Annotated in this window: 219 protein-coding genes, 2 tRNA genes and 3 pseudogenes (1 of these 224 running past the window's edge); 99 read left to right on the top strand and 125 right to left on the bottom strand. The window is 63.6% G+C overall.

Translation table 11 applies throughout. The features are described 5' to 3' along the window. Positions 1–273: 273 nt before the first annotated feature. The gene (locus tag ACFX5Q_RS00005; protein WP_404274417.1) at positions 274–708 is read right to left on the bottom strand and encodes a GFA family protein; all 435 of its coding nucleotides are present in this window, start codon (positions 706–708) and stop codon (positions 274–276) included. A 126-nt stretch (positions 709–834) separates the two neighbouring features. On the opposite strand from ACFX5Q_RS00005, the gene ACFX5Q_RS00010 reads away from it, so the two are divergent. Continuing rightward, positions 835–2,592 carry an adenylate/guanylate cyclase domain-containing protein gene (locus ACFX5Q_RS00010; protein ID WP_404274419.1) on the top strand — a complete coding sequence of 586 codons (1,758 nt, stop codon included), beginning with the start codon at positions 835–837 and terminating at the stop codon, positions 2,590–2,592. Positions 2,593–2,825: 233 nt separating this feature from the next. Here ACFX5Q_RS00010 and ACFX5Q_RS00015 read toward each other — a convergent pair whose 3' ends face one another. Continuing rightward, positions 2,826–3,683: an SMP-30/gluconolactonase/LRE family protein gene (locus ACFX5Q_RS00015; protein ID WP_404274420.1), complete on the bottom strand. Its 858-nt coding sequence runs from the start codon at positions 3,681–3,683 to the stop codon at positions 2,826–2,828. 113 nt (positions 3,684–3,796) lie between these two features. Between ACFX5Q_RS00015 and ACFX5Q_RS00020 the strand changes: the two genes are divergently transcribed. Next, positions 3,797–4,594, top strand: coding sequence for a helix-turn-helix domain-containing protein (locus tag ACFX5Q_RS00020; protein ID WP_404274422.1), 798 nt, complete (start codon positions 3,797–3,799; stop codon positions 4,592–4,594). Here the strand turns inward: ACFX5Q_RS00020 and ACFX5Q_RS00025 are convergent, their stop codons facing one another. From ACFX5Q_RS00025 to ACFX5Q_RS00035, 3 genes are read right to left on the bottom strand one after another with little or no spacing between them, the layout of a single operon-like run. Then, entirely contained in the window at positions 4,595–5,401 is an 807-nt protein-coding gene (locus ACFX5Q_RS00025; protein WP_404274423.1) for a lipo-like protein, read from the bottom strand. Between the two features lie 41 nt (positions 5,402–5,442). Beyond that, positions 5,443–6,387, bottom strand: a complete 945-nt coding sequence (locus ACFX5Q_RS00030; RefSeq protein ID WP_404274425.1) for a CHAD domain-containing protein — start codon at positions 6,385–6,387, stop codon at positions 5,443–5,445. Continuing rightward, on the bottom strand, positions 6,384–6,857 hold the full coding sequence (locus ACFX5Q_RS00035) for a CYTH domain-containing protein (RefSeq protein WP_404274427.1): 474 nt from the start codon (positions 6,855–6,857) through the stop codon (positions 6,384–6,386). Before ACFX5Q_RS00035 ends, ACFX5Q_RS00030 begins: the two co-directional genes overlap by 4 nt. Before the next feature lie 91 nt (positions 6,858–6,948). Between ACFX5Q_RS00035 and ACFX5Q_RS00040 the strand changes: the two genes are divergently transcribed. From ACFX5Q_RS00040 to ACFX5Q_RS00055, 4 genes are read left to right on the top strand one after another with little or no spacing between them, the layout of a single operon-like run. Next, positions 6,949–7,653, top strand: coding sequence for a CerR family C-terminal domain-containing protein (locus ACFX5Q_RS00040; protein WP_404274428.1), 705 nt, complete (start codon positions 6,949–6,951; stop codon positions 7,651–7,653). Next, positions 7,650–8,603 carry an HlyD family secretion protein gene (locus ACFX5Q_RS00045; RefSeq protein WP_404274430.1) on the top strand — a complete coding sequence of 318 codons (954 nt, stop codon included), beginning with the start codon at positions 7,650–7,652 and terminating at the stop codon, positions 8,601–8,603. The genes ACFX5Q_RS00040 and ACFX5Q_RS00045 overlap by 4 nt, the downstream gene beginning before the upstream one ends. Beyond that, positions 8,600–9,520 (top strand): ATP-binding cassette domain-containing protein, encoded by a 921-nt coding sequence (locus tag ACFX5Q_RS00050; RefSeq protein ID WP_404274431.1) that lies wholly within the window; start codon positions 8,600–8,602, stop codon positions 9,518–9,520. The genes ACFX5Q_RS00045 and ACFX5Q_RS00050 overlap by 4 nt, the downstream gene beginning before the upstream one ends. After that, positions 9,517–10,653 carry an ABC transporter permease gene (locus ACFX5Q_RS00055; protein WP_404274432.1) on the top strand — a complete coding sequence of 379 codons (1,137 nt, stop codon included), beginning with the start codon at positions 9,517–9,519 and terminating at the stop codon, positions 10,651–10,653. Before ACFX5Q_RS00050 ends, ACFX5Q_RS00055 begins: the two co-directional genes overlap by 4 nt. On the opposite strand, the gene ACFX5Q_RS00060 is transcribed toward ACFX5Q_RS00055, so the two are convergent. After that, the gene (locus ACFX5Q_RS00060) at positions 10,654–11,637 is read right to left on the bottom strand and encodes a threonine/serine dehydratase (protein ID WP_404274433.1); all 984 of its coding nucleotides are present in this window, start codon (positions 11,635–11,637) and stop codon (positions 10,654–10,656) included. A gap of 214 nt (positions 11,638–11,851) precedes the next feature. Next, on the bottom strand, positions 11,852–12,175 hold the full coding sequence (locus ACFX5Q_RS00065; RefSeq protein WP_404274435.1) for a hypothetical protein: 324 nt from the start codon (positions 12,173–12,175) through the stop codon (positions 11,852–11,854). Between the two features lie 173 nt (positions 12,176–12,348). Here ACFX5Q_RS00065 and mbfA point away from each other — a divergent pair, with 173 nt between their 5' ends. Next, complete coding sequence (gene mbfA / locus ACFX5Q_RS00070; RefSeq protein WP_404274436.1) at positions 12,349–13,332, top strand: iron exporter MbfA; 984 nt, start codon at positions 12,349–12,351, stop codon at positions 13,330–13,332. An 8-nt stretch (positions 13,333–13,340) separates the two neighbouring features. Here mbfA and ACFX5Q_RS00075 read toward each other — a convergent pair whose 3' ends face one another. Both ACFX5Q_RS00075 and ACFX5Q_RS00080 read right to left on the bottom strand, forming a co-directional pair. Continuing rightward, positions 13,341–13,685 carry an antibiotic biosynthesis monooxygenase family protein gene (locus tag ACFX5Q_RS00075; RefSeq protein ID WP_404274437.1) on the bottom strand — a complete coding sequence of 115 codons (345 nt, stop codon included), beginning with the start codon at positions 13,683–13,685 and terminating at the stop codon, positions 13,341–13,343. Next, on the bottom strand, positions 13,682–14,014 hold the full coding sequence (locus tag ACFX5Q_RS00080) for an NIPSNAP family protein (RefSeq protein ID WP_404274439.1): 333 nt from the start codon (positions 14,012–14,014) through the stop codon (positions 13,682–13,684). The genes ACFX5Q_RS00075 and ACFX5Q_RS00080 overlap by 4 nt, the downstream gene beginning before the upstream one ends. Positions 14,015–14,194: 180 nt before the next feature. Here ACFX5Q_RS00080 and ACFX5Q_RS00085 point away from each other — a divergent pair, with 180 nt between their 5' ends. After that, positions 14,195–14,869 carry an ArsR/SmtB family transcription factor gene (locus ACFX5Q_RS00085; RefSeq protein WP_404274441.1) on the top strand — a complete coding sequence of 225 codons (675 nt, stop codon included), beginning with the start codon at positions 14,195–14,197 and terminating at the stop codon, positions 14,867–14,869. 4 nt (positions 14,870–14,873) lie between these two features. On the opposite strand, the gene ligD is transcribed toward ACFX5Q_RS00085, so the two are convergent. Together ligD and ACFX5Q_RS00095 are read right to left on the bottom strand one after the other, a co-directional pair. Next, positions 14,874–17,396: a DNA ligase D gene (gene ligD / locus ACFX5Q_RS00090; protein ID WP_404274442.1), complete on the bottom strand. Its 2,523-nt coding sequence runs from the start codon at positions 17,394–17,396 to the stop codon at positions 14,874–14,876. Positions 17,397–17,407: 11 nt separating this feature from the next. Further along, complete coding sequence (locus ACFX5Q_RS00095; RefSeq protein WP_404274444.1) at positions 17,408–18,274, bottom strand: Ku protein; 867 nt, start codon at positions 18,272–18,274, stop codon at positions 17,408–17,410. Positions 18,275–18,627: 353 nt separating this feature from the next. Here ACFX5Q_RS00095 and ACFX5Q_RS00100 point away from each other — a divergent pair, with 353 nt between their 5' ends. Together ACFX5Q_RS00100 and ACFX5Q_RS00105 are read left to right on the top strand one after the other, a co-directional pair. After that, a complete protein-coding gene (locus tag ACFX5Q_RS00100; RefSeq protein WP_006200592.1) occupies positions 18,628–18,774 on the top strand; it encodes a hypothetical protein in 147 nt (48 codons plus the stop codon). Positions 18,775–18,953: 179 nt separating this feature from the next. Further along, positions 18,954–19,415: a thiol-disulfide oxidoreductase DCC family protein gene (locus tag ACFX5Q_RS00105; RefSeq protein ID WP_404274446.1), complete on the top strand. Its 462-nt coding sequence runs from the start codon at positions 18,954–18,956 to the stop codon at positions 19,413–19,415. Between the two features lie 162 nt (positions 19,416–19,577). On the opposite strand, the gene ACFX5Q_RS00110 is transcribed toward ACFX5Q_RS00105, so the two are convergent. From ACFX5Q_RS00110 to ACFX5Q_RS00160, 11 genes are all read right to left on the bottom strand, one after another. After that, on the bottom strand, positions 19,578–19,865 hold the full coding sequence (locus ACFX5Q_RS00110; protein WP_120017644.1) for a DUF1330 domain-containing protein: 288 nt from the start codon (positions 19,863–19,865) through the stop codon (positions 19,578–19,580). A 26-nt stretch (positions 19,866–19,891) separates the two neighbouring features. Further along, positions 19,892–20,590, bottom strand: coding sequence for an orotidine-5'-phosphate decarboxylase (gene pyrF / locus ACFX5Q_RS00115; RefSeq protein ID WP_404275335.1), 699 nt, complete (start codon positions 20,588–20,590; stop codon positions 19,892–19,894). Positions 20,591–20,607: 17 nt separating this feature from the next. After that, a complete protein-coding gene (locus ACFX5Q_RS00120) occupies positions 20,608–21,204 on the bottom strand; it encodes an NADPH-dependent FMN reductase (protein ID WP_404274448.1) in 597 nt (198 codons plus the stop codon). A 61-nt stretch (positions 21,205–21,265) separates the two neighbouring features. After that, positions 21,266–21,871 carry a phospholipid N-methyltransferase PmtA gene (gene pmtA, locus ACFX5Q_RS00125; RefSeq protein WP_404274450.1) on the bottom strand — a complete coding sequence of 202 codons (606 nt, stop codon included), beginning with the start codon at positions 21,869–21,871 and terminating at the stop codon, positions 21,266–21,268. A 165-nt stretch (positions 21,872–22,036) separates the two neighbouring features. Beyond that, entirely contained in the window at positions 22,037–23,167 is a 1,131-nt protein-coding gene (gene dnaJ, locus ACFX5Q_RS00130; protein ID WP_120017641.1) for a molecular chaperone DnaJ, read from the bottom strand. A 224-nt stretch (positions 23,168–23,391) separates the two neighbouring features. Further along, positions 23,392–25,308 (bottom strand): molecular chaperone DnaK, encoded by a 1,917-nt coding sequence (gene dnaK, locus ACFX5Q_RS00135; RefSeq protein WP_404274452.1) that lies wholly within the window; start codon positions 25,306–25,308, stop codon positions 23,392–23,394. A gap of 330 nt (positions 25,309–25,638) precedes the next feature. Beyond that, complete coding sequence (locus ACFX5Q_RS00140; protein WP_404274454.1) at positions 25,639–26,367, bottom strand: inositol monophosphatase family protein; 729 nt, start codon at positions 26,365–26,367, stop codon at positions 25,639–25,641. Between the two features lie 72 nt (positions 26,368–26,439). Continuing rightward, the gene (locus tag ACFX5Q_RS00145) at positions 26,440–27,441 is read right to left on the bottom strand and encodes an LLM class flavin-dependent oxidoreductase (protein ID WP_404274455.1); all 1,002 of its coding nucleotides are present in this window, start codon (positions 27,439–27,441) and stop codon (positions 26,440–26,442) included. After that, positions 27,438–28,268, bottom strand: coding sequence for an arylamine N-acetyltransferase (locus tag ACFX5Q_RS00150; RefSeq protein WP_404274457.1), 831 nt, complete (start codon positions 28,266–28,268; stop codon positions 27,438–27,440). The genes ACFX5Q_RS00145 and ACFX5Q_RS00150 overlap by 4 nt, the downstream gene beginning before the upstream one ends. 81 nt (positions 28,269–28,349) lie before the next feature. After that, the gene (locus tag ACFX5Q_RS00155) at positions 28,350–29,519 is read right to left on the bottom strand and encodes an AI-2E family transporter (RefSeq protein ID WP_404274459.1); all 1,170 of its coding nucleotides are present in this window, start codon (positions 29,517–29,519) and stop codon (positions 28,350–28,352) included. Between the two features lie 290 nt (positions 29,520–29,809). After that, the gene (locus tag ACFX5Q_RS00160) at positions 29,810–30,871 is read right to left on the bottom strand and encodes an LLM class flavin-dependent oxidoreductase (RefSeq protein ID WP_404274460.1); all 1,062 of its coding nucleotides are present in this window, start codon (positions 30,869–30,871) and stop codon (positions 29,810–29,812) included. A gap of 220 nt (positions 30,872–31,091) precedes the next feature. Here ACFX5Q_RS00160 and ACFX5Q_RS00165 point away from each other — a divergent pair, with 220 nt between their 5' ends. Then, positions 31,092–31,520, top strand: coding sequence for a DUF6481 family protein (locus ACFX5Q_RS00165; protein WP_192178173.1), 429 nt, complete (start codon positions 31,092–31,094; stop codon positions 31,518–31,520). A gap of 108 nt (positions 31,521–31,628) precedes the next feature. Here ACFX5Q_RS00165 and sugE read toward each other — a convergent pair whose 3' ends face one another. Together sugE and ACFX5Q_RS00175 are read right to left on the bottom strand one after the other, a co-directional pair. Further along, complete coding sequence (gene sugE / locus ACFX5Q_RS00170; protein WP_404274462.1) at positions 31,629–31,943, bottom strand: quaternary ammonium compound efflux SMR transporter SugE; 315 nt, start codon at positions 31,941–31,943, stop codon at positions 31,629–31,631. A gap of 247 nt (positions 31,944–32,190) precedes the next feature. Beyond that, entirely contained in the window at positions 32,191–32,316 is a 126-nt protein-coding gene (locus tag ACFX5Q_RS00175) for a hypothetical protein (protein WP_006200611.1), read from the bottom strand. Between the two features lie 212 nt (positions 32,317–32,528). Here ACFX5Q_RS00175 and ACFX5Q_RS00180 point away from each other — a divergent pair, with 212 nt between their 5' ends. The 3 genes from ACFX5Q_RS00180 to ACFX5Q_RS00190 all read left to right on the top strand — a co-directional run bounded on the left by ACFX5Q_RS00180 (position 32,529) and on the right by ACFX5Q_RS00190 (position 34,893). Continuing rightward, positions 32,529–33,338 carry a transglutaminase family protein gene (locus ACFX5Q_RS00180; RefSeq protein WP_404274465.1) on the top strand — a complete coding sequence of 270 codons (810 nt, stop codon included), beginning with the start codon at positions 32,529–32,531 and terminating at the stop codon, positions 33,336–33,338. Between the two features lie 119 nt (positions 33,339–33,457). Beyond that, entirely contained in the window at positions 33,458–34,423 is a 966-nt protein-coding gene (locus tag ACFX5Q_RS00185; RefSeq protein ID WP_404274467.1) for a cation diffusion facilitator family transporter, read from the top strand. A gap of 65 nt (positions 34,424–34,488) precedes the next feature. Further along, positions 34,489–34,893: a GFA family protein gene (locus tag ACFX5Q_RS00190; protein ID WP_404274469.1), complete on the top strand. Its 405-nt coding sequence runs from the start codon at positions 34,489–34,491 to the stop codon at positions 34,891–34,893. Positions 34,894–34,909: 16 nt separating this feature from the next. Here ACFX5Q_RS00190 and ACFX5Q_RS00195 read toward each other — a convergent pair whose 3' ends face one another. Beyond that, the gene (locus ACFX5Q_RS00195; protein ID WP_404275336.1) at positions 34,910–36,163 is read right to left on the bottom strand and encodes a DNA recombination protein RmuC; all 1,254 of its coding nucleotides are present in this window, start codon (positions 36,161–36,163) and stop codon (positions 34,910–34,912) included. 104 nt (positions 36,164–36,267) lie between these two features. On the opposite strand from ACFX5Q_RS00195, the gene def reads away from it, so the two are divergent. Genes def through truA form a run of 4 tightly spaced genes read left to right on the top strand, consistent with a single transcriptional unit; the run spans position 36,268 to position 39,029 of the window. Then, positions 36,268–36,798, top strand: coding sequence for a peptide deformylase (gene def, locus ACFX5Q_RS00200; protein ID WP_404274470.1), 531 nt, complete (start codon positions 36,268–36,270; stop codon positions 36,796–36,798). Between the two features lie 4 nt (positions 36,799–36,802). After that, positions 36,803–37,738, top strand: a complete 936-nt coding sequence (fmt, locus tag ACFX5Q_RS00205) for a methionyl-tRNA formyltransferase (protein ID WP_404274472.1) — start codon at positions 36,803–36,805, stop codon at positions 37,736–37,738. Beyond that, the gene (locus tag ACFX5Q_RS00210) at positions 37,735–38,241 is read left to right on the top strand and encodes a GNAT family N-acetyltransferase (protein ID WP_006200618.1); all 507 of its coding nucleotides are present in this window, start codon (positions 37,735–37,737) and stop codon (positions 38,239–38,241) included. Before fmt ends, ACFX5Q_RS00210 begins: the two co-directional genes overlap by 4 nt. A 20-nt stretch (positions 38,242–38,261) precedes the next feature. Beyond that, positions 38,262–39,029 carry a tRNA pseudouridine(38-40) synthase TruA gene (truA, locus tag ACFX5Q_RS00215; RefSeq protein WP_404274474.1) on the top strand — a complete coding sequence of 256 codons (768 nt, stop codon included), beginning with the start codon at positions 38,262–38,264 and terminating at the stop codon, positions 39,027–39,029. A 28-nt stretch (positions 39,030–39,057) separates the two neighbouring features. On the opposite strand, the gene ACFX5Q_RS00220 is transcribed toward truA, so the two are convergent. Then, the gene (locus ACFX5Q_RS00220) at positions 39,058–39,663 is read right to left on the bottom strand and encodes a transporter (protein WP_404274476.1); all 606 of its coding nucleotides are present in this window, start codon (positions 39,661–39,663) and stop codon (positions 39,058–39,060) included. Between the two features lie 19 nt (positions 39,664–39,682). Next, entirely contained in the window at positions 39,683–40,882 is a 1,200-nt protein-coding gene (gene dapE / locus ACFX5Q_RS00225) for a succinyl-diaminopimelate desuccinylase (protein WP_404274479.1), read from the bottom strand. A 116-nt stretch (positions 40,883–40,998) separates the two neighbouring features. On the opposite strand from dapE, the gene ACFX5Q_RS00230 reads away from it, so the two are divergent. Then, positions 40,999–42,015, top strand: coding sequence for a 2-dehydropantoate 2-reductase (locus ACFX5Q_RS00230; protein ID WP_404274481.1), 1,017 nt, complete (start codon positions 40,999–41,001; stop codon positions 42,013–42,015). Positions 42,016–42,019: 4 nt separating this feature from the next. Here the strand turns inward: ACFX5Q_RS00230 and ACFX5Q_RS00235 are convergent, their stop codons facing one another. The 4 genes from ACFX5Q_RS00235 to dapD all read right to left on the bottom strand — a co-directional run bounded on the left by ACFX5Q_RS00235 (position 42,020) and on the right by dapD (position 44,415). Next, the gene (locus tag ACFX5Q_RS00235) at positions 42,020–42,754 is read right to left on the bottom strand and encodes a hypothetical protein (RefSeq protein WP_404274483.1); all 735 of its coding nucleotides are present in this window, start codon (positions 42,752–42,754) and stop codon (positions 42,020–42,022) included. Between the two features lie 13 nt (positions 42,755–42,767). Next, positions 42,768–43,142, bottom strand: coding sequence for a DUF805 domain-containing protein (locus tag ACFX5Q_RS00240; RefSeq protein WP_167480895.1), 375 nt, complete (start codon positions 43,140–43,142; stop codon positions 42,768–42,770). Continuing rightward, a complete protein-coding gene (locus ACFX5Q_RS00245; protein WP_404274484.1) occupies positions 43,135–43,488 on the bottom strand; it encodes a DUF805 domain-containing protein in 354 nt (117 codons plus the stop codon). Before ACFX5Q_RS00245 ends, ACFX5Q_RS00240 begins: the two co-directional genes overlap by 8 nt. 72 nt (positions 43,489–43,560) lie before the next feature. Then, entirely contained in the window at positions 43,561–44,415 is an 855-nt protein-coding gene (gene dapD / locus ACFX5Q_RS00250; protein ID WP_404274485.1) for a 2,3,4,5-tetrahydropyridine-2,6-dicarboxylate N-succinyltransferase, read from the bottom strand. Positions 44,416–44,560: 145 nt separating this feature from the next. On the opposite strand from dapD, the gene ACFX5Q_RS00255 reads away from it, so the two are divergent. Beyond that, a complete protein-coding gene (locus tag ACFX5Q_RS00255) occupies positions 44,561–45,400 on the top strand; it encodes an LOG family protein (protein ID WP_404274486.1) in 840 nt (279 codons plus the stop codon). Positions 45,401–45,408: 8 nt separating this feature from the next. On the opposite strand, the gene ACFX5Q_RS00260 is transcribed toward ACFX5Q_RS00255, so the two are convergent. Further along, a complete protein-coding gene (locus ACFX5Q_RS00260; RefSeq protein ID WP_006200628.1) occupies positions 45,409–46,116 on the bottom strand; it encodes a pyrimidine 5'-nucleotidase in 708 nt (235 codons plus the stop codon). 150 nt (positions 46,117–46,266) lie between these two features. On the opposite strand from ACFX5Q_RS00260, the gene ACFX5Q_RS00265 reads away from it, so the two are divergent. The 3 genes from ACFX5Q_RS00265 (at position 46,267) to ACFX5Q_RS00275 (ending at position 48,826) form a co-directional block, all read left to right on the top strand. Further along, on the top strand, positions 46,267–47,028 hold the full coding sequence (locus ACFX5Q_RS00265; protein ID WP_006200629.1) for a GGDEF domain-containing protein: 762 nt from the start codon (positions 46,267–46,269) through the stop codon (positions 47,026–47,028). 188 nt (positions 47,029–47,216) lie between these two features. Further along, positions 47,217–47,390 carry a hypothetical protein gene (locus ACFX5Q_RS00270; RefSeq protein ID WP_404274487.1) on the top strand — a complete coding sequence of 58 codons (174 nt, stop codon included), beginning with the start codon at positions 47,217–47,219 and terminating at the stop codon, positions 47,388–47,390. Next, positions 47,387–48,826, top strand: coding sequence for a GMC oxidoreductase (locus ACFX5Q_RS00275; RefSeq protein WP_404274488.1), 1,440 nt, complete (start codon positions 47,387–47,389; stop codon positions 48,824–48,826). Before ACFX5Q_RS00270 ends, ACFX5Q_RS00275 begins: the two co-directional genes overlap by 4 nt. 138 nt (positions 48,827–48,964) lie before the next feature. On the opposite strand, the gene ACFX5Q_RS00280 is transcribed toward ACFX5Q_RS00275, so the two are convergent. Then, complete coding sequence (locus ACFX5Q_RS00280) at positions 48,965–49,132, bottom strand: hypothetical protein (protein WP_192178191.1); 168 nt, start codon at positions 49,130–49,132, stop codon at positions 48,965–48,967. A gap of 95 nt (positions 49,133–49,227) precedes the next feature. Here ACFX5Q_RS00280 and ACFX5Q_RS00285 point away from each other — a divergent pair, with 95 nt between their 5' ends. Continuing rightward, entirely contained in the window at positions 49,228–49,710 is a 483-nt protein-coding gene (locus ACFX5Q_RS00285; protein WP_404274489.1) for a MarR family winged helix-turn-helix transcriptional regulator, read from the top strand. Between the two features lie 4 nt (positions 49,711–49,714). Here the strand turns inward: ACFX5Q_RS00285 and phhA are convergent, their stop codons facing one another. After that, positions 49,715–50,548: a phenylalanine 4-monooxygenase gene (phhA, locus tag ACFX5Q_RS00290; protein WP_404274490.1), complete on the bottom strand. Its 834-nt coding sequence runs from the start codon at positions 50,546–50,548 to the stop codon at positions 49,715–49,717. Positions 50,549–50,685: 137 nt separating this feature from the next. Between phhA and ACFX5Q_RS00295 the strand changes: the two genes are divergently transcribed. Both ACFX5Q_RS00295 and bchE read left to right on the top strand, forming a co-directional pair. Further along, complete coding sequence (locus ACFX5Q_RS00295; protein ID WP_404274491.1) at positions 50,686–51,162, top strand: Lrp/AsnC family transcriptional regulator; 477 nt, start codon at positions 50,686–50,688, stop codon at positions 51,160–51,162. 113 nt (positions 51,163–51,275) lie between these two features. Continuing rightward, positions 51,276–52,844: a magnesium-protoporphyrin IX monomethyl ester anaerobic oxidative cyclase gene (gene bchE / locus ACFX5Q_RS00300; protein ID WP_404274492.1), complete on the top strand. Its 1,569-nt coding sequence runs from the start codon at positions 51,276–51,278 to the stop codon at positions 52,842–52,844. Between the two features lie 7 nt (positions 52,845–52,851). Here bchE and argB read toward each other — a convergent pair whose 3' ends face one another. From argB to ACFX5Q_RS00315, 3 genes are all read right to left on the bottom strand, one after another. Then, positions 52,852–53,745: an acetylglutamate kinase gene (gene argB, locus ACFX5Q_RS00305; protein WP_192178196.1), complete on the bottom strand. Its 894-nt coding sequence runs from the start codon at positions 53,743–53,745 to the stop codon at positions 52,852–52,854. Between the two features lie 106 nt (positions 53,746–53,851). Further along, on the bottom strand, positions 53,852–54,736 hold the full coding sequence (locus tag ACFX5Q_RS00310; protein ID WP_404275338.1) for an amidase family protein: 885 nt from the start codon (positions 54,734–54,736) through the stop codon (positions 53,852–53,854). After that, a complete protein-coding gene (locus tag ACFX5Q_RS00315) occupies positions 54,667–55,347 on the bottom strand; it encodes an amidase family protein (RefSeq protein WP_404274493.1) in 681 nt (226 codons plus the stop codon). Before ACFX5Q_RS00315 ends, ACFX5Q_RS00310 begins: the two co-directional genes overlap by 70 nt. A gap of 149 nt (positions 55,348–55,496) precedes the next feature. On the opposite strand from ACFX5Q_RS00315, the gene ACFX5Q_RS00320 reads away from it, so the two are divergent. The 5 genes and pseudogenes from ACFX5Q_RS00320 to ACFX5Q_RS00340 all read left to right on the top strand — a co-directional run. After that, positions 55,497–56,036 (top strand): sigma-70 family RNA polymerase sigma factor, encoded by a 540-nt coding sequence (locus ACFX5Q_RS00320; RefSeq protein WP_006200641.1) that lies wholly within the window; start codon positions 55,497–55,499, stop codon positions 56,034–56,036. Then, complete coding sequence (locus ACFX5Q_RS00325) at positions 56,033–56,752, top strand: anti-sigma factor domain-containing protein (RefSeq protein ID WP_404274494.1); 720 nt, start codon at positions 56,033–56,035, stop codon at positions 56,750–56,752. Before ACFX5Q_RS00320 ends, ACFX5Q_RS00325 begins: the two co-directional genes overlap by 4 nt. Positions 56,753–56,973: 221 nt before the next feature. Continuing rightward, positions 56,974–57,531 carry a fasciclin domain-containing protein gene (locus tag ACFX5Q_RS00330; protein WP_404274495.1) on the top strand — a complete coding sequence of 186 codons (558 nt, stop codon included), beginning with the start codon at positions 56,974–56,976 and terminating at the stop codon, positions 57,529–57,531. Positions 57,532–57,731: 200 nt separating this feature from the next. Next, the gene (gene msrB / locus ACFX5Q_RS00335; RefSeq protein WP_404274496.1) at positions 57,732–58,235 is read left to right on the top strand and encodes a peptide-methionine (R)-S-oxide reductase MsrB; all 504 of its coding nucleotides are present in this window, start codon (positions 57,732–57,734) and stop codon (positions 58,233–58,235) included. A 36-nt stretch (positions 58,236–58,271) separates the two neighbouring features. Beyond that, positions 58,272–58,397: pseudogene (locus ACFX5Q_RS00340) on the top strand (hypothetical protein); the annotation flags it as partial. A gap of 118 nt (positions 58,398–58,515) precedes the next feature. Here the strand turns inward: ACFX5Q_RS00340 and ACFX5Q_RS00345 are convergent. Both ACFX5Q_RS00345 and ACFX5Q_RS00350 read right to left on the bottom strand, forming a co-directional pair. Continuing rightward, a complete protein-coding gene (locus ACFX5Q_RS00345; RefSeq protein WP_404274498.1) occupies positions 58,516–60,111 on the bottom strand; it encodes a DHA2 family efflux MFS transporter permease subunit in 1,596 nt (531 codons plus the stop codon). Between the two features lie 21 nt (positions 60,112–60,132). Continuing rightward, positions 60,133–61,314, bottom strand: coding sequence for an HlyD family secretion protein (locus ACFX5Q_RS00350; RefSeq protein WP_404274499.1), 1,182 nt, complete (start codon positions 61,312–61,314; stop codon positions 60,133–60,135). A gap of 145 nt (positions 61,315–61,459) precedes the next feature. Here ACFX5Q_RS00350 and ACFX5Q_RS00355 point away from each other — a divergent pair, with 145 nt between their 5' ends. Next, positions 61,460–62,191, top strand: a complete 732-nt coding sequence (locus ACFX5Q_RS00355) for a TetR/AcrR family transcriptional regulator (RefSeq protein WP_404274501.1) — start codon at positions 61,460–61,462, stop codon at positions 62,189–62,191. Between the two features lie 54 nt (positions 62,192–62,245). Here the strand turns inward: ACFX5Q_RS00355 and yihA are convergent, their stop codons facing one another. The 5 genes from yihA to rpmH form a co-directional block, all read right to left on the bottom strand. Further along, positions 62,246–62,905: a ribosome biogenesis GTP-binding protein YihA/YsxC gene (gene yihA / locus ACFX5Q_RS00360; protein ID WP_192178205.1), complete on the bottom strand. Its 660-nt coding sequence runs from the start codon at positions 62,903–62,905 to the stop codon at positions 62,246–62,248. Continuing rightward, positions 62,902–63,540, bottom strand: a complete 639-nt coding sequence (locus tag ACFX5Q_RS00365; protein ID WP_404274503.1) for a CatB-related O-acetyltransferase — start codon at positions 63,538–63,540, stop codon at positions 62,902–62,904. Before ACFX5Q_RS00365 ends, yihA begins: the two co-directional genes overlap by 4 nt. A gap of 350 nt (positions 63,541–63,890) precedes the next feature. Further along, positions 63,891–65,705: a membrane protein insertase YidC gene (gene yidC, locus ACFX5Q_RS00370; protein ID WP_404274504.1), complete on the bottom strand. Its 1,815-nt coding sequence runs from the start codon at positions 65,703–65,705 to the stop codon at positions 63,891–63,893. Between the two features lie 14 nt (positions 65,706–65,719). Further along, positions 65,720–66,073 carry a ribonuclease P protein component gene (gene rnpA, locus ACFX5Q_RS00375; RefSeq protein WP_192178208.1) on the bottom strand — a complete coding sequence of 118 codons (354 nt, stop codon included), beginning with the start codon at positions 66,071–66,073 and terminating at the stop codon, positions 65,720–65,722. Positions 66,074–66,089: 16 nt separating this feature from the next. Then, positions 66,090–66,224 (bottom strand): 50S ribosomal protein L34, encoded by a 135-nt coding sequence (rpmH, locus tag ACFX5Q_RS00380; protein WP_008833937.1) that lies wholly within the window; start codon positions 66,222–66,224, stop codon positions 66,090–66,092. A 275-nt stretch (positions 66,225–66,499) separates the two neighbouring features. Between rpmH and ACFX5Q_RS00385 the strand changes: the two genes are divergently transcribed. Together ACFX5Q_RS00385 and ACFX5Q_RS00390 are read left to right on the top strand one after the other, a co-directional pair. Then, the gene (locus ACFX5Q_RS00385; protein WP_404274516.1) at positions 66,500–67,987 is read left to right on the top strand and encodes an ATP-binding protein; all 1,488 of its coding nucleotides are present in this window, start codon (positions 66,500–66,502) and stop codon (positions 67,985–67,987) included. Between the two features lie 282 nt (positions 67,988–68,269). Further along, positions 68,270–68,346, top strand: a tRNA-Arg gene (locus ACFX5Q_RS00390). A gap of 364 nt (positions 68,347–68,710) precedes the next feature. On the opposite strand, the gene ACFX5Q_RS00395 is transcribed toward ACFX5Q_RS00390, so the two are convergent. Beyond that, a complete protein-coding gene (locus ACFX5Q_RS00395; RefSeq protein WP_404274518.1) occupies positions 68,711–69,910 on the bottom strand; it encodes a pyridoxal phosphate-dependent aminotransferase in 1,200 nt (399 codons plus the stop codon). 27 nt (positions 69,911–69,937) lie between these two features. After that, positions 69,938–71,480 (bottom strand): annotated as a pseudogene (locus ACFX5Q_RS00400) (acetolactate synthase large subunit). Positions 71,481–71,537: 57 nt separating this feature from the next. Between ACFX5Q_RS00400 and ACFX5Q_RS00405 the strand changes: the two are divergent. Further along, positions 71,538–72,509: a LysR family transcriptional regulator gene (locus ACFX5Q_RS00405; protein ID WP_404274519.1), complete on the top strand. Its 972-nt coding sequence runs from the start codon at positions 71,538–71,540 to the stop codon at positions 72,507–72,509. Between the two features lie 200 nt (positions 72,510–72,709). Beyond that, a complete protein-coding gene (locus tag ACFX5Q_RS00410) occupies positions 72,710–73,099 on the top strand; it encodes a hypothetical protein (RefSeq protein WP_192178210.1) in 390 nt (129 codons plus the stop codon). Between the two features lie 207 nt (positions 73,100–73,306). Here ACFX5Q_RS00410 and ACFX5Q_RS00415 read toward each other — a convergent pair whose 3' ends face one another. After that, complete coding sequence (locus tag ACFX5Q_RS00415) at positions 73,307–74,962, bottom strand: ATP-dependent Clp protease adaptor ClpS (RefSeq protein ID WP_404274521.1); 1,656 nt, start codon at positions 74,960–74,962, stop codon at positions 73,307–73,309. Positions 74,963–75,114: 152 nt separating this feature from the next. Between ACFX5Q_RS00415 and ACFX5Q_RS00420 the strand changes: the two genes are divergently transcribed. Genes ACFX5Q_RS00420 through ACFX5Q_RS00430 form a run of 3 tightly spaced genes read left to right on the top strand, consistent with a single transcriptional unit; the run spans position 75,115 to position 77,749 of the window. Continuing rightward, positions 75,115–75,837: an NUDIX hydrolase gene (locus ACFX5Q_RS00420; protein WP_404274522.1), complete on the top strand. Its 723-nt coding sequence runs from the start codon at positions 75,115–75,117 to the stop codon at positions 75,835–75,837. 21 nt (positions 75,838–75,858) lie between these two features. Next, entirely contained in the window at positions 75,859–76,842 is a 984-nt protein-coding gene (locus ACFX5Q_RS00425; RefSeq protein WP_404274524.1) for an SPFH domain-containing protein, read from the top strand. Positions 76,843–76,852: 10 nt separating this feature from the next. After that, entirely contained in the window at positions 76,853–77,749 is an 897-nt protein-coding gene (locus ACFX5Q_RS00430; protein ID WP_404274525.1) for a hypothetical protein, read from the top strand. Positions 77,750–77,772: 23 nt separating this feature from the next. Here the strand turns inward: ACFX5Q_RS00430 and ACFX5Q_RS00435 are convergent, their stop codons facing one another. After that, positions 77,773–78,657, bottom strand: coding sequence for a sigma-70 family RNA polymerase sigma factor (locus ACFX5Q_RS00435; protein ID WP_404274527.1), 885 nt, complete (start codon positions 78,655–78,657; stop codon positions 77,773–77,775). A gap of 50 nt (positions 78,658–78,707) precedes the next feature. Continuing rightward, entirely contained in the window at positions 78,708–79,028 is a 321-nt protein-coding gene (locus ACFX5Q_RS00440; RefSeq protein ID WP_210328547.1) for a hypothetical protein, read from the bottom strand. Positions 79,029–79,175: 147 nt separating this feature from the next. On the opposite strand from ACFX5Q_RS00440, the gene ACFX5Q_RS00445 reads away from it, so the two are divergent. Further along, entirely contained in the window at positions 79,176–79,754 is a 579-nt protein-coding gene (locus tag ACFX5Q_RS00445; protein ID WP_404274529.1) for a VOC family protein, read from the top strand. Here the strand turns inward: ACFX5Q_RS00445 and ACFX5Q_RS00450 are convergent. The 6 genes from ACFX5Q_RS00450 to ACFX5Q_RS00475 form a co-directional block, all read right to left on the bottom strand. Then, on the bottom strand, positions 79,642–80,838 hold the full coding sequence (locus ACFX5Q_RS00450; protein WP_404274531.1) for a caspase domain-containing protein: 1,197 nt from the start codon (positions 80,836–80,838) through the stop codon (positions 79,642–79,644). The two genes, ACFX5Q_RS00445 and ACFX5Q_RS00450, sit on opposite strands and share 113 nt — an antisense overlap. Positions 80,839–81,078: 240 nt before the next feature. Next, complete coding sequence (locus ACFX5Q_RS00455; RefSeq protein ID WP_404274532.1) at positions 81,079–82,737, bottom strand: FAD-binding dehydrogenase; 1,659 nt, start codon at positions 82,735–82,737, stop codon at positions 81,079–81,081. A 30-nt stretch (positions 82,738–82,767) separates the two neighbouring features. Then, positions 82,768–83,754 carry a Gfo/Idh/MocA family protein gene (locus tag ACFX5Q_RS00460; protein WP_404274534.1) on the bottom strand — a complete coding sequence of 329 codons (987 nt, stop codon included), beginning with the start codon at positions 83,752–83,754 and terminating at the stop codon, positions 82,768–82,770. A gap of 192 nt (positions 83,755–83,946) precedes the next feature. Then, positions 83,947–84,522, bottom strand: a complete 576-nt coding sequence (locus ACFX5Q_RS00465) for a YceI family protein (protein ID WP_404274536.1) — start codon at positions 84,520–84,522, stop codon at positions 83,947–83,949. A gap of 67 nt (positions 84,523–84,589) precedes the next feature. Continuing rightward, a complete protein-coding gene (locus ACFX5Q_RS00470; RefSeq protein WP_404274538.1) occupies positions 84,590–85,168 on the bottom strand; it encodes a cytochrome b in 579 nt (192 codons plus the stop codon). Positions 85,169–85,204: 36 nt separating this feature from the next. Continuing rightward, positions 85,205–86,095 (bottom strand): LysR substrate-binding domain-containing protein, encoded by an 891-nt coding sequence (locus ACFX5Q_RS00475; RefSeq protein WP_404274539.1) that lies wholly within the window; start codon positions 86,093–86,095, stop codon positions 85,205–85,207. Positions 86,096–86,200: 105 nt separating this feature from the next. On the opposite strand from ACFX5Q_RS00475, the gene ACFX5Q_RS00480 reads away from it, so the two are divergent. After that, positions 86,201–87,196 (top strand): aldo/keto reductase, encoded by a 996-nt coding sequence (locus ACFX5Q_RS00480; RefSeq protein WP_404274541.1) that lies wholly within the window; start codon positions 86,201–86,203, stop codon positions 87,194–87,196. Between the two features lie 141 nt (positions 87,197–87,337). Here the strand turns inward: ACFX5Q_RS00480 and ACFX5Q_RS00485 are convergent. The 8 genes and pseudogenes from ACFX5Q_RS00485 to infC all read right to left on the bottom strand — a co-directional run bounded on the left by ACFX5Q_RS00485 (position 87,338) and on the right by infC (position 94,151). Continuing rightward, positions 87,338–87,941: pseudogene (locus tag ACFX5Q_RS00485) on the bottom strand (nucleotidyltransferase family protein). A gap of 39 nt (positions 87,942–87,980) precedes the next feature. Beyond that, positions 87,981–90,389 carry a phenylalanine--tRNA ligase subunit beta gene (pheT, locus tag ACFX5Q_RS00490; RefSeq protein ID WP_404274542.1) on the bottom strand — a complete coding sequence of 803 codons (2,409 nt, stop codon included), beginning with the start codon at positions 90,387–90,389 and terminating at the stop codon, positions 87,981–87,983. Continuing rightward, positions 90,386–90,823 (bottom strand): GFA family protein, encoded by a 438-nt coding sequence (locus ACFX5Q_RS00495; protein ID WP_404274544.1) that lies wholly within the window; start codon positions 90,821–90,823, stop codon positions 90,386–90,388. Before ACFX5Q_RS00495 ends, pheT begins: the two co-directional genes overlap by 4 nt. Continuing rightward, on the bottom strand, positions 90,820–91,905 hold the full coding sequence (pheS, locus tag ACFX5Q_RS00500) for a phenylalanine--tRNA ligase subunit alpha (RefSeq protein ID WP_404274546.1): 1,086 nt from the start codon (positions 91,903–91,905) through the stop codon (positions 90,820–90,822). The genes ACFX5Q_RS00495 and pheS overlap by 4 nt, the downstream gene beginning before the upstream one ends. Before the next feature lie 95 nt (positions 91,906–92,000). Then, a complete protein-coding gene (rplT, locus tag ACFX5Q_RS00505; RefSeq protein ID WP_006201247.1) occupies positions 92,001–92,402 on the bottom strand; it encodes a 50S ribosomal protein L20 in 402 nt (133 codons plus the stop codon). Positions 92,403–92,438: 36 nt separating this feature from the next. Further along, positions 92,439–92,642, bottom strand: coding sequence for a 50S ribosomal protein L35 (rpmI, locus tag ACFX5Q_RS00510; protein ID WP_006201248.1), 204 nt, complete (start codon positions 92,640–92,642; stop codon positions 92,439–92,441). Between the two features lie 193 nt (positions 92,643–92,835). Beyond that, positions 92,836–93,480 carry a methyltransferase family protein gene (locus tag ACFX5Q_RS00515; RefSeq protein WP_404274556.1) on the bottom strand — a complete coding sequence of 215 codons (645 nt, stop codon included), beginning with the start codon at positions 93,478–93,480 and terminating at the stop codon, positions 92,836–92,838. Between the two features lie 134 nt (positions 93,481–93,614). After that, on the bottom strand, positions 93,615–94,151 hold the full coding sequence (gene infC, locus ACFX5Q_RS00520) for a translation initiation factor IF-3 (RefSeq protein ID WP_081482097.1): 537 nt from the start codon (positions 94,149–94,151) through the stop codon (positions 93,615–93,617). A gap of 208 nt (positions 94,152–94,359) precedes the next feature. Here infC and ACFX5Q_RS00525 point away from each other — a divergent pair, with 208 nt between their 5' ends. The 4 genes from ACFX5Q_RS00525 to ACFX5Q_RS00540 all read left to right on the top strand — a co-directional run bounded on the left by ACFX5Q_RS00525 (position 94,360) and on the right by ACFX5Q_RS00540 (position 97,750). Further along, a complete protein-coding gene (locus ACFX5Q_RS00525; RefSeq protein ID WP_404274557.1) occupies positions 94,360–95,130 on the top strand; it encodes an alpha/beta hydrolase in 771 nt (256 codons plus the stop codon). Between the two features lie 3 nt (positions 95,131–95,133). Beyond that, complete coding sequence (locus tag ACFX5Q_RS00530) at positions 95,134–96,276, top strand: benzoate/H(+) symporter BenE family transporter (protein WP_404274559.1); 1,143 nt, start codon at positions 95,134–95,136, stop codon at positions 96,274–96,276. Between the two features lie 116 nt (positions 96,277–96,392). Further along, complete coding sequence (locus ACFX5Q_RS00535; protein WP_404274561.1) at positions 96,393–96,872, top strand: DUF2852 domain-containing protein; 480 nt, start codon at positions 96,393–96,395, stop codon at positions 96,870–96,872. A 119-nt stretch (positions 96,873–96,991) separates the two neighbouring features. Next, on the top strand, positions 96,992–97,750 hold the full coding sequence (locus ACFX5Q_RS00540; protein WP_404274563.1) for a M48 family metallopeptidase: 759 nt from the start codon (positions 96,992–96,994) through the stop codon (positions 97,748–97,750). A gap of 72 nt (positions 97,751–97,822) precedes the next feature. On the opposite strand, the gene ACFX5Q_RS00545 is transcribed toward ACFX5Q_RS00540, so the two are convergent. Next, positions 97,823–98,110 carry a hypothetical protein gene (locus ACFX5Q_RS00545; RefSeq protein ID WP_246800695.1) on the bottom strand — a complete coding sequence of 96 codons (288 nt, stop codon included), beginning with the start codon at positions 98,108–98,110 and terminating at the stop codon, positions 97,823–97,825. 44 nt (positions 98,111–98,154) lie between these two features. On the opposite strand from ACFX5Q_RS00545, the gene ACFX5Q_RS00550 reads away from it, so the two are divergent. The 6 genes from ACFX5Q_RS00550 (at position 98,155) to ACFX5Q_RS00575 (ending at position 103,767) form a co-directional block, all read left to right on the top strand. Beyond that, the gene (locus tag ACFX5Q_RS00550; RefSeq protein WP_404274564.1) at positions 98,155–98,814 is read left to right on the top strand and encodes a phosphoribosylanthranilate isomerase; all 660 of its coding nucleotides are present in this window, start codon (positions 98,155–98,157) and stop codon (positions 98,812–98,814) included. Between the two features lie 88 nt (positions 98,815–98,902). After that, the gene (gene trpB / locus ACFX5Q_RS00555) at positions 98,903–100,123 is read left to right on the top strand and encodes a tryptophan synthase subunit beta (protein WP_404274566.1); all 1,221 of its coding nucleotides are present in this window, start codon (positions 98,903–98,905) and stop codon (positions 100,121–100,123) included. A 2-nt stretch (positions 100,124–100,125) separates the two neighbouring features. Further along, positions 100,126–100,965: a tryptophan synthase subunit alpha gene (trpA, locus tag ACFX5Q_RS00560; protein ID WP_404274567.1), complete on the top strand. Its 840-nt coding sequence runs from the start codon at positions 100,126–100,128 to the stop codon at positions 100,963–100,965. A gap of 36 nt (positions 100,966–101,001) precedes the next feature. Then, positions 101,002–101,928, top strand: coding sequence for an acetyl-CoA carboxylase, carboxyltransferase subunit beta (gene accD / locus ACFX5Q_RS00565; protein ID WP_404274569.1), 927 nt, complete (start codon positions 101,002–101,004; stop codon positions 101,926–101,928). Positions 101,929–101,990: 62 nt separating this feature from the next. Beyond that, complete coding sequence (locus ACFX5Q_RS00570) at positions 101,991–103,316, top strand: bifunctional folylpolyglutamate synthase/dihydrofolate synthase (RefSeq protein WP_404274570.1); 1,326 nt, start codon at positions 101,991–101,993, stop codon at positions 103,314–103,316. Between the two features lie 31 nt (positions 103,317–103,347). Next, positions 103,348–103,767 carry a VOC family protein gene (locus ACFX5Q_RS00575; RefSeq protein ID WP_404274571.1) on the top strand — a complete coding sequence of 140 codons (420 nt, stop codon included), beginning with the start codon at positions 103,348–103,350 and terminating at the stop codon, positions 103,765–103,767. A 19-nt stretch (positions 103,768–103,786) separates the two neighbouring features. Here the strand turns inward: ACFX5Q_RS00575 and ACFX5Q_RS00580 are convergent, their stop codons facing one another. From ACFX5Q_RS00580 to ACFX5Q_RS00640, 13 genes are all read right to left on the bottom strand, one after another. Continuing rightward, the gene (locus ACFX5Q_RS00580; protein ID WP_140606681.1) at positions 103,787–104,068 is read right to left on the bottom strand and encodes a cupin domain-containing protein; all 282 of its coding nucleotides are present in this window, start codon (positions 104,066–104,068) and stop codon (positions 103,787–103,789) included. A 131-nt stretch (positions 104,069–104,199) separates the two neighbouring features. Beyond that, a complete protein-coding gene (trxA, locus tag ACFX5Q_RS00585; RefSeq protein WP_006201263.1) occupies positions 104,200–104,523 on the bottom strand; it encodes a thioredoxin in 324 nt (107 codons plus the stop codon). A 73-nt stretch (positions 104,524–104,596) separates the two neighbouring features. Further along, a complete protein-coding gene (gene addA, locus ACFX5Q_RS00590; RefSeq protein WP_404274573.1) occupies positions 104,597–108,115 on the bottom strand; it encodes a double-strand break repair helicase AddA in 3,519 nt (1,172 codons plus the stop codon). Continuing rightward, positions 108,112–111,231 carry a double-strand break repair protein AddB gene (addB, locus tag ACFX5Q_RS00595; RefSeq protein ID WP_404274574.1) on the bottom strand — a complete coding sequence of 1,040 codons (3,120 nt, stop codon included), beginning with the start codon at positions 111,229–111,231 and terminating at the stop codon, positions 108,112–108,114. Before addB ends, addA begins: the two co-directional genes overlap by 4 nt. Next, a complete protein-coding gene (locus ACFX5Q_RS00600; RefSeq protein WP_404274575.1) occupies positions 111,228–111,956 on the bottom strand; it encodes a nucleotidyltransferase family protein in 729 nt (242 codons plus the stop codon). The genes addB and ACFX5Q_RS00600 overlap by 4 nt, the downstream gene beginning before the upstream one ends. Then, positions 111,953–113,458: a tRNA (adenosine(37)-N6)-threonylcarbamoyltransferase complex ATPase subunit type 1 TsaE gene (gene tsaE / locus ACFX5Q_RS00605; protein ID WP_404274576.1), complete on the bottom strand. Its 1,506-nt coding sequence runs from the start codon at positions 113,456–113,458 to the stop codon at positions 111,953–111,955. The genes ACFX5Q_RS00600 and tsaE overlap by 4 nt, the downstream gene beginning before the upstream one ends. A gap of 8 nt (positions 113,459–113,466) precedes the next feature. Continuing rightward, positions 113,467–116,025, bottom strand: a complete 2,559-nt coding sequence (locus tag ACFX5Q_RS00610) for an ATP-binding protein (protein WP_404274577.1) — start codon at positions 116,023–116,025, stop codon at positions 113,467–113,469. Positions 116,026–116,211: 186 nt separating this feature from the next. Next, on the bottom strand, positions 116,212–117,612 hold the full coding sequence (ahcY, locus tag ACFX5Q_RS00615) for an adenosylhomocysteinase (RefSeq protein WP_192178340.1): 1,401 nt from the start codon (positions 117,610–117,612) through the stop codon (positions 116,212–116,214). Between the two features lie 176 nt (positions 117,613–117,788). After that, entirely contained in the window at positions 117,789–118,085 is a 297-nt protein-coding gene (locus ACFX5Q_RS00620; protein ID WP_404274579.1) for an HPr family phosphocarrier protein, read from the bottom strand. After that, the gene (locus ACFX5Q_RS00625) at positions 118,082–118,483 is read right to left on the bottom strand and encodes a PTS sugar transporter subunit IIA (RefSeq protein ID WP_010912939.1); all 402 of its coding nucleotides are present in this window, start codon (positions 118,481–118,483) and stop codon (positions 118,082–118,084) included. Before ACFX5Q_RS00625 ends, ACFX5Q_RS00620 begins: the two co-directional genes overlap by 4 nt. Positions 118,484–118,647: 164 nt before the next feature. Further along, the gene (locus tag ACFX5Q_RS00630; RefSeq protein ID WP_404274583.1) at positions 118,648–119,109 is read right to left on the bottom strand and encodes an HPr kinase/phosphorylase; all 462 of its coding nucleotides are present in this window, start codon (positions 119,107–119,109) and stop codon (positions 118,648–118,650) included. Between the two features lie 17 nt (positions 119,110–119,126). Then, positions 119,127–120,911 carry a sensor histidine kinase gene (locus ACFX5Q_RS00635; protein WP_006201273.1) on the bottom strand — a complete coding sequence of 595 codons (1,785 nt, stop codon included), beginning with the start codon at positions 120,909–120,911 and terminating at the stop codon, positions 119,127–119,129. 22 nt (positions 120,912–120,933) lie between these two features. Next, positions 120,934–121,635, bottom strand: a complete 702-nt coding sequence (locus ACFX5Q_RS00640; protein WP_006201274.1) for a response regulator transcription factor — start codon at positions 121,633–121,635, stop codon at positions 120,934–120,936. 343 nt (positions 121,636–121,978) lie between these two features. Between ACFX5Q_RS00640 and ACFX5Q_RS00645 the strand changes: the two genes are divergently transcribed. The 3 genes from ACFX5Q_RS00645 (at position 121,979) to ACFX5Q_RS00655 (ending at position 124,811) form a co-directional block, all read left to right on the top strand. Then, positions 121,979–123,580, top strand: coding sequence for a phosphoenolpyruvate carboxykinase (locus ACFX5Q_RS00645; protein WP_404274587.1), 1,602 nt, complete (start codon positions 121,979–121,981; stop codon positions 123,578–123,580). An 82-nt stretch (positions 123,581–123,662) separates the two neighbouring features. Beyond that, entirely contained in the window at positions 123,663–124,100 is a 438-nt protein-coding gene (gene arfB / locus ACFX5Q_RS00650) for an alternative ribosome rescue aminoacyl-tRNA hydrolase ArfB (protein WP_040582465.1), read from the top strand. A gap of 93 nt (positions 124,101–124,193) precedes the next feature. After that, the gene (locus ACFX5Q_RS00655; RefSeq protein WP_404274589.1) at positions 124,194–124,811 is read left to right on the top strand and encodes an alpha-ketoglutarate-dependent dioxygenase AlkB family protein; all 618 of its coding nucleotides are present in this window, start codon (positions 124,194–124,196) and stop codon (positions 124,809–124,811) included. Positions 124,812–124,851: 40 nt separating this feature from the next. Here ACFX5Q_RS00655 and ACFX5Q_RS00660 read toward each other — a convergent pair whose 3' ends face one another. The 15 genes from ACFX5Q_RS00660 to hisB form a co-directional block, all read right to left on the bottom strand. After that, positions 124,852–126,450 (bottom strand): hypothetical protein, encoded by a 1,599-nt coding sequence (locus tag ACFX5Q_RS00660; RefSeq protein WP_404274590.1) that lies wholly within the window; start codon positions 126,448–126,450, stop codon positions 124,852–124,854. Continuing rightward, positions 126,437–126,583, bottom strand: coding sequence for a hypothetical protein (locus tag ACFX5Q_RS00665; protein ID WP_404274592.1), 147 nt, complete (start codon positions 126,581–126,583; stop codon positions 126,437–126,439). Before ACFX5Q_RS00665 ends, ACFX5Q_RS00660 begins: the two co-directional genes overlap by 14 nt. Further along, positions 126,580–128,178: a hypothetical protein gene (locus ACFX5Q_RS00670; RefSeq protein ID WP_404274593.1), complete on the bottom strand. Its 1,599-nt coding sequence runs from the start codon at positions 128,176–128,178 to the stop codon at positions 126,580–126,582. Before ACFX5Q_RS00670 ends, ACFX5Q_RS00665 begins: the two co-directional genes overlap by 4 nt. Then, a complete protein-coding gene (locus tag ACFX5Q_RS00675; protein WP_404274594.1) occupies positions 128,171–128,572 on the bottom strand; it encodes a GtrA family protein in 402 nt (133 codons plus the stop codon). Before ACFX5Q_RS00675 ends, ACFX5Q_RS00670 begins: the two co-directional genes overlap by 8 nt. An 8-nt stretch (positions 128,573–128,580) precedes the next feature. Next, complete coding sequence (locus ACFX5Q_RS00680; protein ID WP_404274595.1) at positions 128,581–129,351, bottom strand: class I SAM-dependent methyltransferase; 771 nt, start codon at positions 129,349–129,351, stop codon at positions 128,581–128,583. Next, positions 129,351–130,358: a glycosyltransferase family 2 protein gene (locus tag ACFX5Q_RS00685; protein ID WP_404274597.1), complete on the bottom strand. Its 1,008-nt coding sequence runs from the start codon at positions 130,356–130,358 to the stop codon at positions 129,351–129,353. Before ACFX5Q_RS00685 ends, ACFX5Q_RS00680 begins: the two co-directional genes overlap by 1 nt. Positions 130,359–130,436: 78 nt before the next feature. Next, entirely contained in the window at positions 130,437–131,396 is a 960-nt protein-coding gene (gene coaA, locus ACFX5Q_RS00690; protein WP_404274598.1) for a type I pantothenate kinase, read from the bottom strand. Between the two features lie 23 nt (positions 131,397–131,419). Continuing rightward, positions 131,420–131,743: a phosphoribosyl-ATP diphosphatase gene (locus ACFX5Q_RS00695; RefSeq protein ID WP_404274600.1), complete on the bottom strand. Its 324-nt coding sequence runs from the start codon at positions 131,741–131,743 to the stop codon at positions 131,420–131,422. Positions 131,744–131,752: 9 nt separating this feature from the next. Next, entirely contained in the window at positions 131,753–132,547 is a 795-nt protein-coding gene (gene hisF / locus ACFX5Q_RS00700; protein WP_404275340.1) for an imidazole glycerol phosphate synthase subunit HisF, read from the bottom strand. Then, entirely contained in the window at positions 132,544–133,380 is an 837-nt protein-coding gene (locus ACFX5Q_RS00705; protein ID WP_404274601.1) for an arginase family protein, read from the bottom strand. The genes hisF and ACFX5Q_RS00705 overlap by 4 nt, the downstream gene beginning before the upstream one ends. Further along, positions 133,377–134,123 (bottom strand): 1-(5-phosphoribosyl)-5-[(5-phosphoribosylamino)methylideneamino]imidazole-4-carboxamide isomerase, encoded by a 747-nt coding sequence (gene hisA / locus ACFX5Q_RS00710; RefSeq protein ID WP_404274602.1) that lies wholly within the window; start codon positions 134,121–134,123, stop codon positions 133,377–133,379. Before hisA ends, ACFX5Q_RS00705 begins: the two co-directional genes overlap by 4 nt. Further along, on the bottom strand, positions 134,124–134,414 hold the full coding sequence (locus tag ACFX5Q_RS00715) for a DUF1330 domain-containing protein (protein WP_192178328.1): 291 nt from the start codon (positions 134,412–134,414) through the stop codon (positions 134,124–134,126). It abuts the gene before it with no gap. Positions 134,415–134,417: 3 nt separating this feature from the next. Continuing rightward, entirely contained in the window at positions 134,418–135,068 is a 651-nt protein-coding gene (gene hisH / locus ACFX5Q_RS00720; RefSeq protein WP_404274604.1) for an imidazole glycerol phosphate synthase subunit HisH, read from the bottom strand. A gap of 1 nt (position 135,069) precedes the next feature. Next, positions 135,070–135,543, bottom strand: a complete 474-nt coding sequence (locus ACFX5Q_RS00725) for a DUF2628 domain-containing protein (RefSeq protein WP_404274606.1) — start codon at positions 135,541–135,543, stop codon at positions 135,070–135,072. 3 nt (positions 135,544–135,546) lie between these two features. Next, positions 135,547–136,146, bottom strand: a complete 600-nt coding sequence (gene hisB, locus ACFX5Q_RS00730; protein ID WP_404274608.1) for an imidazoleglycerol-phosphate dehydratase HisB — start codon at positions 136,144–136,146, stop codon at positions 135,547–135,549. Between the two features lie 226 nt (positions 136,147–136,372). Here hisB and hslV point away from each other — a divergent pair, with 226 nt between their 5' ends. The 5 genes from hslV (at position 136,373) to ACFX5Q_RS00755 (ending at position 140,480) form a co-directional block, all read left to right on the top strand. After that, on the top strand, positions 136,373–136,924 hold the full coding sequence (gene hslV / locus ACFX5Q_RS00735) for an ATP-dependent protease subunit HslV (RefSeq protein WP_404274609.1): 552 nt from the start codon (positions 136,373–136,375) through the stop codon (positions 136,922–136,924). Next, positions 136,914–137,450 (top strand): GNAT family N-acetyltransferase, encoded by a 537-nt coding sequence (locus tag ACFX5Q_RS00740; RefSeq protein WP_404274611.1) that lies wholly within the window; start codon positions 136,914–136,916, stop codon positions 137,448–137,450. Before hslV ends, ACFX5Q_RS00740 begins: the two co-directional genes overlap by 11 nt. A 4-nt stretch (positions 137,451–137,454) precedes the next feature. After that, complete coding sequence (locus tag ACFX5Q_RS00745) at positions 137,455–138,054, top strand: DUF2585 domain-containing protein (RefSeq protein ID WP_404274612.1); 600 nt, start codon at positions 137,455–137,457, stop codon at positions 138,052–138,054. A gap of 5 nt (positions 138,055–138,059) precedes the next feature. Continuing rightward, on the top strand, positions 138,060–139,373 hold the full coding sequence (gene hslU, locus ACFX5Q_RS00750) for an ATP-dependent protease ATPase subunit HslU (RefSeq protein ID WP_404274613.1): 1,314 nt from the start codon (positions 138,060–138,062) through the stop codon (positions 139,371–139,373). A 147-nt stretch (positions 139,374–139,520) separates the two neighbouring features. Next, on the top strand, positions 139,521–140,480 hold the full coding sequence (locus tag ACFX5Q_RS00755) for a DUF1402 family protein (RefSeq protein WP_404274615.1): 960 nt from the start codon (positions 139,521–139,523) through the stop codon (positions 140,478–140,480). Positions 140,481–140,496: 16 nt separating this feature from the next. Here ACFX5Q_RS00755 and ACFX5Q_RS00760 read toward each other — a convergent pair whose 3' ends face one another. From ACFX5Q_RS00760 to ACFX5Q_RS00775, 4 genes are read right to left on the bottom strand one after another with little or no spacing between them, the layout of a single operon-like run. Further along, positions 140,497–141,303, bottom strand: a complete 807-nt coding sequence (locus ACFX5Q_RS00760; protein ID WP_404274617.1) for a 3-methyl-2-oxobutanoate hydroxymethyltransferase — start codon at positions 141,301–141,303, stop codon at positions 140,497–140,499. Positions 141,304–141,342: 39 nt separating this feature from the next. Beyond that, entirely contained in the window at positions 141,343–142,581 is a 1,239-nt protein-coding gene (locus ACFX5Q_RS00765) for an NAD(P)/FAD-dependent oxidoreductase (protein WP_404274618.1), read from the bottom strand. Next, a complete protein-coding gene (locus tag ACFX5Q_RS00770) occupies positions 142,578–142,892 on the bottom strand; it encodes a MocE family 2Fe-2S type ferredoxin (RefSeq protein ID WP_006201301.1) in 315 nt (104 codons plus the stop codon). Before ACFX5Q_RS00770 ends, ACFX5Q_RS00765 begins: the two co-directional genes overlap by 4 nt. A 45-nt stretch (positions 142,893–142,937) precedes the next feature. Next, positions 142,938–144,041: a fatty acid desaturase family protein gene (locus ACFX5Q_RS00775; RefSeq protein WP_404274620.1), complete on the bottom strand. Its 1,104-nt coding sequence runs from the start codon at positions 144,039–144,041 to the stop codon at positions 142,938–142,940. A gap of 173 nt (positions 144,042–144,214) precedes the next feature. Between ACFX5Q_RS00775 and ACFX5Q_RS00780 the strand changes: the two genes are divergently transcribed. The 7 genes from ACFX5Q_RS00780 to ACFX5Q_RS00810 all read left to right on the top strand — a co-directional run bounded on the left by ACFX5Q_RS00780 (position 144,215) and on the right by ACFX5Q_RS00810 (position 151,880). After that, the gene (locus tag ACFX5Q_RS00780; RefSeq protein WP_404274621.1) at positions 144,215–145,246 is read left to right on the top strand and encodes a LacI family DNA-binding transcriptional regulator; all 1,032 of its coding nucleotides are present in this window, start codon (positions 144,215–144,217) and stop codon (positions 145,244–145,246) included. A gap of 312 nt (positions 145,247–145,558) precedes the next feature. Next, positions 145,559–146,500: a sugar ABC transporter substrate-binding protein gene (locus ACFX5Q_RS00785; protein ID WP_192178316.1), complete on the top strand. Its 942-nt coding sequence runs from the start codon at positions 145,559–145,561 to the stop codon at positions 146,498–146,500. A 169-nt stretch (positions 146,501–146,669) separates the two neighbouring features. Beyond that, complete coding sequence (locus tag ACFX5Q_RS00790; protein ID WP_404274623.1) at positions 146,670–147,740, top strand: ABC transporter permease; 1,071 nt, start codon at positions 146,670–146,672, stop codon at positions 147,738–147,740. Positions 147,741–147,742: 2 nt separating this feature from the next. Further along, entirely contained in the window at positions 147,743–148,513 is a 771-nt protein-coding gene (locus ACFX5Q_RS00795) for an ATP-binding cassette domain-containing protein (protein WP_192178314.1), read from the top strand. 111 nt (positions 148,514–148,624) lie between these two features. Next, entirely contained in the window at positions 148,625–149,617 is a 993-nt protein-coding gene (gene iolG / locus ACFX5Q_RS00800; protein WP_404274624.1) for an inositol 2-dehydrogenase, read from the top strand. 176 nt (positions 149,618–149,793) lie between these two features. Beyond that, a complete protein-coding gene (locus tag ACFX5Q_RS00805) occupies positions 149,794–150,588 on the top strand; it encodes an SDR family oxidoreductase (RefSeq protein WP_404274625.1) in 795 nt (264 codons plus the stop codon). Between the two features lie 200 nt (positions 150,589–150,788). Then, positions 150,789–151,880 (top strand): 3-deoxy-7-phosphoheptulonate synthase, encoded by a 1,092-nt coding sequence (locus tag ACFX5Q_RS00810; RefSeq protein WP_404274626.1) that lies wholly within the window; start codon positions 150,789–150,791, stop codon positions 151,878–151,880. A gap of 40 nt (positions 151,881–151,920) precedes the next feature. On the opposite strand, the gene ACFX5Q_RS00815 is transcribed toward ACFX5Q_RS00810, so the two are convergent. Next, complete coding sequence (locus ACFX5Q_RS00815) at positions 151,921–153,030, bottom strand: Gfo/Idh/MocA family protein (protein WP_404274627.1); 1,110 nt, start codon at positions 153,028–153,030, stop codon at positions 151,921–151,923. Positions 153,031–153,186: 156 nt separating this feature from the next. Here ACFX5Q_RS00815 and ACFX5Q_RS00820 point away from each other — a divergent pair, with 156 nt between their 5' ends. Continuing rightward, positions 153,187–154,032: a MurR/RpiR family transcriptional regulator gene (locus tag ACFX5Q_RS00820; RefSeq protein ID WP_192178309.1), complete on the top strand. Its 846-nt coding sequence runs from the start codon at positions 153,187–153,189 to the stop codon at positions 154,030–154,032. Between the two features lie 59 nt (positions 154,033–154,091). Here the strand turns inward: ACFX5Q_RS00820 and ACFX5Q_RS00825 are convergent, their stop codons facing one another. Then, a complete protein-coding gene (locus tag ACFX5Q_RS00825) occupies positions 154,092–155,000 on the bottom strand; it encodes an AraC family transcriptional regulator N-terminal domain-containing protein (RefSeq protein WP_404274629.1) in 909 nt (302 codons plus the stop codon). 122 nt (positions 155,001–155,122) lie between these two features. On the opposite strand from ACFX5Q_RS00825, the gene ACFX5Q_RS00830 reads away from it, so the two are divergent. The 9 genes from ACFX5Q_RS00830 to phnN all read left to right on the top strand — a co-directional run bounded on the left by ACFX5Q_RS00830 (position 155,123) and on the right by phnN (position 164,538). Beyond that, complete coding sequence (locus ACFX5Q_RS00830) at positions 155,123–155,851, top strand: SDR family oxidoreductase (RefSeq protein ID WP_404274630.1); 729 nt, start codon at positions 155,123–155,125, stop codon at positions 155,849–155,851. A 174-nt stretch (positions 155,852–156,025) separates the two neighbouring features. Next, positions 156,026–157,960 (top strand): 5-dehydro-2-deoxygluconokinase, encoded by a 1,935-nt coding sequence (gene iolC / locus ACFX5Q_RS00835; protein ID WP_404274632.1) that lies wholly within the window; start codon positions 156,026–156,028, stop codon positions 157,958–157,960. A 26-nt stretch (positions 157,961–157,986) separates the two neighbouring features. Further along, positions 157,987–159,831 (top strand): 3D-(3,5/4)-trihydroxycyclohexane-1,2-dione acylhydrolase (decyclizing), encoded by a 1,845-nt coding sequence (gene iolD / locus ACFX5Q_RS00840; RefSeq protein ID WP_404274634.1) that lies wholly within the window; start codon positions 157,987–157,989, stop codon positions 159,829–159,831. Positions 159,832–159,890: 59 nt separating this feature from the next. Beyond that, a complete protein-coding gene (gene iolE, locus ACFX5Q_RS00845) occupies positions 159,891–160,808 on the top strand; it encodes a myo-inosose-2 dehydratase (protein WP_404274635.1) in 918 nt (305 codons plus the stop codon). 64 nt (positions 160,809–160,872) lie between these two features. Further along, positions 160,873–161,091 carry a DUF3329 domain-containing protein gene (locus ACFX5Q_RS00850; protein WP_192178304.1) on the top strand — a complete coding sequence of 73 codons (219 nt, stop codon included), beginning with the start codon at positions 160,873–160,875 and terminating at the stop codon, positions 161,089–161,091. A gap of 5 nt (positions 161,092–161,096) precedes the next feature. After that, the gene (gene iolB, locus ACFX5Q_RS00855) at positions 161,097–161,909 is read left to right on the top strand and encodes a 5-deoxy-glucuronate isomerase (RefSeq protein ID WP_404274637.1); all 813 of its coding nucleotides are present in this window, start codon (positions 161,097–161,099) and stop codon (positions 161,907–161,909) included. A gap of 137 nt (positions 161,910–162,046) precedes the next feature. After that, on the top strand, positions 162,047–162,754 hold the full coding sequence (locus ACFX5Q_RS00860) for a DUF1045 domain-containing protein (RefSeq protein WP_404274639.1): 708 nt from the start codon (positions 162,047–162,049) through the stop codon (positions 162,752–162,754). 18 nt (positions 162,755–162,772) lie between these two features. Next, a complete protein-coding gene (locus ACFX5Q_RS00865; RefSeq protein WP_404274641.1) occupies positions 162,773–163,912 on the top strand; it encodes an alpha-D-ribose 1-methylphosphonate 5-triphosphate diphosphatase in 1,140 nt (379 codons plus the stop codon). After that, on the top strand, positions 163,909–164,538 hold the full coding sequence (gene phnN, locus ACFX5Q_RS00870; RefSeq protein ID WP_404274642.1) for a phosphonate metabolism protein/1,5-bisphosphokinase (PRPP-forming) PhnN: 630 nt from the start codon (positions 163,909–163,911) through the stop codon (positions 164,536–164,538). Before ACFX5Q_RS00865 ends, phnN begins: the two co-directional genes overlap by 4 nt. 211 nt (positions 164,539–164,749) lie before the next feature. Here the strand turns inward: phnN and ACFX5Q_RS00875 are convergent, their stop codons facing one another. The 3 genes from ACFX5Q_RS00875 to ACFX5Q_RS00885 all read right to left on the bottom strand — a co-directional run bounded on the left by ACFX5Q_RS00875 (position 164,750) and on the right by ACFX5Q_RS00885 (position 168,475). Next, a complete protein-coding gene (locus ACFX5Q_RS00875) occupies positions 164,750–165,745 on the bottom strand; it encodes an ABC transporter permease (protein WP_404274644.1) in 996 nt (331 codons plus the stop codon). 83 nt (positions 165,746–165,828) lie between these two features. Beyond that, positions 165,829–167,373: a sugar ABC transporter ATP-binding protein gene (locus ACFX5Q_RS00880; RefSeq protein WP_404275342.1), complete on the bottom strand. Its 1,545-nt coding sequence runs from the start codon at positions 167,371–167,373 to the stop codon at positions 165,829–165,831. Between the two features lie 139 nt (positions 167,374–167,512). Further along, complete coding sequence (locus tag ACFX5Q_RS00885) at positions 167,513–168,475, bottom strand: sugar-binding protein (RefSeq protein WP_404274646.1); 963 nt, start codon at positions 168,473–168,475, stop codon at positions 167,513–167,515. A gap of 597 nt (positions 168,476–169,072) precedes the next feature. Here ACFX5Q_RS00885 and ACFX5Q_RS00890 point away from each other — a divergent pair. Next, positions 169,073–170,185 carry a LacI family DNA-binding transcriptional regulator gene (locus tag ACFX5Q_RS00890; RefSeq protein ID WP_404274648.1) on the top strand — a complete coding sequence of 371 codons (1,113 nt, stop codon included), beginning with the start codon at positions 169,073–169,075 and terminating at the stop codon, positions 170,183–170,185. A gap of 76 nt (positions 170,186–170,261) precedes the next feature. Then, positions 170,262–171,338, top strand: a complete 1,077-nt coding sequence (locus tag ACFX5Q_RS00895) for an NAD(P)H-dependent flavin oxidoreductase (RefSeq protein ID WP_404274649.1) — start codon at positions 170,262–170,264, stop codon at positions 171,336–171,338. A 47-nt stretch (positions 171,339–171,385) separates the two neighbouring features. Here the strand turns inward: ACFX5Q_RS00895 and ACFX5Q_RS00900 are convergent, their stop codons facing one another. The 4 genes from ACFX5Q_RS00900 to ACFX5Q_RS00915 form a co-directional block, all read right to left on the bottom strand. Beyond that, the gene (locus ACFX5Q_RS00900) at positions 171,386–172,141 is read right to left on the bottom strand and encodes an ATP-binding cassette domain-containing protein (protein WP_404274651.1); all 756 of its coding nucleotides are present in this window, start codon (positions 172,139–172,141) and stop codon (positions 171,386–171,388) included. Beyond that, positions 172,134–173,189, bottom strand: a complete 1,056-nt coding sequence (locus ACFX5Q_RS00905; protein WP_404274653.1) for a ribose ABC transporter — start codon at positions 173,187–173,189, stop codon at positions 172,134–172,136. Before ACFX5Q_RS00905 ends, ACFX5Q_RS00900 begins: the two co-directional genes overlap by 8 nt. 90 nt (positions 173,190–173,279) lie before the next feature. Next, positions 173,280–174,260: an ABC transporter substrate-binding protein gene (locus ACFX5Q_RS00910; RefSeq protein ID WP_404274654.1), complete on the bottom strand. Its 981-nt coding sequence runs from the start codon at positions 174,258–174,260 to the stop codon at positions 173,280–173,282. 403 nt (positions 174,261–174,663) lie between these two features. Beyond that, positions 174,664–175,569, bottom strand: a complete 906-nt coding sequence (locus ACFX5Q_RS00915) for a sugar-binding transcriptional regulator (protein WP_404274655.1) — start codon at positions 175,567–175,569, stop codon at positions 174,664–174,666. 173 nt (positions 175,570–175,742) lie between these two features. Between ACFX5Q_RS00915 and ACFX5Q_RS00920 the strand changes: the two genes are divergently transcribed. Together ACFX5Q_RS00920 and ACFX5Q_RS00925 are read left to right on the top strand one after the other, a co-directional pair. Beyond that, complete coding sequence (locus ACFX5Q_RS00920) at positions 175,743–176,648, top strand: tagatose-bisphosphate aldolase (protein ID WP_404274657.1); 906 nt, start codon at positions 175,743–175,745, stop codon at positions 176,646–176,648. A 215-nt stretch (positions 176,649–176,863) separates the two neighbouring features. Further along, positions 176,864–178,366 (top strand): ROK family protein, encoded by a 1,503-nt coding sequence (locus ACFX5Q_RS00925; RefSeq protein ID WP_404274658.1) that lies wholly within the window; start codon positions 176,864–176,866, stop codon positions 178,364–178,366. Positions 178,367–178,567: 201 nt separating this feature from the next. Here ACFX5Q_RS00925 and ACFX5Q_RS00930 read toward each other — a convergent pair whose 3' ends face one another. The 6 genes from ACFX5Q_RS00930 to ACFX5Q_RS00955 all read right to left on the bottom strand — a co-directional run bounded on the left by ACFX5Q_RS00930 (position 178,568) and on the right by ACFX5Q_RS00955 (position 185,066). Next, positions 178,568–178,918, bottom strand: coding sequence for a hypothetical protein (locus ACFX5Q_RS00930; protein ID WP_404274660.1), 351 nt, complete (start codon positions 178,916–178,918; stop codon positions 178,568–178,570). Between the two features lie 678 nt (positions 178,919–179,596). Continuing rightward, positions 179,597–180,532, bottom strand: coding sequence for a glycosyltransferase family 2 protein (locus ACFX5Q_RS00935; protein ID WP_404274661.1), 936 nt, complete (start codon positions 180,530–180,532; stop codon positions 179,597–179,599). Further along, a complete protein-coding gene (locus ACFX5Q_RS00940) occupies positions 180,442–181,743 on the bottom strand; it encodes a lipopolysaccharide biosynthesis protein (protein WP_404274663.1) in 1,302 nt (433 codons plus the stop codon). Before ACFX5Q_RS00940 ends, ACFX5Q_RS00935 begins: the two co-directional genes overlap by 91 nt. Before the next feature lie 2 nt (positions 181,744–181,745). Further along, on the bottom strand, positions 181,746–182,813 hold the full coding sequence (locus ACFX5Q_RS00945) for a GNAT family N-acetyltransferase (protein WP_404274664.1): 1,068 nt from the start codon (positions 182,811–182,813) through the stop codon (positions 181,746–181,748). Next, entirely contained in the window at positions 182,806–183,720 is a 915-nt protein-coding gene (locus ACFX5Q_RS00950) for a phytanoyl-CoA dioxygenase family protein (RefSeq protein ID WP_404274666.1), read from the bottom strand. The genes ACFX5Q_RS00945 and ACFX5Q_RS00950 overlap by 8 nt, the downstream gene beginning before the upstream one ends. 23 nt (positions 183,721–183,743) lie before the next feature. Further along, a complete protein-coding gene (locus ACFX5Q_RS00955) occupies positions 183,744–185,066 on the bottom strand; it encodes a DegT/DnrJ/EryC1/StrS family aminotransferase (protein WP_404274668.1) in 1,323 nt (440 codons plus the stop codon). A gap of 657 nt (positions 185,067–185,723) precedes the next feature. On the opposite strand from ACFX5Q_RS00955, the gene ACFX5Q_RS00960 reads away from it, so the two are divergent. Next, positions 185,724–187,901, top strand: coding sequence for an adenylate/guanylate cyclase domain-containing protein (locus tag ACFX5Q_RS00960; protein WP_404274669.1), 2,178 nt, complete (start codon positions 185,724–185,726; stop codon positions 187,899–187,901). 127 nt (positions 187,902–188,028) lie between these two features. Here the strand turns inward: ACFX5Q_RS00960 and ACFX5Q_RS00965 are convergent, their stop codons facing one another. From ACFX5Q_RS00965 to ACFX5Q_RS00975, 3 genes are all read right to left on the bottom strand, one after another. Then, positions 188,029–189,624, bottom strand: a complete 1,596-nt coding sequence (locus ACFX5Q_RS00965; RefSeq protein ID WP_404274671.1) for an ABC transporter substrate-binding protein — start codon at positions 189,622–189,624, stop codon at positions 188,029–188,031. A gap of 973 nt (positions 189,625–190,597) precedes the next feature. Next, positions 190,598–190,786, bottom strand: a complete 189-nt coding sequence (locus ACFX5Q_RS00970) for a DUF1059 domain-containing protein (protein ID WP_404274673.1) — start codon at positions 190,784–190,786, stop codon at positions 190,598–190,600. A gap of 227 nt (positions 190,787–191,013) precedes the next feature. Further along, the gene (locus tag ACFX5Q_RS00975; RefSeq protein WP_404274674.1) at positions 191,014–191,424 is read right to left on the bottom strand and encodes a hypothetical protein; all 411 of its coding nucleotides are present in this window, start codon (positions 191,422–191,424) and stop codon (positions 191,014–191,016) included. A gap of 209 nt (positions 191,425–191,633) precedes the next feature. Here ACFX5Q_RS00975 and ACFX5Q_RS00980 point away from each other — a divergent pair, with 209 nt between their 5' ends. From ACFX5Q_RS00980 to ACFX5Q_RS00990, 3 genes are all read left to right on the top strand, one after another. Beyond that, positions 191,634–191,780, top strand: coding sequence for a hypothetical protein (locus tag ACFX5Q_RS00980; protein WP_404274676.1), 147 nt, complete (start codon positions 191,634–191,636; stop codon positions 191,778–191,780). Positions 191,781–192,066: 286 nt separating this feature from the next. Beyond that, complete coding sequence (locus ACFX5Q_RS00985; protein WP_404274677.1) at positions 192,067–192,366, top strand: DUF982 domain-containing protein; 300 nt, start codon at positions 192,067–192,069, stop codon at positions 192,364–192,366. A gap of 462 nt (positions 192,367–192,828) precedes the next feature. Continuing rightward, positions 192,829–194,574, top strand: a complete 1,746-nt coding sequence (locus ACFX5Q_RS00990) for an adenylate/guanylate cyclase domain-containing protein (protein WP_404274678.1) — start codon at positions 192,829–192,831, stop codon at positions 194,572–194,574. A gap of 442 nt (positions 194,575–195,016) precedes the next feature. Here ACFX5Q_RS00990 and ACFX5Q_RS00995 read toward each other — a convergent pair whose 3' ends face one another. Further along, positions 195,017–195,226, bottom strand: coding sequence for a hypothetical protein (locus tag ACFX5Q_RS00995; protein ID WP_404274680.1), 210 nt, complete (start codon positions 195,224–195,226; stop codon positions 195,017–195,019). Positions 195,227–195,308: 82 nt separating this feature from the next. After that, positions 195,309–196,052 carry a hypothetical protein gene (locus ACFX5Q_RS01000; RefSeq protein WP_404274681.1) on the bottom strand — a complete coding sequence of 248 codons (744 nt, stop codon included), beginning with the start codon at positions 196,050–196,052 and terminating at the stop codon, positions 195,309–195,311. Between the two features lie 401 nt (positions 196,053–196,453). Here ACFX5Q_RS01000 and ACFX5Q_RS01005 point away from each other — a divergent pair, with 401 nt between their 5' ends. Then, positions 196,454–198,229: a hypothetical protein gene (locus tag ACFX5Q_RS01005; protein ID WP_404274682.1), complete on the top strand. Its 1,776-nt coding sequence runs from the start codon at positions 196,454–196,456 to the stop codon at positions 198,227–198,229. Between the two features lie 442 nt (positions 198,230–198,671). On the opposite strand, the gene ACFX5Q_RS01010 is transcribed toward ACFX5Q_RS01005, so the two are convergent. From ACFX5Q_RS01010 to ACFX5Q_RS01025, 4 genes are all read right to left on the bottom strand, one after another. Continuing rightward, on the bottom strand, positions 198,672–200,840 hold the full coding sequence (locus tag ACFX5Q_RS01010) for a tetratricopeptide repeat protein (protein WP_404274684.1): 2,169 nt from the start codon (positions 200,838–200,840) through the stop codon (positions 198,672–198,674). Positions 200,841–201,299: 459 nt separating this feature from the next. Next, positions 201,300–201,376 (bottom strand) — tRNA-Arg (locus ACFX5Q_RS01015). Between the two features lie 322 nt (positions 201,377–201,698). Next, positions 201,699–202,616: a DUF1003 domain-containing protein gene (locus tag ACFX5Q_RS01020; RefSeq protein WP_404274686.1), complete on the bottom strand. Its 918-nt coding sequence runs from the start codon at positions 202,614–202,616 to the stop codon at positions 201,699–201,701. A 281-nt stretch (positions 202,617–202,897) separates the two neighbouring features. Then, on the bottom strand, positions 202,898–203,785 hold the full coding sequence (locus tag ACFX5Q_RS01025; RefSeq protein ID WP_404274687.1) for a D-alanyl-D-alanine carboxypeptidase family protein: 888 nt from the start codon (positions 203,783–203,785) through the stop codon (positions 202,898–202,900). Positions 203,786–204,240: 455 nt separating this feature from the next. Between ACFX5Q_RS01025 and ACFX5Q_RS01030 the strand changes: the two genes are divergently transcribed. From ACFX5Q_RS01030 to ACFX5Q_RS01045, 4 genes are all read left to right on the top strand, one after another. Next, the gene (locus tag ACFX5Q_RS01030; protein WP_404274689.1) at positions 204,241–206,058 is read left to right on the top strand and encodes a methyl-accepting chemotaxis protein; all 1,818 of its coding nucleotides are present in this window, start codon (positions 204,241–204,243) and stop codon (positions 206,056–206,058) included. Between the two features lie 311 nt (positions 206,059–206,369). Further along, a complete protein-coding gene (locus tag ACFX5Q_RS01035) occupies positions 206,370–207,476 on the top strand; it encodes a hypothetical protein (RefSeq protein WP_404274691.1) in 1,107 nt (368 codons plus the stop codon). An 85-nt stretch (positions 207,477–207,561) separates the two neighbouring features. After that, positions 207,562–208,188: a nucleoside triphosphate hydrolase gene (locus tag ACFX5Q_RS01040; RefSeq protein ID WP_404274692.1), complete on the top strand. Its 627-nt coding sequence runs from the start codon at positions 207,562–207,564 to the stop codon at positions 208,186–208,188. A gap of 77 nt (positions 208,189–208,265) precedes the next feature. Then, complete coding sequence (locus tag ACFX5Q_RS01045) at positions 208,266–208,589, top strand: hypothetical protein (protein WP_404274694.1); 324 nt, start codon at positions 208,266–208,268, stop codon at positions 208,587–208,589. 32 nt (positions 208,590–208,621) lie between these two features. Here ACFX5Q_RS01045 and ACFX5Q_RS01050 read toward each other — a convergent pair whose 3' ends face one another. The 3 genes from ACFX5Q_RS01050 to ACFX5Q_RS01060 all read right to left on the bottom strand — a co-directional run bounded on the left by ACFX5Q_RS01050 (position 208,622) and on the right by ACFX5Q_RS01060 (position 210,908). Beyond that, positions 208,622–209,326, bottom strand: a complete 705-nt coding sequence (locus ACFX5Q_RS01050) for a glutathione S-transferase family protein (RefSeq protein WP_192178270.1) — start codon at positions 209,324–209,326, stop codon at positions 208,622–208,624. A gap of 114 nt (positions 209,327–209,440) precedes the next feature. Next, positions 209,441–210,649 carry a beta-ketoacyl-[acyl-carrier-protein] synthase family protein gene (locus tag ACFX5Q_RS01055; protein WP_404274695.1) on the bottom strand — a complete coding sequence of 403 codons (1,209 nt, stop codon included), beginning with the start codon at positions 210,647–210,649 and terminating at the stop codon, positions 209,441–209,443. A 4-nt stretch (positions 210,650–210,653) separates the two neighbouring features. Then, positions 210,654–210,908: an acyl carrier protein gene (locus ACFX5Q_RS01060; protein ID WP_404274697.1), complete on the bottom strand. Its 255-nt coding sequence runs from the start codon at positions 210,906–210,908 to the stop codon at positions 210,654–210,656. Between the two features lie 209 nt (positions 210,909–211,117). Between ACFX5Q_RS01060 and ACFX5Q_RS01065 the strand changes: the two genes are divergently transcribed. From ACFX5Q_RS01065 to ACFX5Q_RS01085, 5 genes are read left to right on the top strand one after another with little or no spacing between them, the layout of a single operon-like run. Continuing rightward, on the top strand, positions 211,118–211,954 hold the full coding sequence (locus tag ACFX5Q_RS01065; RefSeq protein ID WP_404274698.1) for an urease accessory protein UreD: 837 nt from the start codon (positions 211,118–211,120) through the stop codon (positions 211,952–211,954). A 35-nt stretch (positions 211,955–211,989) separates the two neighbouring features. Beyond that, complete coding sequence (locus tag ACFX5Q_RS01070) at positions 211,990–212,292, top strand: urease subunit gamma (RefSeq protein WP_006200750.1); 303 nt, start codon at positions 211,990–211,992, stop codon at positions 212,290–212,292. 10 nt (positions 212,293–212,302) lie between these two features. Then, positions 212,303–212,557, top strand: coding sequence for a DUF1272 domain-containing protein (locus ACFX5Q_RS01075; RefSeq protein WP_404274700.1), 255 nt, complete (start codon positions 212,303–212,305; stop codon positions 212,555–212,557). 35 nt (positions 212,558–212,592) lie between these two features. Then, a complete protein-coding gene (locus ACFX5Q_RS01080) occupies positions 212,593–213,186 on the top strand; it encodes a HupE/UreJ family protein (RefSeq protein WP_404274701.1) in 594 nt (197 codons plus the stop codon). Between the two features lie 8 nt (positions 213,187–213,194). Continuing rightward, entirely contained in the window at positions 213,195–213,500 is a 306-nt protein-coding gene (locus ACFX5Q_RS01085; RefSeq protein WP_192178264.1) for an urease subunit beta, read from the top strand. 83 nt (positions 213,501–213,583) lie between these two features. On the opposite strand, the gene ACFX5Q_RS01090 is transcribed toward ACFX5Q_RS01085, so the two are convergent. After that, positions 213,584–214,072, bottom strand: a complete 489-nt coding sequence (locus ACFX5Q_RS01090; RefSeq protein ID WP_404274702.1) for a hypothetical protein — start codon at positions 214,070–214,072, stop codon at positions 213,584–213,586. 129 nt (positions 214,073–214,201) lie between these two features. Next, entirely contained in the window at positions 214,202–214,582 is a 381-nt protein-coding gene (locus ACFX5Q_RS01095) for a hypothetical protein (RefSeq protein ID WP_404274703.1), read from the bottom strand. Positions 214,583–214,746: 164 nt separating this feature from the next. On the opposite strand from ACFX5Q_RS01095, the gene ureC reads away from it, so the two are divergent. The 5 genes from ureC to ACFX5Q_RS01120 form a co-directional block, all read left to right on the top strand. After that, the gene (gene ureC, locus ACFX5Q_RS01100; protein WP_404274705.1) at positions 214,747–216,459 is read left to right on the top strand and encodes an urease subunit alpha; all 1,713 of its coding nucleotides are present in this window, start codon (positions 214,747–214,749) and stop codon (positions 216,457–216,459) included. Between the two features lie 92 nt (positions 216,460–216,551). Continuing rightward, positions 216,552–217,145 carry a hypothetical protein gene (locus tag ACFX5Q_RS01105; RefSeq protein WP_404274707.1) on the top strand — a complete coding sequence of 198 codons (594 nt, stop codon included), beginning with the start codon at positions 216,552–216,554 and terminating at the stop codon, positions 217,143–217,145. 145 nt (positions 217,146–217,290) lie between these two features. After that, positions 217,291–217,896, top strand: a complete 606-nt coding sequence (locus ACFX5Q_RS01110; RefSeq protein ID WP_404274709.1) for a glutathione S-transferase family protein — start codon at positions 217,291–217,293, stop codon at positions 217,894–217,896. Beyond that, positions 217,893–218,504 (top strand): urease accessory protein UreE, encoded by a 612-nt coding sequence (locus ACFX5Q_RS01115; RefSeq protein WP_404274711.1) that lies wholly within the window; start codon positions 217,893–217,895, stop codon positions 218,502–218,504. The genes ACFX5Q_RS01110 and ACFX5Q_RS01115 overlap by 4 nt, the downstream gene beginning before the upstream one ends. Then, positions 218,497–218,765, top strand: partial view of an urease accessory protein UreF gene (locus tag ACFX5Q_RS01120; protein ID WP_404275344.1) — the start only. It continues 403 nt past the right edge of the window; the window shows 269 of its 672 coding nt (coding positions 1–269); it begins with the start codon at positions 218,497–218,499; the stop codon falls past the right edge of the window. The genes ACFX5Q_RS01115 and ACFX5Q_RS01120 overlap by 8 nt, the downstream gene beginning before the upstream one ends.

The following is a 218,765-nucleotide window of genomic DNA, read 5'->3' on the forward strand; positions in this document are numbered from 1 at the left end:
CAGGGATAACCCATGCGATGTCGGAGGCATCATAGCCTGCAAAGCAGATTGGGACCTTGTTCGCCGACCCCATCAGGGCCAGCAGCTTCGAACGGCTGCATGAACAGGCCGGACAGAAGACTGCACCGACCAATGCGCCAGAACAACGAATTACCTCTTGCAATACGGGAGCCATCCACAGAAGACATCGCCGGCGACCAAGGTGGTTGCGCCATGACCCGACATTTGTGCTGGATGCAGCGAAGGTCGCGATCCGATCCTCGCGGAGGACCTTCAATCCGAAAGCATATCGCCCGATCCGCCGAGTTCCTCAGGCAGGTCTTTCAGCTTGGGAAGGCTATCCTTCATTGGAAGAACCGTCTCCTGGTAATGGACGTGAACTGCCGGTTCGAACTTGAGCGACGGAATGAGCGGGGCGTACACGTCGACAAGGTTCCAGGCCGGCAGTTCGGAGAAAAGATGCCCTCCGCAGGCCGTGCACCAGCGGCGCAGACTTCTTCCGCTACGACTGTAGGTCGCGATGTTTTCGGCTCCCTTCAATATGGTCAAGGCGGACGGGGGCCAAAGAGTGAAGCCGTTGACCGGTGCCCCCGACCAATGGCGACAGGAATTGCAGTGACAATAGCCCATCGCGACCGGTTGCCCGGTGACGCTGAACTCGACTGAACCGCAAAAGCATTTTCCCGTATGCGTTTCAGCGCTGCTCATGACAGGCTCCCGCACGAATGAGGGGTGCTAAGTTCCCAGACGATGTTGCCAACGATCGACGGCGGAGGCAATAGATGTCGAGGAATTCGGCCCGCAACCATGGTCTTGCCGTAGCGGGAGGTAGCCGTGCCGCAACGCGTTATCAGACGGCTAGCAGCGATCGTCGCACTTGACGTCGTCGGCTACAGCCGACTTACCGGCCTCGACGAGGAAGGAACGTTGGCCCGCCTAAAGATATTGCGGGACGCCATTATCGAGCCGGCGATCGCAGATGCACATGGGCGCATCGTCAAGACAATGGGTGACGGGCTTCTGATCGAATTCCCGAGTTCTGTGGATGCCGTTCGTTGTGCCATCGTGATCCAAAGCGGGATGGCGACCCGCAGTTCTGATACCGAGGCGGACCGGCGCGTGGAGTTGCGCATCGGAGTTCACGTCGGCGACGTCGTGGTCGATGGCACCGACCTCCTTGGGGACGGCGTCAACATTGCCGCACGGCTCGAGGGTGTAGCTCCCGCAGGAGGGGTCTCGATCTCGGAGGACGTCTGGCGCCAGGTCGACGGCAAGGTGGCCACCACCTTCTCTGACATGGGCGAGGTCGTTCTGAAGAACATCTCGCGACCCGTCCGCGTCTATCGCGCCAACCTTGGCAAGGAAAGCACGGACCAGCCCCCGTCGCACGCGATGACTCGGGAAGACCTGCCGACGATCGCCGTGATGCCGTTCTCAAACCTGAGCGGCGATCCGGACCAGGAGTTCTTTGCAGATGGCCTCGCCGAGGACATCATCACCACCCTGTCCAAGCTCTCGGGCCTGCGGGTGATCGCCCGCAATTCCAGCTTCATCTACAGGGACCGGGTCGCTGACGTCCGGGACGTGGCCAAGCAACTGGGCGTGCGCCATGTCCTTGAGGGCAGCGTCCGGCGGAGCGGCTCTCGCATTCGCATCTCGGTGCAGCTTATCGACGGGCGGTCCGGCTCTCCCATCTGGGCTGAGCGCTACGACCGCACCATCGAGGACATCTTTGCCGTCCAGGACGAGATCACCCTCGTCCTTGCCACGGAGCTGCAGGTCAGTTTGACGGAGGGTGAACAGGCACGGCTTCAGTACACGACAACGAGCAATGTGGAGGCTTGGACCCAATGGGTTCACGGCCTTTCTTATTACCGACAGGCGGTGACGAAGGAGAACTGCGGTCGGGCGCTTCCCCATTGGGAGAAGGCGCTGGCCCTCGACCCTGGCTCGGCGGCGCTCAACGGAATGCTTGGCCTGCTCCATTATGTGGATGCCCGCTTTGGTTGGTGGGATACCCGCGAGACGGCTCAGCATAAGGCGCGATCCTACGCCGACAAGGCTCTCGAACTCGATTCTGAAAGTGCCGTTGCCTTCACGACGTCGAGCCTTGTGCTCCTGCTGGAGGGACGCTTTGATGAGGCCGCCGCCCATGCCAGAAAGGCCGTCGAACTGGCTCCGGGGTCTGCCGACGCGGCGAGCTTCGCGAGCTTCGTATTCGCCTCCGCAGGTCTCCCCGAGAAGGCCATCGAGTACAGTGAGAGGGCGACGAAGCTCAGTCCCAAGTATCCAGGATATTACCTCGGACATCTCGGCCACGCCTATCGCCTCGCAGGTCATTTTGAGATTGCGATCGCAGCGTTCAAGGCTTACGAGGCGCGCAATCCCGGCTTCGGCCTCGTCGACCTCGTGATTGCATATTGCCAGAGCGGACGTGCTGATTTAGCCGAGCAAACAGCCAAGCGTCTTCTATCCCGACATCCTGACTTCACCATTCGAAGATGGGCTTCGACCCAAATCCGACGCGATCCCACGCAACTTGAGGCCGAGAAGGCCGCCCTTCGTTCCAGTGGCCTGCCGCTCGGGGACTAGACAGCTCAAGAGGCGACTTCGGCCGAACGTGTGCGCATCGCGCAGCCCGACCCACGGCACGACGGGCCGCAGCGGTCGCAATCGACCTGAAGGTCCGCAATTAAAGATCTGAGGTTCGAAGCTGCCAGTCCGCTAACGGCCCACTGCGGTCACTCGAGAACTGGCAGCGGATGACCGCTTCTGGCGCAAAGTGGAAGTTTCGTAGACCGGCCCCGAGACCTCGGTTGTTGCTCTCAATCGAGCGTCAACGCCGCCACCGCGCCCTCATTCATCAGCGGCACGTAGATGGTCGACTTGCCGTCGGTGCCGATGTCGGCGCTGCCCGGCTTGAAGGTCGCGATCACCTCCGGCGCACCGCCCTCATGATAGCGGTAGAGCGTGCCGGTCATGTAGGCGGTGGCATAGATGCTGTCGCCGATGGCGATGACGCCGTCGAGATCGGCGAATTTTTGCGCGCCAGGCAGTGGCGAAACCGCCTTGCTGGCAAGATCGACCGCGAGCAGGCCGCCGGGCTCGGCGGTGCTGAAATCGGGGTTGATGCCCTTGCCCCAGGAGGCGACGATCAGCCTGTTGCCGTCGGCGAAGATGCCGTTGGGCGAGGCAAGTACCGCGTCCTTGACGAACAGCTCCGGTCTGTCGCCGTCGATGCGGTAGATCGTGTCGGCCAGCATGTCGGTGACATAGACCTTGCCCGAGGCGTCGGCGGTCACGTCGTTGAGGAAGACGGCTTGCGGTACGTCGATGCTTGAAACCAGCTTGCCGCTGGCGAGGTCGACGACGCGGACCTTGGTGATGTCGGCGACGTAAAGCTTGCCGCCGGAGATTGCCATGCCCTTGGGTGCGTCCATGCCGTCAGTCCAATGTTGGGTGACGATCTTGCCGTCCAGCGACAAAACCGACAGATAGCCGTTGCCATCTGCGTTGCCGGGATTGCCGACGATGTTGGAGACGATGATGCGCTGGTTGGCGACGTCGAAGAGGGCGGATTCCGGCTGCTCGAAGCCGGAGGCGCGCCAGATCTCGCCGGCCTGGGCAGGCACCGCCGCAATGCCGACGATGGCGAGAAAGGTCGAAATGATGAGGGTCTTCATGGCTGATCTCCTGTGGTGACGGCGAAGAGCTAGGTTTTTCGATACTTTTCCGGAAGGCCTTTTGGCGCTAGTATCGAAGATTGATACGAAATCGCGCGAAAGAGGTGCATTCCATGAACGGTCCGATCTTCGAGGCGCTGAAGCGGACGCTAAAGGCGAAAGGCCTCACCTATCGCATGCTGGCCGAGCGCATGGGCGTTTCCGAGCCGACGGTGAAGCGCATCTTCCATGAGCGCAACTGCAAGCTCGACCGCCTGGTGGAGATCTGCACTGCTGCCGAGGTCGAGCTGGAGAACGTGTTGGGCGCGATGAACCGGGGGCCGGGGCCGGCCAACCACGTGGCGCCGGAGATCGAGCGCAAGCTGGCGAGCCGGCCGGCGCTGCTGTTCGTCTTCATCATGCTGTCGGAGAAATTCACGCCCGAAGGCATCATGCGCTCGCAAAACCTGAGCGAAGCTTCGATGTTCCTCTATCTGCGCGACCTCGAGGAGCTCGGACTGGTCGCGCTCGGCCGCGGCCTTTCGGCGAGGCTGCTGGTCGAGACGCCGATCCAGTGGAATTTCGAAGGCCCGCTCAGGCCACTGTTCGAGGCGACCAACAAGAATTTCATCGGCTGGGCGATCAACCATCTGCAGCGTGAGGCGACATTCGTCAGCTTCTCCCGGCGGATGCGACCGGAGACGGCCGAGATGGTCAGACGCGAGGCGGAGGAACTGGCGGAGCGCGCAAAGCTGCTGGCTCATCACGACCAGCACACGACGCCCGAAGACGCGCTCATCGGCTACAAATGGACCTTTGCGTTCGGCGCGACGCCCTTTCCGGCGATCATGCCGGTTGGCCCGCACGCGCGAGATGCTGCTGCGAAAGCAAAAGATCCGGCCTCCGGGGCACGGCGACCGATGCCTGCGTAGCTATTCGGCGACCTTGATCTCCTGGTCGGAGGTTTTGTCGCCCCAGGTCACCGCCCGGTAGTCGAAGCCATATTCCAGTGTCGGCTTGACGATGCGGAAGAAGGGCGACAGGTCGAAGTCGCGCGGCGTGTAGAGTGAGTGGTGGCGGATGTGCAGGATTTCCCGACGCATATAGCTCGACTGCGCCGAAGCGCGGCCGGGCGCGCGTGTGACCTCGGGCAGGATCGGATAGCGTATCTGGCCATAAGCCTCGGCAATCAGCGTCGAGCAGATCGCCCGCGTCGGGTCGCCGGAGCCGAAGGCCAGCATGCGGCGGCGCCAGCGAACCGGCACCGGCGGCGTCGGCAGGAAAAAGCGCAGCATGTCGAAAATGTTCTTGAGATCGTATTTCAACCCGAGCTTGCCGATCATGAAAGCGACGACCTTGTCGCGGTCTTCCGGCGCCAGGCCGCTCGCCCGGCAGATGCGGGTGTTGTAGGTGCGGTAGCGCGACAGCGGCACGGCGACGCAACCCTCGCCGAGGGTGACCTCGATCAGGCGCCGCCGCTCCGACCCGTCCTCGGGTTCCGCCAGGGCGTCGCCGACATAGAAGGCCGCGTGCGACCAGGTCGACTGCGTCAAATACTTGATGACCGCCGAAATCTTTTGGTTGCCCTCGATGAGCAGGATGTCGCCGGGCTGGAGCGTGCGCCGCAGCGTTTCGGCGTCGGACGGCGTGTACGGCTCGTAGCCGGAGGATTCATCCTGCAGCCGGCCGGCAAGCCAGCGGCCAAGGCGATCGAGAAGCGTTTCGGCGGGCGCGGTCATCGTAGATGGCGATTAGCACAGACCGGCGGTGTGGACCATGATCAGCTGGCGACGGGCAAGCCAGCATCTTCCTGAGCCGCGCCGGCCAGGTCTTCGCGCACCTTGCGGGCGAGCTTTTTTGTCGACCGCTTGGGGCTGTCGCCGAACAATTCGGCCGCGTCGACGAGGCAGGTCTTTCTCAGGCTCTTTTCCGAGCGCTTCAGCAGCTTGGCGAGAAGCTTTGTGTCCTCCGGCGAACCGAGTGGCTCACCATCGGCATCGAGAAGCGCGCGCATGACGAACACGTCGTGCAGGTCGCCCAGCTGCTCGCCCAGTTCGTCGACCGCCTTGCGCCTGGCCTTGATCGGCGTCGGCCACAGCCGGCCGAGCAGCGACAGATGCATGCTGTGGGTCTTGGCCGCCTTGCGCAAATCGTGGAAATCATCGGCCGCGCCGCGGGAGCCTGCCCTGTCCAGCGCCTTGCGAGCCCGGCGCAAGGTGGCGCGGGCGCCGTCGGCGAGGATATCGGCGGCCTGTTCCGGCTGGTCGGGCAGGACCAGCCTTTCCACGCGTTCGAGGCCCTCTCGGCAAGCCGCCGCTGCAGCGCCGATTGCGGCGTCGAGGCCGGCACCGCCATGCAGCTCATGCTGGCGCAGCACCAACCTGTCACGGACGGGATCGAGGCCACCACCGGCGCTCTGCTCGGGAAAGCTCGTTGCAAGCCGATCGATGGTCTCGATCAGCGCCGTCGCCTCGCGCGGGCCGGCGAGCAGGCCCGACACCTGCTTGTAGCATTGGTTTTCGGTCTGGTAGAACGGTTCGTCCCCGGAACGAACCAAGCGAAGCAAGGCACGCACGCTCTTCAGCCGTTTGCGGCACTTGTGCAGCCCCTGTTCCGGCTTCTCGCGTGCCGTATCAAGATGGCCAAGCGCCTTGCCGATTTCCTCGGCCAGGATGCGCCTGACCTCGCCGGTCAGCGGCAGGCGCGGGTCTATGCGAAAGCTCATGCGGCGATCTCCGGAATCCCCCCAAGGGCGAGCGACGCGTTGTAGAACTTGTGCTCGCCGGTGACTTCCCGGCCGAGCCAATCTGGCAGCATTTCGTCCGGCACGTCTTCCGGCGTCTCGAGTTCAGCGACCACAAGCCCCGCCAGCATTCCGCCGAATACATCGACTTCATAGAGATAGCCGCGGTGCCTAACATGGTGGCGTGTCTTCTCGATGACACGTCCGATGGCGAATGCCCGCATCTCCTCGGCCTCGGCCAGCGGGATCGGATATTCGAACTCGTCGCGCTCGCGCGCCTTGCTGCCGAATTTGAGCGTCAGTTCGGCAGAGGTGCCGTCGCTGATGCGCACGCGCACCGTGCGGCCGGGCGCCGCGGCAAGGTAAAATTGTCGAATCCTGATATCCGCCTCGGCCAGATCACGCCAAGCGGTGCTGGAGACCAGGAACTTGCGTTCGACTTCCTTGCCCATGGCCGGGCACTAAAGCGCGGGTGCCCCGAGATGGCAAGTCGAAGCCGAGAATCAATTTGACTTTAATCAATCGATTGATTAAATACGATTGATGAGCAAGAAACCGAGCGCCAAACCTTTGCTTCGCGAAGCTTCGCCTGCCGACCAGACACGCGCTGCACTGGTGCATGCGGCACTCAAGCTGTTCGGGCGGCAAGGCTTCGACGGCACTTCGACACGCGAGATCGCGGCCGAGGCGAAAGCCAATATCGGCTCCATCGCCTACCACTTCGGCGGCAAGGAAGGGCTGCGCGCCGCCGCCGCCGATTATATCGTCGACACCATCCAGGTGATAGCCGGGCAGGCTACCGGCGCGGCCCAGGCGGCCTCACCGGCCACTCCCGAGGCGGCGCGGGCGCAGCTCTTCACCGCGCTGGAGCGGATGGTGGGCTTCATAGTGGCAAGCCCGCAGGCTGGCGAGATCGTACAATTCGTACTTAGGGAATTGTCACATCCGACAGCGGCGCTCGACCGCATCTATGCCGGCGTGTTCGAGCCGACGCATCGCCGGCTCTGCCAGGTGTGGGAGCAGGCGACCGGTGAGGCGGCCGAAAGCGAGGCTACCCGGCTCACCGTGTTCACGCTGATCGGCCAGGTCATCTATTTCCGCATCGGCCGCGAGGCGGTCATGCGCAGGATGGGCTGGAACGAGATCGGCGAGGCCGAGGCCGCCAAGGTGGTGGCAGTGACGGCGGACAATCTCGACGCGATCCTCGCCGCCCATAGTCCGGCCGCCCGCAAGGAGGGCAAATCATGAGTTTTCTCTGTTCGCTGCCGCTTGCCGCCCAGCTGTTTGGCGCCTGCGCGCCGGCCGCACCTTTAGCCGTCGGCTATGTCGAGGGCGACTATGTGCTGCTGGCGCCGATCGAGGTGGCGCAAGTCGCGACGGTCGCGGTCAAGCGCGGTGACCGTGTCGCGGAGGGTACGCCGGTGGTGACGCTGGAAAGCGCAGACGCAAAGATCGCCGTGGCGCAGGCGGAAGCGGCACTCGCCCAGGCGCAGGCGCAACTTGCGGACTTGCAGGTCGGCAAGCGTCCGGAAGAAATCGCGGTGCTCAAGGCGCAAGTCGACATGGCCAAGGCTCAGGCCACCGACGCCAGGCGCAGATACGACCGCGCCAGCGACCTGTTCAAGCGCGGCACCGGCACGCAGGCCGACTACGACACGGCTTCCGCGACGCTGGAGACCGCGAATGCGCAGGTCGGCCAGGCGGAGGCCAATCTCGCCGTCGGCGGCCTGCCGGCGCGCGCCGAGACGATCAAGGCCGCCGACAACCAGGTCAAGCAGGCGCAGTCGGCGCTGGAGCAAGCGCAATGGCGGCTGTCCAAGCGCGTGCTGGCAGCACCCTCGCCCGGCCGCGTCAACGACGTGATCCGCAATCCGGGCGACACCGCCGGGCCGACCGCGCCGGTGATTTCGATGCTGCCGGACGGCGCGGTAAAGCTCAGCGTCTACATTCCGGAAAGCGCGTTCTCATCGATCAAGGTCGGCACGCTGCTCGGCGTCCATTGCGACGGCTGCGGGCCGGATGTGAAAGCGCGCGTCAGCTATGTCTCGCCCGAGCCGGAGTTCACGCCGCCGGTTATCTATTCGCTCGAGAACCGGCAGAAGCTGGTCTATCTGGTCGAGGCGCGGCCGGAGGGCGATGCCGGCCCGCTGCAGCCTGGGCAGATCGTCGACGTCGATCTGGCGGATGGCGCAAAATGAACGTCATCGACGTCCATGGCCTGGTCAAGCGCTTCGGCGACAAGACCGTCGTCGACCATGTGACGATGACGGTGGCCGAGGGCGAGATCGTCGGCTTCCTCGGGCCGAACGGCTCAGGCAAGACGACGACCATCCGCATCATGTGCGGGCTGCTGACGCCGGACGAAGGCGAGGGCACCGTGCTCGGCTTCGACATCCGCACCGATAGCCTCAGCATCAAACGCGAAGTCGGCTACATGACGCAGAAATTCTCGTTCTACGAGGATCTGACGATCGGCGAGAACCTCGAATTCGTGGCCCGGCTCTACCGGCTGAAGCCGGTGGAGGACCATGTGGCGCGGACGCTGGAAGACCTCGGCCTGACCACGCGCCGCAACCAGTTGGCCGGCACGCTGTCGGGCGGCTGGAAGCAGCGGCTGGCGCTTGCGGCCTGCATCATGCACAAGCCGAAGCTGCTTTTGCTCGACGAGCCGACCGCGGGCGTAGACCCAAAGGCGCGGCGAGAATTCTGGGACGAGATCCACCGGCTGGCGAGCGGCGGGCTGACCGTACTGGTCTCAACCCATTACATGGACGAGGCCGAGCGCTGCCACCGCATCAGCTACATCTCCTACGGCAAGATGCTGGCCACCGGCACGGTGGACGAGGTGGTGAAGAACGCCGGGCTGACCACCTTCGTCCTGCAGGGGCCGCGTCTCGACCAGGTGGCCGAAGCGCTGCAGGGCCGGCCCGGCGTCGACCAGGTGGCGCCGTTCGGTCCCACGCTGCATGTCGTCGGCTCCGACAAAAAGGCGCTGCAGGCCGCGCTCGCCGATGTCGAGAAGCAACACAAGGGCGTGTCAGTGGCGCCGGGCGAGACCAGCCTCGAGGACGTCTTCATCCAGTTCATGTCCGGCTCGAAGGACAATATGGCATGAACAGCCTCTTTTCCTTCGCCCGGCTCGGCGCGCTGCTGATCAAGGAGTTCATCCAGATGCGGCGCGACCGCATCACCTTCGCCATGATGCTGGGCGTGCCGCTGATGCAGCTGGTGCTGTTCGGCTATGCCATCAACAACGATCCGAAGAGCCTGCCGGCCGCACTGGTGGCGACAAGCAGCGACCCCTATACGCGGGCCATGGTCTCGGCGCTGCAGACCACCGGCTACTACCGCTTCGACCATGTCGCGCAAAGTGCCGCGGAAGCCGAGTTCCTGATGTCGCGCGGCGACGTCGCCTTCGTCGTCACCATCCCCGCCGATTTCGCCCGCCGGGTGGAGCGCGGCGACAGTCCGCAGATCCTGATCGAGGCCGACGCCACCGACCCGGCGGTGGCCAGCGGCGCCATCTCGACGCTCGGCACCGTCGCCAACCAGGCGCTGCTTCGGGCGCGCGGCATGCAGGAGGCCGCCGCCGACAGCGCCAAGGACCAGCTCGAAGTGGTGGTGCACCGGCGCTACAACCCCGAAGGCATTTCGCAATACAACATCGTGCCCGGCCTGCTCGGCGTCATCCTGCAGATGACGATGGTGATGATGACCTCGATCGCGCTGACGCGCGAGACTGAGCGCGGCACGATGGAGAACCTTCTGGCGATGCCCTCCAGCCCGCTGGAGATCATGATGGGCAAGGTGTTGCCCTATCTGGTGGTCGGCGCGGTGCAGGTGGTGGTGGTGCTGGCGGCGGCAAAACTTCTGTTCGCCATCCCCTTCACCGGCTCGATGTCGCTGCTCTTGACCGCCGTGCTGATCTTCGTGCTGGCGCTGGTGCTGCTCGGCTACACCATTTCGACCATCGCGCGCACGCAGATGCAGGCGCTGCAGCTGACTTTCTTCTTCTTCCTGCCGTCGATCATGCTGTCCGGCTTCATGTTCCCCTATCGTGGCATGCCTAACTGGGCGCAGCTTTTCGGCGAGATCCTGCCGCTGACGCACTTTCTGCGCATCATCCGCGCGGTGATGCTGAAGGGCGCCGAACTGCCGGCCGTGGCGACCGAAATCGGCTGGCTGGTGGTGTTCGTGGCTTTGTTTGCCGGCGTGGCGCTGGTGCGGTTCAGGCGGACGTTGGACTGATCAAGCCGCCGCCATGATTTCCGCATAGGTGCCGAAATCGACATTGCCGCCGGAGAGCACCACGGCGACGCATTTGCCTGCCAGCTCAATCTCGCCAGATGACAGCGCCGCCAGCGCGACGCTGCCGCCGGGCTCGACGACCAGCTTGAGATGGGCCATGGCGTCGCGCATCGCCTGTCGCGTTGCCTGGTCGGAGACGGCAATGACGCCGGCGAGGTTTTTGCGGTTGATCTCGAAGGTGATCGCGCCCGGCTCGGCGACGAGAAGCGCATCGCAGATCGATTGATGACCGGGCTCATTCATCACCCTGGCGCCCTTGGCCAGTGACCGGCGGGTGTCGTCGAAATGCTCGGGCTCGACCCCCCAGACCGAGGTGACCGGCGAAGCGTCCTTGACCGCGATCGAAATGCCGCTGGAGAGGCCGCCGCCGCCGCAGGGGATAACGACCGCGTCGAGGCTCGCGCCAAGCGCCTTTGCCTGGCGTACAAGTTCGAGGCCTATCGTGCCCTGGCCGGCGATGATCCTGGGATCGTCGTAGGGCGGCACAAGAACCATGCCCTGTTCGACGTAAGGGCGAACGACGGTCATGCGGTCCTCGCGGACGCGATCGAAATGCACTACCTCGGCGCCCATCTTGCGGACATTGGCGATCTTCATCGCCGGCGCGTCGGCCGGCATGGCGATGATCGCCTTGACGCCGAACATCGCGGCGGAAGCGGCGACGCCTTGCGCATGGTTGCCTGAGGAGAAGGCGACGACGCCGCGGCTGCGTTCCTCCTCGGTGAGCGACGACAGCTTGTTGTAGGCGCCGCGGAACTTGAATGAGCCGGTGCGCTGCAGCGTCTCCAGCTTGAACAGGATGCGGCCGCCGAAACGCTTGTTGAGTTCTTGCGATTCGATCAATGGCGTTTCGACGATCAGGCCGGAGAGTTTTGCTGCGGCGCTGCGGATGTCGGCGATGCCGGGAAGGGTGGGTGTGTTCATGGCAAACCTTGCAGAAAAGTGATCTCACTATCGTGCACGGGAAGCCATGCCGGGCGCCAACGAAAAAATGTGACCGTTACAAAGTTTGGAGAGTCCTGACACGCGGGCAGCGCTGCCCCTCATCTGGCTGCCGCCATTTTCTCCCCGTAAACGAGGAGAAGGACGCTGTCGCCGGTGGTTTCGCCCATCACCAGCCTTGCTGCGAACCAACCGTTCATCCCAAAAGCGTCTTCCGCCGTTTGGCTCCGCCGACCTTGCGCCAGGCGTTGAAGCGGTGGGTGGCGGCGGCGAAGGAGATCTTCATCTGCTGGGCGACCGAGTAGCGCGACTTGCCGTCATCGAACATGCGGTAGCAGCATTCGACGCCTTCCTCTGTCAGCTTGCCGTCGGGGGTCTTGTTGTGCGGGTTGGCGGGGTCGAATTTTTCGACCTGCTGCTCGACCAGGCCTTTGAGGCGCTGCAGGTCGGCCTCGATGCTGGCGATGAGATCGAGGACGGGCTTTGGGTCAAATGGGTGCGCGTGCGGCTTTTCAGTCATCCGTGATTCCTTTGTTTCGCTTAGGCTCGGCTATATAGGTGAACATTCGCCAATAATGAAGGCCTCGTGGCAACTGCTCGGTTCAACATTTTTTGAACCCCAGGGTGATCGCGATTGACCAGCAACGGACGAGACCATAGTTTAGAACTATTCTAAACTATGGTGACTTCCTCATGCTTTCCCGTGTTTTCGGCTTCGGCCGCCGTTCCTTCGATTCGCTGTCCGATCAGGAGATCCTGGCGCTGGCTATTTCGTCCGAGGAGGATGACGGGCGCATCTACCGCGCCTATGCCGACGGGCTGGCGGAAAGCTTTCCGCAATCGGCCAAGGTGTTCGAGGCGATGGCGGAAGAGGAGGACGGCCACCGCGACTCGCTGATCGAGCTTTATAGAATACGCTTCGGCGAGCGCATCCCCTTGATCCGGCGCGATCATGTGAAGGGCTATTACGAGCGGAAGCCCGACTGGCTGGTCAGGCCGCTCGGCATCGACGCCGTGCGCCGGCAGGCCGAGGCGATGGAGCGGCAGGCCTATCTGTTCTATGTCGAGGCGGCCAAGCGCACCACCGACGCCTCGACCCGAAAGCTGCTCGACGATCTGGCGGCGGCCGAACAGGGCCATGAGAGCTCGGCACACCAGCTTGAACAGGAACATGTGCCGGGCAAGGTCAAGATCGAAGAGGCGAGCGCCGAACAGCGCCAGTTCATCCTGACCTATGTGCAGCCGGGACTGGCCGGGCTGATGGACGGGTCGGTGTCGACGCTGGCGCCGATCTTCGCCGCGGCGTTTGCCACGCACGACACGTTCCAGACTTTCCTGGTCGGGCTTGCCGCCTCGATCGGCGCCGGCATCTCGATGGGTTTTACCGAGGTCGCCTCCGACGACGGCAAACTGTCGGGCCGCGGCTCGCCGGTGAAGCGCGGGCTGACCGTCGGCATCATGACGACGCTGGGCGGCCTGGGCCATGCGCTGCCCTATCTCATCCCGCTCTTCTGGACGGCGACCGCGGTGGCGGCCGTGGTGGTGTTCTTCGAATTGTGGACGATCGCCTTCGTGCAGAACCGCTATATGCAAACGCCATTCTGGCGCGCCGCCTTCCAGGTGGTGTTGGGCGGCGCGCTGGTGTTCGCGGCGGGCGTGCTGATCGGGAATGCTTAGCGATCCCTTCAGCCATTCACCACCCTGCTATCCGCAGGCGCCTCGGCCCGTTCGGTCAGTCCATAATCGCGCACGACATGGGCGATGCGCAAACGGTAGCCGGCAAAGATTCCGCCACGTCCGGCCTTCTGCGCCTGCCTGTGCTCTTCGGTGTTGCGCCAGGCCTTTACCGCGTCCTCGTCGCGCCAGAACGACAGTGACAGGACGCGGTTCGGGTCGATCAGGCTCTGGAAGCGCTCGATCGAGATGAAGCCGTCGATGCCGTCGAGCAGCGGGCGCAGTTCGGCCGCGATGCCGAGATAGGCGTCGCGCCGGCCCGCCGCCGGCTCGACCTCGAAGATGACGGCGATCACGGCAGCACCAATTTGGCGTGCGGCCCGGAGGCGAGCTTCAGGAACATGCGATCCTCCTTCAGGATGAATTTTTCCCGCTTCGCGAGTTCGTAGTTTGCCTTACCGGCCGGATCGGCGGCAAGCCTGGCGCGATAGGCTTCGTAGGCCGCGAGGCTGTCGATGTTGTAGGCGGCATAGGCGGTGGTGGCCGAGCCTTCATGCGGCGCGAAATAGCCGATCAGGTCGGCGCCGCAGCGCGGGATGACCTGCCCCCAGTTGCGCGCATATTCCTCGAATGCCGCCTTGCCGAACGGGTCGATCTCGTAGCGGATGAAACAGGTGATGGTCATTTTTGTCTCCTCGTCAGCTTGGGTCTGTTACGGCGACGCTTCGAGCACGGTCGAAACATTGCGCGCTTGCCTGTGCTAGGCAATTCGATGTCAGGAGCTTTGTGGCGGTCATCGCCATCTCCTTGATCTGATCGCAGGATAGTGGTTTTCTCGCGAGTATGCTTCGATGGAGATGAAACTATGCGTGAAGGACCCGACATAGCCCGCATTGCCAGCCTGGTCGGCGATCCGGCGCGGGCAAACATGCTCTCTGCGCTGATGGGCGGAACGGCTCTGACCGCATCCGAGCTGGCGCTGGAGGCCGGCGTGTCGCTGCCGACTGCCTCGTCGCATCTGTCGAAACTGATGGAAGGCGGCTTGCTGACTTTGGCCAGCCAGGGACGGCACCGCTATTACGGCCTCGCCGGGCCGCAGGTGGCCGGCATGATCGAGGCGATCACCGGCGTCGCGGAAGCCGTCGGTCCCAAGCGGGTGCGGCCAGGCCCGCGCGACGCGGCCATGCGCGTGGCGCGCGTCTGCTACGACCATCTCGCCGGCGAACAGGCGGTGGCGATGCTCGACCGCCTCGTCGACAGAAATGTTCTGGTTCGCGACGACAAGGACATCCGGCTCGGGCCTTCGGCCGCCTCGCATTTCGCGGCGCTCGGCATCGATGTCGAAGCCAAGGCGCGCCGGCCGGTCTGCCGCGCCTGCCTCGACTGGAGCGTGCGGCGCTCGCACCTTGCCGGTACGCTGGGGGCAGCGATCCTCGACAAGATCCTCGCCGATAAATGGGCGCGGCGCGAAAGGGACAGCCGCGCGGTGGTGTTTTCGCCGACTGGCAAGCAGGCGTTCGAGAAGGTGTTTTTGGCTTGATGGGCTAGCTGCGCTTGAGTGGCTTACCCAGCTTGAAGAAATCCTTCCACGGATCGGCTTCCGCCAGCCGCTTCAGCGTCGCCTTGTCGCCAATCGCAAAAGCGTTCGGGGCCAGCCCTTTCTCGATCTCCTTCCAGGTCACCGGCATCGACACCGTCGCGCCCTTCTTGGCCCGCGACGAATAGGGCGCGACCGTCGTCGAGCCGCGGCCGTTGCGCAGATAGTCGACGAAGATTTTCCCCGTGCGCGCCTTCTTCGACAGCGTCGCGGTGTAGCGGTCGGGAGCGGCCTGTTCCAGCGCACGGGCGAAATCATGGGCGAAGGTCTTTGCCTCGTCCCAGTCGGCTGACGGCTTCAGCGGCACCAGCACATGATAGCCCTTGCCGCCCGAAGTCTTGACGAAGTTCGGTAAGGACAATTCGTCCAAGCGGGCGCGGATGTCGAGGGCGGCCTCGCGCACCACCTTGACGTCGACGCCTTCATCCGGATCGAGATCGAAGATGATCTGGTCCGGCTTTTCCAGCTCGTCAACCGTGCAGCCCCAGATATGGGTCTCGACCACGCCGTACTGGACCAGCGCGGCAAGGCCGTCGAAATCCCGGATGAACAATATCTCCTCGCCGTCCGTCGGATCCTTCATCCTCAAAATCTTGTCGTGCATTCCGGCCGAAGCGTGCTTCTGGAAGAAGCGCTGGCCACCAATGCCGTCCGGCGCCCGCACCAGGCTGAGCGGCCGGTTGACGACGAACTGTTCCATGCGCGGCCAGACCAGCGCGTAGTGATCGAGCAGACCCTGCTTGGAAATCTTCTCGTCGGGCCACAGAAGCTTGTCCGGGTGCGAAAGCTTCACCGAGGTCTTCGCGGTTCCGGCCGAAGCGCCCCTCGGTGTCGCCTTGGCGTCATCCGCCTTCGAGTTGCTCCCGGCCTTGCCGGTGGCTTGCTTCGGCTTTTCCTGCACGACTTCCTCCGCCGGCTTATCCTCGCGCAATCCCTGGAACGAGGCGTGGCGGATTATACGGTCGGATGTCCAACTGCGGAACTCCACTTCGCCGACGAGTTCGGGCTCGACCCAGACCAGTCCCTTGCCTTTCGGCACGGCGGCGGAGAAAGGCGAGGTTTTTGCCTTGAGGCTGTCGAGCCGCTTCTTCAGATCCGCGGCCACCTTGCCGGAGAAACCGGTGCCGACGCGGCCGGCATAATGCAGCTTGCCGCCTTCGTGATAACCAACCAGCAGCGAGCGCAGGCCACGTCCGGTCTTGTCGGATGGCAGATAGCCGCCGATGACGAATTCCTGGCGCAGCGTGCATTTCGATTTCACCCAGGTCAGACCGCGGCCGCTGCGGTAAGGCGCATCGGCGCGTTTCGAAACGACGCCTTCCAGGCCCATCCGGCAGACATGCTGCAGCATGACCTTGCCCGGTTCGGCGAAATGGTCACTGAAGCGCAGCGCCGACTGCTCGGACTGATCGCCGAGCAGTTCAGCCAGGGCCTGCTTGCGTTCGACCAGCGGCTCGCTGCGCAGATCCTGGCCGTTGAGCCGCATCAGGTCGAAGGCATAGTAGACGAAGCGATCCGCCCGGCGGGCCGACAGGTCCGCCTGGAGCAGGGCGAAAGACGAGACGCCGCTGTCGGCGAGCACGACGACCTCGCCATCGATGATGGCATCCCGGCACTTCAGGCTGGCAAGCGCGGCGGTGACTGGGCCGTCGAATTTCCCCGTCCAGTCGAGACCGGCGCGGGTCAGCAGCCTGACCTCGCTGCCGGCAAGCTGGGCCTGCATGCGATAGCCGTCGAACTTCACCTCATGCAGCCACTCTTCGCCGGAAGGCGCATCCTTCTGCAAGGTGGCGAGACTTGGTTCGATGAAGCCGAGGCGCTTGGCGTGACCGATTTTCGCCTTGCCGGCGGCCGGTCTGTTGGAATGCCAGACCTCGGCCTTCTTTCCTTTAGCCGTCTTGCCCGCGCCCACTTCCTCGATCGTCAGGCCCGACTTCACCGATTTCGGCTCGTCTTCCAGAATGTCCTCGCCGGGGCGCGCGGCAGAATCGTCGGACTTGATCAGCAGCCAGTTGTCGCGCTTTTCGCCGGAGCGGGGCTTGAGCCTGACGAGATGCCAGCGGCCATGCAATTTATGGCCCTTCAGCTCGAAGCCGATATGGCCCTTCTTCATCGCCTTGGCCGGATCCATCTCGGGCACCCATGTGCCTTCGTCCCAGACGATGACGGAGCCGCCGCCATACTCGCCCTTGGGAATGGTGCCTTCGAACGGCGCATAGTCGATCGGATGGTCCTCGACATGCACGGCCAGCCGTTTCTCGTGCGGATCGAGGCTCGGACCACGCGTCACCGCCCAGCTCCACAGCACGCCGTCATGTTCGAGGCGCAGGTCGTAATGCAGCCGGGTCGCCGCATGTTGGTGGATGACGAAGATGCCGCCGGCTTTTTTCCCGGCCCGCGAGACCTTGCCTGCCGGTTCGGTGGTTTTCCTGAAATCGCGCTTGGCTTGGTATTGTTCGAGGCCGGCCATGGGTCGGCCTCCTATGCCGATTTACGCCTGCCGTCGGCGGCCTTCGGCCTGGCAGTTTTCGCCGAACGCTTCGCCAGCTTTTTCCCCTTCCCCGCGCCGCCGTCCGCCGACAGGCTCTTCTTCAGCGCATCGAAAAGGTTGACGACATTGGAGGGCTTCGGCGCCGCCTTTGGCTTCGGCGCCTTCCTGCCGGCCTTCTTGGCGCGGATCAGTTCGAGCAACGCATCCTCGTATTTGTCGTCGAATTTCGACGGATCGAATTTCGCCTGCTTCTTGTCGATGATGAGCTCGGCCAGATCGGTCATCTCGTCGTCGGTCTTCACCGCCTTGATGTCGCTGAAGACGGTGTCCGGCTGCCGCACCGTGTTGTCGTAGCGCAAAGTGGTCAGCACCATGCCCTTGCCCAACGGCTCGATCACCACCGGTCGTTCCCGCTGGTAGAGCACGATGCGGGCGAGCCCAGCCATTTTCTTGCCCGACATGGCGTCGCGGATGACGGCAAAAGCTTCCTCCGAAACCTTGTCGGCCGGCGAAACATAATAGGGCGTGTCGAGATAGATCTGCTGGATCGAGGCTTTGTCGACGAAGCCGTCGAGGCTCATCGTGTGCGAGGTCTCGATCTGCACCGCCTCGATCTCATCTTCCTCGATATGGACGAACTCGTCGTCATCGACCTCATAGCCCTTGATCTCGTCGCCTTCTTCCAACGGCTTGCCGGTTTCGGCATCGACATAGATACGTTTCACCGTATTGCCTGTCTTGCGGTTGAGGATGCGGAACGAGACCTTTTCGGTATGGGTCACGACATTGGTCAGTTCGATGGCGCAGGTGACCAATGACAGCTTGAGATAGCCCTTCCAGGCGGGACGCGGCGCCATGACGAGTTTCCTGTTCAATGCGGTTCAACCGAGAACGGGCAGGGCGCGTTCAGGTTCCGGCAACAAGCCCGAACGCTTGTTGGCGCGCGCACGGAAATTTCGTCTGGGGCCCAAGCGTTGAAACAGAACCGCGCCCAAGCGACATCCATACGAAACATATGTGATGCAAAAGTCACACAAGCCGAAATGGCGACAGACTGCACGGAAACACCCCGAATCAGCCGCATTCCGGCCACGAACCAGGGCGTTTCGGACCAGAAATTAACATCACGTTCACCGACTATTCACGCCTCGACGCTATCATCCCAGGCAATTCGGAAGGGACATCCGAAATCGGGACAGGGACAGGGAAAATGAAGTTCTGGAATCACATCGCCGGCTACGCCGTCGCCCTCCGCGAGTTCGTCGCGCCGACCTATCGGCCGGAGCGCTATTACATGCGCGGCCCGGGCCCGGCCTGCGCCCGCCGCGGCAATTCGCTGGGCATCAGCGCGCACTGATCATGACCGTCGAAAGCCGTCATGACAGCCGGATCTGCAAACCGGCCGACAATCATCGCGCAACCACCTACCGCGCCGAGCGCCCCGCGCTGGCCGACAGACGGCGTGCGACAACGCCAGGGCTTTGATGCAGCCATCGGCTGGCTTAGTGTCCAAGGACATGAGCAGCCGAGGCAATCGTGACCGACGTCATCAAGCCAATCTCCCTTCCTGATCCAGCCCCTCTTCCTGAATCCTTCGACGCATCCCATCCGCTGATCGTCTTCGACGGCGTCTGCGTGTTCTGCTCGGGTTTTGTCCGGATGGTGATCCGGCTCGACCGCAAGCAGCGCTTCCGCTTTGCCACGGCGCAGTCGCCGTTTGGCGAGGGGCTGTTTCAAAAATATGGACTGCCGACCGACAGCTACGAGACCAATCTGGCCCGCATTGACGGCGCCGCCTTCACCCGACTCGACAGTTTCGTCGCCGTGATGGCCGAACTGGGCTGGCCGTGGCGGGCGGCCAAGCTCCTGCTGCTTTTGCCACGCCCGCTGCGCGACTGGCTCTACGATCGCATCGCCAAGAACCGCTATGCCCTGTTCGGCAGAAGGGACAGCTGCGAGATCCCGTCAGCGGAGATGCGGGAGCGGCTGATTGGCTAGAGCAATTGCAGGAAAAGTGCGTAGCGGTTCCCGTCTGGAATTGCGTAAAAACAAAGGGTTAGAGCGGCTCAACAATTCTATCAAACGTTGAACCGCTCAGGGTCCGGCCGCCATCATCTGCGGCTATTGTTCGCAATCGCGGCTGTCGCCTCTCGATGGGTCTCAGATGCCTTCGACCAGCACGATCTCGCCGTCGGCCACCTTCTGGCGGATCGCGACGGCGCGCTGATACTCCGGCGAGTGGTAGCAATCGTGTGCCGCGGCAAGTGACGGAAACTCGATGATCACGTTGCGTGCGCGACCCGGACCTTCGGCCTTTTCATGCTCGCCGCCGCGCGCCAGGAATGTCGCGCCGAACCGCTCGAAGGCCGGCTTGGCGGCGGCGACATAGTCCTTGTAGCCTTCGGCGTCACGCACATCGACGCGGGCGATCCAGTATCCTTTCGGCATTCGTCTTCTCCGCTTGGTCTTGTGTCTTACGCCGAGCGCATTTCGTCGAGGATCGCTTCTGCAACCGCTCGCCTGTCGGCGGCGCCGACGATCGGCCGCCCGACGACGAGGTGGCTGGAGCCGTTGCGGATCGCCTGCGCCGGCGTCACGACGCGCTTCTGGTCGCCATGGTCGCTGCCCTTCGGCCGTATGCCCGGCGTCACCACGGCCATACCGGGGCCGACGATCCGGCGCACCGCTTCCGCCTCCTCGGCGGAACACACGACACCGCCCATGCCGGCATGCAGCGCCTGTTCGGAGCGCCTGAGCACCAGCGTGTGCGGGTCGTATTCATAGCCGGCGTCGATCACATCCTGTTCGTCCATCGAGGTCAGCACGCTGACCGCGAGCAAGCAAAGCTCGCTGCCCCTGGCGGCTTCCACGGCCGCCCGCATCGCCTTGGGATAGGCATGGATGGTCAGCATCGTCATGCCCATCTTGACGATGTTCTCGACGCCCTTGGCCACTGTGTTGTCGATGTCGAGCAACTTCATGTCGAGGAAGATCTTGTTGCCCCCGGTGGCGAGCTCGCGGGCGAAATCGAGCCCGCCGGCGAAGGCGAGCTGGTAACCGATCTTGTAGAAGGAGACGACGCCGTCGAGCTCGCGCACCGCCTGCTCGGCCTCGCGCAGCGTCGGCAGGTCGAGTCCGACGATCAGCCTGTCTCGCATCGTCTCGGCGTGCATGGCGTCCTCGGCGTCGGTCACGCCTCGATCCGGGTGGACAGCATGCGCGAGGTTTCGATCAGTGTGCGGCATAGGCGCTCCATCGATTGGCGTAGTCTCTCATCCCTGAAATGTCCATCGTCGCCGAAGGCCCCGCTGGCGCCCGACACCGAGCATTCCGCTGTTATCACCTCCATCTGGCAGCGCACCAGCACGGCGCGCAGATGGTTGATGCAGCGTATGCCGGCGAACTTGCCGTCGGAGGAGGAACACAGGCCGGCCGGCTTGCCGGGGAAAGGCCGGAACGAGCTGCCACCATCCCCGCGTATCCGGCTCACCCAGTCGATGCTGTTCTTGAGCAGCGGCGGCAGCGAACCATTGTATTCCGGTGTGGCGATCAGCAGCCCGTCATGCGCGGCGATCAGCCGGCCGAGCTTCATGGCGTTTTCAGGGACGCCCTTTTCCTTCTCCAGGTCCTCATCCATGATCGGCAGCGGATAATCGCCGAGCGAGATGCGGGTCACCTCGGCGCCCTGCATGGCAAGCTCCTTCTGGGCCACGTCAGCGGTCCTGCCGCTGAAGGCGCCAGACCGGACCGAGCCGGCGAAGACGAGGATTTTCGGGACTATCGGCATTGGCCAACCCTGTCGCAGACAGCTATAGGCCGGGCGGCGCTCAAATCCAAAGTGCTTTCAATCAATGCGGCTCGCGCCGGTAGATCCACAGCTGCGTCGGCGGGATGTTGCGGATGATGAAGTCGAAATGCTTGACCGTATAGTTGCCGCGGCCAGGCGGGATCGGCGACAGCGGGCCGTAGGTCAGCTGCACGATCGGCCTGCCTGCCGGGATGCGGTCGAGCAGGCTTTCGATATAGGCGATGCGCTGCGCGACCGGGAAGTTGAGCAGCGGCACGCCGGAGATGACGGAATCGAACACCATGTCGCGCTTGTCGCCGAGCGTCGCGTTGAGATTGAAGGCGTCGCCCTCGATGACGTTGACGCCCGGATAGAGCTGGCGCAGATGGCGCACGAAATCGGTCGAATATTCGACCGCATAGAGATTTTCGGGTTTCACGCCGAGCGCCAGGATGGCGCGGGTGATAACGCCGGTGCCGGGGCCGACTTCGAGCACCGGCAGTCCGGATTTCGGGTTGACGATGGACGCCATCTTGCGGGCGGTGATGGAGCTGGTCGGCACGATGGAGCCGACCGCTTTCGGCTTGTCGATCCAGCCCTTGAAGAATTTCAGCTCGTCGTCGAACTTCTCCGCCAGCGACTTGCGCAATCCGGGTCCACGTGCCATGCGAGCTCTCCTCAACGGCTCCCCCGAAACGCTACTTAGCAGCTACGGGGTTCAAGACAAGGCTCGAGCCGGCATAAGGTGTTGATGACGCTTGGGAAGCGTCGCGGTGCATGTCGCCCAAAAGTGCGTAGCGGTTTTGGGATAGCGACAATGAAGCAAAGGGCATCAGCGATCGCCGAAGGACTCGAAGAAGTCCTTCATGCGGGCGAAAAAGCCGCTCGACTGGGGCGAATTGTCCTGTGAAGACAGCTGCTCGAATTCCTCCAGCAGCTCGCGCTGGCGGCGCGACAGGTTCTGCGGCGTCTCGACCGCGGTCTGAATGTAGAGATCGCCGACATTGGGCTGGCGCAACACCGGCATGCCCTTGCCCTTGAGCCGGAACTGGCGGCCGTTCTGGGTGCCTTCCGGCACCTTCACCTTGGTCTGGCTACCGTCCAGCGTCGTCACCTCGAACGAGCCGCCAAGCGCCGCCGTTGTCATCGAGATCGGCACCTTGCAGTAGAGATCGGCGCCGTCGCGCTGGAAGAATTCATGCGGCTTGACCGCCAGGAAGATATAGAGATCGCCCGACGGGCCGCCGCGCAGGCCGGCCTCGCCCTCATTGGCAAGCCGGATGCGGGTGCCGTCCTCGATGCCGGCCGGGATGTTGACCGACAGCGAGCGCTCCTCGGTGACGCGGCCCTGTCCGGCGCATTTCGGGCATGGGTCCTTGATCGTCTGGCCGCGGCCCTGGCATTGCGGGCAGGTGCGCTCGATCGAGAAGAAGCCTTGCGTGGCCCGTACCTTGCCGTGGCCGTTGCACATGGCGCAGGTGACAGGCTGGGTACCGGGCTTGGCGCCGCTGCCCGAGCATTCCGCGCAGGAAATGGAGGCCGGCACGCGGATCTGCGCGGTCTTGCCGGAAAAGGCCTCTTCCAGCGAGATTTCCATATTGTAGCGCAGATCGGCGCCGCGCTCGCGGCCGCCCGACGAGCGGCGTTGGCGGCCGCCCATCATGTCGCCGAAAATATCCTCGAAGATATCGGCGAAGCCGCCGGCGCCAAACCCTTGCGCGCCGCCATTCATGCCGCCCTGCTCGAAGGCGGCGTGGCCGAAACGGTCATAGGCCGCGCGCTTCTGCGGGTCCTTCAGCGTTTCGTAGGCTTCGTTGATTTCCTTGAACTTGTGCTCGCAGGCATGATCGCCTGGATTGCGATCGGGATGGAACTGCATGGCGAGCTTGCGGAAAGCGCTCTTGAGCTCCTTCTCGTCGGCGCCCTTTTGCACGCCCAGCGTTTCGTAGAAATCAGCTTTCATCTTTTCCCGCTGTCCGGATGCTCAACGTCTTGATGCATACTTTGCGTCGTTTGCCGGCATGTTGCTTCGATTTAGGAGCGATGCTGCCCGGATGCCAGTGGCGACTTGGGGGCAGCCCGTGTTTTTCCGTCACTTTTTCGGCGAAGCCCGCACTTTTTCAACTTGGGTTGCAAAAAAGCCCGGCCTTGCGCCGGGCTTTTTCGCTTTATCTGCCGTCGGACGGCTCAGGCCGACTTCTTCTTGTCGTCGTCCTCGTCGATTTCCTCGAAATCGGCGTCGACCACATCCGAGTCCTTGGCGGCGTCCGCCTTGGCGTCGGCCTCCGCGGCTTCCTTCTGCGAAGCCTCGTACATGGCCTGTCCGAGTTTCATCGAGACTTCGGCAAGCGCCTGCGACTTGGCCTCGATCTCGGCCGCGTCGTCGCCTTCGGCCGCCGTCTTCAGCGCCGCGATCGCATCGGCAATCGCCGTGCGGTCGGTCTCCGAGACCTTGTCGCCATATTCCTTCAGCGACTTCTCCGACGAATGCACCAGTGCTTCGGCCTGGTTGCGGGCCTCGACCAGCGCGCGCCGCTTCTTGTCGCTCTCGGCATTGGCCTCGGCGTCCTTCACCATCTTCTCGATGTCGGCGTCCGAAAGGCCGCCCGACGCCTGGATGCGGATCTGGTGCTCCTTGCCCGTGCCCTTGTCCTTGGCCGAGACGTTGACGATGCCGTTGGCGTCGATGTCGAAGGTGACCTCGATCTGCGGCACGCCGCGCGGTGCCGGCGGAATGCCGACGAGATCGAACTGGCCGAGCATCTTGTTGTCGGCCGCCATTTCGCGCTCACCCTGGAAGACGCGGATGGTCACCGCCGACTGCGAATCCTCGGCGGTAGAGAACACCTGGCTCTTCTTGGTCGGGATCGTCGTGTTGCGCTCGATCAGGCGGGTGAACACGCCGCCCAGCGTCTCGATGCCGAGCGACAGCGGCGTCACGTCGAGCAAGAGCACGTCCTTGACGTCGCCCTGCAGCACGCCGGCCTGGATGGCGGCGCCAAGGGCCACGACCTCATCCGGGTTGACGCCCTTGTGCGGCTCCTTGCCGAAGAACTGCTTCACGATCTCCTGGATCTTGGGCATGCGGGTCATGCCGCCGACCAGGACAACCTCGTCGATCTCACCGGCCTTCAGGCCGGCATCCTTGAGCGCCGCCTTGCAGGGGTCGATCGTGCGCTGGACGAGATCCTCGACCAGGCTTTCGAACTTCGCCCTGGTCAGCTTCAGCGTCAGGTGCTTCGGACCGGTCGCATCGGCGGTGATGAAGGGCAGGTTGATCTCGGTCTGGGTCGTGGACGACAGCTCGATCTTGGCCTTCTCGGCCGCCTCCTTGAGGCGCTGCAAGGCGAGCTTGTCGTTCTTAAGGTCGATGCCCTGTTCCTTCTTGAACTCGGTCGCCAGATACTCGACCAGACGCATGTCGAAGTCCTCGCCGCCGAGGAAGGTGTCGCCATTGGTCGACTTCACCTCGAACACGCCGTCGCCGATCTCGAGCACCGAAATGTCGAAGGTGCCGCCGCCAAGGTCATAGACGGCGATGGTCTTGCCGTCCTTCTTGTCGAGACCGTAGGCAAGGGCGGCCGCGGTCGGCTCGTTGATGATGCGCAGCACTTCGAGGCCGGCGATCTTGCCGGCGTCCTTGGTCGCCTGGCGCTGGGCATCGTTGAAATAGGCCGGAACGGTGATGACCGCCTTCTCGACCTTCTCGCCGAGATAGGCTTCCGCCGTTTCCTTCATCTTCTGCAGGATCATGGCCGAGATCTGCGAGGGCGACTGCTTCTTGCCGCCGGCCTCGACCCAGGCATCGCCATTGTCGCCCTTGACGATCTTGTAGGGGACAAGCTTCTTGTCCTTCTCCGTCACCGGATCGTCATAGCGGCGGCCGATCAGGCGCTTGACCGCGAAGATGGTGTTTTCAGGATTGGTGACCGCCTGGCGCTTGGCCGGCTGGCCGACGAGGCGCTCGCCGTCGCCGCTGATGGCGACGATGGAAGGGGTCGTGCGCGCGCCTTCCGCATTCTCGATGACCTTCGGCTCCTTGCCATCCATGATGGCGATACAGGAGTTGGTCGTTCCAAGATCGATACCGATTACTTTTGCCATTGTTCTGGTTCTCTCCGCTAAGCAGGCTCTCAGGACCCGTGAAGGCGTTCCGACGAAAGCCCCTGTTCACAAGAAATTCCGTTCCGGCTACCGGCGTTCCGGCGCCGAACGGCTTGGCGCGTATATAAGAACAGGCTGCACGGCGCGCAAGCATTCTGCGCAAGGCTTCCACCATCATACCGGTGGGCAGGCAGCGGACCAATTGTCGCCGCCTGCGATCCGCACCGGGCGCGACGCGCAAAAATCAAAAAACATTACAGCCGGATCAGGACTTGAACGCCTCGGAACAGAGAGATTGCAACTTGGGGTAGATTGCAGACCAGGATGCAATCACAGCGTCCCATCCCGCAGCACAGTCGTCGGGTCGGGCCTGAGAACCGTACCGCCGGCTTCCTCCACCAGCAGCATGCCGGCCAGGCAATCCCAGGCGTTCATATGCTCTTCGACATAGCCGAGCAGCCGGCCGGAGGCGGCATAGGCGAGCATCAGGGCGCCCGAGGCGTTGCGGAAGAAGACGCCGCCCTCCGCCATGATCAGCCGGATCAGCACGGTGACATGTTCCGTCGCCGCCCGGTTCGAAAGCCCGGTTCCAACCGAACCTTCGCCCAGGCTCGCGGCCTGGCTTGCCTTGATCGGCCGGCCGTTGACGAAGGCGCCGCCGCCGCGGTGGCCGTGGAATGTTTCGCCGGTCGAGGGTTCATGGATCACGCCGACGACGGTCTCGCCATCCCTGGCGCGGGCGATCACCACGGCCCAGGCTGGAATGCCGCGCACGAAATTCGCGGTGCCGTCGATCGGATCGATCACCCAGACATAGCCGGTCGACCCGGTGACCGCTTCATGTTCCTCGCCGACAATGCCGTCCTTTGGGTAGTCGGCGGCGATTGCGGCGCGAATGAACAACTCCACCTCGCGATCGCCATCCGAGACCAGGTCCTGATGGCCCTTGCTCTCGATGGTCAGGTTTTCGAGGTCGCGAAAGTATCTCAGGCCGAGTTCGCCGGCGCGTCGCGCCAGCTCGATGGCAAAGCGCATGCGCGCGTCAAGGTCGTTTGTCACGGGATGCTCAATCCAGCGGAAGGATGCTTGCCCTTAGCAGACGGGCGCTGTCAGCAAAAGCGTTGAGCTGCCTCAGGCCGCTTGCGACAGCGATTTGTGGACGTCGGCCAGCATCTCGAATGAGCGCACCCGCGCCGCATGGTCGTAAATCTGCGCCGTCACCATCAGTTCGTCGGCGCCGGTGCGGCGCACGAAGGCGTCGATGCCTTGCCTGACCGTTCCCGGCGAACCGACGACGGCGCAGGACAGCGCCTGGCCAAGCATGGTTTTCGCCATCGCGTCGAGGCTGGCTTCGTAGCCTTCGACCGGCGGTGGCAGCCGGCCCGGCCGTCCAGTGCGCAGATTGACGAAGGCCTGCTGCAGCGAGGTGAACAACAGCCGCGCCTCAGCGTCGGAGGGCGCGGCAAAGACATTGAGGCCGAGCATGACATAGGGCTTGTCGAGCTGGTCGGACGGCTGGAAGCGCGAGCGGTAGATCTCCAGCGCATGGTCGAGCTCGGCCGGCGCGAAATGCGAGGCGAACGCATAGGGCAGGCCGAGCATGGCGGCGAGCTGCGCGCCATAGAGGCTGGAGCCGAGGATCCAGACCGGCACCTGCTGGCCTTCGCCGGGCACGGCGCGCAGACGCTGACCCTCCTCGGCCGGCAGGAAATAGCCCATCAGCTCGACGACATCCTGCGGGAAATTGTCGGCGCCGGCCTCCAGATTGCGGCGCAAGGCCCGCGCCGTTCCCATGTCGGTTCCGGGCGCTCGGCCAAGGCCGAGGTCGATGCGGCCGGGATATAGTGCCGCCAGCGTGCCGAACTGCTCGGCGATGACCAGCGGCGAATGGTTGGGCAGCATGATGCCACCGGCGCCGACGCGGATCGTCCTGGTGCCGCCCGCGACATGGGCGATGACGACGGAAGTGGCCGCACTGGCGATGCCCGGCATGTTGTGGTGCTCGGCCAGCCAGTAGCGCTTGTAGCCGAGACGCTCGGCGTGGCGGGCGAGGTCGAGGGAATTGGCCAGCGACTGCGATGCATTGCTGCCTTCGACGATCGGCGACAGGTCGAGAACGGAAAGGGCGGTCATGCGGTCTCCACGATTTTCTTGTCCCGCAGCTTGGCCTCGAAGGCGGCCCGGTCGGGCATGATGATTTCGAGCTGGCTTTCCAGCACGTCGGCAAGCTCGGCGGCTGTTGCGATTTCTCTTTGCTCGGTGCGGCCGCCAAGATGATGCGTCGACAGCCGGTTGTTGCGCAGCGCATAGCGCCGGTCGGGCAAGGCACGCGCCGCGATCACCGTTGACAGGAAATGCGAGTCCGGATGGGTCGACAGGAAATGGCTGCTGACCGCGTAGTCGATCTCGTAGTTCTGCTGCATGTCGAAACGGTAGATGGTGCGCCAGTCGCCGCCGATATCGGCCTGCAGGCGAAAATGATCGCCGGCCTCGATGATGCGAAAGTTTTCATGCGGGGTCTGCTGCTCGAGCCCGGGCTCGAGCAAACACAATACCACCAGCACCAACCCGCCAAAACAAACAACAGCAGGGGGGGTTCGTCCATCGAGTTCGATGCGGAGCAGCATGTGGCTGCGCGCGGTAATAGTGTCGTCAGGTTGGCCCCACAGCACCCGCGCGGCAAGGCCGCTGACCTCGAAGCCAAGCGCCTTCAGCGCATGCAGGAAAATCAAATTGTGCTCGTAGCAATAACCGCCGCGGCCGCGCGCGAAGATCTTGTCCTGCAGCGAGGCGAGATCGAGCTTTACCGGAGTGCCCAGGAACGGGTCGAGATTTTCGAACGCGATCGCTTGCGGGTGCTGCCGATGCAATGCCGTCAGCGCCTCCAGCGACGCATCTGTCCGGCCACGGTAGCCGATGCGGGCGAAATAGGCGTCGATGTCGAAGGAAGCGTCGGTCATGGAAGGAAGTCCGGCTTGACCGGGTCGATATAGGCACTCCACCCCGAGACGACAAACAGGCGGTAAACAATTGCCTGTCGTCTATGCCCGCGCCTTGTCGGTCTCCTCGGCCGGATCCTCCTCGACGACTGCGCTGTGTTGCGCCGCCAGGAAATTGCCGACATGGCTGAGACCGTCGAAATGGTCGCAGAACACCTTGATGACGACCAGCAGCGGCACCGCCATCAGCGCGCCGACGAACCCCCACAGCCACGACCAGAAGGCGATGGCTATGAAGACCGCCACGGCATTGATCTCCAGCCGCCGGCCGACCACCATCGGCGTCACGAACTGGCCTTCGACGACGTCGCACAGCAACACGAAGGCGGGTGCCAGCAGCGCGAAGGAGATGCTGTCGAAGCTGATCAGCGCGATGACCGTGACGAGCAAAAGCGTGATCAGCGCGCCGACATAGGGAAGGAAGTTGAGCAGTGCCGCCGCCGCGCCCCAGACCTGCGGGTTGGGCATGCCGAGCCCCCATAGGCCGAGGCCGATCACCGTGCCGAGTCCGGCATTGATGACGGCGATGGTGAGCAGATAGTGCGAGATCTCGTGCTCGACGTCGTAAACGACACGCAGCGCCCGCTTCTTTTCGCTGAGGCTGGCAAAGGACTGGATGATCTTCTCGTAGAACATCGTGCCCGAGGCAAGCAGGAACAGCGACAGCACGAAGACGATGGTGATGCTGGTGCCCGCCGACAGGATGTTGCCAGCTGCCGAAGACAGGATGCCCGACTGCGCGAAGGTTACCTTTTGCACGCCCGGTTCCTGTGAGGTCTCGGTCAGCCCCTCCAGCTGGTGCGCAATCTGCATGACCCTTTCGAGCGGGCGCTTAAGTTGCGCCAACCGTTCCGTCAGCTGCTGGCCGATCGACGAGGTGTTGTTGATGAGGTCGATGACCGGACCGCTGAGCAGATAGCCGGCGCTGGCTAGGAAGACGACCGACAGCAGCACCAGCAACGTCGCCGACAACACGTCGGGTACGCCGTGCTTGCGCAGGAAGCGCACGATCGGCGTCAGCGTCAGTGCCAGCAGGAAGGCGAGGATGACCGGCATGAAGAAGGCACGGGCGAAATAGAGCGCGTAGATGACCATCAGGATGAAGATGCCGATGAGCAGCGACCGCATCAGGCGAACATCCGCGCGGGCTTCGGCGCGCGGATCCGGGCTTTCGGCAGCGCCTGCGCCCGAGGCTGACGGTTCGGCCTTCATCGTTTCCCCTCGAGCGCACCGCAATCGGTGCGATTCATCGGCGGAAACGCCCTCGTCAAGCCAAAGTTCCGTTAGCCGGCAACGACCGCGATGCGGACTTCGCCATGGCTATGCGGCGGGCGCTGCCACCGCGGCGGAGGCCCGGTTGAAAGCAGGAGGCTGTTGAGCGTTGGGCTCCGTGGGCACGCCGCAAACCGTTGCCGCCCAGGAACTGCGCATCGAGTGCATCCGAGATGATGGAGGCTGCTGGCAAATCGTAGAGTGCAACGGTTCGCGAACAAGCCCGTCGCTCAGGCGACGGGCGCTGCCGCCGCTGGCGCGGATTTCGCGGTTTCCTTGCGCACGATCGGTGCCACCTTGGTGCCGTAGAGTTCGATCGCCTTCATGATCTTGGCGTGCGGCATGATGCCGATCGCCATCTGCAGCAGGAAGCGGTCATTGCCGAAGATCTTGTGCTGGGCGACGATCTTCTCGGCCACCTGTTCGGGATTGCCGACGAACAGCGCGCCGTTCGGGCCGCGCGACTGGTCGAAATGCGCCCGAGAGGTCGGACCCCAGCCGCGCTCGCGGCCGATGCGGTTCATCACCTCGGCCTGCGGTCCGTAGAAATCGTCGGCCGCCTTCTCGGTGGTCTCGGCGATGAAGCCGTGCACGTTGAGGCTGGTGGCGAGGCTTGCCGGGTCGTTGCCGGCGCGTCTTGCCGCCTCGCGGTAGACCTCGAACAGCGGCGCGAAGCGCGCCGGCTCGCCGCCGATGATGGCAAGCGCCAAGGGCAGACCGAGCGCGCCCGCGCGGGCGGCAGACTGTGGCGTCCCACCGATCGCGATCCAGATCGGCAGTTTTTCCTGGAAGGGACGCGGATAGACGCCGCGGCCGTTGATCGGCGCCCGCAGCCGGCCTTGCCAGGTCACCTTGACGCTGTCTCGGATGGCCAGCAAAAGGTCGAGCTTCTCGGCGAAGAGCTCGTCATAGTCCTCGAGATTGTAGCCGAACAGCGGGAAGGATTCGATGAACGAGCCGCGCCCGGCCATGATCTCGGCCCGGCCGCCGGACAGAAGGTCGAGCGTCGCAAACTGCTGGAAGACACGCACCGGATCGTCGGAGGACAAAACGGTGACCGCGCTGGTCAGCTTGATGCGCTTGGTGCGCTCTGCCGCCACAGCCAGCGCCACCACGGGCGCCGATGCGGCATAGTCCGGGCGGTGATGCTCGCCCAGCCCGAACACGTCGAGGCCTACCTGGTCGGCCAACTCGATCTCCTCGATCAAATTGCGCAGACGCTCATGCGGCCCGATGGCGCCGGGACCCGGTTCCGGGCTGACGTCGGCAAAAGTGTAGAGACCGAGTTCCATGGCATGTCATCCCAATGTTTGATTTTCGGGCTAGAGGTAGCGATCGGCCGGCCGTGCCACCAGAGGGGCGGACGGTGAACAGTGCATGTCGATTCCGGTTGAAGATGCGTCTCCCGGCTGCAACAGCCCAGAATTTCATGGCTGGCATACCGTTTTGGCGCTTGAACTCTCGGTTTTCGCGCGTATGTAAGCGTCGCGAATTGACTTCAGGGAAGTGGACTTGGCTATCTACAGGGAAAAAGACATTTTCGAGCGGCGCAATGCCGCAAACGAGGCAAAGAAGGCGCTTCTGGAGCGTTTCAAGTCAAAGCCGGCGGCAGATGATCCTGCGGTGCTGGCGCGACAGGCCGAACGCAAGGCAATCCTCGAGGCACGTGCGACACGCGAGGCCGAAAAGGCCAGGCTGAAGCAGGAAAAGCTTGCGCGCGAAGCGATCGAGAAGGCCGAGCGCGAGGCAGCCGCTGAAGCGGCCCGCATCGCTGCTGAAGAAGCAGCGCAAGCGGAGGCCAAGATTCGGGAAGCCGAAGAAAACGAGCGCATTGCCCGTCTGCTTGCCGACGAAGCCGAACGCAAGGCCAAGCGCGACGCACGTTACGCGGCACGCAAGCAGCGCACCGGCAGGACGCCTCCGGGCTTCTCCGCCCGCTAGCTTTCGGCGCGATCGACTCGGATCGAATGCCAGGGCCGCCCGCGGCGGCCCGGAACGCGTTTCTGCATCCAAATTTTGCCAGGCATGGGAGCGGGCGGCCTGCCTGCATCAGGCGGCGAGCTTCAACCCCATGATGCCGCAGACGATGAGCGCGATGCAGCCGAGCCGGATCGCGGTCGCTGGCTCGCCGAGCAGCCAGATGCCGAGCAGCGCCGTGCCGACGGTGCCGATGCCGGTCCATACCGCATAGGCCGTGCCGACCGGCAGCGCCTTCAGCGCCAGGCCGAGCAAGCCCAGGCCGACGATCATCGAAGCCACGGTCAGGACGGTCGGCACCAGCTTCGAGAAGCCATCGGTGTATTTGAGGCCGATCGCCCAGCCGATCTCGAATAGGCCGGCGAAGAACAGGTAAATCCACGACATCGGGTACGCTCCGTTCGGTGCGTGTCGCCCAAAAGTGCGCGGTTTTTGGGATAACGCCACGCACACAGCAACACTTTGGCGGGTCGTCCCGGCCGAATTTCGGGGAGGGCGCGAGGTCATCCTCGCCGCTTCGATATAGGAAGCTCCGCCTGCCCGATCAACAAAACACCGGCAGCACTGTTCATGCCGCCGGTTTGTAAATCTGCGCCGAAACGGATTGGCCGGGATTAGAAATGTCCCGAGCGGCCTACTTTTCCTTGAGCCTCATCGCCTTGACCGGTGGCGCCTTGAGCGCCGGGGCTGCGGCAGGCTTCTTCGCATCCTTCTTCGGCTTGCGGGCTTCCTTGCCCGCCTTCATCGCACCTTTAGCCATGATTCGCTCCTCCAATTGGTGGCCCCGAAGTGAAACAAGAGATTGGTCCGACTGCAAGAGCCTGTTGCATCTCGACGCGCCAGTCGTGGTCCTGTCAACGCATTTTCTATTTTCCTCGTCAACGGCCCCGGACCATGCGATGGTCTTCTGAGCACTGCAGCATCAATCCGGCTTTCCCCGGATGACGATCAGGCAGGCCGGTCAGGACGAGAATGCGAATCCATATCGGCTGCGAGATGAGCTTCGACTTTCCGCAGGAAACACCTTTAATCGCGATGCTCAATGTCCACTATTCCAGGGCATCCGATCTCGAACGGCCGGATTTCCTGACCTCCAACCCACCGGTGCCGATCGAAAGCTATCGCGACAGCTTCGGCAATTGGTGCAACCGTTTTGTCGCCCCGGCCGGGCGCTTCACCTTCGGCACCGATGCGGTGATCCGCGACCCCGGCACCTTCGAGATGGGCGACCTGATGGCCTGGCAGCACGAGGTGCGCGACCTGCCGTCGGACACGCTGCTGTTCCTGCTGCCCAGCCGCTATTGCGAGAGCGATGTGCTGGCAGACGAAGCGTGGCGGCTGTTCGGCAACACGCCGCTCGGCGTTCGACGTGTCCAGGCGGTCTGCGACTTCGTTCACAACCACATCGTCTTCAACTACGGCAATGCGCGGCCGACGCGCACGGCAGCCGAAGCCTATCGCGAGCAAAGCGGTGTCTGCCGCGACTTCGCCCATCTGGCGGTCGCCTTCTGTCGGGCGCTAAACATCCCGACCCGCTACTGCACCGGCTACATCAGCGACATCGGCACGCCAAAGCCATGGTCGAGCATGGACTTCGCCGCCTGGATGGAGGTCTATCTCGGCGGCCGCTGGCACGCTTTCGATCCGCGCAACAACGCCCCGCGCATCGGCCGCATCCTGATTGCCTCGGGCCGCGACGCGGCCGATGTGCCGCTGACCCATATCTTCGGGCCGGGCACGCTCGCCGGCTTCAAGGTATGGACCGACGAGGTCATCGAGTAAGGGCTCGCGATGCCCGCCTTCCCTCTGAACGACTGGACCCTTTGCGCGTTGTGAATGCCTGTGGAGCTTTGGCGGGTTGGCCGCTAGGCTCTCGGGAGCATCGGACAGGGTAGAAAACCATGGCGGCGCATGGCGGGTCGAGGAAGGTCATCTATGCGGCGCTCGCCGGCAATCTTGCCATCGCGCTGACCAAATTCGCCGCCGCCTTCTTCACCGGCAGCTCGGCCATGCTGTCGGAGGGCGTCCATTCACTGGTCGACACCGGCAATGGCGGGCTGCTGCTCTACGGCATGCATCGCGCCGCCCGACCGCCCGACCGCATGCATCCGCTCGGTCACGGCCGCGAGCTCTATTTCTGGAGCTTTATCGTCGCACTTCTCGTCTTCGCGCTCGGCGCCGGTGTGTCGTTCTACGAAGGCGTGATGCACATCGTGGCGCCCGAGCCGGTCGCGAATGCAATGGTCAACTATGTCGTGCTCGGCCTCTCCTTCCTGTTCGAGGGCAGTTCCTGGTACGTGGCGCTGAAGGAATTCCGCCGCGAGAAGGGCAGGCTCGGCTGGATCGAGGCGGTGCAACTCAGCAAGGATCCGAGCGTCTACACGGTGCTGTTCGAGGACAGCGCCGCGCTGCTCGGCCTGATCGTCGCCTTTGCCGGAATATTGGCGGCGGAGATATTCGCGATGCCTGAGCTCGATGGTGCAGCGTCGATCGGCATCGCTATGATCCTCGGCGCCACCGCCATCTTCCTGGCGCGCGAAAGCAAGGGCCTGCTGCTCGGCGAACCGGCCTCGCCCGAAGTGCAGAAGAAGGTGCTGGCGATTGCCCAGAAAGACCCAGCGGTGCAGCGCGCCAATGGCATCTTGAGCGTCCATATCGGCCCGCAGGAAATCGTCGCCGGCCTCAGCATCGAATTCGAGGATCATATGACCGCGCCCGAGATCGAGGCCTGCGTCGAGCGGCTGGAGGCGCGGCTGAAAACGGAAATGCCGGAGATTTCGCGGCTGTTCGTCAAGCCGCAGTCGGCTGGAACCTGGGAGCGCCGCCGCAAGGCGATCGAGAAGGCATCCGGAGAGGCTCTGGACTAGTCGACAGCCGTTGCCTCACGACCGCGCTGCACTAAGATTGCAGTTGGAATTCGGGAGAAGCGAAGATGAGAATTGACGGCGGGTGCCATTGCGGTGCCATCACCTATGAGGCCGAGGTCGATCCGGAAAAGACCTCGATCTGCCACTGCACGGATTGCCAGAAACTAACCGGCACGGCATTCCGGGTGACGGTTCCGGCACCGGAAAGCAACTACAGGATCACCAGCGGCACACCGAAGGTCTATATCAAGACCGGATCCACTGGCGCCAAGCGTGCCCAGGGCTTTTGCGGCGAGTGCGGATCGCACCTCTATGCGACATCGGTCGGCGATGGCCCGAAGATCTACGGCATCAGGGTCGGCACGGCGCATCAGCGCGAGGACCTGGTCCCGAGGAAACAGGTTTGGCACCGCTCGGCATTGCACTGGTTGCCGGAATTTGAAGGCATGACGACCGTCGAGGAACAGTAGCAGCCGGCGCGGCGGCTCAGTCGTCGCCCTCGACCACTCGCAGCCGCAACTGGCCTGTCTTGGAGTCGGCGACGCGCGCGCCGGTCTCGACCTTGCCAGCACTGGGGCGCGGGGGCTCGGCTTCGCCTTCGGCGAACTCCAGCGCTTCGATCTTCTGGCCGCGCTTGGTCACTTTTGATGTAGAAACGAGGATGTCGTCGATGTCCTTCGTCGCCTGGCCGAAATGCGTCTGCAGCCGGCGCACCCGCTCGTCGACGCGCGCAACGTCCTCCATCAGCCTGATGACCTCTCCCTGGATCAGATGCGCCTGCTCGCGCATGCGGGCATCCTTGAGGATCGCCTGGATGACCTGGATCGACAGCATCAGCAGCGACGGCGAGACGATGATGACGCGGGCGCGGTGCGCCTTCTGCACCACCGCCTCGAAATTCTCGTGGATCTCGGCGAACACCGATTCCGAGGGCACGAACATGAAGGCGGTGTCCTGCGTCTCGCCCTGGATCAGGTATTTTTCGGCGATATCGCGGACATGGATTTCGATGTCGCGACGGAACGCCTGTGCGGCGACTTTCTGCAGGTCGGTGCCGTCGGCGGCGCGGATGGCGTTCCATGCCTCCAGCGGGAATTTTGCGTCGACGGCCAGTGAAGGCGCGCCGTTCGGCATCCTCACCAGGCAGTCGGGCCGGCTGCCGTTCGACAAGGTGGCCTGGAATTCGTAGGCGCCATGCGGCAGGCCGTCGGCGACGATCGCCTCCATGCGCGACTGGCCGAAGGCGCCGCGCGTCTGCTTGTTGGAGAGGATCGCCTGCAATTGCACCACCTGGCCGGCGAGCGACTGGATATTGCCTTGCGCCGTATCGATCACCGCCAGCCGCTCCTGCAATTTGGCAAGGCTCTCATGCGTCGATTTGGTCTGCTCGGTCATGGTCTGGCCAAGACGCCCGGTCATCGCATCAAGCCGCTGGCCGATCGACTGGGTGAGTTCGGCCTGCCGCGCGCCGAACACTTCGGCGATCGCGCCCATGCGGCCCTGCATCTCGGCCTGGCTCTGCAGGATGCCGGCCATCCGCGCCTCGGCATCGCGGGCGTGGTCGGCGGCTTCCGCCGCCGCCACCGCGCGCGCCCTGGCCGACCGCCACAGCGCGACGATCAACGACAGGAACAGGCCGAGAAACAGCACCGTGCCGAAGGCCAGCGCATGGCCGAGCGTGAACGTGCTAGCGCCGAGCCGGGCGACGGGTTCGGAAAGGATGGAGGTCAGGTCGTTCATGGTTGCCAGCATAGATGATTCGGTCCGCCGGCACAGATCAAAACGTGAACGGCCTCCGATTGCCCCCGTTGACGCTTTTCCTGTGACGTCTTAGGTGAGACGCCATGTCGATCAAGCCGCTTATCATTCTTCCCGATCCCGTCCTGCGCCAGGTTTCCAAACCGGTCGAGCGTGTCGACGCGCCCTTGCGCAAGCTGGCCGGCGACATGCTGGACACCATGTATGAAGCGCCCGGCATCGGTCTCGCGGCAATTCAGATCGGCCAGCCGCTGCGCATGCTGGTCATCGACCTTGCCAAGGAAGACGACACGCCGGCGCCGCATATCTTCATCAATCCGGAGATCCTCGAAAGTTCCGACCAGCGCTCGGTCTACGAGGAAGGCTGCCTGTCGATCCCGGACTATTATGCCGAGGTCGAGCGCCCGGCCTCGGTGCGGGTGAAGTACCTCGACCGCGACGGCAAGCTGCAGGAGATGCAGGCCGAAGGCTTGATGGCGACCTGCCTGCAGCACGAGATCGACCATCTCAACGGCGTGCTGTTCATCGACCACATATCGAAGCTGAAGCGCGACATGGTGGTGAAGAAGTTCAAGAAGCTCGCCAAGGACAAGGCGCCGGGCAAGATGGTGGGATAGGGGCATGCCCCTTCGCGTCATCTTCATGGGCACGCCGGAGTTTTCCGTGCCAACGCTGCGGGCGATCGCCGAGGCCGGTCACGAAATAGCAGCCGTCTACACGCAGCCGCCCCGCGCCGCGGGCCGGCGCGGGCTGGAACTGACGCCGTCGCCGGTGCAGCGCGAGGCGGAGCGGCTGGGCATCGAGGTGCGGACGCCGACCTCGCTGAAGGGCGAGGCGGAACAGCAGGCATTCGCCGCCCTGCGCGCCGATGTCGCAGTGGTCGTCGCCTATGGGCTGCTGCTGCCGAAGGCGGTTCTGGAGGCAACCCGGCTCGGCTGCCTCAACGGCCATGCGTCGCTTCTGCCGCGCTGGCGGGGTGCTGCTCCCATCCAGCGCGCCATCATGGCCGGCGACGCCGAAACCGGCATGATGGTGATGCGGATGGAGGAAGGCCTCGATACCGGTCCGGTGGCAATGGTTGAAAAATGCGCCATCGCACCCGATATGACGGCCGGCGCGTTGCATGACCGGCTGATGGACATGGGCGCTTCGCTGATCGTGGAAGCATTGACGCGGCTGGGGATAAATTGTCTGACATTTACCCAACAGGCGACGGCGGGGGTGACCTACGCCAAAAAGATCGATAAATCGGAGACGCGCGTAGACTGGACGCGGCCTGCCGGCGAAGTCCACAATCACATTCGCGGCCTCTCGCCCTTTCCGGGCGCGTGGTGCGAGGTCGACATTGGCGGCCGCATGGAGCGGCTGAAACTGCTTCGCTCGACGCTTACGGATGGCGTCGGCGAGTCGGGAGGAGTTCTCGATGACCGGCTGACGGTCGCCTGCGGGTCAGGCGCAATCAGGTTGGTCGAAGTGCAACGGGCGGGCGGAAGGCCCACCACCGCGCAGGAGTTTTTGCGCGGAGCCAAGATCGAAAAAGGAACGAAACTCTCATGAGCATGATGTCGATACGCGCGGCGACGCCGCGGGATCGCGAGGCGATCCGCCTCGTCGAGGAACATGCATTCGGCCAGCAGGCGGAGGCCGGGCTGGTCGACGCGCTGGTCACCGGCGGCGATGCCGTCGTCGAACTGGTGGCGGAAGAGGACGGCCAGGTGGTCGGCCACATCCTGTTTTCCAGGCTTTTCGTGGGCAACGGCGGCAAGAGCTTCCCGGCCGTGGCGCTGGCGCCGCTGGCCGTCGAACCGTCTTTCCATGGCTCGGGCATTGGCGGCGCGCTGATCCGCGAGGCGCATATCCGCCTCAAGGACGCCGGCGAGAGCCTGGCTGTGGTGCTCGGCGATCCGGCCTATTACGGCCGCTTCGGCTACACCCACGCCCGCGCCGAAAACTTCGAAAGCGAGTATCAGGGCGAAGCGCTGCAGGCGCTGGCCTGGGGCGACGCTCCTGAGGCGGGCAAGCTCGTCTACGCTTCGGCCTTTACCGCACTCGCCGCTTAAGCGGCGAGTGCACTTCGCATATGCCGCGTTTTCGCCTCGACATCGAATATGACGGCAGCCAATTTGCCGGCTGGCAGCAGCAGGCGGATCAGCCTTCGGTGCAGCAGGCGATCGAACAGGCGATCGAAAGATTCTGCGGCGAAGAGGTCAGGTTGCGTGCCGCCGGCCGCACCGATGCCGGCGTGCATGCGACCGCCCAGGTGGCGCATGTCGACCTCGCCAAGGCGTGGCCCGGCGACAAGGTGCGCGACGCCGTCAACGCCCATCTGCAAATGGCGGGCGCCCGCATAGCCCTTCTCAAGGCAGCGGCCGTCCCTGACGGCTTCGACGCGCGCTTCTCGGCCACCGGCCGCCACTATCTCTACCGCATCCTCAACCGGCGCGCACCCTCGGCGCTGGAAAAGGGCAAGGTCTGGTGGGTGCCGAAGCGGCTCGACGCCGCCGCCATGCACGAGGCGGCCAAGCTGCTGCTCGGGCGGCATGATTTCACCACCTTCCGCTCGACGCAGTGCCAGGCCGACAGCCCGCTCAGAACGCTCGATCGTCTTGACGTCAGCCGGGAGGGCGATTTGATCGAGGTCAGGGCCTCGGCGCGCTCCTTCCTGCACAACCAGGTGCGCTCGATGGTCGGCTCGCTCAAGCGCGTCGGCGACGGCAGTTGGCGCGCCGCCGACCTCAAGGCAGCGCTCGACGCGCACGACCGCGCCGCCTGCGGCCAGGTGGCGCCGCCCGACGGGCTTTTCCTGATCGGCGTCGACTATCCGCAGACGTTCGCAGAAGCCCGGTAGGCTCGACCAGCGTTTCGGTTCAGAAAGATCAGCTCTCGATGCTGGTCGGTATGGTGATGCCGAGCAGCGCCTGCAGCCCGAACAACACGGCCAGCGACGCCACGAACATGCCGGCAAAGACAGCCGTGCCGACTGCCGCGCCCCTGCCGATGACGGCATTGGTCATGCGCCAGGTCAGCACCATCGACAGCGCAAACAAAACCAGCGACACCAGCCCCGAAACTTCGTCGGTCGACGGCAGGAAAAGCCTGATCAGCGCCGACGGCAGCATCAGCCAGGCGACGATCGCCGATGCCCAGTTGCTGGCGACGACATAGTGGACGAAGCGGCCGCCAAGGCCGAGGCGCGGCGCGACCAGCGCCAGGCCGACCAGCGGCAGCACCCAGGAGCCGATGTCGACCGTCGCCAGCCGCAGAAGCATGCTGAAGCGTCCGGCGAATGCGTTCGGGTCACCGATCTCGTTGGCGATGCCGACCCAGCCGACGATCAGCGCCGGCGCCGCCACGACTATGGCGAAGAAGGAATTCCAGAAACCGTCGGCCGAAAGGTCGAGCAGGCGCAGGCCGTCGGCCTTGCCGAGCATCAGCCGCCAGGCGCCGGCCAGCGAAGCGTAGGTTTCATCGGCCGAAAGCATGATCACACCGAATGCATGGTTAGGCTGCGCCTCGCTCGAACCAGTCTTCGATGAAGCGCTGGTAGATCCGCGTCAGCGTCTCGAGATCGGCAAGCGCGACGCGCTCATCGACCATGTGCATGGTCTTGCCGACCAGACCGAATTCGACCACCGGACAATAATCCTTGATGAAGCGGGCGTCTGAGGTGCCGCCCGAGGTCGACAGCGCCGGCTTCCTACCGATGGCCGTCTTGACCGATTGGCTGAGCGTTTCGATCAGCCGGTCGTCGCGGGTGAGAAACACATGGCTCGGCCGGTCGCGCCAGACAATATCGTAGTCGACCGGCGTTTTCTTGCCCGGCCGGTATTTTGTGCGCCCGGCCGCCTGGTCGAGCCGGTTGTGGATCTCGGCCTGGATGGTCTCGGCCGTCCATGTGTCGTTGAAGCGGATGTTGAAGGTCGCCGTCGCCCTCGCCGGGATGACGTTGGTGGCCGGGTTCCCGACATCGATGGAGGTCACTTCCAGATTGGTCGCCTGGAAATCCTTCGTTCCCTCGTCGAAGGCCGGATAGAGCAAGGCATCGACCAGACCCATCAGCCCGCGCACCGGGTTGTCGGCGAGCTGCGGATAGGCGGCGTGGCCCTGCCGGCCGTTGACGATGATGCTGCCGGACAGCGAGCCGCGCCGGCCGATCTTGATCATGTCGCCGAGCGCGTCCGGATTGGTTGGTTCGCCAACGATCGAGGCATCCCATTTCTCGCCCTTGCCGGCGGCCCATTCGAGCAGCTTTGTCGTGCCGTTGATCGCCGGGCCCTCTTCGTCGCCGGTGATCAGCAGCGAGACCGAGCCCTTCGGGCCGCCATTCTCCTCGACATGACGGGCCACCGCCGCGATGAAACAGGCGATGCCGCCCTTCATGTCGACGGCGCCTCGGCCATACATCTCGCCATTGGCGATTTCGGCGGCGAAGGGCGGGTGCGTCCAGGCGGCTTCGTCGCCGACCGGCACCACATCGATATGGCCGGCGAACATCAAATGTGGCCCGTTGCCGGAGCGCCGCGCATAGAGGTTTTCGATGTCCGGCGTGCCGTCCTCCGAAAACACCGGGCGCTCGACCGAGAAGCCCAGCGGCTTCAGCATGTCTTCCAGCGCGCCGAGCGCCCCGCCTTCGGCGGGCGTCACCGAGGCACAGCGGATCAGGGCGGCAAGGTTTGCGGCGGGGTCGGTCGGCAAATTCATGGGCAAAGCGATAGTCGAAAGCGGAAGGCCTGTCACGGCCAGACATCATGGCCGGCCATGGCGCCGACAATATGGTTTTCATGCCGTATAGTTGCGGGCCAACAATGGACTATCGCATGGCCAACAACGACAGCATGGTCGCAATCGCCGGCGCCGGCAGCATCGGCTGCTATGTCGGCGGCTGTCTGGCGCTGGCCGGCCGGCGGGTAATTCTGCTGGCACGGCCACGCATCGGCGATGTGGTGCGCAAGGATGGTTTGCGGGTCACCGATCTCGACGGCCGCGACCGCTGCGTGAGCCCGGAGGCGCTGTCGGCCACAGCCGATCCGGCGGCCGCCCTGCGCGATGCCGAGGTGATCCTGGTGACGGTCAAGAGCGGCGCGACGCAGGAGATGGCTGCGCTGATTGCCGCCAACGCCCGCCCGGATGCCATTGTGGTCAGCCTGCAGAACGGCGTCGACAATGCCGACAGGCTGCGGACAGGGTTGGCCGGCCGGCAAGTGCTTGCCGGCATGGTGCCCTTCAACGTCGTCCAGTCACCTGACGGCGAGCCACTGCGCGTGCACCGCGCCAGCGAGGGCAAGGTGATGATCGAGGACGGCGTGGCCGGCCTGGCCGAATTGTTTGCTGTCGAGGGGCTGGCAGTTGAAACCCATGGCGACATGACGGCGGTGCTGTGGGGCAAGCTGTTGATGAACCTGAACAACGCGCTGGTGGCGCTGTCCAACCTGCCTTTGGCCACCGAACTGGCAGACCGCCGCTGGCGGCTGATCCTGGCTGGCCAGATCGGCGAGGCGCTGGCGGCAATGAAGACTTGCGGCATCAAATCAGCACGGATTGCCGGCTTGCCCCCTGCGCTGATGCCAAAAGTGCTCCGCCTGCCGGACTGGCTGTTCAAGCGTCTGGCCCGACGCATGCTGGCCATCGACCCAGAGGCACGCTCGTCGATGTGGGACGATCTGCAGCGCGGCCGGCCGACGGAGATCGGCGAGCTGCAGGGCGCGGTGCTCAGCCTGGCGGAAAAGGCAGGCGTGCCGGCGCCTGTAACGGCGCGCGTCGCGGCTTTGGTGCGCGAGGCCGAGTGGCAAAGACAGGGCTCGCCCGGGCTGGCCCCGGAAGCGGTCAGGGCCTGATGGATCAGGATTGGTTCTTTTTCCCCCGTCGACCATCCTGAGGCCGGCCTTCGATCAGGGTGATCTTCTGCCAGATCTTGCGCGACAGGTTGGAGGCCAGGTTCTCGATGTCGTTGACGCCGTCGATGACGACGTTGTCATTGACGGACTGGGCGAACAGCGCGGCGATCTTGCCGGTGATCGACAGCATTTCCGAGCAATAGTCGAGATAGCGCGCCAGGTCGGCGGCGTTGGTGATGCGGACCGGCGAATGCGCGGTCGGCTTGAAACTGGCGGAAAGCGTCGCCGGATCCTTGGTCAGCTGGTGCATGTCGATGACATGGATCAGCGAGCGCAAGCCGTGCAGCTGGCGAAACACTTGCTTGCGCTTGATGCGCTCTTCCGAGCGGATCAGCGCCAGGAAGCCGACAATGGCGAGGATGACCATGTTGAGCGAAGCTTCGATGCCTTGCACCGACTGGACGGCGTCGCCGGGCTTGGAAATGCGGTCGAACGGCAGGACGGTGCCGACGAACAGGAACATCAGCGCCCCGGCGACGACGGCGGCGACGATGAGGCCACGCAGCCACCAGATCGGCGCTTCCAGCGCCTTGGCGCCCTTTGTCAGGTCGCGCGACAAGGAGACCAGCTCGGCGGCGACGCCGCGCAGGCCGGCATCGGGAAAACGCTCCGCGACGCGGTCCTGCAGTTTTTCGGCCGTCTCGATGATCAGTTTCGGATCAAGCGTGCGGTAGCGCATCGACCGGTCCCCGTCAGTCGGCCGGCGCGTTGGTGCGCCTACCGTAGCGGTTGGGTCCAGGCTGCCCGGGAAACAGGCAGAGCACCAGGAAGGCGATGATCGAGACGACCGGCACGAACAGCACCAGCGCCGCGATGCCTGGCTTGTCGAGATCGTGCAGCCGCTTCACCGCCAGCACGATGTTCGACCACAGCGAGGCGATGAAGGCGACGAAGAAGATGAACGACCACATGTTGCTCTCGGGCGAACCCTCCGCCACCAGCGTGAAGCGGTAGAGCGGGAAGGCCTGCACGATGGCCACCAGCAGCCCACCGAGAAAATAGGCCGCGCGGCTGACGCGGCCTGAAGTTTTGAAGAACAGCCAGATGAGGTCGGATTTTTCAGGCAAGCGGGTCCGGTCCATACTGATTGGCGCCCCTGGTGCCTTCGAGAATACCGAGCTCGACCAGCATCCAGATGCCGCCGATGATCGGCACGAGCCCGATCAGCGACCACCAGCCCGACTTGTCCCGGTCGTGCCAGCGTTTGGCGTAGACGGCGAAAACGCTATAGAGCATGGCGAGCGCGTAGATCACATACACAAAACCATAAGGCACGCCGTTGAATGTCGTGCCGATGATGTTGTCTATGATCGCCGCAACAAGCCCGCCGACGAATATCACGCCGACGCAGGCCCAGAGCTTGCCGCGATTGATGCGGCCTTCATAGCTGGTCAGAAGGAATTTCCAGTCCATGCTACCCCTCCATCTCGAACCAGCGCGACGGATTGTCGCGCCGGCGGAAGGTGCGTCCGTTTCCGGAAAAGATCAATCGCGCAGCAATTCGTTGATCGAGGTCTTGGAGCGGGTCTTGGCGTCGACCCGCTTGACGATGACGGCGCAGTAGAGGCTGGGGCCGGGCTCGTTGTTCGGGAAGGCCTTGCCCGGCATCGAGCCGGCGACGACGACGGAATTTGGCGGCACTTCGCCATAGAAGACCTCGCCGGTGGCGCGGTCGACGATCTTGGTCGACTGGCCGATGAACACACCCATGCCGAGCACCGAGCCTTCACGTACGATGCAGCCCTCGACCACTTCCGAGCGCGCGCCGATGAAGCAATTGTCCTCGATGATGGTCGGGCCGGCCTGCATCGGCTCCAGCACGCCGCCGATGCCGACGCCGCCCGAAAGATGCACGTTCTTGCCGATCTGGGCGCAGGAGCCGACCCCGACCCAGGTGTCGATCATGGTGCCTGTATCGACATAGGCGCCGACATTGACGAAGGACGGCATCAGCACCGCGCCCGGCGCGATATAGGCCGAGCGACGCACGATCGAGGAGGGTACGGCACGGAAGCCGGCCTTTTCGAAATCGACGGCACCCCAGCCGTCGAATTTCGACGGCACCTTGTCCCACCACACCGCCTCGCCCGGACCACCCTTGATGATCTCCATCGGGTTGAGCCGGAAGGAAAGCAGCACCGCTTTCTTCAGCCACTGGTTGACGTGCCACTTGCCATCGTCCTGCCGTTCGGCGACACGCACGGTGCCGCGGTCGAGCAGATCGAGCGCCGACTGGATGGCGTCGCGCGTCTCGCCCCGGGTCGCGGTCGAAATCGTGTCGCGCTCCTCGAAGGCCTTCTCGATGGTCTTTTCGAGGCTCGCCAGATCAGTCTTCGACATGATTTCGCTCCGTTACCAAGCTGTTAAGGGGCAGCGCCTTAACCTATTTTGAAAGTCGCGCGGACCCTATGTTAAGGCTTATTGGGGGTCAATCGCGAGTGCGCCATGGGACGGCGCAAGTGAATTATTGGGACGGGTAGAGCAAATGACGCCAATGGAAAAGGCGGGGTGGACGCCGCTGCCGCATTCGGACGAGGATCTGGAGCGCGCAAAGAGCGTGCCGGACACGCCGCAGACGCGCGCCGACACCTACCGTCTGGCCTGGAACGACCCCGAGTTCATGACACGGCGCGAATTGCGCGCGGTGCGGCTGCAGCTCGAGCTTCTGAAGCCGGAGATGATCCTCGCTGAACGCGGCATCCGTTCGACCGTGATCCTGTTCGGCGGCGCGCGCATTCCCGAGCCCGGCGGCGAAGCTTGGGCGGCGAAGAACGACACGCAGAAGAAGAACCTCGAGCTGAACAGCCGCTATTACGAGGAGGCGCGCAAGTTCGCCCGCCTCTGCTCGCAGCAGTCGGCCACCTCCTACTACCGAGAATTCGTCGTCGTCACCGGCGGCGGGCCTGGCGTCATGGAAGCCGGCAACCGCGGCGCCGACGATGTCGGCGCTCCGTCGATCGGCCTCAACATCGTGCTGCCGCACGAGCAGGCGCCGAACGCCTATGTGACGCCCGAGCTCTGCTTCAACTTCCACTATTTCGCCATCCGCAAGATGCATTTCGTCATGCGCGCCAAGGCGGTCGCGGTATTCCCCGGCGGCTTCGGCACGATGGACGAATTCTTCGAGACGCTGACGCTGATCCAGACCGGGCGCATGGAGCGCGTGCCGGTGATCCTGTTCGGCAAGTCCTTCTGGCAAAAGGCGATCGATCTCGATTTCCTGGCCGAACAGGGCACGATCACGCCCGGCGACCAAGACATCATCGATTTCGTCGACACCGCCGACGAGGCCTGGGGCATTATCAGCCGCTTTTACAATCTCTGACCCGCGTCTCAGGCCGGCACTTCGACGATCGCCGTGAGAAAACTGGCTAGATCGTCGGTGACGAAATCGACGTCGTCCTCGTTGGCCGGGTCGCGTTCCCAGATCTCCGAGAAGGTCGGCTCGAAATTGCGCGGCACCACCAGCACCGTGGTCATGCCGAGCGATTTCGGCACGGCCAGATTGCGGGCAAGGTCCTCGAACATCACCGCATTGTGGCCGGTGACGGCGTGCAGCTCGGCAAACCGCTCATAGGTCTGGCGTGCCGGCTTGGGGTTCAGCCCGGCCGCGACGATGTCGAAGATGGCGTCGAAATGCTCGAGTATACCGAGCTGGCGCGCGGTGCGTTCGGCATGCCTGCGATCGCCGTTGGTGAAGATGAACTTGCGCCCGGGCAACTGGCGGATGGCGGCTCCGAGGACCGGATCGGGCACCAGCCACGAATAGTCGATGTCATGGACCTTTTCGAGAAAATCGTCGGGGTCGATGCCGTGGCGCGTCATCAGGCCGTTCAGCGTCGTGCCATACTCTAGGTAGAGTTCCTTCTGCAGCTTGCGCGCCTCGTCGCGCGGCAGCGTCAGCAGCTCTCCGACATAGGCGGTCATCTTCACGTCGATCTGCGCGAACAGGTTCGAATGGTGCGGATAGAGCGTGTTGTCGAGATCGAACACCCAGTCGGTGACATGGGCGAAGCGTGCGGGGTCAGGCAGCGTGGTCATGCCTCCTTATGGCACGCTGGTCAGGTGCTTATCCACAACTTATGCGCGTCGAAAGATGTGAAAGTGGGGCCTCGTTTCAAATTTTAAGCATCGCCGAAAGGTGGTCTTCAGGGCTTGCTGGGCACACAAGCGGTTCTGTGGGAGCCAGCGATGAATCGCCTAATTCTGAAATCCGCCGCCGTCGCTTTCGGCTCGGTAGCAGTCTCGCTTTTGTTGACGCTGATCATCGTCCCCGCACTGGGCTTCCCGATCAGCCGCACGATCTGGCTGACCTCCACAGTCTGCCCACTGGCCCTTGCCTGGATCGCCAGTGCAACCACCTTTTGGCAGAGCGAGAGGTTGAAAAGCGCGCATCGCGAACTCGCCCGGGCACACGCCCAGCTTGCCGCCGCGCACCGGCGCCTGTCGGAAAAGGCCAGCCGCGACGACATGACCGGCATGCTCAACCGCGAGAGCTTCTTTGCTGCGCTCGACGGCTCGCGGCGCAAATCCGATCGCGGCGCGCTGCTGATCATCGATGCCGACCACTTCAAGAAGATCAATGACAGCTTCGGTCATCTGACCGGCGACGACGCGCTGCTCTTGATCGCCGCCGCCATCGAACGCGGTGTGCGCAGCGGCGACGTGCTCGGCCGCATCGGCGGCGAGGAATTCGCCGCCTTCCTGACCGGCGCCACCGAACAGGAGGCCAAACGCGTCGCCGAGCGCATCCGCCGGGAGGTCGAACTGATCCGCTTCCGTCCCGTCGACGAGCGGACGGTTCCGCTGACAGTCAGCATCGGCGGCACCACCTGCGGCGAAGGCATCGGCGTGTCCGACCTGATGCGCGCCGCCGACCGCCGGCTCTACGAGGCCAAGCATCGTGGCCGCAATCTCGCGATCCTCGACCGCGATGTCCCGGAAGCCGCCTGAGGCCCACAGCGCATCACTGCCTCTACCGGCGATCGGAAAATCCTAACCTTGTTTGCACTCAACCAGCCCGGTTACCCGGTTGTAGCAGGTCTTCCGGCGAGGTTGGCACGAAACTGGCTTTTCCTGACGGGCGTGTGCCGTTCAGGGAATGCCATGCGTGGATCGAAGCCCCCATCGAAAGACGTGCCATGACCTTCTTCACCGGGAATTTCTTCACCAGAAAAATGCCGCGCCGCATGATCGTGCAGATGCTCATCGCACTGCCGGCATTGTCGCTGTTCCGCAACCAGGCTGCCGTAGTCGACCCCGACGAGATCGTCGAGGTCAATGGCTGGATCCTCAAGCGGAGCGACCTCGCATGATTTTCGACAGTTACGAGGCCTTTCGCGCGGCCAACTTTCCGGCCAAGGTCTGCATCCTCGGTTCCGGTCCCGCCGGCACGACGATCGCCAGAAAGCTTGACGCCGCGGGCATTCCGGTTGTCGTGCTGGAGGCGGGCTCACGCGAATTCAGCGACGAGTCGCAGGATTTCTATCGCGGCACCACGGTAGGCGATCCCTATTTCGACCTCGACATCACGCGGCTGCGCTTCATGGGCGGCTCCTCGAACCATTGGGCCGGCTGGTGCCGCGTGCTCGACAGCCAAGATTTCGAGCCCAAGGCCTGGGCACCGGACACCGGCTGGCCGATCAGCCGTGCCGATATCGAGCCCTATCTGCCTGAGGTGCACGACATCCTCGAGCTCCCCGACTTCCGGCCGGATGTGCCGATTTCGGACGACATCCGCTGGACACAGCTGATCAAGAGCCCGGCTGTACGCTTTGGCGAAAAATTCGCCGACGAGCTGGACGCGAGCAAGAACATCGCCGTGGTGCTCAACACCTATGCCACCGAGCTCGCCGGCGACGGCAAGCGGGTGACCGGGGCCAGGCTGTGGTCGAGCGGCCAGGACGCCGGCGCCTTCAGTGCCGATTATTTCATCACCTGCACCGGCGGGCTGGAGAATTCGCGGCTGCTTCTGTGGTCGAACCAGCGCTCGAATGGCGGCGTCGTGCCGAACGCCACCGCGCTCGGCCGTTACTGGATGGAGCACCCGACCTTCGAGGGCGGCAATGCCATCCTCGCCGACTATGGCGAGTTCGAGGTCGATGCCGACAACGAGGCCTTCTTCTCGCCGACGCTGGCCGCGATGGAACGGCTGCAGATCATGAATTTCGGTATCAGGCTGATCGAAACGCCCTATCCCCATGTCAAGCGCCTGATCGCCGACCTTGCCTGCACGGCGCCTGACATGGCCGAATGGATGTCCTCCAGGCTCAACCAGAACCTGCGCTGCGCCGCCCAGCTCTATGTCGCCTGGGAACAGGCACCTCTGGCCTCGAACCAGATCGAACTGTCGAAGACCGATGTCGACCATGCCGGCGTGCCGCGCATCGAACTGCATTGGAAAAAGTCGGAACTGGAACGCCGCACCTTGCTGGAGGGGTTGAGACTGTTCGGCACGACGCTGGCTCAGAAGAATCTCGGCCGCGTTCGCATCGCCGACTGGATCGGCAATGGCGGGGACTATCCGACCAACGAGGAAACCGCCGGCCATCATCATATGGGCGGCACGCGCATGGGAACGGATGTGACTAGAAGCGTCGTCGACGCCAACTGCAAGGTCCATGGCATGGACAATCTCTATGTCGGCGGCTCCTCGGTGTTCTGCACGTCAGGCGAGTGCAACCCGACGACGACCATCACCGCACTGGCCTGCCGGTTGGGTGACCACCTTGGTAAGGTGATCGCCGTCTAGCGCAATTCCAGGAAAAGTGCGCGGCGGTTTTCCGTCCGGAATTGCGTACTTAGAGCGGGCCTAAAAACAGGCGGCGCCGGCACCCGGGAAGGCGGCCGGCGCTGCCTTGGGCGCGCCTTTGGGAAGACCGTACTGGGTTTAGAAGCCGTACACAGCAATGCGCACCAGCACGGCCGCGGCGGCCAGCGCCACCAGCAGGATGCCGAGGCCGATGGGCGACCCCCAGCCATACCATTCCATGGCCAGCTTGGCGTATTTGAACTCCTCCTCATGCGAGAGAGGGGCGCGGTGTTGGATCAAGCTCATCTTTTCACTCCTTGTTGGCGGCGGGTCCTTGCCTTGCGCAAGTCACAGCCGCATATTGATGCAATCGTCTTAATGTTAGACAGATTGATAGTTAGATGATCGAAATAAATTCGTCAACCAAAAATCCCGCCGAAATGGCCGAGGCGATCAGCCTCGCCATCATGCGCTGGCAGGATACGACGCAGGCCTATGACGAGGCGGTGGGCGCAAAGCTTGGGCTGAACGCGGCCGAGCGGCATTGCCTCGGGCTGCTCTGTGGCGGCCCGCAATCGGCAGGCGCGGTCGCGGTCGCGACGGGCTTGACGCCGGCCGCCGTCACCGCGCTGATCGACCGGCTGGAGGCACGCGGGTTCCTCACTCGCACGCGCAGCCTGGAAGACAGGCGCAAGGTGGTCATCGAGGCGACGGAGCGCACGCGGGACCTGTCGGCGCGCTATTACGGCGCCATTGCTCAGGAGGGGCAAAAGATGATGGCCAGCTTCAGCGATGCCGAACTGGCCACCATATTGCGTTTCACCACCGCGGCACTCGACCTGCAGCGCGAGCAGCTTGCCCGTCTGAAGACCGAGGCCGGCTGAGTGGTCAGACGGCTGCCGGGTCGAGCGCCGGCTTGCCCTTGCTGCGTCCGACGATGCCGGCCATGTCGGCGGTCTGGAAGGCATCGCGCAGGACATCGAAGGACGGCAGCACGAAATAGGCGCGCTGGAACTTGTCGATCTCGTAGCCGGTGCGCATCACCGTTTCGAGGTCGAAGGGCACATGATGCGCGTCGTTTCCCTCAACGGCGAACTGCAGCTCGGTGAAGGATGACATCAGCCCGGCGCCAAAGGCCTTCAACGGCTGGCCGGCCTCCTGCATCAGCCCGTATTCGGCGGTGTACCAGTAGAGGCGGGTGATCATCTCGTCACCGCCGAGCGCGATCACGTCCTCGGCCTTCTGGCCATACATCTGCATGAAATCCGCGAAGACCGGCTGAGTCAGGATCGGCACATGGCCGAAGAAGTCGTGGAACATGTCCGGCTCGACAATGTAGTCGAGCTCATCTCGCGTCCTGAGCCAGTTGGTCACCGGGAAGCGGCGGTTGGCGAGATGGTCGAAGAACGGCGCGGCGGGGATCAGCCCCGGCACGGCGACGATTTCCCAGCCGGTGAGCTTGCGCAGCTTTTCGCTGACCGCATCGAAGTCCGGGATCCTGTCAAGCAGGCCAAGAGCTGCAACACCGTCGAGATAGGAGTGATGGGCCAGCTTCCGCGTCAGCTTCGTCTGGCGGTCGCACAGCGTGCGCCACACCGCCTGCTCGTCGGCGCTGTAGTCATAGCCCTGCGCCACGGTGAAATCGGCGCGGCAGACCGAATAATCGCCGCGCAGCCCCTGCGCCGCACATTCCCTTGCATAGTCGGCAACGCTCATTGTCATGGCTCTTCTCCTCATGAATTCATGGCCAATCGTGGAGCAATTCTAGCCCGAGACGGCGAGGCATATCCGCTTTGATGATGGCCTAAACGCAGCATTTGAGGTAAAAGGCGCTATCGGAAAGCTGTTGGAGAGTGAAAATGCCTCAGTTTGACGAATTCGAAATCAGGATGCTCGACATCCTGCAGCGCGACGGACGCAAGCCGGTGTCGGAGCTCGCCCAGGAAATCGGCCTGTCGACAACGCCTTGCGCGCGCCGCTTCGAGGCCCTGCAGGACACCGGCGTCATCAAGGGCTTTGCCGCCGTCATCAGCCGTCGCGCCGTCGGCCTGACGGTTGAGGTGTTCATCCAGGTGCGCCTGGTCAGCCATAGCGACGGCTCGCCGGAAAGCTTCATCGCCGCCGTTCAGCGCATGGACGAGGTGTCCGCCTGCTGGACGATGACCGGCGACCACGACTTCCTCCTGCATGTCATGGTGCCGTCGGTCGACGAGCTCAACCACTTCGTCATGCACCGGCTGATGCGGCTTGATGGCGTGCGCGACGTTCACACCCAGCTCGTGCTGCAGAACATCAAGGGCCCGGGCCATGTGCCGCTCGCGCATTTGCGCCGATAAGGTTCGTACTGGCATTTCTGCGGGAAAGCTGCACGCAAACTGCGCAAGAGAGCCAACTCGCCATCCAGATCGCCGGGTAGGACACGCGGACCACCATTGCAAAGGGGTCCGCCATGAACATCGTCCTAATCAATCCGCCGCACACCGCCATCGGCAGCCGCGTGCCGGACGACCATCTGCCGCGGCTCGGGCTCCTGGCGCTGGGCGGTCCACTGCTCGACGCCGGCCATCTTGTGCGCCTCGTCGATGCGGAATTTGGTCCGATGCCGCTTGCTGTACTCATCCTCGACGCCTTGGGCGGCCAGCCAGACTGCGTCCTCATCGGCCATTCCGGCTCGACCTCGGCGCATCCGACGGCCTTGCGCATCGCGCAGATGATCAAGGCTCAAGCCCCGGCGACGATCGTCATCTATGGCGGCGTGTTCCCGACTTATCACTGGCGTGACATTCTCGCTGAAACGGATGCCTTCGACTTCATCGTGCGCGGCGAGGGCGAGGCCACCATCGCAGCACTCATCGAGGCGCTGCAACGGCGCGAGCCGCTGTCTGAGGTGCATGGCATCGCCTTTCGCGACGATTTGCGCCGCCCCTTCGCCACCCAGCCGGCGAAGACGATCGCCAATCTCGACGATTATCGTGTCGGCTGGGAGCTGATCGACCACCGCCGCTACAGCTATTGGGGCGGCAAGCGCGCCGTGGTCATGCAGTTCTCGCGTGGCTGTCCGCATCTGTGCAACTATTGCGGCCAGCGCGGTTTCTGGACCCGCTGGCGGCACCGCGATCCAAAGAAGTTCGCGCAGGAGATCGCCTGGCTGCATCGCGAGCACGGCGTCGAACTGATCAACGTCGCCGACGAGAACCCGACGGTTTCGAAGAAGGCATGGCGCGCCTTCCTCGACGCGCTGATCGCCGAGAACGTGCCGGTGCTGATCGTTGGCTCGACCCGCGCCGACGACATCGTGCGCGACGCCGACATCCTGCATCTCTATCGCAAGGCAGGCGTCATCCGCTGGCTGCTCGGCATGGAAAACACCGACGAACAGACGCTGCAATTGATTCGCAAGGGCGGCAGCACCTCCTCCGACCGCGAGGCGATCCGGCTGCTCAGGCAGCATGGCATCCTGTCGATGGCGACCTGGGTGGCCGGCTTCGAGGACGAAGGCTTACGCGACCTCTGGCGCGGCTTCCGCCAATTGATCGCCTATGACCCGGACCAGATCCAGGCGCTCTATGTCACCCCGCACCGCTGGACGCCGTTCTTCCGTATCGCCAGGGACCGCAAGGTGATCCAACTGGACGCCCACCTTTGGGACTACAAGCACCAGGTTCTGCAGATGACCCGACTCAAACCCTGGATGCTGTTCTTCAGCGTCAAGCTGATCGAACTGGCGGTACAGTCGCGACCGAAGGCGCTGGCGCGCATCCTGTTCCATAAGGATCCCGAGCAGCGCCATTCGATGCGCTGGTACACGCAGATGGGCCGCCGCGTCTGGTTCCGCGAGGTCTGGGGTTTTCTCGTCCGCGACCGCCGCCTGAAGGACGGCCCGACGCTGGCCGAATTCTGGGGCGCACCGCAGGATGCCGAGGAGGAATCGATGATTGTCCAACGCCCGGCGCGGAAGCCGGCCATTCCCGGCATGGGCAATCTCGAAGCTCCGGCTGCGAAAAGATTAGCCGGCTGACAAGCCGTTACGGCACGATCAGCGTGCCGGCGCCGTGCTCGGTGAACAGTTCCAGCAGCACCGAATGCGGCGTCTTGCCGTTGAGGATGACGACGCCTTCGACGCCGCGCTCTATCGCCTCGATGCAGGTCTCGACCTTGGGGATCATGCCGCCCGACACCGTACCGTCCTTGATCAGCGCCTTGGCCTCGGCCACCGTCAGCTCGTCGATCAGTTTCTTGTTCTTGTCGAGCACGCCGGGCACGTCAGTCAGGAACAACAGGCGCGAGGCCTGGCAGGCGCCGGCGATGGCGCCGGCGAAAGTGTCGGCATTGATGTTGTAGGTATGGCCGTCGCGGCCAGGCGCCACCGGCGCCAGCACCGGAATCATTTCGGAGCGCGCCAGGAGATCGAGCAACGTGCGGTCGACCTCCACCGGTTCGCCGACGAAGCCGAGGTCCAGCACACGCTCGATGTTGGAATCCGGGTCGATCATGGTCTTGCGCGCCTTTTCGGCGAACACCATGTTGCCGTCCTTGCCGCACAGGCCGATTGCCCACTCGCCCTCGGCATTGATCAGTGCCACGATCTCCTTGTTGATCGAACCGGCCAGCACCATCTCGACGATCTCGACCGTTTTCTGGTCGGTGACACGCAGGCCGCCCTCGAACTTCGATTCGATGCCCATCTTGTTGAGCATGGCGCCGATCTGCGGCCCGCCGCCATGGACGACGATCGGGTTGACGCCGGATTGCTTCAACAGCGCGATGTCACGGGCAAAGGCCTTGCCGAGCTCGATGTCGCCCATGGCATGGCCGCCATACTTCACCACCACCGTCTTGTTCTCGTAGCGCTGCATGTAGGGCAGAGCCCTGGAGAGCAGCGCGGCCTGCATTTCGGCGGTGGCGGCGATGTCCGTCATCGGTATGGATCCCAGCTTGGCATGAACGGCGGCGTCTTAGCGGGAATTGGCGCAGGCCGCAAACGGCTTTGCTGTCACAAATTGATGAAATCGCGTGCTGCGGGACCTAGGCCGGCGCCTTGAGCGGTGCCCGCCGCTTCTGCCAGCCGGAAATCTTCTCCATCTGCGCGGCGAAGGACAACAGCGTCTCCTCGTCGCCTGGGCGTCCGGCGGCCTGGATGCCGAGCGGCAGCCCGGCCGCGGTGACATGGACGGGCAGCGCAATCGATGGCTGGCCGCTGACATTCTGGATCGCCGGCCAGTGGGTGAACCACAGGCTCTTGTCCATCAATTGCCCGAACAGCGACTCAATCTTCAAAAGCCGGGTGAGGTGCATCTTGTCCAGCATGTTCTCGATGAATTCGTCGGCGCCCTTCGGGTCCATGGCGCCGCAGGCGAGCGGCGGGTGCGCGATGATCGGCATCAGCACGGCGTCATACTGCGCGGTCTCACTGATAAGCTGGCGCGACGTAGCATGCAGCCGCTGCAGGATCTCATAGATCTCGCCGGCCGGAATGATCTCGCCGAAGCGGCTGAGCACGCGCGTGGTGCGCTCGATGTCACCGGCAACAGAGCGGCCGACGCGCAAGGCCTCGGCACGCATGGTACCGGCCACGGCGGAAGCCACCGTCTTGCAGAAATCGGCCATGAAGTCGCGATCGATATAGTGCAGGTCGATCTCCTCGACCGTATGGCCGCCCTCGCGCGCCAGCGCCACCGCCGTGTCCAGCGCCGTCAACGTCTCGACCGAAATCGGCAGGCCGAGCGGCGATTTCCGGTAGACGGCGAGCTTGAGCTTGCCGGGATCGCGCGCCGCCGCGGCGGCAAAACTGCCTTTCGGCGACGGTGCGGCATAGGGTGACAGCGGATCGGCGCCGTGGGTCAGGTCGAGCAGCAGCGCCGTATCGCGGACCGAGCGGCGACCGCGTGGTCGACGACCATGCCGTACCAGCTCTCGCTGACCAGCGGCGTCAGCGGCACGCGGCCGCGCGAGGTTTTCAGCCCGACCAGCCCGCTGCAGGCCGACGGCACGCGGATAGAGCCGCCGCCGTCCGAGGCGTGCGCCGCCGGCACCACGCCGGCCGCCACCAGCGCGGCGGCGCCCCCGGAAGAGCCGCCCGTCGTATGGCCCGTATCCCACGGATTGCGGGTGATGCCGAACGCGGCCGACTCGGTCATCAGCCTCAGCCCGTGCTCGGGCGAGGTGCTGGTGGCGATCGGAATGAGACCGGCGGCAAGATAGCGCTCGGTCATCACCGAATTGAAGTCGGCGGTGAAAGCCGGAATGCGGCTGCCGCCATGGGTCGGCACGCCTTTGATGGCGATGCCGAGATCCTTGATCGCGAAGGGCACGCCGGCTAGCGGCAGCTTGCGGTCGACGGTTTTGGCGCGCGATCGCGCCGCGTCGTAGAGCGGCTCGGCGATGGCGTTGATATCGGGGCGGGTCGCCTCGGCCCGCGCGATCGCCGCATCGACAAGCTCCTGCGGCGAGACCTCTCCTTGCTGCACCAGCCCGGCCAGGCCGGTTGCATCCTGCTCCCACAACACCCGTTCAACCGACATCGCCGCCCTCTCCCGCCTGGCCGGAGGCTAGCCGCAGGCGATTTCCTTGGCAACGGCGCATGATTTGTCGGCGGCAAGCAGGCGCGCCTGGGTGGTGAACAACATCGTTTCCGCGATTGCAAATATAACGCAATCGCCTAATTTGCGGCATGGCGCCGCAGGACATCAGCAAGCTGATCGTCCGGACTTCGATGAAGGACCGGGCCGCGTTCGATCTGCTCTACAGGCAGACAAGCGCGAAACTTTTCGGCGTCTGCCTTCGTGTATTGAACGACCGGGGAGATGCGGAAGAAGCGCTTCAGGAAGTCTTCGTCAAGATATGGACCAAGGCGGACCGTTTCGCTGTCTCTGATCTGAGCCCGATTTCCTGGCTGGTGGCCATTGCGCGCAATCATGCGATCGATCGCATCAGGGCGCGGCGGGTGCCTGCCGCCCATATCGATGCCGCGCTCGACGTGGCCGATCCGGCGCCGGGACCGGAGGCCATGGTTGTGGCGGGCGGTGAGTCCGAACGCATCTACCATTGTCTCGATGAACTTGAAAAGGACCGGGCGGCGGCCGTCCGGGGCGCCTATCTCAACGGCGAAAGTTATGCCGAACTTGCGGAGCGCCATCGCGTGCCGCTGAACACGATGCGTACCTGGCTGCGGCGCAGCCTGTTGAAGCTCAGGGAATGCCTGGAAAGATGACGCTGGCAGAGGACAACGGACCGGAACGTGGAGGCGACGACCTGTTCGCCGCCGAATACGTTCTTGGCGTGCTCGCCACGGACGAGCGCCAGATCGCGGCCCGCCGCATCGACACCGAATCCGGTTTCGCCCGCCTGGTCGACAGCTGGGAAGTGCATTTTTCGCCGATGGCCGCCGCCTATCCCGAGGTAGAGCCTCCGGCCTCGGTCAAACCGGCGGTCGACCGCCGGCTGTTCGCCTCCTCGTCGACTGCGACACAGCCAAGCGCCGGCCTCTGGTCGAGCCTTGGCTTCTGGCGCGGCCTTGCCGCGTCGGCCGTCGCCGCGCTCGCCATCTACGTCGCCGTGCCCTACCTCAACCCGCCGGTCGTTGCGCCGCAGGAGCGGCTTGTCGCCTCGCTGGCGGCCGACGGCAGCGACGTCAAATATCTCGTCGTCTATGACGCGGCGCGCCGCGATGTCGGCCTGTCGCTGGTTTCCGGTGAGCGTGCCGCCGGCAAGGACTTCGAGCTGTGGATGATCGAGGGCAAGAATGCCCCGGTCTCGATGGGCGTCATCCCGGCTGGCCAGATCACGCACCTGGCGGTTACGCCGGCTGTCCAGCAGAAGCTCGCGCAAGGCGCCGTGCTTGCCGTCAGCGTCGAGCCGACAGGTGGCTCGCCGACCGGCCAGCCGACCGGGCCTGTCGTCGCCGCGGGCGATCTCAAAGGCATATGATCTCCCATTTTTGACTTGCGGCATAAGCAGATTTCAAATCTATCTGCCATGGTAGTTGGATCCTGCAAGCATGCAAGCTGGCAAAAGATCGTACGGGGAGATTCCATTCATCAGCCTTCGAGGCAAAACTTTTTTGTCGATCGACGAAACTCACGCCTTTCTACCCCGTATCTCCTTGCGTTCCCAAAAACGGGAAACAATATCCAGAGGAGATAGAAATCATGCGTAAACTCGCCACCCTTTTGCTTGCCGGCACGATCGCCGTTTCCGCGCTCGGCGCTGCAGCCTATGCCGCCAATCCGATGGTTGGAGGCGCCCCGATGTATGCCAAGAAGAACATCATCGAGAACGCCGTCAATTCGAAGGACCACACCACGCTGGTTGCAGCCGTCAAGGCAGCCGGCCTGGTCGACACCCTGCAAAGCGCCGGTCCCTTCACCGTGTTCGCGCCGACCAACGAGGCCTTCGCCGCGCTTCCGGCCGGCACCGTCGAAACGCTGCTCAAGCCCGAGAACAAGGACAAGCTGACCAAGATCCTGACCTGCCATGTTATCGGCGCCAAGGCGCTGGCGGCTGACGTGACCAAGATGGTCAGCGATGATGGCGGCGCGCACAAGGCCAAGACCGCCGGCGGTTGCGAACTGACGCTCAAGGCCGATGGCGGCAAGGTCACCGTCACCGACGAGAACGGCAACGTCGCCAATGTGACGATCGCCGATGTCGAGCAGTCGAACGGCGTCATCCACGTCATCGACAAGGTTCTCTTGCCGAAGATGTAACAAAGGGCCTGCTGCCGGCGAACTGGCAGCAAGCACCCTGCCGATCGCGCGGGTCAATGACCGCGCGATCGGCAAGCGTTCGCTCCGCAGCGTTGCTCCAGGGATGGAGCCGGTGCGGAGTGTTCGTTTTCAGGACCGTCACCGGCTTTTGATTTCCGGCTGGCGGTCTAATCTGGCAAATTGATAGCAGGAGGAATGGCATGACCCGTCGCGACTTTCTCTGGAGCGGCGCTGCCGCCATGGCATTGTTGGCCGGCACGGCGGCAATGCTGCGCATGGGAGGGCCCAAGGATGCGCTGGCGGCCCAGACCTTCGAGGTGACCAAAACCGACGCCGAGTGGCACGCCATCCTGTCCGACGCGGCCTACAACGTGCTGCGCAAGGAAGGCACGGAATACCCCGGCACCAGCCCGCTGCTCAACGAGCACCGCAAGGGCGTTTTCGCCTGCGCCGGCTGCGACCTGCCGCTCTATTCGTCCGAGACCAAGTTCGATTCCGGCACCGGCTGGCCGAGCTTCTGGCAGGAGATCCCCAATGCTGTCGGCAAGACCGTGGACCGCTCGCTCGGCATGACCCGCACCGAAGTCCACTGCCGCCGTTGCGGCGGCCATCTCGGCCATGTCTTCGACGACGGGCCGCCGCCGACCGGCCTGCGCCACTGCATCAACGGCGTCGCACTGACCTTCAAGCCGGCTGCGGCCTAGATCAGGCGAAAATTTGGAATTGCGGCTGTGAGGCGAGCGGTTACTGCCCCCGGCGCCGTGCTTATCCGGCCCGACGGCTATGTGGCCTGGGTTGGCGGGCCAACGCCGACGCCGCTGGCCGACGTGCTGACCAGATGGTTCGGACCGCCTGGCGCGGCATAGCACCGGCATAGCCAATGTCCTGATATGGAGGGATGGTTTGATCTTTTAGCATGACCCCGGAAATCGTTTCCAATTTCCGGGGTCATGCGCGAGAGCGCCAGGCGGGGTTCCGGCGCTCTCAATGGCCTCCGCCGCCACCGCCGCCCTGTTCGGGCGGCTTGCGGATGAACAGGACGAAAAGCCCCAGCGTCGCGAACAGCACCGTCAGCATGAAGAACACGTCCATGAAGGACAGCAGCGCCGCCTGCTGCTGGACCATGCCCGACAGTTTGGAGATCGCTGCCTTGGAGGCATCGAGCCCGGCGGTCTGCTCGAAGTTGAGCGTCATGTTCTGCAGCTTGGTCTGGGCCTCGGCGCTGCCCCACTGCACATGTTCGGCAAGCCTTGCATAGTGGAAGGCGTTGCGGTCGATCAGCACCGTGTTGATGAGGGCGAGGCCGACGGCGCCGCCGAGATTGCGGGTGAGGTTGAACAGGCCCGACGCATTCTTCAGCCGATCCGGCGGCAATGTGCCCAGCGCGATGTTGTTGATCGGCACCATGCACAGCATCATCGAACAGCCGCGCAGGATCTGCGGGATCAGCAGTTCATAAAAATCCCAGTCAGCGGTCAGATGCGTCATCCACCACGTGCCGGTGGCAAAGCCGAAGAAGCCGATCATCATCATCAGCCGCAAATCGATCTTGTTCGACAAGATGCCGGCGACGGGCGCGGTGAAGAACATCGCCAGGCCGCTGACGAACAGCGCCTCGCCGATCATCATCGAATCGTAGCCGCGGATACGGCCGAGGAACACCGGATAGAGATAGGTGAGTCCGTACAGGCCGATGCCGACGACGAAAGAGAACAGCGAGCCGAAGGCGAAGTTGACGTTGCTGAAAGCCCTGAGGTCGACGATCGGCTCCTCGGCGGTGAAGACGCGCCAGAAGAACACCACCGCGCCGACGGTCATGATGATGGCGCAGGCGAAAACCGCCGGCTCCTGCAGCCAGTCGTGGTTCGGGCCTTCCTCCAGCACATATTCCATGCAGCCGAGGAAGGCGGCCATGCCGATCAGGCCCCACCAGTCGAACTTGCTGAACAGCTTGAGGTTGGGCTTGTCGAAATCGATCAGCGACCAGGCCGCCGTCGCCACCAGGATGCCCGGCACGACATTGATCAGGAACAGCCAGTGCCAGGACATGGCGTGGCTGATATAGCCGCCGACCGTCGGGCCGATGGTCGGCGCCAGCGTCGCCACCAGGCCGATCATCGGCGAGACGAAGGCGCGGCGCGACGGCGGGAAGATGGTGAAGGCGGCAGCGAAGACGCTGGGGATCATGCCGCCGCCGATAAAACCCTGGATGGCGCGGTAGACGATCATCTGGTCGATGTTGGTGGCCGTCGCCGCCAGCGCGCTGGCGGCGGTGAAGCCCGCCGCCGAAACCGTGAACAGCACGCGCGTCGACAGCATCCGGCTGAGGAAGCCGGACAGCGGGATCATCACCACCTCGGCGATCAAATAGGCGGTCTGCACCCACGGGATCTCGTCGGAGCTGGCGCTGAGGCCCGCCTGGATCTCGGACAGCGAAGCCGAGACGATCTGGATGTCCAGGATTGCCATGAACATGCCGAACACCATCGCCAGGAAGGCGATGACGCGGCGAACCGGTATGTGGTCGGCCTGCGCCGGAATGGCCGGTACCGATCCTGCGGTCAGGGTTGCGGTCGCCATGACACTGCTCCCGAGGTTCGCTTACTTCGAGGCAGCCGGCGCGGTGCGGCTGTCGACGGCGACGACGACGCTGAGGCCTGCCCGCAGCCTGCCGGTCTTCAGGACGTCCGCCGGCACGTCGATGCGCACCGGGATACGCTGCACGACCTTGGTGAAGTTGCCGGTCGCGTTTTCCGGCGGCAGCAGCGAGAACACGGCACCCGAGGCCGGCGCCAGCGACGACACCGTGCCTTCGAAATCCTGGCCGTCGGTCGCATCGACCGAAATCCTGACCTTTTCGCCGGGCACCAGCCGGGCAAGCTGCGTCTCCTTGAAGTTGGCGACGATGTAGAGCTTGTCCATCGGCACGATGACCGCGAGCTTCTGTCCGGGGCTGACCAGGTCGCCCTGTTCGACCGAACGATTGCCGACGACGCCGTCATAGGGCGCCTTGAGCACGGTGAAGGAGAGGTCGCGTGCCGCCTTGTCGTGGCTGAGCTGCAGCGAGGCCAGCGTGCTGGCAGATTCGGCGCGCTGCGCCTCGAGCACGCCGATATTGGCCTGCGCCGCCGCGATCTGGGCGTCGGCACCGACAAGCGCGGCCTTGGCCTGATCGAGGGCGGTCTGGGCGTCGTCGAGCTGCGCCTGCGTGCCGACATGCGTCTTCAGCAATTGCGCCGCGCGCTGCTGGGCGCGACCGGCATTGTCGGCCGCGGCTTGATCGGCGGTCTTCTGCGCCTCAGCCTGCTGGAGCGAGGCCTGTGCAGCCTTGGTCTGCGCGTCTATGCGGTCGAGCGTCTTGCTCAAGGTGGCGATCTGCGCCTCAGCCTGGGCTACGGCTATCTTGTAGTCGCCGGAATCGATCGTCAGCAGCGGGTCGCCGGCCTTGACCTGCTGGTTCTCGCTCACCTTGACCTGGTCGACATAGCCGGAAATCTTCGGCGAGACGAACGCCATGTCGGCCTGGACATAGGCGTCGTCGGTTGAGATCATGAAGCGGCCGTCGGTCCAGTAATCGTAGCCGTACCAGGCGCCGGCGCCGAGCAATCCGAGCCCGATGATGGGCAAAAGCAGGGAGCGCACCGAGCGCTTCTTCTTCGCCGGCGCCTCGGCCGGTGCGTCGGTGACGGGCTGCAAGGGCACTTCCGGCGCTTCGGTCGACGGCGCGACCTTGGCATTGGGGAATGGACGGACTTCGGCGGTGACGGGCGCGTTCGAGGACATGATATCTCTCTATCGGTCTATATAAGCGAAACCTGTTAGACTGAACCGTTCGGTTCGATATGGGCGTTGACTTAGCGCCAAAACGGGCCCATATCAAGGGCAATCGAACCGTTCGGTTCGAATTATTTTGCGAGGTGTGACTTTTATGGCCGAAACACTATCCGACACCGGCAAGGACCAGTGCGATGTGCTGGACAGCCTGCGTCGCGGTCGCCCGGCGGCCGGACAGGATCCGGTCAAACGCAGCCAGATTATCGAAGGCGCCCGCCGCGTCTTCATCGACAAGGGCTTCGAAGCCGCGTCGATGAACGACATCACGCGCGAGGCCGGTGTCTCCAAGGGCACGATCTACGTCTATTTCGCCAACAAGGAAGAGCTGTTCGAGGCGCTGATCGAGGAAGAGCGCGGCACGATCTTCAAGAATATGTACGACATGCTCGACCGCGCCGACGATCTTCGCCAGACGCTGGTGAAGTTCGGCAAGGTGCTATCGCTCAAGATCACATCGGCCAAGGTGATCCAGGCGCAGCGCACGGTGATCGGCGCGGCGGACAGAATACCCGACATGGGCGCGCGGTTTTACGAACGCGGCCCGAAACGCGGCCATGACAGGGTGGCGGCTTTTCTCAATGCCGCGATCGAACGCGGCCTGCTCAAGATCGACGATGTCGATCTTGCCGCCTATCAGTTCACGGAACTCTGCCTGGCCGGCCTTTTCCGCCAATGCATGTTCGCCTACCGTACCAAGGCCCCGAGCCAGGAGGAAATCGACCATGTCGTCAGGTCGGGCGTCGCCATGTTCCTGAAGGCCTACGGCACCGAAAGGCTTGCCGAGGAAGAAAGCCACCAGATGATTGCGCTGGAGGCGAAGCGCTGACTTGTTGGCGCAATTCCGGACGGAAAACCGCTACACACTTTTCTTGGAATTGCTTTAGCCACCATTGGCGGCGAGCACGATCGCTGCGCGCAATTCCTCGAGGCCCTCGCTCTTCTCCGACGATGTCGCCAGAACGAACGGAAACGCTGCCGGCCGCTTCTTGATCTTGGCAAGCGTCTCCTCGATCAGCCGCGGCACGCCGGCCGCCTTGATCTTGTCGGTCTTGGTCAGCACGATCTGGTAGGACACAGCCGCCTTGTCGAGCAGCGACAGCACTTCGTCGTCCTTGGCCTTGATGCCGTGGCGGGCGTCGATCAGCACATAGACGCGTTTCAGCGTCACGCGGCCCTTGAGATAGTCGAAAACCAGCTTCGTCCAGTCGTCGACCTTTTCCTTCGGCGCGCTCGCATAGCCGTAGCCCGGCATGTCGACCAGCGCCATCGGCGGCAGGTCGGTGCCTTCGCCGGAAAACCCGCCCGGCACGAAATAGTTGAGTTCCTGCGTGCGCCCCGGCGTGTTGGAGGTGCGCGCCAGCCCCTTTTGGTTGACCAGCGCGTTGATCAGCGACGACTTGCCGACATTCGAGCGGCCGGCGAAGGCGATCTCCGGCGGCCCCTCCGGCGGCAGGAATTTCATCGCCGGCACGCCGCGGATGAAGATCCAGGCCTGCGTGAACAGTTCGGGAGCGATCACGGTCTTGTCCAGGGCGTTCAAACGGCGGCCTCCAGCCGGGCAATGTCGGCGCCCCTGATGGCATTGAGGTTGCGGCTGATCTTGTCTACCGGCCAGTTCCACCATGCCGCCATCAGCAGCCGCCGGACTGTCTTGTCGTCGAAGCGCATTTTCACCACCTTGGCCGCATTTCCGGCAACGATCGCATAGGGCGGCACGTCGTGCGTGACAACCGACTTTGCCGCGACGATGGCGCCATGGCCGATCGTCACACCGGGCATTATCACCGCGTCCATGCCGATCCATACATCATTGCCGAGCACCGTGTCGCCGCGTATTTCCTTCGACCATGTCTTTGGGTCGAAACCCTCTTCCCAGCCATGGCCGAAGATGTTGAACGGATAGGTCGAGAAGCCGGACATGGCGTGGTTGGCGCCGTTCATGATGAAGCGCGCGCCCTCGGCGATGGCGCAGAACTTGCCGATGATCAGTCTGTCGCCGATGAACGGGTAGTGGTGCAGCACGCAGCGCTCGGCAAATTTGTCGGGCCCGTCCGGGTCGTCATAATAGGTGAAGTCGCCGATTTCGATGTTCGGCGCGTTGACCAGCCCTTTCAGGAAACCGACGCGCATATGCATCGGGATCGGATGCTTGATGTTTGGGTTGGGTCCGCTCATGGCCTGGCTCCGTATCATCTCGGGCAGGTCCAAAATAGCGTGATTTGGGGCGAGATAAACCGGGGTCCCGCGAAGGACGACAGGACCCCGGTCGCCGGGACGGCCTCCCAAACACCGGCGCGTCTGCGCCGGAAGCCGTCACCGTGGCGTGGTGTCTTGCCGCGACTGATAACATGACGATCGGCAAACCCCTTCGCAGCTTCCCTCAAGCCGCGCGCGCTGCGAGGTCGCAACACAACAGCTACGGCGCGCGGCGAGCCGGAGTTTCGCCGGTTACAAAATGTGATCCGGCAGCAAAAACCCCGGACGAACCGGGGTTTTCGAAACCTTGTGGGGGTCGGGGGCGCCCGCTATTCCGCGGGCGAGGGTTTCTTGCGGAACAACGCCACCAGATTGTCCCATAGCTCGATCTTGGCGCCCTGGCGCTTCATGATCACGCCTTGCTGCAGGATCGACAGCAGGTTGTTCCAGGCCCAGTAGATGACCAGGCCGGCGGGGAAGCCCGCCATCATGAAGGTGAAGATCACCGGCATCCAGGTGAAGATCGCGGCCTGCGTCGGGTCCGGCGGCGTCGGGTTCATGCGCATCTGCAGGAACATGGTGATGCCCATGACCAGCGGCCAAACGCCGATCATCAACATATGCGGCAGCGTGATCGGAATGAGACCGAACAGGTTGAACAGCGATGTCGGATCGGGTGCGGCCAGATCCTGGATCCAGCCGAAGAACGGTGCGTGCCGCATCTCGATGGTGATGTAGAGCACCTTGTAGAGCGCGAAGAACACCGGGATCTGCAGCGCCACCGGCCAGCAGCCGGCGATCGGATTGATCTTCTCCGTCTTGTAGAGCTCCATCATCGCCTGCTGCTGCTTCATCTTGTCGTCCGCGTATTTCTCGCGGATCTCGAGCATCTTCGGCTGCACCTTCTTCATGTTCGCCATCGACGCGTAGGACTTGTTGGCGAGCGGGAAGAAGATGGCCTTGACGACGACGGTAGTGGCGAGGATGGCCAGGCCGAAATTGCCGAAGAATTTGTAGAGCGTGTCGATCAGCCAGAACATCGGCTTGGTGATGAAGTGGAACCAGCCCCAATCGATCAGCAGGTCGAACCGCTTGATGTTGCGATCCTCGGCATAGGCATTGATCTTGGCCACTTCCTTGGCGCCGGCGAAGACCTCGGTCTCGACGGTTGCCGACTGGCCGGCGTCGACATTGATCGGGTCGGTCAGGAAGTCGGACTGGTAGCGATGCCGGCCATCCTCGAAATAGGCATAGCGTGGCTGGAACGGTTGCTTCTCGGTCGGCACCAGCGTCACCGCCCAGTACTTGTCGGTGATGCCGAGCCAGCCGTCGGTCGACTTGCCCGGCTGGAACTGCTTGTCCTTTTCGATGGACGCGTATTTGTGTTCCTGCAGGCCTTCCGTACCGGTGAAGCCGATCAGGCCCTCATGCAGCACATAGATGCTGGCGACGGCCGGCTTGTCGAAGCGGGTGACGCGGCCGTAGTTGAACAGCGAGACGGCGGTGGCGCCGGAATTCTGCACCGTATCGGAAACGGTGAACATGTAGTCGTTGTCGACCGAGAAGGTGCGCTTGAAGGTCAGGCCCTTGTCGTTCGAATAGGTCAGCGTCACCGGCGTCGCCGGCGTCAGCGTTGCATTGCCGTCAAACTTCCACACCGTGTCCGCGCCCGGCACCGCGCCGGTCTTGTCGTTACCGACAAAGCCGATCTCGGCAAAATAGCCATTGGGCAGCACCGACGGGTTGAGCAGTTCGATCTCCGGCGAATTCTTGTCGACCGTTTCCGTGTAGTGCTTGAGCTTGAGGTCGTCGAGGCGCGCGCCGGTGAGGTTGATCGAGCCCTCGAGGCTCGGCGTGTCGATCTTGACGCGCGCCGTCGCCGCCAGCGCCTGCTCGCGGCCGGCCGCCGTGACGGCTTCGCCGCCGGGCGCGTTGGGAATGGCGCCCTGCGGCGGCACCGGCGTTCCGGCAGCACCTGGATTGGCGCCTTCGGCGGCCTTCTTCTGCTCAGCCACCCGCTGCTCTTCGATGCGGGCCGCCTCGCGCTGGGCTTCGACGCGCGGGTTCATGTAGAACACCTGCCAAAGCGTCAGGATCAGCACCGACAGCGCGATGGTGATGAAGAAGTTACGATTGTTTTCCATCGAAAGCCCTTGGCCTATCGTGTTCCGCGCAGTCGGCGTGAGAGTTCGGCCTTCAACTGGCCGAACGGAATGGTAAGCACATCTTCACGCCCGACGATGACATAGTCATTGCCGGGCGCCATGTCATCGGCCGCATGCGTGCGCACGGCTTCCCTGAGCCGCCGCCTGACGCGGTTACGGACGACCGCATTGCCGACCTTCTTGGTGACGGTGTAGCCGACGCGCGGCGCAAGGTCGTCGCCACGGTCGAGAACTTCAACGAGAAAAAGCCGCCCGCGCCGCTTTTCACCGCGGCGGACGGCCAGAAAATCCGCGCGCTTCAGAAGCCGCTTGGGATTTGGTCCCACTGGCTTGCCGGTTGCGGGCAACGATCTCGTCTTCCGTTCAGGCGCTGAGCCGCTTGCGGCCGCGGTTGCGGCGAGCTGCGACGACGCCGCGACCACCCTTGGTGGCCATGCGGGCACGGAAACCGTGCCGGCGCTTGCGGACGAGTTTAGACGGTTGGTAGGTACGCTTCATTTGTTTTAATACCGCGGGGTGCGGCCCTTCTTGATTCTGTCACTGTGTAACAGGAGCTTTGCCGGGCCGGTTTAGGCGCGATCGAAACCGCGCCGGGACGAATGGCCCGAGCGTGAGCGGGCTTATAGAAAGAAGGGTTTTGGAAGTCAATCCGGGGCGGCGGGCCGGGTTGTCGCGGTCTTTCGGGCGACCATATTTGTTCGCCCAAGGATGAAATTGGCAAAAAAGCCGCAATCGCCTAATCTTGGCTGTTCAAGTGTTTGTGAAGACGCTGCATGAGTGAAGCCCTAGCCACGGACGAAAAAGCCGGCCCGGCGACCACCGCCGCCCGTACGGTGCCGCTGTCGCGTGGGCTGTCGACCAAGCTTCTCCTGCTCACCATCGTCTTCGTGCTCTTGGCCGAAGTCCTGATTTTCCTGCCCTGGATCGCCAGCTACCGGTTGAGCTGGCTGAAGGAGAGGCTGGGCACAGCGGCCGCGGTATCGGTCGTGCTGGTGCAGGGCGAGCCCAATTCGCTGTCGCGCACCGCCCAGAACGACGTGCTGATGGCGATCGGCGCCAAGGCGATCGCCGTGCGCGACGGCGGCGTCTCCAGGCTCCTGGTGGTGTCCGACATGCCGCCGCAGGTCGACGAGCACATCGACATCGCCAGTGTCGGCCTGGTCGAGGGCATGAGAGGTGCGCTCGACACGCTGTTCTTCGGCGGCAATCGCATGCTGCGCGTTTTCGGGCCGGTCGGCGAGAGCGACAAGGAATTCGAGCTGATCATGCCCGACTACGCCTTGCGCAACGCCATGCTCATCTATTCGCGCAACGTCGCCTTCGTCTCGCTGCTGATCTCGCTGTTCACCGCCATGCTCGTCTATGCCGCGATCGACTTGATCATGATCGGCCCGATCCGCACCATGACCCGCTCGATGCTGTCCTTCTCCGAGGCACCTGATGACCCCGGGCGGATCATTCGTCCGGCCGCGCGCGCCGACGAGATCGGCGTTGCCGAGCGCGAGCTGTCGCAGATGCAGGAACGGCTGCAGAAGATGCTGACCGAGCAGAAGCACCTCGCCGATCTCGGCCTCGCCGTGTCGAAGATCAATCACGACATGCGCAACATCCTCGCCTCCGCGCAGCTGATCTCGGACCGCTTGCGGCAGGTGAAAGATCCAACCGTGCAGGCCTTCGCGCCAAAATTGCTGCGCGCGCTTGACCGCGCCGTGTCCTATTCCGAAGGCGTGCTGGCCTATGGCCGCACCCAGGAGCCGCCGCCCTCGCGCCGGCGGCTGCGGCTGCGCCAGCTGGTCGAGGACGTGCACGGCCTGCTCGACATCGAGGAAGGCATCGAGTTCGTCAATGCCGTCGAGCTGGCCTTCGAGGTCGACGCCGATTCCGACCAGCTGTTCCGCGTGCTCACCAATCTTTGCCGCAACGCCGTGCAGGCGATGGCGGCGGACACTGAGGGCGCCGTGGTGCGCCGGCTGGCGGTATCGGCCGAGCGCATGGGCAGCGTCAGCCGCATCATCGTCACCGACACCGGCCCCGGCCTGCCCCCGAAGGCGCGCGAGAACCTGTTCGCGGCCTTCCGTGGCTCGGCGCGCAGCGGCGGCACCGGCCTTGGCCTGGCCATCGCCTACGAGCTGATCCGCGCCCATGGCGGCACGGTCGAGCTGGTCGAGAGCATCGGCGGCCGCACCACGTTCGCCGTCACCATCCCCGACCAGCCGGTCCGGTTCGACCAGGCGCGCGGCAGCCTGCGCCGCCCGGCCTAAGGTGTGTTGAGATTCAGGTGAGGCCGGCCTGCAGATGGCGGTTTCCTGCGCTTCCGGTGCTCACGTACTAAAAGTACGCTCCGCTCCGGTTCTCGGAATCCGCAATTTTCGGCTCGGCCTGACCTGAATCTCAACACACCTGATCCGCACTAGCGGAGCGCCTGCGACAAAACTTTTGCCGGATCGGCTTGCTTTTCGGAAATTCAGTCGCTAGGGAACACGTCTCGTCGCGGCCGGTCGTCACGATCGGATCGCGGGGCTATGCAAAGCATGGCCTGTTGCGCGCCCGTAGCTCAGCTGGATAGAGCACCAGACTACGAATCTGGGGGTCAGGAGTTCGAATCTCTTCGGGCGCGCCAAATTTTCAAGGACTTAGCAGAACGCCGCAGACCAAATAGAGAGATTAGTCTGCGATTTGGTCTGCGGAAGCGCAAGATCTTTGGTCGGCATCCGAGGCATCACCCGCGGGAGGTGGAATGGCCCGCAACGGGTCCCGCACTACTCGTGGGCTGACAACACCAATTTGGCGGTTAGCCGATCACGTCTCCGTTCCCAGGTCCTCGAATCGGCAGAATCTGGTCTGTCGTGCTAACCGAGCGACGCTCCCGAGTGACGCGAAGCCGAATCCCTGGACCCACGACGAGAAGGCTTTCGCGCCCGCCCTCGACTCACGACTACGCGGCATGCGCAGGCGTCTCGTTATGTACGGATCGCCAGAAGCGCTTAGCGAAGGCAGGCCGCGAAATCGCGCAGGATGCCTGCCGCTCTGGCGAGGGAATTTTCCGACGCTGCGAAGGACAGTCGGAACGCCGGGTCATGCTGAAACGCAGCGCCGTGCACAACGGCCAGACCGTGATGCTCCAGCAACGCTCGAACAACGTCGAAACTTGACGTGAGCACGCCCGCTTTTGGGTGCATCTTTTTCAGCATCTCTCCGCAATCGAGATACAAGTAAAAGGCACCGCCGGGCGGAACGACTTTCAGGCTTGGGGCATCTTCGAGCGCCGCCATCAGCCGTTGTCCCCGGTGGCGATAAACGGCGTTGCGTTCCGCCAGCAACGTCTTCGGGCCTTCAAGTGCGGCCACCGCCGCAGCTTGCGAGATCGTGCAGGGGCTCGAAGTGCTATTCGAGATGACCTTGCGCATTGCGAGTATCACACCGGCAGGTGCTGCCGCCCAGCCGATCCGCCACCCCGTCATCGCATAAGCTTTCGATACCCCGTTGATTGTGACCGTGCGGTGGCGAAAGTCCGGAGCGGCGGCGAGGAATGAGACGTAGGGCTCGCCGGTGAAAAGGATGTGCTCGTAGATCTCATCTGAGATCACCCACACATCCGGATACTCGCGTAGCACCTCCGCCAGTGCTTCGAACTCTGTGTGGCTGTAAGTTGCGCCGGCAGGGTTTGAGGGCGAGTTGATCACGATGGCCCTCGTTCGGGCAGACAGAGCCGCCCGCAGGGCCACTGGTGTGATCCTGAAGCCATTGTTCGCCTCGCCTCGCACCAACACTTTCTTCGCGCCCAACATGCCTAGCATCTCGGCATAGGAGCCCCATGCCGGCGTGAGCAGAACCACTTCGTCGTCCGGATCAACCAGTACCGTGAGAGTTGTGTGGAGAACGGTTTTCGCCCCAGCTCCGACAGAGATTTCCTTCGGCGAGAAGTCGAGTCCGTTCTCACGCTTGAGCTTGCGGCAGATTGACTCTTTGAGGGCGGCAGTGCCGTCGATCACCGTGTACTTTGTGTCACCCGCAAGCGCGGCCTGGTGAGCAGCTTCCTTGACGTGTTCTGGTGTGTCGAAGTCGGGCTCGCCCACGCAAAGATCGACGATCTCACGCCCCTCGGCACGCAGGTCCTTCACCATCGCGAACACACGCGAGATGGCAGACAGCTCGAAGTTTTCTAAGTTGCGGCTGAGTTTCACGGTCGGCGTTCGCCTGTTGGGATTGGGCTAGATAGTCAGATCAATGAGGAAGGGCGCTCTGTGCCTGAAGCTCTGCTCCATCAAGTCGGCACAGTCCTCCAGGGTGCTGGCTCTCGCAGCCTCGACACCCATGCCCTTGGCGAGCCTCACCCAGTCGAGATCAGGGTTGGATAGGTCGAGCATGCCCATCGCCGTTGGTCCGGGCTTGGCGCCTACGTTGTCAAGCTCGCCGATCAGGATGTTGTACTTGCGGTTGTTCAGCAGCACGGTGGTGCAAGGCAGCTTCTCTCGTGCCTGCGTCCAAAGCGACTGCAAGGAGTACATAGCCGAGCCGTCGGCCTGTAAGCTGATGACGCGCCGCTCGCCCTTGCCTGCAACGGCAGCACCCGTCGAAACCGGAAGGCCATCCCCGATCGCGCCACCGCCAAGATTGAGCCAGTCATACGCCGGGGCGGCGTGTGTATATTTGTAGAAATCGCGGCCGAACGAAATGCTCTCGTTCGAGACAATTGCATTCTCCGGCATGACCGCGGCCAGCGTGATAGCCAGCCCTTCCTGTGTCGGTGCGCCCCGCACTAACTCCGGTCGCGGACCGGGGTCGGGGATGGCAATGTCCGGAGCACCCAATTCGTCGACAAGTGCCTGAAGGGCAGCGACGGAGTCCTGCTCAAAACGAGAGAGCACGTGAATTTGGGCGCTTGATGGATATTGCGTCGAGGGCTTGCCCGGATAGGCAAAGAAGCCAACAGGCGCCTTCGCGTTAACAAGGATGATGTGCTCATACTTTGCGAGCACCTGAATCGCGGCGTCAGTGGCGTAAGGTACGCGCTCCAACTGCAAGCGGCCCCGGCCACGCGCCATATGCGCATTTGAATAACTCGCAAGAAGGTGCGCACCGGTCGCTTGTGCAACGCGCCATGCCAGCGGCTGCGACGGCGCGAGAGTCGCCTGATCGGCGAGCAGTACCAGCACATTTTTGTTAGCGCGTAGAACGCGCGCTGCGTTCTCAATTGCTAAGGGATCGACCGGTGGGGTCGGAGGCACGGCCAACCGATCGCCAACGACGCCCCCCCGGATTCCATGAGGCGTCAGCGGGCAGGATCAGGGTGGCGATCTGGCCAGAGGCCGCATTCGCCGCCTGCACTGCAACAGCAGCGTCTCGACCAACTTCGTCGGCACGGATGCTGGTTCGAACCCAGTGCGAGACAGTTCGAGCCATGCCTTCGGTGTCGGCCGTAAGCGGCGCGTCAAAGGGGCGGTGATAGGTCGCCTGATCGCCCACGATATTGACGATGCCGGCACGGGCGCGGCGGGCGTTGTGCAGGTTGCCCATCCCGTTCGCCAGGCCGGGCCCACAATGCAGGAGCGTTGCGGCCGGCTTGCGTGCGATGCGGAAGTACCCGTCCGCCATTCCAGTTACGACGTTCTCCTGCAGGCCAAGAATACAATGGATGCCGGGGACTTTGTCGAGAGCTGCTACAAAGTGCATCTCGCTTGTGCCGGGATTGGCAAAACAGGTGTCGACCCCGCTTCCCAGCAGAGTCTGAACGAGACTCTCAGCTCCATTCATCTCGCGTTGGTCCCACGGGTTCTCTCCAATCGAGAGGAGAGTATGCGAGCCCAAATCATGCTGAAATCTAATTCTTTTTATTCCTCGCATAAGAGCTTGTTATGTGTTGAAGTGGGCAGCAATGACCGACGCCGCCCCATGTCCCGCAACCTAGACGTTGCCCTGCTACGGACCTTCCTCACCATCGCCGAGGAAGGCCAAATGACGGCCGCTGGGCGCAGGCTGCACCTGACGCAAGCCGCAATCAGCCAGCAGGTCCGACGCCTCGAAGAAAGCCTCAACTGCAAGCTATTCTTCAGAGGAAATCGTTCGCTCCGACTGACCCCGGCAGGAGATCGCCTCCTGTCCGGCGCACGCGCCATCGTCAAACTGAATGACGATGTTCAGGCCGAGATGAGCGAGCCGCCCATGCTCGGCGAAGTTCGCTTGGGCGCACCAACTGACATTGTGAATAGCTTTCTTCCCACTGCGCTCCGCGTCTTTGCGCGGGAGTACCCGCGCGTGGAGGTTACATTGGTTTGCCGAACTTCGCCCAAGCTCACAGAAGACTGGCTGAGCGGCGAGATCGATATCGCCATCGTCGAAGAACCGGTCGGCGCTGCAAAGTACTCGGCCTCGAAGGAGTGTCTGTTGGTCGATCGTCCCGTGTGGATCGGCGCGAGGAACGGAGAGGCCTTCAAACGTTCGCCACTGCCCGTGTCGCTTAGCAACGAAACAAACGCGCTACGTCCGGCGATGGTTCGAGCGCTTCAGGAGGGCAAGATCATATTTAGAACCGTTTCCGAGGTCGGCACGATGGAGACCGTGAGCGCCACGGTTAGGACTGACCTAGCCGTTACCGCAGTTCTCAGATCAACCGTGCCCGATGATGTCGACATTCTAGGCGGTCGAGCAAGTTTGCCTGAGCTTCTTCATTTCGAAGTCAATATGCTGGGGTCCAAGGAGCCGTCCGATCCCGTAGCGATGGCACTCTGCAACACGATCAGAGACGCATTTGCACTACAGCGCCGAACCCTCGGCATTGATTGAGCCGGATCGAGGAGCGCCAACCTTTCGGCGTCACAGAGATGCTGCTGACGATAACGCAAGCTATGTTGCAACGGCGACATCGTCCGGAGCGAGCAGAGTGGCCTTGTCGGCATATTCGGCGGTGCGCTTCAACGCCTCGTCACCGCACTGCCGCAAAAGAGGCGCAACATTTCCCGATCGGCTGATGATTGGAGTGATAGATGAGGCGCGAGGTAGTTCTTGGCGTATTGACTGCGGCCAATTTGGTTTTGCTCTTGGGAATCGGGTTGACGCAAGTTTTGCCGGCGACCGCACAGGGCGGCATGGGCATCCTTCGCGGCAGCGCCTTCGAGCTCGTGGACCCCCGGGGGCGGGTGCGCGCCAGCCTGTCCATCCAGCCCGAGGTCGAAGGGGCGAGCGAAACCGTGCTGTTCCGGCTGATCCATCCAAACGGCCAGCCCTCGGTAAAGATCAGTGCTTCGATGACTGGAGCGGGCTTAAGCTTCGTCGGCGGCGACGACGAGAGCTACATTATCCTCGAAGCGGACGGGCCCGAAAGCCGGCTCAAGATGGTGGAGCAGGGCGGGCGCGAGCACCTGGTCTCGCCCTAGCCGCCGCGAACGGTCGTAGTAGCCTTGGCGAGCCCCCGGTGGTCGACGGAGGCGTTCGCGGACCGACGGCAGCAATATCAGAGTGCTCCAGCGGAGACGTAGTTATCACTTTCACGCTGGCGCGCCATTTTGCCATCGGTTCGAACTCCGTCGTTCCACCAAGGCAACGAACAGATCGCTGTCGCCTGCCCGCAATTCGACACCGGCTCAGCAACTTGATGGGCCCTCGGTTGCTCCGCCAAGCAGCTTCACGTTTAGCCGGCCGCCGGTGAACAGCATGTCGTCGAGGGCTTCGGCCAGATCTTTGGAGGTCACAGCCTCTCCATCGCCATGCATGATGCTCGTTTGCGCGGTACGGCGCATAAGCTCCTTGATGAAGGCTGCGCTGACGCCCTTCGTGCGCGCCACAGCCTCGCCCACGATCTTGTCGGAAAGTTTTAGCCCGCCGCCATACAGGCGCACCAGCTTCTCCCGGCAGTCGTCGTCCGGCAGCGGCACCTCGATAGCCTGGTCGATACGTCCCGGCCTCCCTGTGAGAGCATCTTCAAGTTGTTCGGGCCGGTTGGTGGTAAGGATGAACAGGATGTCGGCATTGTCCTTTAGCCCGTCCATCTCGTTGAGTAGGGTGTTGAGGAGAGACTCTTCGCACGGACTCCCCATATTCTCTCGGTCGCGGGCAATGAGGTCCACGTCCTCAATCACCACCGTAGCCGGCTGCAGCAGGCGCGCCAGGGTCATGTATTGCGACAGTAGGCCCATCTGGCCGGCAGTTATGATGAGTGTCGTATGACCAGGGAGATTGGCGGCGAGGTGGCGAATGGTGTGCGTCTTGCCGGTGCCCGGCGGGCCGTAGAGCAAGATGCCCTTGCGCGTCGATTGCCCAAGCTGTCTCAGCGCTTCCCGGCTCTCGATGAACCGGATCACGTTGCGGTCGAGAAGCTTCAGAGTCCGTTCCGGCAGGATGATCGCGTCGCGCCGCACTTGCGGCAAGCGATGGACCATCACGCCTTTGGAGCGGCCGCGATAGTCACCTTCCGTTTCGAGTGAGAGAACTTTGCCGCGGTAGGAGCGCGCGGCATTGATAGCGGCCTCCAACTCAGAGAAGCAGCGGTCCACCAGGGCCACGCCACCCTCGCCGGCCGGCACGGCAATCTCGACGCAGGTTCCGGCCTCGTGACCGTACTCACGGTGAAAGGACAGCACGACCGCGTAGTGCAGATCTCCATCCCGATTGAGCCACAAACCATTGCTGAGACACTTTATTGGTTCGCTTTCGCCGATATCGACATCTTGGTATTGCGCTGCCGAGATGGTGACGGCGAACTGTCCGTCTTTTGTCAGCGCGGCATAGGTCAGCGTCTCGTAGCGATGTTGCTCGTAGAGGCCGAAGAAGCGAACAGGCGAGGTTGAGAACAGTTTGTCGAGCGCTACCTGCACGTCGGCGCGCATATGGCCGGGAAACTGGCGGGAGGTTGCGATGATCTCATCGTGCGCCAGCCCGCCAAAATGCCAGGCGATTGCCTCATAGGCATATTTGAACTTTTTGTCACGCGAAGTCCGCGCCGGATGGCCGGCGGTGGTCGTGTTTTCGGTTCCACTGGGAGCGGTGGTGATACGAAGCGGGTGACCGGCTGCTTTGATGCGCTGCTGCGCTGTGTCCAGCATCGCTTTCGCGATTGCGAAAGGATAGCTGCCGCACACAGCCTCTCCCTCCTGCGCCACTGTCGCGGCGAAGGCCTCGGCCTCCGCCTCCGATCGGTCGAAGACAGAACGAACGAGATCGACGACAAACTCCCACGGAGTCTGGTCGTCATTGTGAATGACAAGCTGCAAATCGACTGCCTCGGCGGGAGTATTGCGCAATGGGATGGCTCACTTCTCGGGCTGTTGGTGACCAACAATATCTGCGCCACGTTGCATGAATTGTTAACGACTTGACCCTTCCATCGCGCGCTTCGTTGACATATATGCACACAAGATATATGTATCTTGCATATTAGACTGATAGCGCACCAATGGACGAGACGGATTTCCTCAGGGGTTACGACCCGAACGCGTTCCAGCGGCCGTCGGTGACAGTCGACCTGGTCCTGCTGGGGGTGCGGAATGGAAAGCCTGCCGTCCTGTTGCTCAAGCGCGATCAGCAGCCTTATCAGGGCCGGTGGGCGCTGCCGGGCGGCTTCGTCGGCATTGACGAGACGCTTGACGCCGCTGCCGAGCGGGTGCTCCGCGAGAAGGCCGGGATCGGCCACGCTTATCTCGAGCAGCTTTACACGTTCGGTGCGGTTGATCGTGATCCGCGCATGCGCATCATCAGCGTCGCCTATCTCGCGCTGCTCACTGAGACGGCCTTCGCCGCCGCGCTGCAGGCGATGCCTGCCCTGCTGCCGGCCGCGATCCAGGTGCCGTGGTCCGGCGAGGCCGGCGGCCCTGTAAGCGTTGTGTCGCCGGAAAACGGGGCGCTGACGCTCGCCTTCGACCATGCCGATATCCTGGCGACGGCGGTGCTGCGGCTGCGCGGCAAGCTCGACTATTCGGATGTTGGCTTCGCGCTCCTGCCCGAATTGTTCACGCTGCGCCAGTTGCAGGATGTGCATGAGGCAATTCTCGGCACGTCGCTCAACAAGCCGGCCTTCCGCCGCCGCCTGCTCGACAAAGGCTGGCTTGCTGCCACGGGCGCCCATGAGGCAGGCACGGCCTATCGCCCGGCAGAGCTTTACCGTTTTCAACGTCCGTAACCGATTGAGGGAGAAACCATCATGGCTACGATCCGCAACTTTGGCTTGATCGCCCAGCTTCGCAGCGAGGCAAGCAGCCACATCATCCGCTATCGCAACGGTCGCGTGATGCAAAATGGCCGCGGCCTGGTCTTTTGGTTCGCGCCTGAAACCGCCAGCATTGCCGAAGTGCCGATGGACGACCGCGAGATGACGCTGTTCGTCAAGGGCCGCAGCCAGGACTTCCAGACCGTCACCGTGCAGGGCACGGTCGGCTGGCACGTCGTCGATCCGCAACGACTGGCCGAACGCGTCGATTTCAGCATCGACCTGAGAACCGGCAGAACGCATGGCGAGCCGATCGAGACGATACAGGCGCGCATTGCCGGCATCGCCAATCAGGCGGTGCAGCAATATCTGGGGCAGGCGCCGGTGCGCGGACTGCTCGATGCCGGCCCCGCGCCCTTGCGCGAGCGGCTGCAGGCGGTGGTTGCCGCCGATCCGGCGCTGACGGATATCGGCGTCGCCGCCGTCACGGTACGGCTCACCAACCTCGTTCCGACAAGCGAGCTCGATCGCGCCTTGCAGACGCCGACCTTCGAGGCGCTGCAGCAGAAGGCCGACCAGGCGACCTTCGAGCGGCGGGCACTCGCCGTTGAGAAGGAGCGCGCCATTGCCGAGAACGAACTGGCCACCCGAACGGAACTGGCGCGGCGCGAGAAGCTCTTGATCGCCGAAGAGGCCGAGAATGCCCGCAACCGCGCCACCGGCGTGGCGGAAGCGCAGCAGGTGGAGGCGGCGGCCGAAGCCGAGCGTATCCGCGCCGTCGAAGGCGCCAGGGCCGAAGCGGAGCGGCAGCGCATCGCGATCTACCGCGACCTGCCGCCGGCCATCCTGCTCGGCCTCGCCGCCCAGCAGCTCGCCGGCAAGCTGGAGAAGATAGAGCATGTCAATGTGACGCCGGACCTGCTCGCCACCGTGCTTGGCGAATTCCGCAAGGGCCAGGCACTCGTCGATGCCCGCTGAAGGGGCGAAAATGGCGGTGAACCGTCCCCGCGCCGTCTTCGTGACGCGTGAGACCGACTACGAGCTTCTGGTCGCGCGCCACGCCACGCGCGATCAGGCTCGCTTCTTCCTGCAGACGCGCGGCCAGCGCATCGAGGATATCGAGGCCCGCCACCATGCCTTCCACGCGGTCCTGGCGGCGGCTCGGGGCTCGGTGCCCGCGAACTGGCGGCAGGCTTTGGTCCGGCGTGCCGACCTTGACCGGTTCCTCTTCGCCGCGGACGACGTCGTGGTGCCGGTGGGGCAGGATGGGCTGGTTGCCAATGTGGCCAAATATCTCGATGGGCAGCCGGTCCTCGGCGTCAATCCGGCACCGGATCTCTATGACGGGGTCCTGGTAAGGATCGGCGTCGGCAGGCTGGCCAGGTTGCTGGCCGCCAGCATCGCTGGCGATGCAGTCGTGGAATCCCGAACCATGGTCGAGGCCGAGCTCGACGGCGGGGAAACGCTTCTCGCGCTCAATGAAATCTTTGTCGGCCACCGCAGCCACCAGTCGGCCCGTTACCGGATCGAGGCCGAGGGCGAAGCGGAGGACCATTCCTCCAGCGGTCTCATCGTCGCCTCCGGCACCGGCGCGACCGGCTGGGCCCGCTCGATCATGGACGCAACGCATCTCGATCTGGAGGTTGGCCGTGAGGAGCACGCGGTCGGCTTCTGGGTGCGCGAGCCCTTTCCAAGCGTGGCCACGGCCACAAGGCTGCGCGCCGGAAAGATCACCGAAAGGCCTCTTCTGATCACCTCCCGGATGAATGAAGGCGGCGTGATTTTCGCAGACGGCATCGAGCAGGACTTTATTGCCTTTGACTGGGGCAGGCGTGTGCGACTGTTGCCGGCCTCCCGAGTGCTGCGTCTTGTCGTCGACCAGTGAGCAGGCCCTCCTAGGGCAACCATCTAATCATCGATCGGGCGGATATCCGCATCGACGACGCAATAGGGCGCGTAGCGGAAATCGCGGATCGCGATCACTTGCTCGTCCAGCCACTCGACCAGCATGAAGCCGCGCACCGCGCCGTCAGGCGTCTGCGGATCACGGATCAGGACCGCCGGCTGGCCTTCGACAAAGCCCAGCGACAACGCCCAGTCACTGGCGCGGTCGTAATTGCCGAAATAAGTCGAGGCCTGCGCCTTGCCGCTGAGGCGGGTGCGGTTGACGACCTCAAGCTGGATATCCTCGGCGATCAGCGCCCTGACCGCATCGAAGTCGCGCGCGTTGAACAGGTCGACATAGCGGCGCAGGCGCCGCTCGTCGTCGGCATCGAGCCTCGGCATGACCGTCTCCTCCGATGCCAGCGCTCTCAACTCGCCCCGGCCGCGATGCAGCGCCGCCTTGGTGGCAGCCAGCGTCGCGCCCGTCACCTCGCAGGTCTCGGAGAGGCTGAGGCCGAGCACATCGACGAGGATCACGGCGCTGCGCTGCGCCACCGAAAGCTGCATGAAGCTGCGCAGGCTGGCTGCAGCGGCGAGCCTTGCGTCGGCAACGGCGGAAGGATCCTCTATCGTCGTCATGTCGGCCTCGGTCATGCGCGACCGCTCCCGCTGGCGCCGGCGCAGATGGTCCTGCGCGGCATTGTGGGCGATGCGAAACAGCCATTGCTCGGGACGTTCGACCACGGCGTTGCCGTCGAGCGCCTGCAGCGCCTTCAGCATCGTCTCCTGCACGATGTCCTCGCCGTCGATCACCGAACCCGACATGCGGGCGCAGTAGCGATGCAGCTTCGGGCGCAGTCCAGCAAGCATCGCCTCCAGTGTCGCGCGGTCGAGTTTTTGTGTGCTCATTGTCCTCGTTCTCCGCGTGGCTGGTCCAGACGCCATACCGGCACCCGTGGTCAGGCCGGCATGACCTCATCGGCATCCGTCAGCATACGATAGTTGCCGACGATTTTTGCCGCCGATCTGCTGAGTGGCCCGGAGCGCCGCTCTGCGTGATCGGCGCTGAACGCCTTGAAGGCATCGAGCCCGGTAAGAGCGGAACTGTCCTTGTCCTGGCCGACGAGATGGACGAACTCGCCAGTCTCCAGCTCCAGCACCAGATAGCGCACGGATTGCGGCTTCGTTTCGTCGAGCGCCTCGAACACCTTCGCCACCAGCGCCCGGTTGTCGGCGATGCTGGCGTCTTTCACGCCGTAGCGGATGAGATTGTAGCCCATTGTTGTCTCCTGATTGGTGGGTCTGCACGAGAAAGACGTTGCGCATCGCCAAAAAGATTCTCGGCATCCTGCGAATCTTTTCGATCGTCTCCGTCGTCTTTCATCGGTCGAGGCCGCGCCGCGGTCTCTGTGATGAGGAGAGACATCATGCATATCCAGTTTGCCGAACTTCCCGTGTTCGACCAGGACCGCGCCAAGGCGTTCTACACCGGTCACCTTGCCTGCCAGCTCATAGCCGACCAGCCGATGGGCGACAGTGGCTGGCGTTGGATCGAGCTGGCATTTCCCCATGCGGTCACCAACCTGCATTTCGTCAGGCGGGCGAACGCAGCGCCAAGCACGGAACCGGTGCTGGTCCTGGTCGACGACAATGTCGAGGCAACGACCGCAGCCCTGAAGGCGCGTGGCGTCGAGATCGTCAGCGAGCCGCAGGAAGCACCGTGGCAGCCGGGCCGCACCGTCGCCGAATTCCGCGACAGCGAAGGCAACCGCATGGTGCTGGCAGCCGATAATCTGGCGGCGGCATGCCCTCACATCGCGTCGTCGGATCTCGGGTCAACCGCCCCCCGCCACGACGCGCCCGAAGTCGGTACACAAGGCAGTCATCCGCGTTTTAACCCCCAAGCTGCTGCAGCTTACGACAGGCACGCTTCCTGCCTTCTCTGCAGTTTTGGCGACATTGCTCCTTATTGCCATCCCTGCATCGTCCAACGGCTTCCGGTTTAGCAGGTGCGGTCGTTTCCGCTGAACGATTGGCGGAAGGCTTGTTGATAGGCAACGAGGCTTGCGGCCTACGACTGACTTTCTTTGGCAGGATTTTCTTGCGTGGCGGCGCAGGTGCCTCGAACTTAGCAATTCGGCTCTTTGCAATTTGGATGAATGCACCATTCGGAAATGCCGCTAGATAAGCACGATACATCGAGACATCGGATGTATCCTTGATCGATCTCCAAAATTCGAGTTCTGTCGCCGTATTGATGTCTGGCTCATGGAGTGCTGACGGAGACTGATTCGATGCGGCATCTGGGTTGAATGAGAACCCTGGCTCCACCAAGGACGAGTTGCTCCAGGGGACCTGCCTCCCAGAAGTCGCATTCATGACGTCTAACCGGACGCGACGCATAAGAATTTCAATGTCGATTGAAGGAGTCTTCATGCGCTTCACAAGAGAGTCTGCAAAAGGGCTATGATTGGCGGCTCCATCGAGAGCCACATTGCCGGGCTGTGTTGCAAAGCCGATAAAGACTCCCCTGCCAGCATCCAAGGCTCCCAGCCCCTTTCCTATTGCAAGGCCGCGACTCTGACTCTGTCCATTTAATTGCTTAACGAAAGGATTGTCCCGACACGCATCGAGAAGGACGATGGCGGTATTTTCCTCGGCCGTCATGGCTGAAATAATATCTTGCAAGCGCTCAGCTTCTAGAGCCAAGTCCGCCGGACGTTGAAGTGCGGCATCGACAGGCAATAGGTAGTTTTCTCCGTTCGCTTGGAGCCCGTGTCCGGCGTAGTAAAAAAGGGAGACGTCACCCGGCTGCAAGTTTCGCCTGAATTTTCCGATGAGTTCCCTAAACGTTGACGCGTCAGCATCCAGGCCAAGGGTGACCTCAAAACCCATCTCCTCCAAAACTCGAGCGATCGCATTCGCGTCATTCACCCCGTTGCCGAGCGATGGCGCATAGCGGTAGGCAGAGTTGCCGATAACAAGTGCATGTCTGTGGCTGCGCTGGCCGATTTCGACCTGAGAGGATGCCGGTGTCGACAATCCTGCCAGAAAAAGAAGGCACGCGCACAACAAGCAAATCTTGGACATTGCGACGTTCCCGAGTAACGAAGAATATTAGCATTTGTTAAAGCGCGTGGGTACCCACCGTATGAGACGGTCTTGCTTAGGAAAGTATTCAAACTTGCCGGAGGCGGCTCGTTGTGATTCTCCGGGCGTCGTAATGCTTTTTCGGGGATCGACTTCGTCGAGGAAGAATCAATTGCTGGAATGATGCAGCATATGAGGTGCCACCGACTTCACGAGCGTGCAGCAACACCGTTCTATCGTTCAGACCACCGCACCAGCAGCGGCTCGCCCCGCGCTGCGGCCCGAGAAAATACAGCCGCCGAGGAAGGTGCCTTCAAGCGCGGCATATCCATGCACGCCGCCACCGCCGAAGCCGGCGGCTTCACCGACCGCATAGAGCCCTTCGACCGGCTGGCCGTCGGCGCCGAGAACACGGCTGTCGAGGTCGGTCTGCAGGCCGCCCAGCGTCTTGCGGGTGAGGATGTTGAGGCGCACCGCGATCAGCGGCCCGTTTGCCGGATCGAGCATCTTGTGCGGCCTGGCCGTGCGGATCAGTCTGTCGCCGAGATAGGCGCGCGCGCCGCGCAAAGCGGTGATCTGCATGTCCTTCGAGAAGGGGTTGTCGAGCTGCAGGTCACGGGCGCGGATCTGGCGCTCGACCTGCCGGAGTTCGAGCAAAGGCTCGCCGCCGGCCAGAGCATTCATCCGCGCGACAAGCGCCGGCAATTCGGCCTCGACGATAAAATCCTCGCCCTTTTCCATGAACGCCTTGACCGGACCCGGAATGCCCGATGTGGCGCGCCCCAGCACCTGCCGCCAGCTCTTGTTCGTCAGGTCCGGGTTCTGCTCGGAGCCCGACAGGGCGAACTCCTTCTGGATGATTTTCTTGGTCAGGATGAACCAGGAATAGTCGAAGCCGGTGCTCATGATGTGGCTGAGCGTACCCAGCGTATCGAAGCCGGGATAGAGCGGCACCGGCAGGCGCTTGCCGCGCGCGTCGAGCCACAGCGAGGACGGGCCGGGCAGGATGCGGATGGCATGGTCGGTCCAGATGGGCGCCCAGTTTCTTATCCCCTCGACATAGTGCCACATGCGGTCGCGGTTGATAATCGAGCCGCCGGCCGCCTCCGTGATCCCGAGCATGCGGCCGTCGACATGGTCGGGCACGCCGGTGATCATGCGCCTTGGCGGCGTGCCCAGCCGCTGCGGCCAGTTCTTGCGCACCAGCTCGGGATTGGCGCCGATGCCGCCGGAGGCGACGATCACCGCCTGCGCCCTGAGCTCGAAACCGCCTGAAATCTCGCGCGAACTCTTGCGGCCGCGCTCGATAGTGCTTGGTTCCAGGATATCGCCGCGCACGCCGGTCACCGTCTTGCCCGACCGCGTCAGCTCGTTGACGCGGTGGCGGAACCTGAAGCTTATCAACCCGCGCTTCTCGGCCTCGCGCACGCGCTGGACGAAAGGTTCGAGCACGCCGGGGCCGGTGCCCCAGGTGATGTGGAAGCGCGGCACCGAATTGCCGTGGCCGATCGCATTACCACCGCCGCGCTCGGCCCAGCCGACCACCGGAAAGAATTTTATGCCACGCTGCATCAGCCAGGAGCGCTTTTCGCCGGCGGCGAAGCCGACATAGGCCTCGGCCCATTTGCGCGGCCAGAAATCTTCCGGCCGGTCGAAGGCGGCGGTGCCCATCCAGTCCTCGAGCGCCAGATCATGCGAATCGCGGATGCGCATGCGCCGCTGTTCCGGCGAATCGACGAGGAAGAGGCCGCCGAACGACCAGAACGCCTGGCCGCCCAGCGACTGCTCCGGCTCCTGATCGACGATGATGGTCTTCTTGCCGGCCTCCGCCAGTTCTGCTGCGGCGACGAGGCCGGCCAGTCCCGCCCCGACAATGATCACATCCGCATCGTCAGCCATCTTTTTCTCCCCCCAGGCTTTGGAAAAGTATCAGACGTTCTCCCAGCCGTCCTTGCCGCCGGCACGGAAGATGGCGTCGATGACCTTCTGGTTGAGCACCGATTCCTCCAGCGTGAAGACGCGCTCCTTGCCGCCCTGGGCGGCGCGCGCGAAGGTCTCGACCTCCAGCCGGTATTGCTGCGTGCCGGGGAAGCGGAACACTTGGGCTTCCGTGTGGTTCTGGTTGTGCAGCTCGATGCGATGGTGGTCGTAAAGCCCGGCATTGAACGGCGAGAACACCTCGATGAAACCCATCTCGCCGTGGAACACCATCACCTGCCGGGCCGCCATCTGCGTCGACAAATAGAAGGACAGTTCGAAGTCGCCGAAATCGGCACGGATCGAGGAGTAGATGTCGGTGCCGAAACTCTTGTCGCGCTCGATCGTCGCCTGCACGCGCAACGGCTCCTTGCCGGTCGAAAAGCGCGTCGACACCGTCGGATAGACGCCGATGTCGGGCAGCGCGCCGCCGCCGAGATCGAGCTGGTTGCGCATGTTCTTGGGGTCGACATTGTAGTAGGAGAACGCGCCCTGCACATGGCGCAGCCGGCCGATGGCGCCACTGGCGATCAGGTCGCGCACCTTGATCCATTGCGGGTGGTAGGTGACCATGAAGGCCTCGCACACCAGCACTTTTTTGGCGTCGCGCAGCTTGATCAGCGGCGCGATGTCCTTGGCGTCGAGCGCCAGCGGCTTCTCGACCAGCACATGCTTGCCGGCCTCGATCGCCTTGGCCGTCCATTCGACATGCTGCGAGGTCGGCAGCGGGATATAGACGCCGTCGATGTCCTTGGAAGCCAGCAGCTCCACATAGGAGCCGAAGGCATGCGGCGCGCCGAAGCGGTCGGCCAGCGCACGCGCCTTCGACAGGTCGCGGCTGGCGATCGCCGACAGCACGCCGTTCTCCGCCTCGACGATCGCCGGCAACAATTGCTCGCGGCCGATCTTGGCCGTCGACAAAACACCCCATCGGAACATCCGGCTTCTCCATCTCTAATTTGCAGGCGACGAGGTTTGCCCGAAATCGGTGGAAAAGCCAATGCGGGGTGCCGGTTCCTCGCCCCACGAAGTGGGGAGAAGGGTCTTCGTGACGGGCTGAAAGTCGCAGTTGAAGGCGCTTGAACCTCACCCCCGCTCTGCGGGGGCGAGGAATACCTGCGAAGGTAGCGTTCAGCCCCTTCTTCCTGTCAGCGTCATGTCGAAGTTGACGACGTTGGAATAGATCGGCGTGCCGACATCCATGCCGTAGCGCGACCTAAGCACCTTGCCGGTCACGTGGAATTTGATCGTGCCACCCTTGAGGCCGCCGAGTTCGGCGGTGAATTTTTCGGCAAACGTCTTGCCGCGCGCCGTCAGCTGGCCGGTGACCAAAGCCGTCGTGTCGCTGGTGCGTTTGACGCTTGTCGAGCGGAACTTGATTTCGGGGCTGTTGGCCGTGTCGAACACCGCGTCGGAGCGCAGGAAGGCATCGATGCGGTTCTGGCCGGTGCCGACGCTTTCCGGATAGATGGTGAGATTGACCGCCGAGCGCCCGACATCGCTGTTGTCGATGCGGATCGTGCCCTTGAAACGGGCGAAGGCGCCGTCGAAGCCGCCGCCGCCGGCCTTGCCGATGGTGAAGCGGATGCTCGAACCCGCCGGGCTGATCGTATAGCTGCCGGCGGCGTCGCTAAGGGCAACCGCCGCGAAAACAGGCATGGCAAGGCAAGCGGCAAAAGCCGCCAATCCGAGGATGCGCGCATACATGGGTTTTTTCCTTCTGGAGACACGCACTGTCTGCGTCCTCGCCCCATGAACGTATCAGCCGCCCGTCCTATTCCATCTCTTGATCTGACGAAGGTGTGATCATGCGAACGAGCACGCTGTCGCGCAGCCAGAAATGATGCCGCAGCGCAGCCAGCACATGCAGGACGACAAGCGCGATGCCGGCATAGGCAAGATACCAGTGCGCCGCTGCCCAGATGTTCTCCGCCGCGTCCGACATGGCAAGCGGCAGGTTCGGCATGACGAACAGGTTGAACGGCATGCTGGGGATTTCCAGCATCGACACCGAGACCAGCGCCCAGCCGGAAAGCGGCAAGGCAAGCTGGAACGCGTAGAGCGCGAAATGCGCTAGCGGCGCCGCCCGGCGCTCCAAGGCCCCGACCGAGCGCGGCAGCGCCGGCGCCGCATTGCCGAGGCGCCAGGCGATGCGCAGGATGATGAGGCCGAGCAGCAGAAAGCCGAAGGATTTGTGCAGCTGGATCAGCTCGAAGGCCGTGCGCTGGCTCTCGATCCGCACCATGATGAAGCCGAGCGCGAACTGGCCGATGAAGATCAACGCGATCAGCCAATGCAGCGCGATCGCCGCCCAGCCATAGCGGTTCGTGTTGTTGGTGATCATTGTCGCCATGGCCACTCAACGATTGCCGGACCATCTTTCGTCCGATCAGCCACTCATCTTGAAGAAATCGACAAACGCCCTGAGCGCGGGCCGCATCTGCCGTCGGCTCGGATAATAGACGAAGAAGCCGTCGAAGGTCGGACACCAGTCTTCCAGCACGCGGATCAGCCTGCCGTCGCCGATGGTATCGCGGACATAGTCCTCGAAGACGAAGGCAAGACCGGCGCCGTCGATCGCCGCCTGAGCGATCAGATGATCCTCGTCGAGGATCAGCGGGCCTTGAGCAGCAAACTCGATCTCTTCGCCCTCCTTCTCGAATTCCCAGCGGTAGAGAATGCCGCTGGAGAATCGGAAGCGGATGCAGCGATGGTCGGCGAGATCGCCCGGGTGACGCGGTCTGGGCATCCTCGCGAAATAGGACGGCGCACCGACCACCGCGCCGCGGATGTCGGGCCCGATGCGCACCGCGATCATGTCGCGCTGCAGGCTCTCGCCGAGCCGCACGCCGGCGTCGAAGCCGCCTTCGACCACGTCGGTGAAGCGATCCTCGATGACGATCTCCAGCACGATGTCGGGATAGGCCTGGGCAAAGGCGCCAAGCCGGGGCGTCAGCGCTAGGTGGGCAGCCGTGCGCGGCACGGTTAGCCTGAGATTGCCGGCCGGCCGGTCGCGCGCCTCGACCGCGGATTCCAGTGCAAGGTCGATCTCCGACAGCGCCGGCCGCAGCCGCTCCAGCAGCTGCGCACCTTCTTCGGTTGGCGCGACGCTGCGCGTGCTGCGCGCCAGCAGTCGCACGCCGAGCCGCGCCTCCAGGCTGGACACCGCATGGCTGACCGCCGAAGGCGCAATCGCCAGCTCCCTGGCCGCGCCGCGAAAGCTGCCGCATTGGGCGACGGTTGCCAGCACTGCAAGCTGTGAAAGGTGAGTTCGATTCATTGATCTATCTTTTAGAACAACCTGTGCAAACAAGAACCGATTATCGAACGTGAAGCAAGGCGCTATCTCTCCGGCATCGCAACAAGCAAACAAAGGAGACGCGTGATGCAAACCCGCAAGCTAGGCACTGAATTGAACGTCTACCCGGTCGGCCTTGGCTGCATGGGCATGAGTTTTGTTTACGGCGGCCAGGAAGAGAAGGACGCGATCGCCACGCTGCATCGCGCCGTCGAGCTCGGCGTCAACTTCTTCGACACGGCGGAAGTCTATGGCCCCTATGAGAACGAGATCCTGCTCCGCAAGGCGCTAAAACCTTTCCGCGACAGGCTGACCATCGCCACCAAATTCGGCTTCAAGATCCTGGAGGAAGGCAACGGCACCGAGCGCATGGCCGGCGTCGACAGCCGCCCCGAACACGTCAAGGCGGTCGCCGAGGCGTCGCTGAAGCGGCTGGGCACCGATGTCATCGACCTCTACTACCAGCATCGCGTCGACCCCAACGTGCCGATCGAGGACACGGTCGGCGCCATGGCCGAGCTGGTGCGCGAGGGCAAGGTGCGGGCGCTGGGTCTGTCGGAGGCCAGTGCCGCCACCATCCGCCGGGCGCACGCGGTTCATCCGATATCGGCCGTGCAGAGCGAATATTCATTGTGGAGCCGTGACCCGGAGGAAGAGGTGTTTGCCGTCTGCCGCGAACTCGGCATCGGCTTCGTGCCCTACAGCCCGCTCGGCCGCGGCCTGCTCACCGGCACCATCGCCAACCCCGAGGCCTTGAGCGACGGCGACTGGCGCCGCGGCTTGCCGCGCTTCCAGGCCGACGCGATGGCGGCCAACGCCGCGGTCGTCGCTACGCTGGAAAAGATGGCGGCGGAGAAGGGCGTGACCTCGGCGCAGCTGGCGCTCGCCTGGGTGCTGCACCAGGGCGATTTCATCGTGCCGATCCCCGGCGCGCGAAAAATCCGCCATCTCGAGCAGAACACGGCGGCTGCGGGGATCGATCTGAGCCAGACCGAGGTGGCGGCCATCGGCGATGCGCTCTCGCCGGACAAGGTCGTCGGCAAGCGCTACACCGAAGAACTGCTGGCGCTGGTGAATGGGTGAGCGTGATCATTGGGTGATTAGAAAAGAGGGGCGCTTCGGCGTCCCCTTTTTCGATGGCTTTGCAGCTCGGAAGGTTGCGAGACGTCGGCGGGACATTTCTGGCTTCGGCATCACCGAGCCGAGCGTTAAGGCATAGCAGTCCTACCACGGCACAACAGCAATCTCCGGCCAGTTGGCTTGGACACGCACACCCTTCGCCTCATGCGTGCGCTGATTATCCATCACCCGGTTCGGCGTGATGCGGAACGAGAAAATATCGTCGAGCCCGAACGGCGCCACCAGCTCAAGCTGCCCGTCCCCATCATATCGAACCCCGACCGCATGGGTCTTCGAAGCGAAATAGCGAACCGACTCGCTGGAACTCGTGTAGCGCGGACACGGCTGACCGAATTTCTGGGGATACCACAAATGCACCCGCGCCTGGTTACGTACCTCGACCGGTAGCGTCAGCCCCGCGAAATGCTGCGCCGCCCGGCAAAGGACCGCGTCCTCGGCCTCGTAGGACAGGTCGCTGTCATCGAAATAGAACAGGTCGACATCCTTGATGCCGTAACCCGACGGCTTGCCGGTCAGATGGTTCCAGATGCTGTTGTAGAGCGCGCCGGACACCACCAGCCAGCCCGGCAGGTCCAAGCTGGCGTGCCCGCGCCAGCGCTTCGACAAGCAGCGGTTCAGCCGCGACGATGTCGAGAAACGCAGCGCGCTGCTCTTCGAAGGAGAGGCCGGCATAGCGAAGATGGTCCATCGCCCTTTGGAGAGCGATTCGCCACCTGTCCGCAATCCCTCAGGCCCTAAGCACGCCGCCCGTCTGCTTGCCGACATTCTCGACGATGCGCTTGGCCAGCGCCTCGAAATCCTCATCGGTCAAAGTCTTTTCGACCGGCTGGATCGCCACCTCGATGGCGATCGACTTCTTGGCGGCACCGAGTGAGGCGCCTTCGAAGATGTCGAACACCGAGACGCCGGTGATCAGCTTCTTGTCGGCGGCCAAAGCCGCGCGCACCAGCGTGCCGGCTTCGACCCTTCTGTCGACGACGAAGGCGAAGTCGCGCTTCACCGCCTGGAAGGCGGAGAGCTCCAGCTTCGGCTTGGTCCGCGTCGGCTTGGCCTTCGGCTCCGGCACGGCGTCGACGAAAACTTCGAAGCCGCACAGCGGTCCGGAAACATCGAGCGCTGCAAGCGTCTTCGGATGGAATTCGCCGAACGTACCCAAAACCACCTTTGGCCCGAGCTTGATCGTGCCGGAGCGGCCGGGATGGTACCAGGCCGGGCCGCCCGCCTCGACCTGCAGCCGCTCGACCGGCGCGCCGCAGGCTTCGAGTGCGGCGATCGCATCGGCCTTGGCGTCGAACACGCCGACCGGCCCTGAATTGCCGGCCCAGTTGCGTCCGGAGCCGTCGAGCTTGGCGGTGCCGCGGCGCACGCCGGCGGCAACACGCCGCTGCTGGTCGGCGCCGTCACCCTCATAGGTGCCCGAAACCTCGAACAGCGCTACGTCGCCAATGCCCTTGTCGGCGTTGCGCTGCGCGGCCGCGATCAGGCCGGGCAGCAGCGACGGCCGCATGTCGGACATGTCGGCGGCGATCGGATTGGCGAGCTTCAGCGCCGTCTGGCCGCCGCCGAACAGTTCGGCGTGTTTGGCGGGGATGAACGACCAGGTGACGGCCTCCATCATGCCGCGCACGGCAAGCGCACGCTTGGCCGTGCGGGTGCGGATCTGCAGCGTGGTCAGGATTTTGGAATTGACCGCGTCGTGCGACCCAAGCGGCTGCGGCACGATGTTGTCGACGCCGTGGATGCGCATCACTTCCTCGACCAGGTCGGCCTTGCCGTCGACATCCGGCCGCCAGGAGGGGACCTTCACGTCGACGACCTCGCCCGCGCCTTGCGGCTCGAAGCCGAGGCGCGACAGGATGTCGAGGGTTTCCGCCCTGGGCACCTCGATGCCGGTCAGCCGCTTCACTTCCGACAGCGGGAAGGCAACGATCTTCGGCTTGTGGCCGCTATAACCGGTCACCTCCATCTCCGTCGGTGTGCCGCCGCAGAAATCGAGCACCAGCTTCGTCGCCAGCTCGACGCCCGGCACCATGAATTCCGGGTCGACGCCGCGCTCGAAGCGGTAGCGCGCATCGCTGATGATGCCGAGCGTACGGCCGGTGCGCGCGGTGGTGATCGGATCCCAAAGTGCGGATTCGATCAGCACGTCTGTGGTGCTCTCGTCGCAACCCGAATGCTCGCCGCCCATGATGCCGGCGATCGATTCGACGCCGTCCTCGTCGGCGATGACGCACATTTCCGGCGTCAATATGTATTCGCGATCGTCGAGCGCATGCACCTTCTCGCCATCGCGTGCGCGCCGCACGGTGAGATTGCCGGCGACCTTCCTGGCGTCGAACACATGCAGCGGCCGGCCGCGGTCGAAGGTGACGTAATTGGTGATGTCGACCAGCGCGCTGATCGGCCTGAGCCCGATGGCGATCAGCCTCTGCTGCAGCCATTTCGGCGACGGGCCGTTCTTCACGCCCTTGACCAGCCGCAGCGCGAAGCCGGGGCAGAGCTCCGGCGCTTCGATCGTCACCTTCACCGGGCACATGCCGCTGCCGGCATGCGGCATGATCGCGCCGCCGACGAGGCGGCCGAGGCCGCTCGCGGCGAGATCGCGGGCGATGCCGTACACACTTGTCGCGTCCGGCCGGTTCGGCGTCAGGTTGATCTCGATCACCGGATCGTCGAGATGCGCATAAGCGGCGAAGCTGGTGCCGACAGGCGCATCGGCGGGTAGGTCGATGATGCCGTGATGCTCGTCCGACAGCTCCAGCTCGCGCTCCGAGCACATCATGCCGTGGCTCTCGACGCCGCGGATCTTGCCGACCGTCAGCGTCACGTCGATGCCGGGAACATAGGTGCCGGGTGCTGCAAAGGCGCCGATCAGGCCCGCGCGGGCGTTCGGCGCGCCGCAGACGACCTGAATGGGAGCCTTGCCGTCGCCGGTGTCGACGGTCAGCACGCGCAGCCGGTCGGCATCGGGATGCTGCACCGCCGTCAGCACCTTGGCGATGACGAAGGGTTTCAGGCCGGCCTTGTCGTCGACATGTTCGACTTCGAGACCGATCGATGTCAGCCGCTCGACGATTTCCGTCAGCGAAGCGTCGGTCTCGAGGTGATCCTTGAGCCAGGAGAGGGTGAATTTCATGACTGTGTTCCGTCTGGGTTAGACGATGATGGTCTGGGCACGCTGGTCTTCAGGTGACGCGGCAAGTCGTCGGGCATGTGCAGGAAGGGGAGCTGCTCGCGCACATGGGCATGGTGCGTCGGCTTGAAATAGGCCGGCATGTCCATGGCGCCGAGCATGAAATAGATGTGGTCCTCCAACCGCTCGTCGACATAGGCGATCGGCGAGCCGCAGATGCCGCAAAACGAGCGCGTCACCGGCCCGTTCTCGTACATCTTCAGCGCCTTGCCGGTGAAGGCGACCTGGTCGGACATGAAGCCGACAAAGGCCGACACTGGCGCGCCGCTCGCCCGCCGGCAATCGCCGCAATGGCAATAGCTGACATGGTGCGGTTCGGCCGAGGCCTCGAACCGCACGGCGCCGCAACGGCAGCCGCCAGTGTGCGGCGCTGTCATGCGCTCAAGCCCCCGAACAAAGTCGGCATGTCGAGCGGCCGGAAGCCGTAATGCGACAGCCAGCGCACGTCGGCATCGAAGAAGGCGCGCAGGTCCGGCATGCCGTATTTCAGCATGGCGATGCGGTCGATGCCCATGCCCCAGGCAAAGCCCTGGTATTCGTCGGGATCGAGTCCGCCATGGCGCAGCACATTGGGGTGCACCATGCCGCAGCCGAGGATCTCCATCCAGTCGGAGCCTTCGCCGAAGCGCACTTCGCCCGGCCGCGAGCGGTCGCACTGGATGTCGACCTCGAGGCTGGGTTCGGTGAATGGGAAGAAGGACGGCCGGAAGCGCATCTTGACGCTCGGTACCTCGAAGAAGGCCTTGCAGAACTCCTCCAGCACCCACTTCATGTTGGCGACGTTGGCTGATCTGTCGATCACCAGGCCTTCGACCTGATGGAACATTGGCGAGTGGGTGGCATCGGAATCCTGACGGTAGGTCTTGCCGGGGATGACGATGCGGATCGGCGGCTTCTGCCGCTCCATGGTGCGGATCTGCACCGGCGAGGTGTGGGTGCGCAACAGCTTGCGCTCGCCCTTCTCGTCCGGCTGGAAGAAGAAGGTGTCGTGCATCTCGCGCGCCGGATGCCCCTCGGGGAAATTCAGTGCGGTGAAATTGTAATAGTCGCTCTCGATATCTGGGCCTTCGGCGATGGCGAAGCCGAGGTCGCCGAAGATCGCCGCGATCTCGTCGATGACCTGGCTGATCGGGTGGATGCGGCCGCGCTCGGCCGGCGACTGCCGCACTGGCAGCGTCACGTCGACCGTCTCGGCGGCGAGCCTGGCGGCGATCGCCACGTCCTTCAGTTCAGCCTTGCGCTGGGTGAGCGCCTCGGTGACACGGTTCTTCAAGCCGTTGATCGCCGGGCCCTTCACCTGCCGCTCCTCGGCGCTCATCGCGCCCAGTGTCTTCAGCATTTCGGAGACCGAGCCCTTCTTGCCGAGCGCTGAAACGCGCACGGCTTCGATCGACGCCTCGTCGGCGGCCGAGGCGATGTCGGCCATCAGGGAATTTTCGAGAGTTTCCATATCGCTCATGTTCCAGACCCGATTAGGCATAAGAAAAACCCGCGCCAGCCGTGCCAGCGCGGGTTCCCCAAATCAGAATTGCGAATGCTTGGGAAGCGCTGGTCTTAAGCGACAGCGCTTTCAAAAGCGTTCGGCGTGGTGTTCTTGAGGTATTCGAGCGCGACCTTGGCCTTGGCCACGAGAGCGGCGAAAGCCTGCGGCTCGTGGATGGCCATGTCCGACAGGATCTTGCGGTCGATCTCGATGCCGGCCTTGTTGAGCCCGTCGATGAAGCGGCCATAGGTCAGGCCGTGCTCGTGCGTCGCGGCGTTGATACGCTGGATCCACAGCGCGCGGAACGAGCGCTTGCGGTTCTTGCGGTCGCGATAGGCGTACTGCAGCGACTTTTCCACCGCCTGCTTGGCGATGCGGATGGTGTTCTTGCGGCGGCCGTAGAAACCCTTGGCGGCTTTCAGGACCTTCTTGTGCTTGGCGTGCGAGGTGACGCCTCTCTTTACGCGTGCCATGTCATGATCTCCTTAATCGTGTCCGGACCGAATGCCTTAGAGGCCGTTCGGCAGAAAATTCTTGATGACCTTCTTGCCATCCGGTTCAGCCAGAACCATCGTGCCGCGGGCATTTCGAATGAACTTGTTGGAACGCTTGATCATGCCGTGACGCTTGCCGGCCGCAGCCGACAGGACTTTACCCGTACCTGTGATCTTGAACCGCTTCTTGGCGGCCGATTTGGTCTTCATCTTGGGCATTTTGCTACTCCGTTTCTATGAGGTCCCTGTCGTGCCTTCGGCACTCCGCGCCTCTTGTTTTGTTCGCTTCGGGCCGACCAAAGCCCGAAAAGCAAATGAAACCGCCACGGCATGCCCTGCCGGGCGGTTTTCTTGGAACGGCGGTCCTATACGTCAAAGCAGGCTTGCGCGCAACACCCGCCGGGATGCGACGTTATGGCAGCCGGAATAGAACCGGCAGTATCCCCGACTGCTGCGCGCCATCGATGGTTTCGAAGACGGGCAGCGCCACCAGGAACACCAACCCGTCGAGCAAAGTGGTCAACAGCAGGCGCGGCTTGAAGCTGCCGGTATCACCTTCCTCATAAAGCGAAAGCCTTGGGAAGAAGCGCGGCACCTTCGCCAGATAGGCCTGGTATGGCGCGCCGAGAGCCTCCCTGAGGAATTTCTCCTCGCGCAGGATGACAATGTAAAAGGCCCCCGCGCAGAGCAGCCCAAAGCCGATCGTGGCTGTGATCGAGCCGATCTGTGCGCCGACGCCGGCGGCGGCGATGCTCGAGAAGACATAGAGTGGGTTGCGGGTGATCGAATAGGGTCCGCCGGTCACCACCTCGGCGGATTTGCGCCCGCCAATATAGAGCGTCGACCACAAGCGTCCGACGACGCCGAGGAAGATCAGCAGCACGCCGAACATTTCGATGGACTCATGCACCGGGGTGTCTGGCGGAAAGGTCGACTGCCCGAACAGCAGCGCCGCGAACAGGACGACGACGAGCACCGCAAGCACCATCCGGCGCGTGTGCTGGTAGTTGCCCAGCCCATATTTGAAGTCCTCGGCGCGCTTCACTTCATTGACCATGTCGCGGGATCCGATCGTCGAGGGTTCGATTGCAGCGTCTGGACAAGAAAAAGGCGTCCCGCCGATCGCCGGGACGCCCTGGGGTATGATTCAGGCGGATTTAAAGCGCGATGACCACGCTGAACTGATCGTGATCAGCGGGGTGCCAGCACCATCATCATCTGGCGGCCTTCAAGCTTCGGTTCCGCTTCGACCTTGGCAATCGGCGCCACTTCCTCGCGGACCTTGTTCAGAAGCTGCATGCCGAGTTCCATATGCGCCATCTCGCGGCCACGGAAGCGCAGCGTCAGCTTGACCTTGTCGCCTTCCTCGAAGAAGCGCCGCACGGCCTTCATCTTGGTCTCGTAGTCGTGGCTGTCGATGTTCGGGCGCATCTTGATCTCCTTGATCTCGATGACCTTCTGGTTCTTGCGCGCCTCGGCCGCCTTCTTCTGGTTGGCGTATTTCAACTTGCCGAGATCGAGGATTTTTACGACGGGCGGTACCGCATTGGGCGATATCTCAACCAGATCGAGCCCGGCCTCTTCGGCGAGCAGCAATGCGTCGTTGATGGAAACGTCGCCGCGGTTCTGGCCTTCTGCGTCGATAAGCTGGACCCGGGGAACCCGGATGTCGCGGTTGGAGCGCGGCCCATCCTTGGTGGGCGCCGCTGCTTTGAAAGGTCTGCGAATGGTCGTGGTCTCCTTGAGCCGTTTCGTTCAGGGTTGTTGCAGTTCGGATGTTCAGGACGCGCCAATGTGGTGAGCGCGCGGCGCAAGTCAATAGCACAGCCTTCTCAGGAAATCACCTGATCGCGAGCCTGCACCAAGCAAAGAAAGTTGTAGACCGCTTTTCGTTGAGCGCCCGGCTGTGCCAAAAGACCCGGCGTGAGGGAAAGCCATGACCGCCACTGCGCCTGAGTTTCTGGAAGTCGAGGGAACCGATATCGCCGTCAGACGGGCGCCGGGGGCTGCGCCCGGCGTCGTCTGGCTCGGTGGCTACAAATCCGACATGCTGGGCACCAAGGCCGAGACGCTGGCTGAGTGGACGGCAAAGGAAGGCCGCGCTTTCCTGCGTCACGACTATTCCGGCCACGGCGAATCGGGCGGCGTCTTCGCCGATGGCACCATTTCGAAATGGCTTGGACAAAGCCTCGCCGTCTTCCGCTGCTTCACCAAGGGCAAGCAGATCCTGGTCGGCTCCTCGATGGGCGCCTGGATCGCGCTGCGCATGGTCCAGGAATTGCGCAAGGCGGGTGACGACCGCATCGCCGGCCTGGTGCTGCTGGCCCCGGCGCCGGATTTCACCGCCGAGCTGGTCGAGCCGGTGCTGACCGAGGCTCAGAAGGGCGATCTCACTGAGAAGGGGTTCTTCGAGGAGCCGTCCGACTATTCGGCCGAGCCTTACATCTATACGCGCGCCTTGATGGAGGACGGCAGGAAGAACCTTGTCATGACCGGGCCGATCGACACCCATTGCCCGGTCCACATCCTGCAGGGCCTGGCCGACGCCGACGTGCCGTCGAGCCATGCGCTGAAGCTGGCCGCCCTGCTGCCGGCCGATGACGTGACGCTGTCGCTCATCCCCGATGGCGACCACCGCCTGTCCCGACCCCAGGATCTCGACATGCTGATGCGGGCGGTGGGCGACATGGTGCGGCGAGCAGGGTAGGTCATGCGCATTTCCATCCCGATATCCGCCTTTGTCGCGGCGATCGTCGGCTTTGGCGGCACGCTGGCCGTTGTCATCGCCGCCGCCAAGGCGGTCGGCGCCACCCAGGTCGAGACGGCGAGCTGGGTCACCGCGCTGTGCCTGGCGATGACCATCGAGTGCTTGTGGCTGTCCTGGCGCACGAAAATGCCCGTCATCACCGCCTGGTCGACGCCAGGCCTCGCGCTGATCGCGGCATCGAGCGGCTTTACGATAAATGATGCGGTGGGCGCCTTCATCGTCACCGCCATCCTGTTGATCGCCACCGGCCTGTTCAAGCCGCTGACCCAGCTGATCGCCAGGATACCGGCCTCGGTCGCTTCCGGCATGCTGGCCGGCATCCTCGTCAGCTTCGCCACCGGCGCGGTCAAGACCATTCCCGCCGACCCCTGGCTGATCCTGCCGCTGATCGGGACATTTTTTGTCATCCGCCTGTTCAACCCGGCACTGTCGGTTCTTGCGGTGTTGATCGGCGGCGGCTTCGCGGCCTTCCTCACCGGCCGTGTCGGCGGCCTGCCGACGCCGGAACTGTCGACCCTCACACTGATTGCGCCACATTTCAGCACTGCATCGATCATCGGGCTGGCTCTGCCGCTCTACCTCGTCACCATGGCCTCGCAGAACCTGTCCGGCCTCGCCGTGCTGAGGGCCGCCGGTTACCATCCCGAGCCTGGCCCGCTGATCGGCGTCACCGGCCTGTTCTCGCTGCTGTCGGCGCCATTCGGCGCCTCGACCACCAATCTGGCGGCGATCTCGGCGGCGATCTGCACCGGGCCGGATGTCCACCCCGACCCGGCCGAGCGCTGGAAGACCGGTCCCTTCTATGCGTTTGCCTATCTGGTCTTTGCCATCTTCGGCGCCTCGCTGGTGGCGATCTTCGCTGTCCTGCCGCAGAGCCTGATCGTGCTGGTCGCCGGCCTGGCGCTGATGGCCCCTTTGGCCAACGCGCTGTCGATAGCCTTGAAGGAAGAGGGCGAGCGCATGGCCGCCACCGTCACCTTCGCCGTCACCGCTTCCGGGCTGACGCTGTTCGGCGTCGGCGCCGCATTCTGGGGCCTGGTCGCCGGCCTGGCCGTGCTTTTCCTCGAAATGCTCAAAAAGAAATAATCATTTCAGCTCTTTGTCCGGTTTTGGCCGGATCTGTCTTGAATCGCCGTTTTCCCCATCCCATTTCGATTCCACGCAGCCGATCTGGCTGTCTCCAACGGAAGGACTGGGAGAAAATGAACACGACTGCATTGATCCGCCCGGCCTGGACGCCGGCGACCATCGCGTTGATGGTGATCGGCTTCATGGTGTTCTGGCCGCTCGGCTTCGCCATGCTCGCCTACATCATCTGGGGCGACCGGCTCGACGGCTTCAAGCGCGACGTCAACCGCGCCACGGACGGTATCTTCGCCGGCTGCCGCCGCGGTTCCGACAAGGCCGCGCGCTGGGGCCACGGCTCCGCCCGCACCGGCAACGTCGCTTTCGACGACTGGCGCGAAAAGGAGCTTGAGCGCCTCGCCGAAGAGCGCCGCAAGCTCGACGAGATGCTGACCGAGTTCGACGACTACGCTCGCGAACTGCGCCGCGCCAAGGACCAGGACGAGTTCGATCGCTTCATGGCGAATCGCAACAAGTCGACTGCCCCGACGACGACAGCGTCCAAGACCACCGGGACGACCCCCAAGCGCAAGGGTTCGAATCTGCTTGACGACTGAGGCCGCGCGACAGGCCCCGGCACGATAGACGGCGTCGCGCAAGCGGCGCCGTTTCTTTTTTGTTCTCTTTTCAGCTTCGCTCCACTGGTCGTTTTCCTCGAATCGCGTATCGTCCAGCCATGTCCTTCGGCTTCTTCCGCAACCTGACCAAGCCCAAGCCGACGCCGATCGTCGAGCGCGAACATTGCGTCGCCGGCCGCACGCTGCCGCTTAAGATCGTCGAGAGCGCCAGGGCTCGCCGGCTGACGCTGCGCATCGATTCCGGCGGTCAGGGCCTGCGCATCACCGTGCCGCCGGGCCTGCGCCGCGGCGAGGTCGAGAAGTTCCTCGACCGCCACCAGGACTGGCTGGAGCAGCGGCTGGCCAAGGTGCCGACACGGCCGCAGGTGCGGCCCGGCATCAAGATTCCGGTGCGCGGCGTGGCGCACCGAATCGTCCATGAACCCGCCAAACGCGGCACCGTCACCGTGTCGCGCGACGAGCGCGGCCCGCTGCTGATCGTGCATGGCGAGCGCGTGCACCTGCCGCGCCGCATCGCCGATTTCCTCAAGCGCGAGGCCAAGCGCGAGATCGAGCGCCTGGTGACCAAGCACAGCGCCGCCATCGGCAAGCGCGCCAAGGCGATCCGTTTCAAGGACACGTCGAGCCGCTGGGGCTCCTGCACCTCCGACGGCAATCTGTCCTTCTCCTGGCGCATCATGATGGCGCCCGCGCCGGTCATAAACTACCTCGTCGCGCACGAGGTGGCGCATCTCAAGGAGATGAACCACGGCCCGAAATTCTGGAAATTGTGCGAGCAACTCTGCCCCGACACCGAGCGCTGCAAGGACTGGCTGAAGCGCAATGGCGGTGCGCTACAGGCGATCGTGTTCGATTAGACCAATTCCAGGAAAAGTGTGAAACGGCTTTCCGTCCGGAATTGCGTCGTCCGGGCCAGCTTGGCCAGCCGCTCAATCATCGTTCGCCGCGTTCAACTCCTCAGGCCGCAACCCCTCGTCGCCCTGGCGAGGCCACGGCAGGAAATTCCGCTCGAAGGCGTCGCCGCCGAAATAGTCGAGCGCGCGGTGCGCCTCGGCGCCGTTGAAGGCTGCCTTGTCCATCAGATGCGCGATCACTTCGTGGGCCTGCGCGATCTTTTGCCTGAGTTGGGCAACGCTCTGGTCAGTCATGACTATCTGCTCCCGCCTGTGTTTCCCTAATTGAAAGGTAGTGCTTTCCGCCCCGGCGGCAAACAGCATGCTTTTTCTCGACTCTTAAGCTGTTTCGTGCCAATCCCCGCGCCATGGCGCTCGACATCAAGATATGCGGGTTGAAGACCGATGACGCATTGGCCGCGGCGCTGGCCGGTGGTGCCAGCCATGTCGGCTTCATCTTCTTCGCCAAGAGCCCGCGCTATGTCGCGCCCGAAGAAGCCGGGCGCCTGCGCCAGGCGGCAACCGGCAAGGCCGGCGCCGTCGCCGTGACGGTCGATGCCGGCGATGCGTTCCTCGACGAGATCGTCGAAAAAATGCACCCCGACATGCTGCAGCTTCACGGCTCGGAGACGCCGGAGCGGGTGGCCGGGGTCAAGGCCCGTTATGGCCTGCCGGTCATGAAGGCGCTGTCGGTCAGCGAGGCCGCGGATATCGAGCGGACAAAACCCTTCATAGGCATCGCCGACCGCTTCCTGTTCGATGCCAAGCCGCCGAAAGGTTCGGAATTGCCGGGCGGCAACGGTGTCGCCTTCGACTGGCGCATTCTGGCCGGCCTTGACGCCGGCGTCGATTACATGCTTTCCGGTGGGCTCAACGCCGCCAATATCGGCGATGCCCTCCAGCTTGCCAATCCGCCCGGAATAGACATTTCGTCGGGCGTGGAAAGCGCGCCGGGCGTCAAGGAGCCGGCGCTGATCGAGCAGTTTTTCCGGGCCGTCAGGGCAGAACGCGACAACCGCGCCGCCTGAGCGTGCTCTAAACCAAAGCATGTCCCGGAGAAGTGGGAACCGGTTTTCCGCCAAGGACATGCTCAAGACCAGATGCAGGAGATCGGCGATGGACAAGCCGGCGACACCCAATTCCTTCCGCACCGGACCCGACGAGCAGGGCATGTTCGGCATCTTTGGCGGCCGTTTCGTCGCCGAGACGCTGATGCCGCTGATCCTCGACCTGGAGCGGCACTGGAATGAGGTCAAGAACGATCCCGATTTCAAAGCCGAGCTGCAGAACCTGTCGACCCACTATGCCGGGCGGCCGTCAAAACTTTATTTCGCCGAAGGCCTGACGAAACATCTCGGCGGCGCCAAGGTCTACTTCAAGCGCGAAGACCTGAACCACACCGGTTCGCACAAGATCAACAACTGCCTCGGCCAGATCCTGCTCGCCAAGCGCATGGGCAAAAAGCGCATCATCGCCGAGACCGGCGCCGGCCAGCATGGTGTCGCCTCGGCCACGGTCGCGGCCCGCTTCGGCTATCCGTGCGTCGTCTATATGGGCGCCACCGACGTCGCCCGCCAAAGCCCCAATGTCTTCCGCATGAAGCTGCTCGGCGCCGAAGTCAGGCCGGTGACCGCCGGCCACGGCACGCTGAAGGACGCCATGAACGAAGCGCTTCGTGATTGGGTGACCAATGTCGAGGACACCTATTACCTGATCGGCACCGCCGCCGGCCCGCATCCCTATCCGGAACTGGTGCGCGACTTCCAGTCGGTCATCGGTTCCGAGGCGCGCACCCAGATCCTCGAACAGGAAGGCCGGCTGCCCGACACCATCATCGCCTGTGTCGGCGGCGGTTCGAACGCCATCGGCATGTTCCATCCCTTCCTCGACGACAGGCAAGTCCGCATCATCGGCATCGAAGCCGGCGGCCGCGGCCTCGACGGCATCGAGCATTGCGCCTCGATGAATGCCGGCGCGCCCGGCGTGCTGCATGGCAACCGCACCTATCTCTTGCAGAATGCCGACGGCCAGATCATGGATGGCCACTCGATCTCGGCCGGCCTCGACTATCCCGGCGTCGGCCCCGAGCATTCCTGGCTGCGTGACAGCGGTCGCGTCGAATATGTGCCGATCCTCGATGACGAGGCACTGGAAGCGTTCCAGCTGACGACGCGCGTCGAAGGCATCATCCCGGCGCTGGAATCGGCCCATGCCATCGCGCATGCGGTCAAGATCGTACCGGCCATGGACAAGGACCAGATCGTCATCGTCAACCTGTCCGGCCGCGGCGACAAGGACGTGCACACGGTGGCCTCGATGCTGGGCATGGAGATCTGATCATGACCACCCGCATCGACCGCCGCATGGCAAAACTGAAAGCCGAAGGCCGCCCCGCCTTAGTCACCTATTTCATGAGCGGCGATCCGGACTATGTCACCGCTTTATCGATCATGAGGGCCTTGCCCAAGGCGGGCGCCGACATCATCGAAATGGGCATGCCATTTTCCGATCCGATGGCCGATGGCCCGGCGATCCAGGCGGCGGGCCTGCGGGCGCTGAAAGGCGGCCAGACGCTGGTCAAGACGCTGCAGATGGCGTCGGAATTCCGCGCCAGCGACAATGAAACGCCGATCGTTTTGATGGGCTACTACAACCCGATCTACATCTACGGCGTCGACCGTTTCCTCAAGGACGCTATCGCCAGTGGTATCGACGGGCTGATCGTCGTCGACCTGCCGCCGGAGATGGACGAGGAACTCTGCATCCCGGCGCTCAAGGCCGGCATCAACTTCATCCGCCTGGCGACGCCGACCACCGACGACAAGCGCCTGCCCAAGGTGCTGCAGAACACCTCCGGCTTCGTCTACTATGTCTCGATGACGGGCATCACCGGCTCTGCCCTGGCCGACACCGGCAAGGTGGCGGCGGCCGTCAGGCGCATCAAGGGCCATACCGACCTGCCGGTCTGCGTCGGCTTCGGCGTCAAGACCGCCGAGCAGGCGCGCATTATCGGTGCCAATGCCGACGGCGTCGTCGTCGGCACCGCGATCGTCAATGCGGTGGCCAATGTGCTCGGGCCCAAGGGCGAAAAGACCGCCGATCCGGCCGAAGCGGTCGCCACTTTGGTCAGCGGGCTGTCGCAAGGCGTGCGCTCGGCCCGCCTTGCTGCCGCCGAATAATCTTCCTACCTCTTCGTCAGGACAGGAGCCGAAGCGATGAACTGGATAACCAATTACGTCCGCCCGAAGATCAATTCGATGCTCGGCCGTCGCACCGACATGCCCGAAAACCTCTGGATCAAGGATCCCGAGACCGGCGAGATGGTGTTCCACAAGGACCTGGAGCAGAACCAGTTCGTCATCCCGTCCTCCGGCCATCACATGAAGATCTCGGCCAAGGAGCGGCTGAAATACTTCTTCGACGACGGCAAATACGAGACGCTCGAAAACCCCAAGGTGGTGCAGGATCCGCTAAAATTCCGCGACGAGAAGCGCTACACCGACCGGCTCAAGGACGCCAAGGCCAAGACCGGCCTGGAGGACGCCGTCGTCAATGCGCTGGGCGCCATCGACGGCTTGCCGGTGGTGGTGACCGTGCAGGATTTCGCCTTCATGGGCGGCTCGCTCGGCATGGCCGCCGGCGACGCCATTGTGCACGCCTTCGAGGTTGCCCTGCAGCGCAAGCGGCCGCTGATCCTGTTCGCTGCCTCCGGCGGCGCCCGCATGCAGGAAGGCATTCTCTCGCTGATGCAGTTGCCGCGCACCACGGTCGGCGTCGACCGGCTGAAAGAGGCGGGCCTGCCCTATATCGTCGTGCTCACCAATCCGACCACCGGCGGCGTCACCGCGTCCTACGCCATGCTGGGCGATGTCCACATCGCCGAACCCGGCGCGCTGATCGGCTTTGCCGGCCCGCGCGTCATCGAGCAGACCATCCGCGAAAAACTGCCCGACGGCTTCCAGCGCGCCGAATATCTGATGGAGCACGGCATGGTCGACATGGTGGTGTCGAGGCTCGAATTGCGCCAGACGATTTCGCGGCTCTTGAAGATGCTGCTCAAGATGCCGGAAGAGCAGAAGCCGCTGGAGCCGGAGATCCTGCCGCCGGCGCTTGCCCAGCCGGAAGCACGGCCGCAGGCCTGACGCGGCGTTCTTAGCCGCGAACCGCGATTGCGCGAGACTCCGCGCACGCTTAGGATTCTTTTATGACCACGCTTGCCGCCGACCGTGAAATTGAAGCCCTGATGGCGCTTCACCCGAAAGGCTTCGACCTTTCGCTCGACCGGATTTCGCGGCTGCTCGAGCGGCTGGGCAACCCGCAGGACCGGCTGCCGCCGGTGATCCACATCGCCGGCACCAATGGCAAGGGCTCATGCGCGGCCTTTTCGCGAGCGCTGCTCGAAGCCGCCGGGCATCTGGTCCATGTGCACACTTCGCCGCATCTGGTGAACTGGCACGAGCGCTACCGTCTTGCCGCCGATGGCGGCGGCAGGCTGGTCGACGACGAGGTTTTCGCCGAAGCCATCGCCCGCGTCGCCAAGGCCAATGCAGGCAAGAAGATCACCGTCTTCGAGATCCTCACCGCCGTCACCTTCATCCTGTTTTCCGAACATCCGGCCGCGGCCGCCATCATCGAGGTCGGCCTCGGCGGCCGCTTCGACGCCACCAATGTCGTGGCCAGGCCGGCGGTGTCGGTGATCATGCCGGTCTCGCTCGACCACGAGGCCTATCTCGGCGACCGTGTCGAGCTGATCGCCGCCGAAAAGGCCGGCATCATCAAGCCCGGCTGCCCGGTTGTCATCGGCGCCCAGGAAACCGAGACGGCGCTGCAGGTGCTGATCGAAACCGCCGAGCGGCTCGATTGCCCGACCTTCGTCTACGGCCAGGATTTCCTCGCCTACGAGGAAAACGGCCGCATGGTCTACCAGGACGAGGACGGCTTGATGGACCTGCCGCCACCGCGCCTGCCGGGGCGACACCAGTTCGCCAATGCGGCGGCGGCGATCGCCGCGGTCAAGGCGGCGGGTTTCGAGATCAGCCATCGCGCCGCCGAGAAGGCGATGACCAGCGTCGCCTGGCCCGGCCGCATGCAAAAGCTGGCGCAGGGGCGGCTGGCGGAGCTGGCGCCGAAGGGCGCCGACATCTGGCTCGACGGCGGCCACAATCCAGGCGCCGGCATCGTCGTCGCCGAGGCGCTGGCCGAGCAGGAAGACAAGAACCCGCGGCCGCTGTTCCTGATCTCCGGCATGATCAACACGAAGGACCAGAGCGGCTATTTCCGCGCCTTCAAGGGCCTCGCCCGCCATGTCTACACGGTGCCGGTGAGCATGAGCGATGCCGGCGTGCCGAATGACGAGCTGGCCATCCGCGCCGTCGAGGCCGGCCTGTCGGCCGAGCCGGTCAGCTCCGTCGCCAGCGCCCTGATGCTGCTGCGCGACACATGGGACGGCCCGCCGCCGCGCATCCTGATCGGCGGTTCTTTGTACCTGGCCGGCGCCGTGTTGGCCGAGAACGGCACGCCGCCGACCTGAGCGCGCGTCCGATCACCGCAAGGAGCCAGTGATGATCAAGGTAAAGCAGCTCGCTCACGCCTGCATTTTCGCGCATGATCTGGAAGCGACGCGGAGCTTCTACCGGGACGTGCTCGGCATGGACACCCAATTCAATTTCCTGCGCGACGGCACGGTTTTCGGCTTCTACCTCAATTGCGGCGGCCGCAGCCATGTCGAGGTGTTCCAGAAAGACGAGGCCAGCTACAGCGAGCTGAACCAGATCAACCATTTCTGCCTTGAAGTGGAAAACATCGATGCGGCGATCGCCCACATAAGGGCGAAGGGCATCGACATCACGGCCAAGAAACATGCCTGCGACGATACCTGGCAGGCCTGGATCCGCGACCCCAACGGCGTGAAGATCGAGCTATTCGAATATACCGAGAAAAGCGCGCAATTCGTTGGTGGCGATCGCATCGCCGACTGGTGATCGCTGGGCCGCGAGAGATTTACTTCAGCTCGATCTCGATGAAGGCGTATTCGCCCTCATTGGCGTTGATCACGTCGTGCTCGACGCCTTCCTTGCGGAAATAGGGCGCGCCCTTCTTCATCTCGGCGAAGGATTCGCCGTCCTTGGTCAGGAGCTTCACCTTGCCGTCCATCAGCGGCACGACGACATAGTCGTGGCCATGGCGGTGCCAGCCGGTGTTGTCGCCCGGCTGGAAGCGGTACTCGGTGACGATGACGCGCTCATTGTCGATGAAGACGGTGGCCTTGGCGGATCCGGTCATGGGGTTCTCCTGTCCTTTTCAAGCAGAAGACATGGAAGACCGTTGCGCGAGGGCCAGAGCACGTTGAGCGATGACGCCAAAGAAAAGCCCGGCGCGATGGCCGGGCTTGTCCTTCAAACATTTTGATTGGCTCAGGCGAGGTTGCCGTTGATCCAGTGTGACAGCGCGGTCTTCGGCGCGGCACCCACCTTGATGTCGGCGCGTTCGCCACCCTTGAAGATCATCAGCGTCGGGATCGAGCGTACGCCGAACTGCGCCGCCAGTTCCGGGTTCTCGTCGATGTTCAGCTTGGCGATCTTGACCTTGCTGCCGAGTTCGGTGGCGATCTCTTCGAGCGCCGGCGCGATCATCTTGCACGGGCCACACCATTCGGCCCAGAAATCAACCACGACCGGCTCCTTGGCGTTGAGCACATCGGCCTCGAAATTGCTCTTGTCGACCTTGACGGTGGCCATGCGGAAATCCTTTCGAAAATTCGGTTGCACCAAATGTGGTGGTTGTCGCGCCCTTCTTCAAGCAGTTCTTGTGTCACGCTCCCGTGAGTCGAGCAAGGGCATCGTCCATGACCGCCGACGGCAGTTCGATCAGCCTTGGAGCCTCGGTAAACAGCAGTGCTGCCGAGATCTCATGGCCGGGATAAAGCGGCTGAAGCAGCGCCCGATAGAGCGCGAGCTGCAGCACGTAGGCCGGCGGCACCTCGGCAATCGTCGCCGGCGCCGGCCGGTTGGTCTTGTAGTCGACGATCGACACCCTGCCCGATGTCACCGCCAGGCGGTCGATCTTGCCGGAGATGGGGCGTTTCCTGCCCTTCACCTCGAGGCTGCCCATGATCGAAACCTCGGCGCGCGATGACGAACCGAACAGCGGTGCGAAGCGCGGGTCGGCGAGGATCGAGAACACCGAGGCGAGCACCCTGCCACGCTCGGCCTCGGGCCATTCGGCGCCGGCGCGCGCCAGATAACGCTCGGCCGCATCCCGGCGTTCGCTCTCCGCGATGCCGGGCAGCATTTGCAGCAGTTTGTGCAGCGCCAGCCCGCGCATAACTGCGAAACCGGGCTCGGCCTCCGCATTCAGCACCGGCGAGCGCGTGTCGGCTACGGTTTCCTTGGTCTCGTCGATCAATGCCGAGGCGCCGGACGGCGACAGCGGCCGCGGCAGGTCCTCGTAAGGCGGCAGCGGCGGGAACAGGCTCTCCGGCAACGGCGCGAACTGCAGTGCCGGCCTGTTCTCTCCGCTTGTTGTGATGGCCACCGGCGGCAGCTTGGTCATGTTGAAGCGATGCACTGGCTCGCCGGTGGCGGGATGCTTGCGCTCAGTGCTTTCAGGCGCGCCGACCAGCGCGCGGCTGACGATCGAATGCCAGGTGCCTGTGTTTGGCGCGCGCTTGCCGTGATAGGCGCAGACGATCAGCCGGTCCTCGGCGCGCGTCATGCCGACATAGAGCAGCCGGCGGTACTCGTCGTCGGCCAGTTCGCGCGCGCGGGCGGCTGCGGTCTTGGAAAAGCCGTTGGCGACGTCGCTGGCCGAGCGCCAGAGATAGCCCTTGCCGACGAAATGTTCGCCCGAGCCTTGGAACGGCATCAGCCTCGGCAGATGCTGGTCGCTGAACGGCGCCGAGCCGCCATCGACCAGGAAGACGACTGGCGCCTCCAGGCCCTTGGCGGCGTGCACGGTCATGACGCGCACCTCGTCGCGGGTCTGGTCCATCTCGCGCTTGATCTCGGGGCCGGTGCTTTCCAGCGTCGCCAGGAAGGCTTCCAGCCCCGGAAGGCCGGTCCGTTCCTCGGCCAGGCAGAAGCTCAGGAATTCGTCGATGATATCACCGGCTTCCGGTCCGAGCCGCGCGATCATCCTCTTGCGCAGCCCGTCGCGGGCGAGTGCCGCGGCATAGAACTCGAACACCGGCTTGAACGCCGCTTCGTCCGACCAGGCATCGAGCCGGCTAACGATGGCGGCCAGCGCGATGTCTTCGCCGGCGTGCTGTCGCAGCGATCCGATCAGCGACTTTCCCGATGGCCGTCCGTTTGCCAGCGCAAACAATCGCTCCTCGGAAACGTCGAAGATCGGGCTGCGCAGCACGGCGGCCAGCGACAGGTCGTCTTCCGGCTGAATGAGGAAATGCCCGAGCGCGATCAGATCCTTCACGGCGATATGGCCGGGCAGGCTAAGCCGGTCGGCGCCGGCGACCGGGATCTGCCGATTCTTCAGGCTGCGCGACAGCGCATGGACGAAACGGTCGCGCTTGCGCACCAGCACAAGAATGTCGCCGGCCGTCAGCTTCCGTCCCTTGCCTTCGATGGTCTCGCCGTCCCTGAGCCAGGCCTGGATGGTCGCCGCCACATGCTCGGCAACGCGCACCGCCGGCGCGCTGGCATGGTTGACGGGCAAGGTCCAGTCGTCGGGTTCCTCGACCGCATCGGCGCCGATCGACGGCCAGACCTCGACATAGCCCGGCGCATCGGTGCGGATCGCCTTGTGGCTCAGCGGGTCGGGATCGTGGCTGATGCCGCGCCGTACGCCCGGTTCGGCGAAGACGCGGTCGACGGCGGCCAGCACGTCGTCGGTCGAGCGGAACGACCAGGTCAGCTTGAGATCGGCGAACGAAGCGTCCGCGTCGCGCACGCGTCCGGCAAACAAAAGCCGGCTGTCGGCAAAGGAGTCCGGGGCGGCACCCTGGAAGGAGTAGATCGACTGCTTTTCGTCGCCGACGGCAAACACCGTCCGCTGAACGGTCTCGCGTTGGCCGAGCCCGGCAAAGAACTCTTCCGTCAGCCGCTTCACCACCTCCCACTGGTCGGGACTGGTGTCCTGCGCCTCGTCGAGCAGGATATGGTCGATGCCCTGGTCGAGCTTGTATTGCACCCAGGGCCCGGCGTCGGGCCGCGCCAGCAGGCTGACCGTGCGGGTGATGAGATCGTTGAAATCGAGGAAGCCGCGGCCGCGTTTCAGCTGCTCGTAGCGCGCGATCAGCCAGCCAGCGATCGTCAGCGCGGCGCACGTGCCTTCCAGCATCCGGAACAGCGCCAACCTGTCCGAAACCTCGATTATGGCATTGACCGCCACCAGATAGCGCTCGGGCAAATCGGGCAGCCGGTCGAGCAGCGCCTTTTTGAATGCCTTTTGTGGATCGTAGGGGTCGCCGTCCGCCTTGAGGAAGGCCTTGCCGAGCATCTGCAGCCGGCGGATCGGATCCTTCTCGGCGAAGGCGGCACGGGCATAGGGCAGCAAATTGTTCAGGACGGTTCGGGCGTCGGTGGCCTCGGCGGCATGGGCGAAGCCGGCAAAATAGTCGGGCAGGAAGCCCGGCAGCGGCCAGACCGAGCCGGCTATGCCTTCGGCTGTTTCGCCGGCGCGGAACCGGAATTCGTCGAACAGCGGCTGGAAGCCCAGCCCGCCACGGCCAAGCGCGCCGATGAAGGCGCGTAAGCCGTCGCGCTTGTGCACGATTTCGGCAAGCAGCGCGTCGAGACCGGCTTCGCCGCCGCGCTCCAGCACGGTGGCGAAGGCCTCCGCCAGCCCTGCCTCGCCGGCGGTGGTGCCCGAAATCATGTCGCGTCGCGCGGTGGCGAAAAGCGACGCCTCCATCTGCGGGTCGAGCATTTCGAAATGCGCGGGAATGTTGGCTTCCAGCGGAAACTGGTGCAGCACCGATTCACAGAAGGCGTGGATGGTCTGGATCTTCAGACCGCCCGGCGTTTCCAGCGCCTCGGCGAACAGCCGCCGTGCCCGGCGCATCGTGTCGCGATCGGCCCGACGGCCGTCCAGCGCTTCGATCCGCGCCGCCAGTTCCGTGTCGCCGAGCGACGTCCATTCGGACAGCGTCGAGAACACCCGGTTCGACATGTTGGCGGCGGCGGCGCGCGTATAGGTCAGGCACAGGATCTTCGACGGATCGGTGCCGCGCAACAAAAGCCGGATGACGCGCTGCGCCAGCACATGCGTCTTGCCGGAGCCGGCATTGGCCGACACCCAGGCCGAATTCAGCGGGTCGGAGGCGCGCGCCTGGCTGGCGGCGGTGTCGCTCGGGATCGGGTAGGCCTTCTTCATGCCTCCCCCGCCTCGTCGTCGCTGTCGCCGCCGGCCGACCATTCGAGCACGCGCGCCAGATGGTCGTAGTCGCCATCCGCCTCGCCCTCGCGGAAGGGCAGCGCGCGCGACAGATAGCCGGTCGTCGGGTCGGCATAGTGGAAGAGCAGCTTTTCCAGCCGCGCCCAGGCCTCTTCGGCGAGATCGGCGGCGGTCCTCGGCTTGCGGTAGTATTCGAGGATCGATTCCTCGAACACGTCGCCATTCGGCTTCAGCCTGACGAAGGCGAGCTGCGATGGCTCGCGGGCGCCAAGATCCCTGAAGGCACCGCGCCTGAGCAGCGCGCCTTCCAGCGCCAGCTGCGGCGCCAGCAGCGTGTGCGCCTGCGCTTTGGAGGGCGAGGAGCCGGTCTTGTAGTCGAGAATGTCGGCCATGCCGCCGGCCAGCAGATCGACGCGATCGGCATGGCCGGACAGCGTCACGCCGGTGCGGCCGACCGTGGTCTTTTCAGCCCGCTCCTCGGCATGGCGCTTTGCCACGGCGTCGGCGCGGCCGTGCTCCCATTCGATGATGTTGGCAGCAAGCTTCTCGAAGCGCGGCCACCACACCGCCTCGACATCGGGCGGCAGCGCCGCCTCGGCAAAGCAGATGCGGCCGGCTTCGATCAAGCCAGCGAGGGCGCCGGGCTCGCGCGGGTCCAGCACACGGCGCGAGAACAAATGCAGGATGGCGTGAAACAGCGTGCCGCGCTCCGCCGCACCGGGATCGCGGATCACCGGATCGAGCGGCATCAGGCCGAGGATCCTCCTGGCGTAGATCGCATAGGGGTCGCGGCGCAGCGTCTCGATCTCGGTGACCGAGAAATGCTGCGGCCGGACGCCGAGCGGCGGCCTCGGCTGCGGCCTTGGCGCAAAATCCTGTTTTTCGCCGGCGTCGAGCGCCCGCGCCCAGGCCAGCAATTCGTCGCCGCGGCACAACGGCGCTGCCGCATGCTCCTTGCCGATGAAGGTGAGCAGGCGCTGCAGCCAGCGCGAGGGCACCGCCGGTGCGTCGCCGGAACGGGCGGAGCGCGTCAGCACGACCTTTCTCGCCCCCATCGCCATCTGGAAATCATGCGCGGCTAGGCCGATGCGCCGTTCCGGCGGCTCGAGGTCGATGCCGGTCTTCATCAGCCGCGACATGAAGCGGTCGCTTTCCGGCTTGCGCGGCCACACGCCTTCATTGAGCCCGCCGATGACCAGCGTGTCGACGCTCTGCAATCGCGCTTCCAGCGCGCCCCAGATGGCGATGTTGCGATCGGTGCCTTGCGCCGGCTTGACCGTTTCCGGCGCGATCAGCGCCTCCATCACGTCGGGCCATTCGACGGCCGCGAAGGAGAACGGCGCCGATGCCGCGACCAGGCCGCGCAGCAGCTCGGCGAGCTTTTCGCCGGCATCGCCGGCATAGAGCTCGACGAGGCTGCCATCCATCGCCCGGCCGAGGTTTTCCAGCGCAACGATGCTCGCCCGCGTCAGCGCGGCGAGATCGGCATCGCGCTCGTCGCGAAAAGCGAGGAGCGGGGAGAGTGCCGCCACGAGGCGGGCAAGCACTTCTCGCGCATTCTCGATGCCGCGCACCGTCAGGCGCGAAAACCAGAAGGGCGGCCGGCTGTCGCCAAGGCCCGAGAGCCGGGCCTCGAAAAGGTCTGCAAGCGAAGCGGCATCGGGGCGTCCAGTGCCGCCGCGCAACGCCACCAGTTCGACGATCTCCGCCGCATGGCGGACATCAGCGCGTTCGAGGCCAAGGCCGAGCAGCGGGTGCTTGAGCAGCGACAGCAGGCCGACCGGGTCACCCGGCCGGAACACGGCTTGCAGCGCCAGTCTCAGCAGGCTGGCGGCTGGCGTGTTGGCCAAAGGCGTGCCGCCGGAATCGTCGGTGATGACGTCGAAGCGCTTGAGCTCCGCCGAAACGCGCCGCGCCAGCGCACGATCGCCGGTGACGAGTGCGGCTCGCTGGCCGGGCTGTTCGACGGCGCGTTTGAGCGCCACCGCGATCGCCACCGCCTCATCGCGTTCGCTGGCGGCTTCCACCAAAATCACGTCGGCCAGGGCCTCGGCGATATCCCCGGCTTGGAAGGCAAGCCGTGTCTCGGTCCACAGTTCGGTGGTCTCGGCCGGCCGCAGCGCCTCGCTAACCAGGGCCGCGCGCAGCGCCAGCGGCCGGTCTGCGGCGGCGATCTCCTCGACATCCGCCCGAAGCACGCCGATGCCGTTGATCAGCTTGGCCAAGCCGTATTGCGGGTGGCCAAGCAGGGCCGGACGCGCGCCGGGTGCCGAAAGGGCGGCGAAGGATGCCTCGTCCAGCCTGTTGTCCAGGCCGGGCAGCACGACGGCGCCGTTGGGCAGGCCGGCAATCGCGGCCAGCAGTTCGGCCGTCGCCGGGATCGAGCCGGTCGAGCCGGCGGCGATCACCGGCCCGGCCGGCGGATTGCGTTTCAGCCGCGCCGCCTCCAGCCGGATCAGCGCGCTGCGATGCGCGGCCGGGTTGGAGCGCTGGCGTTCTTCCAGCAGCTTCGGCCAGTTGTCGGTGACGATGCCGAGAAAATCCAGCGTCACCTGCCACCAGCCGGCGAGATTGCCGGTAACCAGATCCGCGAGTTTGGCCCAGTCCGTGCCCTCGGTCTCGATCTCGTCCATCAGCCGCGCAAGGTCGCGCGCCAGCCAGATCGCATCGGCGGCCGAGGCCGGAATGACGATCTCCTCGTTGAAACGGGCGGCGACCGCCGCCGGCAGATGGCTCTTCCACAGCCGCACCAGCGGCGCCAGCAAGAGCAGCCGTTCCTGCGCCGCGATCGGCTGCGCCAGATCGATGGCTGAAGCTGCGTCGGCATCGAAGGCGGCTTCGTCCTCGTCGAACTCGCCGAGCGGGCGCACCACCGGCAGGATCGCCGAGCGGCCGCCCAGATGGTCGACGAAGGCGCCGCGCAGGGCGCGCGCGGCACGGCGGGTCGGCACATAGATGGTGACGTCGGCCAGCGCCAGCGGATCGCCGTCGAAGCGGAAACCGGGAACCAGCCGGCCGGCCAGCAGGGCCTCCGCCAGCGTCGGCAGAAACGGCGCTCCTGATGGGATCGAGAAGACGCGGCGCGAGCCGCTCATTGCGACTCGGTGAGAACGCCGGCGACCGCCGCTTCCGCCAGCGGAATGGCATCGGGCGTGCCGACGGTGATCCAGTGCCCTCGCATCTGCATGCCGAACAGGCGGCCAGCGGCAATGGCCGTATCGAAATAGGCGTTGAGCGAGTGCGGCTTTGCCGGTGCGTCCTTGAAGACGCGGGGATGAATGATCGCCGCCCCGGCATAGATCACCCCGGCCGGATCGCCCTTCGAGCGCCGCAACGCGCCGTCTGGCGCCATCAGGAAATCCGTACCGACGCAGTGTCCGGTCGCTGAGTCGAGATCGGTAAGCATCAGCAGAATATCCATTTTCGAGCCGTCCCATGCAAGGGAAAGGCGCTCGAGGCTGGGCTGGCCGCTGTCGATCCAGAACGTGTCGGCGTTGATGATGTAAAAGGCATCTTTGCCCAGATCCTGCAGCGCCTTGACGATGCCGCCGGCCGAGTCGAGTAGGGCAGCGCTCTCGTCGGAGATGACGATTTTCGGTGCCCGCCTGTCGGCGACATGGGCGACGATCTGCTCGGGAAAATAATGGACGTTGACGATAGCCGTCTCGACGCCGGCCGTGGCCAGACTGTCCAGCCCCCAGTCGAGCAGCGTCTTGCCGGCGATTTTCACCAGCGGCTTCGGCATCGTGTCGGTGATCGGCCGCATGCGCTTGCCGAGCCCAGCGGCAAGCACCATCGCAGTCTTGGGGTTAGCGGTCACAGAGGTCGTTCTTCCAGCAGGTCATGGGCGACATAGAAGGCGTGTAACCCGGCGAGCGCCGGATGCGCCAGTGCTCGCCGCAGATAGTCGCGAATGCGCGGCAGATGCTTGAGGTAGAATGGCTTGCCGTCGCGCTTCTCGAGCCGCACGAAAATGCCGAGGATCTTGGAATTGCGCTGCGCCGCCATCATGGCGTAGGCCTCCCTGAAGGCCTCCTCGTCGAAACCGCCGGCCGCGTGGCGCGCCGCGACATAGGCATCGACGGTTCGCTTCTCGATCTCGGGCGATACCGTGACCCGGGCATCCATCGCCAGCGAGGCGACGTCATAGGCGGCGGGCCCGATCAGCGCGTCCTGGATGTCGACGATGCCGAGGCGGTCGTGCCCGGACCGCTCGCCGCGCCAGATGATATTGGGTGAATGAAAGTCGCGCAGCATCAGCGTGTATTCGCTGGCCGCGAGCCGGTCGAGAACCGCGTTCCATTCCCTGGCGTAGCCGGCCCGCAGGGCATCGCTGGCCGGGGCGCCGGTCAGCATCGGCACATACCAGTCGACCAGCAGCTCGGCTTCGATCATCATCGCGTCACGGTCGAAGGGCGGCACGTCGTGGAAGACTCCGGGTGCCGCCTCCATCCGCTCTGGCCAGGCTTTGCCGTGCATCATCGCCAGCAGTTCGGCCGCTGCCGCATTGCGCTCGGCGACCGGCTGGCCGTCGCTACCCAGGAACCCCTCCGAGCCGAGATGCTCAAGCAGCAAAAAGCCCTGGTCGAGATCCTCGGCATGGATCTCCGGCACACAGACGCCGGCAGCCAGCAACGCCTTGTCGATGGCAACGAAGGCGGTGACGGATTGCGCGGAATGGGCGATCACGGCATAGGGCTTGCCGTCACGCACCGGCGGGCCCAGCACCAGTCGCGGCGAATTCATCAGCACGCGCGGCGCAAAGCCGGCGCGCGAGACGATTTCATAGGAGCGGGCCGAGGCGTCGCCGACGAAATGGCGGCGGCTCGCCTCACCCCAGCCGGCCGAGTCGAGAAAATCACGCATCGCCAGCGACCGCGCCGCGCGCTCGATGGCAGCACCTTGCCCCGACAGGCTTGCCCGGCGCCCTTCGGCCTGATGAACGAGTTCGATCCAGAGCGTGCTTGCCGGCATCTGGGCTTCGGCTCGTTCCGGCCATTCCACCAGCGCTGCCCCTTGCGCCAGCGCGTCGTCGAAGCCGAGTTCGTCGAGTTCGGAGGCCGAGGACAGGCGGTAGAGATCGAAATGATGCACGGGCACGCGCGTGTCGTAGCTCTGCACCAGCGTGAAGGTTGGGCTCGGCACGTCAAGGGCCGTATCGTCGGCCAGCGCCCTGATCAGCGCCCGTGCCAGCGTCGACTTGCCGGCGCCGAGATCGCCCTTCAGCGCCAGCACATCGCCGGGGCGCAGCGCCATGGCGAGATCCTCGCCGAGCCTTGCGGTCGCGGCCTCGTCGGCGAGAAAACGCTCCAGCCCTGCCATGAAGCGCGCTACTCGGCCGCGGCGCGAATGCCCGAAGGCGCGTCGGGGAAGGTGCAGATGACCGTGGTGCCGCTGTCCCTGCCGGTCTGGATGCGGACGCTGCCGCCATGCAATTCGACGAAGCTCTTGACGATCGACAGGCCAAGCCCGGCGCCGCGCCGACGTCCGCCATTGGTCCTCGGCTCGAAGCGGCGGAATACTGAATCGAGCACGTCCGGCGGCATGCCGGGGCCGTCGTCGTGGACGGAGAATTCCACACCCTCGGCCAGCTGCCGGCAGGCAAGCATCACCGTGCTTGCCTCCGGCGCGTAGTTCGCGGCGTTGCTCAGGAGATTATAGAGGATCTGGCGGATGCGGGTTTCGTCGCCGTGGAAGCTTTTCGGCGCCGCCGCCGCATCGACCTTGAGCTTGATCGAATGCTCCTCCAGCCGCTCGGCGACCAGTTCGGATGCTGCCGCGATGGTCCGCTCGACGCTGACTTCGGAAATGTCGAGCTGCATGATGCCGGCGTCGACCGTCGCCAGGTCGAGTATGTCGTTGACGATGGTGAGCAGCACCGAAGAGGACGAGCCGACATGCTCGACATATTCGCGCTGCTTCGGCGTCAGCGGACCGGTCGCCGGCAGCGACAGAAGCTCGGTGAAGCCGATGATGTTGGTCAGCGGCGAGCGCAGCTCGTAGGAAACGTGCTGCACGAAATCGTTCTTCAGCTGGTCGGATTTCTCCAGCGCCTCGTTCTTGTCCTTCAGCGCCCGCTCGACATTGACGCTGTCGGTGACGTCGACGAAGGTCATCATCACCTGCCCGTTGGGCAAATGGATGACGGCATAGCGCAACACGGTGCCGTTGGTGAGTTCGGTCTGGCCATGGCGGTCGCGGCGCTCGTCGTCGAAGCCGGTGATGGCGGCGACGAACCCGCCCCACGGGCTGTCCGCGGCGCGCTGGTCGCAGAGGTCGCGGATCGCCTGGACATGGACGTTGGGCTTGACCACGTCCTGGCTCAGCCCCCACAGCGCGACGAAGGCCGGGTTGGAGAGGCGAAGCCGCCCGTCGGGTCCGAACACAGCAACACCTTCGGCAAGGTTGTCCAGCGTCTCGCCCTGGACCCGCACCGCCGTCTGGTAGCGGCTTTCGAGGTCCATCTTCTCGGTCAGGTTCTCGAATACCCAGGTCACGCCGCCCTTGGGCTGCGGGTTGGCGACCACGCGGATCGTCTTGCCGTCAGGCAGATGCCACCAGTGCTCCTGCGATTCGACCGCGCGGTAGGCGCTGAGCAGACCCTCCTTCCAGCGCCGCCACTCGGGCTGCTCGGCGATCTTGCCTTCGCTGCGCAGCCGGTCGAGCAACAGGGCATTGTCCGGGGCGCTGTGCAGGAAGCCGCTGTCGAGATTCCACAGCTTCTGGAAGGCCTGGTTGAAGAAGCGCAGCTTCTCGTCGGTGTCGAAGATCGCGACCGCCGTATTGAGCTGGTCGAGCGTGTCGGCGTGGCTTCTGACCGTGCGCTCATATTCGCCGCGGATGGTTTCGGTGGCGCTGGTGTCGCAGGCAAGCCCGGCCGAGCCGTCGGTGCCGGCGAAATCGGTCACCGCGAACACACGACGGTCACCCTCGATCACCGTCGACAGCGTCTGTTCGAAGACCAGGCGCGATTTGTGCTGTTCGGCGATCGTCTCGCGCGCCTGGCCGCCGAGGAATTCCTTGGCCTCGCGAACCGCGGTTTCGGCGTTCGGCGCCTCGACCGCCTCGGCATAGGCGCGGTTGACCCATTTCAGCCGCCCGTCGGCCGCGCGCAGCCATGCCGGCATCTTCAGTGCGTCGAGCAGGCCGAGCATGGTGTCGTAGTCGGCGCCGAGCCGCTGGTTCTCGATCTTGAGCCTTGCCTGGCTGCGCAGCGTTTCCGACAGCGAGACGAAACGCACCAGCACATGCGCCGCGCTCTTGCGGCCATAGACTTCGAGCGGCACGCCGGCCTGCGATTCGATGACGAGATCGAAGGCCTTTGCCTTTTCGCGCAAGGCGGTGATCGCGTGTTCGAGTGCCGCCGCCGAACGCGGCATCAGCCAGCGACCGAAGGCGAGGAAGGCTGCCCGGTCCTCGGGCGCGCCGCTCTCCACCGGCAAGGTTCCGAGGAGCTCGGGCTTCTTGTTCTCCGAGGCCCAGACGACCACGCGCTGGTCGCGCAGGTTGAGCAGCGCCTCGGAGCGCTGCAGCGCCGCGTTGACGTCTGCTATGCGGGTCCTGAGTTCGGCATTCTGCGCCGAGGTGCGCGCCCTTTCGCGGATCAGGAAGATCGCCGAGACGAGTGCCGCACCCATCACGCCGGCGAACATGGCCATTTGCATGACCTCGACCGCGCTGACCCCCAGTCCGGCCTTTTGCGTTGGTTCGGCATGCGCGGCAAACACAAGCAGTGGACCGGAAAGCACCGAGGTGGCAAGAAATGTCCCGATGCGGGCTCCGGCACGCGATGAAAGACGCCCGCCCGCGACGGCGGGGCGGGTCCTTGTCGAATCGTTATGGCCGCCGGAAACGGCCTGTCCCGCCTGACGCGGGTTTTCCCCCGGCATGTCTTGGTCCTCTTCGCCGCCTGAATGCAAGACCGCCCTGATGCGTGCGCCGTCCCTCGTCCCCGGACCGCGAATCACAACATAGCGCTTGCTGGAATCGGCGTGAAGAATCAATCGACGCAAAAATAAAGCCGGGCGAAATGTCAATCGCCCGGCGTCAATATGTGGTAGGAATTTTCGCTTTGGTTAATAGCGGTAGTGTTCCGGCTTGAACGGCCCCTGCGGCGTCACGCCGATATAGGCGGCCTGTTCGCCGGACAGTTCGGTTAGCCGGGCACCGAGCTTGCCGAGATGCAGGCGCGCGACCTTTTCGTCGAGATGCTTCGGCAGCACGTAGACCTGGTTCTGGTACTGGCCAGGCTTGCTGTAGAGTTCGATCTGCGCCAGCACCTGGTTGGTGAACGAGGCCGACATGACGAAGCTCGGATGGCCTGTGGCGTTGCCGAGGTTGAGCAGGCGGCCTTCCGACAAAAGGATCATCCGCTTGCCGTCCGGGAAGGTGATCATGTCGACCTGCGGCTTGACGTTGGTCCATTTCAGGTTGCGCAGCGACGCCACCTGGATCTCGTTGTCGAAGTGGCCGATATTGCCGACGATCACCATGTCCTTCATCGAACGCATATGGTCGAGGGTGACGACGTCCTTGTTGCCGGTGGTGGTGATGATGATGTCGGCGGTCGGCGCGGCGTCTTCCAGCGTGACGACCTCAAAACCGTCCATTGCCGCCTGCAGCGCGCAGATCGGATCGACCTCGGTGACCTTGACGCGGGCGCCGGCGCCCTTCAGCGAAGCCGACGAGCCCTTGCCGACGTCGCCATAGCCGCACACCACGGCGACCTTGCCGGCCATCATGGTGTCGGTGCCGCGGCGGATGCCGTCGACCAGCGATTCCTTGCAGCCATATTTGTTGTCGAATTTCGACTTGGTCACGGAATCGTTGACGTTGATCGCCGGGAACGGCAGCAGGCCCTTCTTCTGCAACTGGTAGAGCCGGTTGACGCCGGTCGTCGTCTCTTCGGTGACGCCGCGGATCGCTTCCTTCTGCTTGGTGAAGAAGCCGGGCGAAGCCTTCAGCCGCTTCTTGATCTGGGCGAACAGGATCTCTTCCTCTTCGCTGCCCGGGTTGGAGAGCACGTCCTCACCGGCTTCGGCGCGCGCGCCGATCAGGATGTACATGGTGGCATCGCCGCCATCGTCGAGGATCATGTTGGAGGTGCCGCCATCGGTCCACTGGAAGATCCGGTCGGTGTAGTCCCAGTAATCCTCGAGCGTCTCGCCCTTGATGGCGAACACCGGGATGCCGGCTTCGGCGATCGCCGCCGCCGCATGGTCCTGGGTCGAGAAGATGTTGCACGAGGCCCAGCGGATATCGGCGCCCAGCGCCTTCAGCGTTTCGATCAGCACCGCCGTCTGGATCGTCATGTGCAGCGAGCCGGTGATGCGCGCGCCCTTGAGCGGCTTCTTGTCGCCGAATTCCTCGCGGCAGGCCATCAGGCCCGGCATTTCCGTTTCGGCAATCTCGATCTCCTTGCGGCCCCAGCCGGCAAGCGAGATGTCGGCGACCACATAGTCCTTGCTACCCGTCATGGCAGTGCTCCGGTGTGAATTGTCTGCGGCACGCGCCCGCGCCGGAAGGCGCATGGAGGGGCGCGGATTGCCGGCCTGACTAGCAGATCGGCCGCCAAACGACAATGGGATATAAAGAAATCTTTATTCGTGCATGTCCTTGCGGGGCGGCGTAGGCTCTTCCAGATAAGCCGCGGTCAGCTTTCCTCGCCGAAGCGCGAGGCGACCAGCTGCTCCAGCGCGTCCATCGCCTGCAAGGCTTGCGGCCCGCTGGCGGTGACGCGGATCGAATAGCCGGGGCTCGCCGCCAGCATCATCAGCCCCATGATCGACGTGCCGCCGACCTTGACGCCGTCCTTCTCGACATCGACCGTGGCGTCGAAACCGCTGGCGACCTGGACGAACTTCGCCGAGGCGCGCGCGTGCAGGCCACGCTGGTTGACGATCGGAAACTCGCGCACGACGTGGTCTTTCTCCGGCGACAGCGCGTTCATTTGCTGCTCAGGAGCTGGCTGGCCACGTTGATGTATTTGCGTCCCGCCGCCTGCGCCTCGTCGAGCGCGGCGGCCATGTTGTCGCCCTTGCGGATCGAGGAAAGCTTGATCAGCATCGGCAGGTTCATGCCGGCGATCACCTCGGTGCGGCCGGATTCCATCACCGAAATGGCAAGGTTGGAAGGCGTGCCGCCGAACATGTCGGTCAGGACGATGACGCCGGCCCCGGTGTCGACGCGCGCCACGGCGTCGACGATGTCGCGGCGGCGCTGCTCCATATCGTCATCGGCACCTATCGCCACGGTTTCGAAATTGTCTTGTGGCCCGACGACATGTTCCACGGCATGTCGGAACTCGGTGGCCAGTTGACCGTGCGTTACAAGCACGAGTCCGATCATTCGTTGGTGGCTCCCGTCATCGCCGCTTCACAGGCGCATTTTATGCTCGCCAGCCATTCCAGGCGGCGGGAGCGCTATCTTGTCGACGCGAGGCGCGTTGACAAGCCCAAAATTGCGCCGGCCCGGGCCATTTTGACGCATTGCAACAAAAAATCCGGACCGGATCATAAAAAAGGCGCGATGGACAACCGCGCCATCACCGCCGGCAAAGCGGTCGCGGCGTTGCGCTCGGCAAGGTCGATACGCGGCACCGGGCAGCCGGCGACCGGCTCGCTGATTTCCTCCTGGAAACGGGCCATCTCTGCCTTCGGCACCAGCCGCACATGCAGGTCGATCACGCCGCCCGGCTCGAACAGCAGCGGACGCGGAATGAACCCAGGCACCTCGGCGAGACCGGCGATGGTCGCCGGCACGCGGCAGACCAGCCGCCCCGCATGGCTTGAGGCAAGCAGCCTGTCGTCGCCGATCATGCGTGAAAACAGCCCCCGTGCGCGGCAATGGTCGAGCAGTATCAATGCCAGCGTCGTCTTGCCGGCGCCCGACGGCCCGGTGATGAGGACGCCGCGCTCGCCGATCAGGATCGCGGTTCCGTGGATGTTTTCAGGCTTCGCGGCGGCATCGGGCATGAGCGTGTTCGAACCGGTCAGCCTTCGGCCGGCAAGGTGACGACGAAGCGAGCGCCCTTGATCTCGCCGGGCTTGGTGCCCGGGATGTTCTCGGCCGTCAGCGTGCCGCCATGCGCCTCGACGATCTGCCGGCTGATCGACAGGCCGAGGCCCGAATTCTGGCCGAAGGCTTCGCCGGCCGGCCGGTCGGTGTAGAAGCGCTCGAAGATGCGGTCGATGTTGTCGGCCCGGATGCCGGGACCGTTGTCGTCGACGGTGACGATGTTGACCTTGCCGGCGCGCGCCAGCGAAATGGCGATGTGGCCATGGTCTTCCGGCACGAAGGAACGCGCATTCTCGATCAGATTGGTGATGACCTGGCCGATCCTGAGGTCGTGGCCGGTGACGAAATAGCCTTTGACGCCTTGCGGCAGCTTGGCAACCTTGAACTCGATCTCGACCGCCTTCTTGTTGCGCGTCGCCTCGCGCGACACGGCGACGAGATCGGTGATGAATTTCTTCAGGTCGACAGTTCCGGCGTCTTCGCGCGCGAGCTCGGCGTCGAGCCGGGAGGCGTCGGAAATGTCGGTGATCAGCCGGTCAAGCCGGCGGACATCGTGCTGGATGATCTCCATCAGACGCGCGCGTGAATTGTCATTCTTCGCCAAAGGTAGAGTCTCCACGGCGCTGCGCAGCGACGTCAGCGGGTTCTTCAATTCATGCGAGACGTCGGCCGCGAAACTCTCGATCGCCTCGATGCGGGCATAGAGCGCATTGGTCATGTCGCGTACGGCGATCGACAGATTGCCGATCTCGTCCTGGCGGTCGGAAAAGTCGGGGATTTCCTCGCGGTTCTTGACGCCGCGCCGCACCCGCACGGCAGCGGCCGACAGCCGCCTGAGGGGATTGGCGATGGTCGAGGCAAGCAGCATCGACAGGATGGCGGTGACGAGTGCGGCGATGCCGAAGACGCGCAGGATCGCCTTGCGCTCGGCGGCGACGATCTTGTCGATGTCGCCGCCCTCGGTCGACAGCATCAGCACGCCGAGCACGGCGCGGAAGCGCTGGATCGGCACGGCGACCGACACGATCTGCTCGCCCTGCTCGCTGATCCGCACGATGGTCGACGGGCTGCCGGTCAGCGCCTTGACCACTTCGGGGAAAGCCGCACCATTGCCGCCCGGCTGTTCGTGGTAGACCGGCAGGTCGGTGTTGCGGAAGAAGTCGAAGACGAATTTCTGCACCCGCTCCAAAAGGTCCGGTTCCTCCTCGTCGACCGGCGGCAGGTCGTAGCGCAGTATCTGGCCGCGCGAATAGAGATGGCGCGAATCGAGCAGCAGGTTGGCGTCGCGGTCGTAGATGCGGGCGCGCGTGCGCGTCGGCGAGATCAGCCTTCTCAGCACCGGCGCGACGCGCTCCGGATTGATCGGGAAATCCAGATTGTCGAGCTGGTCGGAGCCGGGTCCGAGGCTTTCGCCGGCCTGCAGCTCGAGCAGCTTTTCCGGATCGATGCTGATCGAATCGGTTTCGACCGTCGCCGACGCCGCGATCGCGCCGGCGATGATCTCGCCCTGCGTCATCAGGCTTTCGACACGGGCATCGATCAGCCCGTCGCGGAAGGTGTTGAGGTAGAGAATGCCGGTGACCAGGACGGCCAGCCCGGCAAGGTTGAGGAAAAGGATGCGCCGTGTCAGGCTGGAAAAGATGTGATGGCCGAGGAAACGGCGCATCGGCACGGTGATCTTCGACAGGAATGCGGGCAGAATCCGCGACGGGCGCCTGGCAGCGCCCGCCCTTCTGCTCCGCTCTACGTCCACTGCCATCGAATAGCAGCTCCCGCTGAAATTAAGCCTCGCGGAACCGGTATCCGACTCCGTAAAGGGTTTCGATCATCTCGAAGTCATCGTCGACGGCCTTGAACTTCTTGCGCAGCCGCTTGATGTGGCTGTCGATGGTGCGGTCGTCGACGTAGACCTGTTCATCATAGGCCGAATCCATCAGCGCATCACGGCTTTTTACCACACCAGGACGCTGCGCCAGCGAATGCAGGATCAGGAATTCCGTCACCGTCAACGTCACCGGCTCGCCCTTCCAGGTGCAGGTGTGGCGCTCCTGGTCCATGACCAGCTGGCCGCGTTCCAGCGAGCGAGCCTGCTGGCTGGGCGCCTTGGCCGCCGCCTCGCGGGCGCTGGTGCGGCGCAGCACCGCGCGGACACGCTCGACCAGAAGGCGCTGCGAGAACGGTTTGCGGATGAAGTCGTCGGCACCCATCTTGAGGCCGAATAGCTCGTCGATCTCGTCGTCCTTCGAGGTCAGGAAGATCACCGGCAGATCGGACTTCTGGCGCATCCGGCGCAGCAGCTCCATGCCGTCCATGCGCGGCATCTTTATGTCGAGGATGGCGAGATTTGGCGGCCGCGCCGCCAGGCCTTCCAGCGCTGACGCCCCATCCGTATAGGTCTCGACGCGGTAGCCCTCCGATTCGAGGGCAATCGACACAGACGTCAGAATGTTGCGGTCGTCATCGACAAGCGCGATTGTTGCCATTTCAAGCGGCTCCCTCATGAGCTGTCCCTTCTTTCGTAGAGAAGGGGCTTTTGCAGGACAAATTAGGTACAAAATGTGGCATAGGCTCCGCCCGCTGTCACGGACGGTGTACCGGCGGCCACTATCGCACCCTACGCGGATTGGACGATCGACGACTGCCAATCCTTTGGGCAACCATCAGACTTTTTTGCACATATAAACGATTTAAACAACTTTCAAAATTTTTAAATCGATTAATGATTTGATATCATTCGTGTTTTCTGGTTCTGACCGTATCAGCCTCGTTTGCGGGGCACCGGTAATTCACCGGCCAGGACGCGGCAAATCACAGAAGGGACACTTGATGTCGGAAGCCGGCAAACGCAATCCCGCATGCAAGATCGATCTCGAGACCACCGGTATGGTGCGCTATAATTTTAGCGCCGCGGCACTCTACGAGGAGGCGATCGGCCGCGGCGAGGCCCGGCTCACCGCCCATGGCGCGCTCGTCGCCGAGACCGGCCAGCACACCGGCCGCTCGCCGAAGGACAAGTTCGTCGTCCGCGACGCGACGACCGAGCCGCATGTCTGGTGGGACAACAACAAGGCGATTTCGCCGGCTGAGTTCGACACGCTGCTTGCCGATTTCCGCACCCATGCGGCAGACAAGGACCTCTATGTCCAGGATCTGGTCGGCGGCGCCGATGCCGAACTGAAGCTGCCGACCAGGGTCATCACCGAATTCGCCTGGCATTCGCTGTTCATCCGCAATCTGCTGATCCGCCCTGAAGCCGACGAACTCGAGCATTTCGTACCCGAAATGACGATCATCGACCTGCCGTCCTTCCGCGCCGATCCGGCCCGCCACGGTACCCGCACCGAGACGGTGATCGCGGTCGATCTCACGCGCAAGATCGTGCTGATCGGCGGCACTTCCTATGCCGGCGAGATGAAGAAGTCGGTGTTCACCATGCTCAACTACCTGCTGCCGGCGAAAGGCGTGATGCCGATGCATTGCTCGGCCAATGAAGGGCCTGCCGGCGACGCGGCGGTGTTCTTCGGCCTGTCGGGCACCGGCAAGACGACGCTGTCGGCCGATCCCTCGCGCACGCTGATCGGTGATGACGAGCATGGCTGGGGTCCGCACGGCATCTTTAATTTCGAGGGCGGCTGCTACGCCAAGACGATCAGGCTTTCGGCCGAGGCCGAGCCGGAGATCTTCGCCACCACGCGGCGCTTCGGCACCGTGCTGGAGAATGTCGTGCTCGGCGCCGACCGCGTGCCGGATTTCGACGACGGCAGCCTCACCGAAAACACGCGCTGCGCCTACCCGCTCGGCTTCATCCCCAACGCCAGCAAGACGGGCCGCGCCAGCCATCCGAAGAACATCATCATGCTGACCGCCGACGCCTTCGGCGTGATGCCGCCGATCGCCAGGCTGACGCCGGCGCAGGCGATGTACCATTTCCTCTCGGGCTACACGGCCAAGGTGGCCGGCACCGAAAAGGGCGTCATCGAACCGGAAGCGACGTTCTCGACCTGCTTCGGCGCGCCGTTCATGCCGCGCCATCCGTCGGAATACGGCAATCTGCTGCGCGAACTGATCGCCGGCCACGACGCGGATTGCTGGCTGGTCAACACCGGCTGGACCGGCGGCGCCCATGGCACCGGCCGCCGCATGCCGATCAAGGTGACGCGGGCGCTGCTCGCAGCCGCACTCGACGGCTCGCTGAAATCAGCCGATTTCCGCACCGACGCCAATTTCGGTTTCGCGGTGCCGGTGGCGGTTGCCGGCGTCGACAGCGCCATTCTCGATCCCCGTTCGACCTGGGCCGACAAGCCGGCCTATGACCGGCAGGCGGCAAGGCTGGTCGGCATGTTCGCCGCCAATTTCGAGAAGTTCGAGCCCCATGTCGATGCAACGATCATGGGCGCCGCGCCGCGCCTGCAGGAAGCCGCGGAATAGCCCTTTCGGCATCCGCTTGCCTATCGAGACCCGGCTTCGGTCGGGTCTTTTCTTTTTTGTCCCGCCGCGTCATGACTGCGGCATGAATGCCGACGAGAAAATCATCATTGCCGACGAGGCGACAATCCACCCCGGCGACCTGCACGAGGATTTCATCCGCTCGTCCGGCCCAGGCGGCCAGAACGTCAACAAGGTGGCGACCGCGGTGCAGCTGCGCTTCGACGCCGCCAACGCGCAGGGCCTGTCGGAGCGCGTGCGCGAAAGGACCATAAAACTCGCCGGCCAGCGCGCCACCAAAGACGGTGTCGTCGTCATCGAGGCGGGGCGCTTCCGCACGCAGGAGCAGAACCGGGCGGACGCACGCGCCAGGTTGACGGCTCTCGTGGCCAAGGCGGCCGAGCCGCCACCGCCGCCGCGCAAGAAGACCAGGCCGTCGAAGGGCGCCGTCGAGCGCAGGCTGAAAACCAAGGCTGGGCGCTCCACGGTGAAGAAGCTGCGCGGCCGCGTTGGTGACGACTGAGGTTGTCTGCCCGGCGAAAGCGGCTTTCGGGTCGCCGTTTTCTTCTGAGGATGGCATTCTCCGCCGGACAAACCGGATGAGGCGGAAACTCTGATGCTCGTTCTGCCCAAAGGCGTGCGCCATATGCCCGGCTACCTGCCGCGTGCCGCGCAGGAGGCGCTGGTCGAGGAGATCAGGAAGGTGGTGCAGGCCGCACCCTTGTTCGTGCCGGCCATGCCGCGCACCGGCAAGGAGATGAGCGTGCGCATGACCAATTGCGGTCCGCTTGGCTGGGTCACCGACAAGCAGCAAGGCTATCGCTATCAAGCGGCGCATCCGACGACCGGATTGCCTTGGCCGCCGATCCCGGACGCGTTGCTGGAATTGTGGCAAGAGGTAGCGGCCTATCAGCATCCGCCACAGGCCTGTCTCGTCAATTTCTATTCGAGCGAGGCCAAAATGGGTTTGCACCAGGACCGCGACGAGGCGGATTTCTCCGCCCCCGTCGTCTCCGTGTCATTGGGCGACGACTGCCTGTTCCGCGTCGGCCAGACGACGCGCGACGGCGGCACAAAATCGTTCAGGCTGAAGAGCGGCGATGTCGTCGTGCTCGGCGGCGAGGGCCGCCTCTGCTCCCATGGAGTCGACCGGATTTATCCGTCGACCTCGGCGCTGCTCAAGAATGGCGGGCGGATCAATCTGACGCTGCGGCGGGTGACGCTGCCGGCGTGATGGCCCGGAGCTGGGGGCGCCTCGGGCCTGGGCACTGCGCTTACTTCGAAGCGTGTTCGGTGCCGGCCTGGAGAGTGGAAATCCTACTGCTGCGCAGATAGACGGTAACTGTCGGCTCGCGATGCAGGACCTCGTATTGCTGCAGCACAAGCGCGATCCGCGGATCGTGCAGCATGAGATCGTCCCAGAGCGGCCCGGTCCCGGCGCTGTAAAGCACGATATCCGGTTTCTTGGTGGCGATCTCCGAAGCCAGTTGCCCGATAATGTCGTCGCGGATGGCTTCCAGCCGGTGCCGCTGCCCGGGATCATCGGTGCTGGCGGCAAGCAGGTTGGCGTTGTAGACGGCCCAGGCCGCGGGATAGCGCGAGACGAAGTCGCCATTGACCAGCCTGGCGAGGGGGTGGGCCACCTGCAGCCGGGCTGCAAGCGACGTGATCGTCGGCTTTGGGCCGATGCGCTGGATCGAGGCGACGGACCGCTCGATTGACCCGTTGTCGGCGGTGAGGAAAAGCTGCTGGATGCCGGCCGAGGTCTGCAATATGAGGAAGCCGCCAAGGGCGGCGGCGAGCCAGCCGACCGGCTTCACGCGGCCATTGTCGCCCGCGCGCAGCAATTGCACGCCAAAGGCGAAAATGCCGAGAACCATCATCGGCAGGGCATGGTTTGGCCAGCCCTTGCCCATGATCAGGAAGGCTGGAACGAAGCCGAGCGCGGCCAGCAGCAGGATTTTGGCGTCCCAATGCATCTGCCTGAAACCGCGGGCAAGAAGCACCGTCGCCGCCGCGAAAAAGAGCAGCAATCGCGGCCAGGTCTTGAGCAGAGTCAGGAAGGGCGCGCGTGCCGGCAGATAGACATCTCGCAGAAACGGCAGGATCTCGGTCAGGAATGTCGTCTGGAAAATCACGACATAGGCGATGTAGAGCGCAACGATCGCGGCGCCGATGATGTTTTCGACGACGAATAGCGGTTTCAGGGATCGCCGCTGGAAAGCTAGGCACATGGCAGGCAAGGCAAAGGCCAGTGCGAAATGCGGCGGCTTGACCATCACCACGATGGCCGCGCAGACACCCGCGACGACCTGTTCCCAACCCGTGCCGGCGGCAAATCCCGGCGCCCGCTGGCGAGCGCATTGAAGCGCGATCCAGGGCAGGATCGCGATCGTCGCAAAATGCTCGCGCTGGCCGAATTCGCCGGGGTGGAAGCAGAGCAGGACAAAGAGTGCGGCCGGCAGCGCCCAAAGCGCGCCGGGCTGGCGATAGGCCGCATCGGCGCGCGCCAGGATGCGGGCGGAGATGGCAAGGCTGGTCAGTCCGGCGCCGATCACGCCGAGGGCCAGCCACAACTCGGCGCGGCCACCGACCAGCCGTTCCAGAACCATGAACGGCATGTAGAGCCAGATCGAGAACGGCGGATTGACCTCCATGAGGTCGACGTTCAGCCGCTCGCCGTTCAGCAGCCGGTCGCAGACGACCAGCAGCCACGACACATCGACATTGGTCGGCACGACCACGAGCGCAAGCCATGCTGCGTAGGCGGCCACCGCCAGTGTCAGAGAGAGTGGCACCACCGTCAGCCAGAGGGGGCGCGTCGCCAGCGCCACGCCGGCCAGGGGCTTGTCGAACGGTTCAGCCCCAGACATAGCGGAACGTCCGGCAGTCGAGCGTGATGGAATTCGCCAAAACTGCGGCGATGCCAGCCATAACGACCGCAACGGCCGCGGGCAGGCCGAGCTTCTCGATGAGAAGGATCGGCAAGGTGATCGCCGGGCTCACCATGCTGTCTTGCGCCGAAGTCCCTCGGCCTCCTGACTTACGGTGGAGCGAACATAGACAGTGATTGCCGGCTCCGTGTGCAGCACATGATAGTCGCTCAAGACAGCCGCGATTCTCTTGTCGTTCAGCATGAGCGCATTCCAGGCGGGATCGACTTCGGGGCCCGACAGCACGATATCGGGCTTCCTTGCCGATATCTCGGCGGCGAATTCGCCGATTGTCCGATCGCGGATGCTCTCCAGCCTCTGTTTCTGTTCGGGATCATCGGCGGTGCGCACAAGTTTTTCCGCCTTGGAGACCACCCACGCACCCGGGTGGCGCGATATGAATCTGCCATCGACCAACCGGGTCAGGGGGTGTGCCGCCTGCATCTGAGCGGCAATCGATATGATCGTGGGATGCTCGATCGTGCCGCGGATTGCGGCGACCGATCGCTCGATCGGCCCGTTGTTCGCCGCCAACGCGATATACTGCGCTCTGACCGTCGTTTGCAGCACGAGCACGCAGCCGAAGATCAGCGCGGCCCTGCGCACGATCCCTGCCTTGTGAAAATCACCAAACCGCAGGAGCTGAAGGCCTGACGCAAGTACCGGGATCGCCACCATCGGCAGCGCATGGTTCGGCCAGCCCTTGCCCATGAGCAGGAATGCAATGACCAGGCCGAGCGCGCTCGTCAGCAGGATCCGGGTGTCCCAGTGCACATGCCTCGTCCCGCCCATGGCGATGACGATGACGGCGGACAGCAGCAGCACGACCTTTGGCCAGTTCGCCAGATTGTCGATGAACGGAGCGCGGATCGGCAGGTAGACGTCCCCGAGAAGGGGCAGGATGTCGGTGAAGTAGGCGCGGTCAAAGATCGCAATGCAGGCGACATAGCCGACGGCGATCGCTGCGCCGATGAGGTTTTCTGTGACGAAGAGCAGTCTTGGGGAGCGCCGTTGAAATGCAAGACACAGCGATGGCAGCATCAGGGCGAGCGCGAAGTGGGGCGGCTTGACCATGACCACGAGAGCCGCACCCAGCCCGGCCAGGATGCGCTCGGCAAGCGATCCGGCGACGAAATCCGGCGTCCGCTGGCGCGCGCACTGCAACGCCAGCCAGGGCAAGATGCCGATCAGCGCGAATTGCTCGCGTTGACCAAACTGGTCCGGCAGGAAACACAGGATCATGAACACTGCAGCCGGCAATACCCATAGGACGCCAGGCTGCCGGTAGACCGGGTCAACAAGGACCAGAATTCGAGCGTAAACGAACAGGCTGGCCAAACCGAGACAGACGACCCCGAGCGTCAGCCAGAGTTCAGCACCTATGCCGGTCAGCTTTTCCAGGAGCATGAACGGCATGTAAAGCCAGATCGAAAACGGTGGGTTGGTCTCCAATATGTCGGTGTTCAGCCGCTCTCCCGCGAGCAGCCGGTCGCAGACGACCAGCAGCCACGACACATCGACATTGGTCGGCACGATCGCGATCGCCAGCCATGCGGCATAGGCGGCTGTCGCCAATGTCAGGAAAAGCGGCGCCACCGTCAGCCAGGCGGGTCGCGACGACAGCTCCAGGCCAGCCAGGGGCCCGTCGAAGGGTTCAGCGCTAGACATTGCGGAACACCCAGCGGCCGAGCACGATGTAATTCACCAGCGGCACGGCGATGCAGGTCAGAACGACCGGAACGGCCGCGGGCATGCCCAGTTTCTCGGTGAGAAGGACCGGCAGGGCGATGGCTGTCGCCAGGCCTGTTGCGTTGAGCAGGAGAAAGCGCGGCAATTCGAAGGCGTGGGCGCCTGCCGACACGAAGGTGAAATATTTGTGCCCGGCATAGGAAAACAGCCCAGCGACCGCATAGGCCACCGCCGACGCCAGGGTCGCCGGCAATATGGCCGCCCCCGCGCCGCCTCGCGAAAGCAGCAAGGCGCAGGCGCCATAGATCAGCGTCGAGGCGCCGCCGATGACGGCGAAGCGCGAAATCCGGCCATAGCGGGGCATGTTCAGCATCTTGGGGGTCAGGCCGCCAGTCTGCCACCTTTGGGCGCCGCGTCGAAAGCCGCATCTTTGCCGAACACGGCCAGCAGCGACACGCCGAAAGGCAGTTCGGCATTCGGCACGATCCGGCTCTCCGCCGAAAACAGCGCCTTCATCGCGCTGTTGATCGGCTTCGGCGGCATTGCCTGTCCGGAGGCGGTGTTCGAGCGGCGCAGGCGATCGGCAAGGCGGGCAAGTGCCGCGACCGGAAACAGCGCCGCGTTGGTATAGCTCAGCTTCTCGATCCGGTATCCGGCCTGCTCGATGCGCGCCTTCAGCAGTTCGCGCGAATAGCGCCTCATGTGGTGCAGCCCGACATCGTGCTTGCTCCACAGCCATTGGTGCGCGGGAACCGTTAGCACGACCTTGCCGCCTGGCTTCAGCATACGGCGGATCGTTGCCAGCGAGGCTTCGTCTTCGGCAACGTGTTCCAGCACGTCGAACAGGCAGATGAGGTCGAAGCCTTGCGACGCGACGGGCATCCCGTCGGGGAGGTGCCCGGCAAGGAAGTCGTGGCCGGTCTTCTCGCGGGCGATCTGGCGGGCAAGATCGTTCATCTCCACCGCCGTGACAGCGCCGAACTGTTCCAGCATCTGGATATTGCCCCCCGTGCCGGCGCCGATCTCGAGGATATCGGCGTCGCCAGGCAGGCCGAGACCGCGGATGACTGCCTCGGCGATGGCGCGCCGCCCGCAGAACCACCAGTGCTCGTCCTCGGTGGCCGCCATCTGTCGGTAGGCGTCGAGCTCCATCAGTCCGTCCCCTCATATGTGCGGCGCACGATGTAGATCGGGCGCTGTTTGATCTCGGCATAGACGCGACCGAGGTACTGACCGATGATGCCGATGCCGAGCAACTGGATGCCGCCGAGGAAGAGGATGCTGACCAGCAGCGAGGCATAGCCGGGCACGTCGATGCCGAACACCAGTGTCTTGGCGATGATCAGCAGGCCGTAGAGGAACGACAAGGCCGAGATCGTCGCGCCGACATAGGTCCAGATCTCAAGCGGCGCGGTCGAGAAGCTGGTGATGCCTTCGAGCGCGAAGTTCCACAGCCGCCATCCAGAAAACTTGGATTGGCCGGCGATGCGCTGATCGCGTTTGTATTCGACCGTCGCGGTGCGAAAGCCGACCCAGGCGAACAGGCCCTTCATGAAACGGCGCCGTTCGGGCAAGGAGCGCAGCGCTTCGATCACCTGGCGGTCGATCAGCCTGAAGTCGCCGACATCGTGCGGGATCTTCTGCTGCGCGATCCAGTTGTGGACGCGATAGAACATCGACGCGGAGCGCTGCTTGAGAAAGCTGTCGCTCGACCGGTTGGCGCGCTTGGCAAGCACGACCTCGAAACCCTCGCGCCATTTTTCGACGAGCAGCGGAATGACATGCGGCGGATCCTGCAGGTCGACATCCATGGGGATCGCGGCATCGGCATCGCAGCAGTCGAGACCGGCGGTGAGCGCGGCTTCCTTGCCGAAATTGCGCGACAGGTCGATCACCTGGATGCGCCGATCGGTTCGCTGTGCCTCGATCAGCCTCTCGAGCGTCGCATCGCTGCTGCCGTCATTGATGAAGATGAATTCGAAGGCGACGCCGGCGTCCTTCAGCGGGTCGATATTTTCACGCACGGCCGCCAGGAACGGAGCGATCGCTGCTTCCTCATTGTGCACCGGCACGATCAGCGCGACCGTGGCCGCCCCGCTCTTCGGGCTCGTTTCGCCGGCAGTGGCCGGTCGATCGATATGAAGGAATGGCGCGTTCATTGCCTGCCGAAGCCCGCGGATCAGGCCCCGACAATAGAAAAGCTCGGTTAAGATGACTTTAAGGAATGCCTCAAGATTTCACAGCTTCCTGAGAGCCACTTCCTCGACCAGGTGATTGGCGCCCTTGCGCAGGATGAGATCGGCCCGCGCCCGCGTCGGCAGGATGTTTTCGCGCAGGTTCTTCAGGTTGATGTTGGCCCACAACCCTTCGGCGATGGCGCGCGCCGCATCTTTCGAAAGCTGCGAATAGCGGTGGAAGAAGGAGTCCGGATTGCGGAAGGCGGTTTCGCGCAACCGCATGAAGCGCTGGATATACCATTGGTGGATCAGCGCCTCATCGGCATCGATATAGATGGCGAAGTCGAAAAAGTCGGACAGGAACGGCACGATCTTGCCATCCCTCGGCAACTTGCCCGGCTGCAGCACATTGATGCCTTCGAAGATCAGTATGTCCGGTCGGTCGATGGTGACGAACTCGCCGGGAATGACGTCGTAGGTCAAATGCGAATAGACAGGCGCGCGGACATTGCGCTGCGCCGATTTGATGCCCGACAGGAACCTGAGCAGTGCGCCGACGTCGTAGCTGTCGGGAAAACCCTTGCGCTCCATCAGATTGTCGCGGCGCAGGATCTCGTTCGGCAGCAGGAAACCGTCGGTCGTGATGAGATCGACCTTGGGGCTCGACGGCCAGCGCGCCAAAAGTTCCTTGAGGACGCGCGCCGTGGTCGATTTGCCGACCGCGACGGAGCCGGCAATGCCGATGATGAAGGGCGTCTTGACCACGTCCTGGGCGTTGAAGAAGGCCTGCCGCTGCCTGAACAGCAGCTGGCTCGCCTCGACATGCGCCGAGAGCAGCCGCGACAGCGACAGATAGATGCGCTTGACCTCTTCGAGGTTGACCGGGTCGTTCAGCGAACGCAGGCGGTTGATCTCGTCCTCGGTCAGCGTCAGCGGCGTGTCGGCGCGGAACTGTGACCATTGCTCGGCCGAGAAGAAACGATAGGGCGAATATTTCTCGGTAGGAGCAAGCTGGTCCATCGAGTTTCCTGCCCTCCTCGCGGTCAGCCCTTCGACCGGGATGCCTTTTCGGCGACGCCCGAGCGGCCGGTGCGGCCCTCGAGTTCTCTCAGCACGTCGTCCAGCGGAACCCCCGCTATGCCAAGGACGACAAGCCAATGATATATAAGATCGGCACTTTCCGAAACGAGGGCCTGCTTGTCGCCCTTCACGGCGGCGATCACCGTCTCGACCGCCTCTTCGCCGAGCTTCTGTGCCGCCTTGTCGATGCCCTTGGCGAACAGTTTTGCTGTCCACGAGTCCGGGTCGCCGGACCGGGCGCGTTCGCCGATGATTTTTTCCAGATCGGGCAGCGAAAATTGAGCCATGGCAGCCGTTTAGAGCCGATTATCCAGGGAGTCCAGCCGCATGGGCAGCCCGGCACGGGCCATATGCGCCTTAGCTTGCGCGATCGTGTAGGTGCCGAAATGGAAGATCGAGGCCGCGAGCACGGCCCCGGCATGGCCGTCGCGTATGCCTTCCACCAGATGGTCGAGCGTGCCGACGCCGCCGGACGCGATGACCGGCGCGCGCACCGCGTCCGCAATGGCGCGGGTCAGCGCAAGGTCGTAGCCGGCCTTGGTGCCGTCGCGGTCCATCGACGTCAACAGGATCTCGCCGGCGCCGCGATCGACCATCTGCCTTGCGAAGTCGACGGCGTCGATACCGGTCTTCTCGCGCCCGCCATGGGTGAAGATCTCCCAGCGGTCGGCCTCGTTGGCCGCGGATACCTTCTTGGCGTCGATGGCAACCACGATGCACTGGTTGCCGAACTTGTCGGCGGCTTCCGCGACGAAATCCGGGTTCTTCACCGCCGCCGTATTGATCGACACCTTGTCGGCGCCGGCCAGAAGCAGCTTGCGGATGTCGGCCACCTGGCGCACGCCGCCGCCGACGGTCAGCGGCATGAAGCATTGTTCGGCGGTGCGGGCGACGACGTCGAAGATGGTCTCGCGGTTGTCCGACGACGCTGTGATGTCGAGAAAGCAGAGCTCGTCGGCGCCGGCCGCGTCATAGGCCTTGGCCGCCTCGACCGGATCGCCGGCATCGACCAGGTCTACGAAATTGACGCCCTTGACGACGCGGCCGTTCTTGACGTCGAGACAGGGGATGACGCGGGCCTTCAGCATCAGCTTTTCTCCAGGGTCGCAAGCAGGTCGACCAGCAACTGACCGACCAGTGGCGGCACGTCGCCCTTGGCGTCGAAAGCCGGATCGTAGGCGGAGATGGTGAGGCCGACGAGCGTCAACGGTCCGGCCATGCCGCACATCGCCTGACGCACTTGCTCCGGAGCCGGACCGCCAGGAGTGGCGTAACGGTTGGCCTGCAGCGCTTCGGGGTCATGGACATCGAGATCGATGTGCATGTGGATGCGCTCGGCGCCGGCGTCCTTCAGCTTTTGCGCCGCGCCGGCCCAGTCCGGGCATTCGGTCCGGATGACCGGCAGCGTCTCCAGCAATTGCTCTTCCGCAGTGTCGAGGTCGCGCGCGTTGACCAGCACGCAGCGGGCAGGATCGATTGCCTTGAACCCGGGGATCCGCGCCGAGATAGGTCGCCAGCAAAGCCCGAGCACGGTCGCCAGCGCCATGCCGTCGAGAAAACCCGATGTCGAGGTATCGGGCGTGTTGAGGTCGCCATGCTGGTCGGCCCAGATCATGGCATCGGCGCCTTCGCCGGCCACCGCGCCGGCGCTGGTCAGGCAATTGCCGGCAAGCACAATGGGAAACCGGCCACGGTCACAGGCAATGCGGACTTCACCCGACACAGCGTTGCAGACGGCGAAGCCGGTTGCGATCTCACGCTCCTGCTCGTCGCTCATCCTGCCTATGTCGTGAACGTCAATGTCGTGCCCGGCAAGCTTGAGCGCATCGGTCAGCCCGCCGGCAATCAACGCGTCCGGCCCCTGGCCGCAGCCGCCGTGATAGTAACCGCTGTCATAGGACGCCAGGATGATCGTGACGTTCACGGCGTTGTCTCCGCCTGTTTGCCGCTCAAGATCGCCAGCGCCTCGGCCGGATCGATGCGCCCGTCATAAAGCGCGCGGCCGGAGATCGCGCCTTCGAGCCTCTTCGCGTCGGGCATGGTCATGCGCACGATGTCGGCGATCGAGGCGAGCCCGCCGGAGGCGATCACCGGGATCGACACCGCTTCGGCCAGGTCGATGGTGGCGTCCCAGTTGATGCCGGTCAAAACGCCGTCGCGGTCGATGTCGGTGTAGATAATGGCGGCGACGCCGGCGCCTTCGAATTTCTTCGCCAGTTCGATGACGCCCAGGCTCGACGCCTCGGCCCAGCCTTCCACCGCCACCTTGCCGCCCTTGGCGTCGATGCCGACGGCGATCTTGCCCGGGAAGGCCCTGCAGGCCAGCCTGACAAGGTCGGGGTCACGCACCGCAACCGTGCCGAGGATGACGCGGGCAAGCCCGCGGTCGAGCCAGTCCTCGATCTGCTCGAGCGTGCGGATGCCGCCGCCGAGCTGCACCGGGTTCTTCGTCGCCTTGAGGATGGCGCCGACCGCCGCGCTGTTGACGCTCTGGCCCTTGAAGGCGCCGTTGAGGTCGACGACGTGCAGCCACTCGAAGCCTTGCTCCTCGAAAGCTTTAGCCTGCGCGGCCGGATCGTCATTGTAGATCGTCGCGGTCGCCATATCGCCGTGCTTCAGGCGCACGCATTTGCCATCCTTTAGGTCGATGGCCGGAAACAGGATCATCTAGGCGCCCTCGACAATGACGAAGTGGCCGGTCGATGCCGCCAGCCGGTATTTCGAGGCTTCCTTGTATTCAGGCGATTCGTAGCAGGCGATCGCCGTCTCGTAAGACTCGAACTCGACCAGCACGTGGCGGTTTCCGGTCGGTCCCTCCGGGCTCACATAACGTCCGGCGCGCACGGGGAACTTCGCGCCATATTTGACGAAGGCTTTTGCATTGGCCTCGATGTACTGCTTGTAGACCTCGGGGTCGCGAACATCGATCATCGCCATCCAATAGCCCTTCTTGCTCATGGGTTAAGGCCTCCAGCGCAGGAAATTGGTGATCAGCGCCAGGCCGAGCGCCTGGCTCTTCTCGGGATGGAACTGTGTGCCGACGAGATTGTCGCGCGCGACTGTCGCCGTCACCGGGCCGCCATAGTCGGCAATTGCCAGCACCTCGTCGGCCTTCTTCGCATCGAGATGGTAGGAATGGACGAAATAGGCGTGCAATCCCTTGGTCCCGGTCGTGATGCCCGAAAACAGCGGATGCTTGCGCGTCATCTCGATCGTGTTCCAGCCGATCTGCGGTATCTTCAGTGCCGGATCGGTGGGCGTGATCTCCTTGACGTCGCCGGCGATCCAGCCAAAGCCCTTGGTCACGGTCTTTTCCAGACCACGTTCCGACATCAGCTGCATGCCGACGCAGATGCCGAAGAAGGGCCGGCCCTTGACGATCGCCACCTCTTCCACCGCGTCCCACATGCCGGCGACGGCCTTGAGGCCGGCCGCGCAGTCGGCATAGGCGCCGACGCCGGGCAGCACGATGCGGTCGGCGGTGCGGACGCGTTCCGCATCGGCGGTCAGCTCGATCGCCGCCGCGATGCCGGCCTCATGCGCGGCGCGCTCGAAGGCCTTGGTGGCCGAGCGCAGATTGCCCGACCCGTAATCGATGATCGCAACCCGCATGTCAGGTTTTTCCCGGGATGTGGGTCAGTCCCAGCGCCATGCCCATCTGCGCCGGGCGCGCCTGGGTGGCGTCCGGAATGATGCGCGGCACGGGCGCCGGCTCATCCGCCTGCGCGTCGGCTTCCAGTGCCTGGCGCGTCTCGGCGTCGTCGAGCCTGTCGGCTTCGACGACGCCCCAGTCGTGCCAGCCGCGGCGGCGCAGGGCCGCGATCCGCAGCGCCTGCCCCTCCAGCCCGACATAGAGCGAGACCAGCAGCGACAGCAGCGAGCCGGCCCAGGCCAGCCCCAGTTTTTCGCCAAGCATCGACAGGATGGCCATGACGACAAAGGCCAATGCGGCCTCGATCCACAGCCGGTGCCAGGCGAGCCACAGCGGCGAAAACAGAAAGCCGAGCCAGCTGAAACCGTCGCGCACAAAGACTGAATCAACCCTCTCGCCGCGGCCCGACGGTTCCATCACGACATAGATGGCCATCGCCTATCCTTTCAGAGATCCCTTGGTGGAGGGCACCGCGTCCGGCTGGCGCGGGTCGCGTTCGAGTGCTGCGCGCAGCGTCCGCGCCACCGCCTTGAAGCAGGTCTCGGCGATGTGGTGGTTGTTGGCGCCGTAATGATTGGTCACGTGCAGCGTGATCCCGGCGTTCTGCGCCAGCGCCTGGAAGAATTCGCGCACCAGCTCGGTGTCGAAGGTGCCGATCTTGGGCGACGAGAAGGATACGTTCCAGACCAGGAACGGACGGCCGGAGACGTCGATCGCCGCCCTGGTCAGCGTCTCGTCCATGGCAAGATCGATCGAGGCATAGCGCATGATGCCGCGCCGCTCGCCGAGCGCCTTGGCCAGCGCCTGGCCGAGCGCGATGCCGGTATCCTCGACAGTGTGGTGGTCGTCGATGTGCAAATCGCCCTTGGCCTTCACCGTCATGTCGATCAGCGAGTGGCGCGACAACTGGTCCAGCATATGGTCGAAGAAGCCGACGCCGGTCGCAATGTCGGATTTGCCCGAGCCGTCGACATGGACCGATACGGAGATATCGGTTTCTTTGGTCTTGCGGCTTGCTTCGGCGGAACGGGGCGACATGACCTCATCCTTGTCCAGGGTTTCACGCCTTCCAAGCCCTCACACGCTTGAAAGCGAGAGCCTTCTAGCAGCATGATCCGGCGATTGCCAGTTGCCATGCGCGGCGCTATCGAGGCTTGCCGGAGGCCGGTTTGCAATCGCTTGACCCATGCATACATATGGCCGATCAAGTCACTCGTAACGCGCCGGATCGCCTTATCGGGATCGGTGCTGATCGGAGCAGGAAATGTCGAATGAACTGACCATGCATGCCACGACCATCGTGACGGTGCGCAAGGGCAGCAAGGTGGTGATCGCCGGCGACGGCCAGGTCAGCCTTGGCCAGACCATCATGAAGGGCAACGCCAAGAAGGTGCGCCGCATCGGCAAGGGCGGCAATGTCATTGCCGGTTTCGCCGGCGCCACCGCCGATGCCTTCACTCTTCTGGAGCGGCTTGAAGCCAAGCTCGAACAATATCCGGAGCAGCTGACGCGCGCCTGCGTCGAGCTCGCCAAGGACTGGCGCACCGACCGCTACCTGCGCCGGCTGGAAGCCATGATGCTGGTGGCCGACAAGTCGGTCTCGCTGGCGCTGACCGGCACCGGCGACGTGCTCGAACCCGAACATGGCGTCATGGCCATCGGCTCCGGCGGCAATTACGCGCTGGCCGCCGCCCGCGCCCTGATGGATTCCGACAAGAACGCCGAAGAGATCGCCCGCAAGGCGATGCAGATCGCGTCCGACATCTGCGTCTACACCAACAACAACTTCGTCATCGAAACGCTCGATGCCGCCTGAGCGGGCCAAACAGAGCGATGTGTACGAATTTCGGCCGGTGACCGAAAAGGACCTGCCGATGATCGCCGGTTGGCTGGCCGAACCGCATGTCGCCGAATGGTGGGACGATCCCGACAAGGAAATCACCGAGATCCGTGAGCATATCGACTCGATTTCGGTCGAACCGCTGATCGTCGAGCTGGACGGCAAGCCGATCGCCTATCTGCAGAGCTACGATCCGCATATGGAGGACGATCATCCCTATGCCGACCAGCCGTTCGGCACGCTGGGCATTGACCTGTCCATCGGCAGGCCGGAGCTGGTCGGCGTCGGCCATGGCTCGGCCATCGTGCGTCAGTTCGTCGAACAGCTTTTCGAGGAAGGGGTGCCGCGCGTCATCATCGATCCGCATCCGCAGAACGCGCGCGCCATCCGCGCCTATGAGAAGGCCGGCTTCAGGGCGATCGGACGCAGGCAATCGGAATATGGGGACGCCGTGCTGATGGCCGTTGATGCGGCCGATGGCGACGCGCAAGTGGGGCACTGACCAAATGAACACTATCGGCGAAGACAAGACGCTATCGGCCTATGAAGACAGCTGGCGGATGGGGCTTCTGCTCGTTCTCGCCCTGATCATCTTCCAGGCAGGGGTCCTCTACGGCATGGGCCACCCGCCGATCTGCACCTGCGGCTATGTCAAACTGTGGCACGGCGTCGTCCAGAGCTCGGAAAATTCCCAGCACATTTCCGACTGGTACACGCCTTCGCACATCATCCACGGCTTCCTGTTCTATGCGCTGGCAAGGGTCCTGTTCCCGCGCTCGCCGGTCGGCCTCCGCCTGGCCTTCGCCGTCCTCATCGAGGGCGGCTGGGAGCTCTTGGAAAACAGCCCCTTCATCATCGACCGCTATCGGGCCGGCACCATCTCGCTCAACTATTACGGCGACAGCATCATCAATTCCGTGGCGGATACGTTCGCCATGGTGCTGGGATTTGTGATGGCGCGAAAGCTTCCTATATGGGTGATCGTCAGCCTTGCCGTGATCTTCGAACTGGGCACCGGCTACATCATCCGGGACAATCTGACGCTCAACGTGATCATGCTGCTGCATCCGTTTGAGTCCATCCGGCAGTGGCAAAGTGGAATTTGAGTGATATGAGCACATTCTCCCCGCGCGAAATCGTTTCGGAACTCGACCGCTTCATCATCGGCCAGAAGGACGCCAAGCGCGCCGTGGCCATCGCCTTGCGCAACCGCTGGCGCCGCCAGCAGCTCGAAGGCCAGATGCGCGAAGAGGTGATGCCGAAGAACATCCTGATGATCGGCCCGACCGGCGTCGGCAAGACCGAGATCTCGCGCCGCCTGGCACGTCTCGCCAGTGCGCCCTTCGTCAAAGTCGAGGCCACCAAGTTCACCGAGGTCGGCTATGTCGGCCGCGACGTCGAGCAGATCATCCGCGACCTGGTCGAGATCGCCATCGGCCTGGTGCGCGAGAAGATGCGCGAGGACGTCAAGGCGCGCGCCCACATCAATGCCGAGGAACGGGTGCTTGAGGCGCTCGTCGGCAAGACGGCAAGCCCGGCCACACGCGACTCCTTCCGCAAGAAGCTGCGCGACGGTGAGCTCGACGACAAGGAGATCGAGGTCGAAGTGGCCGACACCGGCAGCGGCGGCATGCCCGGCTTCGAGATTCCCGGCATGCCGGGCGGCAATATCGGCGTGCTCAACATAAACGACATGCTGTCCAAGGCGATGGGCGGCCAGAGGACCAAGACACGCAAGACGACGGTGAAGGAATCCTACGCGCTGCTGATCAGCGACGAGTCAGACAAGCTGCTCGACCAGGACGAGGTGGTGCGCCGGGCGCTTGAATCGACCGAAAACGACGGCATCGTCTTCCTCGACGAGATCGACAAGATCGCGTCGCGCGAAGGCGGCATCGGCGCCGGCGTTTCCCGCGAAGGCGTGCAGCGCGACCTGCTGCCGCTGGTCGAGGGCACCACGGTGGCGACCAAATACGGACCGGTGAAGACCGACCACATCCTGTTCATCGCCTCGGGTGCGTTCCACGTCGCCAAGCCGTCGGACCTGCTGCCGGAACTGCAGGGCCGCCTGCCGATCCGCGTCGAACTGCGGGCGCTGGAGAAGGACGATTTCGTCCGCATCCTGACCGAGACCGAGGCCAGCCTGATCAAGCAGTACATCGCGCTGATGAAGACCGAAGGCGTCGAGCTCAGCTTCACCGATGACGCCATCGATTCGCTTGCCGGCATCGCCGTCGATCTCAACGCCAGCGTCGAGAACATCGGCGCCAGGCGCCTGCAGACGGTGATGGAGCGGGTGCTGGACGAGATTTCCTACGACGCGCCGGACCGCAACGGCACGTCGGTCACCATCGATGCCGCCTATGTGGAAAAGCATGTCGGCGACCTTTCCAGGAACACGGATTTGTCCAGATTCATCCTGTAGAAGCGGCGCCGGGCAGCTCCCGACCCAAGAACCAGGGTGTGGCCAAATGGAAGCATCTGGCCGCTTTCGTCCGGCGAGACGAGGCGGTTCTCTCGACTCTCCATTGAGCTTTACCTAGTTTGCCCGGCGACTCACAGGCGGCGGTGCATGAAAAAACGCATACTTCTCCTTCTCGGCTTGGCGCTGGCGGCAGCGGTGCCCGCCGCCGATGCGGCGACGCTGGTGCCGCCGGGAAACCGCAATGCCGAGCAGCCCGACATACCGGGCGCCTCGAGCCGCCGCACCCAGGCCACCAACACCACCTTCCAGGCCAAGTACCGCAAGGTCTACGCGCTGCTGCAGAACGACGCCGACCTTCGCGGCAAGATCAAGCAGCAGGCGGCGGCTTATGGCATCGATCCCATTCACATCGTCGGCGCCATCGTCGGCGAGCATACCTACAATGTCGATGCCTACGACCGGCTGCAGACCTACTACGTCAAGGCGATCTCCTATCTGTCAAGCAGGCTGTCCTTCGCCTATGAGGGCGAGGACATCACGGATTTCGTGCAGCGGCCGGAATTCAAGAAATGCGCCGGCCTGACCGATAGCTACGATTTGTGGGAGTGCCGCGAGCAGGTGTGGAACCATGCCTTCCGCGGCAAGAGTGTGGGCGGCGAGAGCTTTCCCAACGACCGTTTCGGCGCCACCTTCTTCCAGCCCTATTATGCCGGCCAGACCTTCGGCCTTGGCCAGCTCAACCCGCTGACCGCGCTGCAGATGAGCGATCTCGTGCACAAGGTGTCCGGCCTGCCCAAGCTCGACGTCGCCGATCCGAACGGGGTCTATAAGACCATCATGGATCCGGACCTGACGCTGCCTTACGTCGCGGCGACGATCAGCAAATCGATCGATGCCTACAAGAGCATCGCCGGCTTCGACATTTCGGGCAATCCCGGCCTCACGGCGACGCTCTACAATGTCGGCAATCCCGAGCAGCGCGCCGAAGCGCTGAAGGCCGAGAACGACAGGCGCCGAGCCGCCGGCGAGCCCGAAAAGCTGCCCGAGGAAAATTATTATGGCTGGCTGGTCAACGACAAATTGTCGGAGCTGAAGGCGCTCTTTTAGAGCTGAGGGGTGCCGCTTAGGTCTGGGATTCGAGGAACGCCTCGAATTTGCGCAATTCCTCGGCGTCCACCCCGACCATGTGCTGCGGTGCTGGATAGGCGCCGGACTGGATGTCGTCGGCATATTCACTGAATGCTGCAATGCGCTCGCTCTGGATACGGTCGAACTCCGCCGCCAGGTCGCGATAGCGTTTGGCATGGCGCGGATAGTGTCCGCGATGGGTGCCGAGCACATCTTCCGAGAACAGATACTGGGCATCGCACCCGGCGCCGGCCCCCATCGAGATCATGATCAGCGGCGTGCGCCTGGAGATCGCGCTCGCCATTTCGGCCGGCACCACCTCGATCTCAGCGGCGAAGGCACCTGCCGCTTCCAGGTCCCTGACCTGCTTCCAGACGAAGGCAGCACTTTCGGAGGTCTTGCCGACCGCCTTGAAGCCGCCCGTCCAGGTCGCATGCGCCGGGATCAGCCCGACATGACCGCAGACCGGGACATGCTCGTCGCGCAGCCTCCGGATCGTCTGCAGGCTGGCCGAACAGTACATGGCGTCGGCGCTTGCCGCGCGCAGCTTCACCGCCGTGCGTAAAATCTCGTCGGTGGTCGCGCCCATTTTGGACTGCTCGTCACCGGGAATGGCAAAGCAGGTCGGTGCCGCATCGCGAAACCGCGGGTCGAAGATCAGGTCGTAGGGGACGGAGATGATGTCGATACCGGCGCGCTCCGCGGCTTCGGCCTCTTCCAGCGAGAAGACCCTGAGCTTGGAAAGCTGCCGCTTGCCCTTCAGCGATTGCAGGTCGGCGACCGTCGGTCTGGTGCGCGGCATTTTCTTCCCCCTATGTCCTTGATTTCCGGATGGCGCGCCTCACGCCGCCAGCAGCGACTTCAGCTTGACCGTCTGTGAGCCGAGCGCCTCCGGCGCCGGCTTCGCCCGCTTGGCGATCAGCATTTCGGCCAGCCTGATGTCGCGGGCGACCGCATTGCCCGGCCCGATGCCGCTTGCCGCGACCAGACGGCCGTCCCCAGCCAGATGGAACAGGATGAAGGCGCCGTCTTCGAGGTCACGGCGCACGACGCTGTGCCCCTCGTCCGACAGCCCGGCGATCTGCAAGGTCAGGCCATATTGATCCGACCAGAACCACGGCACGGCGGCATGGGCCTCGCCGGCGCCCAGCATGTTCCTGGCCGCCAGCGCGCCTTGCTCCTGCGCGTTGCGCCAGGCTTCAAGCCGCACCCGCCTTCCGCCATAGACGGCAAGCGGAAACGAGCAGCAATCGCCGGCGGCAAAGATGTCCGGATCGCCGGTGCGAAGTTCTGCGTCGACGGCAATGCCATTGTCGATGGTCAATCCCGCTTCCGCAGCCAGTGCGGTCACCGGCACTGCGCCGATGCCGATGATGGCGAGGTCGGCAACGACCTCCAGCCCGCCGGCAAGCGCGATGCGCACCTCGGCGCCGTCATCGGCGATCGCCGCGATGCCCTGGCCGGCGAGGATCGTCACGCCTTCGGCCTCGTGCTGCTTGTGGATGATCTCGGCGATTTCGGCGGGCACGCCGCGCATCAGGATGCGCGGCTGCGCTTCGACGACGGTGACATCAGCGCCAAGTTTGCGCGCCGAGGCAGCGAGTTCGAGACCGATGAAGCCGCCGCCGACGATTGCCACGCGGTTTCCGGCCCTGAGATGGGCGCGGATCGCCTGTGCGTCATTGAAGGTTCTGAGATACACGCAGCGCGCTCCGAGGCCCGGCATCGGCAGCTTGCGCGGCAGCGAGCCGGTCGCCAGCAGGAGCTTGTCGTACGGCAGCGCCGAGCCATCCGACAGGCGCACGACATGGGCGGCGCGGTCGATCGCCACGGCCTGAACCGAATGGATATGCCGGATCGACCGTTCGGCCAGGATCTCATCGCTGGCGATCGCCTTGATCGCGGGCGCCTCGCCGGTCATGGCCTCCTTCGACAGCGGCGGCCGCTCATAGGGCAGATGCGGCTCGTCGCCGACCAGCGTCACCGGACCTTCGAAGCCGAGATCGCGCAGCGCGAGTGCGGCGCGTCCGCCGCATTCGCCGGCGCCGATGATGACCATTGCCTTTGTCATCGCCGTCATCCGATCTGAATGAGGACTTTGCCGGCGTCGACCTTGACCGGATATGTCCTGAGGTTGACGCAGACCGGCGCGCCTCTCGCCGCCCCGGTCTTGTAGTTGAAGCGGCCATTGTGCTTCGGGCATTCGATGATGTCGTCCATCACCAGCCCGTCGGCCAGATGCACCTTTTCATGCGAGCAAAGCCCGTCCGTCGCGAAATACTCGTCGTCGGGACTGCGGTAGATGGCGAAGGTGCGGCCGCCATGGTCGAACCGCATCACGTCTTCTTCGTCTATGTCCGCGGCCTCACAGGCCTCGACCCAGTCGCTCATTGGTTCCTCCGGAAAAATTGGATTGCTCTGCGCCCATCAGGCCGGTCATTCAGCCGCGGCGACGGCGTTGTCGTTGTGCAATTCCTCGCGATACGGCCTGGCGGTCGGCGGCAGCTCGCGCCTGAGGAAATAGTCTTCGTTGCGCAACTGGCGCAGGAAGACCGGGATCACTTCGCGGTAGCCGGCCAGGATCGACGGCGTCGGCGCCGGCAGGTCATGCTTGATCAGCTCGTGCAGCCTGGGCAGCGCGTGATAGGGCACCATCGGGAACATGTGGTGCTCCACGTGGTAGTTCATGTTCCAGTAGATGAAGCGGCTGATGGGGTTCATGTAGACGGTACGGCTGTTGAGCCGGTGATCGATGACATTGTCGGCCAACCCGCCATGCTGCAGGATGCCGGTCAGCACATGGTGCCAGGCGCCGTAAAGGCGGGGCAGCCCGACCAGCATGAACGGCAGGAACGAGCCCACATAGAGCGCCAGAGCGATCGTCGCCGCATAGATCGCCAGCCAGATACGGGCGAAGAAGATCGCCCTCGGCTGTTCCTGCTCGGGCACATAGGTCTTTTCCTCGGCGCTGATGATGCCGGCCGCGTGGCGGACCATGTCCTTCATGGCATGCCAGGCATCGAGGACGCCGACGAAGGCGAGAATGACGCGGATGAGGTCGGGCGGCCGCATGATGGCGATCTCGGGGTCGCGGCCGACGATGATGGTGTCGGTATGGTGGCGCGTATGGCTCCAGCGCCAGGTCACCGGGTTGCGCATGATCATGAAGCAGGCGATCTGATAGATCGCGTCGTTCATCCACTGCGTGCGGAAGGCGGTGCCGTGGCCGCATTCGTGCCAGCGCGAATCGGTCGATGAACCGTAGAGCGTGCCGTAGATGAAGAAGAACGGCACGCACCACCAGGTACCCCAGAACCAGGCGCCGCCGGCTCCGCTCAGGATGAGCACGCCGAGCCAGATGATGGTGTCGCGCATCGCCGGCCCGTCGGAGCGCTGCATCAGCTCCTTCATCTGCTTGCGCGGAACATCGGTGTGGTACCAATCGGCCGCCGCCAGCCCGTTCTCGACGGCCAGCTGCGTATCCCGGCCGACCAGGCTGTAGTCGCGCCGGGACGGCGTTGCAGACAGTGTTGCCGCCATTGGAAACCTCCACCAGCGCCTCGCGGTCCCTTCCCGGCGAATGCCAAGGGTACGATCGCAGGCGTCGAAATTCAAAATAGCGCCACTGGATGATAGGATCAATCTCACAAAGATAGTTTCTATCATTTCCCATCAGGATGATGTAAAAGGGTTCGACACATCAGAGGGCAGTCATGGCAAAACGGCCGACCATCACCGATCTGGCGCGCATCTCCGGCGTCAGCGTTGCCACCGTCGACCGGGTGTTGAACAACCGCCTGCCGGTGCGCGAGGAAACAGCGCGCCGTGTCTATGAGGCTGCGACCGGCATCGGCTATCACGCCGCCGGGCTGATCAAGCAGCGCATGCGCCAGGAACTGCCGGAATACCGCCTCGGCTTTCTGCTCCTGAGGGGCAATGATGTTTTCTACAGCGATTTCGCGCGGGAGCTCGAACTGGCGGTGTCGCAATCGCAGCGCTTCCGTGGCGTCGCAACCATCGACTTTGCCAGTTCGCTGGCCCCTGACGAGATCGCCGCCCAGATGCGCAAGCTGGCGGCGAAATCCAGGGCCGTCGCCGTTGTCGGCCCGGACCATCCGACGTTGACGGCGGCCGTCGAGGCGCTGAAGACGAGGGGGCAGCCGGTCTTCTCTCTGCTGTCCGACTTTGCCGCCGGCATCCGCGAGGGCTATGTCGGCCTCGACAACCGCAAGGTCGGTCGCAGCGCGGCCTGGATGATCGCCAAGGCGGCGAGGAAGCCTGGCAAGGTCGCCCTTTTCGTCGGCAGCCATCGCTTCCATGGCCATGAGCTGCGCGAGATCGGCTTCAGGTCATTCTTCCGCGAGCATGCGCCGGAATTCACGGTGATGGAGACGCTGGTCAACCTGGAAGCCAACCAGGTGACCCATGATGCGATGATCGATCTTCTGGCGCGCTATCCAGATCTTGCCGGCTGCTACGTCGCCGGCGGCGGCATGGAAGGCGCGGTCTCGGCGCTCAGGGCGGCGAGGCCTGAAAACATGCCGGTGGTCGTCTGCAACGAGATCAATGCCGAATCGCGCGCGGCGCTAGCCGACAACATCCTCACCATGGTGATTTCCACGCCGCTGCCGGCGCTCTGCCGCGAGCTTGTCGGCCTGATGGCGCATGCCATCGAAACCGGCGCCGCCAATGCGCCGGGCCAGACCTTCCTGCCCTTCGACATTTACCTGCCGGAAAACATCTAGGCCATCGAGCCATTCGGAATGATGGGATCCATCACCCTGATAGAAAATTGCAAGGCCCTGCCGCGAAAATCCGGCATCGGTTTTTAGGAATCGCTCTTGACGGCCTCCCCCAAAATGGAATAAATATTTCACTGACTAGGCATTTTGGTCCTTTCGTTCCGGAACATCTGTTTCAAACAGAGGGCTTGGCGTTCCAATCGCTGGCAAAACGCCATCCGGAGCAGGGGAGCAGGCGGGAGAGATTCCTCGGGAGATCGGGGATTCCGGGCGAGATCGGTGCAGCCGGACACCAATGTGTGGAGGAGAAATACAATGAAGAAACTGATTTTGGGCGTCGCCTTTGCGGCGCTGATGAGTTCGTCGGCATTCGCGGCCAAGGTCGGCGTGTCGATGGCCAAGTTCGACGACAACTTCCTGACCGTGCTGCGCAACGGCATGATCGAGCAGGCCAAGGGCATGGACGGTGTCGAGCTGCAGGTCGAGGACGCGCAGAACGACGTCGCCAAGCAGCTTGACCAGATCAAGAACTTCGTCGCCTCTGGCGTCGACGCCATCATCGTCAACCCGGTCGACACCTCGGCCACCCAGGCGATGTCGGATGCGGCGGCCGCGGCCAAGGTCCCGCTGGTCTATGTCAACCGCGAGCCGGTCAACGTCGACACGCTGCCGGAGAACCAGGCCTTCGTCGCCTCGAACGAGGCCGATTCCGGCACGCTCGAGACCAAGGAAGTCTGCCGCCTGTTCACCGAAGCCGGCAAGAAGGAAGCCAATGTCTATGTGATCATGGGCGAGCTTTCCAATCAGGCCGCGGTAATGCGCACCAAGGACATTGACGACGTGATCGCCACGCCGGAATGCAGCTTCATCAAGATCATCGACAAGCAGACGTCGAACTGGAACCGCGATGAGGCCCAGAACCTGATGACCAACTGGCTGTCGACCGGCAAGCCGTTCGACGGTGTCATCGCCAACAACGACGAAAGCGCCATCGGCGCCATCCAGGCGATGAAGGCCGCCAACATCGACATGAAGACGGTCGTCGTCGGCGGCGTCGACGCCACCCAGGACGCGCTGGCTGCGATGCAGGCGGGCGACCTTGACGCGACCGTGTTCCAGGACGCGGCCGGCCAGGGTGCCGGTGCCCTCGACGCGGCGCTGAAGCTGGCCAAGGGCGAGAAAGTCGAACGGAAGGTCTATATCCCCTTCCAGCTCGTCACGCCGGCCAACATCGACAAGTTCCTGAAGAAGAACTGAGCCAGGCGCTTCGCCAGAGCAATTCCAGGAAAAGTGTGAAACGGTTTTCCGTCCGGAATTGCGACTAAAGAGTAGAGCGGCGCATCCAATCCAGAAAAACAGCGCCGCTCCTCACTTTCCTCCCGCCCCAGCGGGCGGGAGGATGAATGCGGCCGACGGAGGAAAAAACGTGGCACAGACATCTCATGGCATCGGTGGGCTCACCTATGATGCAAAAAAACGGGCATGGCCTGCCGAGTTCAACGTTTTCCTGGCGCTCGTCATCCTCGTCGGCGCTTTCGAACTGATTGGCCGGGTCTTTCTCGGCGACAGTTTCCTGTTCAACACCCGCGACAATGTCGATGCGATCTTCAACCAGCAGCGCCTCGAAATCATCATCCTGCAGGTGTCGATCGTCGGTATCATCGCCATCGGTGTGACGCAGGTGATCATCACCGGCGGCATCGACCTGTCCTCGGGCTCGGTCGTCGGCGCCACGGCGATGATTGCGATGAGCTTCGCCCAGGTGGCGACGGTCAATGGCAACCCGAACCCCAAGGCGATGTTCGTCGGCTGGTCCGACCTGCCGGTGATCGTTCCGGTGCTGGTCGCCATTGGCTGCGGCCTGCTGGCCGGCCTGGTCAATGGTGCCTTGATCGCCTACACGCGCATCCCGCCCTTCATCGCCACGCTCGGCATGATGGTCACGGCGCGCGGCATCGCCAAATGGTGGTCGAAGGGACAGCCGATCTCGTTTCCGACCGAGAGTTTCGCTGGCATAGGCAAGGGCCTGATGCCGGTCGTGATCTTCATCTCGCTGGCGATACTGTTCCAGCTGATCCTGACCTACACCAAATACGGCAAGCACTGTTATGCGATCGGCTCCAATGAGGACGCCGCGCGCATGTCGGGCATCAAGATCGCCAACCACAAGATTCTCGTCTACGTCATCGCCAGCATCCTCGCCTCGCTCGCCGCCGTGGTGCTGTGCTCCAAGAACCTCACCGCCCAGTCCGGCATGGGCGTCATGTATGAACTCGACGCCATCGCCATGGCGGTCATCGGCGGCGTCTCGCTGTCGGGCGGCCGCGGCTCGATCATCGGCACGGTGATCGGCTCGCTGATCTTCGGTGTCATCATCTCCGGCTTCACCTTTCTGCGCCTCGACGCCTACTACCAGGAGATGGTCAAGGGCGTGATCATCGTCGGCGCGGTGGTTCTCGATCAATGGCGCCAGCGTCGCCGCGCGATAGGAGCTTGACCATGTCGGACATCATTCTGAAGACCGAAAACCTGACCAAGCGCTATGGCGGCGTGCATGCGCTCGAAGGCGCCAACTTCGAGCTGCGCAAGGGCGAGCATGTCGCCATCATGGGCGACAACGGCGCCGGCAAATCGACCTTCGTGCGCCAGATCACCGGCGTCGAGCAGCGCACCGACGGCAAGGTCTGGTTCGACGGCAAGGAAGTGAACTTCGCCGGCCCGATCGAAGCGCGCGAGGCGGGCATCGAAACGGTGTTCCAGAACCTGGCGCTGGCCGACGATCTTGACGTGCCGTCGAACCTGTTCCTCGGCCGCGAAAAGGTGCTGTTCAACCTCGGCCCCTTCTCGATCCTCGACCGCAAGTATATGCGCAAGGCGACCGAGGCCGCACTGGTCCGCACGGCGGTGAAGATCCCCAATTTGTCCAGCACCATCCGCCACATGTCGGGCGGTCAGCGGCAATGCGTGGCGATCGCCAGGACCGCGACCTTCGCCTCCAAGCTGATCATCATGGACGAGCCGACGGCCGCCCTTGGCGTGCAGGAGACGGCGCAGGTCGAAAACATCATCCGCACGCTGAAGGCAAACGGCGAGCCGCTGATCCTGATCAGCCACAACATGCGCCAGGTGTTCGATCTCGTCGACCGCATCGTCGTCTTCCGGCGCGGCAAGATCGTCGCCAACCTTCGCAAGCAGGACACCGACGGCAACGACATCGTCGCCTACATCACCGGCAGCAAGACCGGGGAGGCGGAACTTGCGGCAGCCTAGTATTGTTTGCGGCGGGCGGTAGCCTCTAGCGGCCCGCTGCAATCCAAAAATCATCCGCGCCCCGATGGGCGCGGAAATTCGTTCGAACCCATCCCCCAAAGGAAATACCAGATGACACTTCGCTTCGCTCTTCTCGGTGCCGGTCGTATCGGCAAAGTCCACGCCCGTGCCGTCGGCTCCAACCCCGAGGCAAAACTGGTTGCCGTTGCGGACGCCTTCGAGAAAGCGGCGACGGAACTGGCATCGGCTTACGGCGCCGAGGTACGCACGATCGGGGCGATCGAGAAGGCCAAGGACATCGACGCCGTCATCATCTGCACGCCGACCGACACCCATGCCGACCTGATCGAGCGCTTTGCCAAGGCCGGCAAGGCGATCTTCTGCGAGAAGCCGATCGACCTCAATGTGAAGCGGGTCGAAAAGTGCCTGGCCGTGGTCGACAAGGCCAAGGCCACGCTCATGGTCGGCTTCAACCGCCGCTTCGATCCGCATTTCGCCGCCGTGCGCAAGGCGATCGACGACGGCGCCATCGGCACGGTCGAGATGGTCACCATCACGTCGCGCGATCCCGGCGCGCCGCCGCTCGACTATATCGCCCGTTCGGGCGGCATCTTCCGCGACATGACCATCCACGATTTCGACATGGCCCGCTTCCTGCTCGGCGAGGAGCCGGTGGCGGTCAGCGCCCATGCCTCGGTGCTGGTCGACAAGAAGATCGGCGAGGCTGGCGATTTCGACAGTGTCAGCGTCATCCTCGAAACCGCCTCCGGCAAGCAGGCCGTCATCTCCAACTCGCGCCGCGCCACCTATGGCTACGACCAGCGCATCGAGGTGCACGGCTCGAAAGGCATGGTCGCGGCCGAGAACCAGCGGCCGGTGTCGATCGAACTGGCCAATGAGAAGGGCTACACCCGCCCGCCGCTGCACGACTTCTTCATGACCCGCTACCTCGACGCCTACGCCAACGAGATCGCGGCCTTCATCGCCGCGGCAACAAAGGGCAAGAAGGCGGCACCCAGCGGAGCGGATGGCCTCGTGGCACTGAAGCTCGCCGATGCGGCACTGAAATCAGCGAAGTCGGGCAAGACCGTCCGCCTCGACTAAGGTGTGTTGATATTCAGGTGAGGCCGGCCTGCAAACGGTAGCTTTCTGCGCTTCCGGTGCTCACGTACCCAAAAGTACGCTCCGCTCCGGTTCTCGGAAACCACCATTTTCGGCTCGGCCTGACCTGAATCTGAACACACCTTGGGCTATTTGGTATCGAACACAGGAGCAAAGCGATGAACGGTTCAGCCGGTCGCAATTCGGAAACGCGCGCCATCGTGACCGGCGGCGCGCAAGGCATTGGCTTCGCCGTCGCCGAGGCGCTGGCCGATGAAGGCTGCCGCGCTTTGGCGCTGATCGGCCGCTCGCAGGAGAAGGGCGACAAGGCGGTCGCCTCGCTCAAGAAGGCCGGGGTCGACGCCATCTTCATCAGCGCCGATGTCGCCAAGGTCGCCGACTGCAAGCGCGCCGTCGACACCGCGATCGCCCATTTCGGCACCGTCAACGCGCTGGTCAACGCCGCCGCCACCTCGGCACGCGGCTCGCTGGTCGAGACGAGCGAAGAGCTTTTCGACGCGATCTTCGCGACAAATGTGCGCGGCCCGTTCTTCCTGATGCAGGGCCTGGTGGCGCATCTGCTCGAACGCAAGGCACCCGGTTCCATCGTCAACGTGCTGTCGATGTCGGCGCATGCCGGCCAGTCGTTCCTGACGCCCTATTCGACCAGCAAGGGCGCGCTGATGACGCTGACCAAGAATGTCGCCAGCTCCTATCGGAAGAACCGCATACGCTGCAACGCCGTGCTGCCTGGATGGATGGACACCGAGGGCGAGGCGATCGTGCAGAAGAAGTGGCACGACGCGCCGGACGACTGGTTGGAAAAGGCCGAGGCTTCCCAGCCTATGGGCCAGCTGGTCAAGCCCGCGCAGCTTGCCCGGCTGATCACCTATATGCTGAGCCCGCAGGCCGGCGTCATGACCGGTTCGCTGGTCGACTACGACCAGAACATAGCCGGCGTGATCGGCGAGTAGTGACAAGCGCCTCAGCTTCGACTATATGAGCCGCATGATCCACCTGACCGCCACGTTCTGGTACTTTAGCTACGGCAGCTCGCTGGCGGCGGGAGGATTGCGCTCGATCTGAAGATTGCAGCATCAAAATCCGAACAGCCGCCAGACCTGGCGGCTTTTTTGTTTCAGCCGGCAGGTCTCCCAATCAGGAGCAGAAAGCCGTGTTGACCACCACAGACGATCTTCGGGTCACCGAAATCAAGGAACTGAGTACGCCGGAAGAGGTGATGCGGGAGATACCGCGCACGCTGACGGCGACGCGCGCCGTTGCCGCCTCGCGCAATGCGATCCATTCTATTTTGACCGGCACCGACGACCGGCTGTTGGTCGTCGTCGGCCCTTGTTCGATCCACGATCCGGTCGCCGCCATGGACTATGCCAGCCGTCTGGCAGCGCTGCGCGAGTCCCTGGCGGACCGGCTGGAGATCGTCATGCGCGTCTATTTCGAGAAGCCGCGCACGACGGTCGGCTGGAAGGGCCTGATCAACGATCCCGACCTCGACGGCAGCTTCAACATCGACAAGGGGCTGCGTATGGCCCGCAACGTGCTGTCGGCCGTCAACAATCTCGGCCTGCCGGCGGCGACCGAATTCCTCGACATGACCACGCCGCAATATATTGCCGACCTCGTCGCCTGGGGCGCTATCGGCGCGCGCACCACCGAGAGCCAGATCCATCGCGAACTCGCATCGGGTCTCTCCTGCCCGGTCGGCTTCAAGAACGGCACCGACGGCAATTTGCGCATCGCCGCCGAGGCGGTGAAATCCGCCGCCCAGCCGCATCATTTCATGGCAGTGACCAAGGGCGGGCGCAGCGCCATTGCGACGACCACCGGCAACGAGGACTGCCACGTCATCCTGCGCGGCGGCATTCAGCCCAACTATGATGCGGCGAGTGTCGCCGCCGCCTCTGCGGAACTCGGCCGCATTGGCATCGCACCCCGGTTGATGATCGATGTCAGCCACGCCAACAGCTCGAAGAAGCCGGAGAATCAGCCAAGGGTGGCGGCCGACGTGGCGGGCCAGGTTGCCGCGGGCGACGAGCGCATCATCGGCGTCATGATCGAGAGCAATCTCGTCGCCGGTCGCCAGGACGTCGTGCCCGGCAAGCCGCTCGTCTACGGCCAGAGCATCACCGATGGCTGCATCGACTGGACGACCACCGAGACGGTGCTGCACGGTCTTGCCGGCGCCGTCGAGTGGCGCCGCTCGGCGCGCCGCGCCATGCTGGATAGCCGCCAGGGCGCCGCCTGACGCTGTTGAAACAGCCGCGCCGGAACCGGCGCGGCTGCCGCTATCGCACGTCGATCCAGCGCTGTTCCTCGAACGAGCGCGCCATCGCATGCACGGTGCGCTCGATCTCCAGGCCTTCATCGAAGTCGATGATCCGTGCCGGCTTGCCGGCGAGCCGGGTCAGGAGTTCGCGGCATTCGATGATCTTGAGGTCGTTGAAGCCGAGGCCGTGGCCGGGCGCCGGCAGGAAGGCGTCGTAGGGCTTGTGGTGCGGCGCCACCAGAATGGTACGGTAGCCCTGCTCGGTCGGCCGGTCGGCGGTGAGGTAGAGTTGGAATTCGTTGAACCGCTCCTGATCGTAGAGGATCGAGCCTTTGGAGCCGAAGATCTGGATGGCGATGCGGCCCTTGCGGCCCCAGGCCGAACGGTTGACCAGCAGCGTGCCGGCGACGCCGTTTTCGAGATGCATCAGCACGCTGGCGATGTCATAGGTTTCGACCGCGCGGCGCCCGCCAGATGCCAGTTTGCGGTCGGCATAGGGCTTGGCCATGTCGCACATGACGCGGGCGACGCGGCCGAACAGCACGTTGACCAGGGACAGCGGATGCACGGCGAAATCGTCGAGCGCGCCATAGCCGGAAGCCGCTTCGTGCTTCCAGAAGAACAGCGCCTCGGGGTCGGCCATGAAATCCTCGTCCATCTCGATGCGCAGATGGTTGACCTCGCCGATCATCTTTTCCTCGAGCAGCTGTCCGATATGGCGGATGGCAGGGTTCTGGATGTAGTTGTAGCCAAGTGCGGCCACCTTGCCCGATTTCTTCGCCGCCGCGGCCATGGCTTGCGCCTCGGCGAAGCCCGGCGCCATCGGCTTTTCGCACCACAGATGCTTGCCGGCCTCGAGGATGGCGATGGCCATTTCCGGGTGGAACTGGTTGGGCGTGGTCAGCGAGACGACATCGACCTCCGGGTCGTTGACGACGGCGCGCCAGTCGCCGGAGCCTTTGGCGAAGCCGAATTCTGCGGCGCGGCGTTTGGCGAGATCCGCATCGACCTCGCCCAGATGCACCAGCCTTGGCTTGGCGACTTCGGGAAAGACGGTGCCGACCGCGCTCCAGGCAATCGCATGGCACTTGCCCATGAAGCCCGTACCGATAAGACCGACTCCGACCATCTCTGCAATCTCCACTGCGGGGCAAAATAGTGTGGATGAATTAATCCATTTTGCTCGCAAATGGAACGTGTGACTCATTTTTTGTGGCCTTCTTGCACAGTCTCGCTATGATGTGCACAGAGGGGGCGTCGACAGATGGGCTTGGGCGGAGCGACGATGGACGAACGGGTGCCCCGCGATTTCGAGACGCTGCGGGCGACGATCCTGGAGCGGCGCCAGAGCCTGCCCAAGCGTATCGCGCAGATCGCCGCCTATGCGCTCGACAATCCCGACGATATCGCCTTCGGCACTGCAGCCAGCATCGCCGCTTCCGCCGGCGTTCAGCCATCGACCCTGATCCGTTTTGCCCAGCAACTCGGCTTCGACGGCTTCACCAGCCTGCAGCAGGTGTTTCGCGAGCGCCTGCGCGAGCGCAATTCCTCCTATGACGAAAGGCTGGCAGCGCTGCGCGCCAAGGCCGAGGAGGGTGCCGGCCACCGGGCGATTTTCGACGGCTTCGTCGCCGCCGCCAGCACCTCGCTCAGCGACATTTCGCGCACGCTCAACGAACCGCATTTCGAAGAGGCGATCGCTCTGCTGGCCAAGGCCGAGACCATCTATGTGCTGGCCAAGCGCCGCTCCTATCCGGTCGCCTCCTACATCGCCTATGCGCTGGGCAAGCTGAAGATCCGCAACCAGCTGATCGAATCGGCCGCCGGCCTGAACGCCGAGATGGTCGGCTTTGCCACGCCGAACGACGCCGTCATCGCCATCAGTTTTTCGCCCTATGCTCCGGCGACCATCGAGGAGACGCGCGCTATCTCCGAGCAGGGCGTGCCAATCGTGGCCATAACCGACAGTTCGTTTTCGCCGCTCGCCCAGTTCGCCAAGGTCTGGTTCGAGGTCGCCGAGGCCGATTTCGCCGGCTTCCGCTCGCTGTCGGCAACAATGGCGCTGGCCATGGCGCTGACCGTCGCCGTCGGCGAAAAGCGGCGCGATACGGGCCGCAAGCGCAAAGTCTAGAGCAATTCCAGGAAAAGTGCTTAGCGGTTTTCCGTCCGGAATTGCGTAAAAACAAATACTTAAATGACCTCTACCGCCGCTTCGCCTCCTGCCACCAGGCGCGCTGCGTCGCGCGCAGGCGGCGACCCGAACTGACGGGCATATTCCCGGCTGAACTGGGAAGCACTCTCGTAGCCGACGGCGAAGGCGACCTGTGCCACGTTGCCTGGCTTGGCGACCAGCAGATGGCGGGCCTCCAGCAGCCGGATCTGTTTTTGATACTGGATCGGGCTCATGGCCGTCGCCGCCTTGAAGTGGCGGTAAAATGCAGCGCTGCTCATATGGGCAATTTCGGCCAGATCTGCGACCCGGATTGTCTGATGGCAATGCGTCCGGATCCAGGCGATCGCCTGGCCAATCCGGGCCAGATGGCCATCGGTGCGCGCAAGCTGGCGAAGCTTTCCGCCTTGCGGGCCTTGCAGCAGCCGAAACAAGATCTCGCGTTCGAGCATGGTCGCCAGCACGGGGATCTCGGCTGGCCGGTCAAGCAGCCGCATCATTCGACGCAACGCGTCGAGCAGCTCGTCATTGACGGGAGAGGTGGAGAAACTGTCGCCGCCAACCGCCGGCTCGTGCTCGACGAGGAGCGCGGCGACAGCCTGCAGGTCAAGGGTGAAGCCGATGGCCAGGTAGGGACGCGCGGCGCTCGCTTCGACGATCTGGCTGATGGTCGGCGTCTCGACAGTGTAGATGAAATAGCTGGCGGGATTGTAGCGAAGGGCCCGGTCGCCGATCAGAACCGTTTTCGCGCCCTGCAGCACGAACAAGATCCCCGATCCCCACACGCCCGGCAGCGGCGCAGAAGTGACTTCGCTGCGGCCGATCGAAACGCGGGGGATCGCCGTCGGTGTTCGACGCCCGCGCGCGTGGCGGCCGGCGATATCGATCAGCTCTCGTAGGGCCTCGCTCATTGCGTCAACATCGCGCATCCACACGCGCCGCGCAACCATTGTGAGAGGATTAGGCAAGAGCGGAAGAGGTTTCGGCGCGCGGCGTTTCCTGTGCCGCGCCATCTTGGGGGTCTTCGACATGGATAGATGGAGACCCCAAAATGACGACATCGAAAAGCGCTGTGGTGACCGGCGCCAACAAGGGCATCGGTCGCGAAATCGCCCGGCGGCTGGCGACGATGGGCTTCAAGGTCTGGCTCGGCGCCAGGGATGCCGAACGTGGCATGGCAACGGCGCAGGAATTGCGCGCGGAAGGCCTGGACGTTCGATGGCTCGAGCTGGACGTGACACGGGACGAAAGCGTAGCGGCTGCCGCCAAAACCGTCGGTGCGGAAAGCGCCTACCTTGACGTTCTGGTGAACAATGCCGGTGTCGCCATCAATTACGAGCTGCCGCCGAGCCAGCAGCATCTTGCCGATATCCGGGCCACCTATGACGTCAACGTCTTCGGACCGATCCGCGTGACACAGGCCTTCCTGCCGCTGCTGCTTGCAGCGCCCGCCGCCCGCATCGTCATGGTGAGCAGCTCCACGGGATCCATCGGCCGCGCGCTCGACTCCGGCACCCCGAACCATTCGGTCAACATGATGGGTTACGGCAGCTCCAAGACGGCCCTCAACGCCATCACCGTGGCCTTCGCCCGGGAACTCGCGCCGCAAGGCATCAAGGTCAATGCCGCGGCGCCCGGCTACACCGCCACCGACCTGAATGGGCATAGAGGCCACCGCACCGTGCAGCAGGCGGCTGAGATCGTCATACGCCTGGCGACCCTGGATGCCGATGGCCCGAATGCCGGGTTTTTCAACGACGATGGTCCGCTTCCCTGGTGAATGGAGCCAAACCTGCCTCGCACCGATTTGGCGGCACTTTCCAGCAAAGGAATGCTCATTCCATCTTGACTATGGATTGGAATTATTATTTCATATTGACGGCGCCACGCTGCCGCTCGCACGTGTACCCCAAAATGAAGTTGCTCAAGACAACAAGGCCGATGGGAGGTTCCAATGGGCGAAGCCGTGGAAGCGAGACAGACACCGCTCGACGTCATCACCATCGGCCGTGCGTCGGTCGATCTCTATGGCCAGCAGACCGGCTCGCGGCTGGAGGACATCACCTCCTTCGCCAAGTCGGTTGGCGGCTGCCCGGCCAATATCTCGGTCGGCACGGCCAGGCTCGGCCTGCGCTCGGCGCTGCTCACCCGCGTCGGCGACGAGCAGATGGGCCGTTTCATCCGCGAACAGCTCAGGCGTGAAGGCGTCTCGGTCGACGGCCTCAAGACCGACAGGGATAGGCTGACCGCGCTGGTGCTCCTGTCGGTTGAGGAGGAGGGCGTCTCGCCGATGATCTTCTATCGCTCCGACTGCGCCGACATGGCGCTGGCGGAGGAGGACATCGACGAGGCCTTTATCGCCTCGGCGCGCTCCGTCGTCGTCACCGGCACGCATTTTTCGCGGCCCAACAGCGACGCCGCCCAGCGCAAGGCGATCCGCATCATGAAAGCCAAGGGCGGCAAGGTGGTGTTCGACATCGACTACCGCCCCAACCTCTGGGGTCTCGCCGGCCATGCCGAAGGCTTTGAGCGCTATGTCAAATCCGACCGCGTCTCGGCGCAGTTGAAGACCGTGCTGCCCGATTGCGATCTCATCGTCGGCACCGAAGAAGAGATCATGATCGCGTCCGGCGCCGACGATTGCCTGAGCGCGCTGAAGACCATCCGCTCGCTGTCCAAGGCCACCATCGTGCTGAAGCGCGGCGCCATGGGCTGCATCGTCTATGACGGGCCGATCAGCGACGATCTCGAGGACGGCGTCGTCGGCAAGGGCTTCCCGATCGAGGTCTATAACGTGCTCGGCGCCGGCGATGCCTTCATGTCGGGCTTCCTGCGCGGCTGGCTCGGCGGCGAGAACCTTGCCACGGCGGCGACCTGGGCCAATGCCTGCGGCGCCTTCGCCGTGTCGCGCCTGCTCTGCGCGCCGGAATATCCGACCTTCGAGGAGCTGCAATTCTTCCTCAAGCACGGCAGCAAGCATCTGGCGCTGCGCAAGGACGAGGCGATCAACCACATCCATTGGGCGACGACCCGCCGGCGCGACATTCCTTCGCTGATGGCGCTGGCCTGCGACCACCGCGTCCAACTCGAGGATGTGGCGGCAAAGGTTGGCGCCGATGTCGCGCGCATCGAGGATTTCAAGGTGCTGACGGTCAAGGCGGCCGCCAAGGTTGCCGCTGGCCGCAGCGGCTACGGCATGCTGCTCGACGAGAAATTTGGCCGCGACGCCATGTTCGAGTTCGCCCGCCATCCCTTCGCCTGGCTCGGCCGTCCCGTCGAACTGCCGGGCTCGCGGCCGCTTCGCTTCGAATTCTCGCAGGACATCGGCTCGCAACTGGTCGAATGGCCGGTCGAGCACTGCATCAAGTGCCTGTGCTTCTACCATCCCGACGATCCCGAGGCGCTGAAGACGGAGCAGCAGCAGAAGCTCCGAGCGCTGTTCGAGGCCGCGCGGAAGGTAGGCCGAGAACTTCTCGTCGAGATCATCGCCGGCAAGCACGGCAAGCTCGACGACACGACGATCCCGCGCGCGCTGGAGGAACTCTATGCGCTCGGCATCAAGCCGGACTGGTGGAAGCTTGAACCGCAGGCTTCGGCAAATGCCTGGGCGAAGATCGAGGCGGTGATCGTCAGGAACGATCCATGGTGCCGCGGCGTCGTGCTGCTCGGGCTGGAAGCGCCGCAGGACGAGTTGGAGGCGGCCTTCGCCGCCACCGCTAAGGCGCCCATCGTCAAAGGCTTTGCCGTCGGTCGCACGATCTTCGTCAACGCCGCCGAACAATGGCTTGCCGGCAGGATGTCGGATGACGAAGCGGTGGCCGACATGGCATCGCGCTTCGAGCAATTGACCGAGGCATGGCTTGCCGCGCGCGGCCGCAAGGCCGCATAAGAAGACGGAAAGCCGGAGGAAACGACATGACCAAGACCGTTCGCCTGACGATGGCGCAGGCTGTGACCCGCTTTCTGTCCCGCCAGATGACCGAGATCGACGGCAAGAAGGTTCAGATCTTCGGCGGCGTCTGGGCGATCTTCGGCCACGGTAATGTCGCCGGCATCGGCGAGGCGCTTTATCAGGTGCGCGACGACCTGCCGACCTTCCGCGCCCACAATGAGCAGGCGATGGCGCATGCGGCGATCGCCTATGCCAAGGCCAATTTCCGCCGCCGCTTCATGGCGGCGACCTCTTCGATCGGCCCCGGCGCGCTCAACATGGTGACGGCGGCAGCACTTGCGCATGTAAACAGACTGCCCGTCCTGTTCTTGCCCGGCGATGTCTTCGCCAACCGCTTGCCGGATCCGGTGCTGCAGCAGGCCGAGGATTTTTCCGACGGCACGGCGACGGTCAACGACTGCTTCCGCGCCGTCTCGCGCTATTTCGACCGCATCACCCGTCCCGAGCAGATCATCCCGGCGCTCAACCGCGCCATGCAGGTGCTGACCGATCCGGCCGAATGCGGGCCGGTGACGCTGTCGCTCTGCCAGGACGTGCAGGCCGAGGCCTATGATTATCCTGAAAACTTCTTTGCCGAGCGCGTCTGGACGCCGCGCAGGGTGCGCCCCGATCGCCAGGAACTGGCGGCCGCGGTGGCAGCGCTCAAGGGCGCGAAAAAGCCGCTGGTGATCGCCGGCGGCGGCGTGCTCTATTCGCAGGCGTCCGGAGAATTGGCGAAGCTGGTGCAGGGCGCCGGCATTCCGGTCTGCGAGACGCAAGGCGGCAAATCCTCGCTGCCGGACGATCATCCGCTCAACATGGCCGCGGTCGGCGTTACCGGCACTTCGGCCGCCAACCGGCTGGCGGAAGAGGCCGACGTGGTGCTCGCCGTCGGCACCAGGCTGCAGGATTTCACCACCGGTTCCTGGGCGCTGTTCAAGAATTCCGGCCGGACCATCATCGGCCTGAACAGCCAGCCTTTCGATGCCGGCAAGCACTGGGCACTGCCGTTGGTCGCCGACGCAGCGGAAGGGCTCTCCGAACTCGCTGCCGCGCTGAAGGGCTGGAAGGCGCCTGCCGCCTGGACCGACAATGCGATCAAGGGCAAGACGGACTGGCAGGCCGATGCCGCCAAGGTGACGGCCTCGACCAATGCCGCCTATCCGTCCGACGCGCAGGTGATCGGCGCCGTGCAGCGCACGATGGGCGCCAGTGTGACCCTGCTGCATGCCGCCGGCGGTCTGCCCGGCGAGTTGCACAAGCTCTGGCAGGCCGGCGCGCCCGGCTCCTACCATGCCGAATATGGCTTCTCGACCATGGGCTACGAGATCGCCGGCGGGCTCGGCGTCAAGATGGCCAAGCCCGACGAGGAGGTCGTCGTAATGATCGGCGACGGCTCCTATCTGATGCTCAATTCCGAGATCGCGACCTCGGTCATGCTCGGCCTCAAGCTGGTAATCGTGCTGCTCGATAATAGAGGCTATGGCTGCATCAACCGGCTGCAGATGGCGACCGGCGGCGCCAACTTCAACAATCTCTTGAAGGACTCGCGCCACGAGATCCTGCCCGACATCGACTTCGCCGCGCATGCGGCAAGCCTCGGCGCCATCGCCGAGAAAGTGTCGTCGATCGCCGGGCTTGAAACCGCGCTAGAGCAGGCGAAGAAGAACGCCCGTACCACGGTTCTTGTCATCGACACCGACCCGCTGGTGTCGACCGATGCCGGCGGCCACTGGTGGGACGTCGCTGTGCCGGAAGTCTCGGCACGGCCGCAGGTGAACGCCGCGCGCAAGAAATACGAGGAAGCCTTGAGCGAGCGGCAGGCTTGAGCCCGCCGCTCATAAAAACCTGAGGTCGCCTTGCAACGATCTGACATTGGAGTGACGACTTGAGAGCCAAACTGGGCATGTCCCCCATCGCGTGGTGGAACGACGATCTTGCTGAACTCAGCGATGACGTGTCGCTGGAGGAGTGCCTGGCGCAGTCGCGCTCGGCCGGCTTCACCGGCATGGAGATGGGCCGCCGCTTCCCCAACGACCCCAAGGTGATGCTGCCGATCCTGAAGGAAGCCGACGTCACGCTGTGCGGCGGCTGGTTCTCCGGCACGCTGGTCGATGAGGAGATGGCGAGGAACAAGGATCGCATCCAGCCGATGATCGATCTGTTCAAGGCGGTGAACGCGCCTTGCATCGTCTATGGCGAGGTCGGCCGTTCCATCCAGGGCGACCGCTCGAAGCCACTCGCCACCAAGCCCAAACTTTCCGGCGACGAGATGAAGGCCTACGCCCGGCGGCTGACCGAATTCGGCGAATGGTGTGCCGAGAAAGGCATGCCGCTGTCCTATCATCACCACATGGCGGCGGTCGTCGAGACCGAGCCGGAACTCGACGCCTTCATGCGCCATTCCGGCGAAGGCATTCCGCTGCTGCTCGACGCGGGTCATTTGGCCTTTGCCGGCGGCGACGTGCTGCGCGCCATCGACAATCATCACAAGCGCGTCAACCATGTTCACGTCAAGGACGTACGCATGGGCGTGATCGACAGTCTCGACCGCACCAGGCAGTCCTTTCTCGACGCCGTGGCGCTCGGTGCCTTCACCGTGCCCGGCGACGGCTCGCTGGATTTCGGCGCTATCGTGCAGAGGCTGGCGGATCATGGCTATGAGGGCTGGTTCGTTGTCGAGGCCGAGCAGGATCCAAAGAAGAATCCGCCGCTCAAAATGGCCCAGGTCGGCTACAAGGAGCTGATGCGGGTGATGACGGCTTCGGGGTACACGGTCGAGACGCAAGGCTTCCCCAACGCATGAACGCTGGATTTGCCGTGACCGGCGGCCTATCCGAGGTCCGGTTGGTGAAATCCGGATTGGCCCGATGAAAGATAATGAGCACCCGTTCTTCCGGCCGCTGTGGCGGCGCGTTGCCATCGTCGCGGTCTGCCTGATCTGGTCGGCAATCGAGTTCGCCTCCGGCACGCCATTCTGGGGCGTGATCGCGCTCGGCTTCGCTGGCTACGCCGTCTGGCAGTTCTTCTACCTCTACAAGCCAGCCGAAGAGGGCAAGGCACCGACCGAGCCCGAACCGAAGGAGTAACCCAGATGTCGAAGCTGCTCGTCAAAGCCAACAAGGGCCATGGCCGCGTCGCCCATGTGACGCCGAAAAATGCCGGCTGGACCTATGTCGGTTTCGATCTGCATCGGCTGAAGCCCGGTGAAAGCGCGTCCGGTGAAACCACAGATCGCGAAGTCTGCCTGGTCTTCGTCACCGGCAAGGGCAAGGCAAGCGTCGGTGGCAAGGATCTTGGCCTGCTCGGCCAGCGCATGTCGCCCTTCGACGGCAAGCCGTGGTCGGTCTACATGCCCGAGGGGTCGGACTGGTCGGTCACCGCCGACACCGATCTCGAGCTTGCCGTCTGCTCGGCGCCGGGGCTTGGCGGCGGCCTGCCGGTTCGCGTCATCGCGCCCGACGATCTTGGCCAGGAAACCCGCGGCAAGGGCACCAACACGCGTTACGTCACCAACATCCTGCCGGAAGGCAAGCCGGCCGATTCGCTGCTGGTGGTCGAGGTCATCACGCCGGGTGGTCACACCTCGAGCTATCCGCCGCACAAGCACGACCAGGACAATCTGCCGGCGGAGTCTTATCTCGAGGAGACCTACTATCACCGCCTCAACCCACCGCAGGGCTTTGCCTTCCAGCGCGTTTACACCGATCCCGACACAGACGGCGCGCGTGCGCTGGACGAGGCGATGGCGATCGAGGATGGCGATGTCGTGCTGGTGCCCAAGGGCTATCACCCTTGCGCAGCTTGCCATGGCTACGACCTCTATTATCTCAATGTCATGGCCGGGCCGAAGCGCACCTGGAAATTCCACAACGCGCCCGAGCACGAATGGCTGATGAAGGCGTGATCCAGAATTTGTTGGTCCAGCACGGAAAAATCGTCGGCTAAGGACCCCGCTGGGTCGATTTGCCATCGAAAACTCTTCAAAGCTTCGTCAATCCGTCATGGAAATCACCTATGGCAGCGGGCTGACGAGGTTTTCTCATGCGCTACGCCATTTACTTCACTCCCAGGCAGGACGAGCCGCTGGCGCGGATCGCCGCCAACTGGCTTGGCCGCGATCCGTTCGGCGCCGCGACCCGGCCGGTCGAGGCCGTCGGTGAATTGTCGGCGGCGGAAGTCGCCTTCCATACGGCGTCGGCGCGGCGCTACGGCTTCCATGCGACACTGAAGGCGCCCTTCCAGCTGGCGCCGAACGAGACGGAAGCCTCGCTGCGCGCGGCACTCGACAGCTTCGCCGAAGCGACCATGCCGGTCACCATTCCACGCCTCGTCGTCGGCCAGATCGACGGCTTTTTCGCGCTCGTGCCGGAAGCGCCGCTGCCGGCGCTCAACCGTTTTGCGGATGACGTTGTGCTCGGCTTCGACCGCTTCCGCGCGCCGCTGACCGAGGCTGAGATCGAACGCCGCAGCCCCGATTCGCTGAAGCCGGCCGAATTCCGCAACCTCTGCCAGTGGGGCTACCCTTACGTCTTCGAGACCTTTCGCTTCCACATGACGCTGTCCGGCCGCGCCGCGTCACAGGAAAGCCCTCGTCTGCGCGCAGCAATAGACAGCCTGTTCGCGGAGGTGCTGCTGCGGCCGGTGCCCGTCGATGCGCTTACGCTGTTTGTCGAAACCGAACCGGGCGCGCCGTTCATGGTGCTTTCCCATCACGCGCTCGGGCGTCGCCCGGCCAGAAAAACTGCCTGAGATCAAGGACTGCCTGAAATGACCGCCGAGACCGTTCTCACCAACGCCCGCATCGTGCTTGCCGACGAGATCGTCGAGGGCTCGCTCGTGCTGCGCGACGGCCTGATTGCCGCCATCGATCCCGGCGCCGCCCGCACCGGCGAGGACATGGGCGGCGACTACGTGATCCCCGGCCTGGTCGAACTCCACACCGACCATCTCGAGGGCCACTACGCGCCGCGGCCGAAAGTGCGCTGGAACCCGATCGCCGCCGTGCTTGCCCATGACGCGCAGGTGGCGACCGCCGGCATCACCACCGTGTTCGACGCCTTGCGCGTCGGCATGGACGAGGATGCCGACCTGAACTCCGCCGACATCCGCAAGCTGGCCGATGCGATCGAGGATAGCGTCGAGCAGGACCGGCTGCGGGCTGATCACTTCATCCATCTGCGCTGCGAAGTTTCGGCACCCGATTGCCTGAGGGCCTTCGCCAATTTCGAGACCGATAAGCGGGTGAAGCTGGCTTCGCTGATGGATCATGCGCCGGGACAGCGCCAGTTCGTCAATCTCGAGACCTATGCCTATTATTACCAGCGCAAGCTGAAGCTGACGGATCGCGCCTTTCAGAAGTTCTGCGAGAAGCGCATGGCGGAATCGGCCATGAACTCCGGTCCCAACCGCGTCTTCATCGCCGCCGCCTGCCATGAGCGCGGCATCGTGCTGGCGAGCCACGACGACGCCACCTCGGGCCATGTCGAGGCGGCGATCGAGCAGGGCGTGCGCGTTGCCGAATTCCCGACCACCGAGGAAGCGGCACGGACCTCGAAAGCGGCCGGGCTCGGCGTGCTGATGGGCGCGCCCAACGTCATGCGCGGCGCCTCGCATTCGGGCAACGTCTCGGCCCGCACGCTCGCCGGCGACGGCCTGCTCGACATATTGTCGTCGGATTACATTCCTTTCAGCCTGATCCAGTCGGCCTTCTTCCTCGGCGATGTCGTCGAGGGCATTTCGCTGCCGCAGGCGGTGGCCATGGTGTCGAAGAACCCGGCCGAGGCGGTCGGCCTCAGCGATCGCGGCGTCATCGAACAGGGCCGGCGCGCCGACCTGGTGCGCGTGCGCGTCGACGACCATGTGCCGGTCGTCCGCACCGTCTGGCGCCAGGGGCGCCGGGTCGCATGATGGTCTCGGCATTGATCGAACGCGAACTCTCCACCGACACCTTTCCGATCCGCCACGGCGTTTTTGTCGCCGTGGTCGGACCGAGCGGCGCCGGCAAAGACACGGTGATCGGCTTTGCCAAGGCGCGTTTCGCCGATGAGAGCCGGCTGGAGTTCGTGCGCCGGGTCATCACAAGGCCGAGCGATGCGGCGAGCGAGGACCACGACACGCTGGCCGACGCGGCCTTTGCCGAAGCCGAGGCCGACGGCGCCTTCGCCATTGCCTGGGAGGCGCATGGCCTGCGCTATGGCATTCCGGCCGATGTCGACTGGTCGGTCGCCAACGGCCAGGTCGCCGTCGCCAACGTGTCGCGCGGCATCATTCCGGTGTTGCGCGACCGCTACGCCAATCTGGCCGTCGTCGAGATCACCGCCACGCCGGAAATCCTCGCCGAGCGGTTGGCCATGCGCGGCCGCGAATCGCGCGGCGAGGTGCTGGCCCGCCTGGCGCGCAGCACATCGGTTGCGCTGTCCGGCCCCGACGTTACCTCGATCGACAACAGCGGCGCCCGCGAAGTGGCAGGCGAACGCTTCGCCGAAGTGCTGCGCAAGGCGATGGCGTTCTCCGACCTGTCGAGCATGATCTAGGACGCCTTTTTGCCTTCTCCCCTTGTGGGAGAAGGTGGATCGGCGCGCAGCGTCGAGACGGAAGAGGGGTGTTGGAGGAAACGCGGCGCGAGAAAATTGAAGGATCTTAATCGCTTACCTCTTCGAGGTGGCGATCCTTCCAACACCCCTCATCCGACCTCGCTTCGCGAGGCCACCTTCTCCCACAAGGGGAGAAGGGAGAGACAAGCAGCTACTCCGCCGGCGCGCCCGCCACGTTCTTGCGCGTGGCGTCGATCATCTGCCGCCGTGCCCGGAACACGCCCCATTGCTGGTCGACCAGCACGCCGATCAGGATCACCCCGCCCATCACCGCGAAGTTGAGTGAGGAGGGGATGCCGAGCAGATTGACGAGGTTCTGCAATTCCTGCAGCAGCACCGTGCCGAGGATGACGCCGATCAACGAGCCTTCGCCGCCGCGCAGCGAGAAGCCGCCGAGCACGGCCGCCGCAATGGCGTAGAGCTCGTAGAACTGCCCGTGGCTGGCCGGCGAGATCGAGCGCGTGTACATGGCGAAATAGATCGCCGACAGCGCCGTCAGCACGCCGCAGATGACGTAGGCCGCCATCACCACGCGCCCCGTGCGGATACCGGAATATTTCGCCGCTTCCTCGTTCTTGCCGATGGCGTAGAGATAGCGCCCGAACACCGAGCGGTGCAGCACCACCCACATCACGACTGAGATGACGATCAGCGCGATGAAGCTGTTCGGCACGCCGTAGCTGCGGCCGGCGGTAAGGAATTCAAGGTCCGGAAAATTCTGGCCGAAGCCGAAGCCAGCCGTGCCGTCGGCGGTGTAGAAGCGCGCCGCGCCGCGATAGATCAGCAAGCCGCAGAGCGTCACCACGAAGGGCTGCAGCTTCAGCCGCGTGATCAGCCAGCCATGCACCAGGCCGATGACGGCGCCGAGCGCAATGATCAGCACGAAGGCCAGCGGCCAATCCATCCCGCGCACGGCGATGAAGTCGATGAACAGAGTCCCGAGCAGCGCAACCACCGATCCCACAGACAATTCGATGCCGCCGGTGATGATGACGAAGGCCTGGCCGATCGACAGAATGCCGAACAGGCCGATCAGGTTCGAGGTGTTGGCAAGGTTGATCGGCAAGAGGAAGCGCGGATTGATGATCGCCACCACCGTTCCCACCACCAGGATGAGGATCAGCAGGCCGAGGTCTTTTTTGCTCATCGTCTTCTCCCCAATGCCTGCCTGAGCAGGTTCCGCAAAAGTGTTCTACGGTCTTGCGACCAGAACCTGCGGCGAAACAAAATCTAGTTCGGCTTCTTGCCGACCGCGAGCAGCAGCACGTTTTCCTGGCTGAAATAGTCCTTGTCGAGAATGCCCGAGATCTGGCCCTCATGCATGACGGCGATACGGTCCGAGACGCCGATCACCTCCTCCATGTCGCTGGAGATCATCAGCACGGCGACGCCGGCATCGGCCAGCGCCCGCATCAGCCCGTAGATTTCCGCTTTGGCGCCGATATCGATGCCGCGCGTCGGCTCGTCGAGGATCATCACCTTCGGGTTCATCGCCAGCCACTTGCCCAGCACCACTTTCTGCTGGTTGCCGCCCGACAGCGTGCCGGTGCGGGTCGCGACCGATGGCGCCTTGATGCCGAGATTTGCTTTCTGCTTCTCGGCGGTGGCGACCTCGGCGCTGGCCGAGACCAGCGAGCGCCGTGCATGCGCCGGCAGATTGGGCAGTGAGATGTTCTGCGCGATCGACAGATCGAGCAGGATGCCGGTCAGCTTGCGGTCCTCGGGCACCAGGAAGATGCCGCTGGCCACCGCATCCGCCGCCGAGCCGAGCGCGAGTTCCTTGCCGTCCAGCTTGACGCTGCCGCCGAAGCGTTCGTCGATGCCGAACAGCACGCGCGCCAGTTCGGTGCGGCCGGAGCCGACCAGGCCTGCAAGGCCGAGGATTTCGCCATGCCTGACGTCGAGATCGACGGGACGGTCGGGATAGGCGCTGGTGCGCACTGCCTTGGCCGAAAGCGCCACGCCGCCCGGCGGGCGCGCCGATTCGGCAGCCTTCTCGCGTTCCTTCAGCATGCGGCCGATCATCAGCTTGACCATCTGGTCGTGGTTGATGGTGCTTTTCGGCAATGTGCCGGCGAGCATGCCGTCCCGCAGCACGACGACGCGGTCGGCGACGCGCTCGACCTCATGCAGCCGGTGCGAGATGAAGATGACGCTGATGCCCTCCGCCTTCAGCGCCTTGATGACATCGAGCAATTTGTCGGTTTCGGCGAGCGGCAGGCTGGATGTCGGCTCGTCGAGGATCACCAGCCGCGCCTTGATCGACAGCGCCTTGGCGATCTCGACCATCTGCTGCTGGGCAAGCGACAGCGATGCCACCGGCGCATCGGCCGAGAAATTGGCGCCGACCCGCTTCAGCAGCGGCGCCACCATGGTGCGCAGCTTGGTGCGGTCGACCAGCTTCAGCGGCCCGGCGCGCAGCGGCTCGCGGCCGAAGAAGATGTTGGCGGCAACATCGAGGTTTTCGAACAGATTGAGTTCCTGGTGGACGAAGGCGATGCCGGAGCCGAGGCTGGCCTCGACGGTGAGCCCCTCATGCGCGACGCCGTCGACGGTGATGGTGCCGGTGTCCGGCCTCGTCACGCCGCCGAGGATCTTCATCAGCGTCGATTTGCCGGCGCCGTTTTCGCCGACCAGTCCGATCACCTCGCCCGGCCTCACCTCCATCGAAAACCCGTCCAGCGCCACCACGCCGGGATAGGTCTTGCGCACGCTCTCCAGGCTCAGAAACGGAGCGACCGTGGATGCAACGATGGATGTGTCGGAATAATTCATCACGCCATGATTCATCGCGCTTGCCAGCAGCCGGTAGGCCCCAGAACGACCCCTTCAGCAGACTGACGGGCCTTCGCAGGCCCGTCAATACGAACGCCGGCTCAAGGCAGTCCCTTGAGCCGGCGCAATTGTTCTCGTCCTAGTTTCCGGACATCGCCTTGAGGTTGGCGGCGTAGGCGTCGACATCGTCCTTGCCGATGATCTTGGTCGGGATGATGATCAGCCCATCGGCCGGAACGCCCGACTTGTCGCCCTTGAGATAGGCGGCCATCAGCTTCATGCCCTGATAGGCCCATTCGAAGGGCTGCTGCACGACGGTGGCGGCCACGGTGCCTTCCTTGACGCCGCCCAGCGTGATCGGATCGTCGTCGAAGCCGACGACGGTGATCGAGCCGAGCTTGCCGGCGTCGCGCAGCGCTTCATAGATGCGCGGCGTGTTGTAGGAGTAGAAGCCGACCATGCAGGTGACGTCTGGGCTGGCAACCAGCGCGTCCTCGACATTCTTCTTGGCGCGGGCCTGGTCGATGTCGTCGCCGCGCACGTCGATCAGTTCGATCTTGGTGCCGGTGAGCCCGTCCTTCATGCCCTGGATGCGCTCCTTGGCGTTGTCGGCGCCGAGCAGGCCGACGAAGCCGAGACACTTGCCGCCGTTCGGCATGGCCTTCTTGGCGATCTCGGCCGCCTGCTTGCCGGCATCGACATTGGACGAGCCGATATAGGCAACGCGCTTGGTCTGCGGGGCGTCGCTGTCGGTGGTGAACAGCGCCGTTTCCGAAGCGATCTTGTTCAGCCCGTCGGTCGAGGTCTTCGGGTCTACGGCCGACACCATGATCGCCTTGACGCCTGCGGTCACCAGATCGTCCATCAGCCGCTGCTGGATGGCGACCGACGACTGCTCGGGATACTTCAGCTCGAGATTGTAGTCGGGCAGTTCGCCCTGCGCCTTCTTCACGCCGGCTTCCGCCGCCTTCCAGAAGTCGGACGCGCCGTTGACGACGAAGGCCAGCGTCGGCTTGTCGTCGGCGCGCGCGATTGCGCTCGCCGACAGGCCGAGAGCCAAGGCCGCGGCGGCGATGGATGCGGTACGGATCACAGATTTCATGTTCAACCTCCCTTTTGAAACTCATCGCTGATGTCTCGGCTGCGGCCCGGACGCCCTCCTCCTCGAGGGTCTGACAGCAAAAGAACGGCGCCAATCCAGCCGCGACCGAAACACTAGACACTCATTTGTCGTTCGTAAATAGTCCGATTTGTCTGACATTTTCGTGAGTGCGCGGCGGGCTTTTTCCGGGGCAATCCGGACGGGTGGCGCGCCACGCATCGGGTCTCGTCGCGACCGGTCCGAACCCGGATCGGTCACGACGAGTTGACAGTAGAACGCTTACGACTATTAGTAAATAGTATTAGTCATGGTGCTGGGAAGGACGCGTCGCGGGGCGGAGGAGGTCGGTGCCGCGGGGAACGTCAGGGAGGAAGGACGGCGGCGGCGCCATGGCTGCTGCTGCGCGAAAAGCTTGAGAAAATCACCGTTTTTGCGGTCTCGACCAGTTGTTTTCGTCGCCATGCGGCGCTACTGGCACAGAACGCTTCGCGTATGATAATAGTTATAATCGTGCATCTCCGATTAATGGGCCTGATTGAAACCGCCTTGCCGTCGATGCCGGCCTAACGGGGCCGGACTTTGGGAAACGATGCCGACATGAGCGAACCGACGGAACTGCGCGATCCCCCGGAGGCCTCCAGGCGTCGCAAGCCGTCCGCCAGAGGTCCCAAGGGTCGCGTCACCATGACCGACATCGCGAGAGCCGCCGGCTGCTCGCAGGCGACGGTGTCCTTCGTGCTCAACAATTCGCCGGGCATCCGGCTGTCGCAGCAGACGCGCGACCGGGTGATCGAGGCGGCGCGGACGCTCGGCTATGCCGCGCCGGCCTTCTCCGCCTTGCGTGCGCCCGTCACCCCGTTCGAGGGCTTGGACGGCGTCATTGGCTTTGCCGTCGACCAGCTCGCCACCAGTCCGGAAGCGGTGGTAGCCATCGAAGGCGCGCGCCAGGCCTCGTGGAATGCCGGCAATGTGCTCCTGGTGGCGCAGACCATGGGCGACGCCGTCATGGAGCCGAGGGCTATCCAGGCGCTCACCAGGCGCGGCATCTCGGCGCTGATCTACATGACCATCTTCACCCGCGAAATCACCGCGCCGGACTTCCTCTACAGCCTCGACATCCCGGTCATCCTGCTCAACTGCTATACGGCCGACTATGCCTTCCCCGCCGTGGTGCCCTCCGAGATCGCCGGCGGCCAGAGTTCGACCCGCCATCTGATCGGCCATGGCCACCGCCGCATCGCCACCATCACTGGCGAGCCGTGGATGCAGGCGGCGCAGGATAGGCTCAAGGGCTACCGCCGCGCACTCGCCACCGCCGACATCCCCTTCGACCCGGAACTGGTGGTCGAGGGCGACTGGTCGGCCAGTGCGGGTTATGCAGCGACCGTCAAGCTGCTGGCGCTCAAGGATCGCCCGACCGCGATCTTCTGCCAGAACGACCGCACCGCCATCGGCTGCTACGAGGCGCTGAAGGAGGCCGGCCTGCACATCCCGCAGGATATTTCCGTGGTCGGCTACGACGACGAGGAAATCGCCCGCCACCTCTTCCCGCCGCTGACGACATCGATCCTGCCGCACATGGCGATGGGCCAATGGGCGATCGAGCAGCTGGAAGCGCCGCCTACGCCCGGACGAGGGCGGTATCCGATCACAAAGCTCGAATGCCCGCTGGTGGAGCGGGAGTCGGTGGCGGCTGTGGCGTCCGCATAATTCCGGTGACCCGACCCCATCGCAGGCCTATGCTGGCATCGCGTGCGATCCTCACTTGGGTACCGGAAAGACGCTCATGTGGCCGAACCGTCGTTTATGCGATCTGCTGAAGATCGAGCATCCGATCATCCAGGCCCCTATGGCTGGTTCGGCGACGCCCGAGCTCGCCGCGGCAGTGAGCAATGCCGGCGGATTGGGATCGCTAGGCTGCGCATCGATGCCGCCGGATGGTCTGCATGAAGCGGTTCGCAAGGTCAGAGCGGGGACCAATCATCCGTTCAACCTAAATTTCTTCGCTCATCCGCAACCCCGCACGAGTGATGCCGTCCTGGCCCAGACCATGGACAGGCTGCGCCCTTACTACGAGGAGCTGTCTCTCGGCGCGCCGCCGGCAAGGCTGCCATCGCTGGGACCGGGCTTCGACGAGGCCAGGCTCGAACTCGTGCTCGAGGTCCGCTCACCTGTCGTCAGTTTCCACTTTGGCATACCGGACGCGACAGCGATCGGCCGGCTGAAGCAGGCCGGACTCGTGATCATCAGCACCGCGACGAACGTCGCCGAGGCGCGCAAGCTCGCCGAGGCCGGCATCGACGCCGTCATCGCCCAGGGATGGGAAGCGGGCGGGCATCGCGGCTCTCACGTTCCGACCGATCCAGGTGACGGCGTGGGAACGATGGCGCTGGTTCCCCAAATCGTGGATGCCATCGATCTCCCGGTCATTGCCGCGGGAGGCATTGCCGACGGCCGAGGCATAGCGGCTGCTTTTGCCCTTGGCGCCAGCGGCGTGCAGATCGGCACCGGCTTTCTGTCCTGTGACGAGGCCGGCACGGATGCGCCGCGCCGCGCCCTGATCCGCTCCGCGACCGACATGGATACAATGGTCAGCAATGCCTTTTCCGGCCGCGCTGCACGGACGAAGCGCACGCGTTACGCCCTGGAGATGGAAGAGAGCCGAACGCGCCTGCCGGATTTCCCGCAAATGTATTCGCTCAGTGCGCCGCTCGGCGATGCCGGGCACGCAAAGGGGAATGGAGATTTCGATTTTCACCTGTACGGGCAAGCAGCAGCGCTGAACAAAGAGCTTCCGGCTGGGCAGTTGATGCGCACGCTTGTCGCCGAAACGAAGGCGATATTCGACGCCCTCTCGGCATAATGCGATGGCAGGACCGCGAGGCGGCCCGGTTCGAAACCGGCCTTCGCCTACCCACCGACCATCAGCTTGACGACTTCGTCGTGGTTGGTTTCCGAGATCTTGCGCTCGCCGGCCTGGACGCCGCGCCTGAGGATGACGATGCGGTCGGAGACGGCGAAAATGTCCTGCAGATTGTGCGAGATAAAGATCACGCCACGGCCTTGCGCCTTGAGCTGGTGGATCAGCGAAATCACCTTGCGCTGCTCGGGCACGCCAAGGGCTGCGGTCGGTTCGTCCATGATCAGGATCTGCGCGTCCCAATAGACGGCGCGGCCGATGGCGACGGCCTGGCGTTGACCGCCGGAGAAATTGCTGACCGGCGCATCGAGCCGGCTGACATGGAAATCGAGCCGCCCCATCGTCTGCTTGGCGGCAACCGCCATCGCCTTGCGGTCGAGCACCGGCAGGAAGCCGAAGGCTTTACGCATCGGTTCGCGGCCAAGGAAGATGTTGGCGCCGATCGACAGATTGTCGGCCAGCGCCAGGTCCTGGTAGATGGTCTCGATGCCCTTCTCACGCGCCTCCTGCGGCGTCGAAAAGCTCACCGGCTGGCCCCTGAGCAGGATCTCGCCGCCGGTCGGCTGGAAGACGCCGGAAATCGCCTTGATCAGCGTCGTCTTGCCGGCGCCGTTGTCGCCGGCCAGCGCCACCACTTCGCCCGGCCGCACGACCATGGAGAAATCGTTCAAGGCGCGGACGGCTCCAAAATGCTTGGAAAGGTTGCGGACCTCCAGCAGGGGCGTGGTCTGTTCCTGACTATTCATCCTGGCGGGCTCCACTGAACCGGCGTTGCGCCTGGTCGATAAGGACGGAAATGATGATGACGAGGCCGACGGCGATGAACTGCCAGAACGGCTCGACATTGACGAAGACCAGCCCGTACTGGATGACCGCGATCACCAGCGCGCCGGCGACGGTGCCGAAGATGGTGCCAGAGCCGCCGAACAGGCTGGCGCCGCCGATGACGACGGCAGCCACGCTGTCGAGCAGCAAGGGTTCGCCGGCCTGCGCCGCGCCCGCGGTGAAGCGCGCCGCGTAGAGCGCGCCGCCGAGGCCGGCGCACATCGCCGACAGCACATAGAGGCGAAGGATGTGCCCCCTGATGTCGATGCCGGCACGGCTCGCCGCCTGCACATTGGCGCCGATGGCGTAATTGTGCTGGCCGAACCGGGTCTGGCTCAGGATGTAGTGCATCACCACGACGAAGACGGCGGTGATCATGACAAGATAGGGCACGCCGTGGAACTTGCCGTTGCCGAGCAGCGCGAACCAGGAATTCTGCACCGGCACCGTCGTGCCGCCAGCAAGGAGATAGGCGGCACCGCGCGCCACGCCGAACATGCCGAGCGTGCCGATGAAGGGCGGAATTCTCAGCCGCGAGATCAGCAGGCCGTTGATGATACCCGGCACGCCGGCAACGATCACGGCAGCCAGAATACCTGCCAGCATGGCCAGTGGCAGCGGGATGGCGGCTCCCGCCATGTTCGTGGCATGGGCGGCGACGACGGCCGCAAGGCCCATGATGAAGCCGAGCGAGAGGTCGATGCCGCCCGAAATGATGACGAAGGTCTGGCCGGTCGCAAGCAGCAGCGGCGCCACGGCAAAGATCGCTATGGATTGCACGTTGAACGGGTTGAGAACGAAGGTGGCGCCGAAGGCGAGCCGCGACCAGACCTCGAAACAGATGATCAGGCCGGCGAGGAACAGCCAGGCACGTCCATCGGCGATACGTGCGATCAGGCTTCTTGTGGGATCACCGTGGTCCGCCTGGGGGGCAACATGCGTTTCACCGCTTGATGATGTTGAGGTCATGAATGGATCCGATCCGCGGCGCCGCCTAAAGCAGGGTCCAGGGCGCAGGTCCCCTCCCGGCGCGCCGGAAGGAGACCTGGCTGACTGGACTTATTCGGAATAAAGATACTTCGAGATGTTCGGGTCGGCGATGTTGGACTTGTCCATGATCGTGAAGCCGGTGCCGATCGCAACCGGGATCGAATTGCCGGTCAGATGGGCATAGGCTGAAACGACGCCAAAATAGCCGATCTCGGCGGGATGCTGGGCAATCGCAACGTCGACCAGGCCCGTGTTGATGTTGTCGACGATGCTGGTCGGCGCGTCGAACGCCACGACCTTGACTGTGCCAGTCTGCCCAGCTTGCTGAACGCCATTCGCCGCGCCGAGCGCGGAGAACAGGTTGGCGCCGAACACGCCAACGAGATCGGGATTGCGCGCGAACACGGCCTGCAGCTGCGAGGCGGCCTTGTTGGCGTCGTTGTCGTTGAACTGCGTTTCGAGCACGGTGATGCCGGGATGGTTGGCCGCCATCTCTTTCTTGAAGCCCTCTTCGCGCTGGTCGGTGGTCGAAATGCCAGGCTTCACGTTTGAAACGTAGACCTTGCCCTTGTCGCCGATAGCGGTGGCCAGTGCCCGCGCGGCAATCTCGCCGCCGAGGATGTTGTCCGACGCGATGTAGGACAGCGGGAAATCAGCGTCGCCGGCGCCGGTCTGGTAGACGCCGCTGCCGATGAAGGTGTCGACGGTGATCACCGGAATGCCGGCATCGCTGGCCTTGCGCAGCGGCTCGACCAGCTGGACTTTGTCGGTCGGCGCGATCAGGATCGCGTCCGGCTTCTTGGCGATGACCGCGTCAAGCACGGGAACCTGCGTTACCGGGTTGAAGTCCGGGGCGCCCTGGAAGACCAGGTTGACGCCGAGCGCATCAGCCGCCGCCTGGGCGCCCTTGCGCATGGTGATGTAGAAACCGTCGGTGGTCAGGCCAGGAATGAGCGCAATGGTGTACTTCTTGTCCTGCGCCGACGCAGGCGCGATCAGCGCCGATGCCGAGATGGCGAGCGCCGCGAGCGCGGCAACGATCTTCTTCATGAATTCCTCCTCATGGTGGTTGGCAGATATGTTGTGGACACTGGAATGGCCGTCGATCTCGGATCGCGACCATGGTGAAACGGATTTCACCTGACTGGCTGTTGCGGGCGGCTTTCCTCCCAAGCGCTCCTGTCGTCAGTCCAGCCAGTCGAAACCGGCCATTGTGATGTCAGCGGTCTCGTCCCCCGCCTCCGCAAGGTCGACAAAACCGCGCCGCCCGGCACGCATTCGCACCGGGTTGGCACAGTTGTAACACTTTGCTGAAATAAATTGCAAGCGGCACTTTGGCGGGCCGAACCGCCGCGATTTCCAGATCGGACACCATCTGTCTGCTCCGCAGAGCCCCGCCTGGGCGACTATCGCCCCAACCCGTCTACGGCACAACGGGTGATTTTCGCGGGCGCTATCGCGGCAACAGCGCCTCAAGGATGGCCTGCGCCGTCTTGGTGTCGGTGACGAGAGCATTGATCAGCTTGGCACGCGCGGCACCGATGATCGCCGTCGCTTTCTCCGGCCCGGCGGCAACGCCGATCACCAGCGGAATGGCGCGCAGCTGGGCCGGCGACATGGCGATCATCCGGCTTTCCCCTTCCCACGAGATGAGCGTGCCTTCGGCATCGAAATAGTGGCGAAGGACGTCTCCGGCGGCCTGGAACAGCGCCTGCTCGCTGAGCGTCGCCGCACTTGCCTCCGGCGGGTTGATGGCATGCGGCAGACCGACGCCGACGACCGCCACATCGGTCCGGTCCCAGAGGGCCACGCTGTCGCTGATCGCCGCATCGCCGAGGAAGACACCGCGCAGTTCGGTCGACGGCAGATAGGGCGCATGGATGAAATGCGGCGTGCCGCCGAACTCCTCGGCCGCCAGCCGCACGAACTCGTTTATCTGGAAATGCGCCGCCTGCTGCTGCATGCCGCCGGTGGCGGCGACGGTGAGCACGCCGGGAATGCGCGGCAGGCCGGCGCGGATCACCTCACGGATGGCGCGCCCCCAGCCGATGGCGACCACCGAGCCGGCCGAAAGCTCCGTCTGCCTGAGCAGGCCGCCCAGCGGCGCTGCCAGCGCCGTCAGCACGCCAACTGCCGGCGTCTCGACGACGGCCGCGTCGCGCAGCCCCAGTCCCTCGATCAGCTGCGCGGTGACAGCTTCGGGCGTGACGATGTCGAGCACCTCGATGCGCACGATGCCCTCCGCCCGCGCCCGCTGCAGCAGGCGCGAAATGGTGGCGGTCGAGACTCCCAGCCGCCGCGCGATATCGACCTGCGACATCTCCGCCTCATAGTGCAGCTTGGCGACCGTATGCAGCATCGTGCGCGATGCGGTCGCATCCTGGATGGGAGGAACAGACAGCTTGCAATTCCTTTCAGCAATGTGTTACAGACCTGCCGACCACGGGAGTTATCGCCCAAATTTGGCAAAGCCGCAACTTGGGCTCGCTTCCATATCGCGTCCCGAGGGCGCCAGGATCGGACAAAAAGACCATGACCAGGATGACCACCGCGGAGCGGCGCGGCTACCAGCAGATATGCGGCAGGGACGGGGCGATGATGGCCGTCGCCTGCGACCAGCGTGGTGGCATGCGCACCTTGCTGGCGTCGGATCCGGAGGAGCAGGCCAAAATCACCAACGACATGCTGGGCGACACCAAGGCCGACATCACGCGCTACCTCGCCAGCGAGGCGTCCTGCGTGCTGCTCGACCCGCTCTGCGCGGTGCCGCGGGTCGTCGACGAAGGCGTGCTGAACCGCGACACGGCTTTGCTCATCGGTCTCGACGCCTCGGGCTTCGACGTCTCGCCCGACGGCTACCGCCTGTCGCGCCTCGTGCCCGGCATCAACGCGCGCCGCGTGCGCGAGCTTGGCGGCACCGGCGGCAAGATCATGGTGTATCTCAGGGCCGACAAGCCGGAAGCCAACGAGCACAATATCGCCATCCTCAACCAGTGCATCGCCGACTTCGCGCAGGAGGACTTGCTGCTCGTCGTCGAATTCCTCACCTACCAGCTCGAGGGCGAAAGCGTCGAAGACTACACCGCCAGGATCCCCTCGCTGATCGAAGAGGGCACGCGGATTTCGCTGCAGTGCGGGGCAAAGGTGCTCAAGCTTCCCTATCCCGGCACGCCGGATGCCTGCGCCAGGATCACCAGGCTGGCCGGCGACGTGCCATGGGCAGTGCTGTCGGCCGGCGTCAACCATTCGACCTTCCTCGGCCAGGTCGAGATCGCCATGATGAACGGTGCGTCGGGCGTCATCGCCGGCCGCTCGCTGTGGAAGGATTGCATCTCGCTCGACCGTGACGTGCAGCGCGAGAAGCTGAAGACCGTCGCCGTGTCGCGGTTGCGCGAGATCCAGGCGGTGATCGGCAACTACCGGCGCAAAGCCGCCTAAGGCATGCTGATATTCAGGTGATGCCGGCCTGCAAACGATGGCTTCCTGCGCTTCCGGTGCTCACGTACTTAAAGTACGCTCCGCTCCGGTTCTCGGAAACCACCGCTTTCGGCTCGGCCTGACCTGAATCTCAACATGCCTTGGAGCGCTCTTTGGTCAAAATAGCCGGAGCGCTTTTTCCACCGGCTATCGGCGCCAGACAAGCACGAGACGTCATGCGACAAAAATCGATGGCCATAGGGATCGATATCGGCGGCACCAATCTGCGTGCCGCCCGCATCTCCGCCACGGGCGAAATCCTCAAGCGCATCTCCGAGAAAAGCGCGCCCGACCCGGAGCTGGTGCTCGGCCGCATCGCCGACATGGTGCACCAGCTCGATGCTCCGGAAGTGGCGGCGATCGGCATCGGCGTTCCCGGCCGCGTCGATGCGCGGCGCGGCACGGTGCTCTCCGGCGGCTATGTCGATCTCGCTTCGGTCGCCCTGGCGCAGCGGCTGGAAAGCATGGCGGGCAAGCCCGTCATCATCGACAATGACTGCAACATGGCGCTGACAGCCGAAATGGCCCGGGGCGCTGCCGTCGGCCACGACAATATCGTCATGTTCACCATCGGCACCGGCATCGGCGGTGCGGTGGCGGAAGCTCGGCGCATCGTGCGCGGCAAGGCGACGGCCGGCCAGCTCGGCCATATCGCCGTCGACCTCGATGGCGAAGCCTGCAAATGCGGCCGCCGCGGCTGCGTCGAAACCACCAGCTCGGGCACCGCCCTTGGCCGCCACATTATCAGCGCCGGTCTCGGCCCCGAAGTCACGGTCGACCAGCTCTTTGCCCGCGACGCCGCCGGCGACGCGCTGGCGCGCGGCATACTGGACGCCTGGGCAAGGCCGCTGCGCGCCGCAATCGACACGGCGGTCGCTATGTTCAACCCGGACCTGGTTCTGCTCGGCGGCGGACTGGGTGGGGCGGCACACAGGGCGCTCGCCAACGCGCCGGCTCTCGCGCCCTGGTACCAGGCGCCGGTGCAGCCGGCCCTGCTCGGCGACGATGCCGGCGTGATTGGCGCCGGCCTGCAGGCGCTTGCGGCTGAGGGCGCGGACACAGCGACCACGGGCGCGCGCCGGGTCATGACACCGGCCAAGACGGCACCTGCTCCAGCTTCACCCTCGGCTCGGCGTGCCGTGCCTAACCGGCGCGCCGTGCTGGTCAACGGCATCCCCGCTTCGGGCAAAAGCACGGTCTCGCGCGGCATTGCCAAGCGCATGGGCTGGCCGCTGCTGGCGCTGGACACGATCAAGAACCCGTTTTTGGAAGTGCTCGGCGGCGGCGACCGCGAGTTCAACCGAACGCTCGGCCGCGCCAGCTACCAGGCCATCTGGTCGCTCGTCGGCGAGGCCCCGTCGGGCAGTATCTTTGTCGTCGACGCCTGGTTCGGCTTCCAGCCGCGCCAGGTGCTCGAGGATCATCTGAAGCGAGCAGGCGTCGTTGAGACCGCCGAGATCTGGTGCCATGCGCCGGGCGAAATCCTGGCCGAACGCTACCGCGCCCGCCTCGACCAGCGCCTTCCCGGCCATCCGGGTGCTGCCTACATCCCTGAACTGATCGAGCTGGCCAAACGCGCCGAGCCGCTGCGCCGCGGCCCGCTCTGCGACGTCGACACGACGCAACCGATCGATTTCGACGCCCTGACGGCGTGGCTGCGCACGACGCTCCCATCCTAGACAGGGTTATCGCACAAGGGAGGCCCCCGGCCGCTTTGCGGCCACCTTCTCCGAGAGAGAAGAGACGAGCATCGACGCCGGCGACCTCCTCCCCTCGGAGAGAGGTCGGATTGCTCCGAATTGCCCTTTGCAATTCGGTTGGCAATCCGGGTGAGGGGGCACTTGTCCTTACACCTGGCGTCGTAGGCGTCACGACTGCCGCTAGAACCAGCGCTCCCGGCGCGGCTCGCTGGCGCTAAGCGCCAGACCCAGCAGCAGGCCCGCCGCACCGCCCAGGATGAAGGCGGACGACACGGTGCCCGGATTGTCGTGGACGACACCCGACACCGATTGTGCCCTGCTGCGCAGCGCCTGCGCGGTGCGGGAGGCGCGCTCGGTGGCATTGTCATACCAGCCATTGGCCTCCTCGACCGCCTCTTCGGCCCGCTCGGCCAGCGTCCGGTTGATCTTGCTGATCTCGCGCTTCAGCTGCGCGACCTGCTTTTCCAGGACTTCCTGAGCCTCGCGCTGCGTCATTCTCGGTGCCGTGGTTTCGTTCGGGTCGTCGGCCATTGTTGTCTCCTTTGCTGAAGGGCTTCTGGGGTCAACGGCGAGCCGCGGCGCAAGGTTCCCAACTGACAGGCAACCAACCTCTGGGGCCTTGGCCCCAGCCTCGACTGCCGGAGGTTTCAACACAGCCGCTGGAGCATGATCCCGAAAAGATCATGCTCCAGCACTGGGAGAGAGTCCCATCCCGATCAAATCGGGATGGGACAAGGATCTAGAACCCGTAGAAGACCCAGACATGCCGGCGATAGCACCGCCTGCGCCGATAGCCATGGCGCCAATAGCTGCGGCAGTACCGTCTCCAGACGCGACGCCTGCGGCGGCGATAATGGCGGCGATGCCAGCGGCGATGATAGACAGGCTCCACATCCGCCTGCGTTCCGTCATCATCGAAGGGCCCCGTCTCCGGCGCGTCGAGCTCATCGAGAATGCCGGGCCCGACATTCGGAACCCCGGCCACCGCATTGAGTGGTCGAACCGTGCTGGCAAGGGCAGCGGCCCCCGCAACACCAAACATTGCCGTCAAGAATGATCGCCGATCCATCAAAAACCTCCCGATCTCCAACCAGCGAAACAAGGCTAGCAAAAGGGGAAATAGCGCGGCGGAGGCGAAAGCCTAGGGGGCGGGCTTGGAGGACGGATTGGCGGGGCTGGCGGGAGCTCGATTGCTCTCTACCGCCTAGACTAGGCGCGCCGCGCAGTGGCGTGATTGTAGAGCCACTGAAGAAAGGCATAGCCGTGCGGGCTGATGTCCAGCATGCGCAGCCTGCGGCGGATCCGGCGTTCAGCACGCAGAAGCGCCTCTTCCTGCTGAGGAAGGTAGGGGCGTAACATCTCGAATGCGGCGAGCTTGTCGGCGAGCATGCGTTTGGTTCCGTAGACAAGCGTCACGCTGTCGCGATGGATTCGATGTGCCGCCATGACGTCGTCGATGAAGCCGACTTTGCCGCCGCGCGCCGTCAGGATATTCAAAAGCCAGGCGGCAGAGGCGACAGTCGTTGTTCGATACCATCCCGGCAACGAATCGAGCGCGGCTTTGCGAACCATTGTGGCGCTCTTGGGGGTAAAGTTGACGTTCAGCAACCGGTCGATGTCATAGACGGCATCGCCCACACCAGGTCGGACCGAAAGCTGGCGCGTTCCGTCTTCGCAGACATGCTCGACCCGGTGGGCGGAAATCGCGCATTCCGGGTGCGCGTCCATGAATTCGACCTGCCTCTGCAGTTTGAACCGGTCCGTCCAATAGTCATCGCCATCGAGAAAGGCGACGTACTCGCCCTGAGCCGCGTCGATCGTTGCCATGACATTCGACAGGCCAAAGTCGCCGTAGTTCGACTTGGCGCGCAGCAGCTTCACGCGGTCCGGCGCGCCGGCGTGGATGTCCTCGAGCACCTCCAGCGTGCCGTCCGTCGAGGCGTCGTCGCCAACGATGACCTCGATGGGGAAACGGGTTTCCTGCTGAAGCGTACTTTCGACGGCCTGTCGGATGTAGTCGACTTGCTGGAACGTGACGACGGAGACCGAGAGTTTCATACGACAGCGTCCGACTGCCTCGTACGCGGCAGATTGTACAACAGGCCAAGCGTGACCACGATCAGATGCGAAGCGAAAATCAGGCACATCGCAATGCCAGCACCGGTCAGAGCCAGCCGGGGGATGAGGGTGAAGGAGGTCAATACCGCGACCAGCGCGACGACGGCGTACTGAGCCGCGAGCCACCAAAAGCGGCGCGATGCGACCATTCCGAACTTCAGCACGTCGGCGATGCATCGCAGGGTCGCGGCGCCGATCAGCCATACGAACAGGTTCCCCTGGGCCGCGAACTCGGTTGTGTAGACCAAGCCGAGGATCACGTCACCGAACGCGGCCGCGATCGCGACGGCCAACGTTCCGAATGCCGCTACGCCCAGGACGAAACGTCCAAGCAGGCCGACGAAACCCGCGCGGTTACCCGCCGCATGATAGTGCGCGAGCCGAACGCTGACCGCTATTCCCATCGAGTTGACCACCCGGTTCGGCGACATCGAGAGTGCGGTCAGCGCGGCGAACAAACCCAGGGCCGACAGGCCGAGCGCGCTTTCCACGACGAGCCGCGGGAGATAGACCGCGATCATCACCAGTACGGTGGCGAAGGCGAGCGGAAGCGCTTGCAGGGCGAGCCCCTGAAGGGCGCCCCTGTCCCAGATTGGCCTGACCGTTTCCAAACTGCGCAGTTTTGCGCATCTGCGACCCATGGGCACGTCGTAGAAAGCGAGGACCAGAAGTTGCGCAAGAAACTGGCCGAACACCGCGACCACAAGCGAGCCTGTGGCCCAGTAGCCGGCCGACAGGAACAGCAGCGAGAGCGGACCGAGCAGACAAAGCGAACGGCCGATGTAGTTCATCCGCTCGTGCGCCTGGAAGAGGCCGTGGACCATGTCCGAAACCAGCTCCATGCATCGGGTCAGCGCATAGAGGACGACGACCCAGATGACGACGGCGGAATTGCTCTGGAGAATCCCGCTCGCCACCATGAGCACCAGAGCGACGCCGGCGGCCACCAGCCGCAGCGCGAGATAGTTGCCGAAGAGATAGGGCCCACTTGTGCTGCTCGAGTGGATTTCGCGCAGACCCATCTTGGCCACCTCGCCGATCGGGATGCACAATGCCTGCGCGAGCGCATAGATGCCGACGGTCATCGGATCGGACAGCTTCGCCAGCAACATGAGCGCGAGCCACATCGAAAGGGATGAGAACAGACGCCCGATAAAGACCGACCGGAAATTGCCAAGGATGGAGCGACGTCCGCCGTCCACATGGTCTTGATCGGCGGCGAAGTGCGGGGTGGCCAACATCAGTGTCCGGTGGCGACTGCGATCGGGGCGCGATAGGCGGGGAAGTATCCGACGTCCGGCGCGGCATCCCCGCAATGTGCGCACAGCAGCGCGCGGTAGGCGGACTTGTCCAGGATCCAGCGGCCGACCTTGAAATCGTGGCGGACCGAGGAGAACCGGGCCTTGAACGCGAAAAGCGAATCCTCGTGGCCCCCGCGACCTGCCCCCAGGTGCAGTCGTGTCGCGCCCAGCGACCGGGCGATATCAGCGACGCCGTCGAGGAGGCCCTTGAGCGGCGACAGGGCGCGGAACTTCGCGTTCACGCCCGTGAGGTGCGCCTCCGCGATGTCTCCGCACACGGTGAGAAGCAGGATCGCTGCCGCTTCGCCCTCGACTTTCGCGACGGTCAGATGTGCGAGACTTCCAAGCGCGTCGCGCAGCGCCTCGAAGTAGCGGTCCGAGAACATATAGCGCTCCGAGGCCTCGTTGTTCCGCATCGTCGCGCGGTAGAGCTCGGCGAAGGTCGGATACGTGGACCATTCGCTGTCCCGCTCCACCACGAGACCGGCACGCTCCGATTCCTTGATCTCCTGCCTCAGCACCTTCGGGTAGAGCCGGCGCCTGGTTTCGCGATCATGCGTCAGGTCGATCGAGACGCTGCGCCCAAGGTGAAACACTTCTCCTCCCGGCGTCAATTCGTCGCCGTGGAAGCCCTCGCAGTGGCGCCAGTTCTGCAGCAGCGGATGAAACCGCGTGAACAGCGTGACGAGCTCCTGATCCGCCCAGGCAGCGCGGATTTCCGACCATGCCCTCGCCCGAAACTCGGTGTCGTCCAGTCCCAGCCCGACCGGACCGGTGTAGCCGTAGACCGAGTTTGCGTCGGTCCGGCCATCCTCGAACGAGGCGACGTACGGCCACGCCATGAACCGCTCAGGGGTGCCGTGAACGACCATCCACGCGCGCCCCTCTCCCATTCTCTCGGCGAAGGCATGATAGGCCGCACGGTGATAAAAATCGTGTGGTGCGCGGCCCAGCCATTCATCCCATGCAGGGTCGCTCGGCGAAAGCAGGACCGTCGGATCAGGCATGCTTCACGTTCCGGGCCTTGCCGGGCCAGATCTCGGGAAATATTTCTGGATCGGAATAGTCCGGCCTTCCCGCGCGATCGGGCCGACAGAGCTGGTCGTGCGGCAGGACGATTGCCATGCCATTTGCCGAGGTGAGCGGCTGGTAGGTGTTCGCCGCGTCCTGCATATGGACCGCCACGGCGAAGCGCGGGTGCGTCGCCCGGTTCGGAGCGCTCGCGTGCAGCGCCCGCATGTGGTGGAAGCTGACCTGCCCCTTCTTGAGCTGCATGGGTGTGATCAGGTGTTCCGGGATCGCCCGGCCCATGCGCTGTTCGATACTGTCGAGGTCCGGGTCGTTGAAACCACGCAGATGTTCACACTCCGGCCATAGATGGCTTCCGTCGATGACGTAGAGCGTGCCGTTCTTCACTTCTGCGTCGTGCAGCGGGATCCAGGCAGTCAGCATGCTCATTGAAGTGCAGGTGGACCAGTAGGAGTGGTCGGTGTGCCAGCCGACTACCGTCGCGCCAACCGCGCCAGCGGCGGGCGGCTTGTAGATCGCCTGGTCGTCGAACAGCCTGATCGCCGGGGCTCGCGCCAGTCGGGCCGCGATCGCTCCCAGCACGGGCTGCATCACAAGCTCCCGTACACCGTCATTCTGAAGCGAGCAGAATTCGTTGTTGCGGACGCCGTCGCCGTCGCCGGGCCGCCAGTCGCTGAACTTCGCCTTGCGCGGCAGGGTTCGGTCGCGTTTACCGGCGTGGTGTGCCTCGATCGCCAGCCGCGCCGAGTCGAGAAGCGCGTCCGGGAGCACCTGGGGCGCTATGTGCCAGCCAGTTCTTTCGTAGCGCGCCACGTCCTCTTCAGTCGGCAGCAGTGCCTCGTCGACGAGTTCGCGACCGCGCAGGTTCATCTCGTTGGTCGTCATCCTCGGCTCCTTTGGTCCGCAATCTATTGGCGCAGAAACGGCGGCAAGCGTGGGTCGTGGCATTGAGCCAGCGCCGCACGAACCGCGGGCGCCTGTCGCACGATCGCCGCGATCCTGGATGTCAGCCGCTCCACCTCCGCTTCGCTGACTTGCATTCCGGTGGGCAGTACCATTACGCGCTTGGCGATCTCCTCGGTAACCGGCAGGGTTCGACCCGCCTGCGGAAAAAGGCCAGTGTAGGGCTGCATGCGATGGCAGCCTGGATAGAAGTAACGACGGGCGACAACGTTCTCGAGGCGCAGCGCAGCGACGAGCTCATCGCGGGTCAATCCGGCCGTGGCGGCGTCGATCTCGGTGACGATGTAGTGGTAGTTGTGCTGCTGGTTCATCCGCCGCGACATCAGGCTGATCCCGGGGATCGCCTGAAGGCCGGAGGCGTAGGCCGCATAGTTGCGCCGATTGTGCGCGATAATGGCATCCATCGACTCGAGCGACGTCAGGCCCATGGCGGCCGATGCCTCGCTCATCTTCCCGTTGGTGCCGAGGTGCTTGACGGTGTCCTCGTCCGAGAACCCGAAATTCACCATCAGCCTTAGCCTTCCGGCGAGGTCACTGTCGTCGGTGACGATCGCGCCGCCTTCAAGGGCATGGACGCACTTGGTCGCGTGGAAGCTGAAGACCTCCGCGTCACCGTAGCCGCCGACCGCACGCTTTTTGGTGCCGCAGCCGAAGGCGTGCGCGGCGTCGAAGAGCAGTTTCAGGCCGTGGCGCTGCGCGATGTCCTCCAGCGCGTGGGTCGCGCACGTGTTTCCCCACATATGTACGGCCAGGATACCCGTGGTACGCGATGTAATGGCAGCCTCGACGCTGTCGGGGTCGAGGCAGTGGGTCTTGGGGTTGATATCGCAGAATACGGGTCGCAGGCCCTGACGCCATAGGGCGTGCACGGTTGCCACGAAAGTGTAGGAGGGAACGATGACGTCTCCCGCCATACCCAATGCGCTGATGGCCAGCTCAACGCCGACCGTTGCGTTGCAGGTGGCAATGCAATGACGGGTGCCGGCAATCCTCGCGACGCGCTCCTCAAACTCAAGCAGCATCGGACCGCGGTTTGTCAGGCGCCCGCTATCGAACATTCGGTCGATGCGACCCATGAAGGTGGCCCGATCGGGCATGTTGGGCCGCCCGACGAGCAGCATCTCCGCGAAGGCCGGCTTGGCACCCAGCAGAGCGACATCTGCGTTGCGTCCCGGGATCGCAAAGACCTTCGCAGAGTACCTTCGCCCAGGAACCACCGGAACGGGGGGCGCGATCATGTCCTGCTTGGAAACCGTGTGAGACGCCATGCAACAACCCCCCACCCAAGGAAGTTTACAAACTTCGATAGTCCCCGCAATATGCTGAAAGTTCTCCTGGCCACTGTAGTTCTTGGGTCCAGACGCGTTCTCGTTGCGTCAACAATTACTTGCGCGCGGCAAGGCGTCGGACCCTCATTTTGTTATGGTTTCTAGTCTGTCCCAATTCCCCCTAACCTTAAACTTATCCTTTTAGCGTAGCCGGACTACCTCTGCCGCGACGATCCTTAGCCTGGCGGCTGCAGAAGTGATTTGCCAGCTGCCTTGCCGCGGAGACTTCTCCCTGCCGGATGCCCGCCTGGTGGTTGTGCTTCCGCTCGGCGGGCGCTTTAGGGAGACGAGCCGCCGAGCCCGCCGCCTCTTCCTCTTCTTCGCTCAGGAACAGGCCGTCGAAGCTGGCGCACACGCGCGTTGCCGGGCGGCGGCGACCTCGCGCCAGGCCGGCAGCGCGACAAGCCAATGGTATGCGGTCTGGGATGACCGGGCAGGGGTCGAAAGCGGAGCGGCAGCTTCGGGATTTGGGATGGCGATAGCGAACGTTTGTAGGAAGGCGTGAAGTCTCGATCTGACCCGAAGCTGAGCAGCCCTAGGCTCAGGAGCAAAACTCGCCTAACATGACAGCGAGCGTGCCCCACGTCTGGAGCTGGCATGCAGCGCAAGCTTGCAGCGATTCTTGCCACCGACGTCGTTGGCTACAGCCGCCTTATGGAAGCGGATGAAGCCGATACATTGGCGCGCCTGAATAGCACGCGAGAGAACTTGATCGATCCGAAAATCGCAGCTCACAATGGGCGAATCGTCAAGCTCATGGGTGATGGTACGCTGGTAGAGTTCCCGAGCGTTGTTGATGCAGTCACCTGCGCCGTCGAAATCCAGCGCACCATGGCAGAGTGCAATGCCGAACTGCCGAAAGAAAAACAGCTCGAATTCCGCATTGGCATCAACCTTGGCGACATCATCATCGAAGGGGCGGACATCTACGGTGATGGGGTGAATGTGGCGGCGAGGCTCGAAGGGTTGGCGCCGCCGGGAGGCGTGTTGATTTCGGGAACAGCATTTGATCAGGTCGAGAGGAAGCTGGACTACGGGTTCGAGTTTTTGGGCGAACAGCGTGTCAAGAACATCGAGAAGCCCGTTCGCCTCTACCGAGTGGACCCGCGCACCCCGGATATCTCAGGAAGTCGCAAACCTGACGGAACGCGGCGCTGGATCGCAGTCGCGGCCACAGTATTGATTCTGATCGTCGCGGGGCTGGTGCTTTGGCAGCGCTTTGGTGACGATCTCGTTCGACCCGGTGACGTGGCCTCGCAATCGAAGATGGCGTTGCCGCTGCCCGATAAGCCGTCAGTCGCCGTGCTCCCGTTCACCAACATGTCCACCGAAGCTGGTCAGGAAGCTTTCACCGACGGCATGACTGATGACTTGATCACCGACCTTTCCAAGGTTTCCGGCCTCTTCGTGATCGCGCGAAACTCGACATTCGTTTACCGCGGCAAGCCGGTAAAAATCAGCCAGGTCGCCGAAGAACTTGGCGTGCGTTACGTCCTCGAAGGTAGCGTCCGTCGCGCCGGCGGGCAGGTGCGAGTCAACGCCCAGCTCATCGATGCCCTCACCGGCGGGCATGTGTGGGCAGACAGGTTCGATGGAAACGTCGCCGATATTTTTGCGGTCCAGGACGTTTTTGTCGCAAAGATCGTCGAAGCGTTGAAGGTCAATCTCACCACCACCGAAAAAACGGAAATTGCCCGCGCCAAGCCGGACAACATTGCAGCCAAGGAAGCTTTCGAAGGGGGTTGGAGCCTTTATCTCCGTTACAACGCAAAGGACACAGCTGCCGCCATCACTTCCTTGAAAAAAGCAACCGAGCTTGATCCCGAATATGGGCGAGCTTATGCCGCCCTGGCGCTGGCCTACTTCCGCGTCGTTGAATCACTCTGGGGTAAAGAACTCGGTAGGGATGAACCATATTTCTGGTGGGGAGCTCATGATTACGTAGAGCTGGCCAAGAAATATCCAACGTCACTGTCTTATACGGTCGAGGCATTGCGGGACGTTTATCAAGGTCTGGCCGAAGATGCACGCAGGAATGCCGGTCGAGCGATTGCATTGGATCCCAACGACCCCGAGGCACACATCGCAACGGCTTGGGCGCTGACGATCTCAGGCGAACCTGCCGAGGCGCTGAATTTCGTCGCGACCGCCATGCGGCTCAACCCGAACTATCCAAGCCACTACGTTCTCGCTCGTGGATTGGCGCTTTTTGCAATGGGCGATCTGAAACAAGCGGCTGAGGTGTTCGGAGAAGGCGTCAAGCGAAACCCAGACGCAACTGCGCTCTTTCTACCTCTCAGTTCCGTGCTGGCGCAGCTCGGTCGCCGGGAAGAAGCGAGACAAATGCTACTGAAGTTCCGACCGGGCGTAGATCAGAAAGGACTCGAAAACCTTCCCGACACCTTACACCTCTCGTTCAAATGGGATTATGAACACGCAAGCGTCCGGGAGCGCCTGAATGACGGTGTCCGTATCGCTGCGCTGCCGCTGGACGTCACCGTTACGAGCCTGGAAGCAGAGCTTGAGACCGGCAATTTATTTTCCCAGCTATACGCAACGAGGCGACTGGGTTGGTTTGGACCAGCGGCAGCACAAGCCGTTCCGGCTCTGGTTGAGGCGCTCAAGGTTGAGCATCTCCGCCGGGAGACCATCGAGGCGCTGGGAAAGATCGGGCCTCCGGCACGAGCTGCGATACCTGCGCTCGTGGCACTCCAGAATGAAGCTCTGGTTGGCGTTTACGCAAAGGACGCGCTGTCCAAAATCAGAGGCAATTGATGGACCCTGGACGCGCGCCAGGGATTTCCGCTTGTGGCAACTCGGACCTCCGCTCCGGAGCCGCTGTTGGGGGACAAGGAGACATCAAACGCGTCCAGTCCGCCATCCCAATTTATGAGTACACGGCCTAGGCGAACCACCAGCGTTCGGCGATCTTCTGCCCGTCCATCGGCCAGTTCGACGCCACCTCGCCATGGGCGAGAGCCTTGGTGTGGGCATCGACATAGGAGTTGAAGACGAGATTAATGAGCCCGCCGTCGTCATGCAGCAATTGCTGCATTTCGGCATACATGCCGGCACGCTTGGTATCGTCGGTCTCCGAGCGGGCGGCGACGAGCAGCTCATTAAAGCGCGGATTTTTCCAGAGCGTTTCGTTCCACACCGCTTCCGCCGCATAGGCGGTGGTGAACATCCAGTCGCAACTCGGCCGGCCGGCCCAGTAAGAGGCGTAGAACGGCTTCTTGAGCCAGACATTGTCCCAGTAGCCGTCATTGGGCTCCCTGATCACATTCAGGTTGAGCCCGGCCGCCCGGGCATGCTCCTGCCAGAGGAGAGCCGAGTCGGTCGCACCCGCGAACGCGGCATCCGCGACCGACAGGTCGAACTGGGTGTTCTCGGCCCCCGCCTTCTTGAGGAGGCTCTTGACCATGTCGGGGTCGTAGACGTGCTTCGGCTGCGGATCGGTCGCGAACTTGACGGTCGGTGCGATCGGATTGTCGTTGCCGATGGCGCCGTGGCCGAGAAACACCTTCTGCACGATCTCGTCGCGATTGAGCGAGTACTTGATCGCATTGCGCACATCGGGATTGTCGAAGGGCGCCTTCTGGACGTTCATGACATAAACGTAGTGGCCGTAGCCCGTCGTCTCCGAGATCACGAGATCGGGGTTCTGCGTCAGAATGTCGAGCGTCTTCAGATCGCAGCGATCCATGTAGTGGACCTCGCCGGTATAGAGCGCGTTGGTGCGCGCCGTTACATCATTGATCGCCAGGCATTCGACACGGTCGAACCAGCCCTTGTCGGATTTGAAGTAGTTCGGGTTTTTGTTGAAGGTGGCGATGACGCCGGGCTCGAATTTCTGGAGCATATAGGGGCCGGTGCGGATGCCCGACTCCCAGTCGACGCCGCCCTCTTTCGCCGGCATTACCGGGATGTCCGAGATGATGTAGGGGAAGTCGGCATTGCCGCCATCGAGCTCAAAGACGACCATCTCGGCACTGTCGGCGACGACGTTCTTGACCGAAGCCAAGAGCGATTTCATCACCGATCTCGTGCCCTCGACGGTGTGATGCCTGACCGAGGCCACGACATCATCAGCGGTAACCGTCTTGCCATTGTGAAAGGTGGCGCCTTTCCTCAGTGTGAACACCCACTTCTTGGCGCCGTCTGACGGCTCAAAGCTCTCGGCGAGGTCGGGGACCACGTTGCCCTTGGAATCGATCTCGGTCAGGCTGTTCGACAAGGTTCCCAATAGCGCGGTGCCGGTAAACGAGTTGAGGGAGAGACCCGGGTCCAGTGTATCAGTGGCGGCACCCTCGCCCATGCCGATCTTCAAGGTGCCACCCTTCTTGGGCTCGGCGCGCACCGCCTTGACGAACATCGCATTGGCGGCCGTGGCGGTAAGGCCGGCGGCGAGCGCCAGTTGAACAAAGTCACGACGCGAAACCCTGCCTTTCGCGGCAAGCTTGGCGGCCGACTGCAGCTTCAATTCGAACTCCGTCATTTCCTGGTTTCTCCTTCAGATCCAGATGGAGAACGGGCATGTCCAAGAAAAGGAAACGAGGAGGCGCATCCCCTCACGAGATGGGCGGGTAACCTCTTCTGTTCGTTCTTGTTTAGTTACTCCGTCGCGGGCAACGGTTTCGGCCCGCGGCAGATCATAGCGCGCCCGAGTGTGGCGGGCAAACAGCCGTCATCCGCCGCCAGTTCCCGAATGATCGCAGTTGGGGCCGGGAGCGGACAGTCAGCTTTCAGCCGCTAAAGGGGCGGAAGCCGACATTCAGGACCTTGGGGAGCATCGACGCGATCTGACCCAATCCTTGCATCGATCAGAGATTGGAAAGTCCAGTGCTTTCCCATGTCGCCGATATACCGGGAGTCCGGTCAGTCCGCCATGCCTGGATGGTGGTAGTGAACCACTGCGTCGAGGATCGTTTCATAGACGCTACTCGTGCCCGTCTCTCTTAACCATGGCTCTGGCCTGCTGCATTAACCACATGCGCCGACAAGACGCAGCCAAAACCAATGTGCGGGGTTTACCTGCATGGAACATTCTCAACACAGATTCTATTGCCACATTGAAGCCGGTGGAACGTGGGGCGTTTGGGACCGCATCGCTAACCGGCCGGCGAGGTTGGGAGGACGCGATCTCCTCGGTTGCACATCCCAGCGAGCTGAGGCTGCGGAAGGCGTTCTGACGCGGATTTATGCCAACGGATTGGAAGCGCTCGGCGTTCGCATAGCCGGGAAAGCTCTCTAGCGCCGTTTGTCGGCTGGCCGCCGTTCTACACCGGCGTTGCGCTTCCTGAGGGGCTCACCCCGTCTTTGTGCCCAGCGACCTTGGGGCCTTCAGTCTTATTTGAGAGATTGCTCATCTGCGATAAGATGCGTTTCAGAGCTGGGTTACTAGTCTCGCAGGGCCGGTGCAGTCGGGGTTTGGCTAGGGTGCTGCACCGGCCTTTTCACACGGGCTCGCCTCACGAACTGCGAATGAGCTTCTTGACCCGTTGACGGTCTTCCTCCGACCACTGCGCCGGGTCTTCCCCATGAGCGAGCGCGCCGTGCAACTCGACATGCTTCATCACTTCCGCCTCTGTCGCGGCTGTGAAAGATGCCGGGCAGGCTTCATTGCCGGGATAGTCCTTGCACCGATATGAATGGGCCATGGCGTTTATCCTCCCGAACGGGAGGGTAACACGCGATGGCTTGAATCCCGAGCGGCCAGATAGGTGGTTGTCATCCATCGCATCGCCGCCAGCGCGCGATGCAGCCCACAAAACTCAGCCAAGAGCCCGCGCCTTCTCCCAGCACGGACGACGCGCATCTTTCAGATTAGCGATTGCTAAATTTCGAGACAATTGGATTGCCGAGGCTTAACTGCCGCATGCCATGATCAGGCGGGTTTCCGACTGGAGATGGTGCGATGCGCGCTCGAACTTGGGTCAGGGATGTGCGGCTCGGCGAGGCCCTCGAACTGAAAAAACACATAGCTGCCCTCGAGCGAGAACTCATCGCGGAGACATCTGGCTCTGTCGGAATGTTGAAACTCGCCGAACTTGGCCAACAATTGCGTAGGCACAAATTTCGGTTGGAGGTGCTGGAGCGGTGCATATCCGGGCTCTCCGAACGAGCGCGGCCTGCGGAAATGGCTGGTGATGCACGAAAAAGCGCCCGCGATCCGGGGGTAGAAGGCAGTTCCGCCTGTTAGCAGCGGCCCTGACGTAAGCAACCCGCGCCAGGTGAGGAAACGATGACGCGGGCTGCCCACATACACCGGAAAAGCGGCGGCTTCCGGTGCGCTCATCCAATTTTTTCGGAAACGCCAATGTTCCATGCAAGAACCGGGATCTAGAAAACCGTATTATCGATGGAACATGAATGATATAGTGGGATTAGGGCCTGAGCATTCCCCGATTTTTATGGCCCCCTGTCCTACGGGTGACCGGCGCCCCCCCAAACCCCACCCCCAACGTCGGTCGCCCCGTCTTTTCCTGGCATTTTGCGGGACGATGGTTGATAGACGTCGAGATGTTTAAGCTAGATGCCGGGCGCGCAGGTGAGTTGACGCTTGGGGAACTCGCCGATACCGAGCGCATGGTGCGGGCGGCGATCGACTTTATGGATCGAACGCGGCAACTGCGCCAGCACACTGCGCGCTAAATGCACACTTTGACGGTCGCGAAAGTGACCACCGCTTCTGGTGCAAAGTCTTTCAGGAACTGGAGGCGCTGAGCCAAAACCCGCGTCACGAAGGGCCATTCGCGCGGCGATCCAGAGGGCGAAGCACTGGCCAAGGCACTCATTGAGACTCTAGATCGATTTACTGCTTTGCGACCTGATCGCCGTTCTTGACACGCAAAAATGCCCTTCACATATTTGCCGGCGGCCGTCTGCGAAGACGCTTTTTTGAGGCCCAAGCACTCGTTCAGACTGTATGGAGGATCTCATGAACGACAGGACTTTTGATCGGCCCGTGTTGGTAAAAAATGGGCAGGTTATGATCGAAGAGATTGGATGCCTGGCTGATGCATTCGAGTTCCTTGAGGAGTGGCCAAGGAACCGCAGGGGACCGATTTATGACACCGCGTTTCGCGCCTGTCAGCGAGCCCATGATGGCCACATTCCACTTTCCGTCGCGCGTGACGCATTCGCTGGCTTCGCCAAATCGGCAAAGATTCTAGAAGATGTCTCTGCCGCAATGCCTTGGATGGCAGGAAAGACCGGCCGCGGTGGTGCAACGGCATAACTCACACCTCTATTGAGGTCGCCGGCGTCGTGGCAGGTTATGACGCCGGTGCCACTTTCCGACCTCAGCACCTCTAAGCGCGAACGTCTGGTGTAGTGCCCGATGCGCGCGTTCGGAGGGCATTTCGCTGTTACATCGCCGTGACAAAAGGACGCCACGGTGGCGTCAACCGGTTACCAACGGCAGCAAATATCTCCAGCCTTCTGGGAGTGGCGTGTCAGCGTCCCCAGAGGCTGCGTGGGCGTGTCGCCGGTTGGCTGTTAGCGCGACGACTGGATCGCTCCACGCCTCGCAAGCGGGATAGCGAAATCTCGTGAAGGCTAGGTCAAGCTGCGTTCTCCGTTCTGAATCGGCGACGGGTGGCGGCTGGGAGAGGTGGATGCCATGCACGTTGGGCGTCTGGAAGTTGGCGGGGAATTGGCGCGAGGCAGCCCGCGTGCACGCGCCTGGCCGGGCGGTGCAATGACCGCGCAGCGCCGCCTCGCAGCGATCCTGGCTTGCGACGTGGTCGGCTATTCGCGCCTGATGGAGCGCGACGAGCGCGGCACGCTCGAGCGGCTCAAGACATACCGCAAGGACCTCCTCGAACCGCTGGTCTCCGAGCATCAGGGCCGGATCGTCAAGCTCACCGGCGACGGCATGCTGTGCGAGTTCGCAAGCGTCGTCAACGCGGTGACCTCGGCGATGGCGATCCAGCAGGCTTTGGCAGAACACGAGGCGGAGACGCCCGAGGAAGAGCGGATTCGCTTCCGCATCGGCGTCAATCTCGGCGACGTGGTCTGCGAGGAGGACGGCGACCTCTACGGCGACGGTGTCAACATCGCTGTCCGCCTCGAAAGCATCGCCGATCCCGGCGCCGTGGTCGTCTCGGGCACCGCCTACGACCACCTTCAGGGCAAGCTCGACGGAGGCTTCACGCCGCTCGGCGACCTGCGCCTCAAGAACATCGAGCGGCCTGTGCGCGCCTATCGCGTCGAGACCGACGCCAGCGCCTCGGTGACTGCACCGCCTCCCCTGCCTGCGAAACCCTCGATCGCGGTTCTGCCTTTCACCAACATGAGCGGCGACCCCGACCAGGAATACTTCGCCGACGGACTGGTGGAGGACATCATCACGGGATTGAGCCGGGTGAACTCCTTCTTCGTGATCGCCCGCAACTCGTCCTTCACCTACAAGGGCCGGGCGGTGGACCTGCGCCAGGTCGGGCGCGAGTTGGGCGTCCGCTACGTGCTCGAAGGTAGCATCCGCAGAGCAGGATCGCGGGTGCGTATCAGCGGGCAGCTGGTGGACGCGATAAGTGGGCACCATGTCTGGACCGACCGCTTTGAGGGCGACGTGAGCGACATCTTCGACCTGCAGGACAAGGTGACCGAGAGCGTCGTCGGTGCGGTCGAGCCGCGCATCCGGCTGGAGGAGATCAAGCAAGCGCGCATGAAGCCGACCGACTACATCGGTGCCTACGACCTCTACCTTCGTGCGCTGCCGCGCTTCTACAGCATGACGCGCGAAGGCTTCGCCGACGTGCGCCGGCTCACCAACGAGGCGCTCAGCATCGACCCAGGCTTCACCCTGGCGAAGGCACTCGGTGCTTATATTCGCAGCCTGTCCGTGAGTCAGTGCTGGCACGAGCCCGACGATATCCGCGTCGCCGTGCGCATGGCCCGCGAGGTGCTGGCGGACGCGCGAGACGACCCGACAAGCTTGCGTTTCGCCGCGCAGGTGATCGCCTACAGCGCCAAGGATTACGAGACGGCGCTGGACACGATCGAACGGTCCCTGCTCCTCAACCCCAATTCGGCGCAGGGCTATACGGGCAGCGGCTGGGTGAACGCCCATTCCGGCCGCCCCCTCGTCGCGATCGAGCACTTCCACAGGGCAATGCGGCTGAGCCCGGTCGACCCCGAGAAGGGCATCGCGCTCTCCGGCATCGCGATGAGCTACCTGATGCTCGAACGCTACGAGGAGGCGCTGGCTTGGGGAGAACGAGCGCTGCGCGAGATGCCGAATTACGGCTCCTCGCACCGGGTGGTGATCATGGCGCTGGTCAAACTCAATCGGTCGGACGAAGCGCAGGCGGCGGCGCGGCGGCTGATGGAGGCGTTCCCGACCTACACGCTCGGCCTGCAGAGGCAGATCAACCCGTGGCGGGACAAGGTGTTCGCCGAGCGCTACGTCGAGGCGCTGGGTATTGCCGGCGTGCCGGAGTAATCGTCGCGTTTGCAAAGATGCCCTCTCCTGCGCGTCACGTCCGGCCAGCCCTTGATCCCGCGTCGCTTCTGGAAGGATAGTTCTCTGGCCGGCTTGTCCGATAACTGAGCGCGTAGAGCAGCTGTGAACAGCCGGCGAGCTCTCTGTTGGGTTCGCGTCGAACTTCCGGTTTCCACCCTGACGAGACCTACCGACGGTCCAGACAAATGTCGCCTTCGGGTCATTGTCGCAAGTTCAGCTGAGGACGGGCGAGTTTCTGCTTGGAGTCGGAAAGCCGACCCCCCCTGGTCGGGACATTCGCTGCACAGCACGGCCGGCCGATCATGTTCGATCGTTTTACAATTGCTCCCTAAGTTATTGAATTGATTGAAGGGGGCCGCGTCGTGTTTTACAGGCAATGTCTTGAAATCACACCGAAAGGGCTAGCTTCCCAAGCTGACGGTCAACGACCCAGCAATGGGCTGTGAACGGTTTCTGGGTCGGCAAATGAGGAGTAAAAAGTCTGCAGCTGTTCGGTGCCGCCATCCGTTGACATTGCTGAAATTCCTAGGAAAACCTCGGCTTCCTTTGAGGTTCTTATATGGACGCCGAAGCTCAAAGAATAAGCCATCATGCGGGCTTCCACGTCGGTGACATTCGCAATGATATTCACGTAAATGCCGCTTACAATTCGGCGACACCTATTTGACACATCAATTCGAATGTCTTCTTCATTTACTACAATCTCTACCAGATCAAAACCAGTCAGTTCGGCTTCGCGACCTTGGACCTCTATCACGATCCAAAACAAAAAAACCCGATTGCTTAGTATACCCAAGCATTACCTTATGGTGTCCGAAAATAGAATCTCTTTCACCTCGCACATAGAGCATACCTGTGGCCTGCACTGACCACTCTACGTCCGTTTGACCACCGGTCACAACGCGAAGTTCTTTTAGCTCATCGACCTCTATAAGCTTTATGACGTCGGTTGACGACGATATCTCAAGAAATTGCGATGAGATGCCCATATCGAAAACATACTGCGCAATCTTGGAAGAGAGGATTTGCGATTTCCCAATATAATCGGGCGTCGGGTTTCTGAAAGAAAATTGATGCACACCGAAGCGAGATCCAATCGGAAAATGTCTAAGCCTTCCCCCAAGGTACATCAAAGTCGCAGCACTCAAACACGATCCCGGTAGAAGCATGCGCGGAATAATATGCTCCCGGTGCCTGTCATGATCGAGGATATACTTTCCGATTGATGTTGAGTACCACGACGCGCGGATGATCCGACCAATCGACAACGCGGCCTCAACAAACCCACCCTCAGAATCAATGTGGATCGGTGTGCGAGGAGGGGGAGCTACGCGACGAAGGAAATCCTCGAATTTTGTATCGTCACCATCTTCGATTGGCCCGAAGGCATTAATCTCGTGAAATCCTCCGAGTAGTCTTTCCACTTCCGTCTGCGGATGTGTGTATTCGAACTGCAAGAGTCTCCCCTCCTCGGCTTGCCGCAACATTTACCGGAAGACCGTGTGGTAAGCCAGCGCAACCGGCCACCGTCATCCCGTCGGAGTTTCAACTATTGCCCATTTTAGTGCGAATTCGGCCTGCCGAGCTGTCGAAACAGTCGTTGATCAGAATGGCAATTTCACTGGCCTGTCACACCGGCGCTCTAAGCCCAATCGGTTTTACGTTTCGAACGTAACCCATTGAAATAAACAAGCGCGCTTAACCGAGCTTTACAGCCAAGCCATTGGAGTCCGGTCGAAAGGGCTAGCTTCCCAAGCTGAAAGGCCAAGAGCTGCGATGAACGTCCCGAAAATTGCACCTTTATTGACGGCCTAACAGCCCGTAGTCATCATTTATTCGATTCACCTGGGTGCTTTTGATGACCAAAAAATACTTGTCGATCGTTTCGAGCGATTTAGGGCCATTGCGAAGCGCTGCTCTTATCTTGTCGTACTGTGTGGCTGTAACGCTGCTCCTAGGCCCTGGTCCTCGCCTTCAGGGCTTCTTGATAAGCATTCTCAATGGCGATTCCGCGTCGATATATGAGGCCGCCTATGGAGATCAGGTGGTGCCCTTTTTAACTTTGGGCGAATGGCTGACCGAAGCTTATCAACCTGCCTTTCTAATCCTCGCATTCGCAATTTCAGTTTTATCACTCACGGCGCAAAGCCCCCAGCGGATGCTGGGACGGGCAACTGCTGTCGGGTTTATTGCGCTAACGGTCAATGACGTGACCCATAACCTTTTTGATTTTTCGGCATTCGCGGAATCTTCTTTCTCCAATATTGTAGGAGCATTTTTTTTAGCGTGCGTTATTGTCTCATGGACCCAAATCGTCGAGTGGACGATCAACCATTTTCAAGTCGAACGGCCATACATTCTCGCCTGCCTTTGCCTAGAAGTCTGTGTGCTTGGTTTAGCGTCCAACGCAATCATCTTCTACGCTGCGGATTTTTTCTATAGGCCTCTGCCGGTCCACATAGACGCTTATTTGGATGCGCCACTGAACGGGGGTTTATCAACAAATCCCTCACAATTCGATGTTGGTGAGAAGCCTTTCGCGCTGTTCCCCGCAAGTTTCGACGGCTCGCTTTTGAGGTGGTACGACCCTGGCGCGGGACTCAGTGCGGCATGGCATGCCACCAATCAGAACGCGAAGTTCGATCTTAAGATCGATATTCTGTCTGGATGTGCGGAAAGCGATTGGATTCCCGATCCCGAAGCTGAGAAGTCAAGCTTCCGCGTCAACGACGTTAGGCGAGTGTCAATCTCATTCGATGGTGGCGCTTCTGACATCTGGATTCTAGAGACCGACAGAAGCCCGTCGACATTATCCCTTGCGATAGATTTGGCCGCCGCATTTGGCATGGAGGCCGGTAGCAAGCCAGGACTGAAAAACATCTGGCAATTTATTGGCAGTAAATCGAGACTCACCTTTGGCAGTGGTAGCAGAACGGTATCTTTCTACGCAGGTAGATCCTTCCTCGAGCCACATGACAAGGGTAACATCATCGAGCTTGGGCAACGGAAGCTTCACGTCGAGATAGACGGCAAGCCTTACCAAATCAATTTCGTTACGCCACCATCTAAAGTGGGAGACCTAGTCGCTTGCAAGTTCATTGCAAGCCGCGGTGCTTTCCAAAGCGGTGCTCTTACATTGCCCAACTCCGCCCTGAACGTAGGAGTGAGAGCTACGATCGTAGCCCGACCTACTGAGTTGGTTTCACGACAGGAGAGCGAATTGACCTTAGCCGGCGAAAGTGGGTGGGTCGCCGTGGACGACATCGATAATCGTTCGATCCAGGATATGCCTGATGGCGTTGCCAGTCTGATCGAGGCCGAGGGCAATTTGTCGATAGATGTCGATGGGAAGCCGCAGGAGGTCCGGCCGACAGACCGATACAGGGCCGTCGGATGGTTTCGGGCGGGTGGAACTGATGGCGGAAAACTGCGATTTTTGGGCAATGCGAAATCGCTGACAAAAAATGAGCGGCGACTCAATCAGACAAAGTTCGAGAGTACCAAGCTCATGGAGCAACTGACGGTGCTATCACCGCTATGGCTTATGTTTCTAGGATCCTTGCTTGTTCCCCTTCGGTCGGCATTTCGGAACAACGCGACCTTCAAATGGGTGCCGGCAATAGTCAGACAGTGAGAATTCTCCCGGCAACGCGCCAAACCAAAACAAGCGTTAGCCCTCCGCGGATCTGGATTGGCGCCGCGCCGACAATTCGTGCTGAGAACGAAGGGCGAATGTGTGTACGGATTTTGTACGGAAAATGCCTGCACGCTGTGTTCCGTATTTGGCTGCAGGAGACTGCAACCGAGAACAAAACGAGCATCGTTTAAAGACTGATTTTCATTGAGAAATTTTGCGCGCCGGAGAGGATGAAGATGAGAACTGGAGCTTCAGGCTCATAACCTGAGGTCACAGGTTCAAATCCCGTCCCGCGCTCGACGGCTCGAGGGAGCGGGGTTTGTCGCCAACGGCGCGGATCGCGCCATTACCGGAAGCTCGACATTTGACGAAACATCGACCGCTACGAGCCTGTTTGCTGACATCGCGTGCGGCCGATCGAATGTGATCCCGAATGGTCTCATCTGACGATCGAGAACTCGAAACGATCAAAACGAAAGACGGCTCTGTACTCGTTCACCCGCTCCGACGTCCCGACTGGATTGCGGAAGACCGCGCCGCAGGTTGTCTGATCTTTCGGAATAGCGTCGCACAGGAAGTTCTCCTGCACCCAGCTGGTTTCTTTATCTAGCCATGCGCCTCCCCCGCGCAGTTCGCGACCAAGGATGAGAGACCTGATTTCCGAACCGGTAAGCCGGTCCTTCGCATCCAAATCGGCCTCTTCCGGCAATTCCGGCAAACCGGCCTTGTTCAGGCCATCCAGAAGGCGTCCTATGTCGGCCGGGTTCTTGAACACAAAATACCTCTGCGTGACCAGCTGATTTGCCCCTCCATCCTTTCGTTCCAACATGACTTCCTTCAGCCTGTCGCTGTAGGCTGCGACCTGGTCGCTGCGCCCGAGATGTGCGTAGGCCGAAACCAATACCTGCAGGCCATAGAATTTCGGCCATGGATCGGGCGATTGGAGATCAATCCTTTCAAGGTAGTCGACGGCCTCCGCGAAACGACCCTGGCCAAATTCAGCCAGCCCCGCCTGGTAGTGCCGATAGTCATTGCCGCCTGGGTCGACACGGTTGGCCGCGTCGAGATAGTCGCGCGCCTCGTTCGGCCTGCCATTGAAAGTCAGGGCGTCTGCCAACCCGACATAGTTCAAGGGATCGCTCGGGTCGAGCGCCACTGCCTTGAACATAACGGCGACTGCCTCGTCGGACCGGTGCTCGCGAACCAGCAAACTGGCAACGAGCTGATAGTACGAGGGCGAAGGATGCTTGGCCGCCTCCTCCAGGTACTTGTAGACTCTGTAAAGCGCGATAGTTTCCGAAAAGGCCAAAGCCTTGACCCGTGGCCCGTCCATCTCCCAATAGGCCCATGCGAGCGATGCTGCCGCCGCGCCGAAATTCGGATCGAGTTCCAGCGCCTGCTGGAAAAACCTGACCGCCTGCGCAAACTCCTCTGGAGTATTGCGACGATTATAGATTTCCATGCCCATGAGGTAAGCTTCGTAGGCTGCGGGATTGCGCGTGCCTCCCGCGAAGTCAGCCTTACCTTGGGCGCTGACGAGACGGAGCTTGAGCGCGCCTGCGATGCTGGCGACGACCTTGTCTTGTAGCGCAAAGACATCCGCCCACTGGCCGTCGAAACGTTCCGCCCAGAGATGACCGGTGGTCGAGCCGTCGATCAATTGAGCGTTGATACGCATGTCGTCGCCGACCCGACGTATCGAGCCCTCCAGCATGTACCGGACACCAAGCGCTGCGGCGATCTCTGCGGGTTTAGTCTCCTTGCCCTTGTAGGCGGAAGCCGCGTTTCGCGACACGACGAACAGGCCGGGTATGCGTGCAAGTTCTGTGGTCAGGTCTTCGGTGAAACCGTCTGCCAGATAGCCTTGCGCCTGGTCGTCGCTGAGATTGTCAAATGGAAGCACGACGAGGGATGGCCGGGCGTCGGCTTTCGCGTTGGCCTCCAAAGCGGCGGGCCGAATCGGCGGCTCCCACGGTCGCCACCAGGCTGCTGCAAGGCCGACTGCGACAACAAAGACCCCAACAGAGACGGCCAGATTGCGCCAGAAGCGTGGGTGTCGATTGACATCATCCCTAGGCTTTCCCGCCACCGCGGGATCGAGCAGCACCCGGTATGCCTGCACCGGTTCGGCGATGTTCTTCAGCTTCTGTTCGCCCATCGGCTCAAAGCCGAAAGCCAACTTCTTCTCGACCTCTTTGGCTACTTTTCCCGAGACACAGATGCCGCCAGGTTCCGCTAGCTGTTGAAGCCTGGCAGCGACGTTGACGCCCTCGCCATACCGGTCCTCGCCCTCGACAATCACCTCGCCGAGATTGACCCCGATCCTGACGCGAATCCGATGATCTTCGGAAACGGCGGCGTTGCGTTCCACTAGGCCGCGCTGCAACGACACGGCACATTCGACCGCGTCCACGACGCTGCCGAATTCCGCGAGCATCCCATCGCCTATCAGCTTGAAGATGTGGCCGTGGTGTCGGGCAATCTCGGGCTCGAACAGTTCCTTGCGTCCGGCACGAAGGCGTTCGAACGTGCCCGTCTCATCGCGTTCCATTAGGGCGGAATAGCCCACGACGTCGGCGGCGAGAATCGCGGAAAGCTTGCGGTCCATTGTCTGCCCTGGCTCCGGCGGATTATAGGATCGGTCGCACGAAAAGGAAACGTCCGACCTCACCAGCGCATCAGCGAACCCCCTTCCTTCCGCGCTTCATCGATGGCTGCTACTGGGACGCCCAAGTGAACGACTTGCTGTCCTGCTGGTGCGGGAGGCTTATGTCAGCCGAATGCTCGTGGGCCTCCCTCCGCAGTCGCGCCAAGCGAAGACCGTCAACGAACGCAGCTTCTACTGGGCGATGCGGATCTAGGCGTGGCGTTTGCCCCCTGCCGCATTTCACCAATTCGAGACATTTGGGCTTGCCTCCCGGATTGGCTAGCTTGGGTCAAACTTTCGCGTTCAAACGGCAACGCCGCGTTGCCTTGTCGTTGGTGCCAAATTACCGTCCGAAGCAGTTCTATCTTTTGTTCAGAAGCCCCGTCGGAAAACCGGTCCGAATCAAGCTGTTCGAAAGTTTGGCGCACCCGACAGGATTCGAACCTGTGACCTCTGCCTTCGGAGGGCAGCGCTCTATCCAGCTGAGCTACGGGTGCCTTCAGGATCGGCGATCTTGAAAACGAACCAGCCGGTGAACCGGCCAGTCACGGCTTCTTAGCGGAAGCGGCGGCGGGCTTCAACGGGCAATTGCGCTGCCTCCTCGCGCAGAGGTCACAGGTTCGAATCCAGTCGGGTGCGCCATTTATGTGCTGAATGAGAGCTGGATCGAACGGGGCCGTCCAACGAGAAGCCAAGCCCGCCGGCCCGCAAGCCTGAAACGAAAAACCCGCCTCGGCGGCGGGTCGCTGGCGCAAATCAGCACCATGTCCAAATTTATAGCATAATTGCCGTCACCGGGCAACCGATCGCGAGCCGCCTTCACTCCCCTGCCTCACTCTTCACCGCCCGACTGCGCCCCCTGCGTGGCGCCCGCTTCACCTTCTTCGCGCCGGTCAGCTCGTGCATCGCATCCAACTGCATCTGCTGCATTTCGGCCAGCCGCGTCCATTGGCGCGAGATGAGGTAGTCGAGCTTCTCGTGCAGGTGCCGCACTTCCAGCTCGGCTTTCAAATTGACCCGGTAGTCGTTGAACGAGCGCAGGCGGTCTTTTGCTTCCTGCCGCCTCTGGCTCATCATGATCACCGGCGCCTGGATGGCGGCGATGCAGGAGAGCAGAAGGTTCAGGAGGATGAAGGGGTAGGGATCGAAGGCGCTTGTGGCGCCCTCGATCAGGTTGATGCCGATCCACACCAGCAGCACGCTGGCGAACGAGATCAGGAACCACCAACTGCCGCCAAACGCGGCCATATTGTCGGAGACGCGGTCGGCGAATGACCTGTGCTCCTCGAACTCCTCTTCGCTGTTTTCGGAAATCGTGTCCTGCCTGGCGATGCTCTCCACCACCTGCCGGTCCAGCTCGGAGAATTCGCCGTGCTCCTGCTGCAGAAGCTCCTCCATGTAGCGCATGCGGTAGCGGCCGAGCTCCTCGCGGCTGATGCGGGCGCCGGTCGGCAGGTCGGGATGGTCGGCGCGGATGCGGTCGGCGAGGCTCGGGCGCAGATCGTCGATGCGCACGAGGTCGCGCTTGCGGAATCTTCTACCTGATATCGCCGATGGCTTCTTCTTCGGCTTTACCCGTGATGCGCCGGGTGCGGCCGGCTCGGAGTCCGGCACGTCTGGCGTTTCGAGGTGCTCGTCCGAACTGTGATCGGCATCCCCGATGGTCGGCGCCTCGAAATATTCGCCGCCGCTGTCGTTGTCTGGCATCTTCTCGGGCGTCTTGGGGGCGGTGCTCATGCTGCGGGCTCCTGCTGTCTCGCTGGGCGAGAGGCCGGGGCGGCGGAGCAGATCCACCGCTCGGGCGGATTCCCGCATCCCATGTTGGTCTTTTCAGGTCGAGGGGGGAGAAGCCGCGTAGTAGCGGCACTGCGTTCACGATTGCGCGAGAAGGGCGCCCGGCCTGCGTGCCGAACGTGCCGGCAAGTTGCGAAGCTTTTATCCGGCCCTTCGCAGGCTCAGGGCGTTCGTCGTTCGAAAAGCCAAGCAATTGGCTTTTCGTCCGCTATGCGGACCACTCCTCACTGCTGCACGAACATCAGCCGCGTCTTCGCATCCGCCACCGTTGGCGACAGACTCCGTTGGATCAGCGCCTCGACATGATCGTTGCGCTGGCGGGCGCTGTCGGCGCCCATCACCACCACGATCAGCTGGCGGCCGTCGGCGCTGTAGGACGTCACGATGTTGAAGCCGGAGGCCCTGATATAGCCGGTCTTGATGCCGTCGACGCCGCGCACCCGGCCGAGCATGTCGTTGTGGCCGCGCACCAGCCGTCCCCGGAACATGAAGTCGCTTTCGGAGAAATAATGGAAATGCTGCGGGAAGCGGTTGCGCAGCGCCATGCCCAGCACCGCCATGTCGCGCGCCGTCGTCATCTGGCCGCCGTCGGGCAGGCCGGACGCGTTGCGGAACACGGTGCTCGACATGCCGAGCTGGCGCGCCTTGGACGTCATCATGCCGGCGAACTGCTCCTCTGAGCCGCCGAGATATTCGCCCACCGCCACCGCCACGTCATTGGCCGATTTGACGACGATGGCGCGGATGGCCGAATCGACGTCGATCGTCTCGCCGCGCCGGAAGCGCAGCTTGGTCGGCGGCTGCCTGGCGGCATTGTCCGAGACCGGGATCTGCGTCTCTTTGCTGACGCGGCCGCTCTCCAGCGCCTCGAACAGCAGATAGAGCGTCATCATCTTGGTCAGCGAGGCCGGATAGCGCTGCGCCGACGAGTTGACCTCGAAGAGCTGCTTGCCGCTCCTGGCATCGACGACGATCGCCGCATATTTCTGCGGCGCCGCCGGCACCGCCAGCACGGTGTCGGGCGGCGCGGTGGTGCAGCCGGCGACAAGCACCAGCAGCGCGAACGCGGCCATGATCTTCTGGATGAGCGGGAAGGGACGCTGGTCGGACAAGGGCTGGACTGTTCTGAACGCGGCTGTTGCTGAGATGCGGCGAAGCTAACGTAATGCGCCTGCCGCGTCCATTTGGTTAACACCTGTAGTGACGCATTTGCCCAGGTTTCAGAGGCTGGCGCTGCCCCTCACCTGCCTGCCGGCATCCTCTCCCCGTATAGTGACGGGGAGAGGGGCGCTATCATAAACGGCTTCGCCAATCACCAGCGTCGCAAGATGGGGCGCCGGGGCTGCGGCCAGCCTCTTTCTCCCCGTCACTATACGGGGAGAAGTGCCCGGCAGGGCAATGAGGGGCGGCGCCAGCCTTGGCAATTGGCGGGTTCCTCTGCGGCCCTGTCCTGCCGCTCGCCCAGCACCCTCCCATACCCCTGCCCCGAAAACGCCCGCTTCCTCTCCTGTTTTGCTCACGGGGTCGCGCTGCTATTATGCGCGTGGCAAAGGCTTGGGGGTACGACATGACGGGTGGAATGGAACTCGGCGCCAAGGCGCCGTCGCTTCTCAAGGCATCGCTGGGCCGTACCGGCAAATGGGCCGGCAGCGTCGCGTTCGTCAGTGGCGCCGTTTCCGACGTGCTCAATCCGTTGGCGCCGTTTGCCGCCTATATCGCTTTAATCGCCGCTGTCGCGGCGGTCATCATCGCGATTGCCGTCGTGCTCAAGCTGGTGCTGGCGGCCAAGGCCGTGCCGGCATTGATTTTCGCCACCAGTGCGGCTGCGGTCGCCGGCGGCGTCTATGGCCTTCAACAGCAGACCAATTCGCAAAACGGGGTGATTGCCAGCCTGGTGCCGGCGGTGGCCGAGCTGCAGCAGTCGATGGGCATCGTCGCCGAGAAGGTGGCCAAGATCGAGCAGACGGTCACGCAGACGCAAAAGACGGTCGAGGCTGTCAAGCAGTCGACCGATACGGTGGCGAAGAAGACCGAGGAGATCGCCTCCAACCAGCAGCAGCAGACCGTCCAGGGCGCGGAAACGCAAAAGACCGTCGAAGCGGTCAAGCAGACCACCGACACGCTGGCCGCCGGCCAGCAGCAGCAGGTGGCGCAGGCCGAAAAGCTGCAGGCGACGACCGAGCAGATCGCCGCCTCGATCGACACCATCGCCAAGGGTTTTGCCGCTCTTGCCGCGCAGGGCGGCGCAATCGCCGACCCCAAGCGTCCCGACGAGTACTACCACAATGCCCGTGTCTACGAGCTGTCGGGCGACATGCTCAATGCACGGCGCTCCTATCTCGCCTTCGCAGGCTTCGATGTCGACGCCGTCGACCCCTACACGCGCTTTGCCACGCTGCTTCGGGTGCAGGACGGCAAGGCCGGCGCCCGCGAGGTGTTCGGCGCGCTCTCCGACAAGGGCAAGGCGCTGTCGATCAAGCTGGTCCATCTCATGCAGTTCGACGATGTCCAGCGCCTTGACAAGCTCAACGCCTTCATCGCGGCCCACCCCGATTTCGCCCCGGCCTATTTCCTTTTGGCGCAGGAGTTTTCCGAAGATCGCCTCGGCAGCCAGTCGCTGTCCGACAAGCGCAGCGAAGCCCAGGCGCTGACAAAATTCGTCGCCTACGAGAAGGATGGCGGGCTGCTCAAATATTTTGTCGACCAGAGAGAGCTCGCCGACTGGCTGGACCGCAGCCGCAGCCGTCTGGCCGCGCTTGGCGACGTGCTCGATCCTGCGCTGTTCGCCCCGACGCTGACGCCGATGCGGTCGAACCAGGGCTGGTCGATGACCATCTCGCTGCCCGAGCCGGCGATCGCCATTTCCTGGCGCCTGGGCAACAGCGGCCCGTTCACCGACACCGGTTTCATGGCGATGAACGACCAGCGGACCGGCAAGCCGATGCCCAATCCGAGTTTTGAGCTGCCCGACAGCACCGCGGCCACTACGATCGGGATCAAATATCTCGATCTCCGCGGCCGCGAGACCGGCCCGTTCGACATCAGCTTCGATCCCGACGCCGCCCTTCAGCAAGGCGCGAAGCAGATCCTCGACCAGTTCTGGACGTCGTGGATCGCCTTCGACGCCAGCGGCAACCATGGCCTGGTCTATTTCTCGCAGATGCTGTCGTTCCGCTGCGCCATCAAACAGGTGCATTACGGCCTGAACGGCGCCGCGCTCGACAAGGAGATCAAGATGCCGCCTTGCGACAAGAAGGACCCTTACGCCATCCCCTACGACTACCAGCCCTATTTCAAGGTCGCCGACAGCGTGAAGTCGATGTCGGTGCAGGTCACCTACACCGACGGCACAAAGTCGCCGGTGCGGGAGTACAAGCGGCAGTAGACTTGGCGTCGGCGCCGCCCCTCACCTGCCTGCCGGCACCCTCTCCCCGTAAACGGGGCGAGGGACGCTCTCATGGCTGATTTCGCCAATCACCTGCGTTGCAAGAGAGCGCCGACACTGCGGGCTGCTACTTTCTCCCCGTAAACGGGGAGAAATGCCCGGCAGGGCAATGAGGGGCGGCGCCGACAGTCGACAAGTGGCCGCCTCACGCTGAGGCTCGTGCACAGCCTGATGCAAAATGCCTGCCCTCATGCTTGCACAACCGGCGCCGACCGGGCTTTGCTCACGCCGGGCAGAATCGGCAGGTGGACATGGATACGGTCACGATCAACGCAAAGGGCATTTCGGTCTCGCTCGACCTCGCGGTCGGCCACCTTGCCGACATGGCGGTCGACATCGATGGCCGCCGGCTAAACCCATTGCATCGCGCGCCCTGGGTCGGCGCGCCGCGCGAAACGCTGCCTGAAAACCTGCCCGAGGGTACGGTGCGGCTGTCAGGCGATTTTCTCTGTGCGCCGTTTTCGCGCAGCGATGTCGAGGAGGCACCGCTGCATGGCTGGCCGGCCAATAGCGCCTGGGATGTCGTCGAAAACAGCGCCATCGCCGATGGCTGGCGCGCCACGTTCCGGCTGCGCCGCAAGGTCATGGGTGCCGCCGTCGACAAGGTCCTGACCGTTCGCGACGGCCATCCCTTCCTCTATCAGGAGCATGTCTTCTCGGGCGGCGCGGGTGCCATTTCCGTCGCCCATCATCCGATGACGGCAATGCGCGACGGCGGCCGGCTCGCCTTTTCGCCCAAGCGCTTCGCCGCCACCCCCGCCGACCCGCTGGAGCCCGATCCGGCCCGCGGCCGCTTCATGCTCGCCTACCCCGCACGCTCCACCGACCTGGCGCGGTTTCCGACCGCCGATGGCGGCGCGACCGACCTTGGCGAGTACCGCAACGAACAGCTGCGCGAGGATTTCATCACTCTGGTCGAGGCCGATCACGGCGGGCCGGGCTGGACGGCACTGGCGCGGCATGCCGAGCAGGATCTGGTGCTGGTGCTGAAGAACCCGGCCGAACTGCCCATCACCATGCTGTGGTTCAGCAATGGCGGGCGCGACTACGCGCCATGGAACGGCCGCCACCGCGGCGTGCTCGGCATCGAGGACGGCCGCGCCGCCGTCGGCCATGCCGCCTCGCTCGGCGACAATTGGCTGAAGCATGAAGGGGTGGCGACAGCCTTCGCGCTTGCCGAAGGGCGCTCGGTGTCGTTCCGCCATGTCATCGGCGCCGTCCCCCTGGCCGGCGGCGAGCCGCCGCGCGACATCGAAACCCTGCGCGACCGGATGCGCATCCTCGCCGCCGACGGTGCGACGAAGGAAATTGCCTTCGACGGCGACTTCCTGCGCATCGGCCGGTCCGTCCCGGCCTGAGGCGCGAGCGCCGCGTTTGAAATTTCCACCAACTGTCGCCAAGATGCGCCGATCACCCTGCGGAACATCCAGCCAGGAATGCCTCATGTCCGAAATCGCCCATCTCGCCGCCACTATCTTCAAGCGTGCCGGCAAGGCGCCGCGGTTCATCGTCGCCATCGCCGGCCCTCCCGGCGCCGGCAAGTCGACGCTGTCGGCCTCCTTGCATGACCTGCTGCCGGAAGGATCCTCGGAAGTCGTGCCGATGGACGGTTTCCACTATGACGACATCGTCCTCAACCAGCGCGGTCTTCGGCCAAGAAAAGGCGCGCCGGAAACCTTCGACTTTGCCGGCTTCGAAACGCTGTTGAAGCGCATCCGTTCGGGCGAGCCCGACATTGCCATCCCGGTGTTCGACCGCAGCTTGGAATTGTCGCGCGCCGCCGCAGCAATCGTCGGTGCTGACACCAAGTTCATCCTGGTCGAGGGCAACTATCTCCTGCTCGACGAGGAGCCATGGTCGAAGCTGGCGCCGCTGTTCGATTTCACCATCTTCGTCGACGTGCCGCGCGACGAGCTCGAACGCCGCCTGCTGGAGCGCTGGCACGGGCATGGCCGCTCCGATGAAGACGCCCGCGCCTGGATCGCGTCCAACGACATGCCCAACATCGACCGCGTGCTGGCGCGGCGGCGGCCCGCCGATCTCGTCATCGGCGATCATGGCGGATTTTAGCAGTGTTGGTCGGGGAACCTTAAGACTTTCCGGTCGTTATGCCCGACACGGCATTTAGCTGTATCAGGGAAAATCCGATGGCAACCAGGACCAAAAAACCCGCCAAGGGCAAGTCAGTTCAACCCAGGGCAACGCAGGCAAAAGCGGGTGCCGGCCCGGCAATCGCCGAGCGCTCGAAGGACGCCAAGCCTGCCTTCGGCAAGGCCGCGCCGAGGAAAGTGGTGCCCGGCGCCGCGCCGAAAGTCACCAAGGCCAGGAAGCCGGCGGCAAGCACCTCGAAGGGCGCCGTTCGCACGGCAGCCAACGTTGCGGCCGGAGCGGTCGTCGCCACTGCGCGAGGCGTCGCGTCGCTTGCGGCCTCCGTCGTCGGCCGGGGCGGGTCCAAAGCCAAGGCAAAATAGGGCCGGTCCTCCGTCCTTGCGGCCGGCCGCGCTCAGCCCCTTGCGGGAATGGTCAGGCCTTTTTGCACCGCGGGCCGCGCGAGGCCGCGCTCCAGCCATGCCGCGACGATCGGGAAATCGTCGAAGCCTACCAGTTCGCGCGCCTCATAAAAGCCGATCAGATTGCGCACCCAGCCGAGCATCGAGATGTCGGCGATGGTGTAGTCGTCGTCCATGATCCATGTCCGACCCTTGAGCCTGGTCTCCAGCACGCCGATCAGCCGCCGCGATTCGTCGCGGTAGCGCTCCAGCGGCCGCTTGTCGGCGATCTCGCGCCCGGCGAATTTGTTGAAGAAGCCGACCTGTCCGAAGATCGGCCCGATCGAGGCCATCTGGAAGAACACCCACTGGATCGTCTCGTAGCGCCGGATAGGGTCGGCGGGGATCAGCTTGCCGGTCTTGTCGGTGAGATAGAGCAGGATGGCGCCGGATTCGAACAGGCCGATCGGCTGGCCGCCGGGACCGTTCGGGTCGATCATCGCCGGTATCTTGCCGTTCGGGTTCAGTGATAGGAATTCCGGCGTCCAGCTCTCGTTCTTGCCGATGTTGACCGCGTGTGCCTCGTAGGGCAGGCCGAGTTCCTCCAGCGCGATCGAGATTTTCACGCCGTTGGGCGTTGTCGCGGAATAGAGCTGGAGGCGGTCTGGATGCTTGGCCGGCCAGCGCTTGGTAATCGGAAAGGCGGACAGGTCGGTCATGGAAGGCTCCGGGATCGGAAGCGGCGCAAGGGGCGGGTCGCAAAGAATTAGGAGCAGGCCCGACCCCGATCAATATGGCCGGCAAAAGTTCCGGGCAAATGGTGCAGAACGGCCTCAGACCGCCTTGAATGCCAGCACAGCATTGGTGCCGCCAAAGGCAAAGCCGTTGCTGATCGCGACGCGCACCTTGCGCTCGCGCGCCACGTTCGGCGTCACGTCGAGATCGCAATCTGGATCAGCTTCGCGGAAATTCGCCGTCGGCGGCACGATGCCTTCGCGGATCGCCATGACGCAGGCGATCATCTCCAAGCCGCCCGAGGCGCCAAGGCAGTGCGCATGCATCGACTTGGTCGAGGAGATGGAGAGCGAATGCGCGTGCTCACCGAAAACGCGCTTGATCGCCGCCGTCTCGATCTGGTCGTTGGCCTTGGTGCCGGTGCCATGCGCGTTGAGATAGTCGATGTCTTCCGGATTGAGCCCGGCGTCCGCCAGACAGAAACGCATCGCTGCTTCCGGTCCTTCAATGGTCGGCGCGACGATGTCGGATGCGTCGGCGGACAGGCCCGTGCCGGCGATCTCGGCCAGGATGGTGGCGCCGCGCGCCATGGCGTGGTCGTAGCTTTCCAGCACCGCCATGCCGGCACCTTCGCCGAGGATCAGGCCCTGGCGATCGGCCGAGAACGGTCGGCATGTGTCAGGCGACAGAACGCGCAGCGCTTCCCAGCCCTTCAGCACGCCCCACACCAGCGGCGCGTCGGTGCCGCCGGCGACCATGACGTCGGCGCGGCCGAGCCGAATCTGGTCGACCCCCGCGGCGATCGCGTGGTTGGCCGACGAGCAGGCCGAGGTGACGCCGAAGACCGGCCCGCGCAGGCCGAGATGCATGCTGACCTGGCCGGAGGCCGCTCCCGGCATGACTTTCGGCACCGTGAAGATGCCGGCGCGGTTCTTCTTCTCGATCAAAATCGCGCGATAGTTTTCCTCGACCGCCTCAAACCCGCAGACCCCGACGCCGACGATGGTGCCCATGCGGTAGGTGTTGTCCGCATGCGCGGTCAATCCGGAGTGCTGCATGGCTTCGCGCGCGGCAATCACCGCCAGCAGGCTGAACCGGTCCATCGATACCAATTGCTTGCGGTCGATGCCGTGCTCGGGCAGCGCCTTGATCTCGCAGCCGATCTTGACCTTCAAATCATGCAGCAGCGGATTGTCGATCGGGCCGATCGCCGAGCGGCCGGCGCGCATTTCGTTCCAGATTGCCGGTGCATCGGTGCCGAGCCCGCAAATCCCGCCGATGCCGGTAATGACGACGCGCTTCAGCATTCGGTTAGGCTTTTTTCGCGATCAGCGCGCGAACAGCCTCGACCATGTCGCCGACATTCTTCAAATTGCTCCAGGCATCGACCGTGTTCATCTCGATCTCGATGCCATACTGTTCTTCGAGATCGAAGATGATCTCCGTTAGTTCGAGCGAATGGATGCCCAGCGACGTCAATTCGGTATTGGTGGTGATCTCTTCGCCGCCAGGCTCGGCATGAGCCTTGATCTTCTCGATGATGTCCGCTGCCAGCTGGTCAGCCATTCGGTTTCTTCCCCAACTTTGTCGTTTCCCGACGCCGACTGATCAGCGCCCCTTTGTCCCCGGATTCACATCGTCGTCGTCGCCCTATACCCCGCCAGGCGCTGCGTGACCGTTCCAAGGAGGCTCCCTCTATAGAAACCGAAACGTTGTGAGGCAACAAGCTATATATCGACAAAGCCACGGGAGTGCTTAACGTTGGTCGTGTGGACATGATGGAAACTATCTCGACTTCGGCGCCCGCGGCCCAGCGTGTTGCGGGGCGAGCCAGGCTTTTCTGCGGCAAGAGCGATGGTCGCACGCGCCTTCGGCGTCTCTATCAGGACGGCTCGGCCAAGATCCGCATGCCGGCAGTCTCGGCCGATCCGCTGGAAGCCGTGCTGATCAACACCGCCGGCGGCCTGACCGGTGGCGACCGTCTCGACTGGGAGGTGGATGTCGGCGCCGGTGCCTCGGCCTCGATCACCACCCAGGCCTGCGAAAAAATCTATCGCGCGGCATCGGATCGCGCCGAAGTGCGGCTGAGGCTGACCGTCGGCGCCGGCGGCCGCATCGCCTGGCTGCCGCAGGAAACCATCGTCTTCGATCGGGCGGCCTTCGCCCGCACGCTCGATGTCGAGCTTGCCGCCGATGCCGAGGCGCTGCTGCTCGAGGCCACCGTCTTCGGCCGCCTGGCGATGGGCGAGCGCGCGACGCATGGCGGTTTTCACGACCGCTGGCGCGTCCGCCAGGACGGAGCGCTCGTCCACGCCGAGGATTTCCGTATCGGACCGGCTATTGCCGCCAGCCTTGGCCGTGCGGCCGTCGCCGGCGGCGCCGCCGCGATGACGACGGTGCTGTTGGTCTCGCCGCGCGCCGAGGCGTTTCTCGAACCGGTTCGCGCAATCATCGGCGGTGAGGGCGACGCCAGTGCCTGGAGCGTGAAAAAATCTGGCAAGCTTCTTGCGAGGCTGTTTGCCGAGGACGGCTACCAGCTCCGCAAGCGGCTGGTTCCGCTTGTCGAATTGCTCAACGGGCGGGCGGGCCTGCCCAAATTATGGTCACTCTGATTCTGCCACTTTGATTCTACCTCTTAGGAAAACGCATGAACCTGACGCCGAGGGAAAAGGACAAGCTGCTCATCGCCATGGCGGCGATCGTGGCGCGCAAGCGGCTCGAACGCGGCGTCAAGCTCAACCATCCGGAGGCGATTGCGCTGATCACCGATTTCGTCGTCGAGGGTGCTCGCGACGGCCGTGCGGTCGCCGAATTGATGGAGGCCGGCGCCCATGTCGTCACCCGCGCGCAGGTGATGGACGGCATCGCCGAGATGATCCACGACGTCCAGGTCGAGGCGACGTTTCCCGACGGCACCAAGCTGGTGACCGTGCACGAACCGATACGGTGAGGAGAAAAACATGCTCGAGCTGCGCCCAAATTGCGAATGTTGCGACAAGGACCTGCCGCCGGAGGCGACGGATGCGCTGATCTGCACCTTCGAATGCACCTTCTGCGCCGATTGCGCGGAAAACGTGCTTGGCGGTGTCTGCCCGAATTGCGGCGGCAATTTTTCGGCGCGGCCGATCCGCCCGGCAGCGAAGCTGGAGAAATATCCCGCTTCGACCAAGCGCGTGCTCAAGGCCGAGGGCTGCGGTCCCCGCAAGGCCGCGTGACCGGCACGAACCCTGTCAGCAGAGAAGGCATTTCGATGATATCAGCTCCGATGAAACGAACCACGCTCGCGACGATCCTGCTGCTTGCCGCCGCCATGCCCGCCTACGCTCATGTCGGCGTCGGCACCACCTCGTCCTTCGCGGCCGGCTTCATGCATCCGCTGTCGGGCCTCGACCACATGATGGTGATGATCGCCGTCGGGCTTTGGGCGGCGCTCAAGGGTGGCAAGGCGATCTGGGCCTGGCCGGCGGCGTTTGTCGGCGTCATGCTGGTCGGCGGCGCGCTCGGCATGCTGCACGTGCCGCTGCCCTTCGTCGAACCGGGCATCCTCGCTTCCGTCGTGGCCTTGGGCCTGCTGGTGGCGCTGGCGGTCGATCTGCCTGTCTCGGCGGGGGTTGCCACTATCGGCCTGTTCGCGCTGTTTCATGGTCATGCCCATGGCACTGAGGTGCCCGAAAATGCCGGCGGGCTGGAGTACATGGCCGGCTTTGCCGCGGCCACCGTGCTGCTCCATGCGACGGGCATTGCGGCTGGTCTGGGCCTTGGTATGCGCTTCCGCGGCTTTGCCCGTGCGGCCGGCGCCGCCTGCGCGGCTGTTGGCGTCGGCCTCGTCTTCGGCGTGCTGTGAGGCCTCAGATGATCCCGGGCGAAGTCATCACCGCGAGCGGCGAGATCGAACTGAACAAGGGCCTGCCGACCGTGACGCTGAAAGTGGCCAACAGCGGCGACCGGCCGATCCAGGTCGGCAGCCACTACCACTTCTTCGAGACCAATGAAGGGTTGAAATTCGATCGTGCAAGGGCGCGCGGCATGCGGCTCGACATCGCCGCCGGCACGGCGATGCGCTTCGAGCCGGGTCAGGAGCGCGACGTCACGCTGGTGCCGCTCGGCGGCAAGCGCGAGGTCTACGGCTTCCAGCAAAAGGTGATGGGCAAGCTGTGAGATCGATTGCTGATGCATGTCGCCCAAAAGTGCTGAGTGGTTTTGGGGCAACGACATGCATGGAAACAAGCAGCGCTTTCGGCTCAGCCCGACGGCTTGGCCGCCGCATAGATGACGACTTTTCCCGGATCGTCGAACTCGATGGCGAGAACGTCCTCGGCGGCCACGCGCCTGGAATCGATGGCATTGAACAGCAGCGCGTTCGCCTCGATCTCCTTGCGCAGTTCCGCGATATCGTCCTGATGCTGCTTGATCTTGGTCTCGATCGCCGGCGGCGGGCCGCCTTCGCTGCGCGCCGCGTCGGTCAGGAACACGATATCGACCTTGTCGAGCTTGGACGTCTTGCGCACCGTGCCGATGTTTTCGCGCGTCCGGTCGATCGCGCTGCTGACCTTCCCGGCTTCAGTGCTTGTCCTGGTCTCTTCCTGCTTGACCTCCGAGCCGATGATGCGGTCAACGGTCTCGTTGCTTCCAAACCCTTGCGCGTTGAGCTCGGTGTGGGAGCCGGCCGCAGCGAGAAGCGCCAGCGCGGCCATCGCTTGCAGCCATCTTGTCGTGAGGGTAATCGCCATCGCTCGCTCCAGACGGAACTCTTTTCGGGACGCGGTTCAGCGCGAAAAGATAGAAACGAATCCCGCCCGGCGAAGGTTCCCTTTCTGATGTGGCGGGCGGGCCGGGTGCCGGCCCGCCGCAACCACGCGTCAGCTCGCCTTCTTTGTGATCAGCGTCAGTGCGCCGTCGGGGTTCATGCTGGCGGCGATAACCTGCGCCGAGGTCAGCCCCTTGGCTTCGAGCGCCGACTTGACCTTGGGCGTCGCGTCGATCGAGCTGCGCAGCTTCTGCAAACCGCCCTCGCCGCGCTGGGCGATCACCTGGTTGACCTGCGTCTGGGTATCCTTGGGCAGTTCCGTGATGTCGACGATGTTCACGCTCTGGATCGTCGGCACGGCCGGCTGCGCGCCGGGCGCGGCGGGTGCTGCCGGCGGCTGGCTGGGCTGTTGCTGCGCGGGCTGTTGCTGAGCGCTGGCTGCACTCGCCAACGCCAGGGTGGCGGCGGCTGCGATAAGTATCGTTTTGCGCATGGATCTTCCTTCCATCGATTTGGCAAACGGTCGTTTTGGGGTGACTCGCCCACCTCAACCGCCAAATGGGAACACAAGGTGTCGCTTAGCAGGTCATTGCGTGACCATAGGATGGCGGCAATGTGGGGCATGGCTTCGCAGCCGCATTTCGGGAGCAATTGCTGATGGCTAGAATTACCCGCGCCGCCTTTGCGCAGATGTACGGCCCGACGGTCGGCGACAAGGTGCGGCTGGCCGACACCGAATTGTTCATCGAGGTGGAAAAAGACCTCACCGTTCACGGCGAGGAAGTGAAATTCGGCGGCGGCAAGGTCATCCGCGACGGCATGGGCCAGAGCCAGGTTTCGCGGGCGCAAGGCGCGGTCGACACCGTCATCACCAACGCGCTGGTCATCGATGCGTCGGCCGGTATCTTCAAGGCCGATATCGGCCTCAAGGACGGCCGCATCGCCGCCATCGGCAAGGCCGGCAATCCGGATACTCAAGATGGCGTCACCATCATCATCGGCCCCAGCACCGAGATCATCGCCGGCGAGGGCAAGATACTGACTGCCGGGGGTATCGACGCGCATATCCACTTCATCTGCCCGCAGCAGATCGAGGAAGCGCTGATGAGCGGCATCACCACCATGCTCGGCGGCGGCACCGGTCCGGCGCACGGCACTCTGGCCACCACCTGCACGCCGGGGCCGTGGCACATGGCGCGCATGATCCAGTCCTTCGACGCCTTCCCGATGAACATCGGCCTGTCGGGCAAGGGTAACGCCTCGCTGCCGGCCGCCCTTGAAGAGATGGTGCTCGCCGGCGCCTGCTCGCTGAAGCTGCACGAGGACTGGGGCACGACCCCGGCTGCCATCGACTGCTGCCTGTCGGTCGCCGACGACCACGACGTGCAGGTGATGATCCACACCGACACGCTGAACGAATCGGGGTTTGTCGAAAACACCGTCGCGGCGATCAAGGGCCGCACCATCCATGCCTTCCACACCGAAGGCGCCGGCGGCGGCCATGCGCCTGATATTATCAAGGTCTGCGGCCTGCCCAACGTCATCCCGTCCTCGACCAATCCGACCAGGCCCTACACGGTCAACACGCTGGCCGAGCATCTCGACATGCTGATGGTCTGCCATCATCTGTCGCCGTCGATCCCGGAGGATATCGCCTTCGCCGAAAGCCGCATCCGCAAGGAAACCATAGCCGCCGAAGACATACTGCACGACATCGGCGCCTTCTCGATCATCTCCTCGGACAGCCAGGCCATGGGTCGCGTCGGCGAGGTGGCGATCCGTTGTTGGCAGACCGCCGACAAGATGAAGCGCCAGCGCGGCTCGCTGCCGCAGGAGACCGGCGAAAACGATAATTTCCGCGTCCGCCGCTACATCGCCAAATACACCATCAACCCGGCCATCGCGCATGGTCTGTCGAAGGAGATCGGCTCGGTGGCGGTCGGAAAACGCGCCGATCTCGTGCTGTGGAACCCGGCCTTCTTCGGCGTCAAGCCGGAGATGGTGCTGGTCGGCGGCTCGATTGCCGCAGCGCCGATGGGCGATCCCAACGCCTCGATCCCGACGCCGCAGCCGATGCACTACCGGCCGATGTTCGGCGCCTATGGCAAGGCGCTGACCAACTCCTCGGTGACCTTCGTTTCCAAGGCAGCTTTCGAGTCAGGACTGCAAGGCCGCCTCGGCGTCGACAAGGCCATGGTCGCGGTCGAAAACACCCGCGGCGGCATCGGCAAGCATTCGATGGTGCTCAACGACGCCACCCCGCATGTCGAGGTCGACCCCGAAACTTACGAGGTGCGCGCCGACGGCGAATTGCTCACCTGCGAGCCGGCAACCGTACTGCCGATGGCGCAGAGGTATTTTCTGTTCTGACGCGGCAGTTCGATCGCCCGGGCAAAAAGCGTTGCGGCTGCTATCCGGACGCCGCAATATGCCGTCGAGCAGAAGTCGCATTGTGATCAGGCATGGCCACCGAAATCGCCTCTCCCCACGACGTCTTTCCGCATATCCGCATCGTCATGGGCATGGTGATCGGCCTTGGCGTGACGCGGCTGCTGTCGGGGGTCGCCCGCATCGTCCAGCATCCCGGCCAGTACAAGCTCTATCCCGTGCATCTGGCCTGGGTCGGCTCGATGCTGTTGTTGCTGGTGCATTTCTGGTGGTGGGAGTTTGGCCTCTACGCCATCGAGACCTGGACCTTCGGCACGTACCTGTTCCTCATCTTCTATGCCGTCACGCTGTTCCTGCTCTGCGCGCTGCTGTTCCCGGACTCCATGCTCGACTACACCGGCTACGAGGATTTCTTCTATTCGCGCCGCGCCTGGTTCTTCGGCCTGCTGGCGATGACCTATCTGCTCGACGTCGTCGACACGTTGCTGAAAGGGCCGGAGCATTTCGCCCACTACGGCAATGAATATCTCATCCGCACCCCGGTTTTCGTTGCGCTGTGCATCGCAGCCATCCTGGTCCGCGATCGCCGCTTTCACATCGTCTTCGTCGCCGGCACGCTGATCTATCAGGTATCGTTCATCCTGCGGCTCTTCGACACGATCGTATGACGGCGGCGGATGGTCTAGAACATGATCCCGAAAAGTGGGAACCGGTTTTCGGAAAAGATCATGCTCAAACAAAAAGCTAGAGCCCATCCCGATACCATCGGGATGGAACAGGCTCTATGCTTCTCGGAAAAGGCAGGTTTCAACCATGTACAAGGCCGTCGGATCGCGCGGATCCCGGGTTAGTCGTGTTCTCTGGATGCTCGAGGAACTCGGGCAGCCCTATGAATTCGTCGAGGTCAAATTGCGCTCGCCGGAAGCCTATGCGCTGAACCCGTCCGGCAAGGTACCGATCCTGATCGACGGCGAGCTCATGGTGACGGATTCGGCAGCGATCTGCGTCTATCTCGGCGAAAAGCACGCGGATAAGGGCATGGGCGCCAATTCCGGTCTCGCAGGCCGGGCCGAGATGGATTCCTGGATGCATTTTGCCCAGTCGGAATTCGAGGCACCGCTGTGGAACAAAGTGCGCCACCGCTTCCTGCTGCCGAAGGAGGTGCGGGTCGATGTCGGCCCCGCTGCGGCGCATGACTTCGCCACGGAGGTCAAGGCGCTGGACCGTCGGCTTGGCGACAAGCCCTTTGCCCTCGGCGACCGGTTTTCCGCTATCGATGTGCTTTTAGGCGATATGGGCGGCTGGGCCCGCGCCGGCCGGTTCCCGATAGAGTCCGACAGCGTCAACGCCTATTTCGACCGCGTGCTGGCCCGTCCGGCCCGCGCCCGCGCGCAGGCCAATGGAGGATCTTCCAGATGAAGCTCGACATCCGCACCGACTTCACCAAGTTTCCGCGTGCCGTCTCCGTGCTGGCAGGCGCAGAGGCGGGGCCGACCGTGCCTTACGCCAAGGCTGTGCTTGCTCACGACGAGCGGCATCTGCGCCGTCGCGCCATCGAGACGTCAGTCGGCGAGAAGGTGCTTGTCGATCTGCCGGAGGCGGTTGCCTTGAACGACGGCGACAGGCTGGTGCTGGAGGACGGCCGTCATGTCGAGATCGTAGCGGCGCGCGAAGAGGTCTATGACATTCGCGCCCGCAATGCCGTGCATCTGGCCGAACTCGCCTGGCATATCGGCAACCGCCATCTCGCAGCAAGCATCGAAGCCGATCGCATCCTCATCCTGCGCGACCATGTCATCAAGGCGATGCTGGAGGGACTCGGCGCCACGGTGAGCGACGTCTCCGAGCCATTCAAACCTGTACGCGGCGCCTATTCCGGCCACGGCGGTCATGATCACGGTCATGCCCATGCCGAGGCGCATGCGCACAGCCATTCTGAATCGCATTCCCATTCCCATGCCGAATCGCATTCCCATTCGCACGGCCATTCCCATTCGCATGATGATGACCACCACCATCATGACTGACCAGCCTTCCGGCATCGCCTTGCTGCGGCTGATGGCATGGCTGTCGCCGGCCTTTCCTGTCGGCGGCTTTTCCTACAGCCATGGCCTCGAACGCGCCGTGCACGACGGCCTGATAACCGACAGGCAAAGCCTCGCTGCCTGGCTGGAGACGCTGGTCGAGATGGGCTCGGGCTGGAACGACGCCGTGCTGTTCGCCGAAGCCTGGCGGCGTGCCCGCGAAGCCGGCGACCTGGATGAGATTGCCGCACTCGCCGAAGCCTT

The sequence above is a fragment of the Mesorhizobium sp. IMUNJ 23033 genome, assembly GCF_044778005.1.
GTDB classification, from domain to species: domain Bacteria; phylum Pseudomonadota; class Alphaproteobacteria; order Rhizobiales; family Rhizobiaceae; genus Mesorhizobium; species Mesorhizobium amorphae_A.

What these genes read in the sequence shown, in the direction of transcription:
- ACFX5Q_RS00005 (WP_404274417.1), bottom strand. Translation starts at nt 708, where the DNA reads ATGAGCAGCGCTGAAACGCATACGGGAAAATGCTTTTGCGGTTCAGTC.
- ACFX5Q_RS00015 (WP_404274420.1), bottom strand. Translation starts at nt 3,683, where the DNA reads ATGAAGACCCTCATCATTTCGACCTTTCTCGCCATCGTCGGCATTGCG.
- ACFX5Q_RS00020 (WP_404274422.1), top strand. Translation starts at nt 3,797, where the DNA reads ATGAACGGTCCGATCTTCGAGGCGCTGAAGCGGACGCTAAAGGCGAAA.
- ACFX5Q_RS00025 (WP_404274423.1), bottom strand. Translation starts at nt 5,401, where the DNA reads ATGACCGCGCCCGCCGAAACGCTTCTCGATCGCCTTGGCCGCTGGCTT.
- ACFX5Q_RS00030 (WP_404274425.1), bottom strand. Translation starts at nt 6,387, where the DNA reads ATGAGCTTTCGCATAGACCCGCGCCTGCCGCTGACCGGCGAGGTCAGG.
- ACFX5Q_RS00035 (WP_404274427.1), bottom strand. Translation starts at nt 6,857, where the DNA reads ATGGGCAAGGAAGTCGAACGCAAGTTCCTGGTCTCCAGCACCGCTTGG.
- ACFX5Q_RS00040 (WP_404274428.1), top strand. Translation starts at nt 6,949, where the DNA reads ATGAGCAAGAAACCGAGCGCCAAACCTTTGCTTCGCGAAGCTTCGCCT.
- ACFX5Q_RS00045 (WP_404274430.1), top strand. Translation starts at nt 7,650, where the DNA reads ATGAGTTTTCTCTGTTCGCTGCCGCTTGCCGCCCAGCTGTTTGGCGCC.
- ACFX5Q_RS00050 (WP_404274431.1), top strand. Translation starts at nt 8,600, where the DNA reads ATGAACGTCATCGACGTCCATGGCCTGGTCAAGCGCTTCGGCGACAAG.
- ACFX5Q_RS00055 (WP_404274432.1), top strand. Translation starts at nt 9,517, where the DNA reads ATGAACAGCCTCTTTTCCTTCGCCCGGCTCGGCGCGCTGCTGATCAAG.
- ACFX5Q_RS00060 (WP_404274433.1), bottom strand. Translation starts at nt 11,637, where the DNA reads ATGAACACACCCACCCTTCCCGGCATCGCCGACATCCGCAGCGCCGCA.
- ACFX5Q_RS00065 (WP_404274435.1), bottom strand. Translation starts at nt 12,175, where the DNA reads ATGACTGAAAAGCCGCACGCGCACCCATTTGACCCAAAGCCCGTCCTC.
- mbfA (WP_404274436.1), top strand. Translation starts at nt 12,349, where the DNA reads ATGCTTTCCCGTGTTTTCGGCTTCGGCCGCCGTTCCTTCGATTCGCTG.
- ACFX5Q_RS00080 (WP_404274439.1), bottom strand. Translation starts at nt 14,014, where the DNA reads ATGACCATCACCTGTTTCATCCGCTACGAGATCGACCCGTTCGGCAAG.
- ACFX5Q_RS00085 (WP_404274441.1), top strand. Translation starts at nt 14,195, where the DNA reads ATGCGTGAAGGACCCGACATAGCCCGCATTGCCAGCCTGGTCGGCGAT.
- ligD (WP_404274442.1), bottom strand. Translation starts at nt 17,396, where the DNA reads ATGGCCGGCCTCGAACAATACCAAGCCAAGCGCGATTTCAGGAAAACC.
- ACFX5Q_RS00095 (WP_404274444.1), bottom strand. Translation starts at nt 18,274, where the DNA reads ATGGCGCCGCGTCCCGCCTGGAAGGGCTATCTCAAGCTGTCATTGGTC.
- ACFX5Q_RS00100 (WP_006200592.1), top strand. Translation starts at nt 18,628, where the DNA reads ATGAAGTTCTGGAATCACATCGCCGGCTACGCCGTCGCCCTCCGCGAG.
- ACFX5Q_RS00110 (WP_120017644.1), bottom strand. Translation starts at nt 19,865, where the DNA reads ATGCCGAAAGGATACTGGATCGCCCGCGTCGATGTGCGTGACGCCGAA.
- pyrF (WP_404275335.1), bottom strand. Translation starts at nt 20,590, where the DNA reads ATGCACGCCGAGACGATGCGAGACAGGCTGATCGTCGGACTCGACCTG.
- ACFX5Q_RS00120 (WP_404274448.1), bottom strand. Translation starts at nt 21,204, where the DNA reads ATGCCGATAGTCCCGAAAATCCTCGTCTTCGCCGGCTCGGTCCGGTCT.
- pmtA (WP_404274450.1), bottom strand. Translation starts at nt 21,871, where the DNA reads ATGGCACGTGGACCCGGATTGCGCAAGTCGCTGGCGGAGAAGTTCGAC.
- dnaJ (WP_120017641.1), bottom strand. Translation starts at nt 23,167, where the DNA reads ATGAAAGCTGATTTCTACGAAACGCTGGGCGTGCAAAAGGGCGCCGAC.
- dnaK (WP_404274452.1), bottom strand. Translation starts at nt 25,308, where the DNA reads ATGGCAAAAGTAATCGGTATCGATCTTGGAACGACCAACTCCTGTATC.
- ACFX5Q_RS00145 (WP_404274455.1), bottom strand. Translation starts at nt 27,441, where the DNA reads ATGACCGCCCTTTCCGTTCTCGACCTGTCGCCGATCGTCGAAGGCAGC.
- ACFX5Q_RS00150 (WP_404274457.1), bottom strand. Translation starts at nt 28,268, where the DNA reads ATGACCGACGCTTCCTTCGACATCGACGCCTATTTCGCCCGCATCGGC.
- ACFX5Q_RS00155 (WP_404274459.1), bottom strand. Translation starts at nt 29,519, where the DNA reads ATGAAGGCCGAACCGTCAGCCTCGGGCGCAGGCGCTGCCGAAAGCCCG.
- ACFX5Q_RS00160 (WP_404274460.1), bottom strand. Translation starts at nt 30,871, where the DNA reads ATGGAACTCGGTCTCTACACTTTTGCCGACGTCAGCCCGGAACCGGGT.
- sugE (WP_404274462.1), bottom strand. Translation starts at nt 31,943, where the DNA reads ATGTCGTGGATTTACCTGTTCTTCGCCGGCCTATTCGAGATCGGCTGG.
- ACFX5Q_RS00175 (WP_006200611.1), bottom strand. Translation starts at nt 32,316, where the DNA reads ATGGCTAAAGGTGCGATGAAGGCGGGCAAGGAAGCCCGCAAGCCGAAG.
- ACFX5Q_RS00180 (WP_404274465.1), top strand. Translation starts at nt 32,529, where the DNA reads ATGCGAATCCATATCGGCTGCGAGATGAGCTTCGACTTTCCGCAGGAA.
- ACFX5Q_RS00185 (WP_404274467.1), top strand. Translation starts at nt 33,458, where the DNA reads ATGGCGGCGCATGGCGGGTCGAGGAAGGTCATCTATGCGGCGCTCGCC.
- ACFX5Q_RS00190 (WP_404274469.1), top strand. Translation starts at nt 34,489, where the DNA reads ATGAGAATTGACGGCGGGTGCCATTGCGGTGCCATCACCTATGAGGCC.
- ACFX5Q_RS00195 (WP_404275336.1), bottom strand. Translation starts at nt 36,163, where the DNA reads ATGAACGACCTGACCTCCATCCTTTCCGAACCCGTCGCCCGGCTCGGC.
- def (WP_404274470.1), top strand. Translation starts at nt 36,268, where the DNA reads ATGTCGATCAAGCCGCTTATCATTCTTCCCGATCCCGTCCTGCGCCAG.
- fmt (WP_404274472.1), top strand. Translation starts at nt 36,803, where the DNA reads ATGCCCCTTCGCGTCATCTTCATGGGCACGCCGGAGTTTTCCGTGCCA.
- ACFX5Q_RS00210 (WP_006200618.1), top strand. Translation starts at nt 37,735, where the DNA reads ATGAGCATGATGTCGATACGCGCGGCGACGCCGCGGGATCGCGAGGCG.
- truA (WP_404274474.1), top strand. Translation starts at nt 38,262, where the DNA reads ATGCCGCGTTTTCGCCTCGACATCGAATATGACGGCAGCCAATTTGCC.
- ACFX5Q_RS00220 (WP_404274476.1), bottom strand. Translation starts at nt 39,663, where the DNA reads ATGCTTTCGGCCGATGAAACCTACGCTTCGCTGGCCGGCGCCTGGCGG.
- dapE (WP_404274479.1), bottom strand. Translation starts at nt 40,882, where the DNA reads ATGAATTTGCCGACCGACCCCGCCGCAAACCTTGCCGCCCTGATCCGC.
- ACFX5Q_RS00230 (WP_404274481.1), top strand. Translation starts at nt 40,999, where the DNA reads ATGGCCAACAACGACAGCATGGTCGCAATCGCCGGCGCCGGCAGCATC.
- ACFX5Q_RS00235 (WP_404274483.1), bottom strand. Translation starts at nt 42,754, where the DNA reads ATGCGCTACCGCACGCTTGATCCGAAACTGATCATCGAGACGGCCGAA.
- ACFX5Q_RS00245 (WP_404274484.1), bottom strand. Translation starts at nt 43,488, where the DNA reads ATGGACTGGAAATTCCTTCTGACCAGCTATGAAGGCCGCATCAATCGC.
- dapD (WP_404274485.1), bottom strand. Translation starts at nt 44,415, where the DNA reads ATGTCGAAGACTGATCTGGCGAGCCTCGAAAAGACCATCGAGAAGGCC.
- ACFX5Q_RS00255 (WP_404274486.1), top strand. Translation starts at nt 44,561, where the DNA reads ATGACGCCAATGGAAAAGGCGGGGTGGACGCCGCTGCCGCATTCGGAC.
- ACFX5Q_RS00260 (WP_006200628.1), bottom strand. Translation starts at nt 46,116, where the DNA reads ATGACCACGCTGCCTGACCCCGCACGCTTCGCCCATGTCACCGACTGG.
- ACFX5Q_RS00265 (WP_006200629.1), top strand. Translation starts at nt 46,267, where the DNA reads ATGAATCGCCTAATTCTGAAATCCGCCGCCGTCGCTTTCGGCTCGGTA.
- ACFX5Q_RS00270 (WP_404274487.1), top strand. Translation starts at nt 47,217, where the DNA reads ATGACCTTCTTCACCGGGAATTTCTTCACCAGAAAAATGCCGCGCCGC.
- ACFX5Q_RS00275 (WP_404274488.1), top strand. Translation starts at nt 47,387, where the DNA reads ATGATTTTCGACAGTTACGAGGCCTTTCGCGCGGCCAACTTTCCGGCC.
- ACFX5Q_RS00280 (WP_192178191.1), bottom strand. Translation starts at nt 49,132, where the DNA reads ATGAGCTTGATCCAACACCGCGCCCCTCTCTCGCATGAGGAGGAGTTC.
- ACFX5Q_RS00285 (WP_404274489.1), top strand. Translation starts at nt 49,228, where the DNA reads ATGATCGAAATAAATTCGTCAACCAAAAATCCCGCCGAAATGGCCGAG.
- phhA (WP_404274490.1), bottom strand. Translation starts at nt 50,548, where the DNA reads ATGACAATGAGCGTTGCCGACTATGCAAGGGAATGTGCGGCGCAGGGG.
- ACFX5Q_RS00295 (WP_404274491.1), top strand. Translation starts at nt 50,686, where the DNA reads ATGCCTCAGTTTGACGAATTCGAAATCAGGATGCTCGACATCCTGCAG.
- bchE (WP_404274492.1), top strand. Translation starts at nt 51,276, where the DNA reads ATGAACATCGTCCTAATCAATCCGCCGCACACCGCCATCGGCAGCCGC.
- argB (WP_192178196.1), bottom strand. Translation starts at nt 53,745, where the DNA reads ATGACGGACATCGCCGCCACCGCCGAAATGCAGGCCGCGCTGCTCTCC.
- ACFX5Q_RS00315 (WP_404274493.1), bottom strand. Translation starts at nt 55,347, where the DNA reads ATGTCGGTTGAACGGGTGTTGTGGGAGCAGGATGCAACCGGCCTGGCC.
- ACFX5Q_RS00320 (WP_006200641.1), top strand. Translation starts at nt 55,497, where the DNA reads ATGGCGCCGCAGGACATCAGCAAGCTGATCGTCCGGACTTCGATGAAG.
- ACFX5Q_RS00325 (WP_404274494.1), top strand. Translation starts at nt 56,033, where the DNA reads ATGACGCTGGCAGAGGACAACGGACCGGAACGTGGAGGCGACGACCTG.
- ACFX5Q_RS00330 (WP_404274495.1), top strand. Translation starts at nt 56,974, where the DNA reads ATGCGTAAACTCGCCACCCTTTTGCTTGCCGGCACGATCGCCGTTTCC.
- msrB (WP_404274496.1), top strand. Translation starts at nt 57,732, where the DNA reads ATGACCCGTCGCGACTTTCTCTGGAGCGGCGCTGCCGCCATGGCATTG.
- ACFX5Q_RS00345 (WP_404274498.1), bottom strand. Translation starts at nt 60,111, where the DNA reads ATGGCGACCGCAACCCTGACCGCAGGATCGGTACCGGCCATTCCGGCG.
- ACFX5Q_RS00350 (WP_404274499.1), bottom strand. Translation starts at nt 61,314, where the DNA reads ATGTCCTCGAACGCGCCCGTCACCGCCGAAGTCCGTCCATTCCCCAAT.
- ACFX5Q_RS00355 (WP_404274501.1), top strand. Translation starts at nt 61,460, where the DNA reads ATGGCCGAAACACTATCCGACACCGGCAAGGACCAGTGCGATGTGCTG.
- ACFX5Q_RS00365 (WP_404274503.1), bottom strand. Translation starts at nt 63,540, where the DNA reads ATGAGCGGACCCAACCCAAACATCAAGCATCCGATCCCGATGCATATG.
- yidC (WP_404274504.1), bottom strand. Translation starts at nt 65,705, where the DNA reads ATGGAAAACAATCGTAACTTCTTCATCACCATCGCGCTGTCGGTGCTG.
- rpmH (WP_008833937.1), bottom strand. Translation starts at nt 66,224, where the DNA reads ATGAAGCGTACCTACCAACCGTCTAAACTCGTCCGCAAGCGCCGGCAC.
- ACFX5Q_RS00385 (WP_404274516.1), top strand. Translation starts at nt 66,500, where the DNA reads ATGAGTGAAGCCCTAGCCACGGACGAAAAAGCCGGCCCGGCGACCACC.
- ACFX5Q_RS00405 (WP_404274519.1), top strand. Translation starts at nt 71,538, where the DNA reads ATGCTGAAATCTAATTCTTTTTATTCCTCGCATAAGAGCTTGTTATGT.
- ACFX5Q_RS00410 (WP_192178210.1), top strand. Translation starts at nt 72,710, where the DNA reads ATGAGGCGCGAGGTAGTTCTTGGCGTATTGACTGCGGCCAATTTGGTT.
- ACFX5Q_RS00420 (WP_404274522.1), top strand. Translation starts at nt 75,115, where the DNA reads ATGGACGAGACGGATTTCCTCAGGGGTTACGACCCGAACGCGTTCCAG.
- ACFX5Q_RS00425 (WP_404274524.1), top strand. Translation starts at nt 75,859, where the DNA reads ATGGCTACGATCCGCAACTTTGGCTTGATCGCCCAGCTTCGCAGCGAG.
- ACFX5Q_RS00430 (WP_404274525.1), top strand. Translation starts at nt 76,853, where the DNA reads ATGGCGGTGAACCGTCCCCGCGCCGTCTTCGTGACGCGTGAGACCGAC.
- ACFX5Q_RS00435 (WP_404274527.1), bottom strand. Translation starts at nt 78,657, where the DNA reads ATGAGCACACAAAAACTCGACCGCGCGACACTGGAGGCGATGCTTGCT.
- ACFX5Q_RS00440 (WP_210328547.1), bottom strand. Translation starts at nt 79,028, where the DNA reads ATGGGCTACAATCTCATCCGCTACGGCGTGAAAGACGCCAGCATCGCC.
- ACFX5Q_RS00445 (WP_404274529.1), top strand. Translation starts at nt 79,176, where the DNA reads ATGCATATCCAGTTTGCCGAACTTCCCGTGTTCGACCAGGACCGCGCC.
- ACFX5Q_RS00450 (WP_404274531.1), bottom strand. Translation starts at nt 80,838, where the DNA reads ATGTCCAAGATTTGCTTGTTGTGCGCGTGCCTTCTTTTTCTGGCAGGA.
- ACFX5Q_RS00455 (WP_404274532.1), bottom strand. Translation starts at nt 82,737, where the DNA reads ATGGCTGACGATGCGGATGTGATCATTGTCGGGGCGGGACTGGCCGGC.
- ACFX5Q_RS00460 (WP_404274534.1), bottom strand. Translation starts at nt 83,754, where the DNA reads ATGTTCCGATGGGGTGTTTTGTCGACGGCCAAGATCGGCCGCGAGCAA.
- ACFX5Q_RS00465 (WP_404274536.1), bottom strand. Translation starts at nt 84,522, where the DNA reads ATGTATGCGCGCATCCTCGGATTGGCGGCTTTTGCCGCTTGCCTTGCC.
- ACFX5Q_RS00470 (WP_404274538.1), bottom strand. Translation starts at nt 85,168, where the DNA reads ATGGCGACAATGATCACCAACAACACGAACCGCTATGGCTGGGCGGCG.
- ACFX5Q_RS00475 (WP_404274539.1), bottom strand. Translation starts at nt 86,095, where the DNA reads ATGAATCGAACTCACCTTTCACAGCTTGCAGTGCTGGCAACCGTCGCC.
- ACFX5Q_RS00480 (WP_404274541.1), top strand. Translation starts at nt 86,201, where the DNA reads ATGCAAACCCGCAAGCTAGGCACTGAATTGAACGTCTACCCGGTCGGC.
- pheT (WP_404274542.1), bottom strand. Translation starts at nt 90,389, where the DNA reads ATGAAATTCACCCTCTCCTGGCTCAAGGATCACCTCGAGACCGACGCT.
- ACFX5Q_RS00495 (WP_404274544.1), bottom strand. Translation starts at nt 90,823, where the DNA reads ATGACAGCGCCGCACACTGGCGGCTGCCGTTGCGGCGCCGTGCGGTTC.
- pheS (WP_404274546.1), bottom strand. Translation starts at nt 91,905, where the DNA reads ATGAGCGATATGGAAACTCTCGAAAATTCCCTGATGGCCGACATCGCC.
- rplT (WP_006201247.1), bottom strand. Translation starts at nt 92,402, where the DNA reads ATGGCACGCGTAAAGAGAGGCGTCACCTCGCACGCCAAGCACAAGAAG.
- rpmI (WP_006201248.1), bottom strand. Translation starts at nt 92,642, where the DNA reads ATGCCCAAGATGAAGACCAAATCGGCCGCCAAGAAGCGGTTCAAGATC.
- ACFX5Q_RS00515 (WP_404274556.1), bottom strand. Translation starts at nt 93,480, where the DNA reads ATGGTCAATGAAGTGAAGCGCGCCGAGGACTTCAAATATGGGCTGGGC.
- ACFX5Q_RS00525 (WP_404274557.1), top strand. Translation starts at nt 94,360, where the DNA reads ATGACCGCCACTGCGCCTGAGTTTCTGGAAGTCGAGGGAACCGATATC.
- ACFX5Q_RS00530 (WP_404274559.1), top strand. Translation starts at nt 95,134, where the DNA reads ATGCGCATTTCCATCCCGATATCCGCCTTTGTCGCGGCGATCGTCGGC.
- ACFX5Q_RS00535 (WP_404274561.1), top strand. Translation starts at nt 96,393, where the DNA reads ATGAACACGACTGCATTGATCCGCCCGGCCTGGACGCCGGCGACCATC.
- ACFX5Q_RS00540 (WP_404274563.1), top strand. Translation starts at nt 96,992, where the DNA reads ATGTCCTTCGGCTTCTTCCGCAACCTGACCAAGCCCAAGCCGACGCCG.
- ACFX5Q_RS00545 (WP_246800695.1), bottom strand. Translation starts at nt 98,110, where the DNA reads ATGCTGTTTGCCGCCGGGGCGGAAAGCACTACCTTTCAATTAGGGAAA.
- ACFX5Q_RS00550 (WP_404274564.1), top strand. Translation starts at nt 98,155, where the DNA reads ATGGCGCTCGACATCAAGATATGCGGGTTGAAGACCGATGACGCATTG.
- trpB (WP_404274566.1), top strand. Translation starts at nt 98,903, where the DNA reads ATGGACAAGCCGGCGACACCCAATTCCTTCCGCACCGGACCCGACGAG.
- trpA (WP_404274567.1), top strand. Translation starts at nt 100,126, where the DNA reads ATGACCACCCGCATCGACCGCCGCATGGCAAAACTGAAAGCCGAAGGC.
- accD (WP_404274569.1), top strand. Translation starts at nt 101,002, where the DNA reads ATGAACTGGATAACCAATTACGTCCGCCCGAAGATCAATTCGATGCTC.
- ACFX5Q_RS00570 (WP_404274570.1), top strand. Translation starts at nt 101,991, where the DNA reads ATGACCACGCTTGCCGCCGACCGTGAAATTGAAGCCCTGATGGCGCTT.
- ACFX5Q_RS00575 (WP_404274571.1), top strand. Translation starts at nt 103,348, where the DNA reads ATGATCAAGGTAAAGCAGCTCGCTCACGCCTGCATTTTCGCGCATGAT.
- ACFX5Q_RS00580 (WP_140606681.1), bottom strand. Translation starts at nt 104,068, where the DNA reads ATGACCGGATCCGCCAAGGCCACCGTCTTCATCGACAATGAGCGCGTC.
- trxA (WP_006201263.1), bottom strand. Translation starts at nt 104,523, where the DNA reads ATGGCCACCGTCAAGGTCGACAAGAGCAATTTCGAGGCCGATGTGCTC.
- addA (WP_404274573.1), bottom strand. Translation starts at nt 108,115, where the DNA reads ATGAAGAAGGCCTACCCGATCCCGAGCGACACCGCCGCCAGCCAGGCG.
- addB (WP_404274574.1), bottom strand. Translation starts at nt 111,231, where the DNA reads ATGAGCGGCTCGCGCCGCGTCTTCTCGATCCCATCAGGAGCGCCGTTT.
- tsaE (WP_404274576.1), bottom strand. Translation starts at nt 113,458, where the DNA reads ATGGCAGGGCTGGAGCGTTTTCTCGCCGACGAGGCCGCGACCGCAAGG.
- ACFX5Q_RS00610 (WP_404274577.1), bottom strand. Translation starts at nt 116,025, where the DNA reads ATGCCGGGGGAAAACCCGCGTCAGGCGGGACAGGCCGTTTCCGGCGGC.
- ahcY (WP_192178340.1), bottom strand. Translation starts at nt 117,612, where the DNA reads ATGACGGGTAGCAAGGACTATGTGGTCGCCGACATCTCGCTTGCCGGC.
- ACFX5Q_RS00620 (WP_404274579.1), bottom strand. Translation starts at nt 118,085, where the DNA reads ATGAACGCGCTGTCGCCGGAGAAAGACCACGTCGTGCGCGAGTTTCCG.
- ACFX5Q_RS00625 (WP_010912939.1), bottom strand. Translation starts at nt 118,483, where the DNA reads ATGATCGGACTCGTGCTTGTAACGCACGGTCAACTGGCCACCGAGTTC.
- ACFX5Q_RS00630 (WP_404274583.1), bottom strand. Translation starts at nt 119,109, where the DNA reads ATGCCCGATGCCGCCGCGAAGCCTGAAAACATCCACGGAACCGCGATC.
- ACFX5Q_RS00635 (WP_006201273.1), bottom strand. Translation starts at nt 120,911, where the DNA reads ATGGCAGTGGACGTAGAGCGGAGCAGAAGGGCGGGCGCTGCCAGGCGC.
- ACFX5Q_RS00640 (WP_006201274.1), bottom strand. Translation starts at nt 121,635, where the DNA reads ATGGCAACAATCGCGCTTGTCGATGACGACCGCAACATTCTGACGTCT.
- ACFX5Q_RS00645 (WP_404274587.1), top strand. Translation starts at nt 121,979, where the DNA reads ATGTCGGAAGCCGGCAAACGCAATCCCGCATGCAAGATCGATCTCGAG.
- arfB (WP_040582465.1), top strand. Translation starts at nt 123,663, where the DNA reads ATGAATGCCGACGAGAAAATCATCATTGCCGACGAGGCGACAATCCAC.
- ACFX5Q_RS00655 (WP_404274589.1), top strand. Translation starts at nt 124,194, where the DNA reads ATGCTCGTTCTGCCCAAAGGCGTGCGCCATATGCCCGGCTACCTGCCG.
- ACFX5Q_RS00660 (WP_404274590.1), bottom strand. Translation starts at nt 126,450, where the DNA reads ATGTCTGGGGCTGAACCGTTCGACAAGCCCCTGGCCGGCGTGGCGCTG.
- ACFX5Q_RS00670 (WP_404274593.1), bottom strand. Translation starts at nt 128,178, where the DNA reads ATGTCTAGCGCTGAACCCTTCGACGGGCCCCTGGCTGGCCTGGAGCTG.
- ACFX5Q_RS00675 (WP_404274594.1), bottom strand. Translation starts at nt 128,572, where the DNA reads ATGCTGAACATGCCCCGCTATGGCCGGATTTCGCGCTTCGCCGTCATC.
- ACFX5Q_RS00680 (WP_404274595.1), bottom strand. Translation starts at nt 129,351, where the DNA reads ATGGAGCTCGACGCCTACCGACAGATGGCGGCCACCGAGGACGAGCAC.
- ACFX5Q_RS00685 (WP_404274597.1), bottom strand. Translation starts at nt 130,358, where the DNA reads ATGAACGCGCCATTCCTTCATATCGATCGACCGGCCACTGCCGGCGAA.
- coaA (WP_404274598.1), bottom strand. Translation starts at nt 131,396, where the DNA reads ATGGACCAGCTTGCTCCTACCGAGAAATATTCGCCCTATCGTTTCTTC.
- ACFX5Q_RS00695 (WP_404274600.1), bottom strand. Translation starts at nt 131,743, where the DNA reads ATGGCTCAATTTTCGCTGCCCGATCTGGAAAAAATCATCGGCGAACGC.
- hisA (WP_404274602.1), bottom strand. Translation starts at nt 134,123, where the DNA reads ATGATCCTGTTTCCGGCCATCGACCTAAAGGATGGCAAATGCGTGCGC.
- ACFX5Q_RS00715 (WP_192178328.1), bottom strand. Translation starts at nt 134,414, where the DNA reads ATGAGCAAGAAGGGCTATTGGATGGCGATGATCGATGTTCGCGACCCC.
- hisH (WP_404274604.1), bottom strand. Translation starts at nt 135,068, where the DNA reads ATGCGGGTTGCGATCATCGATTACGGGTCGGGCAATCTGCGCTCGGCC.
- ACFX5Q_RS00725 (WP_404274606.1), bottom strand. Translation starts at nt 135,543, where the DNA reads ATGGCCATCTATGTCGTGATGGAACCGTCGGGCCGCGGCGAGAGGGTT.
- hisB (WP_404274608.1), bottom strand. Translation starts at nt 136,146, where the DNA reads ATGTCGCCCCGTTCCGCCGAAGCAAGCCGCAAGACCAAAGAAACCGAT.
- hslV (WP_404274609.1), top strand. Translation starts at nt 136,373, where the DNA reads ATGTCGAATGAACTGACCATGCATGCCACGACCATCGTGACGGTGCGC.
- ACFX5Q_RS00740 (WP_404274611.1), top strand. Translation starts at nt 136,914, where the DNA reads ATGCCGCCTGAGCGGGCCAAACAGAGCGATGTGTACGAATTTCGGCCG.
- ACFX5Q_RS00745 (WP_404274612.1), top strand. Translation starts at nt 137,455, where the DNA reads ATGAACACTATCGGCGAAGACAAGACGCTATCGGCCTATGAAGACAGC.
- hslU (WP_404274613.1), top strand. Translation starts at nt 138,060, where the DNA reads ATGAGCACATTCTCCCCGCGCGAAATCGTTTCGGAACTCGACCGCTTC.
- ACFX5Q_RS00755 (WP_404274615.1), top strand. Translation starts at nt 139,521, where the DNA reads ATGAAAAAACGCATACTTCTCCTTCTCGGCTTGGCGCTGGCGGCAGCG.
- ACFX5Q_RS00760 (WP_404274617.1), bottom strand. Translation starts at nt 141,303, where the DNA reads ATGCCGCGCACCAGACCGACGGTCGCCGACCTGCAATCGCTGAAGGGC.
- ACFX5Q_RS00765 (WP_404274618.1), bottom strand. Translation starts at nt 142,581, where the DNA reads ATGACGGCGATGACAAAGGCAATGGTCATCATCGGCGCCGGCGAATGC.
- ACFX5Q_RS00770 (WP_006201301.1), bottom strand. Translation starts at nt 142,892, where the DNA reads ATGAGCGACTGGGTCGAGGCCTGTGAGGCCGCGGACATAGACGAAGAA.
- ACFX5Q_RS00775 (WP_404274620.1), bottom strand. Translation starts at nt 144,041, where the DNA reads ATGGCGGCAACACTGTCTGCAACGCCGTCCCGGCGCGACTACAGCCTG.
- ACFX5Q_RS00780 (WP_404274621.1), top strand. Translation starts at nt 144,215, where the DNA reads ATGGCAAAACGGCCGACCATCACCGATCTGGCGCGCATCTCCGGCGTC.
- ACFX5Q_RS00785 (WP_192178316.1), top strand. Translation starts at nt 145,559, where the DNA reads ATGAAGAAACTGATTTTGGGCGTCGCCTTTGCGGCGCTGATGAGTTCG.
- ACFX5Q_RS00795 (WP_192178314.1), top strand. Translation starts at nt 147,743, where the DNA reads ATGTCGGACATCATTCTGAAGACCGAAAACCTGACCAAGCGCTATGGC.
- iolG (WP_404274624.1), top strand. Translation starts at nt 148,625, where the DNA reads ATGACACTTCGCTTCGCTCTTCTCGGTGCCGGTCGTATCGGCAAAGTC.
- ACFX5Q_RS00805 (WP_404274625.1), top strand. Translation starts at nt 149,794, where the DNA reads ATGAACGGTTCAGCCGGTCGCAATTCGGAAACGCGCGCCATCGTGACC.
- ACFX5Q_RS00815 (WP_404274627.1), bottom strand. Translation starts at nt 153,030, where the DNA reads ATGGTCGGAGTCGGTCTTATCGGTACGGGCTTCATGGGCAAGTGCCAT.
- ACFX5Q_RS00820 (WP_192178309.1), top strand. Translation starts at nt 153,187, where the DNA reads ATGGACGAACGGGTGCCCCGCGATTTCGAGACGCTGCGGGCGACGATC.
- ACFX5Q_RS00825 (WP_404274629.1), bottom strand. Translation starts at nt 155,000, where the DNA reads ATGCGCGATGTTGACGCAATGAGCGAGGCCCTACGAGAGCTGATCGAT.
- ACFX5Q_RS00830 (WP_404274630.1), top strand. Translation starts at nt 155,123, where the DNA reads ATGACGACATCGAAAAGCGCTGTGGTGACCGGCGCCAACAAGGGCATC.
- iolC (WP_404274632.1), top strand. Translation starts at nt 156,026, where the DNA reads ATGGGCGAAGCCGTGGAAGCGAGACAGACACCGCTCGACGTCATCACC.
- iolD (WP_404274634.1), top strand. Translation starts at nt 157,987, where the DNA reads ATGACCAAGACCGTTCGCCTGACGATGGCGCAGGCTGTGACCCGCTTT.
- ACFX5Q_RS00850 (WP_192178304.1), top strand. Translation starts at nt 160,873, where the DNA reads ATGAAAGATAATGAGCACCCGTTCTTCCGGCCGCTGTGGCGGCGCGTT.
- iolB (WP_404274637.1), top strand. Translation starts at nt 161,097, where the DNA reads ATGTCGAAGCTGCTCGTCAAAGCCAACAAGGGCCATGGCCGCGTCGCC.
- ACFX5Q_RS00860 (WP_404274639.1), top strand. Translation starts at nt 162,047, where the DNA reads ATGCGCTACGCCATTTACTTCACTCCCAGGCAGGACGAGCCGCTGGCG.
- ACFX5Q_RS00865 (WP_404274641.1), top strand. Translation starts at nt 162,773, where the DNA reads ATGACCGCCGAGACCGTTCTCACCAACGCCCGCATCGTGCTTGCCGAC.
- phnN (WP_404274642.1), top strand. Translation starts at nt 163,909, where the DNA reads ATGATGGTCTCGGCATTGATCGAACGCGAACTCTCCACCGACACCTTT.
- ACFX5Q_RS00875 (WP_404274644.1), bottom strand. Translation starts at nt 165,745, where the DNA reads ATGAGCAAAAAAGACCTCGGCCTGCTGATCCTCATCCTGGTGGTGGGA.
- ACFX5Q_RS00880 (WP_404275342.1), bottom strand. Translation starts at nt 167,373, where the DNA reads ATGAATTATTCCGACACATCCATCGTTGCATCCACGGTCGCTCCGTTT.
- ACFX5Q_RS00885 (WP_404274646.1), bottom strand. Translation starts at nt 168,475, where the DNA reads ATGAAATCTGTGATCCGTACCGCATCCATCGCCGCCGCGGCCTTGGCT.
- ACFX5Q_RS00890 (WP_404274648.1), top strand. Translation starts at nt 169,073, where the DNA reads ATGAGCGAACCGACGGAACTGCGCGATCCCCCGGAGGCCTCCAGGCGT.
- ACFX5Q_RS00895 (WP_404274649.1), top strand. Translation starts at nt 170,262, where the DNA reads ATGTGGCCGAACCGTCGTTTATGCGATCTGCTGAAGATCGAGCATCCG.
- ACFX5Q_RS00900 (WP_404274651.1), bottom strand. Translation starts at nt 172,141, where the DNA reads ATGAATAGTCAGGAACAGACCACGCCCCTGCTGGAGGTCCGCAACCTT.
- ACFX5Q_RS00905 (WP_404274653.1), bottom strand. Translation starts at nt 173,189, where the DNA reads ATGACCTCAACATCATCAAGCGGTGAAACGCATGTTGCCCCCCAGGCG.
- ACFX5Q_RS00910 (WP_404274654.1), bottom strand. Translation starts at nt 174,260, where the DNA reads ATGAAGAAGATCGTTGCCGCGCTCGCGGCGCTCGCCATCTCGGCATCG.
- ACFX5Q_RS00915 (WP_404274655.1), bottom strand. Translation starts at nt 175,569, where the DNA reads ATGCTGCATACGGTCGCCAAGCTGCACTATGAGGCGGAGATGTCGCAG.
- ACFX5Q_RS00920 (WP_404274657.1), top strand. Translation starts at nt 175,743, where the DNA reads ATGACCAGGATGACCACCGCGGAGCGGCGCGGCTACCAGCAGATATGC.
- ACFX5Q_RS00925 (WP_404274658.1), top strand. Translation starts at nt 176,864, where the DNA reads ATGCGACAAAAATCGATGGCCATAGGGATCGATATCGGCGGCACCAAT.
- ACFX5Q_RS00930 (WP_404274660.1), bottom strand. Translation starts at nt 178,918, where the DNA reads ATGGCCGACGACCCGAACGAAACCACGGCACCGAGAATGACGCAGCGC.
- ACFX5Q_RS00945 (WP_404274664.1), bottom strand. Translation starts at nt 182,813, where the DNA reads ATGCCTGATCCGACGGTCCTGCTTTCGCCGAGCGACCCTGCATGGGAT.
- ACFX5Q_RS00950 (WP_404274666.1), bottom strand. Translation starts at nt 183,720, where the DNA reads ATGACGACCAACGAGATGAACCTGCGCGGTCGCGAACTCGTCGACGAG.
- ACFX5Q_RS00955 (WP_404274668.1), bottom strand. Translation starts at nt 185,066, where the DNA reads ATGGCGTCTCACACGGTTTCCAAGCAGGACATGATCGCGCCCCCCGTT.
- ACFX5Q_RS00960 (WP_404274669.1), top strand. Translation starts at nt 185,724, where the DNA reads ATGCAGCGCAAGCTTGCAGCGATTCTTGCCACCGACGTCGTTGGCTAC.
- ACFX5Q_RS00965 (WP_404274671.1), bottom strand. Translation starts at nt 189,624, where the DNA reads ATGACGGAGTTCGAATTGAAGCTGCAGTCGGCCGCCAAGCTTGCCGCG.
- ACFX5Q_RS00970 (WP_404274673.1), bottom strand. Translation starts at nt 190,786, where the DNA reads ATGGCCCATTCATATCGGTGCAAGGACTATCCCGGCAATGAAGCCTGC.
- ACFX5Q_RS00975 (WP_404274674.1), bottom strand. Translation starts at nt 191,424, where the DNA reads ATGAGCGCACCGGAAGCCGCCGCTTTTCCGGTGTATGTGGGCAGCCCG.
- ACFX5Q_RS00985 (WP_404274677.1), top strand. Translation starts at nt 192,067, where the DNA reads ATGAACGACAGGACTTTTGATCGGCCCGTGTTGGTAAAAAATGGGCAG.
- ACFX5Q_RS00990 (WP_404274678.1), top strand. Translation starts at nt 192,829, where the DNA reads ATGACCGCGCAGCGCCGCCTCGCAGCGATCCTGGCTTGCGACGTGGTC.
- ACFX5Q_RS01005 (WP_404274682.1), top strand. Translation starts at nt 196,454, where the DNA reads ATGACCAAAAAATACTTGTCGATCGTTTCGAGCGATTTAGGGCCATTG.
- ACFX5Q_RS01010 (WP_404274684.1), bottom strand. Translation starts at nt 200,840, where the DNA reads ATGGACCGCAAGCTTTCCGCGATTCTCGCCGCCGACGTCGTGGGCTAT.
- ACFX5Q_RS01020 (WP_404274686.1), bottom strand. Translation starts at nt 202,616, where the DNA reads ATGAGCACCGCCCCCAAGACGCCCGAGAAGATGCCAGACAACGACAGC.
- ACFX5Q_RS01030 (WP_404274689.1), top strand. Translation starts at nt 204,241, where the DNA reads ATGACGGGTGGAATGGAACTCGGCGCCAAGGCGCCGTCGCTTCTCAAG.
- ACFX5Q_RS01035 (WP_404274691.1), top strand. Translation starts at nt 206,370, where the DNA reads ATGGATACGGTCACGATCAACGCAAAGGGCATTTCGGTCTCGCTCGAC.
- ACFX5Q_RS01040 (WP_404274692.1), top strand. Translation starts at nt 207,562, where the DNA reads ATGTCCGAAATCGCCCATCTCGCCGCCACTATCTTCAAGCGTGCCGGC.
- ACFX5Q_RS01045 (WP_404274694.1), top strand. Translation starts at nt 208,266, where the DNA reads ATGGCAACCAGGACCAAAAAACCCGCCAAGGGCAAGTCAGTTCAACCC.
- ACFX5Q_RS01050 (WP_192178270.1), bottom strand. Translation starts at nt 209,326, where the DNA reads ATGACCGACCTGTCCGCCTTTCCGATTACCAAGCGCTGGCCGGCCAAG.
- ACFX5Q_RS01055 (WP_404274695.1), bottom strand. Translation starts at nt 210,649, where the DNA reads ATGCTGAAGCGCGTCGTCATTACCGGCATCGGCGGGATTTGCGGGCTC.
- ACFX5Q_RS01060 (WP_404274697.1), bottom strand. Translation starts at nt 210,908, where the DNA reads ATGGCTGACCAGCTGGCAGCGGACATCATCGAGAAGATCAAGGCTCAT.
- ACFX5Q_RS01065 (WP_404274698.1), top strand. Translation starts at nt 211,118, where the DNA reads ATGATGGAAACTATCTCGACTTCGGCGCCCGCGGCCCAGCGTGTTGCG.
- ACFX5Q_RS01070 (WP_006200750.1), top strand. Translation starts at nt 211,990, where the DNA reads ATGAACCTGACGCCGAGGGAAAAGGACAAGCTGCTCATCGCCATGGCG.
- ACFX5Q_RS01075 (WP_404274700.1), top strand. Translation starts at nt 212,303, where the DNA reads ATGCTCGAGCTGCGCCCAAATTGCGAATGTTGCGACAAGGACCTGCCG.
- ACFX5Q_RS01080 (WP_404274701.1), top strand. Translation starts at nt 212,593, where the DNA reads ATGATATCAGCTCCGATGAAACGAACCACGCTCGCGACGATCCTGCTG.
- ACFX5Q_RS01085 (WP_192178264.1), top strand. Translation starts at nt 213,195, where the DNA reads ATGATCCCGGGCGAAGTCATCACCGCGAGCGGCGAGATCGAACTGAAC.
- ACFX5Q_RS01090 (WP_404274702.1), bottom strand. Translation starts at nt 214,072, where the DNA reads ATGGCGATTACCCTCACGACAAGATGGCTGCAAGCGATGGCCGCGCTG.
- ACFX5Q_RS01095 (WP_404274703.1), bottom strand. Translation starts at nt 214,582, where the DNA reads ATGCGCAAAACGATACTTATCGCAGCCGCCGCCACCCTGGCGTTGGCG.
- ureC (WP_404274705.1), top strand. Translation starts at nt 214,747, where the DNA reads ATGGCTAGAATTACCCGCGCCGCCTTTGCGCAGATGTACGGCCCGACG.
- ACFX5Q_RS01105 (WP_404274707.1), top strand. Translation starts at nt 216,552, where the DNA reads ATGGCCACCGAAATCGCCTCTCCCCACGACGTCTTTCCGCATATCCGC.
- ACFX5Q_RS01110 (WP_404274709.1), top strand. Translation starts at nt 217,291, where the DNA reads ATGTACAAGGCCGTCGGATCGCGCGGATCCCGGGTTAGTCGTGTTCTC.
- ACFX5Q_RS01115 (WP_404274711.1), top strand. Translation starts at nt 217,893, where the DNA reads ATGAAGCTCGACATCCGCACCGACTTCACCAAGTTTCCGCGTGCCGTC.